We start from the raw sequence: 229279 nt of genomic DNA, 5'->3' as shown, positions 1-229279 counted from the left end.
CACCTCCTGCAGACCGGCTCCGCGCTGTAAGAATCGATTAGCGCGTACCTGCCAGTCATTAAAATCGCCGGCCACCACCAGGGGCGCATCCGGTGGCAGCGACTCAATCAGTTCACACATCATGCGCATCTGCGCCAGACGGTGCTTCTCTTTCAGGCCGAGGTGCACGCATAACGTGTGAATCGGTTCCGGCCGATCCGGCAGGCTAATCTGGCAATGCAACATGCCGCGTTTCTCACTGCCGGCGACAGAAATATCGCGGTTTTGGTATTCGGTGATCGGAAAGCGTGACAGTATCGCGTTGCCATGATGGCCCTCGGGATAGACCGCGTTGCGGCCGTAAGCGAAATCGTGCCACATGGTGTCGGCAAGGTATTCGTAGTGCGAATTTTCCGGCCAGTTTTCAATGTGTGCGGAGTGGATGGCGTGCGTGCCCATCACCTCCTGTAAAAAGACGATATCCGCCGAAGTCGCGCGCACTGCGTCGCGCAGTTCCGGCAGGATAAAGCGACGGTTAAAGCTGGTGAACCCCTTATGGGTATTGATCGTCAGGACTTTAAATGAAGATCCTTGCGTGTTTTGTGGCATACTGCGACGCGCTCCTTTTCATCATCAACAGAACAAAGTGTAGTCTTTGTCACAAATGGGTGGTGCTGGAGACAGAAAATTAGGGTGTTATCCGAAATTTGCTTTACATTGAGGAAATCCGTCTGGCTGCGGTCAGATACACTTGGGCGACCTGTTGGGTCTGCCAGGAGAAGAGAATGAAATGGTCTAATCGTGTTCAGATTGTTACCGGTCAAACCTGCCTGCATATTGCGACCCACCTGCTGGTGATCGCGGCGCTGGTGTGGGGCTGGAAACATAAGGCACTGGTCGAAGTGAGCAGTACCCTGGTGGCAGCTTATGCGCTGGTGTTCATCACCATGCTGGCCCTGCAGCGTAGTGCCCGTTTGCGCCGCTTTGGTGACTCTCTGGAAGAAGTGACGACGACATACTACTTCGGCGCGGCGATGCTGACGCTGTTCCTGATTTCACGCTTCATCCACAACAATCTGCTGATTGGTTGTCTGGGCGTGGTAATGCTGGTGGGCCCGGCGCTGGTGTCGCTGCTGGCCAAAGAGCCACCGCAGCGCGTGCAGAAAAAACGCAGCTAAGCGGACGTGCCAGCAAGAAAAGAGGAGCCCACTGCGGCTCCTTTTTTATGCGCTACCGCGCAGCGGCCCATCACCCTCACGTTTTGCTGGTCGCGGTTCTTACGGAAAGCTGCTACACTGCCGCACTTACGCATGGTAGTTTGTGCCCTTTTCACACGCAGGCCTTGAGGCTGCGTCATATCCCCCCTGAAAACTACATCGCGCAGCGCGATCAGGGCGGTTCGGAGTAATACACCTGCATGTCTTTTGACTCTCTCGGCTTGAATGCCGATATTTTGCGTGCGGTAGCAGAACAGGGCTACCGTGAACCGACGCCAATCCAGCGTCAGGCGATTCCCGTGGTGCTGGCCGGTCGTGACCTGCTGGCGAGCGCCCAGACCGGCACGGGTAAAACCGCCGGTTTCACGCTGCCTCTGCTGCAGCGTCTGTCAGAAAAACCGGCAGCGGCGCGCGGTCGCCGTCCGGTACGTGCGCTGATCCTCACTCCAACCCGTGAACTGGCAGCGCAGGTTGGCGAAAACGTACGTGAATACAGCCAGTACCTCAATATGCGTTCGCTGGTGGTGTTCGGCGGCGTCAGCATTAATCCGCAGATGATGAAACTGCGCGGCGGCGTCGATGTACTGATCGCCACGCCGGGGCGTTTGCTCGATCTGGCGCACCAGAACGCGGTCGATCTGTCCCAGGTGGAAATCCTGGTGCTGGACGAAGCGGATCGTATGCTCGACATGGGCTTCATCCACGACATTCGCCGCGTGCTGGCAAAACTGCCGGCCAAACGGCAGAACCTGCTGTTCTCTGCCACCTTCTCGGACGAGATCAAAGCGCTGGCGGAAAAGCTGCTCACCAACCCGGAACAGGTAGAAGTGGCACGCCGCAACACCGCTTCCGAGCAGGTGTCGCAGCAGGTGCATTTTGTCGATAAGAAGCGCAAACGGGAACTGCTGTCGCTGATGATTGGTCGCGACAACTGGCAGCAGGTGCTGGTATTCACCCGCACCAAGCACGGTGCTAACCACCTCGCTGAGCAGCTCAATAAAGATGGCATCACTGCCGCCGCGATCCACGGCAACAAGAGTCAGGGCGCGCGTACCCGTGCGCTGGCCGACTTCAAAACCGGCGGCATTCGCGTGCTGGTGGCGACGGATATTGCCGCGCGCGGTCTGGATATCGAAGAGCTGCCGCACGTGGTCAATTACGAGCTGCCGAACGTGGCAGAAGATTACGTGCACCGCATTGGCCGTACCGGTCGTGCCGCGGCCACCGGTGCTGCGCTGTCGCTGGTGTGCGTGGACGAGCACAAGCTGCTGCGTGATATCGAGCGCCTGCTGAAGCGGGAAATTCCGCGCATTGCGCTGCCGGGCTTTGAGCCGGATCCGAGCATCAAGGCGGAGCCGATTCAGAATGGCCGTCAGCAGCAGCCACGCGGACGTGGCCAGGGCCGCGCGCCGGGGCAGGGTGCTGACGCACCGCGCAGCCGCAGCGGCGGCAATGGTCAGCGTGCCAGCGCCGGTAACGGCGGCGCGCGTCCACAGGGCGAGGCGCGTGCACCGCGTCGTCCGGGCAACAACGGCCCGGCGGCAGGCAACGCGGGTAAACCGGCGCGCTCACGTCGTCCGGCAGCGAAGAGCAACGGGAACGCGTAACGGTATGCGGGTTTTACTGGCGCCTATGGAAGGCGTACTGGATTCGCTGGTACGTGAACTGCTCTCCGGTGTGAATGACTATGACCTGTGCGTCACTGAGTTTTTACGCGTGGTTGATCAGCTGCTGCCGGTAAAATCCTTCTACCGTTTGTGTCCGGAACTGCACCATCACAGCCGGACGCCCTCCGGCACGCGCGTGCGCATGCAGCTGCTGGGCCAGTATCCTGAGTGGCTGGCAGAAAACGCTGCACGCGCGGTGGAGCTGGGTTCGTGGGGCGTTGACCTCAACTGCGGCTGCCCGTCGAAGCTGGTGAACGGCAGCGGCGGCGGTGCGACGCTGCTGAAAGATCCGGAGCTGATCTATCGCGGTGCCAAAGCGATGCGCGAGGCGGTGCCCGCTCATCTGCCGGTCACGGTGAAAGTGCGGCTCGGCTGGGATTCGGGCGCGCGGCGTTTCGAGATCGCCGATGCGGTGCAGCAGGCCGGTGCCAGCGAGCTGGTGGTGCATGGCCGGACCAAAGAGGACGGCTATCGCGCAGAGAGCATCAACTGGCAGGCGATTGGTGAGATTCGCCAGCGTCTGACAATTCCGGTGATCGCCAACGGCGAAATCTGGAACTGGCAGGATGCGCAGGATTGCCTGCGCATTACCGGCTGCGACGCGGTCATGCTCGGGCGCGGCGCGCTCAATGTGCCTAACCTGGGGCGCGTGGTGAAATACAACGAAGCCCCGATGCCGTGGTCGCAGGTGGTTGAGCTGCTGCTGCGCTACACCCAGCTGGAAAAGCAGGGTGATACCGGCAATTATCACGTGGCGCGCATCAAGCAGTGGCTGGGCTATCTGCGCAAAGCCTACCATGAGGCCGACGGCCTGTTCAGCGAGATCCGCACGCTGCGTGTCTCCGCCGAGATCGCCAGCGCCATCGAACGCCATGCCGCACGCATGGCCCAGGTGTCCTGCATCTGAACCTGAGCGGTGGTACCTGAACCGTCAGGTCCGCCGCTTTAACGGGCAAGCCAGCGATCACCCGGTGAAAGCGTGCGCTGCCGCCATGTTTTATAACAAAAAAAGCCGCGATCCTTAGTCTGCTAACCGGTATAGTGAATCTTCGCTTTCACCACGTTTCTGACGCCATCTTCCATGTCTGACGCCGCTGTAATGAGTAATGCTCAGTTAAATAAACGCATCCTCTCCGTCATCGTTTTCACCTTCTTTTGCTACCTGTCCGTCGGGTTGCCGCTGGCGGTGCTGCCGGGGTTTGTGCATAACCAGCTGGGCTTCAGCTCGTTTATCGCCGGGCTGATCATCAGTCTGCAATATTTCGCCACGCTGCTCAGTCGCCCGCACTCTGGCCGGCTGGCCGATCGCTACGGCCCGAAACGCGTGGTGATGATGGGGCTGGTGTGCTGCGGCATGAGCGGCGTGCTGTCGATCATTGCCGCGCTGTGCAGCGGTGCGCCGCTGCTGAGTCTGACGCTGCTGGCGCTGGGGCGGCTGTTTCTCGGCGTTGGGGAAAGTTTCAGCAGTACCGGCTCGACGCTGTGGGGCATGAACATTGTCGGCCCGCGGCAAACCGCGCGGGTCATTTCGTGGAACGGCGTGGCGACTTATTTTGCCATGGCGATTGGTGCGCCGCTGGGCGTGCTGCTGAATCAGATTTTTGGCATCAGCGGCTTTGCCGGTCTGGTCGCGCTGATGGGGGCGATCGGCTTCTGGATGGCCTCCGGCAAGCCGGCGGTCAGCGTCAGCGCCGGCGTGCGCATTCCGTTTCATCGCGTGGTCAGCCGCGTCTGGCTGTTTGGCCTGGCGCTGGGATTTGGCACCATCGGCTTTGGCGTGATCTCCACCTTCATTACCCTTTATTTCGCCAGTCGCGACTGGAGCGGCGCGGCGTTCGCCCTGACGCTGTTCAGCCTCGGCTTCGTGCTGGTGCGGCTGGCGTGCGGGCGCTATATCACGCGCTTCGGCGGGCTGCAGGTTTCGCTGATCTCCTTCGTGCTGGAGGGTGCCGGTCTGCTGCTGATCTGGCAGGCGGACAGCAGCTGGCTGGTGGATATTGGCGCCTTCCTCACCGGCGGCGGTTTCTCGCTGGTGTTCCCGGCGCTGGGCGTGGAAGCGGTGAAGCGGGTACAGCAGCAGGATCAGGGATCGGCGCTCGGTACCTATTCGGCGTTTCTCGATTTGGGGCTGGGGTTAACCGGACCAGTGGCGGGGCTGTTAATCGGCCACTGGGGCATGCAGTCGGTGTATCTGGCGGCAGCACTGATGGTGCTGGGCGCGTTCCTGATTACGCTGCGCCTGCACCAGCAGTCTTCAGAGCCTATCAGGCCAGATGAATAAACAGCGCATACAGCAGCCCTGACAGCAGCACCGATACCGGCAGCGTCAGCACCCACGCCAGCGCCAGGTTGCGCAGGGTGGCGAGCTGCAGGCCGGATCGGTTGGCCGCCATGGTACCGGCCACGCCGGACGACAGCACATGGGTGGTCGACACCGGCAAACCAAAGGCATCGGCTGCGCCGATAGTAGCCATCGCCACCAGCTCCGCACTGGCACCCTGCGCATAGGTGAGATGGGTTTTGCCGATGCGCTCACCCACCGTAACCACAATCCGGCGCCAGCCGACCATGGTGCCGAGACCCAGCGCAATCGCCACTACCACTTTTACCCACATCGGGATAAAGCGCGTAGCCGCGTCCAGCTCGTGCTTCACCGCCGTCAGGTTACGCGCCGTCTCTTCCGGCAGCGCGACGTTGGCCGATTGCAGATGCTTGATGGTCTCCGAGGCGAGATACATATCGTTGCGCGTGTTGGTGACCGCCTGCGCCGGAATATTTTCTACCGAACCGTACTGGCGAATCTGTTCGCCGATATCGCCGAGCATCATGCCGAGCGCCGGCAGCACCTGCGGCCGGTTCTGGCTGGTGCGTACATATTCCGTCAGCACCTCACGCGCTGCCGGCATTGCGGCGGGCGGCGGCTGCAGCGTTAGCAACTGCTGTTCGGTCACCTGGGTTAACGCCGCCACGCGCGGAATTTGCTCCGGCGGCAGCGAGCGGTTGAGCGCATAGGCGATCGGCATAGTGCCAACCAGGATCAGCATAATCAGCCCCATGCCTTTCTGACCGTCGTTCGAGCCGTGGGCAAACGAAACGCCGGTACAGGTGAGGATCAGCAGGCCACGAATCCACGCTGGCGGCGGCTGATTACCTTCCGGCGCCTGATACAGCTGGCGATTGCGCACCAATGCCTTCATGGCCAGCAGCAGCACGGCGGCGCAGATGAAGCCTATCACCGGCGACAGCAGCAGGGCGTAACCGACTTTAACCGCCTGATCCCAGTCGACGCCGCTGGTGCCGCTGCGGCCGTGCAGCAGCGCATTCGCCACGCCCACGCCAATAATCGAGCCGATCAGCGTGTGCGAAGAGGAAGAGGGCAGGCCGAAATACCAGGTGCCAAGGTTCCAGACAATCGCCGAGCACAGCAGCGCATACACCATGGCGAAACCGTGACCGCTGCCCGCCTGCAGAATCAGCTCCACCGGCAGCAGCGAAATAATGCCAAACGCCACCACGCCGCTGGAGAGCAGTACGCCAAGGAAATTACACAAGCCGGACCACACCACCGCCACGCCCGGCGACAGCGAGTGAGTGTAGATCACCGTGGCGACGGCGTTGGCGGTATCGTGGAAGCCGTTAACAAACTCGAAGCCGAGCGCAATCAGCAGCGCCACGCCGAGCAGCAGGAACGGCGTATAGCTGGTGACGACCGCGCCGGTCTCTTCTACGTCGTTAAACAGGTTGATGCCGGTAAAGAGCAGCCCGGCCACCAGCAGCAGCAGAAAGAGCACGCGCGACGCGCGACCGCTGCGCGGGTGCAGATTGGGCCGTCCGCGGGCGGACGATGATGCAGGGAAACTGTTTTCAGCCATAACACACCCCCCGGGGTGAATTAACGATGCACGAATGGCACCCGTTAACTGCAGTGTGATACGGGTTTTGTATGACAGAATGATGATGCCAGCGCGGGCTGTCATCATGCTGTAACAGACCTGTCGCAGGCTGTGGATCTGACCGCTCTGGGATCTTCACGCCGCTATGCTCCAGCCTGTCCTGCCGCTTGCCTCGCTGCCCGACTTCAATAACGAAGTCGCCGGACTGATTCACGGTTACCTGTTCAACCCGGATGCGCCGCCACAGCGGCTCAACGCCCGCGAGGCCGCGCAGCTGGCGCGGCACACCCTACCCGACGGCTGCTTTCTCTGGCTGCACATTAACCTGAATCATGCCCGCGCCGAGCGCTGGGTTCAGGACCACTTCAGCGTAGATGACGATTTTTTCGATGAGATTCATTCAGCCTCGCCGCGCACCCGGCTGGCACAGCAAAACGATGCGCTGCTGGCGGTGCTGAATGACGTCACCTTCAGTAAAGAGGAGCGCAACACGCAAAATGCGACGCTGTGGATCTGGTGCCGGCCGCAGGTGATGGTCAGCGCGCGCTATCGCCCGGTTGGCATGATTGAACGTATGCATCAGCAGATTGATCGGCTGTGCTTCAGCGCGCCGGATGCGATGCTGCTGTGGCTGCTCGGCGAACAGGAAGCGCAGCTGGAGCAGGTGGTGCGGCGCTCCAGCCAGGCGGTGGATGCGATAGAAGAGCGGCTGCTGAGCGCGGCGATCAAAGCCAACCGCAGCGAGCTGGGCCATCTGCGCCGCATGCTGCTGCGCGTCCAGCGGCTGCTGGCGCCGGAGCCGGCCGCGCTGTTTCGCCTGCTTAACCGGCCGCCAAACTGGCTCAACCGGGAACCGCTCAGTGAGCTGCGGATTTTCACCGAGGAGTTCAGCGCAGCGCTTAACGACCTTGCCAGCCTGATGGAGCGCATTCGCCTGCTGCAGGAGGAGATCGCTGCCCGCCTGATGGAGCAGAGCAACCGAACGCTGTTTTTGCTCACCTCAATCACCGTGCTGGCGCTGCCCATCAATATCGTAGCCGGTTTTTTTGGCATGAACGTGGGCGGCATTCCGCTGGCGAACAATCCGCACGGCTTTCTGCTGCTAGTGCTGGTGGTGCTGGTGTTTACCCTGGTGGCGGGCTGGCTGGCGTTACGCCGACCACACGATTGAGCGCGCAACTGCACCGCGACACAATCGCACAATGATCCCGGCGATCGGGCAATAAAAAAGCCAGCCCTGCGGCTGGCTTGATCATCGACAGCGAACCCTTACAGGCTGTTGCCGTTGCTGGCAGGCTGTGCCGGCGCGGCCTGCTCAACCGGAGCGGCTTCAGCGGGCTGCTGTGCATCGGCCTGCGGCGCGACGGCGGTGGCACCCTGCGGCGTCATAGGCTCTTCTTTCGGCATCGCGTCAGAAGACTCCTGCACCATCACCGGCGCAGGCTGGGCTTCGCCCGGCTGACCGTTGATTTTGGTCGGCATACCGGTACGTGCCTGGATGGCGTTGTTCACGGCATCCTGATTGGTGCTGGCATCGGCCACCACTTTGGTCACGGCGGACGTCAGGCTGATTGGCACCAGTTCACGTGAGTTAAACTGCTCTTCGGTGGTCGACAGCGGGTTGTGAACCTCGATGTAGCGCGAACCGTCTGGCTCAACGGTGGCTTTTACCGGCTGGTCAATGAACTGCACGCGCGTACCCACTGGCACGTTGTCGAACAGCCATTTGATGTCGTCCGCACGCAGACGCACGCAGCCGTGGCTCACGCGCAGGCCGATACCAAAGTTGGCGTTGGTGCCGTGAATCGCATACAGACGGCCAATGTACAGCGCGTACAGGCCCATCGGGTTATCCGGACCTGCCGGGAACACGGCCGGGATGCTCTCGCCGCGCGCCGCGTACTCTGCGTGCATCGCTTTGGTTGGCGTCCAGGTCGGGCCATTCTTCTTGCGCTCAACCGCGGTGGTCCAGTTAACCGGCGTATCTTTACCCAGCTCGCCGATACCGATCGGCAGCACCACGACAGTTTTGGTGCCTTTCGGGTAGTAATAGAGACGCATCTCGGCGCTGTTGATCACGATGCCTTCACGCGGTGCGTCAGGCAGAATCAGCTGCTGCGGGATCACCATTTTAGTGCCTGCTTTCGGCAGGTAAACGTCCACGCCCGGATTAGCTTCCAGCATGTTGCTGAGGCCCATCTGGTACTGCGCCGCAAACGCTTCCAGCGGCAGTTTGCTGTCGTCTGGCACGGTGATTTCAATATTTTCGCCAATCAGGCGGCTATTCGCTGGAGGCAGCGGATAGACGACTGCAAAGGCCGACTGGCTGAACGCCGCCAGTACGAGGGCGAGTGAAGCGAACGCGCGAATGCTTTTTTTCATGTTTTTACAAGTCGTTATGGCCATTTTCATGGCTTGTCAGTGTGTCGAACCCATCAGGGTCAGAATAACCCGCTGCGCATTATATGTGCATAGGCGCAATGATGGGAATCAGGATTTTCGCTGGTTGAAGATACTTTACGCAAAACGCGGCGTTTCACAGACTATTCTCTTTGCCACGCCGCCCAAAATGTGAATTTTCTTACGGTTGCCACAGCGTCACTTCGCCGCTCAGTTTACGGTTGAGGAAAAACGCGGCACTGATCAACGCCAGATGGGTCAGCGCCTGCGGCATGTTGCCCAGCGCGTTGCCGTGCGAGGTAAACTCCTCGGCGTACAATCCCAGCGGATTGGCGTAGCTCAGCAGCTTTTCAAACTCGAAATGTGCCTCATGCACCCGCCCGGCGCGCGCCAGACACTCCACATACCAGAACGAACAGGCGGCAAATGCGCCCTCGCCGCCGGTCAGCGCATCGGCGGGCGTCTCACTGATGTTATAACGCCGCACTAAACCGTCGCTCACCAGATGGGTTTTAATCGCATCCAGCGTGGCGATCCACTCCGGATCGGTCGAGCTGACAAAGCGCACCAGCGGCATCAGCAGCATCGACGCATCCAGGTATTTACCGCCGCGCGTGGCGGTGAAGTGGCCGAGTTCGTCGTTCCAGAAGTTCTGCCAGATGTCGTCGCGGATCTCGCTGCGCACCCGGTCCCAGCGATCGTACGGCATCGGCAGCGAACGCTTCATGCCCAGCCGCAGTGCGCGGTCCAGCGCCACCCAGCACATCAGGCGCGAATGCAGAAAGTGCTCCGGCTCGCCGCGCATCTCCCAGATACCGGCGTCCGGCTGGTTCCAGTTCACGCAGACGTAGTCAATCATGCTGGACACATGGCGCCAGCCGCGCTGCGAGATAGCTTCGCCGTATTTGTTCGCAAGGTAGACCGCATCCATCAGCTCGCCATAAATATCCAGCTGCGTCTGGCGCCAGGCATCATTGCCGATGCGCACCGGGCGCGAGTTGGCGTAACCGGAGAGGTTGAGCAGTTCGGTCTCGTGCAGCTCGGTGCCGCTGTCGAGGCGATACATCACCTGCAAATGCGGCGTATCGTCGTGGCTGTGCTCAACGCAGCGGCCGACCCAATGGGTGAAGTCACGCGCTTCTTCCACATAGCCGAGCCGCATCAGCGCGTACATGCTGAACGAGGCATCGCGGATCCACGAGGCGCGGTAATCCCAGTTACGCTCGCCGCCCAGCTCTTCCGGCAGGCCAAAGGTGGCGGCAGCCGCAATTGAGCCGTGCTGGTGCGAGGTGAGCAGCTTGAGCGCCAGCGCCGAGCGCGTCACCATCTCGCGCCAGCGACCGCGATAAGAGCTGTGGCTGCTCCAGCGCCGCCAGTAATCCACGGTATCGCGAAAGCAGCGCTCGGTCGCGATATGCTGCACCTGCGGATCGTCATCGTTGCCAAACACAAATTCGGCGTGCTCACCGGCCTGCAGGGTAAACTGCGCCACCGCGCTGTCCGGTTCGCGCGTCATCACCACCGTGGCGCTCAGGCGCAGCGACGGCTGGCCTTCGGCGACAAAGGCGATACCGCCTGGTCGCGTCTCCGTGCGCGTTTCGGCACGGGCATAGTCGTGGCGCGGCGCGCAGCGCAGATCAAAGGTGGCGGTGCCGCGGATCATTTTTACCCGCCGCACCAGGCGCGGCACTTTGCTGCGCTCATCGCAGATCGGCATGTAATCAGTGATTTCCGCCACGCCGGCCTCGTCAAGCCAGCGGGTTTGCAGAATGTTGGTATCGGGCAGGTAGAGCTGCTGCTGGCGCGCGTTTTGCCACTGCGGTGCCAGCGAAAACAGGCCGGCTTCGTCGCTGTCGAGCAGGGCGGCAAACACGGAGGGGCTGTCGAGTTCGGGCCAGCAAAGATAATCAATGGTGCCGTCGTTCGCGATCAGGGCACAGGTGCGTAAATCACCGATGACGCCGTGATCGTCAATTCTGCGTTTAATCTTGCTCATCCTGCCTCCTGAACGCTATCCGATTGTTAACTATAGACGAAACGGCAGAATCGGCTGCGACGTGGCACAGAACGATAACTTCTATACTGTGAAGACACCCATCAGGCAGGAGAACGTTATGACACTGGGCAAACAGAAAGTCGCCGTAGTGACCGCTTCAGATTCGGGGATTGGACGCAGCTGCGCCGTGATGCTGGCTGAGGCCGGCTACACCGTCGGCATTACCTGGCGCTCGGATGAAGAGGGCGCGCAGGAGACCGCGCGGCTGGTGGAGAGCAAAGGCCAGCTGGCCCAGGTGCGGCAGCTCGATCTGTCCGATCCGCAGGCTGGCGGGCAGCAGCTGGCGCAGCTGATCAACTCGCTGGGCCGCATCGATGTGCTGGTGAACAATGCCGGCGTGATGACCAAAGCCGATTTTCTCGATGTGACCTTTGAGGACTGGCGCAAAGTCTTTACCGTTGACGTAGACGGCGCCTTTGTCTGCGGACAGATTGCCGCGCGTCATATGGTGGATCAGGGCGACGGCGGGCGCATCATCAACATCACCTCGGTGCATGAGCATACGCCGCTGCCGGACGCCGCCGCCTATACCGCGGCCAAGCATGCGCTTGGCGGGCTGACCAAATCGATGGCGCTGAGCCTGCTGCCGCATCACATTCTGGTGAATGCCGTGGCGCCGGGCGCCATCGCTACGCCGATGAACGACATGAGCAACAGCGAGGCGCACAGCCGGCGCATGCCGGAAATCCCGATTGGCCGCCCTGGCGATACGCGCGAAATCGCCAGTCTGGTGGCGTGGCTGTGCTCGGAATGGGCCACTTACACCACCGGGCAGTCATTCGTGGTCGACGGCGGCTTCATGCTGGCCAACCCGCAGTTCAAGGGTTACCACAGTTAACCGGCGCGGCGGCGGTTCCAGCGGCGAATCACAAAGCGCAGCACGATGCCGAACACAATTGCCGCCGCCAGCCAGATGAAGTGCTTGAGGTGCTGATCAAGCTTGTGCAGCCACGGCGTAATAATTTCACCGGCGAAGTAGCCGAGGGTGACAAAAATCAGCGCCCACAGCGCGGCGCCAATGACGTTAAGCACGAAAAAGCGCAGCGGCTTAAGGCGGCTGGTGCCAATAATAATCGGTCCAATCAGGCGAAAGCCGTACATGAAGCGCACGCCAATCACAAACAGGCTGGGGTGCTTCTGAATCAGCCGGTTAGCTTTTTTAATTGTGTCCTGATGTTTGCGGAAGCGCCGCAGAATGCGCGTGCCATAGCGGCGGCCAAGCCAGAACAGCAGCTGATCGCCAATAATGCCGCCGCCCATCGCCGCCAGCACCACGCCGCTGAAGTGCAGCAGGCCTTCGTGCGCCGCGACGCCGCCCAGCAGGGTAAAGGTTTCCCCTTCGGCAATGCAGCCAATCAGCAGCGCCAGGTAACCGTACTGGGTGATTAATCCATTGATATCGATGTGCAATTTTTCCTCCCTGGGTAAGCGATACAGCTAACAGTCTAGCTGGCTGCGGCTTTTTTTGTGCCGCTGGCCGCAAAAACAGCCGCGCCGATTATACTTGAACTGAAGCTGCCTGCATTGGACAGCCTGATCGCTGGGGCAGCCCGTCGCATCAGAGGAGTGATTGTATGAATCATGTCTGGGGTCTTCTGGCGCATCCCAATCAGGAGATGCGTGATATCAAGCAGGAAAACGAGAGCGTTTCGCACCATTACACCCATCACGTTCTGCTGATGGCGGCGATCCCGGTGATCTGCGCCTTTATTGGCACTACGCAGCTGGGCTGGAATCTGGGCGAAGGGCAGTTCGTGCAACTCAACATGCTGACCGGTATTGGTCTCGGCATTCTGTTTTACCTGATCATCTTAGGCGGTGTGGCGGTGATGGGCCGCGTCATTCACTGGATGGCGCGCGACTATCCGCAGCGTCCCAGCATTCAGCGCTGTACCGTGTTTGCCGGCTATGTGGCAACGCCGCTGTTTATCAGCGGGCTGGTGGCGCTCTATCCGCTGGTGTGGCTGTGCGTGCTGGCCGGGGCGATAGCGCTGATGTACACCGGTTATCTGCTGTACGTCGGCATCCCGGTGTTCCTCAATATTGACCGTGAAGAGAGCCTGCGCTTCTCCGGCTCGACGCTGGCGATTGGCGTGCTGGTGTTCGAGGTGCTGCTGGCGCTGACGGTGATTCTGTGGGGTTACGGGCCACGCTTGTTCTGACCGTGATAAAGGTCAGGTCGTCAGCCATGGCGACCTGACTGATCCCGCTGCGCCTGGCAGCGTTTGTCATGCCCGCCTTTTTTTTAACGCCCGGAAACAATCTCCCTAAGAAATTTCGCAGACGAGCGCGTATGATAGCGCAGCCAGCCCGCGTCGCATCAGGCCTGACGCCGGCGGCCTGTGTTTCGACACAGCGCAAACCTCCTCACCGGATTTTTTTGACACGATGTCTGTAAAAATGCGTATTTCTTTGCTGTCGCTGGCGCTGTTTGTCGCCGCGCCAGCTGCGATGACTCCGGCGCTCGCCGCCGCAGCAAAACTGGCCGATCTGGCGCCGATTGCCCAGCCGCAAATCGCCTCCGGCAGCGCGCTGATTGTCGATCTCGATAATAACAAAGTGCTGTTTTCCAGCCATCCGGATCGGGTGCGGCCTATCGCGTCGATCACCAAAGTGATGACTGCGATGGTGGTGCTGGATGCCCGGCTGCCGATGGACGAAATGCTGTCTGTGGATATCAGCCAGACGCCCGAAATGCGCGGCGTATTCTCGCGCGTGAAGCTCAACAGTGAAATCAGCCGCCGCAACATGCTGCTGCTGGCGCTGATGTCCTCGGAAAACCGCGCGGCGGCCAGCCTGGCGCATCACTATCCCGGCGGTTACGACGCCTTTATCCGCGCTATGAACGCCAAAGCGCGCGCGCTCGGCATGACGCACACCCACTACGTAGAGCCGACCGGTTTGTCGCTGCATAACGTTTCCAGTGCGGAAGATCTGGTGAAGCTGCTCAAGGCCACGCGCCAGTATCCGCTGATTGGTCAGCTGAGCACCACCAAAGAGGAGACGGCGGTGTTTAAACACCCCAGCTACGCGCTGCCGTTCCGCAATACTAACCACCTGGTGTACAAAAATGACTGGCGCATACAACTGACCAAAACCGGTTACACCGACGAGGCCGGTCACTGCCTGATAATGCGTACCATGATTAATAACCGCCCGGTAGCGCTGGTGGTGCTGGATGCGTTTGGCAAATATACCCACTTTGCCGATGCCAACCGCCTGCGCGACTGGCTGGAAACCGGCAAGGCGGCGCCGGTGCCGGCGGCCGCGCTGGCGTACAAAAAGCAGAAAGCGTCGCAGCTTGCCAGCAGTGCGGACGTGGAGTAACGCAACCTGTTACTCAGCGTAGCGGCGCAAGGGAGTGCGCCGTGTGTCGTGGTGGCGCGTGGCTGACGGTCAACGGCGCTTAAATGAACAAAATTTCTTATCGTTAGCACCAATGTTTTACGCCACCATTCCTATAGTTTCCCTGACGGCAAAGTCCTACACTGGCGACCATTCACGGTCAACCTTGCGTTTATAGGCTGTTATTGCGCTGGAATCTCACTCATATGTTCAAGTTTCGTTCTCTGTTTACCCCGTTCCTGCTGCTACTGGTGTTATTCACGCCGGCGCTCAGCTATGCGGATGACAACGCCGCGCCCGCGCAGCAGGAAGAAGACGCGGCACCGAAGATCAATCCGGCGGTAGAACTGCCGAAGATGCAGAAGATCCTCGACAAAATTAAGGGCCAGGTGTCTGGCGATACCAATGAAAACCAGCTCAACCAGCTCAATGAGATGGCGCTGGAGCTGTCAGGTAATGCGGAAACCCTCGGCCAGGCGCTGATTCCGCAGCGTCAGCAGCTGGATGCGCAGCTGGCGGTGCTCGGCCCGGCGCCGAAGGCGGACAGCGGCGTGAAAGAGACGCCGGAAGTGACGCGCAAACGCGCCGCGCTGGAGAATCAGAAGGGCAAACTGGATGATCAGATCAAGCAGGCCGACGGCATCAAAAACGGGGCGCTGGTGCTATCCTCGCAGATCGTCAACCTGCGGCGCGATCAGCTGAAAAGCCAGCTGGCGCTCAACTCCGGCAGTATTTTAGGGCCACGCTTCTGGTCACCGCTGTTCAGCCGTCAGGACCTGGATGGCGAAAAAATTGGCGACTTTATCAGCGAGCTGCAGGATACCGCCGCGCTGTCGTGGGAGCCGGGCTGGCGCGTGGGCACGGTCGGCTGGCTGCTGGCGGCGCTGCTGGTGATGACGCTGGGCCGGCGTTACAGCGAAGAGTTTCTGGCGTGGGTCAGCATTCACAAACTGCCGGAAGGGCGGCTGCGCCGCAGCTTCCTCGCGGCGGCGATTGCGCTGACCACGCTGGCGGCCGTGGTGCTGACCTTTAATTTTCTCTCGCTGGCGTTTGTGCGCCGCGATGAAGTGTCCAGTGACGTGCAGGATTTTATCAGCCGTCTGGTGCAGCTCAGCGTTTACTGCGGACTGATCGCCGGTCTCGGCCGCGCATTTCTGTCAACGCGCCGCCCGAGCTGGCGTCTGCCGAGCATCTCCAGTGAAGTGGCGCTGGCGCTGAAGCCGTTCCCGCCGATTACCGCCGCGCTGGTGTTTATCTTCCAGACCGCCGAGTCGTTTAACTACACGGTCGGCACCAGCCTGAACACCACCATTTTTGCTAACGGCCTGACGGCGCTGCTGATTGGCAGCACCGGGCTGGCGATCAGCATGCGCACCAATCGCGTGCGTCGTCGCATGGCGCAGGCCGGCAATCCGCCGGAAGCGCGTCCCACAGTCGTCGGCCTGGTGCAGCTGGCGCTGACGGTCACCGCCGTGGCGATTCTGGTTTCGCTGATTGTCGGCTACGTCACGCTGGCGCGCTTCCTCAGCTATGAAGTGATCTGGTGCGGCATCCTGTTTGGCTCGTTCTACTTCCTCAGTCATCTGATCAACGACGGTTGTGAAAGCCTGTTCTCCACCAACAACGCGACCGGCAAGCGGTTGCAGACCTCGCTGAATATTGACGAGCGCTACCTGCAGCAGGCCGCAACGCTGCTCAGCGCCGTGGGTAAAACTCTGCTGGTGGCATTTGTTGCGCTGGCGCTGCTCAACGGCACGTTTGCCTCGTCCACGCCGATTGAGCTGATCCAGAAAGTCATTGAGTTCTGGGGTGGCAAAGGGCTGGAGTCGCTCAACATTGTGCCGGCGCACATGGTGAACGCCATTCTGTGTCTGGTGGTGGGTATCTACGTGCTGCGCTCGGTGCGGCGCTGGCTGGACAAAGAGTTCCTGCCGAAGACCACCATGGATATCGGCATGCGCGTGTCGCTGGTGACGCTGTTCAGCAATATCGGCTACGTGCTGGTGATCCTGCTGACGCTGTCGATTATGGGGCTGCAGTGGAACAAGCTGGCATGGATCGTCAGCGCCCTGTCGGTGGGTATCGGTTTCGGCTTACAGGAGATTGTGAAGAACTTTATCTCCGGTCTGATCCTGCTGACCGAGCGTCCGGTGAAGGTCGGCGATCTGGTGAGCATCAGCGGTATCGAAGGGGATATTCGCCGTATTAACGTGCGTGCGACTGAGATTCAGCTGGGCGATAAATCTACGGTGATTGTGCCGAACTCGCAGCTGATTTCGCAGAACGTGCGTAACGCCACCATGGGCAATGCGCAGGGCGTGGTGACGATTCAGCTGACCTTCCCGCTGGATATCGATCCGGTGCAGGTGCGCGAACTGTTGCTGGACGTGTATCGCGAGAACGAGCGTATTCTCGAAACGCCGGAGCCGTCGGTTTCGTTTAAAGATTTGACGCCGGCGGGTATTGTGCTGAGCGTGACCGGCAACGTCGCCAGCCAGCGCCAGATTTCCGGTGCGAAAAGCGATCTGCTGTTCGATATCCTGACGCGCCTGCGCAAAGAGGGCATCGTGCTGTCGACGCCGCAGACCATGATTATCGAACGCCGCGCGCTGCCGGCGACGCAGAATGAAGGTGAAGCGTTGCCATAATGGCATGAGACCGTAGCGGCGCAATTCATTGCGCTAAGGTTTGCCTCTGATGCAGCAAACCCGCGCGATAAATCGCGCCGCTACGGGTCCGGCAGATCTGACTCAGGCTTTCACCGCCCAGCCTTTTTGCTTACTGGTTTTCCCGATGCCCGGGTTAAAGGTATTGGTCGGATCGAGCTGGCGATAAAACGCCTGCAGCTGCGGTTTGGCCGCATACAGATGGCCAACGTTATGCTCTGCCGGATACTCCGCGCCGCGCGCCGCGAGGATCGCCAGCATCTTCTCCTTCAGCGCATGGGCATCTACGCCTTTCTTCACAATGTAATCCTGATGAAACACGTGGCAGAAGAAGTGGCCGTAGTAAAGGCGATGAATCAGATCGTTATCAAACTCCGGCGGCAGGCGCTCAAACCACTCCTGATCGTTGCGGCGCAGCGCAATGTCCAGCGCCAGAATATCCTCCACTTCGTCAGCGTGCACTGCGTGATAACGCACGGCGGCACCGGCTGCGGCAAAACGATGCAGAAAGGCGTGCGCGCCCTCTTTGGCGTCGCAGGCAAAGAACTCACCGCCGCCTTCGCGGAAATACTCCTGCAGATACGCCTGCGCTTCGGCCACGCCGTCGCCGGACATCTTCAGCATCAGGTGGTGCTCGTATTTGTCACGATACTGCTTCAGGCGCTTCGGCAGGTGCGCCGGGAACCAGCGGCTGATGCGTTGCAGCAGGCGATCGGTCAGGTGCGGCTTAACGAAGCTCAGCTTGCTGAGCCAGGCATCAACCCGGCCTTTGAGGGTGAAAAACAGCGGCATCTTGTCGGTGCCGAGTTTATCAATCATCACAAAGGTGTCTTTGCCGTAGACCTCGGCGATGTCGAAAATATCGCGGTGCATGTACTCACCGGCGACCGGTAAATGGGTAAACTCCGCCAGCATGTGGCGACGCAGCTCGCCGAGCGTCGCCGGGTCGTTGGTGCCAATGTAAAACACCTGCTGCTTCGGCTCGGTGGGGAAGGTGTCGAGCCGCACGGCAAACACCGCCAGTTTGCCGGCGCAGCCTGACGCCTCAAACAGGCGCCGCTGGTCGGCGTTGAAACGCGCCGGCGTATCGGCATGAATGTCCCGCACCCGCTCGGCGTATTCGTGGTCGGACGCGTGGCGCGCATCCCAGCGCACATCATCCGGCTGCCAGCGCTCGTCGTCCAGCCGGCCGAGAATCTCTTCCGGCGAATGACCGAGGTCGATGCCCAGATGGTTGACCAGCCGGAGCTTGCCGTCGGCGTCCACCTGCGCAAACAGCGCCATTTCGCTGTAGGCCGGGCCGCGTTTGATCAGCGAGCCGCCGGAGTTATTGCAGATGCCGCCCAGCACCGAGGCGCCGATGCACGAAGAGCCAATCACCGAGTGCGGCTCGCGCCCGAGCGGTTTAAGGGTTTTCTCCAGCTGATACAGCGTGCTGCCGGGGAAGGCGAGAATCTGCCTGCCGCCGTCGATCAGCTGCAGTTTGTCGAGACGCAGGGTACTGATGATCACCACCGGGCGATCGTAATCGTTGCCGTTGGGCGTTGAACCTTCGGTCAGACCGGTATTGGCGGCCTGCATCAGCACGATGGCATCGGCCTGAACCAGCGCCTGCAGCACGCGCCATAGCTCCAGCAGTGAGCCGGGGAAAACCACCGCCAGCGCATCGCCCTCGCCGGAACGGAAACCCTTACGATAGCGCGCGGTTTGCTCCGCGTCGGTCAGCAGCTGTGATGCGCCGACCAGACGGCGCAGCTCGGACAGCAGGGCAGGGTGTGAGGTGTTGTTATTCATTAGCCTTCCTTGTCGTTAACGTGGCGTTTCTACTGTAGCACGCGTCGGCCACGGGGGCGCAGTGTGACAATGGCGGCTACCTGCTATCCTCATCTTGTGGCACACTGCCCCGGTTATTTCGATATTGCGCAGTTACTTAAGAGAACCCGACCTGATGAAATGGATTTACTCTGTTAGCCTCGCTGTTTCCCTTGCCGTGCAACCCGCGTTTGCGGACGATCTGTTCGGCCCCCATCCAATGACGGAACAGGCGCGTGACGCCTTTGTTAATCAGCTGCTGAGCAAAATGACGCTGGATGAAAAGATCGGGCAAATGCGCCTGATCAGCGTCGGTCCGGATACGCCAAAAGAGGCGATTCGCGACATGATTCAGCACGGCCAGGTCGGGGCGATTTTCAATACGGTAACGCGTCCGGATATCCGCGCCATGCAGGATCAGGTCATGCAGCTCAGCCGCCTGAAGGTGCCGCTGTTCTTTGCTTATGACGTGGTGCACGGCCAGCGCACCATTTTCCCGATTCCGCTCGGCCTCGCCGCCAGCTGGGATCTGCAAGCCGTTAGCGAAGTGGGACGCATCTCCGCCTATGAAGCGGCAGACGACGGCCTCAACATGACCTGGGCGCCGATGGTGGATGTGTCGCGCGAACCGCGCTGGGGCCGCGGCTCTGAAGGATTTGGCGAGGATACCTATCTCACCTCGCAGATGGGCAGTGCGATGGTCAAAGCCATGCAGGGCAAGAGCGCCGCCGACCGCTACGCCATCATGACCAGCGTTAAGCACTTTGCAGCTTACGGCGCAGTGGAAGGCGGTCGTGATTACAACACCGTCGATATGAGCCCGCAGCGCCTGTTCCAGGATTATCTGCCGCCGTATAAAGCTTCGCTGGATGCCGGCAGCGGCGGCGTGATGGTGGCGCTCAACTCGCTGAACGGCACGCCGGCCACCGCCGACAGCTGGCTGCTGAAAGATATTCTGCGCCACGACTGGAAATTCAAAGGCATCACCATCAGCGATCACGGTGCCATCAAAGAGTTAATCAAACACGGCGTCGCCAGCGATCCGCAGGATGCCGTGCGCATTGCGCTGAAATCCGGCATCGACATGAGTATGAGCGACGAGTATTACAGCAAATACCTGCCGGGGCTGGTGAAAAGCGGCGCGGTGAGCATGGCGGAAATCGACGATGCGGCCCGTCATGTGCTCAACGTTAAATATGACATGGGCCTGTTCAACGACCCGTACAGCCATCTCGGTCCGAAAGGCAGCGATCCGCAGGACACCAATGCGGAAAGCCGCCTGCACCGGGCGGAAGCGCGCGACGTGGCGCGCCGCAGTATGGTGCTGCTGAAAAACTGGCATGAAACCCTGCCGCTGAAGAAAGAAGCGACCGTGGCGCTGGTGGGACCGCTGGCCGATAGCCAGCGCGATATCATGGGCAGCTGGTCGGCTGCGGGCGTGGCGAAGCAATCTGTCTCGCTGCTGCAGGGCATGCGCAGCGCCATGGCCGGCAAAGGCACCGTGCTGTATGCCAAAGGAGCCAATATTTCCGATAACAAAGGTATCCAGAACTTCCTCAACCTGTATGAGCAGGCGGTCAGCGTCGATGCCCGTTCGCCACAACAATTGATTGACGAAGCGGTCGCACAGGCGAAAAAAGCGGACGTGGTAGTGGCGGCAGTGGGCGAGGCGCAGGGTATGGCGCATGAAGCGTCGAGCCGCAGCGACCTGGTGATCCCGCCGAGCCAGCAGAAGCTGCTGGCGGCCCTGAAAGCCACCGGGAAACCGCTGGTGATTGTGCTGATGAATGGCCGTCCGCTGGCGCTGGTGAATGAGGACCGCATGGCGGATGCGATGCTGGAGACCTGGTTCAGCGGTACCGAGGGCGGTAACGCCATCGCCGATGTGCTGTTCGGTGATTACAACCCATCGGGCAAACTGCCGGTGTCATTCCCGCGCTCGGTCGGTCAGATTCCGATTTATTACAATCATTTGCCAACCGGCCGTCCGTACAATTTCGAGAAGCCGAACAAGTACACCTCGCACTACTACGACGCGGTCAACGGTCCGCTCTATCCGTTTGGTTACGGTTTGAGCTATACCCGGTTCAGCGTGTCGCCGGTGAAGATGTCTGCCCCGACCATGCCGCGTAACGGCACGGTGGAAGCCAGCGTGACGGTGACGAATACCGGCAAACGCGATGGTGCCACGGTGGTGCAGCTGTACCTGAACGATCCGGTCGCCAGTATCAGCCGTCCGGTGCAGGAGCTGCGCGGCTTCCAGCGCATTATGCTGAAGGCCGGCGAGTCGCAGACCGTGCGCTTTAAGATTGATGTCGATGCGCTGAAGTTCTGGAATCAGAAGATGCAGCACGTCGCCGAGCCGGGCAAATTCAACGTGATGATCGGTCTGGATTCAGTCAGAACCCAGGATGCGCAGTTCGATTATTTGTAATTGAGGGTTTGTTATCCTGGTTTCCCTCACCCTAACCCTCTCCCGGCGGGAGAGGGAACCGATCAAACCGACTTTTAGCGGATATTATCCTCTGACCTGCCCGCTTCAGCGGACTGCCCCCTCTCCCGCGCGCGGGAGAGGGCTGGGGTGAGGGAAAAGGTCATTAGCGCAAGAACGAACAAATGAATCTCCGCCACCGCATCGAACAGCAAGTCTTTCGCCTTAACGGCCTGTCGCTCAACGAATTTGACATCTCTCAACCGCCGGGCGATCCCGGCCTGTTCGGTCCAGACCACATCATCTGGCAGGTGCACGGCGACTTTCCCGCGATGCTGTGCGGCGGCATCAGCGCGCTGATGCTACAGATGCTGCATCCGGCGGCGCTGGCGGGCGTGTGGGATCACTCCAGTTTCCGCCAGGACATGCTTGGCCGGCTGCGGCGCACCAGTCAGTTCATCGCCGTCACCACCTTCGGCAACACCGCCGATGCGCATACCCTGATTGAGCGGGTCAAACGCATCCATCTGCGCGTCACCGGCATCGATAACACCGGCAAACCTTATGCCGCCAGCGATCCGCATCTGCTCACCTGGGTGCACGTTGCAGAAACCAGCCGCTTCCTGGCCGCGCATCTGCGCTACAAAAATCCGCAGCTCAGCCTCGCCGATCGCGATCGTTATTACGCCGAAGCGGCGCGGGTGGCGGAAGCGCTTGGTGCGCAGCAGGTGCCGAAAAGCGTAGAGGCGGTTGAGGGCTATTTACAGGCGATGCGGGCAGAGCTGGTTTACGATGCGCGCACTCGCGAAGTGATGCAGCTGCTGCTTAACGCGCCGGCACCCAGCTGGCAGGCGAAACCGGCAATGCGCGTCATGCTGCGGGCTGGCTGTGGTCTGCTGCCCGACTGGGCGCAACAGCTGATGCAACAGCCGATCGGGCCAGTGACGCAATGGCGGATTGATAAGCAGATCGCGTTGATTGCCGCCCTGTTGCGCTGGTCAATCCAGCGTGGCGCCTGGGCGCGTGCCATGCAGCGCATGGGGCGCGATCCGCGTTACAGGTGAAATTCATCCTGCTTGCTGGTGTAGCTACGCGGCGTGCGCGCCTCGCGTTTCAGCAGGAGCTGGCGCTGCTGATAGTGATGCAGCAGCATGCCCAGGCCAACGCCCAGTAGCGCCAGCGGCACCAGCGTGTAGTAGATATCCAGCGGTAGCAGCACCAGCAGCGCGATGGCACCGACGATCAGCGTCAGGGCTGCCATCACCCACGTATAGCGGACAAACAGCCACAGCAGCAGGGCGAGAATCACGATTTCGCGCAGATTGAGATCGAGGGTTTGCAGCACCATGACGACAGCTCCGCAACAGAAGAGTGCGCTGACAATAGCATGCGAAGCGGTAAAAGAATCGCAAAAAAATCTGAAGCTTCGCCGCCGCTGCCCCCGCCATTCTTAAGCCGGGCTGAACGATGGCCTGGCGCACTTTGAGAGTTTTACCCTTGTGTCACATGGCGCGAGTGCCGATCCTGCTCTATTCTCGGGGAAAATGGATCCCTCCAGGCATTGTCGAGGCGTTATGACACACCAACCTCTGATTGCTGAGGTGCCGAATCAGCAACACACTTTAACCGCCATCGTTGAACAGGATGCGCGTACCGCCTATTTTTATATCTGGCCGAACGACCTGTTCCGCAGTCAGTACGCCGTGCGCGGCTGCTGGTTGCGCAATCTGCTGCCGGCACCGGCGCAGGAAGATCGCGAAGCGATGGAGCAGGGTATTGCGCCGCTGCTCAGCGCCAGCTATTGCCGCACGCTGGAAGCGGAGCCGATGCTCGATCCGGCCGGCCTGCAGATTCTGTGGGAGCCCAGCGACGACGGTGCCGCGCTGTGGTATTACGGCCAGCTGCTGGCGGTGATCCCCGGCTGGAGCCTGTATCAGGACAAGCAGGTCAGCTTCTCGGCGGGCTGCATCAAAGAGAACCGTCTCACCGCGCCGCTCGGTTCAGCCTCCACCAACGATTACTACGCGCGCGCCGAACAGCAGCGTCATTTCTGGCGTGACTGGCACGATGGCCAGCAGTGGGATCGCGTGCAGAGCGAGCTGCTGCAGCGTTACCAGGCGCAGTTTGGTGAGTCGGTAAAATATTACGCCATCGATCAGGGCAACTGGCCGCCGATGGCGATTTCGCAGCACTGGCATAACGGCGTGTGGTATTTCTTCACGCTCGGCATGAGTATCCGGCCGATGCCGCAGGTGGATTACCTGTTTGACGAGCTGGCACCGCAGTACCGGCGTGTAGAGCTGGCGATGGCGGTGGATGGCGAAGTGATGACCGAGGCCAACGCGGTACAGATGGCCAGCGCGCTGGCGGAGTTTGCTCATCTGCCGTGGGCGCGGCTGACGTGGATTGGCGAAGGGCACACGCTGGCGTCGGAAGTTGCGCCGGTCGGCTTTGAAAGCTTCCTGCTGGCCAACGGGCTGGCGGGCGAAAGTGCACAGCTGCGGCTGCCGAAGCGCGACGGCGATCGGCCAAATCTGCTGTGGGCGACGCCGATCACCGAAGCCGAGCGGCTGTTTGCCCAGGCGGACGATCGCGGCGGCCAGCAGCTGCTGCAGCGTTTGCTGGCGCAGGGCAGCGATCATGTGTTCCGTCCGCGCCAGGAAGTGGTGGAGTCCGCACCGTAGTGCCTGCCGAAAAGCCCCGACATACCCCTCTGGCAGCGACCAGGCGGGTATTAACCGCATGCTTCCCGTTCCAGCCATGCGACAAAGCGGTTTAGCGACGATGATTTATCCACGTCAGGCGCAATTAACGCCACGTAGCGGCTTCCCTTCGCCTCAACAGCTAACGGGGTGACAAGCCGGTTGCCCTGCAGATCATGTCCCAGCATTTGTATTCCACCGATACCCACACCGACGCCATCAATAATCGCCTGCAGACTAATATAATTGTGTTCGAATCGCTGAAAACGTTCCGGGCGCACCTCCCCGACGCCAGCCTGCTTCATCCACCGTTCCCACTCACCTGACCGCGTACTGGATAACACGACAACGTGGGTCGCCAGGTCTGCAGGGGTGTTCAGCGCTTTTGTGGCTAACAGTTTCGGCGCGGCAATCAGGGTGAGCTTTTCCTCAAATAACGCTTTCTTCTCAAAGTAACGCCATTCAGGTTTGTTCAGCGCATCCCGGCGAATCAATACGTCAAAGCCAGATAGCCCTTTCACCTCCGAACTGTTTGAGGTGGATACCGAGATTTCAATGTCAGGATATTGGCGGTGGAATGCCGGCAGGCGCGGGATCAACCAGTGCATCGCAAAGGTGGTTTGCGCATTGACGCGTATCGTGCGGGTGTTGGGTGTTTTGCCAAAGCGCACCGCAGCATCGCTGATGATGTCAAAAGCGGTGCTGATCTCTGCGGCAAAAGCCCGGGCATGTTCCGCCGCCACGCTGCGCTGTCCCTGACGTTCAAATAACGGTTGTCCCAGCCACGCTTCAAGCAATTTGATCTGGCGGCTAACGGCACCGTGAGTCATCCCTAATTCCTCAGCCGCGTCACTCAGGCTGTTGGCGTGCGCGGCCGTTTCGAACAGCCGCAATGCATTCAACGGTGGCAGGTTACGTTTTTTCATCTGTGACTTTTAGTATCAGGAGTTGGCAATATTTATCGATATTATGATCGAATTGCCCTCATTAAGATGCGTGCTTTGCCGTTGAAAATGAGGAACGTCAGTGGGTGATTATCTCTTTGTGACGCTGATCGCGATCCTCTCCGGGGCGCTGAGTGGCATCATCGGCACCGGTTCTTCGTTACTGCTGCTGCCGCTGATGGTCAGCAATTTCGGCCCCAGAGTGGCGATGCCGGTCATGGCTATCGCCGCAATCCTGGGAAATCTCTCGCGCATCGCGGTCTGGTGGCGTGAAATCGACTGGCGCGCCACTCTGGCCTATAGCCTGCCTGGCGTACCAGCTGCGTCGTTAGGCGCACATGTGCTGCTCTCTTTACCTGCCTGGCTCATTGATGGTGCGCTGGGGCTGTTTTTCTGGGTGATGATTTTGGTCAGACGCAGCCTGAAAAACAGTCACTGGACGCTCTCGATAAAGCAGTTAGGGCTTTGTGGTGGTGTGGTGGGTTTTCTGACAGGACTGGTTCTCACCACCGGACCGGTGAGCGTGCTGATTTTTACCGCCTATGGATTAAGCCGTGGCGCGTTTATTGGCACGGAAGCATCGAGCGCCTTGCTGTTATATTTCAGCAAGGTCAGTACGTTCGCCTTCCAGCAGGCGCTCTCAATGCAGGTTGTGCTCACCGGTGTGTTAGTGGGCAGTGGCATTATGCTGGGCACCCTGAGCACGAAGGTGATAGTCCAGAGACTGTCAGTCACACAATTTGCCGTACTGATAGACGTCATTCTGTTTATTTCCGGCGCAGGATTAATCGTTAATGCCTGGTCAGGAGCACCATAAAATCAATCTTCATCTCCCTTGAAATAATTTAAACGTAGCGGGTCAGCCCCATCGGCATCGCAACGAGAAGTAATAGTTGCAATAGGCAACGGATACTTTTCGCGCGATGCTGTGATGAGTCAGTTATGCAAGGTTCAGGTACGCAGGAAACAGACCTGTCAGATGATGACTACGCCGATTTTTGGGCATTCATCATAATGCGATGCGCCCCGGCACGAGCATAGATACACCGGTTCGTGAAAGCTTTTGGAGTATTGCTTGATCTCTTCCTGTGCACGGTCAACCGTCAATTTATGGAAAGAGTGATAAAAACCCACACACCAAAATGAACGCTGCTTAGTTTCAGTCTCAATGTAGTGTGATTTAACGATCGAATTCACTTTGGATATGTCGTGCAACATTCCTTTGACTAACGTTGTCGCTTTTATTGCCCGCTTAAATTCAAGGTAGATGTACTGATCCTTGGCAGTATTAGGTTTTCTGAAAATCAAATCGACAAATATGTGAAAACGATTGGGTTTGCTTCTCCGATCAGATTTTGCCTTCCACTCCCTTCTGGTATGAAAATACTTTTCATTCAAAAGGAAATATTCAAATTCTATTTGAAACCATTTTTCCCAGTCGTTGTACTCATTGGCCACGACATGAGCAAATCTGGCTTTTACTTCCTTTTTTTTAATAAACTCTAACAGTGATTCCTTTACAAGCTCAAAATCTTTAAATTCACTCATTTCAGATACCATAAATAATCAATGCTGTGTGCCTGCCTGCTGATTAACGTATTACACTTACATTTTCCAGTTTCACCAGGCTTTCCGGCTTATCACCTACCTGCATAGCAACGGTGACGAACACATTGAGATCCTGCAGCCAGGCGAGTCTGACACGGCTACCCGCTTGTCCTGAATCAGTTTGCTGACACTCGACTAAGAGATATTTGCCGCTAAATTCATCTGCAATGCTCTTTGCGTCTCCCATCGAGGTGACCTTGCAGCGTAACCCTGAAGACGTAATTTTCTTGTCGGAGTCAATACTTTCCCATTGCGCCTGATATTGTTGACCCGTTACTAGCGGAAAACGCAGATCCGTCTGCAACTTATTAAGGAGTGATGCGCCTGTGCTGATGGACATGGTGAACTTAAGCTGCAACTGATTAGCCAGCGTCAAACGTTGCACCTTCCAGATACCGTAATCTTCCAGCTTACGTACATAACCATTTGGCTGTGCATCCAGCTGCACTTCAACCTTACCGAGCGTGCTTACTTCGGTATAACGGATTTGTTTGAAGCGTGGCAGCGCCCAGGGGTTAATCAGTGCTTGTGCCTGCCGTTCAATTTCAGCAGAAAGAGAATACTTATCCAGCCACTGCGAATTATTTTTACTCAGGTCTGGCATTAATGGCCCCATCAACGTGAATGCTGGCTTATTCGCAGCGGACACAAAATGTCCTTCAGCGGTAAACTTTTTTCCTGCGGGTAACTGGCAGAGCTGATCGAAGCGTTGTGTCATCTGAGTATCAATTTTGAAGCTACTTTTGCGGCGAACAAGATCAGCAGTGATGAGTGAATCTGTAACGCGCCCCTCGCTGTCGAAATTCATGGCAGCAATTACAGCACCCTGATGGGTCTTACAGTTGTACAGGTAGTGTTCTGTTTTTAATCCCAGCGGCGCATCGTACGGCGGTTCCCAGATGATAGCTGCGTAATCATATCCCAGACGAACCGATAAAATGTCGCCAGTGTGTTGAATGCTATTCACATCGACCAGTTTGGTGGTGCCGATTTCAGACGTGGCTGATAACTTTTCCCACCGAGCCTCTTTTATGGGGAGTTTGCACACCTTGTGGATATCGTCTGCGGTAATTTGCTGATCATCCTGTGCAGGCGCATACCGGAGATAGCTGTTACCGTAATAACGAGCGATGGTAAAGCCCTTATCATTTAACAGATCCTTATACAGGAGCTGTGCTTTGCCCTGTTTGCAATCAATTGACCGCCATTGTTGCGCCGTTTTTCCGTTAGTGAAGTTTAACGACACCATGAAATTTACCCGATCGTGGATGCGGGTAACGGAAAAGGGATTCGTGATGGCACCTGTTAATTCGGGCATATCTGCAGCCTGGACGCAAGAAAACGGCAGGAGAGACAGCAAAGAAAGCGGACGAATTAAAGAGCGTACGAAGTACATATATGGTCCTTCATATATTGATTAAGTAGTTCAGGTATCGGCATCTTGCAGCAAATTTTTAGGCTCTGTGCGTGGGCAGCTTAGAAATGCACTATACGTGGGGCGAGTACGTCCGCTGTTAGCACAACACAAAGGAACCAGCGCTTGCGCCATATTCCCTTTCAGGACGATTCCGGACGGCGACTGAAGGCCGAAAGCCCGGCGTAGCGACTGGCACGGAAGTTAACACCAGAGCGGTCAGACAGGGGGCAGGGTAAGGCCGGTGACAATAAGCGCTCTTATGGTCACGCTATTCAATCAGTTAACCATTTTGTGATCTGGCGCACCTCAAGTTCCTCTGTAACAAGCCGTTAACCTCGATCAGGCAACTCGCCACACCAGGGTAAGGGCACACCGATGTTAAAAACCACACAATCCCGTTTTACCGCGACCTTAGTCGCATTCTTCGTTGTTCTTATGCTGGTCACCGTCCTGGTGATTAACCAGTTCATCGCGCCGCAGCTTAGCCAGAACGAAAGCCGGCTGGTGCGCTATGAGGTGGATGGTCTCGCCGGACGTATCGTCGAGCAGATGAACCGCGTGCAGGCGCAGCAGCGTGCCATTACCGAAGCGGCGGGCGTGATGGACAGCGCCGCCATTGATACGCTGCTGCCGGCGCTGGTTAACCAGTATCAGGACAGCAACGTGTTCGGCGGCGGTATCTGGCCGTTACCCAACCGGCGCGATCCGGCGAAAGAGAAAGACAGCTCGTTCTTTGCGCGTAACGCCAGCAACCAGCTGCAGGTCAATACCTACTGGAACTCCGATGCTGCCGACAAATACTGGGAGCAGCCGTGGTACAAAGATGGCATGGCCGCAGAAAAAGGCCAGTGCGCGTGGGCGAAGGCTTATCAGGATGCTGCCAGCCCGCAGCCGCGCACCAACTGCGCCATGGCGATTTACCGTAACGGCACTGTGTGGGGCGTCTCAACCATTGACGTCACGCTCGGCTTTTTCAACCAGCTGGCGCAGCAAATGGGTGAGGCGATTCATGGCCGCGTACTGATTGTCGAAGCGGACGGCAAAGTGGTCGGTAATGCCGCGTTGCTGGAGGGGACGCCAAAGCTGGAAAATCTGGCTGATACCCAGCTGCCAATGGCGGCGGCGCTGAAAGGGCTGCTGGCACAGGCCGGTTCTCAGCCGTCGCAAACCACCTTCAGCGGGGAAGATGGTGAGCACACGCTGTTCCTGCAGGCCATTCCCGGCAGCCCGTGGTATCTGGCCAGCGACGTGCCGTCAGCGCTGCTGGATGCGCAGACGCACAGCATGCTGACCCGTCTCGGCCTGGTCCAGATCCCGCTGGCGATTCTGCTGCTGCTGGTGCTGCTTGGCTTTGTTCGCGCGATGATGAAACGCCTGAATCTGCTGCATCAAAACATCGAAGCGCTGTCGACCGGTGGCGCGGATCTGACGCAGCGTCTGCCGGCCAGCAATAGCCCGGAATTCAACGCTGTGGCGCAAAGCTTTAACCAGTTCATCGCCCATTTGCAGGGGCTGATGCGCCAGGTGGGCGACAGCGCACTGGCGATTACCGCGGCTTCACGCGAAATTGCCAGCGGCAACGCCGATCTCTCGGCGCGGACGGAATCGCAGGCGAGTTCCATTGTGCAAACCGCCGCGTCGATGGAAGAGCTGACCGGCACGGTGCGTCAGAACGCCGACAACGCCACGCACGCCAACCAGCTGGCAGATGGCGCGTCTCAGGTCGCGGCGCGCGGCAGTGAAGTGGTGCGTCAGGTGGTCAGCACCATGGGCGAAATCCATCACTCCTCGCGTAAGGTGGTGGATATCATCAGCGTGATCGACAGCATCGCTTTCCAGACCAACATTCTGGCGCTCAACGCGGCGGTAGAAGCGGCACGCGCCGGTGAACAAGGCCGCGGGTTTGCCGTGGTGGCTTCGGAGGTACGCAATCTGGCGCAGCGTTCCGCCAACTCCGCGCGCGAAATCAAAAAGCTGATTGAAGAGTCGGTGGCCAATATCGACACCGGCAGCCAGCTGGTGGAGCAGGCCGGACAAACCATGGACGAGCTGATGCAGGGCGTCAGCAGCGTCACAACGCTGATGAGCGAAATCATGTCCGCCAGCCGCGAGCAGAGCATGGGGATCGAACAGGTGAACGTGGCGATTACCCAGCTCGACGGCAGCACCCAGCAGAACGCGGCGCTGGTGGAGCAGGTCTCGGCAGCGGCGCGCGCCATGGAAGAGCAGAGCGTGCAGCTTGAGCAGGTGGTGCACGGCTTCAAACTGTAATTCATCCCGTCAGAGAGCACAGCGGCGCGTTTTTTGCGCCGCTGTCACGCTTTTTCCCGCCTTTTTCTGCTGAATTATCTGCTGGCTGCTAAGCTTACTGCTTATCGCGCCAGCGCACGGAATGTGCGCGATTTTCTCCGCTGCCGCTTCCGCTATTGTGTACAATAGTGGGGATTTTTCCGAAGGAGTTGTCATGCCCGCCATTGAAGTTATCCTCGTTGACCACCTCGATCGTCCCACCGGCAAGATGGAAAAGCTGGAAGTGCATGAGAAAGGATTGCTGCATCGTGCGGTAACGGTTTACGTGTTCAATTCGCGCCATGAACTGTTGCTGCAGCGCCGGGCGCAAAGCAAGTATCACTGCGGCGGTTTGTGGAGCAATACCTGCTGCAGCCATCCCTACCCGCAGGAGCCGACGCGCGATGCGGCTGAGCGCCGCCTGCGTGAAGAGATGGGACTGCATCTGGCGTTAACGCCGGTGTTTGAACTGAGCTATAACCTGCCGCTCAGCAACGGTCTGATCGAACATGAGTACGGTCACGTGTTTTTCGCCATCAGTGACGAAGTGCCGGTGCTCAACCTTGATGAGGCTGACGACTGGTGTTACCGCTCAGTCGAACAGATTCAGCAGGAGATGCGCGACAATCCGGCAAAATTCACGCCGTGGTTCCTGCACACTTTTCCGCGCATCCCCAACACGCTGGGCGATTTCCGCCTCACCGCCTGAGCCAACGCCTCATCGCTGAGGCGTTATCCGCTTACTGAAAATCTTCCGCATCGACATCATAGCCTGACGGTTCCCAGCGAATCGCCAGCAGCGCCAGTAATCCAGCCAGCGGTGCGAGCAGGATCACCCAGAACACGCCGGTGCCGAACGCCGCGACCAGTAGCGGAAACACAAACAGGGATACCGTCGAACTGGCGCGCATCAGCGTCTGGTTAAAGCCGACGCCCACGCCGCGCAGCGAAGCCGGATAGCTCAGCGAGGCAAACGTCATGGTGTGCGAACCCGGACCAAACCCCTGACCGAACAGGAACAGCGCCAGCATGGCAATCGCCAGGGCCGCTTCCTCGCCGCCGGCCGGGCGACCAATCAACGCCAGGCCCAGCAGCGCCGCACACTGGCAGGCGTAACCGGCCACCGACATCTTCCACGCGCCCAGTCGCGGCACCAGCCGTACCGCCAGCAGCCCCCCGACAAAGGCAAACAGCAGGTTAAGCGCCAGCGAGACCAGAATGGTGGTCAGCATCGACTGCGCGAGGAAGCTGGAGATGATCACCGGCAGGCCAAAGGCCACGGCGTTATAGGCGAACGACGAGGCAATCGAGGTTATCGTTGCCAGCAGCGTACGGCGGCGGTAAACGCCCTGCAGCAGCGCGCCGTAGTTGCGCCAGCTGGCTTTACGTACTGGCTGTGCGGCAGTGAGCTCGGCATCCTGCGCGACCTCCGCGTTGATGTTATACGACCGCCGCAGGATTGCCGCTGCACCCTGCAGGTTGCCCTGATTTGCCGCCCAGATCGGTGATTCGCTCATGTAACGGCTGCGGATGGCGATGATCAACAGCGCCGGTACCGCGCCAAAGCCGAGGATCAGCCGCCACAGCCAGTCAGTATGGCTCTCAGGCAGCACCGCATACAGCAGCAGCACCAGCAGATAGGAGATGCTGATCGCCGCGTACCAGGTGGGGCACCACATCGCGACACTGGCGGCCTTATTGCCCTGACCGCGCAGTCGGGAAAACTCCGCCAGAAACGCCATCGCCACCGGCAGATCGATGCCGACGCCGAGCCCCATCACAAAGCGCGCCGCCGCCAGCACGTACTCGTTCGGCGCAAAGGCACAGGCCAGTGCCGCCACCACGAAGAAGAACATATCGGCCATGAAGACCCGATAGCGGCCAATTTTATCGGTGAGATAGCCACCGATCAGCGCGCCAACAATCGCGCCAAAGGTGATAGCCGACGCCACCATGCCGGTGCCGGCGGGCGTCAGATTGAATTCACGCGTGACATCTTTAATACCAAAGGCCAGCGCACCAAGGTCGTAGGCGTCGAGAAAAACCCCGCCCAGCGCAATGGCGATGACGATGCGCGCATTGCTGCGCGAGGCATTACTGTTGTTGACCAGCCGTGTCACGTCGGCCGCGCTGCTAATCCACTGCGTCTCGCCCTGCGGCGTATTCCCTGCCAGCGCCACGTGCGCCGAAGAAGTTAAGTCAGACATGATGTTGTGTGATTTATTGTAAAGAGTGGGGCTATGAGCATAAGCCGCGCCACGGATGTGAAAAATTCTATTTGGTTATAAGTGCAACCAAAGCGTTCTATAAAACCGGCAACGGATAGCAGAAAAAGAACGAATTGCGCCGCTTGACCGCACCCATCCCGTTTCGCCAGGCTACGCTTGATAATCACTGAAAGAAAATAATGCTGAGGAAAGCGCCATGATTAAGCAGGGTTTATTGGGGATGATCGCATTCGCGATGAGTGTCGGGGCCGTGCAGGCAGCGGACCCGGTCAAGGTAGGTTCCAAGATTGATACTGAAGGTTCGCTGCTCGGCAACATCATTCTGCAGGTGCTGAACCAGCATGGGGTAAAAACCGTGAATAAAATCCAGCTCGGTACCACGCAGGTGGTGCGCGGCGCAATCACCGCCGGTGAGCTGGATATCTATCCGGAATATACCGGCAACGGGGCGTTCTTCTTCAATGATGAGAAGGACGCGGCGTGGAAAAACGCGCAGCAGGGCTATGAGAAGGTGAAAAAGCTCGATGCAGAGAAAAATCATCTGGTGTGGCTGACGCCAGCACCGGCCAACAACACCTGGACCATTGCGGTGCGCGGCGATGTCGCGCAGCAGAATAACCTGCAATCCCTCGACGATCTCAGCGCTTACCTGAAAAAAGGCGGCACCTTTAAGCTGGCGGCGTCGGCGGAGTTCATCGAGCGCAGCGATGCGCTGCCAGCGTTTGAGAAAGCCTACAACTTCAAGCTGGGCCAGTCACAGCTGCTGTCGCTGGCTGGCGGGGACACCGCCGTTACCATCAAAGCGGCCGCCCAGCAAACGTCCGGCGTCAATGCGGCGATGGCTTACGGTACCGACGGCCCGGTCGCGGCGCTCGGCCTGCAAACCCTGAGCGACCCGAAGGGCGTACAGCCGATTTACGCGCCCGCGCCGGTGATCCGCGCCAGCGTGCTGCAACAGTACCCGCAGATTGCCGACTGGCTGCAGCCGGTATTCAGCAAGCTGGATGAGAAAACCCTGCAGCAGCTCAACGCGCAAATCGCCGTTGACGGTCAGGACGCCAGCCAGGTGGCGCAGCAGTGGCTGCAGCAGAATAAGTTGCTGTAAGCGGTGCTGTCACGGATAAACCGACCGCGCCAGCAGCCGGTGCTGCTGGTGCTGACGTTGCTGATCACGCTGGCGCTGGGAGCGCTACCGCTGCTGAGCTATGCGGCCAACCGGCTGGTCTCCGGACAGCCGCTGATGCTTTGGCAGGTAACGGCGGGCTGGCTGCTGCTGCTGCCGCTGTTATGGCTATGGCTGGGATTGTGGTGGCCGCCAGGTCGCGGCGCGGCGCTGGCGCAGTTGCTGGGCGCGGAGGTACTGTTCGCCCTGCTGATTGGCATCGGCGGCCACGCCGCCAGTGAGCTGGCTAGCAGCGGCAGCCCGCTGGCGCGCACCGCGCTGGGCAGCGGCTTATGGTGTGCGGCAGGATTAGCGCTGCTGCTGGCGGCCGAAGCGATTCGTCAGCTTAGCCAGCAGACGCCGCTGCGTATTCTGCTTAATCTGCAACTGTGGCTGCCGCCGCTGATACTGCTGCTGAGTGGTCAGCTGGACGCGCTGTCGCTGCTGAAAGAGTACAGCAATCGCACCGCTGTCTTTAACGCCGCTTTCAGCCAGCATCTGCTGCTGCTGGGCGGCACGCTGCTGCCCACCTTACTGATTGGTCTGCCGCTGGGACTCGCCATCGCGCGTCGCACCCGCTGGCAACATGCCGCCTTCAGCGTGCTGAATCTGATCCAGACCGTGCCGTCCGTGGCGCTGTTTGGCCTGCTGATTGCACCGCTGGCCGGGCTGGCGGCGCATTTTCCGCAACTGGCGCGCCTCGGTATCAGCGGGATTGGCGTCGCGCCGGCGCTGATTGCGCTGGTGCTGTATGCACTGCTGCCGCTGGTGCGCAGCGTGGTCGCGGGGCTGCAGCAGGTGCCGCAGGAAGTGCGTGAAACCGCGCGCGGCATGGGCATGAGCGGCTGGCAGCAGTTCTGGCACGCCGAGCTGCCGCTGGCGCTGCCAGTGTGGCTCTCCGGACTGCGCGTGGTGGTGGTGCAAACCGTCGGGCTGGCGGTGGTCGCCGCACTGATTGGGGCCGGCGGCTTCGGCGCCATTGTGTTTCAGGGACTGCTGAGCAGTGCGCTGGATCTGGTGCTGCTGGGCGTGATTCCGGTGGTGGCGCTGGCGGTGATATTCGATGCGCTGCTGCGATTGCTGTCGGCACTGCTGGAGAGAGGACATGATTGAATTTCATCAGGTGAGCAAAGCGTTCGCCGGTAAAGAGGCGATTCGCAACCTGTCGCTGAAGATTGAGAAGGGCAGTTTTACCGTGCTGATTGGCACGTCCGGCTCGGGTAAATCTACCACGCTGAAGATGATTAACCGGCTGGTTGAGCATGACAGCGGCGAAATCCGTTTTGCCGGTGAGCCGATCGAGCAGATGGATGCGCGCGCGCTGCGGCGGCGCATTGGCTATGCCATTCAGTCCATCGGCCTGTTTCCACACTGGAATGTGGCCAAAAATATCGCTACCGTGCCGTCGCTGCTCGGCTGGCCGCGGGAAAAAATTGCCGCACGGGTTGAGGAGCTGCTGGCGCTGCTTAATCTCGACAGTCAGCTGGCGACGCGCTATCCGCACCAGCTCTCCGGCGGCCAGCAGCAGCGTGTTGGCGTGGCGCGCGCGCTGGCGGCCGACCCGGAACTGCTGCTGATGGATGAACCGTTCGGCGCGCTCGATCCGGTCAACCGGCAGGCGCTGCAGCAGGAGATGCTGCGCATTCAGCAGCTGTCGGGGCGCACCGTGGTGCTGGTGACGCACGATATCGACGAAGCGTTAACCCTCGCCGATCAGCTGGTGCTGATGGACGGCGGAGAGATTGTGCAGCAGGGACGGCCGATTGACCTGCTGACGCAGCCTGCCAGTGATTTCGCGCGCCAGTTCTTCGGCCGCAGCGAGCTGGGCGTGCGTCTGCTGGCGCTGGGGCGGGCCGGCAGTGCGGCACGACGCGGTGAGTGGCTGGAGGCGGAACCGATCGCCGCCGGGCTGACGCTGCGCGAGGCGCTGTCGCAGTTTATTGCGCGCCGCACCGACAAATTACCGGTTGTCGATCAGCATCAGCAGCCGCTGGGCGTGCTGCACTTTAGCGATTTGCTGCAACAGCAGGAGGCGGGCTGATGCGAGTGCTGCGCGATCCGCTCTACTGGCTGCTGGGGGTATTTCTGCTGTTGCTGTGGGGGTTACCGCACAGTGCGCCGCTGTTTGCGCACTGGTTTCCGCAGCTGGAGCGTCCGCTGTACCAGCAGGAGAGTTTCTGGCAGCTGGCGCTGGCCCATCTGTTGCTGGTGATCAGCGGCAGCGCGCTGGCGATAGTGGTGGGCGTTGGCTGTGCGGTCTTCGCTACCCGTCACGGCGGCAGGGCGTTCCGCCCGCTGCTGGAGACGCTGGCGGCTGCCGGTCAGACCTTTCCGCCGGTGGCGGTGCTGGCGATTGCCGTGCCGGTCATGGGCTTTGGCGCTGCGCCGGCGGTGATGGCGCTGTTTCTGTATGGGCTGTTGCCGATTCTGCAGGGCACGCTGGCGGGACTGGACAGCGTCCCGGCCAGCAGCCGTGAGATCGCCGTCGGTCTGGGAATGGGACCATGGCGGCGTCTGTGGCAGATAGAGCTGGCGCTGGCGGCACCGGTGATTATGGCAGGCGTGCGCACCTCTGTGATGATCAACATCGGCACCGCGACCATCGCCTCAACCGTCGGAGCGGAGAGTCTGGGTTCGCCGGTGATTATCGGTCTGAGCGGCTTCAATACCGCTTATGTGATTCAGGGCGCGCTGCTGGTGGCGCTGCTGGCGCTGATCTGCGACCGGCTGCTGGAGCGGTTGCAGCACGCACTCAGTGGGTATGCAGAATAAGGCTGTAGCCAACCAGCATCATGCCGCCCATGCCGCCAATCGCCATGATGGCAAACAGGGTGCCAATGAGAATTTTATTCCAGTTCATAGGTAAACCTGAGAAAAGTCATGAAGTGCGGCATGATAACGCGCACATGCGGTAAGGCAAAGGCCGCATGTGCGATTTTTCAGGTGGGTTCGTGGACGTGAATCGAGAAGCCCTGAGCCTGCCAGTGTTCGAACTGCTCCAGCTGGCGGCGCGTCGGCTTTTTACCGGTCCAGATAAACAGATGCTGGCCGGGAAACAGCTCCGGACGCGGCATATCCAGTGGTTCTGCCAGCACATCAATGCGCCAGCCCTGCTGCGCTAAGCGCCAGGCTTCCAGCCAGATGCGGGTGCGATCTTCTACGCCCCAGCCAATCATTAAGGCATCTTTGCCGGCTTTTTTACGCGCGCCTGCCAGACAGAACGCGACATAATCAATCAGCGCGCCGTCCAAGAGACTGCACATGGTGCGGGCGGTATTTTGATCCAGCCCGAGACGCTGGCGTACCGGTACAAAAACGTGGTCAATCAGCGCATCGACCGGGTGTTCACGGCCAATGGTGGCGATTTTGGTGCGCAGTTTGGAGGCGCGTACGTGGCGCAGCACGCTCATCAGCTCTTCCTGCAGCGCCGTCCAGCCGTCATGCACGTTGAAGGTCTCTCCTTCAAGCAGGGCTTTGACTTTGCCAACAGGCACACCGCTCTCTATCCAGCGTTTGATCTCTTCGATCCGCTGAACATCTTCATCATCAAATTGTCGATGACCACCCTCAGTGCGCTGCGGCTTTAACAATCCATAACGACGCTGCCAGGCGCGCAGGGTTACCGGGTTAATTCCACAGCGCTCGGCAACATCACCGATACTGTATAAGGCCATGGCATCCTCTAAAATTCTGACCTGCATAACAACACCTTAACCGCCAGAGTGAGCTTGTACAATGATTATTTTATTGTACAACTTGACCCACTGCACGATTTCGGGCTTTATCTCTTATGTGAGATTTATTTCCCGAAAATGAGAGGTTAAAGATGTCTGCTCTAAATACGGAAGATCGGCTTGCGGCACGTCTGGCGGAATTACGCCTGCAGCGCGGCTGGTCGCTGGATGAACTGGCTCTGGCAACCGGCATTAGCCGGGCATCATTGTCGCGCATTGAGCGCGCCGAGACCAGCCCTACCGCCGCTTTGCTTAATCGCTTGTGCGTGGCCTACGGTTTAACCATGTCGCGACTGCTCAGCGAAGTAGAAGAAGAAGCGGCGCTGCTGCTGAAAGCGGAGCAGCAGCCGGTCTGGCAGGACACGCTCAGCGGCTTCCAGCGACGCAACGTCTCGCCGCCGGCCAGTCAGTTTAAAGCGGAGCTGGTGGAGGGCGTGCTGCGTCCGGGCGCGCGCATTGATTATGATGCGCCACCGGTACAGGGGCTGGAACAGCACATCTGGCTGCAGTCGGGCGAGCTGACCATCACCATGGAGACGCAGAGCTGGACGCTACAGGCCGGCGATTGCCTGCGCTTCCACCTCAGCGGACGTTCCTCTTTTCAGGCGCATGCCGAAGGCGGCGCGCGCTACATTCTGGTGGTGTGCAAACCATGATTGAAATCGACTCTCTCAGCGCTACCCAGGCGCAGCCGCTGCTGGCGTCATTGTGTGAAGTGCTGCACGGCTGCGTGGCAGACGGTGCCAGCGTCGGCTTCATTGACGCGGACGATCGCGCAGTGATGGCGCGTTTCTGGCAGGACAAAATTTACAGCCTGGCGAGCGGCGATAATCAGCTGCTGGTGGCCTGGCAAGCGGGCGAGATAGTGGCCACGGTGATGCTGGGCTTCAGCAGTATGCCCAACGGCCGCCATCGTGCGGAGATCAGCAAGCTGCTGGTGCATCCGCGTGCGCGACGTCAGGGCATTGCGCGCCGTCTGATGTTACGTGCCGAACAGCTGGCGCAGCAGCAGGGGAAAACGCTGCTGGTGCTGGATACGCGCAGCGGCGATGTTGCCAGCGCGCTCTATCTGTCGCTCGGCTGGCAGGTGGCGGGTTCGATTCCGTACTATGCCGAATCCACAGCCGGCGAGCTGGATGCTACCACGGTGATGTATAAGCGGCTGACATAAGCGTTCTGGTTGCTGTTACCGGACGCCGCGTTTCGTTTCCCTTGTCCACATGCTGCCTCTCCCTCTCCCGGTGGGAGAGGGCCGGGGTGAGGGCATCAGCGTACACTTTCCCGTCCGGTACCAGCAGAAACCTGGTCACACGCACCAAATCAGTGCGCCGCCGCCGCATCGCTCAACCCCAGCGCCTGCATAAACAGCCGGATGATCGGATTTATTTTCCGGCCTTTCTTCATCACCAGACAAAATGCGGTTTCGCGCCGCAGCGTGTCATCGCCCAGCTCACACAATTGTCCGCGGGCAATAAACGGAGCGGCATAATGTTCCGGTAAATACCCAATAAAGTGACCGGTTAAAATCAGCATGGCCACCGATTCCACCTGCACCGCCTGCACACCGCTCTCCTGCACCGGAATCAGGCGGCGTTCATCGCGTGGGGTAACATATAAATGATTAATAATTTTCTGCTGACGTAATACATCCACCGAAATATTTTTATCGCAAGATCCGCAATAGAGAGGATGTGACGCAGCGCAATATAATTTTGCGTATTCTTTATAAAGTTCGAAGTAATCAAACTCATTTTTCATTTCATACACGGGCGCAATGCCGCAATGAAAACGCCCTTCGCTTATGCCGCGTTCAATATCATCCAGCTGTGCGGTCTGCAGACGAATCTGCACCTTTGGCGCTTTCTGGTGCAACTGTTGCACCGCACTGGTGACCGGCGAGTGCGGATCGCTAATGGTGTTATCCACCACGCAAATCGCGATGTCGCCCAGCAGCTCGTTGCGACTATTGTGCAGCCGCTCGCGAAACAGGTTGAGCGACACGAACAGCTCCAGCGTGGCCTGATAAACATTGATGCCGTACTGCGTCAGCTCAAAACCTTCACGGCCGCGGCTGCACAGCGTCATGCCCAGCCGAATCTCCAGGTCAGAAACCTGTTTACTGATCGCCGCCAGGCCAATATTTAATTCGTGACTGGCGGCGGTTAATCCGCCGGCTTCCACCACGCATTTAAATACCCGCAGCAATTTTAAGTCGATATTACTCAGCGCCAGAACCGCATTATCGCCGCGATTATTCGCATTGTTTCCAGACTGGGAAACTTTACTTTCCATTTTTGCTATTCAACTCCGGAATAATTGCGGTGAAAGTACAGTGAATCTGAAATACCACCTATTTGCCAGCGTGGCAATAAAATAAGTTTTTATTATCGCTGCCGGCTGAATCCAAACTTTTTCATATTGCTGCGGCTGATTTGTGAGGGAAATAGCATGTCTGAGAATGCCGAACTGTTATGGGGTGCACGTTTTAAAGCGGCTCCGGCAGCCAGTTTAACCGCGCTGTCGCGTAGCCCGGATTATTACTTTGCGCTGGCGCCGTACGACCTCGCCGGTTGCCGCGCCCATGCGCGCGAGCTGGCGCGTGCCGGGCTATTGAGTGCTGACGAGCTGGATACCATGCTGGCGGCGATTGACGCGCTGGACGCCGATTATCGCGCTGGCCAGCTGCAGCCGATTGCCGCCGATGAAGACGTGCATACCTTCATCGAACGCGCGCTGACAGAACGCCTCGGCGCGCTGGGCGGCAAGCTGCGTGCCGGCCGTTCACGCAACGATCAGACCGTCAACGATCTGCGTCTCTACCTGCGGGATAACGGCCGCAAGCTGGTGAGCGCGCTGTTGCAGTTGCAGCAGGCGCTGGTGACGCAGGCCGCGCAACACACCGACAGCGTCGCGCCCGGCTTCACCCATCTGCAGCAGGCGCAGCCGATTGTGTTTGGCCATCAGCTGCTGGCGCATGCCCAATCCTTCGCGCGTGACATCGAGCGTATGCAGGACTGGGATCGCCGCAGCGCGCGCTGTCCGCTGGGCGCGGCGGCGATGGCCGGTTCGGCAATTGCGCGTCAGCCACAGCTGGCCGCAGCCGATCTCGCTTATCTGGCGCCGTGTGAAAACTCGATCGATGCAGTCGCCAGCCGCGACTACGCCGCGGAATTCCTGTTCGTCACCAGCATGATCGGCATCAACCTGTCCCGGCTGTGTGAAGAGGTGTGCCTGTGGGCGTCACGGCAGTTCCGCTGGGTGGAGCTGCACGACAGTTATGCCACCGGCAGCTCGATCATGCCGCAGAAGAAAAATCCGGATATTGCCGAGCTGACGCGCGGCCGCAGCGGCCGGCTGGTCGGTAACCTGATGGCGCTGCTGACCACCATGAAAGCCATGCCGCTCTCTTACAACCGCGATCTCAGCGACGACAAACGTAATGTGATTGATGCGGTCAACACGCTGCTGATGGTGCTGCCTGCCATGGCCGGCATGATGGCGACACTGAAATTCAATACTGAGGTGATGCGCGAGCAGGCGCCGGATGGCTTTACGCTGGCGACCGAAGTGGCCGACTGGCTGGCAATGCGCGGCGTGCCATTCCGCGAGGCGCACGAGATTACCGGCCAGCTGGTGCAGCTGTGTGAACGCGAAAACTGCGGCCTGGCCGATCTCAGCGATGCGCAGCTGCACGGCGTCGATGCACGTCTCACGCCCGAGGTGCGTCAGGCGTTAACCCTGGAAGCGGCGCTGGCAGCCCGCAGCGGCTACGGCGGCACCGCGCCGGCACGGGTGCGCGAGCAGCTGGCCCGTCTGCAAACCCTGATGCAGGACCAGCAGCGCTGGGCCGATGACTACGCCGGACCGCGCGCCTGAGGAGAGCCTATGTCACACACCACACCGGTTGAACCATCGGTCAACAATGGCCGCGTCCAGCCACATTACGATCTCGATCGCTATCAGGTGGTGCCGCGCCGCTATTATGGCCGCATCACCGCATCGGCAGTGATCCTCGTGCTGCTGGCGCTGCTGGTTAACGCCTTTGCGCACGGCAATATTGAGTGGTCGTTCGTCGGCCAGTTCTTCACCGCGCAGGCAATCCTCAACGGCGTGGTTAATACGCTGATTATGTCGGTGCTGGCGATGGCGCTGGGCATCCTGTTTGGCGTCATCGCCGCCATCATGTACATGTCGCCCAATCCGGTGCTGCACTATATCGCGGTGGGCTATGCGTGGATCTTTCGCGGCACGCCGCTGATTCTGCAACTGCTGCTGTGGTTCAACCTGGCGCTGGTGTTTCCCACCATCAGCATTCCTGGTCTGTTCAGCGTGCAAACCGTCACGGTGATGACGCCGTTTCTCGCCGCGCTGCTTGGCCTGAGCATCAATCAGGGCGCGTACACCTCAGAAGTGGTGCGCGCCGGGCTGTTATCGGTAGATACCGGACAGTATGAAGCCGCCAAAGCCATCGGCATGCCGCGTTTGCAGGCGCTGCAGCGCATCATTCTGCCGCAGGCGATGCGGGTGATTCTGCCGCCGGTCGGCAATGAGTTCATCAGCATGATCAAAACCACCAGTCTGGCCAGCATGATTCAGTACTCCGAGCTGCTGTACAACGCGCAAACCATCTACTTCGCCAACGCGCGCGTGATGGAGCTGCTGTTTGTAGCGGGTATCTGGTACCTGATTATCGTGACGCTGCTGTCGTTCGGGCAGAGCCAGCTGGAACGCTACTTCTCACGCGGCCATCGTCGTCGCCAGTAACCGGGAGTGAGAGATGAGAAACATCGTGCGCGCCGTCAAGGTGAACAAATATTTCGATCAGTTCCACGCGCTGAAGGACGTCAGCCTGGAAGTGAACTACGGCGAGGTGATGTGCATTCTCGGCCCGTCGGGTTCCGGTAAGAGCACCTTTCTGCGCTGTATCAACCAGCTGGAGAAAGTGGATCAGGGCGGCATCTGGGTCGACAACGAACTGGCGGGCTATCGCATTGCCGGCAATAAGCTGCATCCGCTGAGTGACAAACAGATTGCGCGCCAGCGGCTGCAGACCGGCATGGTATTTCAGCGCTTCAACCTGTTTCCGCACAAGACCGCGCTGGAGAACATCATCGAGGGGCCGTGTCGCGTGCTGCTGCGCCCGAAACGCGAGGCCAGCGAAGAGGCAATGGCGCTGCTGGATCGCGTCGGACTGGCGCACAAAGCGCACGACTATCCGCAGTCGCTCTCCGGCGGTCAGCAGCAGCGCGTGGCGATTGCCCGCGCGCTGGCGATGAAACCCAAACTGATGCTGTTTGATGAACCGACCTCGGCGCTCGATCCGGAGATGGTCGGTGAAGTGCTGGCGGTGATGCGCCAGCTGGCAAAAGAAGGCACCACCATGCTGGTGGTGACCCACGAAATGGGCTTTGCGCGTGAGGTCGCCAACCAGGTGGTGTTTATGGATGAGGGACGCATTATTGAGCAGGGCGCACCGGAAGAGATTCTGCTGAACCCGCAAAACCCACGGATGAAAAACTTTATCAACGCGATTCTTCTTTAACGTGACCGGGGTGAATAGATGAAAAAATTGTTATTGAGTGCCATCAGTGCCGCGCTGCTGCTGCAATCCTCTGCCTGGGCGGAGATTGCCGTACCGGCCAGTATCAAAGAGAAAGGGCTGACCGTCGCCATCATGCCGAACTACCCGCCGATGGATTTTAAAGATCCGGCCACCAATCAGCTGAGCGGCGTCGATTATGAGCTGGGCCAGGCAATTGGCGAGAAGCTCGGCGTTAAGGTTAACTGGCAGGATATCGCGTTTGAACAGATGGTCAACGCGGTGGTGACCAAACGCGTCGATCTGGTGATGTCCGGCATGACCGACACCAAAGAGCGGCAGAAGGTGGTTAACTTTATCGACTACTTCAAAACCGGTCCGCAATTCTACACCCTGGCGGCGCGCAGCGACATCAACAGCGCCACCGATCTTTGCGGCAAAAAAGTAGGTACCAGCCGCCGCACCACCTTCCCGCAGGAGATTGCTACCTGGTCAAAAGCGCACTGCGAAGCGGCCGGTAAACCCGCGATTATCGTGGTGGGCGCGGAAGGCACCGCCGATGCGCGCACGCAGCTGCGTCAGCGTCGTCTGGATGGCGCGGTACAGGGCAGCGAAACCCTGCCGTACATCATGAACCTGGAAAAAGGCACCTTTAAGCCGCTGGATAAAGCCTTCTCCTTCCAGTACACCGGCATGGCGCTGGGTAAAGATGCCGGTGAGCTGACCACGGCAATTCAGGCAGCCATCAATGCCATGATTGCCGATGGCAGCTACCAGAAAATCCTCAGCAAATGGGGCCTGAGCGACAACGGCATTGCCGAAGCCACGGTGAATCAGGGCTAAGGAGCGGGCGTATGCAACAACCGGGCGCAGTGCGCTGGCCGCAGGGCAAGCGTGGCTGTATGGCGCTGGCGTTTGATCTTGATGGTCCCACTGGCGATGCCATGCTCAATGGCAGCCTGTGGTCAACACCAGAGTATTTCACCTTTGGCGCCTACGGGCCGTTTCGCGCGCTCGGTCGGCTGCTGGATCTGCTGCGCGCCTTCCAACTGCCGGCTACGTTTTTTGTGCCGGCGTGGGTGGTGGAGCAGTGGCCGCGGCAGTGCCAGGCGATTATCGAACAGGGCCACGAAGTGGCCTATCACGGTTATCGCCACGAATCGTTCTGGGCGATTACGCCAGATGAACAGCGCGCCGTGATGGCGCGCTCTGCCGCCATCTTTCAGCAACATCTTGGTATCCGCGCCTGCGGTTTTCGTACTCCTTCCGGCGACTGGCACGCCGAAACGCCGCAGATTCTGCGGGAAGCCGGGGTGATTTACTCCAGCAGCATGCGTGGTGACGATCGGCCGTACAGCATTGCCGTCGCCGGGCATACGCCGCTGGTGGAGATTCCCGGCAAATGGGAGATGGATGATTACGCCTCGCTGGCCTACACGCGCCAGCCGGATTTTCCACAGGGCGGCGACCGCATCGCCAGCTATGCGCACACCGGTGACAACTGGCAGCGCGAATTTGACGGCGCGATGGCCGAAGGACTGTGCCTGACCACGCTGTTCCACCCGAAAATTTCCGGGCAGCCTGGCCGTTTGCTGTTGCTGGAGCAGCTGTTTGCCCACATGACGGCGCGCGACGATGTGTGGTTTGCGCGCTGTGATGCGGTAGCCGCGTGGTATTTGCAGGAGCAGCAACATGACTGAACATTCACGCTGGCCGTCGGGCAAACAATCGGCGGCCATCATTACCATCGACTATCACGATATTCACGGCATCCTGACGCAGGCCCCTGCGGTTGCCGGGCGCGATAAAACCCTGTCGGTGTGGCGCTATGGCACGCTGCGCGGCGTTGATCGCCTGCTGGATCTGCTGGCGGAAAAACAGCTGCTGGCCAGCTGGTGCTTACCGGCCATCGTCGCCGAAGAGCAGCCGCAGGTGCTGCAGCGTATTGTCGCCGCCGGGCATGAGATCGCCTGCAGCGGTGAGCGACACGAAGACTTCTCGGCGCTGACGCTGGCGCAGCAGATTGCCAGCGTAACGTGCGGCTGCGAGCGACTGGCGCAATTGACCGGCCAGCCGATTGCAGGGTTTCGCACGCCGGCTGGCCAGTGGAAACCGGGCCTTGCTGCGGCGCTGGCAACGCATGGCATCCGCTGGTCCTCCAGCTGGCGCGGTGATGATTTACCCTATTTTCACCCCGGCACCCGGCTGGTGGAGCTGCCCATGCACTACACGCTGGAGGATGCGCCCTATTTTGCCTTCAACCTCAGCCCGGCGATTCCGCCCGGACAGTCGCGCATCGCGCCCTATGGCGAAACGCTGGCTAACCTGACGCAGGATTTCCACGGTTTTCACCGTTTCGGCCTGTGCTACCTGTTGCGGCTGCACCCGGAAATTATCGGCACCGCCGGACGCATTGGCCTGCTGCGTCAGCTGCTGGAGACGCTGCAGCAGCATGACGTGTGGATCGCTACTGCCGGCCAGGTGGCCGCGCACTGGCAGACGCAGCCGGATAACGATGCCGATCATCCGGCAGAGGTGTTTGCCCGGGTCAGCGGAGGCGAACATGGACACCACGCTTGATCGGCTGGCGGACTTCATCGCGGCCACCCGCTTTGCCCAGCTGCCGGAAGCGCTGGTAGCGCAGGCGAAGCGCCATCTGCTGGATACGCTCGGCGCGGCGCTGGCGGGCTGTGACAGCCCGATCTGGCGCGAATGCCGGGCGCTGGTGGCCGAAGAGGGCGGCAGCGCCGTGGCGCAGCTGTGGGGCTGTGCGCAGCAAGCTTCCCCGCGCCAGGCGGCGTGGCTCAACGGCGTGGCGGCGCACATGTATGAACTGGACGACACCGGCGGCTGCGATCACTCCGGTGCCGTGGTGTTACCGGCGCTGCTGGCGGCACTGCCGCTGGCGACGCAGCCGGTCGACGGACGGGCATTTCTCACCGCGATGGTCGTCGGTTATGACATCGGCCGCCGCGTGCTGGAAGCCTGCGGGGGTTATGCGGCGCACAACGGTGCGGGCTGGCACTCGACTGCCAGCTGTGGCGTTTTTGGCGCGGCTGCCGCCGTCAGTTGTTTGCTGCGGCTGCCAGCCGCGCAGTGTGCCTCGGCGCTGGGCATCGCTGCCAGCTTTAGTGGTGGCCTGTGGGGCTTTATTCATGATGGCTCACACACCAAAAAGCTGCACGCGGCGCGCGCGGCGGAAGGGGGAGTACAGGCGGCGCTGCTGGCACAGCGCGGCATCAGCGGACCGGCTGCGGTATTTGAGGCACGCTGGGGCGGCTTTCTGCAAACGCTGGCCGGTGAAACGCAACAGCCCGCCGCGCTCACGGCCCAACTGGGCGAGGTGTGGAAACTGGCGCGCTGTTCCATCAAGCCGTACGCCGCCTGTCGCGGTACGCATGCGGCGATCGATGCGCTGGATCAGCTGCTGCGGCAGCATGCGGTGGCGACCGGGGATATTGCGCGCATTGTGGTTGGGCTCAATCCGTTCCTGCTGGAGATGTGCGGCACGCGTGAACTCACCAGCCTCGCCGCCGCGCAAATGAGCCTGCCGTATGCGCTGACGGCGCGTGCGCTGTATGGCTCCGCGGAGCTGGCGAGTTATGACGACAGCCGTCGCCTGAGTGCAGAAGCTGCCGCGCTGATGGCGCGTATTGAGCTGGAGATTGACGACCAGCAGGGGCGCGATGATGAGCCGTGGGTCCGGCTGGAAACGGTGCAGGGCCAGCAGTGGCAGCAGCACGTCGCGGTGCCATCCGGATCGCCGGCGAATCCGCTGAGCGACGCGGCGCTGCACGCCAAATACCGCAGCCTCGCCGCGCGCGTCTTGCCGGCGGCACAGGTGCAGCAGCTGGAAACGCTGTGTCTGACGCTGGATAACGTGGCGGATGTGCGGCAAGTCGCGGTGTTGCTGGCGACCCGGTAAAAGTGGGGCGCCAGCCATGGCGTAATGCCGCTCGGTCAAGCCAGCGCGACCTGATGATGACGGTGCGCATAAATGCGCACCCTACAAAAGCGCGCGCTGGCCCGTAGGGTCGCCGTTTACGGTGACCTGGGGTTTGCCGTTTACGGTGACCTGGGATTTACCACATCCATTGCGACCGCAATCAAACCCGTTCCGCCAGCCCTTCAATCCGCGCCATCGCCGCCCGCAACCGCGCTTCGTTGACCGGTTCGGCCATGTTGGCCATATCCGGCGCGTGGACAGACTCACGTATAATCAACGCCAGCTCGCTCTCCTCCAGCGCGGCAATCTCGGCCAGCGTCAACGGTACGCCGCAGTCGCGCGCCAGGCGCATCTCATCCACCAGCTCTTCGTCGCTGCGATCCTCCAGCGCCAGCAGGCACAAATTGCCGTAACCCACCAGCAGGCCGTGACCAAACTCGCGCGTTTTGTCGCAGAAGGTAAAGCCTTCGTAAATGGCATGCGCAGCGGCGGCGTGGGCGCCATTGCTCATCAGCGAGGTCAGACCGGCCCAGGTAAAAATCGCGTCCAGCACCTGATCGAGCGAGGTGCCGCTCTCACCGCGCAGCACCGCTGCGTAAGCCGCCGGACCGTGCTCCGCGATCACCTCATAGCAGATCTGGCTGTGCGCCAGCGATGACAGCGCATTGCCGGTGCGCGCCGGATGGCGCGTGCTTACCGCCCGGAACTCATACCATTTAGCCAGCGTATCGCCGAGGCCCGCGGCCAGCCAGCGGGCAGGGGCGGCTGCCAGCAGTTCACTGTCGATGATCACCGCCGCCGGCGCCTGCGGCAGCGGGAAAATATCAAAGAAGTTGCCGTTATCGTCGTAGCGAATGGTCAGCGGGGTCACCGCAGCGCAGGTGGCGGCAATTGTCGGGACGGTTATCACCGGCAGCCCGAGCTGCGCGCCCACCGCTTTAACCGTGTCCAGCGCCTTGCCGCCGCCCGCACCGATCAGCACTTCTGCCTGTTGTTCAACCGCTAACGCCGCCAGCCGTTCGATATGGTTAAGCGAGGTTTCGCCACCAAACCACACCGGTGCCAGCAGCGTGACGCCAGCGGCGTCGAGCTGCGTCTTTACCTGCGTCGTCACCGCCTGCATCGCTCGCTGGCCGCCAATCAGCAGTGCGCGCTGGCCCAGCCCGGCGCAGATGGCCCCCAGCTGGTTAATCACACCCGCACCACGCAGCACGCGCGCCGGGAACAGCAAATTTTGTTGCGACATAGCGAAAGCTCTCTTTTTCAGGGAATGGCTGCATCATCGCCAAAGCGGCTTGCAGAAAAAATCCCTGTCAGCCGATAATCACTTCAGCGATTCGTTAACTATTGTCAGCAATCCCTGAAGGAAGTGCGGTGCCAACCTTACCCAATCTGAAACTGCTGCAGGTGTTCGCCAGCGTGGTGGAAAACCAGGGCTATTCGCGTGCGCAGCAGGCGCTGAACATGACCACGCCGGCCATCAGCGCCTACATGAGTGAACTGGAAAGCCAGCTGGGCTTTATTCTGTGCCAGCGCGGGCGCGCGGGCTTTGCGCTGACCAGCAAAGGCGAACAGTTCTACGCCTATACCCGGGAAATGCTGGCGACCCTGAGCGGCTGGCAGTCGCAGGTGGAGACGCTGAAAAGCGCGCAGGGCGGCACATTTGCGCTCGGCGTGGTCGACGCCACCGTCACCGACAGCACGCTGGATCTGCCGGCGGTTATCGCCCGTTTTAACCAGCGCTTTCCGGCGGTGTTTCTCACCCTCAGCGTGTGCGAGCCCAACGAACTGCAGCAGCAGGTGCTGGAAGATCGGCTCGACCTGGCCATCGGGCACTTTCCGCTGCGCGCCAGCAATCTGGTGACGCTGCCGCTGTACGAGGAGCAGCAGTGGCTGTACTGCAGTCCGCAACATGCGCTGGCGCAGGACGATGCGGATGTGCGTCGCGTGCAGCAGACCGGCATGGTAACGCGGCGCTACTGGAACCAGCAGGAGCTGAACAAGCGCGGTTTCCGCCATAGCACCGCCTCGGTGGAGAGCATTGAAGCGCAGCTGACGCTGATTCTCTCCGGGCGCTATATCGGCTTTTTGCCCGAACATTACGCGCGCAGCCGCGAGCAGCAGGGCCAGCTGCTGCGCCTGCTGCCACACCATTTTCACTTTCGTGCGCCGTTTTCGTTCGCCTTCCGGCGCGGCCGCGCGCGCGAGCCGCTGATCCGCGCGATGCGCGAAATTCTGAATCCAGCGCGAAAAACTGAGCGCGAAAGCTGACGCTGTGGCAATACTGTGTAAAAATACAGGCCGGTTTAACCAACAGTATTCACTATGGCCCTGACAGCAGCGATAAAAAGCCAGATTGCGCAATGGTATAAGGCGCTGCAGCAGCAGGTTCCTGACTTTATCCCGCGCGCGCCGCAGCGCCAGATGATCGCCGAAGTGGCGAAGAGTCTGGCTGGTGACGAGGGTCGCCATCTGGCCATTGAGGCGCCCACCGGCGTCGGCAAAACCCTGTCCTACCTGATTCCCGGCATTGCGGTCAGCCGCGCCGAAGAGAAACGTTTAGTCATCAGCACCGCCAACGTGGCGCTGCAGGATCAGATCTTCAGCAAAGATCTGCCGCTATTAAAGAAAATTATACCTGACCTCACCTTCACCGCGGCTTTTGGTCGCGGGCGCTATGTCTGTCCGCGCAACCTGACCGCGCTGGCAGCCACGGACGATCAGCAGGGCGATCTGCTGCTGTATCTCGACGAACAGGCGGTGACCGGTTCGAAAGAGGAGCAGAAATTCTGCGCGCGGCTGGAGAAAGACCTCAGCAGCTATAAGTGGGATGGCCTGCGCGATCACAGCGACGTGGCGATTGACGACAGCCTGTGGCAGCGCCTTTCCACTGATAAAGCGAACTGCCTGGCACACCACTGTCGCTGGTATCGCGAATGCCCGTTCTTTGTGGCGCGACGCGAAATCGAGCAGGCCGATGTGGTGGTGGCGAACCATGCGCTGGTGATGGCGGCAATGGAGAATGAGTCGGTGCTGCCGCCGGCCAAACACCTGATGCTGGTGCTGGATGAAGGGCATCACCTGCCGGAAGTGGCGCGGGATGCGCTGGAGATGAGCGCGGAGATCACGCCGGGCTGGAGCAGCCTGCAGCTCGATCTGTTTGTGCGGCTGGTGGAGACCATCATGGCGCAGTTCCGGCCGAAATCCCCGCCGCCGCTGAGCAATCCCGAGCGTCTGAAAGAACACTGTGATGAGATGCGCGAGCAGCTGCAGACGCTGTGCAACGCGCTCAATCCTCTGCTGCCGCGCGACAATCAGCCTGGCGAGTTTCGCTTTGTGCTCGGTGAGCTGCCGCCAGAACTGCTGACCCTGTGCGCGCGGCTGTTTAAGCTGAGTGATGCGCTGCGTGGCCTGAGCGAAGGGCTGCTCAACGAGCTGGGCGAACAGACCGGCAAGGCCGATATCATGCGGCTGCACAAAGCCATCCTGCAGCTCAATCGCCACTTCGGCTGGTTTGAATCCATCAGCAAACTGTGGCGGCTGGCGGCGATGGAAAAAGCGTCCAACGCGCCGGTGTCGAAATGGGTGACGCGTGAAATTCGTGACGGCCAGGCGCATCTGCTGTTTCACTGCGCCGGGATTCGCGTCAGCGACCAGCTGGAAAAGCTGCTGTGGCGCAAAATCCCGCACGTGGTGGTGACCTCGGCTACGCTGCGTTCGCTAAACAGCTTTAATCGCCTGCAGGAGATGTCCGGCCTGAACCAAAAGGCCGGCGACCGCTTTGTGGCGCTCGATTCGCCGTTTAACCATGTCGACCAGGGTAAGCTGGTGATTCCGCAGATGCGCTATGAGCCGCTGCTGGCCAATGAAGCGGAGCACATTGCTGAGATGGCGCGCTTCTTCCGCCAGCAAATGCAGGCGCAGCAGCACAAAGGCGTGCTGGTGCTTTTTGCCAGCGGGCGCGCGATGCAGCAGTTTGTCAGCCTGGTGCCGGAGCTGCGCCTGACGATGCTGGTGCAGGGCGATCAGCCGCGCTCGCGGCTGGTGGAATTACACCGGCAACGGGTGACGGCCGGACAAAGCAGCATTCTGGTTGGCCTGCAATCTTTTGCCGAAGGGCTCGATTTGAAAGGCGATCTGTTGTCGCAGGTGCACATCCATAAAATTGCTTTTCCGCCGGTGGACAGTCCGGTAATTTTGACCGAAGGGGAGTGGCTGAAGAGCCTCAAACGCTACCCGTTTGAAGTACAAAGTTTACCCAGCGCATCGTTTACGCTGATCCAGCAGGTCGGGCGTCTGATCCGCAGCCATCAGTGTTTTGGTGAAATCGTCATTTACGATCGCCGGCTGCTGAGCAAAACCTACGGCAGCCGCCTGCTGGCCGCGCTGCCGGTGTTTCCGATTGAACAACCGCCGGTGCCGGAAGCGGACAAACCGGCGAAGCGCAGCAAGAAATCCTGAGTATGCGGCAACAGCCGGATGCACGATTGTTGGCCGCCGGGTGACGGCGCGCCCTGGAAGCGGGAAGTATGATGGAACTGAATAAGATCATTAAAGAGATTGGCCGCGGCAAGAATCACGCACGCGATATCGACTTTGACACTGCCGTGGCGCTTTACAGCGCGATGCTGGCGGACGAGGTGCCGGATCTCGAACTGGGTGGCGTGCTGATTGCGCTGCGCATCAAAGGCGAAGGGGAAGCAGAGATGCGCGGCTTCTACCACGCGATGCAGCAGCGCATGATGCGGCTGCAGGCCCCGGCACAGCGTCCGATGCCCATCGTCATCCCCAGCTATAACGGCGCGCGTCGCCAGGGCAACCTGACGCCGCTGCTGGCGCTGCTGCTGGTGAAGCTCGGTTTTCCGGTGTTGCTGCACGGCGTCAGCGACGACCCAACCCGCGTGACCAGCGAAGCGGTGCTGGCGGCGCTGGATATTGCGCCAGTGACCAGCGCGCAACAGGCGCAGGCGAAACTCGACGCTGGCGAGCTGGCGTTCATCACCATCGATGATTTATGTGCGCCAATGGCTAAACAGCTGGCGCTGCGCTGGCGCATGGGCGTGCGTAACAGCGCGCACACGCTGGCCAAGCTGGCGACGCCGTTTGCCGAACGCGCCGCGCTGCGGCTGGCGAGCGTATCGCATCCGGAATATGTGCCGCGCGTGGGTAAATTCTTCCAGTATATCGATGCACCGGCCATTCTGCTGAACGGCACTGAAGGTGAGGTCTATGCCAATCCGCAGCGCTGCCCGGCAATTAATTATATTCGCGGTGCCGGCGCAGAAGCGGAAGTGTGGGTCGAGCGGCAGCCGGAGGTCGCGCTGGCGTTAGCAGAGAGCAAAGGCGCCCAGGATACCGCAGCGTGGATCCGTCAGGTGCTGGCCGGTGAACGCGCGGTGCCGCAGGCGCTGCGCCTGCAGCTGGCGTGCTGTCTGGTGGCGACCGGCGAAGCCGCAACGATGGCCGATGCCGAAATGCGGTTACAGCAGGCGGGGATTTAACCGGGCTGCCCGGCCGGCCATGCACGAGAAACCTGGGCGGTGACGGCGGTCACCGCAGCGGTTGCGCAGGGGGTGCACGCCTGCGCAGCTGAAGGAGCTTGCTGAGCAGCGCCATCAGCGTTTAATCAGTACGCTCTCCACCAGTTGCTGCCAGAACGTAATACCAATCGGCAGCAGCGCATCGTTGAAATCATAGTTGGCATTGTGCAGCGGGGCTGAAGGCGTGGCACCGTCAGCGCCGAGCCAGAAATAGGCGCCGGGACAGGCTTCCAGCATGCAGGCGAAATCTTCAGACGCCATCGACGGGTTAACCTGCCAGTGCACCTGCTGTTCACCCAGCAGCTGGCACGCCACGTCACGCACCTGCTCCGCCGGGGCGACATGGTTGGCGGTAACCGGATAGCCGGGATACCAGTGAATCTCGCCGCTGACGCCAAACGGGCGCGGCAGGGTGGTAACAAAATCTTCAATCAGACCGCGCACGCGATTGCGCACGTCGGTCTGCAGACATCGCACCGTACCGCGCAGCGTGATCTGCTCCGGAATGACGTTAATGGCCTCGCCACCGTGAATCTGGGTGACGCTGACCACCGCCGACGCCAGCGGTGACAGGCGGCGCGACGGGATGGTTTGCAGCGCCAGAATCAGCTCGGCGGCGACCACCATCGGGTCGGCACCGCTTTCCGGCATCGCCGCATGGCAGCTTTTGCCGTGCAGCGTAATCTCAAACGAATCCAGCGATGCCATCATCGCGCCCGGATTTACCGCCAGCGATCCCACCGGCAATCCCGGCCAGTTGTGCATCGCGTACACGGCATCCATCGGGAAGCGCTGAAACAGACCTTCCTCCACCATTTTGCGCGCACCACCAAGATTCTCTTCGGCCGGCTGAAACAGGAAATGTACCGTACCTTTGAAATTGCGCGTGGCGGCCAGCTGACAGGCTGCGGCCAGCAATATCGCGGTGTGGCCATCGTGACCACAGGCGTGCATCACGCCAGGCCGGCTCGATTTCCACTGCGGCTCGCCTTTTTCGGTAATCGGCAGGGCATCCATATCGGCGCGCAGCCCGATGACCGGACCGGGACCGTTTTCCAGCGTGCCGATCACGCCAGTGCCGGCGAGGCCGCGAAACACCTGCAGTCCGGCATCGGTCAGCACCTGGGCAACCAGCTCGCTGGTCTGCTGCTCCTGGTAACCCAGTTCAGGGTGTTGATGTAACTGACGACGCCAGGTGAGGGCGTTTTCCAGCAGAACAGCAGGCAGGCTCATAAGGTAAGGCTCCATCAGCAGCGTCAGCTGCGCAATCTCCGACGCGGGAAGTTAAGTGTCCACTGTAGTGGTAAGCGTGGGGGGCGTCTATCGTGGAAAGGAATAATTTGGCTATAGGCTATAGCGGATTGGCATAAGGGGGTGGGGGCAAGGTCGGCATGAATGCCGACCCTACACAATGCACTCTTTAGGAACAGTGTTAAGGCTTAACAGACCCACATTGCGGCATTGCTCAGCCGGGGTAACCTACCGTAGGGTGCGCATTGATGCGCACCTGGAACTACTTCAGCATCGGCAAATTGAGACCGTGCTGCTCTGCGCAGGTCTGCGCCAGCTCGTAGCCCGCATCGGCATGACGCATCACGCCGGTGGCCGGGTCGTTCCACAGTACGCGACCAAGGCGCGCATCCGCTTCAGCCGTACCGTCACAGACGATCACCACACCAGAGTGCTGCGAGAAGCCCATACCGACGCCGCCGCCGTGGTGCAGGCTCACCCAGGTGGCCCCGCCGGCGGTGTTCAGCAGCGCGTTCAGCAGCGGCCAGTCCGACACCGCATCCGAGCCATCCTTCATCGCCTCGGTTTCACGGTTAGGTGACGCCACCGAGCCGCAGTCGAGGTGGTCACGACCAATCACGATCGGCGCTTTCAGCTCGCCGTTGCGCACCATCTCATTGAATGCCAGCGCGGCTTTATGACGCTCGCCCAGCCCCAGCCAGCAAATACGCGCCGGCAGGCCCTGGAAGGCGATGCGCTCCTGCGCCATATCCAGCCAGCGGTGCAGGTTTTTGTGATCCGGGAACAGCTCTTTCAGTTTGGCGTCGGTTTTATAGATATCTTCCGCATCGCCCGAGAGCGCCACCCAGCGGAACGGGCCTTTGCCTTCGCAGAACAGCGGACGGATATACGCCGGCACAAAGCCCGGGAAATCAAAGGCGTTTTTCACCCCTTCATCCAGCGCTACCTGACGAATATTGTTGCCGTAATCCACGGTCGGCACACCCATGTGGTGGAAGTCGAGCATCGCCTGCACGTGCTGCGCCATGGAAGCGCGTGCCGCTTTCTCTACCGCTTTCGGATTGCTGACGCGCTCGGCTTCCCAGCGTGCCACGTCCCAGCCCACCGGCAGATAGCCGTTGATCGGGTCGTGCGCGGAGGTCTGATCGGTCACGATGTCAGGCTTCATGCCGCCCGCTTTCGCGCGCTGCACCAGTTCCGGGACCAGCTCGGCCGCGTTGCCCAGCAGGCCCACGGAGATCGCCTGGCCGGCTTCGGTGGCGTCTTTGATCAGCGCCAGCGCCTCATCCAGGCTGTAGGCTTTATGGTCGAGGTAGCGGGTGCGCAGACGGAAATCGATGCGCGACTCCTGGCACTCAATCGCCAGCACGCAGGCACCGGCCAGCACGCCCGCCAGCGGCTGCGCGCCGCCCATGCCGCCCAGACCGGCGGTGAGGATCCAGCGGCCGGTCAGGTCACTGTTGTAGTGCTGGCGACCGGCTTCGGCGAAGGTTTCAAAGGTGCCCTGCACGATGCCCTGCGCGCCGATATAGATCCACGAACCGGCGGTCATCTGGCCATACATCATCAGCCCGGCCTTATCGAGTTCGTGGAAGTGATCCCACGTTGCCCAGTGCGGCACCAGGTTGGAGTTGGCCAGCAGTACGCGCGGCGCATCGGCATGGGTGCGGAACACACCGACCGGCTTGCCGGACTGAATCAGCAGCGTCTCTTCCGGCTGCAGCGCACGCAGCGAGCGCAGAATCTGCTCAAAGCACGCCCAGTTGCGCGCGGCTTTGCCGATTCCGCCATACACCACCAGATCCTCCGGGCGTTCGGCCACGTTAGGATCGAGGTTGTTCTGAATCATGCGGTATGCCGCTTCAATCAGCCAGTTGGCGCAGTGCAGTTCATTACCGCGCGGCGCACGGATTTCACGGGCAACAGCCTGAGTCAAAGTTTCGCTCATCATCGGTTCCTTAATTAGCAGTAGAACGCTGGCTTGGCAGCAGCGCAGTAAGGGTTTCAGGCCAGACGTAACTGCTGGCCCACAGGCGCATGGCATCAATGTCCGGCGCCAGTAAACGGTCCTGATCGAGGAAGGCGACCTGCGCACGAATGCGGCTCATCTCCTGTTCGATCGCGGCAGAGCTTTGCAGCGGGCGGTGGAAGTCGATGCCCTGCGCCGCCGCCATCGCTTCAATGCCGACCACGGCAGCAGTGTTGAAGCACATCTCGCCCAGGCGGCGTGCCGCGTAGGTGGCCATCGATACGTGATCTTCCTGATTGGCTGAGGTCGGCAGGCTGTCGACGCTGCCCGGGTGTGCCAGCGATTTGTTCTCCGAGGCCAGCGCGGCAGCGGTAACCTGCGCAATCATGAAGCCCGAGTTCACACCGCCGTCGCGTACCAGGAAGGGCGGCAGGCCGGAGAGGCCGGTGTCGAGCAGCAGCGCCAGTCGGCGTTCGGAGATGGCACCGACTTCGGCAATCGCCAGCGCGATGATGTCGGCGGCAAAGGCCACCGGCTCGGCGTGGAAGTTACCGCCGGAGATCACGTCGCCGCTGTCGCTGAAGACCAGCGGGTTGTCAGAAGCGGCGTTGGCTTCAATCTGCAGCACGCGCGCGGCGTGGCTGAGATTATCGAGACAGGCGCCCATCACCTGCGGCACGCAGCGAATCGAATAGGGATCCTGCACGCGTCCGCAGTTGCTGTGCGAACTGAGAATTTCGCTGCCTTCGAGCAGCGTCGCCACTGCAGCGGCGACGGCAATCTGCCCGCGCTGGCCGCGCGCCTGATGGATGCGCGCATCAAACGGTTTAACCGAGCCTTTAATTGCTTCCAGCGACAGCGCGCCAGCCATCAGCCCGGCGGCAAACAGATTTTCGGCTTCAAACAGACCACGCAGCGCCAGCGCGGTAGAGACCTGGGTGCCGTTGAGCAACGCCAGACCCTCTTTTGGCCCCAGCACAATCGGCTGCAGGCCGACGCGGGCCAGGCCTTCGCTGGCGGGTACCAGCTGGCCGTCAATGCGCGCCTGGCCTTCACCGAGCAGCATCAGGGAGAGGTGCGCCAGCGGCGCCAGATCGCCGGACGCGCCAACCGATCCCTTCGCCGGGATGCACGGCATCACGCCGGCGTTGAACAGCGCCAGCAGCGCGTCAATCAGTTCCATGCGGATGCCCGAGTGGCCGCGTGCCAGGCTGATGATTTTGCTGGCGACCACCAGGCGGGTGACGTTGTCCGGCAGCAGATCGCCGAGGCCGACGCTGTGAGACAGCACCAGGTTACGCTGCAGTTCCGCCAGGCGTTCGGCGGGGATCTGCGTCTGCGCCAGCTTGCCGAAGCCGGTGTTGATGCCGTACACCACTTTGCCCGAGGCGACGATGGCCTCGACGGTTTCACGTGCGCGGTCAATATCCGCCCGCGCTTCCTCTGCCAGCTGCAGCGTCACCTTTTCCTGATAAATACGGCGTAAGGTGGCGAGGTCCACTTCACCGGGAACGAGGCGAATTGCCTGAACCGAACCTGACATAGTCTACTCCTGTCTATACAAGTGATCTGCCACGTTGTGGCGGAGCGCAAGTTGCGATGGCATCCGCCAGGGGCGCTATAAGTGTTGTGAGTGAAGCATAAGTGTCTAATCTTGTCTATACAAGTAGCAAGTGCTGTGCCAGATTGATCGTATTCTGTGAAACGTGCCGCAATGCGGGCGCGGCAACCTCCAGCCTGCTACGCTGCACCAAAAGCGGGCGGCAGCTGCACCACGCGGGCAGGCTTTGCACCATTGGATGTATATACATTTAGGCGGCGAGACAGTAAACTTCACATATCATTTGGAAAAGGAACAGGAAATGGCGGAGCAAACGGCAATCGCACAGCTGGCGGCAGCGATGGGGGATGAACCCGCGCCCATTTACCAGCGCGTTAAGCAGGCAATCGTCAGCCAGATCCGCGAAGGTCACTGGAAAGCCAACCAGCGGGTGCCGTCGGAGAGCGAGCTGGTCAATGAACTGGGCGTCAGCCGCATGACCATCAACCGCGCGCTGCGGGAGCTCACCAGCGAAGGGTTTCTGGTGCGCATGCAGGGCGTCGGGACCTTTGTTGCGGAGATGAAGGGCTACACCGCAATGCTGGAAGTGCATAACATCGCCGATGAAATTGCCCAGCGCGGCCATACGCACAGCTGCAAAATTCTCTCGATAGGTCAGATGAAGGCCGATCCGGAACAGGCGGCGGTGCTGGGACTCTCCACCGGCCAGACGCTGTATCATTCGCTGATCGTGCACTACGAAAATGAGCTGCCGGTGCAGCTGGAAGATCGTCTGGTCAATCCGCTGGTCGCACCTGACTACCTCAGCCAGGATTACCACAGCCTGACGCCGTACACCTATCTGATGCGCGTCGCCCCGCTGACTGCCGGTGAGCATATCGTTGAAGCGGTACTGCCGGATTTGCGCCAGCGTAAGCACCTGGCGCTGGACGAGCACGAGCCGTGCCTGCTTATCCGCCGCCAGACGTGGAGCGACAACAAAATCGTTACCTATGCGCGCCTGCTCTATCCAGGCTCACGCTACAAATTGCTGGGCCGCTTCAGGGGACACGGCTAAGCGCGATAAACAGCAGGCTGGCCTCTGCCGTTTGCGGCACCAGCTGCTGCTGCTCCTGCAGCCACCACATTCCCTGCTGCGCCTGCAGCGTCTCGCCCGCACTGCTGCGCCATGTACCGGCCAGCACATACGCCACGCCATGCAGGCTGCTGACCGCCAGCTGCTCCACGCTTACCGCCGCGCGCCATGCGTCGCGCCGCGTCATGATATTGAAGTCCTGACAGCTGCCGCTGACCTGCGCCTCTATCGCCCATTCGCCGGGAAAGGCCCACGGCTGATGGGGCAGCAACGGCTGTTCGGCCTGTTCACAGCGCAGCAGCACGCTATCGCCGTGCAGTAAAGTGATCACCCGATCGACGCCGGGGAAGGGCGAGAACGGCCCGTCGGCGTCAATAGTGGCAATGCTGGCGCGCCACTGGAACTCTGCTGCGCCCGGCGGATAGCTGATAATTTCGCGCGTCTCCCCGCCGCCGTTGCGCCAGCGGCTGACCGGCAGCTGCGCGTAGTCAAAGCGCGCGTTCATTGCAGCGCCCGCATCGCCCGGGCAAAGCCAGCGGCGGCCGCTTCTTCCGCCGCGTGATGGCCTTGCTGAATCACCGGCTGTCCGGCAACAAACACGTCACGAATCTGCTGGCTGCTGCCGGCAAACAGCCAGCGATTGAGCAGCGCGGCGGAACTGACGCTGGCCAGCAGCGCATCCTCCTCCAGCACCAGCCAGTCGGCGCGTTTGCCCACCGCCAGCTCACCGCTGGCAATGCCACAGGCCTGCGCGCCGCCCTGCGCCGCCTGCTGCCACAGCAGATCGCCGACCGAGGGTTGATCGGTTAGCGTGATGCGGTTGCGGCGACGATCGCGCAGCCGCTGGCCATACTCCAGCCAGCGCAGCTCCTCCAGCGCACTGAGCGAAACGTGGCTGTCAGAGCCAATGCCCCAGCGCCCGCCGCGCCCGATGTACTCTACCGCCGGGAAGATGCCATCGCCGAGATTGGCTTCGGTGGTGGGACACAGCCCGGCAATCGCGCCGCTGTCTGCCATGCGCGCCATCTCCTGCTGATCGAGATGGGTGGCGTGAATCAGGCACCAGCGCGCATCAACGGCAAAGCGGTTATACAGCCACGCCACCGGCCGTTCGCCGCTCCATGCCAGACTGTCATTAACCTCTTTTTCCTGCTCGGCAACGTGAATGTGCACCGGCAGATGCGTAGCGCTGGCGGCCAGCACCTCATGCATCTGGGCTTCGCTTACCGCCCGCAGCGAGTGGAAACACAGGCCGTGGTTGATCAGCGGCTGCTGCGCGCTCCACTGCGCGACACGCTGCTGCTGCTGCAGATAGGCATCGGTGTGCTGAATGAAGCGTCGCTGACCGTCGCTGGCCGGCTGCGCACCGAAGCCGCTGTAGCTGTACAGCACCGGCAGCAGCGTCTGGCCGATACCGGCGGTGTGCGCTGCCTGCATCAGCTGTTGCAGCATCGCATCGTCGGCATACGGCTGGCCGTGCGGATCGTGATGCAGATAGTGAAATTCCGCCACCTGGCTGTAGCCGCCCTTGAGCATATCAATGTAGAGATGGGTGGCGATGGCGCCGACCTGCTCAGGCGACAGGCGTTGCACCATGCGGTACATCAGATCGCGCCACGTCCAGAAGCTGTCCTGCGGATCGCCTGCCACTTCCGCCAGCCCGGCCATGGCGCGCTGGAAGGCATGGGAATGCAGGTTGGCCATCGCCGGAATCACCGGGCCGGCCAGGCGCACGGCGTCACCGGGCGTACTGTCGGCGGTAAGGGCGCGAATAAATCCCTGATCGTCGGTTGCGATCAGCACGTTTTCCTGCCAGCCGTCGGCCAGCCGTGCGCGTGGGGCAAAATAAACTGCCATGGTTGATCCTCAATGGCGGAAAGTTGTATATACATATACATACTTTGAGGCGCAGTGTAAATCGCCAGACAAAAGGGGAGTGGGATGGCAAGTAAACAGATCGACAGCCTGTGGCTGGGGGCCGATGTGGTCACCATGCGTGACGGTCGCTATAACCTGATTGAGGATGGCGCCGTGGCGGTGGATAACGGCGAGCTGGTGTGGGTCGGCCCGCGCAGTGCGTTACCGGACTTTGCCCCGCGCCGGCAGCAGCAGTTTGACGGCGGCATCATTACGCCCGGTCTGGTGGATTGCCACACGCATCTGGTGTTTGGCGGCGATCGCAGCCAGGAGTTCGAACAGCGGCTCAACGGCGTGAGCTACGCGGAGATCGCCGCGCAGGGCGGCGGCATCCTGTCGACGGTGCGCGCCACGCGCGCGGCCAGCCAGCAGCAGCTGGTCGACTCGGCACGCTGGCGGCTCGATCGCCTGCTGGCTGAGGGCGTGACCACGGTGGAGATTAAATCCGGTTACGGGCTGGATGAAGAGAGCGAGCTTACTCTGCTGCGCGCTATCCGCGAGCTGGCGCAGTCGGTGCCTGCCGATGTGCAGGCCACCTGCCTGGCGGCGCACGGCTTCCCGCCAGAGTTCAGGGATAACCCGCAGGGCTGGATTGATATTATCTGCCAGCGCCTGTTGCCGCGGGTGAAAGCGGAAGGGCTGGCGGATGCGGTCGACGCGTTTTGTGAACACCTGGCGCTGTCACCGCAGCAGGTGAGCGCGGTATTTGATGCCGCCAAAGCGCTCGGCCTGCCGGTGAAGCTGCACGCTGAACAGTTGTCGGCACTCGGCGGTGCCGCACTGGCGGCGCGCTATGGTGCGCTCTCTGCCGATCACCTCGAATATGCCACCGAACAGGATGCGCGCGCGATGGCGGAGCATGGCACGGTGGCGGTACTGCTGCCCGGAGCGTTCTATCTGCTGCGCGAGACGCAGCGTCCGCCGGTCGAACTGTTCCGCCAGCACGGCGTGCCGATGGCGCTGGCCAGCGATGCCAATCCGGGCACGTCACCGGCGCTGTCGCTGCGGCTGATGCTGAACATGGGCTGTACGCTGTTTGGCCTGACGCCGGAGGAAGCGCTGGCCGGCGTCACGCTGTGGGGCGCGAAGGCGCTTGGCCTGCAGGCCACGCACGGCTCGCTGGAGCCAGGCAAAGTAGCCAATTTTGTCCACTGGCCGCTGGCTCGCCCGGCTGAGCTGGTTTACTGGCTGGGCGGCGAACTGCCGTGCCAGGTTATCTATCGTGGAGAAGCGCAATGACCCCTTTTCATTTCACCGCCGGTAAGCTGCCGCTGCTGGTCAGTATTCCGCATGCCGGTACCCAACTGACGCCGGAGGTTGACGCCGGGCTGAGCGAGGCCGCGCGCGGCCTGCCGGATACCGACTGGCATATTCCGCTGCTGTACGACTTTGTGCGCGACCTCGGTGCCAGCGTGCTAATCGGTCACTACTCGCGCTTCGTGATCGATCTCAACCGTCCGCCGGACAACCAGCCGCTGTACAGCACGGCGACCACCGGGCTCTATCCGGAGACGCTGTTTGATGGCACGCCGACCTTCAAACCCGGCATGACGCCGGACAGCGCGGCGCGTCAGCGCTATCTGGAGACTATCTGGCAGCCCTATCATCAGCAGATTCAGCAGGAGCTGGCGCGGCTGAAAGCTGAACATGGCTATGCGCTGCTGTTTGATGCGCACTCCATCGCCTCGGTGATTCCGCGCCTGTTCGACGGCCAGCTGCCGGATCTGAACATCGGCACCAACGATGGTACCAGCTGTTCGGCGGCCAGCATCGCGGCGATTGAACAGGTGTGTGCCGCGCAAAGCGACTACAGCTGGGTGGTGAATGGACGCTTCAAAGGCGGCTACATCACGCGCGCTTACGGCCAGCCAGCGCAGGGCGTGCAGGCGGTGCAGCTGGAGCTGGCGCAGCTGAATTACATGGATGAGGCGCCGCCGTTTGCCTGGCAGCAGGATCGCGCCACGCGGTTGCAGCACGTGCTGAAGCCGCTGCTGCAGGCGTTTCTGCAGGCGGGGAAAGCCGTTTAATTGATGCGGGTCGCCATCACGGTGACCCCGTTTCTCATGTGGCGGATGTACAACCGCTGCCTCACTCCCCAATGCTGTGCAACCTCTGCCCTGAAAGTGTGCACGACGCGGTCCGCCTGACGCCGATCCCCTCCGTTTACCGTCTTTGCCGATCTGGCACAGCCCTTGCTAGCTTGTATGTACAAGTAAAGACCGCGCGGCAATGATGACTATTTATTCTGGCTGGCTCACAAAAAGCTTATGCCGACAATGATCTGCCGCAAGCTAACTTGTATATACATGAAATGTCATTTGCGCTGTATCAGCCAACAGAGACAGCCAGATTTGTTAACCACCAGGAGAAGACGTATGACACACCGTGCCCCGTTTCGCCGTTTTTGCCTTACCACGCTGTTTGCCAGCCTGATGCTGGCTGGCGTGGCTGCCGAGGCTAAAGAGTGGAAATCCATCACCATCGCTACTGAAGGCAGCTATGAGCCGTGGAACCTGACGCTGCCGGGCGGCAAGCTGGGCGGCTTCGAACCTGAACTGATGGAAGATCTCTGCAAACGCATGAGCATTCAGTGCAAGCTGGTGGTGCAGAACTGGGACGGAATGATTGCCGGACTGAACGCCGGGAAATATGACGTCATCATGGATGCGATTGTGATTACGCCGGACCGGAAAAAAGTGGTCAACTTCACCACGCCGTACGCGTCAACGCCGGCGACCTTCATCACCAGCAAAGATAATCCGCTGCTGCCGGCCGACAAGAACATCATCAAACTGCACGATGATGAAGCCGCCATTAACGCCGCCATCGCCCCGCTGAAAGCCGCGCTGAAGGGCAAAACCATCGGTATTGCGTCAGGCACCGTGTATACGCCGTTCATCGATAAATACTTCAAAGACGTGGCCGAGGTGCGCGAATACACCGCTTCAGCGGATGCGATTCTCGACCTGCAGGCGGGCCGCATCGATGCGGTGTTTGACGACGAGACCTTTGCGCAGTCAATGCTGGCGCGTAAAGAGAACAGCAACCTGACGTTCAGCGGCCCGCAGCTGGGCGGCCCGATCTGGGGTGAAGGCGAAGCGATGGGCGTGCGCATGGCCGATAACGATCTGAAAGCCAAACTCGACGCTGCCATCCATGCTGCGCTGGCGGACGGCACGGTGAAAAAGCTGAGCGAGAAGTGGTTTAAAACTGACGTAACGCCGTAAGTGAGGTGAAAGATGATGAGCCTGCTGAGTTTTGGTGCTGATGGCTGGGGTCGCCTGATTCTGAGCGCCGCCGGCACCACGCTGCTGCTGTCGCTGGCGGCGCTGATGATTGGCGCGGTGGTCGGTTCCGGTGTGGCGGCGGCGAAACTATCGCCTCAGCGCTGGCTGCGCTGGCTGGGTGAAAGCTACTCCGTGGTGTTTCGCGGCATTCCGGAACTGCTGGTGATCTACCTGTTCTACTTCGGTGGATCAGGGTTGATTACGCTGGTCGGCCAGCTGTTTGGTGCAGACGGTTTTATCGAGGCGCCGCCGTTCCTGATTGGCGCGCTGGCGATCGGGCTCATCTCCGGATCCTATCAGGGTGAAGTGTATCGCGCTGCGCGCCTGGCGCTGGCGAAGGGCGAAGTTGAAGCGGCGGTGGCCATCGGGATGCCGCGCTGGCGCATCGCCCAGCGCATCCTCGTCCCGCAGATTGTGCGTTACGCGCTGCCGGGGATGTCCAACGTCTGGCAGATGAGCCTGAAAGATTCGGCGCTGGTGTCAGTGACCGGTATCGTCGAGCTGATGCGCGCCAGCCAGGTAGCGGCCGGGTCAACGCGCGATTACTTCACCTTTTACTTGATTGGCGGTGGCTGCTATCTGCTGCTGACACTGCTGTCGAACCATGCGTTTCGCCGCGCGGAATCGCGCCTCGGCCGCGCATGGCAAAGTCGCACTGCGGCACAGCACTAAGGAGCAGCAGCATGATCGACTTCGCTTTTCTTGCCGACACTTTTCTTAAGCTGAGCGCGGCGCTGCCGGTGACGCTCGGGCTGTTTATCAGCGCCTTTGTCTGCGGCGGGCTGCTGGCGCTGGGCATTCTGGCGCTGCGCATGAGCCACTGGCGTCTGCTGAGCGGTTTTGCGCGCGGCTATATTCTGGTGTTTCGCGGCTCGCCGCTGCTGATTCAGCTGTTTCTCATCTACTACGGGCTCGGCCAGTTTGGCGTGATTCGCCACAGCTTCGTCTGGCCGTTTCTGCGCGAGCCGTTTATCTGCGCGGTGCTGGCGCTGTCGCTGTGTACCGCCGCTTACACCGCTGAGATCCTGCGCGGTGCGCTGCTGGCGGTGCCGGCAGGTCAGGTCGAAGCCGGGCTGGCCTGCGGCATGTCACGCTGGCTGCTGCTGCGCCGCATCATCGCGCCGATCATGCTGCGCTATGCGCTGCCGGCGTACTCCACCGAGGCGATTCTGCTGGTGAAATCCACCGCGCTCGCCAGCCTGGTCACGGTGTGGGATGTCACCGGCGTGGCGCAGCAGATAATCCAGCGTACCTATCGCACCATGGAGGTGTTTGTCTGCGCTGCGGCGATCTACCTGATTCTCAACTTTATTATCGTCCAGCTGTACGCGCTGTTAGAGCGCCGTCTGACCCCGGTGCACCGCGCTGAAAAAAAGCCGCTGCCCGCCGTTAAACCGCTTGCCGGAGAGTAATATGCATTCCACTTCACCAGTCACCTTGTCCGCCACTGATATCCATAAATCCTTTGGCGCTATGGAGGTGCTCAAAGGCATCTCGCTGCAGGCGCATCAGGGCGATGTTATTTCAATTCTCGGTGCCAGCGGCTCGGGCAAAAGTACCTTGCTGCGCTGCATCAATCTGCTGGAGACGCCGGATGCCGGCGTGGTGAGCGTCGGCGGCGAAACCATTGAAATGAAGCGCCACGCGCGCGGTCATCAGCTGGCGGCGAATCCTAAGCAGATTGAACGCCTGCGCTCGCGGCTGGGCATGGTGTTTCAAAGCTTCAATCTGTGGTCGCACATGACGGTGCTGCAGAACGTGATTGAAGGTCCGCACTATGTGCTGAAGCGCGACAAAAAGAGTTGTATCGCCCAGGCAGAGCAGTTGCTGGATCGCGTCGGGCTGCTTAACCGCAAGGATTTTTATCCGGCGCAGCTCTCCGGCGGCCAGCAGCAGCGTGTGGCAATTGCCCGTGCGCTGGCGATGGATCCGGAAGTGATGCTGTTTGATGAGCCAACCTCGGCGCTCGACCCGGAACTGGTCGGCGAGGTGCTCAAAGTGATGCGCAGCCTGGCGGAAGAGGGGCGCACCATGCTGGTGGTGACGCACGAGATGGGCTTCGCGCGCAACGTCTCTAATCGCGTGGTGTTTATGCATCAGGGCAACATCGATTGCGAGGGCACGCCGGAAGCGATGTTTGGCGCCAGCGGTTCATCGCGCTTTAAGCAGTTTATCTCCAGCCATCAGCGCCATCACGCGGAGCAGCCAGTATGACCGTCGTCTGGGGCGATGCGCCGCTGACCTGGCAGGCGCTGGTACAGGTAGCGCGACATAACGCCGAACTGACGCTGAGCGCCGCCGCCTGGCAGCGCATTGCGCGCGGTCGCGAGATCGTCGAACAGATCGTTGCCAGCGGCCAGATTGCCTATGGCATCAACACCGGGCTGGGGGCGCTGTGTAACATCACGCTGCCGGAAGACCAGCTCAGCCAGCTGTCACGCAATACGTTGCTGAGCCACGCCTGCGGCGTCGGTCCGCTGCTGACGCGCGAGCAGACGCGCGCCATTCTGTGTGCGGCCCTCGCCAACTACAGCCACGGCAAATCCGGCGTTTCGGTGGCGCTGGTGCAGCATCTGCTGGCGCTGCTCAATCAGCAGATCACGCCGCAGGTGCCGTCGCAGGGTTCGGTCGGTTATCTCACCCACATGGCGCATATCGGGCTGGCGCTGATTGGCGTGGGCGACGTTGAGTACCAGCAACAGGTGATGCCGGCGGAGCAGGCGCTGCGGCTGGCCGGTTTACAGCCGTATCGCCCCGGTGCCAAAGAGGGACTGAGCCTGGTCAACGGTACGCCGTGCATGACCGGGCTGAGCTGTCTGGCGCTGGACGATGCGGCGCGGCTGCTGGACTGCGCGGATGTCACCGGCGCGATGAGCTTCGAAGCGCTGCGCGGTCAGCTGGCGGCGTTTGATGCCGAGGTGATTGCGCTGAAAGCCAGCCCCGGCATGCAGCACAGCGGTCAGCGTCTGCGTGCGCTGCTGAGCGACAGCCCGCTGCTGGCGGCGAGCTGCGGCATACGCACCCAGGATGCGCTCAGCCTGCGTTCGATGCCGCAGGTGCACGGTGCCAGCCGCGATCAGTTCGCCCACGTAGCGCGTCAGGTTGAGATCGAGCTGAATGCCTGCACCGATAATCCGCTGGTGCTGGGCACGCCGGATAACTGGCGCGTGGTGTCGCAGGCCAATCCGCACGGTGAATCGGTCGCCATGGCGGCCGATCTGCTGGCAATTGCCATGGCGGAGATCGGCAGTATTGCCGAACGCCGGCTGGACCGGCTGGTCAATCCGCTGGTCAGCGGGCTGCCGCCGTTTCTGGTGGCGCAGCCGGGCGTCAACTCCGGCATGATGATCGCGCAATACGTGGCGGCTTCCCTGTGCGCGGAGAATCGTCAGCTGGCGCAGCCGGCGGTGCTGGACAATTACGTCACCTCGGGACTGCAGGAGGATCACCTCAGCCTCGGTACCGGCGCGGCGCTCAAGCTGATCAGACTGCTGAATAACCTCTGGCAGGTGCTGGCGATTGAGTACCTGCTGGCGGCGCAGGCGCTGGATTTTCACGGTGAGGCGCAGCTGGCCAGCGGCACGGGCCGGGCGCTACGCGCGCTGCGCGCTGAGGTTGCTACCTGGCAGGAGGATCGCTGGCTGGCACCGGAGATAGCCCGGGCGGTGAAGGTATTACAGACGCTGGCCTGCTAGCGGCGCGAGGTGACGCGCCGCCAGTGTCCTGATTTAACCGCGGCGCGCGTCCGGGCGCACCAGATCAAAACGCTGATCTTCGCTGATGGCGTAATAGGCGGAAGGACCGCCGGCGCGCAGAATCGGCTGCGCTTTGGCGGTCTGATAGATGCCGTTCTCCAGCAGCGCTTCATCGATGTGAATCGCCACCGCTTCGCCCAATACCAGCCAGCTCTCCAGCTCGCCTCCCTGTGCATCCTGCAGGCGAATCAGCTGCGTCAGGCGACACTCAAAGTTGACCGGGCTCTCCGCTACCATGCTGACGTTAACGTGGGAAGCGGCCAGCGGCGTCAGGCCGGCGAGGGCAAACTCGTCGTGATCGGGCGGTACTGAGGCGGAACTCTCATTCATGGCTTCTGCCAGCGGACGCGTCGCCAGGTTCCAGACGAACTCGCCGGTTTCACTGATATTCTGCACGCTGTCTTTCCAGCCGCTGCTGGCAAAACCAATGATTGGCGGATGGTAGTTAAAACAGTTAAAGAAACTATAGGGCGCCAGATTGCGCTGGCCGCTGGCGCTTTGCGAGCTGACCCAGCCAATCGGGCGCGGTCCGACGATGGCGTTGAGCGGATCGTGAGGCAGACCGTGTCCACTGCGTGGCTGATAAGTGTAACGTTGACGCATTTGCGCTCCTGATTCGTCCTGGATACTGCGTGTTCCGGCGGCGCTGGCGACTGGACGCAGTATTGCGGATGCAGTTTTAGGGAGAATAGATTTAAATTCGTTGCACTAAATTTTCCTGGCGGATTGTGCGCTGCCGCCATCCAGCGTATCTTACGCGCGCATTAATGTCCGGAGAATCTATGAACAAGCCTGCCGCTACCGCGCTCTTTCATCCGCGTAACCGCCATCAGGGCCGTTATGATTTTGCTGCCCTGACTGCCGCGCATCCGCAGCTGGCGGAAAAAGTGCGCCCCAACGGTTACGGTGAGCTGTCGGTTGATTTCGCCGATCCGCACGCGGTGCTGCTGCTGAACCAGGCGCTGCTGAAACTGTTTTATAACCTGAACTGGCAGCTGCCGGAAGACTATCTGACGCCGCCGGTACCGGGCCGCGCTGACTATATCCATGCGCTGGCGGATCTGCTGGCCAGCGATAACGGTGGCGTGCTGCCGCGCGATCTCGACGTGATGGATATTGGCTGCGGTGCCAACTGCATCTATCCGCTGATCGGTTACGCAGAGTATGGCTGGCGCTTTACCGGCACCGACATCAGCGCGGACGCCGTTAACGCCGCCAGTCAGATTGTGGCCAGCAATCCCGGCCTGCAGCGCGCCATTCGCCTGCGCCGTCAGAAGCAGGAGAGCGCGATTTTTGCTGGCGTGGTGCACAAGAACGAACGCTATCACGCGGTACTGTGTAATCCGCCGTTTCATGCCTCGGCGGCCGATGCGGCGGCCGGCAGCCAGCGTAAAGTGCGCAATCTCGGCCTGAGCAGGCAGGCGCCGCTTAACTTCGGCGGTCAGCATAACGAGCTGTGGTGCGACGGCGGTGAGCGTGCGTTTATCGGCCGGATGATCGATGAAAGCGTCGCGTTAGGCGATCGCATCGTCTGGTTTACCTCGCTGGTGTCGCGCAAAGAGCATCTGCCCGAGCTGCGCGATCGGCTGAAGGCGCACGACGCTTATCAGGTACGCATCGTCGACATGGCGCAGGGCCAGAAGCAGAGCCGCTTTATCGCCTGGACATTTTTACCGCCCGCCACGCGCGCGCAGCGGCTGGCACGCTAAGCGCTGCTCAGGTAAAAAAAAAGCCGCTACGGGGATCCGCAGCGGCTTTGTTGTTTTTACGCCGTATTAAGAGACGTGCTGCAGGAACTCACGCAGACGGTCGCTCGGCGGGTTAGTGATCAGATCGTCCGGATTGCCATCTTCCGCGATGGTGCCTTTGTCGATAAAGATCAGGCGCGACGCTACTTTCTGTGCAAAGCCCACTTCATGGGTCACGATCACCATGGTCATGCCTTCTTCCGCCAGATCCTGCATCACTTTCAGCACTTCGTGACGCAGCTCGGGATCGAGTGCCGAGGTAGGCTCATCGAATAGCATCATCTTCGGCTTCACCGCCAGCGCACGGGCAATCGCCACGCGCTGCTGCTGGCCGCCGGACAGCTCAGAAGGGAAGTGGTGCGCGCGCTCGGCGAGGCCGACCTTGCCCAGCAGCTCACGCGCCAGTTTGTGTGCGGCGTCTTTCTTCGCCCCGCGCACGCGGATCGGACCAAAGGCCACGTTGTCCAGCGCGCTCATCTGCGGGAACAGATGGAACTGCTGGAACACCATACCGGCTTCCTGACGGATCAGGCGTTCATCCACTTTCGGATCGTTAACCTTCATGCCATCGACAATCAGTTCGCCGCTGCTGATCTCTTCCAGCTTGTTGATGCAGCGCAGCAGGGTAGATTTACCGGAGCCAGACGGCCCGATGATCACCACCACTTCACCCTGATTAATTTTCAGGTTGATGTCGTGCAGTACCTGAGTCTGGCCGAAGTTTTTCGAGACGTTTTTAAATTCAATCACAGGATTTTCACCCTTTTCTCAATACGGCGCAGCACAAAGCTCAACACCAGCGTAATAACCAGGTAAATGATGGCAACGGCGCTCCAGATCTCCAGCGCGCGGAAGTTACCGGCGATGATCTCCTGGCCCTGACGGGTCAGTTCCGCCACGCCAATCACGATGAACAGCGAGGTGTCTTTGATGCTGACGATCCACTGGTTACCCAGCGGCGGCAGCATGCGGCGCAGCGCCAGCGGCATGATCACGTAGCGCAGCGTTTCGCGGCGCGACAGGCCAAGCGCCAGGCCGGCTTCACGGAAACCTTTGTTGATCGACAGCACCGCACCGCGGGTAATTTCCGCAATGTAGGCACCGGAGTTGATCATGATGGTCACGACGGCGGCGGTGAACGGGTCGATGCGCAGGTCCGGGAAGGCCATCGGCAGGGCGAAGTAGATGAACATCACCTGCACCACGATCGGCGTGCCGCGAATCAGTTCAATGAACACTAACGCGATGTTGTTGGTGATCCAGCCGCCGTAGGCGCGGGCGAAACCGGCTACGAGGCCGATAACCAGGCCGCCAATCAGGCCGAGGATCGAGATAAGCAGGGTCATTTTGGCGCCTTCGATCAGGATCGGTAAGGCGGGCCAGATGACGCTCCAGTCAAACTCCATGGTGTGACTCCAGAATCTGTTGCAGTGGAAATGTAAAAAGCAGGGAGAACAAAGCTCCCTGCTGATAAAAAGGCGTCAGGCCTGAATTATTTAGGTTCGCTGCCGAACCATTTTTTATAGATAGTGTTGTAGGTACCGTTGTCGTGCAGGGTTTTCAGCGCGCCATTCACTTTCTCACGCAGGTCGTCGCTGCCTTTCGGGAAAGCGATGCCATACTGCTGCGCTTCGATGGAGTCACCGACGGCTTTGAAACGGCCTTTGCCAGCGGTGTGGATGAAGTACAGGATGTTTGGCGTGTCGTGCAGCACGGCGTCAGCACGGTTGGTGCCTAACTCCATGTACGCGTTATCGATGTTCGGGAACTGGCGCAGGTCTTTAGTTTTGATATGCGCTTTGGCGTAATCCACCGAACCGGTGCCGCTTTTCACTGCGACCACTTTACCGTTCAGATCGTCGATGCCTTTGATGTCGTTTTCGTTGTTACGCACCATCACCAGCAGGCCGCTTTTGTAGTAGCCGTCAGAGAATTCGATGGCTTTTTTACGTTCTTCGGTAATGGTGATGCCGGCCAACGCCAGGTCAACGTTTTTGGTTTGCAGCGCCGGAATGATGCCGCTGAAATCCATCGGCTTCAGGGTGTAATCCAGCTTCAGCTGTTTAGCGATAGCGTCCCACAGGTCGATATCGAAGCCGACGTACTTGTCGCCCTGTTTAAATTCAAACGGAACGAAGGCGGTGTCGGTAGCGACTACCAGTTTTTTGTCTGCTGCAGTGGAGGAAAGCGAGAAGGCCAGCGCCAGCGCGGCCACGGAGACTTTAATCAACGACTTCATCATTTTTTTCCTTATTACCCGTCAGGCCTGGTGGCCTGATGTACGGCTCATCATATGAAAAAATTATGCCAACTTTTCTCAAACGCGGAAATCAACAGATTGCCGGGGCAGGCTGACACGATTCTGCACGCCGGGAAAAGTTTGCACCATAATGAATCACCAAAATGGTGCATTGTGCTGTGGTGGTGCAGGCACAGTGTGCATCAGAGTGATAATAAGGGAAAGAAAGGATTAAGGAATTGTTAACGGCGTCAAAAAAGCCGGGCGGGTAGCAGGCATAAAAAAGGCGGGATAACCCGCCTGTTTGAGCATTACTCGATATTTGATTCGATAAACCACAGGAACTTATCAAGGTCGCGCGATGCGGCAGTAAAGATATCAGCCGTATCTTCGTCTTTCACTTCACTGATGGCTTTACGCGTATCGTTAGCCACGACGGCGTAACGATCGGCCAGCGCTTTCAGGTGATCCTGTACGCTGTGAATATTCAGCGGATAGCTTTTCAGCGGTGACTTGTCGTTAACCACCTGCGTGGTGCCCAGCGCAACGCCGCCCAGCTGTACCACACGTTCTGCAATGGTGTCCTGGTGATCGGTAATCGCGGTACGGAAGCCATCCAGCATTTCATGTACGCCAATGAAGTTCGCGCCACGCATGTTCCAGTGCGCCTGCTTGGTGATCAGCGACAGGTCAATAAATTCCACGACCAGACGGTTGAGCACCTCGATGGTAGCTTTCTTCTCGCTATCAGCCACGTCATTGCGGGTATAAATCAGATCGGAAGATTTTGTTTTAACCAGTTTTGCGGTACTCATCATTAATGTCCTCTTATTGATGGTTGTCCTAATCAAGCACGGGAATAAGTATAGCAGCAGTTTTTCGCTCTGCAGGATTGATTAAATCAATGACAGGAATAGCTAAAGCTTAATGTTAAGCCGCGAAAATAGCGGTTTTATTAAAATTGATTGAAATCAGATGGTTATGGTGTGTGTTAATTATTTTTCTATCATGTTGCAAAATAATAACAGCTTACCGTGTGGCTATTTAAGAAATGATAATGAGAATGTGTCTATATACAGCCGGTTAAATAACCGGCTGACCTGTACGGCTTATTGCGGCGTGTTGATATCCACTTCATTTATATGTGCCGCTTTCTGTTTCATGGTGAGCGTCGAGCCGGCAGACGCGGCGATGATCGCCAGCAGCGCCAGCCATTGCTGTAGCGTCAGCAGCTCGCCGAGGAACAGCATGCCGGAGAGCGCCGCCATCGCCGGTTCCAGACTCATCAGCGTACCGAAAATGCGCGCCGGCAGACGCGTCAGCGCCATCATTTCCAGCGAGTACGGAATGGCGCTGGAGAGCAGGGCGATGAGCAACGCCAGCGGCAGAATTTCCCACTGCCAGATACCGGGCGCGGCAAAGGTCAGACCGAGCGGCACAAAAATCACTGAGGCGATCAGCGAGCCCATTGCCACCGTGGCCGGGCCGTGTTCGGCGCCTGCCCGCTGGCCCGCCAGAATATAGACCGCCCAGCAGGCGCCGGCACCCACCGCCAGCAGCGCGCCGGTGGGATCGATATGGCTGAGGCCATGACCAATCGGCAGCAGGAACCACAGGCCGGTGACCGCCAGCAGCACCCAGAGAAAATCCAGCGGACGGCGTGCGCCGGCCAGCGCCAGCGTCAGCGGGCCGAGAAACTCCAGCCCCACCGCCACACCCAGCGGCACGGTGCGGATCGAGAGATAGAACAGGTAATTCATGCAGCCCAGCGCCAGTCCATACATCAGCAGCGGCTTGCGCTGCTTTGCACTGAAGCGCAGGCGCCAGGGTTTGAAAATCGCGCACAGGATGAGCGTGCCCAGTCCCAGACGCAGCGCGGTAATGCCAGGCGCACCGACGGTGGGAAATAGCGATTTCGCCAGCGATGCGCCGCCCTGCAGCGACAGCATGGCGATCAGTAATACGGCAACCGGCAGCACTACCGGCGCCAGTTTGGGGTGGGAAAGAGGTGCAGACATCCTGTGATCAATTCCTGTGATGATGAATAACCAGGCAACGGGCAGCCAGTGTAAAGCAATCGGCGGGAAATAAGGAGGCGGCTGAGGCAATGGTGCAGGGTTTCTGTCACCGCTTTATCATCGGGCGCGACCGCCTCGCATCATCTGGCGTCAGTGATGCCTCATTCACACCGCTTTTCGGGCGAAATTTCCGGCGAATAAAGCGCGACGGCGGAAAAAATGCACCAGCGACTGGCTGAAAAAACACCGTTTTCAGGGCCATTTCCGTAAAGAAATGTCAGGTTAGTTTAGGAATTTACTTAAACCGATAATTTTCTGTGCGCAGGATTATTGCAGAAAGATGATGCTTTTTATAAGAAAAATGAATGACATAGGAAAGTTCATTAACTTTCTGTTACACCAAACAATCTGTTAGACAACAAAATGCGGGCAGAGTTTCTTGCTAAGTTTTGTTATATTTTTAGCGTTGTCAGGAGAGAAGTATATTCACATTTGAGGTGGTTATGAAAAAAATTGCATGTCTTTCAGCACTGGCTTGTGTACTGGCAGTTTCCGCTGGTTCCGCCATGGCACAGAGCACCGTTTCTGCCGGCTACGCGCAGAGCGACTATCAGGGCGTTGCTAACAAAGCTAACGGCTTCAACCTGAAATACCGCTACGAAGACGGTTCTAACCCACTGGGTTGGATCGGTTCTTTCACCTACACCGAAAAAGATCGCACTGAAGATGGCGTGTACAACAAAGGTCAGTACTACGGCATCACCGGTGGTCCGGCTTACCGTCTGAACGACTGGGCGAGCATCTACGGCGTAGTAGGTATCGGCTACGGCAAATACCAGCAGAACCAGACTGCCGGTCAGTCTAAAACCGACAGCAGCGACGTAGGCTTCTCTTACGGCGCAGGTATGCAGTTCAACCCAATCCAGAACGTTGCTCTGGACGTGGGCTACGAGCAGAGCCGCATCCGTAACGTCGACGTGGGCACCTGGATTGCTGGCGTAGGTTACAGCTTCTAAGTTTTTGCTTAGACCAGAGTTGCACAGAAACGGCCCTTTACGGGCCGTTTTTTTATGCCTGCAAACGCTGCCGTGAAGGGCGTTTTTCGCAGGCAAAATAAAACCCGCTGCAGGCAGCGGGTCAGACTGTGAAGCCCTGAGGAAACTCAGCCGCGCCAGATCAGATTCGGGCAGGGCTGCGCGGCGATTTTTTTGCCGGTCAGTTTCTCAAGCAGCATCAGGCGCAGGGCAAAAGGCGAGCGGCTAAACAGACACAACAGCGACTTCAGCTCAAAAGCCGGTTTGCTTTGTACGGTCTGGAAGCATTTGCCGCAGTCAAGGCAGCTTTTCATCGTGCTCATCTTTACCTCCTGGAAAACGGGTAACCCAACAGTAAGCACAGCCCTGCAATAAACAGCAGGAAAAGGAGCAGCAACAGCCAGGGTTCGTTCATCGTTGCCTCCTTTGTAGGCTATTCGCTTACAACATGTACAAAGATAGCACTGGCTATACTCTTTAGCCAACACTATTCAGGAAAAATTTGTGCTTATTTGTGCCTGGTTTACAATGAGCGCAGCCAGCCCGCACCGCAGGTAAAGTGCGGCAGATAATAAAGAGGAAGCTGAATGAGTCGTCGTGCGAAAAGCGCCACCCACATGCCCCAGGGGCCGCTGAAAGATATTGAGGAGCATGTCGAAGGATTTCGCCAGGTACGCGAAGCGCATCGCCGTGAGCTGATTGATGATTACGTTGAGTTAATCTCTGATTTAATTCGTGAATTTGGCGAGGCGCGCCAGGTCGACATGGCGGCACGCCTGGGCGTTTCGCAGCCGACCGTGGCCAAAATGCTGAAGCGTCTCAGTACCACCGGTCTGGTTGAGCAGGTGCCGTATCGCGGCGTGTTCCTCACTCCGGAAGGCGAGAAGCTGGCTGAAGCCAGCCGCGTGCGCCATCATATCGTTGAAACCTTTCTGCTGGCGCTGGGCGTCAGCCCGGAAACCGCCCGCCGGGATTCCGAAGGGCTCGAGCATCACGTCAGTGATGAAACCCTCGCCGTGTTCCAGAAATTTTACGAGAATCGCTAACCTACAAGGCCTTCTGCCATCATGCCCATCGTGCTTCGTTCCTTAATGCGTGACCGCGTTTTGCATTTACTGTTGCTGTTGGGCGTGATTTTGTTGCCGCTGGCGGATTACCGCTGGCCGCAGCTGCCCGCCGCCGTTGACTGGCACACCATCATGACGCTCACCGGTTTGCTGATGCTGACAAAAGGGCTGGAAAACAGCGGCTATTTTGATGTGCTCGGTGCGCGGCTGGCGCAGGGCTTCCAGCACGAACGCACGCTGGCGCTGTTTATGGTGTGTGCGGCGGCGCTGCTCTCGACCTTCCTGACCAATGATGTGGCGCTGTTTATCCTGGTGCCGCTTACGCTGACGCTGCGCAAGTTCTCGCGCCTGCCCATCTCCCGGCTGATCATCTTTGAAGCGCTGGCGGTCAACGCCGGCTCGTTGCTGACGCCGGTCGGCAACCCGCAAAACATCCTGCTGTGGAGCCACGGCACGCTCAGCGTGGCCGGTTTTATCGGTCAGATGGCGCCGCTGGCGGCGATGCTGATGCTGACGCTGGTGGTGCTGACGTGGTTTAGCTTCCCGGCGCGCAGCATTGAGAAGCATGATGCGCCAGGCAATCAGCAGTGGCAGAAACCGCTGTTTATCGTCAGCGTCCTGCTGTATGTGGTGTTTATCGTCGCGCTGGAGCTGAAACTCACCGGCTGGGCGCTGCTGCTGGTGGCGGGCTGTTTTCTGCTGATGGCGCGTCAGGTGCTGGCGACCATCGACTGGAGCCTGCTGCTGGTGTTCGTGGCGATGTTCATTGATGTCTTTTTACTGATGCACCTGCCGATTCTGCAGCCGCATTTTGCCGCCATCGGTCAGCTGGGCGAGGGCGGTATCTATCTGCTGGCGATTGGCCTGTCGCAGGTGATCAGCAACGTGCCGGCCACTATTCTGCTGTTACAAAAAGTCCCGCCTTCCGAAGTGCTGGCCTGGGCGGTGAATATCGGCGGCTTTGGCCTGCTGCCGGGATCGCTGGCCAACCTGATTGCGCTGCGCATGGCACAGGACGCCAAAGTGTGGTGGCGTTTCCATCTGTTTTCCCTGCCGATGCTTGCCTGGTCGATGCTGTGCGGCTGGCTGTTGTTACAGCTGCTGCGCTAACCCTGACCAACCTGTCCGCCTTTGCAAGACGCGCTGATTTATCAGCGCGTTAAGTGATGTGGCAGAAAATGCGTCGGATGTTAGCTTATGTAAAGTTACACTGGCATTTGTCAATTTCCCATCTAAGGTTAAGTTGACCGTTTCGCCCGGGGATCGGGATTACCAGCCAGTGATGACAAATTATGAGTGAAAACCACAATCCGCCATCCGCCGATGAGCAAAAAGACAACAACACGTCAGATTCCAGTCAGGATAACGAGCAATCACCCCGTAAACGCCCCGGCAAAAAGCCGCTGATCATTCTGGCGATTGTGGTGGTGATTATGCTGCTGGTGGGATTCTGGTTCTGGTTTAGCACGCGCAACATTGAAACCACCGACGATGCGTTCACCGAAGGCGATGCCGTGACCATCGCGCCCAAAGCGTCGGGCTACGTGGTGCAGCTGCTGGTAAAAGATAACCAGCGGGTGAAGAAAGGCGATCTGCTGGTGCTGATCGACCCGCGTGATAACGCCGCACAGCGCGATCAGGCCAAAGCACAGCTCGGTCTGGCGCAGGCGCAGCTGCATCAGGCGCAGGCGCAGCTGGCGCTGGCACGGGTGCAATATCCGGCGCAGCGCGATCAGGCGCTGGCCGACCAGGCGCGGGCGCAGGCCAATTTACTCAATGCGCAGGCGGATTACCGTCGTCAGCGCGGTGTTGACCCGCGCGCAACCTCGCAGCGCAACATTGATACCGCCGCTGCGCAGTTACGCTCGGCTGAAGCGCAGCTGCAGAGCGCCAAAGCGCAGGTCGAAGTGGCCTCGCAGGTGCAGTTGCAGATTCGCCAGCAGGAAACCAATGTCGAAGCGCGGCAGCAGCAGGTCGAACAAGCCCGGGCTCAGCTCAACACTGCCGAGCTTAACCTCTCTTACACCGAAGTACGCGCGCCGTATGACGGTTTCGTCACCAAACGCAACGTGCAGCCCGGTACGCTGGTGCAGGCCGGCAGCGCGCTGTTTTCGCTGGTATCGCCGGATATCTGGATCACCGCCAACTTCAAAGAGTCGCAGCTGGCGCGCATGAATCCGGGCGATAAAGTGGAGATTGGCGTTGATGCCTGGCCGGACATGAAGCTGGAAGGGCACGTCGACAGCGTGCAGATGGGCTCCGGCTCGCGCTTCTCTACCTTCCCGGCCGAGAACGCCACCGGTAACTACGTGAAGATTGTGCAACGCGTGCCGGTGAAAATTGTGATTGATAAAGGACTCGACCCGAATCATCCGCTGCCGCTTGGCCTGTCGGTTGAACCGAAGGTGACGGTGGAATGAGTGCGAGCGAAAGCTGGCGTCCGGCCAGCAATCCCTGGCTGGTTGCCATCACGGTAACGCTGGCGGTGTTCATGGAAATTCTGGACACCACCATCGTTAACGTCGCGCTGCCGCACATCGCCGGGTCGCTGTCATCCAGCTACGATGAATCCACCTGGGTACTGACCTCCTATCTGGTTGCCAACGGCATTGTGCTGCCGATCTCGGCCTTTTTCAGCCGCCTGTTTGGGCGCAAGCAGTTCTTCCTGATCTGCATCGTGATGTTTACCATCTGCTCCTTCCTGTGCGGCATTGCCACCGAGCTGTGGCAAATCATTCTTTTCCGCGTATTGCAGGGCTTCTTCGGCGGCGGGCTGCAACCGGTGCAGCAGTCGGTGCTGCTGGATTACTTCAAGCCGGAAGATCGCGGCAAGGCTTTTGGCCTGTCATCGATTGCCATTATTGTTGCGCCAGTAATTGGCCCGACGCTCGGTGGCTGGATCACCGACAACTACAGCTGGCGCTGGGTGTTCTTTATCAATATTCCGGTGGGGATTCTCACGGTGCTGGCGATCTATCAGCTGCTGGAAGATCCGCCGTGGGAGCGCAAGTGGGCGAAGGGCCGGCTGAAAATCGACTATATCGGTATCAGCCTGATTACCCTGGGTCTCGGCTGTTTGCAGGTGTTCCTTGATCGCGGTGAAGATGAAGACTGGTTCGCTTCACACTTCATTCGCCTGTTTGCCATGCTGGCGGCCGTCGGCATCGTCGGTGCGGTTTACTGGCTGCTGTATGCGCGCAAGCCGGTGGTGGATATCACGGTGATGAAGGATCGCAACTTCTGGGTGGCCGGTCTGCTGATGGCGGGCATGGCGATGATTCTTTATGGCAGCTCGGTGGTGTTACCGCAGCTGGCGCAGCAGGATCTCGGTTATACCGCCACCTGGTCCGGGCTGGTGCTGTCGCCCGGCGCGGTCCTGATCGTGCTCACCATCCCGCTGGTGCTGAAGCTGATGCCGATTGTGCAGACGCGCTACATCATCGCCTTTGGCTTTACCTGTCTGGCGCTGGCCTTCTTCTATTCCAGCACCCTGACGCCCAACGTGGATTTCACCACGCTGGTGCTGATGCGCAGCGCGCAGTCGATTGGCCTCGGCTTCCTGTTTGTGCCGCTCACCACCATTGCCTTTATCACCGTGCCGCAGCGCCTGAATGCGGATGCCTCCGCGCTGTTCACCATGTTCCGTAACGTGGCCGGTTCGATCGGCATCTCGCTGGCCACTGCTGGCATCACCGAACGTGAACAGGTGCGATCGGCCCACATGGTGCACAACATGTCGCCGCTCAATGAGCAGTTCAACCTCACGCTGCAGCACTGGGCGCAGGCGATTCGTGACTTTACCAGTGCGGTGGGCGATCCGCTGACGCTGGCCAGCGGTCAGCTCTATCAGGAGATGATTGCCCAGGCGCGTATTCTGGCTTACATCGACGTGTTCATGGGCCTGAGCATTGTCGCCGTGCTATTGATTCCTTTTTGTTGGTTGCTTTCGCCGATCAAGAGCGAAGGCAGTGCAGGAGCGCATTAACATGATCACCTCTTCGCGCGTTACGCCGTCGCTGACGCTGCTGGCGCTGTCCATGCTGCTGGCGGGTTGTGCCGTCGGGCCCGATTATCAGCCGCCGCAGGCGCACACGCCCGGTAGCTACCGTGATTTGCCCTCTCAGGAAGCTTCAAAACCGCTGGCGTCCGCGACCAATCCTTCATGGTGGAAAAGCTTTAACGACCCGCAGCTCGATAGCCTGATTGAGCGCGCCATCGCCGGCAACCTGACGCTGCAACAATCGGTGCTTCGCATCGCCGGTGCGCGCGAACAGCTGGCGCAGGCACGTGGCGGGCTGTTCCCGTCGCTTAACGGCTCGGCCAAAGTGACGCGTCAGCAGCTCGGCCTGAAAGGCATGCTGAAATCCAACGGGGTGTACGATCAGGTGGATGATGACGTGGCGGATCAGCTCAACGGTCTGACCCATTCGGTCACGCTGTATCAGGGCAGCTTTGACGCCAGCTGGGAACTGGATTTATGGGGCAAAGTACGACGCCAGATGGAGATGGCGGACGCGCAGCAGCAGGCGGCGATCGAGCAGCGTAACGATGCGCTGGTGTCGCTGGAAGCCGAGGTCGCGCGCGCGTATCTGCAGCTGCGCGGCGCGCAGGCGGTGCTGGCGACGCTGCAACAGCAGATTAACGTGGCGCAGCAAACCTGGGAGCTGACGCAGAGCCAGCAGCGTAACGGTCTGGCGCCGCTCACCGACGTTGAGAATGCCCGTGCGCAGCTGGCCTCCCTTAACGCGCAGCTGCCGCAGTATCAGGCCCAGGAACGTCAGGCGATGAACGGGCTGGCAGTGCTGCTGGGCAAAACGCCGGGCGCGCTGGATAACGAACTGATGAGCAGCAAAGCGCTGCCGGCGTTGCCGAAGCTGGTGGCGGTGGGCATTCCATCGACGCTGGCGCGTCGTCGTCCGGACATCCGCCAGGCTGAAGCGAATCTGCATGCACAGACCGCCAATATCGGCGTATCGGTCGCGAACCTGTTCCCCAGCCTGTCGCTCACCGGGCAGCTGGGGGTGCGCAACACCGATGCCAGCTACCTTGACGACTGGAGCAGCCACTTCTTCAGCGTCGGCCCGGCGCTGTCGATCCCGATTTTTCAGGGCGGACGTCTGGTTTCCAGTGTGAAACTGGCGCGCGCGCAGCAGGCGAGCGCGGCGCTCGATTATCGCCAGACGGTATTGACGGCGCTGCAGGATGTGGAAAATGCGCTGGTCAGCTACCGCGCCGATCAGCAACAGGTTACCGCGCTGGATGAGACCACTGGCGCACTGCAGCGCGCCTTTGACCTCGCCAGTGACAGTTACAAACAGGGCATCTCCACCTTCCTTGAGGTGCTGGATGCCCAGCGCCAGCTGGCGCAGTCGCAGGCGCAATCCACCCAGGCGCGCATGCAAAGCGCACTGGACCTGGTAGCGCTGTATAAAGCGCTGGGCGGCGGCTGGGAGCCGTATCAGCAGGTGACGCTGCCGGACTATGACGTCTTTGGTCCGGCCACCGCAGTCAATTAATCTGCCATCGCTGACCGCATTCACTGCGTGCGGTCAGCGCCTTCCGTGAAATAAATATTCTCCCTTCTGTTTGTTGTGCAAAATTTGCACTGCATTTTCTGTGTACTGAATCAGGTTGTGTGATCATTATCTCAATTAAAGGCAAAGGTAATGACCCGTGGCGCAAAATTTAAATTTCATATTTATTTATTGTGGTGGGAATAATCTATTTTAAGGCTTCTTATCTCAGGAAAGGAGTTGGTTATGTCCCGCGAAACCTGGATGACGCCCAATCCGGCATCAGGGCCAAACAGCAGCACGCGCACCGAGCCTTTTGTGAAGGTCATTGCGCTGATTGCCACCCTCGGTGGTTTGCTGTTTGGCTACGATACCGGCGTGATCTCTGGCGCACTGTTATTTATGGGCGACGATCTGCATCTCACCCCATTTACCACCGGGCTGGTGACCAGCAGCCTGCTGTTCGGCGCGGCGTTTGGCGCACTGGCTTCCGGTCACTTTGCCGCCGCGGTCGGGCGGAGAAAAATTATTCTGGTACTGGCGATTATTTTTGCACTCGGCGCGCTGGGTACCGCACTGGCACCCGATGTCAGCTGGATGATTTTCTTCCGCCTGGTCCTTGGCGTGGCGGTGGGCGGTGCGTCCGCCACCGTACCGGTGTATATCGCCGAAATGGCACCGGCCAACAAACGGGGTCAGCTGGTGACCATGCAGGAGCTGATGATCGTTTCCGGCCAGATGCTGGCCTATATGTCGAACGCCGGCTTCAACGCAGCCTGGGGGGGCGACACGACCTGGCGCTGGATGCTGGCGGTCGCCACGCTGCCGGCGGTGCTGCTGTGGTTCGGGATGATGTTTATGCCGGACACGCCGCGCTGGTATGCCATGAAAGGCCGTCTCGCTGAGGCGCGCGAGGTGCTGGAACGCACCCGCGCGCGCGAAGACGTTGAGTGGGAGATGATGGAGATCGAAGAGACGCTGTCGGACGAGCAACAGCAGCGTCCGCGTCTGCGGGAACTGCGCCAGCCGTGGCTGATCAAACTGTTCCTGATCGGTATCGGTATTGCCGCCATCCAGCAACTGACCGGCGTGAATACTATCATGTACTACGCGCCGACCATGCTGAAAGCGGTGGGGATGAGCAATGACGCTGCGCTGTTTGCCACCATTGCCAATGGCGCGGTATCGGTATTAATGACCTTTGTGGGGATCTGGCTGCTGGGGCGCATCGGTCGCCGCACCATGACGATGATAGGTCAGTTTGGTTGTACCGCCTGTCTGGTGTTTATTGGCACCGTCAGTTACCTGATGCCGGAAACAGTTAACGGTCAGCCGGATATCTTGCGCAGTTATATGGTGCTGCTGGGTATGCTGATGTTTCTGAGTTTCCAGCAGGGCGCGTTATCGCCGGTCACCTGGCTGCTGCTGTCAGAAATTTTCCCCACACGGTTACGCGGTATTTTTATGGGCGGCGCGGTATTTGCGTTGTGGATCGCCAATTTTCTTATTTCTCTGCTGTTCCCGGTTCTGCTGGCGTCGGTTGGCTTATCCGGCGCGTTCTTTATTTTCGCGCTGATTGGCATAGGCGGCGCGATTTTTGTTATTCGCTGGGTACCGGAAACACGCCATCGTTCGCTGGAGCAGATTGAACATTATTTGCACGACCGGCTGTCTGATGCGCCGGCGCCCCAGCTATTGCGACCGGCAGTGAAGAAAAGCGGATAACCACAGACATACGATTTTTGCATGATGGCCGGTTAACAACCGGCCTTTTTTTATTTATTTAATGGCAAAATGAGATATTGCTCGCATCTGTGACGCCAATGCCATCCGCGTTAAAAAGGATTTTACTTACACTATTAATGTTTTTTTACCTTTATGCTGACTACTGCCTCAGCGCACAATAAGCGCTAAACGCTTGTTTCCTACGCGTGAATAAGCAATGAAATCGATTCCAGTTCCAGCCGGTGGTACTGAACCGCTGATGTTAATTCACCGTTAATTCACGCCGCACATTGGGTTTAAACGCGCCTGCCAGGAATATGCTAATCCATTCGGATTAATCCGGTCTGCAAAATTAATTTATTTTTTTATTTGAATTGGGTAATCTTGCCACTACAGTTTATTTAACCCCCTTAAGCAAGGACATTGTGATGAGTGACGCATTTAAAGTTCTGAACAACATTCGCACATTACGTGCACAGGCTCGTGAACTGCCACTGAGCGATCTGGAAGAAATTCTGGAAAAATTAACCGTCGTGGTGACTGAGCGCCGCGACGAAGTTGAAGCGGAAGAAGCGCAGAATCGCGAAAAAGAAGAGAAGCTGTCTAAATACCGTGAAATGCTGCTGGCAGACGGTATCGACCCGAACGAATTACTGGGTGCACTGGAAACCGGTAAAAAACGCGCCAAGCGTGCGCCGCGTCCGGCGAAATATTCTTACACCGACGAAAACGGTGAAGAGAAATCATGGACCGGTCAGGGCCGTACCCCAGCTGCGATTAAAAAAGCGCTGGATGCAGGTAAAAGCCTCGACAGCTTCCTGATCAAATAATCTGCACAATCCTTGTAAGCGGGAGCCGGAGGCGTCAGCGTCTCCGGCTTTTTTATTGGCCTCGCTCCGGGCACGGGCGGCGGTTCACTTCCCGCGCCGTGGATAACCTGTCCGGCACGGTCGCAATTATTTTACCTCTGGCAACAAGGTGTTCTCCGCCTTGCCTCTGCGTATCCGGGTGCAGAGGTAGCTCATCCAGGCCGCTTCTGGCATAATGCCCGCTGTTTTTTCCTCCACTGCGTAACAAAGGTCAATGCCGTGTTAGTTTCCAGCAATATCACTATGCAGTTCGGCAGTAAGCCACTGTTTGAGAATATCTCCGTTAAATTTGGCGGCGGTAATCGTTACGGTTTAATCGGTGCGAACGGCAGCGGTAAATCGACCTTCATGAAAATACTGGGCGGCGACCTGGTTCCGACTAACGGAAATGTTTCCCTCGACCCTAATGAGCGCATCGGTAAGCTTCGCCAGGATCAGTTTGCTTTCGAGCAATATAGCGTGCTGGATACCGTGATTATGGGGCACCAGGAATTGTGGGCGGTGAAGCAGGAGCGCGATCGCATATATGCATTGCCGGAAATGAGCGAAGAGGAAGGCTATAAAGTCGCCGACCTTGAGGTCGCCTACGGTGAAATGGACGGTTACAGTGCCGAATCACGCGCCGGAGAATTATTACTCGGCGTGGGCATTCCGGTGGAGCAGCATTACGGTCCGATGAGTGAAATTGCCCCAGGCTGGAAATTGCGTGTGCTGCTGGCGCAGGCATTATTTGCTAACCCGGATATTTTGTTACTCGACGAACCGACCAACAACCTGGATATTGACACCATTCGCTGGCTGGAGCAGGTGCTTAACGAACGTGACAGTACCATGATCATCATTTCGCATGACCGTCACTTCCTGAATATGGTGTGTACGCACATGGCGGATCTGGATTACGGTGAGCTGCGCGTTTATCCCGGCAATTATGACGAATATATGACGGCGGCGACCCAGGCGCGCGAGCGTTTATTAGCGGATAACGCCAAGAAGAAAGCACAAATTGCCGATCTGCAATCCTTCGTTAGCCGCTTTAGCGCCAACGCCTCAAAATCGCGTCAGGCCACCTCGCGCGCGAAGCAGATTGATAAAATCAAACTGGATGAGGTAAAAGCCTCCAGCCGTCAGAACCCTTATATTCGTTTCGAGCAGGATAAAAAGCTGTTCCGTAATGCGCTGGAAGTGGAAGCGCTGACCAAAGGATTTGATAACGGCCCGCTGTTTAAAAATCTTAACCTGCTGCTGGAAGTGGGTGAGAAACTGGCCATCCTCGGCGCCAACGGTATTGGTAAATCCACGCTGCTGAAAACACTGGTTGGCGAACTGCAGCCGGATAGCGGCACGGTGAAATGGTCGGAGAATGCGCGCATTGGTTACTACGCGCAGGATCACGCCGAAGATTTTGCTGACGACCTGAGCGTGTTCGACTGGATGAGCCAGTGGAAGCAGGAAGGCGACGACGAGCAGGCGGTGCGCAGTATTCTTGGTCGTCTGCTGTTCAGCCACGACGACATCAAGAAGCCAGCAAAAGTGCTGTCCGGTGGTGAGAAGGGCCGCATGCTGTTTGGCAAGCTGATGATGCAGAAGCCAAACATCCTGGTGATGGACGAACCGACCAACCACCTGGATATGGAGTCGATCGAGTCACTGAACATGGCGCTGGAGATGTACGAAGGCACGCTGATTTTCGTCTCGCACGACCGTGAGTTCGTCAGCTCGCTGGCGACGCGCGTCATCGAGATGAAAGGCGATCGCATCGTTGACTTCACCGGCAACTACGAAGATTACCTGCGCAGCCAGGGCATCGTCTAACGGCGTAGCCGTTTAGCAGCCGCCCTCATCAGCGGCGCAACTTATCGCCTGATAAATTGCGCCGCTCAGCAATACCTGACGCTTATGTCACGCCCTGACGTTATTCCTCACGCTGGCCACACACTTCACACTGCGCATCCTGCGCCACTTTCAGGCTGCGAAACTCGGCGCTCATCGCATCGTACATCAGCAGTCGCGCGCTGGCCGGCTGGCCAAAGGCGCTCAGCACCTTCAGCGTTTCCATCGCCTGCATCGCACCTACCACGCCGACAAGCGGAGCCATTACGCCGGCTTCGACACAGCTCAGCGTCTGCTCGCCGAACAGGCGGCTGATGCAGCGATAGCAGGGCTCGCCGGGCTGCCAGGTAAATACGCTGAGCTGGCCTTCCATACGAATGGCGGCGCCGGAGATCAGCGGCACCCGATGCTGAAAACATCCGCGGTTCACCTGTTCGCGCGTGGTGACATTGTCGCTGCAGTCCAGCACCGCATCGTGACGCGCGATCAGTTCGCCGAGCGCGGCTTCATCCAGCTGCGCATCGATCGGCTCCAGCGTGCAGTGTGGATTGAGCGCCGCCAGCTGTTGACGGGCCGAGGCGACTTTTGCCATGCCGATGCGCTCATCGCTATGCAGAATCTGGCGCTGCAGATTACTCAGGCTGACGCGATCGAAATCCAGCAGCGTCAGATGACCGACGCCGGCGGCGGCAAGATAGGGCGCGGCGGCACAGCCCAGTCCGCCCAGGCCAACGATAAGCACCCGTGAGGCTTTTAGCCGTTCCTGGCCGTCGAAATCGAAGCCGCGCAGCACAATCTGCCGGTTGTAGCGCAGCATCTCTTCATCGCTCAGCTCTGTGTGCATTAGCCCTCCAGCAGGCTGTTGAAGGCCTCGACATCAACCCATTCGCCCGGCTCAACGTCACCGCGATCGCGCTCCAGCACAATAAAGCAGTCGGCCAGCGCAAAGGAACTGAACACATGCGAGCCCTGCGCACCGGTGCTGCGCACTTCCAGTACGCCATCATCGCCGCGACTGAGGATGCCGCGCTGAAAATCGAGCCGGCCCGGCGCTTTCTTCAGACGCTGCGTTGCGCGCGCGCGCTGGCGCAGCGGCATGATGCGCGTGGTCTGGCCGGTCAGCGTGGCCAGCAGCGGCTGCACCAGCTGATAGAAGGTTACGGCCGCCGACACCGGATTGCCCGGCAACCCGCAGAACCAGCTGTTGGCCAGACGGCCAAAGGCAAACGGCTTGCCGGGCTTGATTGCCAGCTTCCAGAAGGTAATCGCGCCCAGCTCTTCGAGCATCGCTTTGGTGAAATCCGCCTCGCCCACTGACACGCCGCCGGTGCTGATCACCACATCGGCCTGGCGATCGGCTTCGCTGAAGGCCTGGCGCAGCTTCGCGGGATCATCAGCGATCACGCCAAGGTCGATCACCTCGCAGCCAAGTTTGCGCAGCATCAGCGCCACGGTGAAGCGGTTGGTGTCATAAATCTGGCCCTCAGCCAGCGGCTGGCCCACCGCCTGCAGTTCGTCACCGGTGGAGAAAATGGCCACGCGCAGCTTACGCAGCACGCTGACCTCCGCAATACCCAGCGACGCCAGCAGCGGCAGCTCTGCCGCACCGAGCCGCACGCCGGCATCCAGTACCTGCTTACCGGCCTGAATATCCTCCCCGATGCGGCGAATATTTTGCCCGGCACGCACTGGCGCGGTGATAACAATGCCGCCGTCACGCGGTTCGGTTTGCTCCTGCATCACCACGGCGTCGCAGCCGGCCGGGACTGGTGCGCCGGTCATGATGCGAATCACGCTGCCGGCTGGCCACTCGCCATTAAACGGGGCGCCGGCAAACGCTTTGCCCGCTACCGGCAGCACGCGGTCAGCGGACAGGTCGCTCAGGCGCAGCGCGTAGCCGTCCATCGCGGAGTTATCGAACGGCGGCACGTCCAGCGGCGAAATCACCGGCTTCGCGGTAATGCGCCCGGCGGCATCGGCCAGCGCGACACTCAGGCAATCGCTAATCGGTTGCAACTGCTGCAGCATTTTCTGCTGCGCGTCTTCAAGGGAAATCAGTCCGGCGGTAAAAGGTTCCATGTCCATCTCTGTCGGGTTAAAGGCGAATGCTGCCTATTATGGTGGCTGTTGTCGGCTGAGTCACATGCGAGATCAAAGGGAATGGAAATTAGTGCGCGGTGACGAATCCGCCGGCGAACATGCTTTGTTCAGACTGAAAGTGAGTATCATGTTAACAACCGTGCTGACGTTATGATGTGAGTGCGGCAGATACTTTCTTATGCACCAGTGACAGAAACGCGCCCGCAGTGGTATCCCAGTTGGCCGGAACAAACTCTCTTTTATAGCGGTCACGGAAATCAGATTCGACATCATCGCACTCTGCCAGAAACAGCTCGATGTCTGCCAGCATGGCGTGCAGGTTTCCTTTATGCGCTTCTCTGATATACGCCTCGATTTTGGGCTCGATCTCATCACCCGGTTCAAACAGGTCATAATCCTGCCCAAACCAGATGCCAATAAAATTATCCAGTTCACTGATACTGATACGGTCCATCATAACTCCGGGAAAGCGGTAATGATAAAGTAAGGTTTGCCGTTGTAGGGCTTAAAATCCAGTATGACGCGAACGGCGTAGCAGGTCTCAACCTCTTCACGCCCTTTACTCACGACTATACAAACCGGATGTGAAAAACGCCGACTCAGGCGCATACGGGCTTGCAAGCCTGGAGGGATATTTTTCACCCACATCTGAATTTGATGCTTATTATCTGCCAGCACCTTACTGATCAGTGCTTCCGCCTCGCTCAGAGACTTAAAGCTACTGGCTTCATCGAGACGAGGCCGGTTACGAAGCCTCTCCCGCAGCTCATCCGGCGTTTTGCCGATATGTCGCTCAATCGTGTGCCCACCGGGTGCTCGCCCTGAGAGCGACTCATGCTCGGCGATTTTGACCCGCCCGGCACGCACCGCGATGACGCGCTCTGCTCCGGCTGCAAAGGCAAATGCCATCGGAATGGCGATATCTACCGTCAGGCCGACATTCATGGCGGTCTGACGGTCAGCGCCGAGCGATTCTGCGAGTGCCACGGCCGAATTAAACGTGTCGGTAGCGACCTGTCTGCCAGTCCATACCTGGCGCAGGCTGGCCTGAAGCGTGTCGAGACTGTGAGTGCCGACAAAGACGCAGCCAGCTTTGGTCAGCATGGTGGGCTCAGGCACGACGCACAGTGCGCCAGCACCAAAAAGCTCAATCACTCCGCCAGCGAGCCCGAGCCCTCCGAAAATGCGGTTGCTGGTCGTTTCACCCTCGCTGACGCTGCGATCTGAAAGGACGGCTGCCAGCTGCACCGGGGAGAGTGCAATCCTTAGCCCTTTTTCATCTTCCACTGAATATTCCTTTTCATGAATGGGCCTTTAACTTACCCGATTTTTAACCGGCACTGAAGCCACACAAAAAGTAAGGGCGAAGAGGTTGTTCACTGCCTTGCCGGTGCCAGACGTAAGCGCGCCAGCCATAATATTAAAGCTGGTGCGTTCTCTCCCTTAATTCACAAAAAAGCATAATCCACATTAAAAGGTTATGACCGCTGATACACTTTCTGCTTTACAAGCAGGGAGGGGCTTTCTATAGTCGAAAATTGCCAAAAAAAGATGAAAACCATTCTAAATCAGTGTTTTTGGCTCTGATTCCTTGACAGGGTAACGGTTATGGCTAAAGCAGTTATCGCAATTCACGGCGGCGCCGGCGCGATTACGCGTGCGGCAATGAGCGCCGAAAAAGAGCAGCACTATCGTCAGCAACTGGCCGCGATTGTCAGCGCCGGCCAGCAGATTCTGGCCAGCGGCGGTAGCGCGCTGGATGCCGTGACCGAAGCGGTGCGGCTGCTGGAAGAGTGCCCGCTGTTCAATGCCGGCAGAGGGGCCGTGTTCACCCATCAGGGCACCCATGAACTGGATGCCAGCCTGATGGATGGCCGTACGCTGGATATCGGCGCCGTCGCTGGCGTCAGCCGTATCCGCAATCCGATTCTTGCCGCGCGTAAAGTGCTGGAAGCCAGTCCGCACGTGCTCTTTATTGGCAGCGGGGCGGAAGCCTTTGCCGCGCAACAGGGGCTGACGCCGGTCGAGCCTGATTTCTTCTCGACGCCAGAACGCTGGGAGCAGCTGCAGCGCGCGCTGGGCAGCGAACAAATGCTGCTGGATCATGATGGCGCGGCGCAGGAGAGCGATCCGCTGGACCCGGATCGCAAATTTGGCACCGTGGGCGCGGTGGCGCTCGATTTGCAGGGTAATCTGGCGGCCGCCACCTCGACCGGCGGCATGACCAACAAGCAGGCGGGCCGCGTCGGCGATTCACCGCTGGCGGGCGCCGGCTGCTATGCCAACAACGCCACCGTGGCAGTCTCCTGTACCGGTACCGGCGAAGTGTTTATTCGTACGCTGGCGGCTTACGATGTCTCAGCGCAGATGGAATATGGCGGTCGTTCGCTGCAACAGGCCACCGCCAGCGTGATTCATGACAAAGTGCAGGAGCTGGAGGGTAGCGGCGGGCTGATAGCCGTTGATGCCCACGGCAACGTGGCGCTGCCGTTTAACAGCGAAGGCATGTACCGCGGATTCGCTTATGTGGGCGGCGAGGTTGAGGTAGCGATTTACCGCGACAGCTAAGGAGCAGGCATGACGGATCTACAGCAGCAGTTTGCGCCGCAGCAGGTGCTGGCGGTACGCGATCTCTGTGTGCGCTTTGAGCATGAAGGGCGCGTGACGGACGCCGTGCGGCAGCTTTCGCTCGATCTGCACCGCGGAGAAACGCTGGCGCTGGTGGGCGAATCGGGCTCGGGCAAATCGGTGACGTCGCTGGCGCTGATGCGTCTGATTGCACAGGCCGGCGGCGCGGTCAGCGGTGAAATCCTGCTGCGACGGCGCAACGGCGAGGTGCTGGATGTGATGCGGGCGTCCGCCAGCCAGATGCGCCGGGTGCGCGGTGCGGACATGGCGATGATCTTTCAGGAGCCGATGACGTCGCTCAACCCGGTATTCACCGTCGGTGAACAGATCGCCGAATCTATTCGTTTGCATCAGGGGAAAAGTAACCAGCAGGCGCAGGCCGAAGCGCGACGCATGCTGGACCTGGTGCGCATTCCGGAAGCGCACAATGTGCTGTCGCGCTATCCGCATCAGCTCTCTGGCGGTATGCGCCAGCGCGTGATGATCGCCATGGCGCTGTCGTGCAAGCCGGCGCTGCTGATTGCCGATGAGCCGACCACCGCGCTGGACGTCACCATCCAGGCGCAGATTCTGCAGCTGATTCGCGTGCTGCAAAAAGAGATGCAGATGGGCGTCATCTTTATCACGCACGATATGGGCGTGGTGGCGGAGATGGCCGATCGCGTGCAGGTGATGTATCGCGGCGATGTGGTTGAGCGCGCGCCGGTGCAGCAGTTGTTCGATGCGCCGCAGCAGCCGTATACCCGCGCGCTGCTGGCGGCCGTGCCAAAGCTCGGGGCGATGAGTGGCCAGCCGCTGCCGGCGAAGTTTCCGCTGCTGCATACCAACGGCCGCGAAGAAGCCAGCACGCCGCAGGATACCGTGCGTCACGATCGTCCGCCGATTTTACAGGTGCGCGATCTGGTTACGCGCTTTGATATTCGCGGCGGGCTGCTCAATCGGGTTAAGCGTCGCGTCCACGCGGTGGAAAAAGTCAGTTTCGATCTTTATGCAGGCGAAACCCTCGCGCTGGTGGGCGAGTCCGGCTGCGGCAAATCCACCACCGGACGCTCGCTGCTGCGGCTGGTCGCCAGCCAGGGCGGCAGCATCACCTTTGACGGCCAGCGCATTGATGCACTGCAGGGCAGGGCGCTGGCCACGCTGCGCCGCGATATTCAGTTTATCTTTCAGGATCCGTATGCGTCGCTCGATCCGCGCCTTACCGTCGGCTTTTCAATTATGGAGCCGCTGCTGGTGCATCGCAGCATGGGGCGCGCGCAGGCAGAGAAACGCGTCGCCTGGCTGCTGGAACGCGTTGGTCTGCTACCCGAACACGCGCAGCGCTACCCGCACGAATTTTCTGGCGGTCAGCGCCAGCGTATCTGCATCGCACGCGCGCTGGCGCTCAATCCTAAAGTGGTGATCGCCGACGAATCCGTCTCCGCGCTGGATGTGTCGATTCAGGCGCAGATCATCAATCTGATGCTGGATTTACAGCGTGAATTTGGCATCGCCTTCCTGTTTATTTCGCACGACATGGCGGTGGTGGAGCGCATCAGCCATCGCGTGGCGGTGATGTATCTCGGACAGATTGTGGAGATGGGACCGCGTCAGGCGGTGTTCGAACAGCCGCGCCATCCTTATACCAGAAAACTGATGGCCGCGGTGCCGGTGGCTGATCCGGCGCATCGGCACCGCGAGCGGGCGCTGATGGTGGATGAGATCCCCAGCCCGATTCGCCCGCTGGGTGATGAGCCGGAAGTGGCACCGTTACTGGAAGTGGCACCGGGCCATTTTGTCGCCCGCCATGCCATTAGCGGCGCCTGAGCAGCAACCAACCGCGCCCTCCGCGCAGGGCGCGCAAGACAGGGACTACAGGAGAACGATAACGATGCACCATATCATGCGAAAAGGGGTTATCACTGCCGGGTTGTTGAGTTCGGCGCTGGCGCTGCCCGCCTGGGCGGCCAAAGATGCGGTGATTGCCGTGGCGTCGACCTTCACCACGCTGGATCCGTACGACGCCAACGACACGCTGTCGCAGGCGGTGGCCAAGTCTTTCTATCAGGGCCTGTTCGGCTTCGATAAAGACATGAAGCTGGTCAACGTGCTGGCGGACAGCTACCAGGCCAGCAGCGATGGTTTGACTTACACCATCAAGCTGCGTCCGGGTGTGAAATTCCAGGATGGCACGGATTTCAATGCCGAAGCGGTGAAGGTCAACCTCGACCGCGCCAGCAATCCGGAAAATCATCTCAAGCGCTATAACCTGTTTAAATATGTCGCCACCACCGAAGTAGTCGATCCGTCCACGGTGAAAATTACCCTGAAGCAGCCGTTCTCAGCGTTTATCAACAATCTGGCACACCCGGCTGCGGTGATGATCTCGCCAACCGCGCTGAAAAAATATGGCAAGGACATCGGTTTCCATCCGGTAGGCACCGGACCTTATACCTTTGACACCTGGAACCAGACCGATTTTGTCAAAGTGAAAAAGTGGTCGGGCTACTGGAAACCGGGCTATCCAAAACTCGACAGCATTACCTGGCGTCCGGTGGTGGATAACAACACCCGCGCGGCGATGCTGCAAACCGGCGAGGCCAGCTTTGCCTTCCCGGTGCCGTTAGAGCAGGCCAAACTGTTGCAGGGCAATAGCAAGCTGGATGTGGTGACCACACCATCGATCATGCAGCGTTACATCAGCCTCAACGTGACGCAAAAGCCGTTCGATAACCCGAAAGTGCGTGAAGCGCTGGAGTACGCCATCAATCGCCAGGCGCTGGCGAAAGTGGCCTTTGCCGGTTACGCCACGCCAGCCACCGGCATCGTGCCGCCGCGCATTGATTTTGCCCAGAGCTATCCGGCCATCAAATACGATCCGGCCAAAGCGCGCGAGTTGCTGAAGGAAGCGGGCTACCCGAATGGTTTTGAAACCACGCTGTGGTCATCGCATAACCACAGCACCGCGCAGAAAGTGCTGCAGTTCACCCAGCAGCAGCTGGCGCAGGTAGGCGTGAAGGTAAAAGTCACGGCGATGGATGCCGGCCAGCGCGCGGCGGAAGTAGAGAGTAAAGGGCAGAAAGAGAGCGGGGTGCGCATGTTCTACACCGGCTGGTCAGCCTCCACCGGCGAAGCCGACTGGGCGCTGACGCCGCTGTTCGCCACCAGCTCGTGGCCACCGGCGATCTTCAACACCGCGTTCTACAGCAACCCGCAGGTGGATAAAGACCTGGCGGATGCGCTGAAGACCACCGATCGCGACCAGAAAGCCAGACTGTATAAAGACGCGCAGGACCGCATCTGGAACGATCACCCGTGGATTCCGCTGGTGGTGGAGCAGCTGCTGTCTGCGAACAATAAAAACCTGACCGGTTTTTACGTCATGCCCGATACCTCATTCAATTTTGATGAGGCGGATCTGAAGTAACAGACGCGGCCAGCCTTACGGGGCTGGCCGATGCTGCGCGGGATTTCGCATGCTCAACTATTTTCTTAAACGCCTGCTCGGGCTGATTCCCACGCTGCTGATTGTCGCAGTGCTGGTGTTCCTGTTCGTGCATCTGCTGCCGGGAGACCCGGCGCGCCTGATTGCCGGACCGGAAGCGGATGCCTCAGTGGTGGCGCTGGTGCGTCAGGAGCTGGGACTCGATCAGCCGCTGATTCAGCAGTTCTGGCACTTTATCCTCAATGCTTTGCAGGGTGATTTTGGTCAGTCGATGGTGTCAAAGCGGCCGGTCTCTGCCGAAATTGCCGCGCGCTTTTTTCCTACTCTGTGGCTGACGCTGAGCAGCATGGTGTGGGCGGTGGTGTTTGGCATGGCGATCGGCATCGTTTCGGCGGTATGGCGCAATCGCTGGCCGGACCGCATCGGCATGACGCTGGCGGTTTCCGGCATCTCCTTTCCGGCGTTTGCGCTGGGTATGCTGCTGATGCAGGTCTTTTCGGTCGAGCTCGGCTGGTTGCCAACGGTGGGCGCCGACAGCTGGCAGCACTACATTCTGCCGTCGATTACGCTCGGTGCCGCCGTGGCCGCGGTGATGGCGCGCTTTACCCGCGCTTCGTTCGTTGAGGTGATGCAGGAAGATTATATGCGCACCGCGCGGGCCAAAGGGGTGCGCGAATCGCTGGTGGTGGTCAAACACGGGCTGCGCAATGCCATGATTCCGGTGGTCACCATGATGGGGCTGCAGTTCGGCTTTCTGCTCGGTGGCTCGATTGTGGTGGAAGTGGTGTTTAACTGGCCCGGACTGGGCCGTCTGCTGGTGGATTCGGTGGAGATGCGCGATTACCCGGTGATTCAGGCCGAGGTGCTGCTGTTCTCGCTGGAGTTCATTCTGATTAACCTGATCGTCGATATGCTTTACGCGGCGATCAACCCGGCTATTCGCTACAGGTAAGGAGTCGCAATTGAAGAACTGGCGACGCGAGGCGGCACTGAAATCCCTGCCGCTGATGACGGAAAACCGGGTTCGCACGCCGTGGCGTGAATTCTGGCGGCGCTTTCGCCGTCAGCATGTGGCGCTGCTGGCGGGCGCATTTGTGCTGCTGCTGATTGTGGTGGCGTTTATCGCCCCGTGGATCGCCCCGTTTGATGCCGAAAACTATTTTGACTACGACCGGCTCAACGAAGGTCCGTCGTGGATGCATCTGTTTGGCGTCGATTCCCTTGGGCGCGATATCTTTAGCCGGGTGCTGGTCGGGACGCGCATTTCGCTGATCGCCGGCTTCTTCTCGGTGGCGATTGGCACGGTGATCGGCACCGTGCTGGGGCTGCTGGCGGGCTATTACGAAGGCTGGTGGGATCGCATCACCATGCGCATCTGCGATGTGTTGTTTGCGTTTCCCGGCATCCTGCTGGCGATCGCGGTGGTGGCGATCATGGGCAGCGGCATGAGCAACGTGATTGTGGCAGTGGCGATTTTCAGTATTCCGGCATTTGCCCGTCTGGTGCGTGGCAATACGCTGGTGCTGAAACATCAGACCTATATCGAGTCGGCGCGCAGTATTGGTGCCTCCGACTGGACTATTATCATGCGTCACATTTTGCCCGGTACGGTGTCGTCGATTGTGGTCTATTTCACCATGCGTATCGGTACTTCGATCATCACCGCCGCCAGCCTGTCCTTTCTCGGCCTGGGCGCACAGCCGCCGACGCCGGAGTGGGGCGCGATGCTCAACGAAGCGCGCGCCGATATGGTGATTGCACCGCACGTGGCGATCTTCCCCAGCCTGGCGATTTTTCTCACCGTGCTGGCGTTCAACCTGCTGGGCGACGGTCTGCGCGACGCGCTGGACCCGAAACTGAAGAGCTGAGGGTGAACACCGCATTGCAGTTGTAGCGGTGCGATTCATCGCGCAATAAATTGCGCCGCTACGATAAGTGCAATGCCTGGCGCATGACCCTTATTCAGGTCATTGATTTTATTAACACTTCAGCGCATCAAAACGTTTCCCAGTTATCGTTACCGTGGCTCACCGCCGCGGGCAGGGCGCGGGTCGGGGCGGGCAGCACCGGTTTCACCACCCGCTCGGTTACCGCAGCGGTCGGGCGTGCGCCAGTGTTGAACCGTGCCACCGCTGATGACAGCCGGCTGGCCTGCTGCTCCAGCGATGCCGAGGCGCTGGCCGATTCCTGCACCAGCGTGGCGTTCTGCTGCGTCACGCGATCCATCTCATTCACCGCCTGGCCAATCTGGTCGATACCGCGGCTCTGCTCATCGGAGGCCGAGGCAATCTCGCCCATGATATCGGTGACGCGCGTCACCGCGCTGACAATCTCCTGCATGGTATCGCCAGCGCTGCTGACCTGCTGCGAACCGAGGTCCACGCGCTGCACGGAGTTTTCAATCAGCAGTTTGATCTCTTTCGCCGCCTGCGCGCTGCGCTGGGCCAGGTTGCGCACTTCGCCCGCTACCACCGCAAAGCCGCGCCCCTGCTCACCGGCACGCGCCGCTTCTACCGCGGCGTTAAGCGCCAGAATGTTGGTCTGGAAAGCGATACCGTCGATGACGCTGGTAATGTCGGCGATTTTCTTCGAGCTGTCCGCAATGTCGCGCATGGTTTTCACCACGCCTTCCACCACGTTACCGCCTTTATCGGCGGTATCCGACGCGGTTTTCGCCAGCTGCGTAGCCTGACGCGCGTTGTCAGCATTCTGCTTCACGGTCGCGGTCAGTTGTTCCATACTGGCGGCGGTCTCTTCCAGTGAGGCAGCCTGCTGTTCGGTCCGCGCCGAGAGATCGTTATTACCGTTGGCGATGGCGCTGGCGCTGCCAAAAATGGCATCCGCGCTGTCGCGCACGTTATTAATGGTACCAAGCAGCGCCTGCTGCATATGATTCAGGCTGGCGGCAATGGCCGCCATTTCACTGCGGCCTGCCACCTGCAGGCTGGCTGACAAATCGCCTTCGGCAAATCGCTCGATCTGCTGCTGCACCTGCTGCATCGGTGCCAGCAGCACGCGGCGTACCAGCGTCCATACCGCCGCCACCATCAGCACCACCACCAGCGCGATGACGGCAATCATGATTAGCACCTGCTTATAGTTGCTGTCATTTTGCAGGCTGCGCTGATTGATCAGCTGCATGTTTTCATCGCGCCACTGCTGATAAGCCTGTTCCAGTTCATCCTGCGCCTGCTGCGCATCGAGATTGCCGTAGGCCGCGTAGTTATTGGCTTTCAGAAACACGGTGGACTGCTGCAGCAGCGCGGCAAACGCTTTGAATTTATTGTCAATCAGATCGGCGGTCGACGCACTCTGGCCGTCGATGCGCGGATAGCTTCTATACTGATTGAAGTGCTGCTGCGCCGCTTCCAGCGAGGCACCGGCTGCCAGCAGCAGCTTGTTGATCGCCGCCAGCGACTGCTCGTCGGTCTGATTTTTCAGAATACGGATCGCCACGCGGTTGATGGTGACGCGGGTTTTCACCAGCGTTTGCCAGCCGTCGCCCAGCTCGCGCTGCTGATGAGACAACTGATTGCTGGCGGTGAAATTATGTTGTCCCGCGCGCAGCGAGGAGAAAAAGAGCGAGCCGGATATGGCCTGCATGGCTGTGAATACCACCAGAATAACCACAATGGCGGTCACAATTTTCATCTTGTTGAACATGTGAGCATCTCTTAGCAAATGAGCCGGTAGTTATGTTATCGGTGGAAAAAAGCATCACTAAAGTGCAGCAGCGAAATAATTCACCGCAGTAATGGTTACGGACAGGAGGCCTGGGGATGAAACCCTTCAATTACCAGCAGGATTTTAAACAGCTCGACTTCCGTCAGCATCCGGAGCTGTATCAGGTCGGGCGCGGCGAGCAGGGGGTGCTGATGGTGGAACCTTATAAAAGCGAAATTCTGCCGCACTGGCGCTTTCGCACCGTCGAGCTGGCGCAGCAGTCATCAGAAAAAATCATGCAGCTGTTCGAGGCGTATCGCGCGCAGGATGATTTTGTCGGTATGGATATGGCGCGCAAATTTATTCAGATGGGCTACACCCGCGCGCGCCGCTACAGCAATCATCAGGGCGGACGGAAATACGATGCCGACGGCAAAGAGCTGCCGCGTACGGTAGAGAAAGAAAAGGCCGCTGCGGCGGCCGTATTCAAAGCATGCTGGGACCGGCTGCGCGCCGATAACGATTATCTGGCGCGCAAAAAAGCGCACCAGCAAAAGTACGGTTAAACGCGCGTGCCCCACAGGTCGTATTCGTCGGCGTGTTCGACTTTGACCCGCACCACCTCGCCGACCTTCACCTGGCGATCGCCATTCAGGTACACCGCACCGTCGATTTCCGGGGCGTCGGCCATGCTGCGGCCGACCGCGCCTTCTTCGTCCACTTCATCGATGATCACCAGAATCTCGCGACCGATTTTCTCCTGCAGACGCTCTGCGGAGATCTGCTGCTGCAGCTGCATGAAGCGATCAAAACGCGCCTGCTTGACGTCGTCCGGTACCTGATCCGGCAGCTGGTTAGCCGTGGCGCCTTCAACCGGGCTGTACTGGAAGCAGCCAACGCGATCGAGGCGCGCTTCACGCAGGAAGTCGAGCAGCATCTGGAAATCTTCTTCGGTTTCGCCCGGGAAACCCACAATGAAGGTGGAACGCAGCGTCAGCTCCGGACAGATTTCACGCCAGCGTTTGATGCGCTCCAGCGTGCGCTCAACCGCGCCCGGACGCTTCATCAGCTTCAGGATGCGCGGACTGGCGTGCTGCAGTGGAATATCGAGGTAAGGCAGGATTTTGCCTTCGGCCATCAGCGGGATCACGTCATCCACGTGCGGATACGGATAAACGTAGTGCAGACGCACCCAGACGCCGAGTTTCGCCAGCTGCTCACACAGGCTGACCATGCTGGTTTTCACCGGCGAACCGTTCCAGAAACCGGTGCGGTGTTTAACATCGACGCCGTACGCGGAGGTGTCCTGCGAGATCACCAGCAGCTCTTTTACGCCGGCTTCCACCAGACGTTTAGCTTCATCAAGTACCGCGCCAATCGGACGGCTGTCCAGATCGCCACGCATTGACGGGATGATGCAGAAAGTGCAGCGATGGTTACAGCCTTCGGAAATTTTCAGGTAAGCGTAGTGGCGCGGCGTCAGTTTCACGCCTTGTTCCGGCACCAGGCTGAGGAACGGGTTGTGCTCGGGTTTTGGCACGTAAGTGTGCACGTGCGACAGCACCTGCTCGTAGCTGTGCGGGCCGGTGATCTCCAGCACTTTCGGATGCACTTCGCGAATCTGATCCACTTTGGCGCCGAGGCAGCCGGTGACGATCACTTTGCCGTTTTCGTTCAGCGCTTCACCAATCGCTTCCAGTGATTCCTGTACGGCACTGTCAATAAATCCACAGGTGTTAACGATGACGATCTCCGCATCATCGTAGCGTGGCACCACGTCGTAGCCTTCTGTCCGCAGCTCCGTCAGGATGCGTTCAGAGTCAACGAGGTTTTTTGGGCAGCCGAGAGAGACGAAGCCTACACGCGGCGGATTTTTGACATGGCTCATAAGGATAAAAATTCATCATAATTAAGGTGGACAGGAGCGCGATTGTACAGAGGTTGACGGGGAAAATGTATAGGTTGCGTGAGAATCTGATTGGCGGCAAAAATTGATGTTAACGCTATGCTTGCTGAGGGTAACCCACGCTCAATAGTCACTGGGTGGCGGACATCCGGGTTGTGCAAGCGGGTCGATTTTGCTTAAATATCGGGTTGGTAATTGTAAGTTATTATCGACATTACAGAATTTTAAAGCGCGCCAGCGGTGAGTTTTTCTCTGCCGGGGCTGAAGTGGATAATGTGAGAGCAGACAAATGCAAGAGATCGTCAAAGGTTTTCTGAATTTTCAACAGAATGTGTTTCCTGAAAGGAAGGATCTTTTCAAGAGTCTGGCGTCCAACCAGAATCCTAAAGCTTTATTCATCTCCTGTTCGGATAGCCGTCTGGTGCCAGAGCTGGTGACACAGTCGGAGCCGGGCCAGCTGTTTGTGATCCGTAACGCCGGTAATATCGTCCCGCCGTTTGGTCCGGAGCCGGGTGGCGTGTCAGCAACCATCGAGTATGCGGTGGTCGCGCTGGGCGTAACCGAAATTATCATTTGTGGTCACTCCAACTGCGGTGCGATGAACGCGATTGCGTCCAACGCCGATCTCGAGAGCATGCCGGCGGTTGACCACTGGCTGCACTACGCCAATGCAGCAAAAGCGGTGGTGGAAGAGCGCAACTACGAATCGGTTGAGAAACGCCTCAACGAAATGGTGAAAGAGAACGTGATTGCCCAGCTCAACAATATCAAAACGCATCCTTCCGTTTCGGTCGCGCTGCGTAAAGGCAAGCTGCGCCTGCACGGCTGGGTTTATGATATTGAAAGCGGCGGCATTATTGCCCTGACCAAAGGCGGTGAATCCTTCATTTCACTGTCAGAAAACCCGGAAACCTGCTTCGAATAATCCTGCCTGCTACAAGCCCGGCCACTGCGCCGGGCTTAATGTTTTGTAAATCCTGCACATCCTTTTTTACTGGCTGACTACCCTTAACGGCAGACTGTGAAAAGGAGAATCCCATGCGTTTATGGCGTGTTGCGCTGCTGGCTGGCGCGCTCAGCGGTTCCTTTACCGCGCTGGCGGCTGATGTCCAGGTGCAGGTGTTACAGGACAAGCTCGATCATCCGTGGTCGGTGGCGTTTCTGCCCGACCAGCAAACCCTGCTGATTACCGAACGTTCCGGACAGCTGCGCAGCTGGCAGCCGGGCCGGGGGCTATCGCAGCCGATTAGCGGCGTACCCAACGTGTGGGCCAGGCGCCAGGGCGGTCTGCTGGATGTGGTGCTGGCGCCGGACTTCGCGCAAAGCCGTCGGGTGTGGCTCAGTTATACCACCGCCGATGACACCGGCCGCGCGGGCGGCGTAGTGGGTTACGGCACGCTCAGCGCAGATCTCCGTCAGCTGCAGGATTTTAAGGTGGTGCTGGAGCAAACGCCGAAACTCTCAGGCGGTGCTAACATCGGCACGCGGCTGGCGTTTGATCGCCAGGGTTATCTGTACATCGCGTTCGGCGATAACTTTGCCAGCCGTAGCGCGCAGCAGCTGGACAAACTGTCGGGCAAGATTGTCCGTCTGACGCAGGACGGCAAGGTGCCGGCGGATAATCCGTTTAACCATCGTCAGGGCGCACGCGCGGAGATCTGGTCTTACGGCGTACGCAACCCGCAGGGGCTGGCGCTTAATCCGTGGACGCAGCAGATGTGGGAGAGTGAACACGGCCCGCGCGGCGGCGATGAGGTGAACCTGGCGGCAAAGGGCAAAAATTATGGCTGGCCGCTGGCGACATACGGCATTGATTACAGCGGGCAGAAAGTGCCGGAAGCGCAGGGCAGCGCCGTTGCCGGCACTGAGCAGCCGCTGTTTTACTGGCAGCAATCGCCGGCGATCAGCGGCATGGCGTTTTACAATAGCGCGCGCTTTCCCCAGTGGAAAAACTCGCTGTTTATCGGTGCGCTGAAAGATAAAAGTCTGATCCGACTGCGGGTTAACGGCGAGAAGGTTGAAGAGGCGCAGCGGCTGCTGGGCGATCGTGGCGATCGTATCCGCGATGTTCGTCAGGGACCGGATGGTTATCTGTATGTGCTGACCGATGAGGCCAATGGCAAGCTGCTGAAAGTCGGGCTGGCGGATGCCGCCAGCGCCGCGCGCGGTTAATCAGCGCACCCAGTTACACACCTGCCAGCCGCGCTGCTGCGCTTCCTGCTGCAGCAGTGCGTCCGGGTTAATCACCCATGCATGATCGGCATGCGACAGCAGCGGCAGATCGTTCATCGAATCGCTGTACGCCCAGGTGCGCTCAAAGCGTCGATCCTGCTGCAGCGCTCGCCAGTCGCTGAGTCGTGAAACTTTGCCTTCACGGTAAGTGGCGGTGCCGTAAATCTCACCGCTGTAGCGTTCATCGACCACTTCCACGCCAATCGCCAGCGCGCCGTGTACGCCCAGCCGTTCCGCAATCGGCACGGCGAGGTGATCGCCGCTGGCGGTAATAATCATTACCGTGTCGCCACGCTGCTGATGCCACTGAATGCGTTCGCGCGCGGCGGGAAAGACGCGCGGCAGGATATCGCGATGAATAAAGCGCCGCACCCAGCCTGCGACGGTGAGGGTCGCCATACCGGTGAGCGGTGAGAGCGTGGTGCGCATGTACTCTTCAATCGACAGGCTGCCGGCGTGGTATTGCGCCATCAGCGCCTGCTCCTGACGAATGATCTCTTCCGGTGCAAACCCCTGCGAAACCAGCCAGCGCAGCCAGAGGCTGGTGCTGTCTTCACAAATCAGGGTTTCATCCAGATCGAAAACGGCTAAGTCCATCATGATTCTCCTCGGGCTGACTGGCATCAGGTTAGCGGAATTTTGTGACTGGCTTAACTGTTCTGCGAAAATTCGGAATTTCTCGCAATTTTTCCTCTGCCCTGACGCCCGCGCACTGGCAGCGCAGCGGCCTTAATGCCAGGGTTACTCTAACAAACTCTAAAAAACTTTACGGTTTGGCGGTTTTTTTCACCGGCGTGAACCGTTAGCGTTTGGTAAGACATGTCTTACCTGCACAAATCCGTGATTTTACAAGGACAATTGGGTCACGCTCATGAGAAAAACTTCCCTGACTTCGGTCTGGCGGCCAGTGGCGGCCACTTCATTATTATTGCTTTTCGTTCCCGTCACCACTCAGGCCGAGCAGGCACCTCCGCCACCGCAGATTGAGGCCAAAGCGTGGATTCTGATGGACTACAGCAGCGGCAAAGTGCTGGCGGAGTCCAATGCCGATCAGCGTCTCGATCCCGCCAGTCTGACTAAAATGATGACCAGCTATGTAGTGGGTCAGGCGCTGAAATCCGGCAAAATTACTAACAACGATATGGTCACTATCGGCCAGGACGCGTGGGCCACCGGCAATCCGAAACTGCGCGGATCGTCGCTGATGTTCCTCAAGCCGGGCGATCGCATCCCGGTCTCGGAACTGAATAAGGGCGTGGTGATTCAGTCAGGGAATGATGCCTGTATCGCGCTGGCGGATTATGTCGCCGGCAGTCAGGATGCCTTCATCGGCCTGATGAACAATTACGTTAAAGCCTTTGGCCTGCAAAACACCCACTTCATGACGGTGCACGGTCTGGACGCCGAAGGCCAGTACAGCACCGCACGCGACATGGCGATCATCGGCCAGCGCCTGATTGGTGATGTGCCGGAAGAGTATGCGCTGAACAGCGAAAAAGAATTTACCTTTAATAATATCAAACAGATGAACCGCAACCGCCTGCTGTGGAGTAGCAACCTTAAGGTTGACGGCATCAAAACCGGGCATACCTCAGGGGCGGGCAACAATCTGGTTGCTTCAGCGGTCGATGGCGATATGCGCCTGATTTCGGTGGTACTGGGCGCGCAGACCGATGCCATTCGCTTTCGCGAGAGTGAAAAGCTGCTGACGTGGGGCTTCCGTTTCTATGAAACCGTTACGCCGATTAAAGCGGATAAACCGTTTGCCCAGCAGCGCGTGTGGTTTGGCGAAAACAGCCAGGTCAACCTCGGCGTGGCGAAGGATGCGGCGATCACTATCCCGAAAGGGCAGATGAAAAATCTCAAGGCCAGCTTTACCCTCAACACACCGCAGCTGGAAGCGCCGCTGAAAAAGAATCAGGTAGTGGGCACTATCGATTTCCAGCTGGATGGCAAAACCATTGAGCAGCGTCCGCTGGTGGCGATGGAGGATGTACCAGAAGCCGGCTTTATTGGCCGCATCTGGGATTTCATTATGATGAAATTCAACGGCTGGTTTGGTAAGTGGTTCAGTTAATCTCAGGACGGCGGGTCAGCCCGTGGCTAACCCGCCTGCCGGCTGAGTTTATCCGCGCACCCAGCCTTTTTTAATCGGCATCGCGAACAGGGCGCGGTAGAGTTGATGCGTCAGCGCCAGCATGCGCTGACCGTACAGCTGCCACGCCAGATGCGAAGCCAGACAGCCAAGCAACCCCACCAGAAAACCGCCCAGCATATCCAGCGGCCAGTGCACGCCGAGATACACGCGTGACCAGGCAATAGCGCTGCCAATCGCCAGCAAAACCACCCCGGACCACAGACGGTGCCAGAAAATAAACGCCAGCGCGAAGGTAAAAATCGTGGTGCCGTGATCGCTGGGATAGGAGTCATCAGCAGCGTGTGACAGGAACTGGTGACCAAAGCCAATGGCGAACGGGCGCGGGTGTGGCAGCAGCTGGCCCACGCACCAGGAGATGCTCAGCGCATAAATCAGCGCCATGCCGGTTTTCAGCACCAGCGCGCGCTGCGACTGCAGCTGATCGCGCGGTCCCCATAGCCACAGGGCGACAATCAGCAACGGTACAATCGCAATCACATCTTTGGCGATAAAGGTCGCCAGGCTGAGCAGCCACGCGGGTGAATCCGGCGTGGCGTTAATCCATAAAAAGAGGGTGTGGTTAAGCGCTTCCATCACGTTTCCTCGTCCTCGTCTTGTTTACCCAAAAAGAAATTGCGGCAAAAATCAGCAGCTGGCTGAGCCACACCCACCAGCCCGCCCACAAATTGTGGGAGAAAAAGTGCGCACCACGCATCACCTGGCCATAGCCCATCAGCAGGCCACAGGCGATTCCCACTGCCAGCGCCAGCAGCGCGCGGCGTGGACGCTCCGGCCACCACAAAAAAAACAGCGCCATCAACGCAAAGCCGCTGGAAGCATGGCCGCCCGGAAAGCACTGGCCGGGGCCACTGTTAGCCGGCACCGCCGCCAGCAGCGGAAAGCTCGCGGCATTGCCGCCGAACAGCGCCAGATCCCACGGACAGGAGTGCGCGCTGTGCGCCTTCAGCATGCCCACCACCAGCGGCCCCATACCAAACAGCAGGACCACCAGCACACGCCGGGCGTCACGCTGTTGCAGGCCGCGCAGTAATAGCAGCACCGCGCCAGCGATAATCACATCCTTCATCAGCCGATGGTTGATCAGATCCAGCCAGCGGTTGTGCTGCCACGGAAAACGCCGGGTGAGCGGATCAAACCAGCGCTGGCTGATGGCGATGTCGAGGCTTTCGTTACGCGACCACCACAGAAACGCCAGCGCCAGAATTGCCAGCAAAATAAGGTTGATAGCGTAGAAGCGCGCGGACAGAGAATAAATAGCCGCGCTCCGAATCTCACTGCGGGTTGTTGGAGTGTTTAACTTTGATGAAAGTTGCATGAATATTTGCAAATAGCGAAACCAGAGTCACAGGGTGGCAAATCACGCTTAGGGAAACCTTAAGGGGGGCGCGTAGCAGGCATAAAAAAACCCGCTAGCAGAAGGCTAACGGGCTCCTCAATTTGGGGATTTCAAAGAAAAGCAGTGGCACTTATTCAGACTGCATCGCGTCCGATTAGTTCTGACGCGTGTAAAAATATTTTTAAACAGGCAAAAGCGGCCAGATGATGACGATCAGCGTCCCCGCCAGCGTCAGCAAGACGTTGGCAATGGCGTAGGTGCCGGCATAGCCGAGCGCCGGAATGCTGCTGCGCGCGGTATCGCTGATAATCTCCATGGCCGGTGCGCAGGTGCGCGCGCCCATGATCGCACCAAACAGCAGCGCGCGGTTCATGCGTAGCACGTAAGCGCCGAACAGATAGCAAATCACCACCGGTAACAGACTCACCAGCAGGCCGCTCAGCAGCATCAGCGCGCCCGCACTGCCGAGACCGTGCTGCAGCCCGCTGCCGGCGCTCAGGCCAACCCCGGCCATAAACACCATCAGGCCAAACTCTTTCACCATGGTCAGTGCGCCCTGCGGGATGTAGCCGAACGTCGGGTGGTTGGCGCGCAGGAAGCCGAGCATGATGCCGGCAAACAGCAGCCCGGCGGCGTTGCCCAGGCCAAAGCTGAAGTTGCTGAACTGGAAGGTAATCATGCCGATCATCAGGCCGATGATAAAGAAGGCGCAGAACGCCAGCAGATCGGTCATCTGGCTGTGAATAGCAATGAAGCCGATGCGATCGGCCAGGCTTTTCACCCGGCGCGCTTCGCCGCTCACCTGCAGCACATCGCCTTTGTTGAGCATGATGCTGTCGTCGATCGGCATCTCAATCTGGCTGCGGATCACCCGGTTCAGGAAGCAGCCGTGATCGGTCAGTTTTAAATGGCTCAGGCGTTTATTCACCGCGTTGTGGTTTTTCACCACGATCTCTTCGGTGACGATGCGCATGTCGAGCAGATCGCGATCGAACACCTCTTTACCATTACGGAAACTGGCGTCGAGACGCGCATGGGCATCCGGATAGCCGACCAGAGAAATTTCGTCGCCGAGCTGCAGCACGGCATCACCGTCCGGGCTGGCGAGAATGCCGTTACGCCGCAGGCGCTCAATGTAGCAGCCGGTCTGACGGTGAATCCCCAGCTCGCGCAGGTTTTTGCCGCCGCTCCACTCAACCAGCTCCGGACCAACGCGATAAGCACGAATTACCGGCAGGAACACTTTACGCTGGCTGTCCGCATCCAGACCGCGCTCGCGCGCGATTTGCTGGGCGCAGGTCGGCAAATCCTGATGCTGCAGGCGCGGCAGGTAGCGTGCGCCGAAAATCAGGCTGACCAGCCCAATCAGATAGGTAAGGGCGTAACCCAGGCTGAGGTTATCCTGCATGCGCCCCAGCAGCTGCGTGTCGCTGATGCTTTGCCGCAGCGTATCGCCTGCGCCCACCAGCACCGGCGTTGAGGTCATCGAGCCGGCCAGCATGCCGGCGGTGAGGCCGATATCCCAGCCAAACAGTTTGCCGAGCGTCAGCGCAATCAGCAGGGCGCTGACCACCATGACGATCGCCAGAAAGAAATAGTTCTTACCGTCGCGGAAAAAGATGGAGAAAAAGTTGGGACCGGCTTCCACCCCGACACAAAAAATAAACAGCATAAAGCCCAGACTTAAGGCGTCAGTATTAATCGCGAAGTGTTGCTGACCCAGAATCAGCGAAACCACCAGCACACCAATAGAATTACCGAGTTGTACGGAGCCAAGGCGTAATTTACCCAGGCACAGGCCGAGGGCTAATACGACAAATAATAACAGAACGTCATTTCCGCTTAACAATTCTGCGACGTTAATGTTCACGGTTTAACTTCTTATTTACCTGTAACGAGTTGATGGGAGGGGATTTTTTCGCTATCTTGTGACGGCTGCGCACGGCCCGGTCACCGAATGTTCTTAATCTGTGACCCACATAAAGCGGCGCCATTCTAATCATAATTAACACCCTCAGCTATCAGCAGTTTTCATTCCTTCTGCCTTCAGCTGTTTCTTTTTATTTCCACGTAAGCGCATCAGGGCAGTTAAAAGTTTCAATATTGTTAACGTCAAAGTTGAGGAGAGGTATGTTGCAGCGCAATAATCGCTGGCCAGCATCGGTTCTGGGCGTGATGCTTTATACGCTGGTGTTTATTTTTGCACATCATTTTTGGTCCGCCGCCGCGACGCAGGCGGTGCGTGGGCAGCCGGAACTGCTGCTGTTTCTGCTGCCGGGCATCGTGATGGCGCTGCTGCAGCCGGACAGTCCGCTGATCGGCACGCTGTGGATCGCGCTGGGCGGGACGCTGCTGGGCATGATGTGGGTGTGGCTGGTGATGCCGATGACGCACAGCCTGCTGCTGGTGACGGCGTGGAGCCTGAGTGCACTATTCTGGGCGGGGTGCGGTGCGCTGCTGGTGCGCCTGTTGCGCATTATGCTGGCGATGCGCACCAGTTGAGTGAAGCGATGACGGGCCCGCAGGCCCGTCAGGTCAGGCTTCGATGCCGAGGTTTTCTTTGGTCCACGCAGCAAATTCGGTGTAACCACCGATGTGCTGGTCGTCGAGGAAGATCTGCGGCACGGTAGAAACCGGTTTGCCGGCACGCGCTTCCAGGTCGGCTTTGGTGATGCCGGTCGCCTGGATATCGACGTACTGATAATTAAAATCGTCGCGCTCGCTGGTTAACTTCGTGGCTAACTCTTTTGCTCGTACGCAGTAAGGGCAGCTGGAACGGCCAAAAATCACTGCAATCATTGCTTCTCTCCTTCCGCTGCTGTTTTGTGACTTGTCTCACATCACAGCGTGAATAATGCGTCACATCATGCCCGCCCATCCTGCTTAAGAAAAGCAGAAATTGCCTGTTACTCTAATGCGCGCTGTCTATACCCGGTCACAATGCCGTACTACAGTATTCGGGTATCACCTGCAGCAGAAACAGATGAACACTGAGGAGCCCTGAACCATGCGTAATCTGGCGACATTGCCCAAACCCGTACTACTGCTGGAAGCGCTGGGCGTGCTGGCAGTGATTGGCGCGCTGCTGCTGGTCAACGACTGGCTGGCGGCACCGGCATTCATGGCGAAAAAACCGCTGGCAACGCTGCTGTTTTTCCTCGGCATTGCGCTGATGTTGCCGGCAGCGTGGCTGATGATGAGGCGCACCGCAAAGGCGATGGCACCGCAGTTGTTCAATCACACCGACAAAAAGAAGTAACCGGAGAGGATTATGACGCCGACTATTGATTTGCTTTGCAGCCACCGTTCCATTCGCGCCTTTACTGAGCAGGGGATTGATGACGCCCAGCGCAGCGCGATTATCGCTGCGGCGCAGGCGGCCTCGACCTCCAGTTTTTTACAGTGTTCCTCCATTGTCCGTATCACCGACCGCGCCCTGCGCGAGCAGCTGGTGCAGCTCACCGGCGGCCAGCCATGGGTCAGCGCCGCAGCGGAGTTTTGGGTGTTCTGCGCCGACTTCAACCGCCACCAGCAAATCTGCCCTGAGGCTCAGCTGGGCCGAGCCGAACAGCTGCTGCTGGGTTGTGTCGATACCGCGCTGATGGCGCAGAACGCCATGGTCGCTGCGGAATCGCTCGGTTTAGGCGGCGTGTTTATTGGCGGCATTCGCAACAGCATCGCGCAGGTGACGGAGCTGCTGGGGCTGCCGAAGTTTGTGCTGCCGCTGTTTGGCTTCTGCATCGGCCATCCCGACGCGTCACCGGACGTCAAGCCGCGCATGCCGCAGGCGATGCTGGTGCATGAAAACCGCTACCAGCCGCTGGATAAAGCGGTGCTGGCGCAATATGACCAGCAAATCACCGCTTACTATCAGCAGCGCGACAGCAATCAGCGCTCGGAAACCTGGAGCGAACTGATTCAGCGTTTGATCATTAAAGAAACGCGACCGTTTATGCTGGACTACCTGCATCAGCAGGGCTGGGCAACGCGCTAAGTACAGGGACCGCTGCAATGAAGATGGCCATTCTCACCCGTGACGGCGCGCTCTACTCCTGTAAACGCCTGCGTGAAGCCGCGGAAGCGCGTGGCCATCAGGTGCAGATGATCGATCCGCTCTCCTGCTACATGAACATCAACTCCGACTCGCCGGCGGTGCACTATCGCGGTGAGGCGCTCGGCCATTTCGACGCGGTGATCCCGCGCATCGGCACCGCCACCACCTTTTACGGTACGGCGGTGCTGCGTCAGTTCGAGATGCTCGGCAGCTATCCGCTCAACGAGTCAGTGGCCATTACCCGCGCACGCGACAAGCTGCGCTCGCTGCAGCTGCTGGCGCGCGAGGGCATCGACATGCCGGTTACCGGCTTTGCCTCGTCGCCGGATGATACACAGGATGTGATCGCCATGGTCGGCGGCGCGCCGCTGGTGGTGAAACTGGTGGAGGGGACGCAGGGGATCGGCGTGGTGCTGGCGGAAACCCGCCAGGCGGCAGAGAGCGTGATCGATGCGTTTCGCGGTCTCAATGCGCATATTCTGGTGCAGGAATTTATCAAAGAGGCGCGCGGGCGCGACATCCGCTGCCTGGTGATTGGTGACGAAGTGGTGGCGGCGATTGAGCGGGAAGCGAAAGAGGGCGATTTCCGCTCTAATCTGCACCGTGGCGGCAGCGCCCGCGCCGTCACCATTACCGATCAGGAGCGCGAGATCGCGGTCAAAGCGGCCACGACGCTGGGATTAGCCGTGGCGGGCGTGGATATTCTGCGCGCCAACCGGGGTCCGCTGGTGATGGAGGTCAATGCTTCTCCGGGGCTGGAGGGCATCGAAGGCAGCACCGGTTTAGACATTGCCGCCATGATGATCTGCTGGATTGAGCAGCACGCCTGTCCCGGTTATCGTCCGAAAACCGGGGGCTGAACCGCGCTTTTGCGCGGTTTTCGTGGCATCTGCGACTGTTTTTCCGTAAGCTAAGGCGCTTATTTATTCACCCCACAGGATACAACGATGGATTCACTGGTCGTTCCTGACATCGACATGCTGCGTCGCTGGCTGGATCAACAAAATATCACCTGGTTCGAATGCGACGCCTGCCAGGCTTTGCATCTGCCGCATATGCAGAATTTTGACGGGGTGTTTGACGCGAAAATCGACCTGGTGGATAACGTTATCCTCTTCTCGGCGCTGGCAGAAGTAAAGCCCACCGCGCTGATCCCGCTGGTTGGTGAACTGTCGCAAATCAATGCCAGTTCGCTGACGGTGAAAGCCTTTATCGATATACAGGATGACAACCTGCCGAAGCTGATCGTCTGCCAGTCAATCAGCGTAAGCGCCGGCATCACCTTTGGTCAGTTCACCCACTTCATGAAGCAGAGCGAAGAGGGGATTTCGATGGTGATCATGGAAGCGTTCGCCAATCATCTGCTGATGATGGGCGAAGACGAGGAGCGTCCGCCGAGCGTCAGCAGCCACAGCATGCTGCACTGATTTTTCCCCTCCTGCTAACTGCCGCTTTTTGCGGCAGTTTTCATTTCAGGCCCACCACTTTTTATTCTGCATTTTGCCCTTTATTGCCAGATATTAGTCGTGCTTTATGCCGCTAGTGCCAGAGTGCATAGCAGAAACATGCATAACTTATCGCAAAAAGGCGTTTTTTAAGCTGGGATCTGGCACGCAGGAATCAGGGGGGCTATTCTTGCGGGGCTGTCTGATACGTGCAACTACGGCGCAGCTATAGGTTTTTGCTATTAAACTCCCGCTGAATATTGATTCATTGTGTGGCTGTAATTTAACAGACAACGCAACGACCGGATCGCGTGTATGCAGCGTTGTGATGACCCGCTCAGGAGGAAGAAAAACATGATCAACCAGTCAAAAAAATGGTTGCCAGGTGTGGTTGCAGGTGTGCTGATGGCTGCGGCCGTGGGCGCTCAGGCAGAGGATAAAACGCTGCACGTTTATAACTGGTCCGATTATATTTCGGCCGACACCGTGCCCAATTTTGAAAAGCAGACCGGCATCAAAGTGGTCTACGACGTGTTTGACTCCAACGAAGTGCTGGAAGGCAAACTGATGGCTGGCAGCACCGGCTATGACGTGGTGGTACCGTCGTCGAGCTTCCTCGCACGTCAGCTGCAGTCTGGTGTGTTCCAGGAGCTGGATAAGAGCAAGCTGCCTAACTATAAAAATCTCGATCCCGATCTGATGGCGAAAGTGGCCCAGCACGATCCGGGTAACAAATACGCCATTCCTTACCTGTGGGGCACCACCGGTATTGGCTATAACATCGATAAAGTCAAAGCGGCACTGGGCGCCGATGCGCCGGTGAACAGCTGGGATCTGGTGCTGAAGCCGGAAAACCTGGAAAAACTGAAGAGCTGCGGCGTTTCGTTCCTCGATGCGCCAGAAGAGATTTTTGCCACCGTGCTGAACTACCTCGGCAAAGATCCGAACAGCTCTGACGCGAAAGATTACACCGGCGCGGCGACCGATCTGCTGCTGAAGCTGCGGCCGAATATCCGCTACTTCCACTCTTCGCAGTACATCAATGACCTCGCCAACGGCAACATCTGCGTCGCCATCGGCTGGTCTGGCGATATTCTGCAGGCGAAAGATCGCGCGGTGAAAGCCAACAACGGTGTCCATCTCGGTTACAGCGTACCGAAAGAGGGCGCGCTGGCATTCTTCGACATGATGGCCATTCCAAAAGACGCGAAAAATCTGGATGCGGCTTATCAGTGGCTGAACTACATCATGGATCCGAAAGTGATTGCCGACGTCTCCAACAAGATGAACTACGCCAACGGCAACAAAGCGTCGCTGCCGCTGATCAATGCGGATGTGCGCAACAATCCGGGTATCTTCCCGACGCCGGAAGCAATGGCCAAACTGTTTGTGCTCAAGGTCCAGGATCCGAAACTGGATCGTGCGCGTACCCGTGCATGGACTAAAGTAAAAAGTGGTAAGTAATTCGTTCTGAACGGATTCCCTTATCGGTAAACGACAACAGAGGCGCGGTGCTGGCCTCTGTTGTGTCATTTAGCGGCTGGCTGTGCCGCGCTATCCCGCTTAGCGCCGGAGACATGTGAGTGAACGACGCGATTCCCCGCCCCCAAAATAAAACGGCTAAGGCGTTAACGCCGCTGCTGGAAATCCGCAACCTGACGAAATCGTTTGACGGCCAGCACGCCGTGGATGATGTCAGCCTGACCATTTACAAAGGCGAAATTTTCGCACTGCTGGGCGCTTCCGGCTGTGGCAAGTCCACGCTGCTGCGGATGCTGGCCGGCTTTGAAATTCCCAGCAGCGGCCAGATTGTGCTGGACGGTCAGGATCTGTCCCACGTGCCGCCGTATCAGCGGCCCATCAACATGATGTTCCAGTCGTACGCGCTGTTTCCGCACATGACGGTGGAACAGAACATCGCTTTTGGCCTGAAGCAGGACAAACTGCCGAAAGGCGAAATCAGCAGCCGCGTGGCAGAAATGCTGGCGCTGGTGCATATGGAAGAGTACGCCAAACGTAAGCCGCACCAGCTTTCTGGCGGCCAGCGTCAGCGCGTGGCGCTGGCGCGGAGCCTGGCGAAACGTCCCAAGCTGCTGCTGCTCGACGAACCGATGGGCGCGCTGGATAAAAAACTGCGTGACCGCATGCAGCACGAAGTGGTGGATATTCTGGAGCGCGTAGGCGCTACCTGCGTGATGGTGACCCACGATCAGGAAGAAGCCATGACCATGGCGGGCCGCATCGCCATCATGAACCGCGGTAAATTTGTGCAGATCGGCGAGCCGGAAGAGATTTACGAGCATCCGACCAGCCGCTACAGCGCCGAGTTTATCGGCTCGGTGAATGTGTTTGATGGCCTGTTGCGCGAACGCCGCGAAGACGGCGTGGTGATCGACAGCCCGGGGCTGATGCATCCCCTCAAGGTGCAGACCGATGTGTCGATTGTGGACAACGTGCCGGTGCACGTGGCGCTGCGGCCGGAAAAAGTCATGCTGTGCGACGAGGTGCCGGCCGACGGCTGCAACTTTGCCGTCGGCGAAGTGGTGCACATCGCCTATCTCGGCGATCTGTCGATTTACCACGTACGGCTGCGCAGCGGCCAGATGATCAGCGCCCAGCTGCAGAATGCGCATCGCTACCGGAAAGGCGCGCCCACCTGGGGCGATGAAGTGCGCCTGTGCTGGGATGCCGACAGCTGTGTGGTCCTGACGGTTTAAGGAGGCGCTATGAGCCAGATTTCTCAACGCAGCGAGCCGGAGGTAGCGGGCACACCGCTGCAGCGCTGGGGCACGCGCATGAAAATGCAGCACGGTCGCAAGCTGGTGATCGCGCTGCCTTATCTGTGGCTAATCCTGCTGTTTATGCTGCCGTTCCTCATCGTGCTGAAGATCAGTTTCGCCGATATTGCGCGCGCCATTCCGCCGTACACCGATTTGGTGACCTGGGCGGACGACCAGCTCAACCTGGTGCTCAATCTGGGCAACTACCTGACGCTGACCGACGATCCGCTGTACGCCGAAGCTTATCTCACCTCGCTGAAGGTGGCGGCGATCTCAACGGTGATCTGTCTGCTGATCGGTTATCCGCTGGCGTGGGCGGTGGCGCACAGCAAGCCCTCCATGCGCACCATCCTGCTGCTGCTGGTGATCCTGCCGTCGTGGACCTCGTTCCTGGTGCGCGTCTATGCGTGGATGGGACTGCTGAACAACAACGGGATCCTCAACCGCTTCCTGATGTGGCTTGGCGTGATCGATCATCCGCTGATCATCCTGTACACCAACACGGCGGTGTATATCGGTATCGTTTACTGTTACCTGCCGTTTATGGTGCTGCCGATCTACACCGCGCTGACGCGCATTGATTATTCGCTGGTGGAAGCGTCGCTCGACCTCGGTGCGCGCCCGCTGAAAACCTTCTTCAGCGTCATCGTGCCGCTGACCAAAGGCGGCATTATTGCTGGCTCAATGCTGGTATTTATCCCGGCGGTGGGCGAGTACGTGATCCCGGAACTGCTCGGCGGACCGGATAGCATCATGATTGGGCGCATTTTGTGGCAGGAGTTCTTCAACAACCGCGACTGGCCGGTGGCCTCGGCGCTGGCGGTGATCATCCTGCTGATCCTGATTCTGCCTATCGTCTGGTTCCACAAACATCAAAACCGTGAAATGGGGGAGAAGGGATGAATCAGCTACCGGTAATCCGCTCTCCGTGGCGCACCGCGATTCTGGCGCTGTGCTTCCTGTTCCTGTACGCGCCAATGCTGCTGCTGGTGGTTTACTCCTTCAACAGCTCGCAGCTGGTGACGGTATGGGAGAGCTTCTCGTTTCACTGGTATCGCGTGCTGTTCCAGGATGATGCGATGCTGGATGCGGTTGGCCTGAGCCTGACCATCGCGGCGCTGTCGGCCACCATGGCAGTGGTGCTCGGCACCATGGCGGCGGTGATTATCGTGCGCTTCGGGCGTTTTCGCGGCCACAGCGGCTTTGCTTTCATGCTCACCGCGCCGCTGGTGATGCCCGACGTGATCACCGGTCTGTCACTGCTGCTGCTGTTCGTGGCGATGGGCAACGCCTTTGGCTGGCCGGGCGATCGCGGCATGCTGACCATCTGGCTGGCGCACGTCACGTTCTGTACCGCCTACGTGGCGGTGGTGATCAACTCGCGGCTGCGCGAGCTGGATCGCTCAATTGAAGAAGCGGCGATGGACCTCGGCGCCACGCCGCTGAAGGTGTTCTTCGTGATTACCGTGCCGATGATTGCCCCGGCAATCATTACCGGCTGGCTGCTGGCGTTTACTCTGTCGCTGGACGACCTGGTGATCGCCAGCTTCGTCACCGGGCCGGGCGCTACCACGCTGCCGATGGCGATCTTTGCCACGGTGCGGCGCGGCGTCAATCCGGAGATCAACGCGCTGGCCTCGCTGATTCTGTTTGTGGTCGGGCTGGTCGGCTTTATCGCCTGGCGCTTTATGGCGCACGAAGAAAAACAGCGATTGCGCGATATTCAGAAAGCAAAACGTGGCTGAGTGACGCAACATTTGCCAATATAAGCAAGGCTGACTCTGTCAGCCTTTTCTTATGGAGCGCGCGCAATGTCGGAAACGTTGAAAAACCTGGTGTTAACCTCCACGCCCGTGCCGGTGACCATTGCCGGCAGCGCCATTATCGCCACGCGCTGTATCAGCGTGCTGATGCTGGCCAATGAGCTGGGCTATGACGAAATCGCCAATTTCGTGCACCGTAGCGCGCAGGCGTGGGACTCCACGCTGATTTTTATCGCCAGCCAGCTGATTTTCCTGTTTGAACTGCGCTGTGCCTTTACTCTGATGCGCGGCAGTAATGCCGGGCGCTGGGGCTACGTGGCCACACAGATCGTGGTGCTGCTGTACATGCTGATGGCGTCGGTGGGCTGGATCTATCCGGAGATTTTCAGCATTCCCGGCGAGAATAACGCGCAGATTATCCACCACACGCTGCTGCAGAAACTGCCGGATGTGCTGGTGCTGCTGCTGCTGTTTGTGCCGGCCAGCAGTCGCGCATTTTTCCGCAGCCGGTGATACAATCGGCCCCCGTTTTTGCTCCCGATTCTCAATACAGGCCTTTCCATGCATTGCGCGCTTTATCAGGCCGGTCGCTGTCGCTCATGTCAGTGGCTGGAAAAACCCTATCCGCAACAGCTCAGCGACAAGCAGACGCAGCTGACGCAGCTGCTGGACGGCATGCCGGTCGCCGACTGGCGGCCGCCGGTCACCTCGGCGCAGCAGGGGTTTCGCAATAAAGCCAAGATGGTGGTGAGCGGCAGCGTGGAAAAACCGCTGTTCGGCATGGTGGCGCGAGACGGCGAGCCGGTGGATCTCTGCGCCTGTCCGCTCTATCCCGCCAGCTTCGCGGCGGTATTCGACGTGCTGAAACCCTTTATCGCCCGTGCCGGTCTGACGCCGTACAACGTGGCGCGCAAACGCGGCGAGCTGAAGTTTTTGCTGCTGACGGAGAGTACTCAGGGCGGCATGATGCTGCGTTTTGTCCTGCGCTCGCACAGCAAACTGGCGCAGCTGCGCGTCGCGCTGCCGTGGCTGCAACAGCAGCTGCCGCAGCTGCAGGTGATCTCCGCCAATATTCAGCCGGTGCACATGGCGATACTGGAGGGCGAGGAGGAGATGGCGCTGACGCCTGAGCAGGCGCTGCCGGAACGCTTTAACGACGTGCCGCTGTATATCCGTCCGCAAAGTTTCTTCCAGACTAACCCGCAGGTGGCGGCTGCGCTATACGCAACGGCACGCGACTGGGTGGCGGAGCTGCCGGTGCACAGCATGTGGGATCTGTTCTGTGGCGTTGGCGGCTTTGGCCTGCACTGCGCCACGCCGCAGATGCAGTTGACCGGCATTGAAATCAGTGCGGAAGCCATCGCCTGCGCGCAGCAGTCGGCGCAGCAGTTGGGGTTAGAGCAGGTGAGTTTTGCCGCGCTGGATTCCACGCAGTTTGCCACCGGGCATACGAGCGTGCCGCAGCTGGTGCTGGTCAATCCGCCACGTCGCGGTATTGGTGCAGAACTGTGCGCCTGGCTGAGCCGCATGGCGCCGGACTACATCCTGTATTCCAGCTGCAATCCCGCCAGCATGGCGCAGGACATTGCCCGCCTGGCCAACTATGACATCAGCCGCGTGCAGCTGTTCGATATGTTCCCGCACACCGCACATTTCGAGGTGCTGACGTTACTGCGTCGTAAGGGTGGAATCGCGTAGCGCCCGGCTGCGCTGAGGACGTGCAGAACCTGGCAGGCCCGGCGCCACGCAACTCCATAATGCTTATTCCGGGAACCACTTCTGATTGATCTGCTGCCAGCGACCATTGGCTTTCAGCGCCGCCAGCGCGCTATTCAGCTGTTGCAGCAGCGCGCTGTTGCCCTTGCGCACCGCAATGCCGAGCCCGGTGCCGAAGTAGTCGCTGTCGGTAATGTGCTCGCCGACCGTGCTCAAATCCGCATTGGCCTTCAGCCACTGATTGACGACTGCGCTGTCACCGAACACGCCGTTGAGCCGGCCATTTTTCAGGTCGAGGATCGCGTTCTGGTAGCTGTCGTAGGCCACCGCAATCACTTCCGGATGCTTTTCCAGCAGGTATTTCTGATGGGTAGTGCCGTTTTCCACGCCGATGCGTTTGCCTTTCAGCTGGCTAAAGTCGCTATATTCACCTTTATGGGCGATGACAATCGCCGAATTGGCGTAGTAGGGCTGGGTAAAATCGACCTGCTTACTGCGCTCGGCGGTGATATCCATGCCGGAAATGACCGCGTCATAGCGACGGAATTTCAGCGAAGGAATCAGGCTATCAAAGGCATTGTTGGTGAAAGTGCACTCGGCCTGCATCTGCTGACACAGCGCTTTAGCGAGGTCGATATCAAAACCGACAATCTGGTTATTCTGATCGAGTGATTCGAACGGGGGATAGGTGGCTGAGGCAGCAAAGCGAATTTTCTCTGCCGCATAAGCATTCATTGCCAGCGTTGCCATCACTGCCGCAACAATCCATTTTTTCATCATAAGGCTCCTGTAAACCATGCCAGAGGCGAAACGATTTACACGATGCCAGTTAATGCATTTGTATGCAATAAATATGATTAAAAATTTATTTCGCTGCAATCAAATATAGCGAGAAAGGGCGCGGCGCTTTCCTTCGCACCGCGTCAGACGATCAGTTGCGGCGCTCAAACGCCAGCGCGCGCTTCTCGACCAGGCGCATCAGCAGCGTCAGCAGGCCATTAACCACCAGATAAATCAGACCGGCGGCAGCATATACGGTGACGTCATAGGTGCGGCCATACAGCAGCTGGCCGTGGCCCATCACTTCCATCAGCGTAATAGTATAGGCCAGCGAAGTACTCTTGAACACCAGCACCACTTCGTTGGAGTAAGAGGAGAGGGCGCGCTTAAACGCGTACGGCAGCAGAATACGCAGCGTATCGCGGCGGCGCATGCCCAGCGCGGCACAGGACTGCCACTGCCCGGATGGTATGGCGCGCACCGCGCCGTAGAACAGCTGTGTGGTGTAGGCTGCGCTATTAAGCGACAGCGCCAGCATGGCACACAGCAACGGCTGCGACAGTAAATGCCAGAGCCACGGCACGTTCTGAATGCTGGGGAACTGGCCGGGACCGTAATAGATCAGGAAAATCTGCACCAGCAGCGGCGTGCCGGTAAACAGGGTGATATAGCCTTTGACCAGCCAGTTGAGCAGCGGCAGCTTCAGCGCCAGCACAATGGTGCACAGCAGCGCCAGCAGCAGAGCGGCGACCAGCGAGGCGGCCGTCAGCGTCAGGCTGGTATGCAGGCCTTTCAGTAGCTCAGGTAAATACGCCAGCATGCGTCAGGCCCCCCGCTCGAAGCGCGTGGTACGTGATTCAATACGGCGCAGCACCGCCTGACTGAATAGCGTAATCACTAAATAGATTGCGGCAGCCACCAGATACCAGGTAAACGGCTCCTGGGTGCGCGTCGCAATACTTTTGGTCTGCAGCATGAGATCGTTGACGCTAATCAGCGACACCAGCGCCGTATCCTTGAGCAGCACCAGCCACTGATTGCCGAGTCCGGGCAGCGCATGGCGCCACATCTGCGGCATAATCAGGCGGAAGAAAATCGCTGACTTTTTCATGCCCAGCGCCTGGCCTGATTCCCACTGGCCGGACGGCACCGCTTTCAGCGCACCGCGCAGCGTTTGAGAGGCGTAAGCCGAATAGAGCATCGCCAGCGCAATCACGCCGCACAGGAACGGGCTGACATCAAAGTTCTCAATCTGCATCTGCACCGGCAAGGTGAACAGGCCCAGATTGAGCTGGAAGCCGTCCGACAGCGTCAGCAGCAGCTGCGAGGCACCGAAATAGATAAACAGCACCACCAGAATTTCCGGCAGGCCGCGAATCAGCGTCACCAGCCCGGTACCGATCCACGCCAGCGGTTTCCAGCGCAGCGATTCCCAGCCAGCAAAAATCATCGCCAGCGCGAGGCCGGCGATCAGGGCACAAACGGCAAGGCCGACGGTCATGCCGGCGGCGCTTGCGAGTGGAATCATTTCATTCATCAGAAATTACTGCTGAAACCATTTGTTGTAGATGGTTTTGTAGGTGCCGTCGGCTTTGATCTTATCCAGCGCGCCGTTGAACTTCTGCTGCAGTTCGCTGTTGCCCTGACGCACGGCGATGCCGAGACCGGTGCCGAAGTAGGCTTTGTCGGTCACTTTCTCACCCAGCGCGGCGAGGTTGGCGTTCTGCTTCAGCCACTCGTTAACCACGGCGGTATCCCCGAACACCGCATCAATACGGCCATTCTTCAGGTCGAGCACCGCATTCTGGTAGCTGTCGTAAGGCACGATGGTGATGTCGCTGTGCTTGTCAGAGAGATATTTCTGGTGCGTGGTGCCGTTCTGCACGCCCACACGCTTGCCTTTCAGCGCCGCAACGTCCGCCAGCTTGCCTTTCTGCGCGATGAAGGTCGCAGAGTTGTCGTAGTAAGGTTTGGTGAACAGCACCTGCTTTTCACGCTCTGGCGTGATATCCATGCCGGCCATCACCGCGTCAAAACGGCGGAATTTCAGGCTGGGGATCAGGCTGTCGAAGGCCTGGTTGGTAAAGGTGCAGGTCGCATCGATCTCTTTGCACAGCGCATTGGCCAGATCGACGTCAAAGCCCTGGATTTTGTTGTCGGAGTCGACAAATTCAAACGGCGGATAAGACGCCTCGGTCGCGAAACGCAGGGTCTGCGCGGCAGAAGCGCTCAGGCTCAGGCTGGCAAGCAGTGCAGCAAGTACAACTTTTTTCATTAGAAGCATCCTGACTTAGTGCGAAAGATAATGAGCAAACGCGTCGGTTTGCGGCTGTGTAAAGTGGCTGGCATCGCCCTGTTCAATGATGCGACCGTTCTCCATGTACACCACCTGGCTGGCGGTTTTGCGCGCCACCTCGACTTCGTGGGTGACAATCACCTGCGTGATCTGCGTCTGCGCCAGCTCACGAATGATGCTGACGATCTGCGCCGTGATCTCCGGGTCGAGCGCCGCGGTCGGTTCATCAAACAGCAACACCTGCGGCTCCATCATCAGCGCGCGCGCAATTGCCACGCGCTGCTGCTGGCCACCGGAAAGGTGCAGGGGAAAACGATCGGCGTACGGCGTCAGGCGCAGGCGTTCCAGCAGTTTATCGGCGCGCGCGCGTGCCGCATCTTTGCTGAGCCCGAGCACACGACAGGGTGCTTCAATCAGGTTCTGCATCACGCTGAGGTGCGGCCACAGGTTGTACTGCTGGAACACCATGCCGACATTCTGGCGCAGTTCGCGAATCGCGTTGTCGGACGGCGTCTGGCTGAAATCGAAGTGGTTGCCGGCAATCTGCAGGCTACCGGAACGCGGCAGCTCCAGCAGGTTGAGCACGCGCAGGAGTGAACTTTTACCCGCGCCACTCGGGCCGAGCAACACCAGCGTTTCGCCCTGCGGGCAGGCCAGGTTGATATCGAACAGCGCCTGATGGGCACCGTAAAAACAGTTGATGGCGTTTAGTTGAATACTCATGCGCAAAAAATGAATAGCAATTAGTGTCGCAAATCTTAACGTCACCAGAATAGTTATGCAATTGAGGTGGGTTAAAATTTATTAAAGAGCAATTAAACAGCAAAAGCGTAGCACAAAATCGGGCAGGGCAGCGGGGAAAGGGGCTGACGGGTAAGCGTCGGCTGTTGCACGGAAGCTTAGCGGCGCCGCAATGGTGCGGCGCGCTAATGGTTGCGGCTGAGTGCGGAAAAAATGCGCGACTATTTTTTCTCTTCCAGCAGCTGGCTGAGCGAGCCGCCACCGGCGTGTGGCCAGTCGCCGACGTAGCGCACATCATCCACCACCCAGCAGGTACCTTCGTGGATCATCAGCACTTCATCGCGCCAGCTTTTATCGCCGCGGCTCAGCGTCACACGCAGCGGGATGTTACGCGCGTCGCGGTTAGGAATGCTGGAGGCGCTGGCCACGTCAGCGGCGGTGGGTCCCTGTGCCAGGCTGGAGAACAGATCGCCCTGGCGCCACGCTGCCGGTGGGTTGCTCTGGCTGCTGGCATGCAGCAGTTTCTGATACAGGTTGTCGCTCAGGTACGGGCGATATTTTGCCAGCGTGGTGCTGTCCGGCAATCCCTGGGTTGGCTGGCTGACACGTAAATCGTAGAACTGCTGCGCCACGCTGTCCGGACCGCCGTCAACGCAGGGGGCGGTACGCGGCCCGTTGTCCTTGATCACCGGCTCAACGGTGGTACAGGCACTCAGCAGCAATGCAGCGGGAACAAGCAGCGCAAAGGCTTTGTTTCTCATCTCGATTTCCTTATTGTTCACTGGCAAAGCGCCATTTTTAGCATAGAGTATAGCCGTGCTTTTACGCCGTACGAGCTATCGCCTCATGAATCACCACAGGAGAGAACGATGAAATTTTCGACTACGCCAACCCTGGAAGGGCAGAGCATCACTGAATATTGCGGCGTTGTGACCGGCGAAGCGATTCTCGGTGCCAACATTTTCCGCGACTTCTTTGCCGGCATCCGCGATATCGTCGGCGGCCGCTCCGGTGCTTATGAGAAAGAGCTGCGCAAAGCGCGGCAGATCGCCTTCGAAGAGCTGGAAGAACAGGCGAAAGCCATGGGCGCCAATGCAGTGGTTGGCATTGATATTGACTACGAAACCGTGGGCAAAGACAGCAGCATGCTGATGGTGAGCGTTACCGGTACTGCGGTGATCGTGCGCTAATGCGCGCGGTGTTACTGCTGGCGATGGCGCTGCTGCTCAGCGCCTGCCAGTCGACGCTGGAAGCGCGCAACGGCTATTGGGTCGATAGCGCGCACCCGGCGCAGGGGGCCAGACCGCGCATCAAAGTGGTGGTAATCCACTACACGGCGGAGGACTTTCCCTCGTCGCTGGCAACCCTGACGGACCGCAACGTCAGCGCGCACTATCTGATTCCGCAGCAGCCGCCGCAGAAAAACGGCGCCGGGGTGATCTGGCAGCTGGTGCCTGAAAACCAGCTGGCGTGGCATGCCGGACCGAGCTTCTGGCGCGGCGCAACGCGCATTAATGACACCTCAATTGGCATCGAAATCGTCAATGCCGGCTATCGCCGCACGCTGACCGGCCGGCAGTGGCAGCCGTTCACCGCCGCGCAAATCACGGCCCTGACCGCGCTGGTGCGCGATATCAGCCAGCGTTACGGCATCAGTCCGGAAAATATTGTCGGGCACAGTGATATCGCGCCGCAGCGCAAGCAGGATCCCGGTCCGCTGTTTCCGTGGCAACAGCTGGCCCGGCAGGGGCTGGGAGCGTGGCCGGATGCCGCCACGGTGCAGCGCTATCTGGCTAACCAGCCGCCGGATGCCCCGGTCGAGGCTGCAACGCTACTGGCTGCGCTGCAGCGCTATGGTTATGACGTTGCCGCTGCGCAAACGCCGCAGATGCAGCGCAAACTGATTGCGGCGTTTCAGATGCATTTCCGCCCGCGTGATTACCGTGGCGAAGCCGATGCCGAGACGCTGGCCATCGCCCGTGCGCTGCTGGCGAAATACGGCGCGGCACCGTAGCCGCGCGTAGCGGCGTTACGGCTGCAGAAAGGCCTGCCAGCGTGCCACCAGCTGCTGTAATTGCTGGCGGCTGACATCCAGATGGGTGACGATGCGGGTCTGCGGACCTACGCTGAGCAGCACGTCGCCCGCCTGCATCCAGCGCTGTAGCGGTGAGACCTGCTCCGCCGGCACTTTCACGAACAGCATGTTAGTGTGCTGGCTCACCACCTCGACACCAAGAGCGCTGAGCTGCGCGCCGAGCCACGCGGCGTTGTCATGATCCTCCTGCAGACGCGCCACGTTGTGCTGCAGCGCGTAAAGACCGGCAGCCGCCAGAATGCCGGCCTGGCGCATGCCGCCGCCGGTCATTTTGCGCCAGCGCCGCGCCTGCTCGATATAAGCTTCATCACCACACAGCAGGGAGCCGACCGGCGTACCCAGTCCTTTCGACAGGCAGATGGTCAGGCTATCGCAGTAGCGGGCGATATCGATCAGCTGCACACCCTGCGCCACCACGGCATTAAAGATGCGCGCGCCGTCAATGTGCAGCGCCAGCTGGCGCTCGCGGGTAAATTGCCACGCCTGTTCAAGGTAGCTCAGCGGCAGCACTTTGCCGTGATGGGTATTTTCCAGGCTTAGCAGGCGGGTGCGGGCAAAATGCATGTCGTCCGGCTTGATGGCGGCCGCCACGTCGTGCAGCGGCAGCGTGCCGTCGGCAGCCGCGAGGATCGGCTGCGGCTGGATACTGCCGAGCACCGCGGCACCGCCAGCCTCATATTTGTAGTTGTGCGCCTGCTGGCCGACGATGTACTCATCGCCGCGCTGGCAGTGGCACAGCAGCGCCACCAGGTTGGCCTGGGTGCCGGTAGGGAAGAACAGCGCAGCCGCTTTACCGCTCAGGCGCGCCGCTTCAGCCTCCAGCGCATTGACGGTGGGATCATCGCGATAGACATCATCGCCGGTTTCGGCCGCCATCATCGCATCCAGCATCGCGGCACTCGGGCGGGTCACGGTATCACTGCGTAAATCGATCACGTTGTTCTCCTGACATAAAAAAGCGGGCTAAACGCCCGCATGATGATTAATCCGGCAAGTCTCTTCGTTTTACCGCAGCCAGTTAGTTTTCGCCAGCTCGACGATTTCATCACCGCGGCCATTCAGGATCGCGCGCAGCATATACAGGCTGAAACCTTTAGCCTGCTCGGCTTTGATTTGCGGTGGCATCGACAGTTCTTCCTTGGCGGTGATCACGTCCACCAGCACCGGACCGTCATGGGCGAACGCCTGTTGCAGCGCGCCATCCAGCTCCGAGGCTTTTTCCACGCGGATCCCTTTGATGCCGCAGGCGGTGGCGATGGCGGCGAAGTCCGGGTTCTCCAGATCGGTGCCATCGGTGAGATAGCCGCCGGCTTTCATCTCCATCGCCACAAAGCCCAGCACGCTGTTATTAAAGATCACCAGCTTCACCGGCAGCTTAAGCTGCGCCAGCGAGATGAAATCGCCCATCAGCATGCTGAAGCCGCCATCGCCGCACAGCGCAACCACCTGACGCTGTTTATCGATGGCCTGTGCGCCCAGCGCCTGCGGCATGGCGTTGGCCATCGAACCATGGTTAAACGAGCCGAGCAGACGGCGCTTGCCGTTCATTTTCAGATAGCGCGCCGCCCACACCGTTGGCGTGCCGACATCACAGGTAAAGATGGCGTCATCAGCCGCGTAGTGGCTGATCTGCTGGGCCAGATACTGCGGGTGAATCGCCTGCTTATCGTTGGCGGTCGCCAGATCGTCCAGCCCTTTGCGCGCATCCGCGTAGTGCTCCAGTGCGCGATCGAGGTGATGACGGTCGCTGTGACTGGTGAGCTGCGGCAGCAGCGCCTGCAGTGTGGCTTTGATGTCGCCCACCAGCGCCATGTCAACGTGACTGTGCGCGCCGAGGCTGGCCGGATTGATATCAATCTGAATAATGCGCGCGTCCGCCGGGTAGAACGGGCGATAAGGGAACTGGGTGCCGAGCAGCACCAGCGTGTCGGCGTTCATCATGGCGTGATAGCCGGATGAGAAGCCGATCAGCCCGGTCATGCCGACGTCGTACGGGTTGTCGTACTCGAGGTGCTCTTTGCCGCGCATGGCGTGCACCACCGGTGCTTTCAGCGTTTCGGCCAGCTTTACCACTTCCGCATGGGCACCGGCGCAGCCGCTGCCGCACATCAGGGTGATATTTTTCGCTTCATTGAGCGTTTCTGCGAGGCGCGTCAGTTCACTGACCGACGGCACCACCTGCGGCAGCTGCGGCGGATACCATTCGCTGCGCGCGTTCTCCGGCGCCGCCTGCAGCGCCACGTCACCCGGCAGCACAATCACCGACACACCGCGATTGAGGATGGCTTTACGCATCGCAATGCCGAGCACCTGCGGCAGCTGTTCCGGATTGGAGACCAGCTCGCAGTAATGGCTGCACTCGCGGAATAACTCCTGCGGATGGGTTTCCTGAAAATAGCCGCTGCCGATTTCGCTGGAAGGAATGTGTGCGGCAATTGCCAGCACCGGAACATGGTTGCGATGGCAGTCAAACAGGCCGTTGATCAGATGCAGGTTGCCAGGGCCGCAGGAGCCGGCGCACACCGCCAGCTCACCGCTGATTTGTGCTTCCGCCCCGGCGGCAAAAGCGGCCACTTCTTCATGGCGCGTTGGCATCCATTCAATGGTGCCCATGCGGTTGAGGCTGTCGTTCAGCCCGTTGAGGGAGTCACCGGTTACGCCCCAAATGCGTTTTACGCCGGCGCTCTCCAGCGTTTTGGCCAGCAGGGCCGCCACAGTTTGCTTCATCGTTCGCTCCTTTCTGGTGTTGGCCATCCAGTCGGATGGCAAAAAACGTGTCAGAGAGAAAGCGTAGACGAAGCCGCAGCGCAGCGGGCGTGAAAAAATGCGCTGCGCGTCAGGCGGAAAACAGGGCGATGAGGATCGGTGCCAGCAGGTTCATGATAAAACCGTGCACGATGGCCGCAGGCACAATCTCCATTCCGCCGGCACGCTGCAGAATCGGCAGGGTGAAATCCATCGACGTGGCACCGCTCAGCCCGAGTGCCATACTGCGGTAGCGGTTGACCAGCACCGGAATTAGCAGCACCGCAGCCAGCTCGCGCAGCAGATCGTTAAAGAAGGCGGCGCTGCCGATCACCGGGCCGTACGCTTCGGTCATCAGAATGCCGGACAGCGAATACCAGCCGAAGCCGCTGGCCAGCGCCAGTCCGGTTGACAGCGAAACGCCGAGCAGCCACGCCGCCAGCACGCCGCCGCCCAGCGAGCCGCACAGGGACACCAGCGCTACCGTCATGCCGCGCCGGTTCAGGGTGATCTGGCGCAGCGTCATGCCGCTGCCGCGCAGCTGCACGCCAACCAGGAACAGCAGCACCACCAGCGCAATTTCGCTCAGGGTGGAGGCATGGCGCAGCGGCGCCCATTGGGTTAATCCCAGCAGGAAACCGGCCAGCACCGCCACACACAGCTTGAGTGACTCCAGCACCATGTGCCAGCGCGACGGCAGATTCTGCTGGCGATGCTGCTGACGCCACGGCCAGCGGCGATCCAGCAGCCACAGCGCCAGCAGCGAGCAGCTCAGAATGGCGCCCGCGGCAATCAGCGCGGTTTTAAACACGATCAGCAAGTTGGTGCCGAGATTGTCGAGAAAGGCGAGGCTGGTACCCATAAAAAACAGAATGGCGTAAATCAGCAAACTCAGCAGGCGGTTAACGCGCTGCAACAGCGCAGGCTGATGCCACGGCAGCAAATAGCCCACCATCAGCGGCACCAGAATGATAAGCAGTCCGGTATACATGGAAAATGACGTCCTTTTTTGCGAGACGCCACGCTAATGGAAAACGCCTGAAGTGTAAACCTTTTCTCCCGCTGCCGACTTGACCAACGCAGCGCGGCGGACCATGCTCTGGCAAAGCACGGAGGGACTGCGCGATGATTCTGGAACATATCGATATACACGGCTTTCGCGGCATTAACCGGTTATCGCTGCCGCTGACCGACACCAACCTGTTGATTGGGGAAAACGCGTGGGGTAAATCCAGTTTGCTGGATGCGCTAACGCTGCTGCTGGCATCGGCCGCTGAGCCCTATATGTTCACCGAACAGGACTTCCATTTTCCGCCCGGTGAGGTGGAAGCCCGGCGGCATAAGTTGCAGCTGGTGTTTCGCTTTCGCGCGCAGGGCGATGAGCATGAAGCGCTGTTTGCGCCGTTCTGGCAGCAGGATGACGCGGGGCGCTACCTGCGCTTCAGTACGCTGGCGACGCGCCAGGGTAGCGAAGTCAAAACCCGCTGGCGCTTTATTGATGCGCGTGGCGAGGTGCTGCCGCTGGCGGGCACCGACGCCGCGCTGGCGCAGTTGCGAGCGTACTATCCGGTGCTGCGCCTGCGTGATGCGCGCTTTGGCCGGCGATCGCGCCATAACGACAACGACACCCAGCGGCGCGCTGATACGCTGAGCGCGCTGGCGCAGGAGATGCATAGCCTGACGCGCGATCTGGTGGCGCGGCCACAAACCCTGAGCGACGAGCTGTTGCGCCAGGGATTGCATACCATGCAGCAGCTGATGGCGCACTATTTTCTGGTCCAGCAACCGGACACGGGCGCCGCGCGGGTTGCGCCGGAGCTGCGTGACGGCAGTCAGGGCTGGCGTTCGCTCGATCAGCTCAATCAGCTGATCGCCGGTACCGAATCGCGCAGTCGCCAGGTGATTCTGCTGCGCATGTTCTCGCTCCTGCTGCAGGCGCACGGCAGCGATGCGCTGCCCGCGGGCGCGCGCCCCTTGCTGCTGGTGGAGGATCCGGAAACGCGGCTGCATCCCATCATGCTGTCGGTGGCGTGGAATCTGCTGGCGCTGATGCCGCTGCAAAAAATCGCCACCACTAACTCCGGTGAGCTGCTGTCACAGGTGGCGCTGGAGCAAATCTGCCGACTGGTGCGCGAGCCCGATCACGTGGCGGCGTGGCGTATCGGGCCGGAAGGATTAAGTGCCGAAGAGGCGCGCCGTATCGGCTTTCACATCCGCGTTAACCGGCCGTCGGCGCTGTTTGCCCGCTGCTGGTTGCTGGTTGAGGGTGAAACCGAGGTGTGGATCATCAATGAGCTGGCGCGGCAGCGCGGCTACCATTTTGCCGCGGAAGGCGTGAAAGTAATTGAGTTTGCGCAGTCCGGGCTTAAGCCGCTGCTAAAATATGCGCGCCGCATGGGCATTGCCTGGCACGTGCTGACTGACGGCGACGAGGCCGGGAAAAAATATGCCGCCACTGCGCGCAGCCAGCTACAGCCGCATGAGCAGGAGAGCGACCATCTCACGCAGTTCCCGGCGCCCGACATCGAACACTTCCTTTATAAGCAGGGCTTTAGTGATGTCTATCATCAGATGGCGCACCTGCCGTTAAACGTGCCAATGAACGCACGGCGTATTATTACCAAAGCCATTCATCACAGCTCGAAGCCGGAACTGGCGATTGCGGTGGCGATGGCAGCGGCCGAACGCGGGCCGCAGGCGATTCCGCCGTTGCTCGATCAGCTGTTTGGCCGCGTGATGTGGCTGGCGCGCGGTCGGGCAGAGTAAAGCTGACGCGGGACGCCAAATAAAAATGCCAGCGTCTGCGGCTGGCATTTTTTTTCGGGAGTGGTCAGAATGAGAGCAGACGCGCGCCCGTCAGGAGAGTGACGATGCTTCACAGGGCACAATCAGACTGGCATGGTTGCCTTTCGGCCCTTCATGCACATCGAACTGAACGTGCTGGCCCGCTTTCAGCGTTCTGTATCCCTCCATCTGAATCGTGGAGTAGTGTGCGAAGATATCGTCGCCGCCGCCAATCGGACAGATAAAGCCGAAGCCTTTGGCGTTGTTGAACCATTTAACAGTACCCGTCTCCATGCTTTTACTTCCCTCGCAAGACATTTTGATAAGTAGGTGAGGTCATTGAAGCTGTGAGTCGAGTTTGTTTAAAACTCAATCAGCTTGTGTAAGTAGAATGTAGAGAAACGGACCTTATCGTCAAGCAAACGGCCCTGGCGCACGGGGAGAAATTCATCAAAATTTGAGGCAGTTAACGCTATTGCAAATTTTGTGATACAGGTCGCGCATGCGCTTTCAGGACCGATTTTTGCCACAGGAAAAGCGGCTTGACAGGCGTGTTAAACTTGAGGTGAGAGCACAGAAATGTGCGCTACCGTAACGCAGAATTTCAACGGAACATTATGGCAAACACAAACGACTGGCTTAACTTTGAACATCTGGCCGAAGACAAAGTACGCGAAGGGTTAAAGCCGCCTTCAATGTATAAAGTCATTCTGAATAATGACGATTATACACCTATGGAATTTGTTATTGACGTTCTGCAAAAGTTCTTTTCTTATGATGTTGAACGTGCAACGCAACTGATGCTGAAAGTTCACTACCATGGAAAGGCAATCTGTGGTGTATTCACTGCAGAAGTGGCGGAGACCAAAGTCGCCCAGGTGAACAATTACGCGCGGGAAAATCAACATCCGTTGCTGTGTACGCTGGAAAAAGCCTGAAGCTGTCTCCATATAGGATTCGGTCCGTCAGAGCGATAATTGGGGGAGGTGCCAAATGCTCAATCAAGAACTGGAACTCAGTTTAAACATGGCTTTCGCCAGAGCGCGCGAGCACCGTCACGAGTTTATGACCGTCGAACATCTGTTGCTGGCGCTGCTCAGCAACCCGTCGGCCAGAGAGGCACTGGAAGCCTGTACGGTGGATATTGCGGCTCTGCGTCAGGAACTCGAAGCCTTCATCGAACAAACCACGCCGGTGCTGCCTGCCAGCGAAGAGGAGCGCGACACTCAGCCGACGCTCAGCTTCCAGCGTGTGCTGCAGCGTGCGGTCTTCCATGTCCAGTCATCAGGTCGCAGTGAAGTTTCCGGTGCGAACGTGCTGGTCGCCATTTTCAGCGAGCAGGAGTCGCAAGCGGCTTACCTGCTGCGCAAACACGAAGTGAGCCGCCTTGATGTGGTGAACTTCATCTCCCATGGTACGCGTAAAGACGAACCGGGCCAGCCGCAGAACAGCGCGGAAAATCCGGTTAACGAAGAGCAAGCAGGCGGGGAGGAACGTATGGAAAACTTCACCACCAATCTTAATCAGCTTGCTCGCGTCGGCGGAATTGACCCGCTGATCGGCCGCGATAAAGAGCTGGAACGGGCCATTCAGGTGCTGTGCCGTCGTCGCAAGAATAACCCGCTGCTGGTGGGCGAATCGGGCGTCGGTAAAACCGCGATTGCGGAAGGGCTCGCCTGGCGCATTGTGCAGGGCGACGTGCCGGAAGTGATGAAAGAGTGCACCATCTACTCGCTGGATATCGGTTCGCTGCTGGCCGGTACCAAATACCGCGGTGATTTTGAAAAACGTTTTAAAGCGCTGCTGAAACAACTGGAACAGGATAACAACAGCATTCTGTTCATCGACGAGATCCACACCATTATCGGTGCCGGTGCGGCATCGGGCGGCCAGGTGGATGCGGCGAACCTGATCAAGCCGCTGCTTTCCAGCGGTAAAATCCGCGTGATGGGTTCCACGACCTATCAGGAGTTCAGCAATATCTTTGAGAAGGATCGTGCGCTGGCGCGCCGTTTCCAGAAAATTGATATCACTGAGCCATCGGTTGAAGAGACGGTACAAATTCTTAACGGGCTGAAGCCGAAGTACGAAGCGCATCACGATGTGCGCTACACCGCCAAAGCGGTACGTGCGGCGGTTGAGCTGGCGGTGAAATACATCAATGACCGTCATCTGCCGGACAAGGCGATTGACGTGATCGATGAAGCTGGCGCGCGTGCGCGTCTGGTGCCGGTCAGCAAGCGCAAGAAAACCGTCAACGTGTCGGACATCGAATCCGTGGTGGCGCGCATCGCGCGTATTCCGGAGCAGAGCGTTTCGGCCACCGATCGCGATACGCTGAAAAATCTCGGCGACCGTCTGAAAATGCTGGTGTTTGGTCAGGACGACGCGATTGAAGCGCTGACTGAAGCCATCAAGATGAGCCGCGCGGGTCTGGGGCAGGAGCGTAAGCCAGTCGGGTCGTTCCTGTTTGCGGGTCCGACCGGGGTCGGTAAAACCGAGGTCACCGTGCAGCTGGCGAAGGCGCTGGGCATTGAACTGCTGCGCTTTGATATGTCCGAGTATATGGAGCGTCACACCGTCAGTCGTTTGATTGGTGCGCCTCCGGGCTACGTCGGCTTTGATCAGGGCGGTCTGCTGACCGATGCGGTGATCAAGCATCCGCACGCGGTGGTGCTGCTGGATGAGATCGAGAAAGCCCATCCGGATGTCTTCAACCTGCTGCTGCAGGTGATGGACAACGGGATGCTGACCGATAACAACGGCCGCAAAGCGGACTTCCGCAACGTGGTGCTGGTGATGACTACCAACGCCGGGGTGCGCGAGACCGAGCGTAAATCTATCGGCCTGATTCAGCAGGACAACAGCACCGACGCGATGGAAGAGATCAAAAAGATCTTTACGCCGGAGTTCCGTAACCGTCTCGACAACATTATCTGGTTCCGTCACCTCGATACTCAGGTGATCCATCAGGTGGTGGATAAATTTATTGTTGAGCTGCAGGCACAGCTGGATGCGAAAGGTGTGTCGCTGGAAGTCAGCGATGATGCGCGCGACTGGCTGGCCGAAAAAGGTTACGACAAAGCGATGGGCGCGCGTCCGATGGCGCGTACCGTGCAGGAAAACCTGAAGAAACCGCTGGCTAACGAGCTGCTGTTTGGCTCGCTGGTAGATGGCGGATCGGTGTCGGTTGGACTGGATAAAGAGAAAAACCAGCTCACCTACCACTTCATGAGTGCGGAAAAACGCAAAACCGAGGGCACCGTGCATTAAGCCGGTGCGCAGATAAGAAAAAGGCCGGATTAAAATCCGGCCTTTTTTTTCGCGCTTAGTTTACATCAGCAAACGCGAGGCGAGTGCAACAACTTAGCGACTACGGAAGACAATGCGGCCTTTGCTCAGGTCGTACGGGGTCAACTCGACAGTCACTTTGTCGCCCGTCAGGATGCGGATGTAGTTTTTACGCATTTTACCGGAGATATGAGCGGTAACCACGTGCCCGTTTTCAAGCTCTACGCGGAACATGGTGTTAGGTAACGTATCCAGTACGGTACCTTGCATTTCAATATTGTCTTCTTTGGCCATCGAATCCTCTGGGTGAACTACCAAACTGTTGAACCGGCAAGATAATGCCGAATTCCATGATTTATGTAAAGAAACGTTGGTTGTTTTTGCCAACGCTTCGCCGTGCGTCGCGCCGCTGCGCGTGCATTACGGATAAATTCGGGTGTTTTTGACGTCTGCGGGGGATTAGCGGGCTAAGAATCTGCAGCAATCGGCATCGGGTGCGCAACTGAAACAGCTTCGGGAACAGGGTGAGATTCCCAGCCTGGCAATTCCGGCTCGCCACAGCGAAGCGCGGACGACATACCAAACTTGCTTATTGTATCACTTTTGTCGGGAATTGTGTGCAAAACATCTGCGGGGTCGGTCAAAAAAGGGTTTGTGTTTGCCAGCAGCCGGTCTGCACCGGTTGCCACGCCAGCGTTTGCACGTATTGCAGATAGTCGACACGCGGAATTTCAACTGCGCCCAGCGAGGCGGTATGCGGATTCAGCACCTGACAATCGATCAGCCGTCCCTGATGCGCAATAAAGTGCTGTGAGAAAACCCACAGCGCGGTTTTAGAGGCATTTTCCGCCCGGCTAAACATCGACTCGCCGCAAAAAATCTGTCCGAGCGCCAGGCCATACATGCCGCCAACCAGGCGTTGATCCTGCCAGACCTCAATTGAGTGCGCATGACCCAGCTCATACAGGCGAAGCCAGGCGCGTTTCACTTCAAAGGTGATCCAGGTGCCTTCCTGACGCCCGCTGGCGCAACCTTCCACCACCTGAGCAAAGGCGTGATTCATGGTGACGCGATAGGGCGAACGGCGATGGAAGCGCGCCATGCTGCGGCTGAGATGAAACGACTCCGGCAGCAGGACCGCGCGTGGATCTGGCGACCACCATAAAATTGGATCGCCGGGCGAAAACCACGGAAAAATACCGCGCTGATAGGCATTCATCAGGCGGGCAGGGGAGAGATCGCCGCCCATGGCCAGCAGGCCGTTTGGTTCACGCAGCGCCATCTCCGGCGGCGGGAAATTGAGCGAATCCCGGGAAAGTTGTACCAGTCTCATGGCGTCGGTCACCCTCAGGCTAAACGCATAGACTATAGCGCAAAGCGCTGCTGGAAACGCCAGTAGCGTCCAGCTTTTGAGATTAATTCGTCATGGCTGCCGGATTCGATAATCTGCCCACCGTCAAGCACACAGATGCGATCCATTTTTTCCAGTCCGCTCAGGCGATGCGTCACCATGATCAGCGTTTTTCCCTGGCTAACCTGCTGTAGCAACGTGAGAATCTGCTGCTCGGTCGCGGCATCCAGACCTTCGGTCGGCTCATCCAGCAGCCACAGGTCGCCATCGTGCAGCAGCGCACGGGCAATCGCCAGCCGGCGCAGTTCACCGCCGGACAGCGGTCGGCCGCCTTCTCCCATCCACGCATTCAGCCCTTCACTTTGCTGCGCCAGATGCGCCAGCCCAACCCGCTGCAATACGTCAATCAGCTGTGCATCGCTGGCCTGTGGTGCTGCCAGTAGCAGATTAGCGCGCAGCGTCTGGCTGAAAAGATGGACGCGCTGCGTGACAACGCTGATGCGCTGACGCAGGCTGGCTTCGTCCCACGCCGTCAGATCAATCCCGTTCAGGCGAATCGTGCCGCGCTGCGCTTCCCAGCCGCGCGTGATCAGCGCCAGCAGGCTGGATTTCCCGCAGCCGGTCGGGCCCAGCAGCGCCAGATGTTCACCGGCTGCTAACGTCAGGGAGAAATTGTGCAGCACCGCTTCTGGCCGCTGCGGATAGCTGAAATCGATCTGTTCCAGCGTCAGGCTGAGGCCGCGCTGCGTCGCAACCGGTTGTGTCGGGAAGTGAATGGCTGGCGGTTGATCGATGATCTCCTGCACGCGCTGCGCCGCGTGCGTCACCTGCGCCAGTGGCAGAAATGCGCCGGCCACCGGTGCCAGCGCTTCAAACGCGGCCAGCGCGCAAAACACAAACAGGGCAATCAGTGCACCCGGTGTGCTATTGGTGCCGACGCCGCTGGCGGCCAGCCACAGCAGCAGCGTAACGGTACTGCCGGCGATCAACGTAAGCAGGCTCTGCGCCACCGCCTGCAGCCGGTGTTGCTGCTGCTGCGCCTGTTGCCACGCACGTTCTTCCTGATCCAGCCGCTGTCGCCACAGCGCCGCCGCGCCGTAAATCTGCAGCTCGGCCAGTCCGCTGAGCCAGTGCGTCAGTTGCAGGCGCCAGCGAGCCTGGTAACGGGCAATCTGCGCGCCGGTGCGCGCGCCGAGTCGCCAGAAAAGCGGCGGCATCAGCAGCAGCGTCAGCAACATGATCGCCCCAAGCAGCAGCGCCAGTCGCATATCGAGTAGCGCCAGGCCACAGGTCACCACCACAATCACCACCGCCGCACCCAGCAGTGGAGAAATAACGCGTAAATAGAGATGGTCGAGGGTATCAACATCGCTGACAAATCGGTTCAGCAGTTCGCCGTGACGAAAGCGCGCCAGCTGCGCCGGTGCCAGCGCCATCAGCCGGCTGAAGGTAAAGACGCGCAGATGCTGCAGCACGCGGAAAGTGGCGTCGTGGCTCACCAGCCGTTCAAAATAGCGCGCGGCGGTGCGGGTGATTGCCGCGCCACGCACACCAGCTGCGGGCAGCATGTAATTGAAGCTGTACAAGCCGGCGACGCCAGCCAGCGAAGAGGCAGCAAGAAACCAGCCGGACAGCGTCAGCAAGCCGATGCTGGCGAGCAGCGTGACAATCGCCAGCACCACGCCAAGACCTAAACGCCACGGATGGCGGCGATACAGGCGCAGGAAAGGCAGTAACGTGCGCATCAGGCAATCTCCTTCTGACGATGCTGCGCCAGCTCGCGCAGCGGGCCGGCTTCAGCGATCAGCTGTTGCCAGTGGCCCTGCTGCACCAGTTGTCCGGCCTGCATCACCCACACCTCATCCCATTGGTCGAGGGCGTGCAGCTGATGGGTAATCATTAACGTAGTTTGCTGCTGTGCGGCCTGCTGTAGCGCGCCCATCACGTGCTGCTCACTCTGGCTGTCGAGCCCGGATCCCGGTTCGTCCAGCAGCAGCAGGCGGGCCGGTTTCAGCAGCGCCCGCGCAACGGCGATGCGCTGTGCCTGCCCAACGGACAGGCCGATGCCGCCATCGCCAACTGGCGTATCCAGCCCCTGCGGCAGACGCGACAAAAATTCGCTGACGCCAGCGCGCTGCAGCACGGCGGTCAGCGTGGCCTCGTCCACCGGCGTGTCAGTGAGCTGGAGATTGTCACGCAGCGTCGCCGCCGGCAGCTGCGGATTTTGTCCTACCCAGGCCAGCTGCTGCTGCCAGCTGCTGCGGCTGATGTCGCGCAGTTCCTGGCCGTTAATGCACAGTGAACCCTGGTAGGGCAGAAAACCGAGCAGGACATTCATCAGCGCACTTTTTCCGGCGCCGCTTTGCCCGACCAGCGCCACGCGCTGACCGGGAGTAAGGCTGAAATTCAGCGGCTGTGACAGCGCCTCGCCGGTGGCGGTCATGATCACCAGATCCTGCGCCCGTAGGGAGAGTGGCGCGTCAGCATCCAACGTTTGCGTGGCCGCCTGCGGCGCGCGCTGGGGCGTTTCGCGCAGGAAGGTATCCAGCGCGTCTGCGCCGCCCACCGCCTGCGCTTTGGCATGGTAAAAGGTGCCAAGATCGCGCAGCGGCTGGAAAAATTCGGGGGCAAGAATCAGCGCGAGGAAACCGGCAAACAGCGTCACGCCGGTGCCGTAGTGGCCAAAATTGAGTTCACCCAGGTACGAGAAGCCGAAATAGACCGCGACCACGGCAATCGCCAGCGAGGCGAAAAACTCCAGCACCGCAGAGGAGAGAAAGGCGAGGCGCAGCACTTCCATGGTGCGCTGACGAAAATCCTGCGTAGTGGCGGCAATCGCCTGCTGCTCAGCGTCCGCGCGGTGAAACAGGCGCAGCGTTTCGCGTCCGCGCAGACGGTCATAGAAATCGCCGCTCAGACGCGCCAGCGCAAGAAAATTACGCCGGTTGGCATCGGCCGCACCCATGCCGACCAGCGCCATAAACAGCGGAATCAGCGGCGCGGTCGCCAGCAGAATCAGTCCGGCGGCCCAGTTAATCGGGAAAATGGCGATCAGGATGGCGAAGGGCACAAACACCGCCAGCGACATCTGCGGCAGATAGCGCGCGTAATACTCCTGCATCTCTTCGATCTGTTCCAGCAGCAGCGTCGCCCAGCTCCCGGCCGGTTTGCCCTGAATCCAGGCCGGACCGAGCGTATTCAGCCGGTCCAGCACCTGTTGCCGCAGTGCACGGCGAATCGCCACGCCGGCCCTGAAGCCGGCCATCTCACGACAATAGTGCAGCGCGGCGCGCAGTGCGAAGCACAGCAGTAGTAACAGGAAATCACTCACCAGTTCAGCGCGGGGTTGCTGTTCCACCAGCAGTTTTTGCAGCAGGGAGGCCAGTAGCCAGGCCTGGGCGATGAGAATTAACGCCGCAGCAAAACCTGCCAGCGAAGCCAGTCGCAGGCTGCGTGCGCCATGATGACGTTGCTGGCGTAACCAGCGCAGCAGTTCGTGTTGCCGTGATTTGTTCATGCGAAGCCGTTTGATCACCGTGACGAGAGGCAAAATCCGACGCTAAATGCCGGACAGACGGGTGGCAGAACTGTAGCACGCAGGCGATAAAAAAGGCGACCAAAAGTGGCCGCCTCAGTGCAATTATGATCAGATAATTAACAACTTACTTATCGTTTTTAACCAGACCATCCAGATAACGTTCCGCATCCAGCGCGGCCATACAGCCGGTACCGGCAGAGGTAATGGCCTGACGATAGATGTGGTCCATTACGTCACCGGCAGCGAACACGCCCGGCACGCTGGTTTGCGTGGCGTTGCCCTGCAGGCCGGACTGCACTTTGATATAGCCGTTTTCCAGATCCAGCTGGCCATCGAAAATCGCCGTGTTTGGACTATGACCGATGGCGACAAACAGGCCCGCCACTTCCAGCGAGAGCGGGGCTTCACCTTTGGTTGACGAGAGTTTCAACCCGGTGACGCCCATCTGATCGCCTACCACCTCGTCCAGCGCGCGGTCAGTGTGCAGCACGATGTTGCCGTTACGCACTTTCTCCATCAGGCGGTCAATCAGGATTTTCTCAGCGCGGAAGCTGTCACGACGGTGAATCAGGTGCACTTCAGAAGCGATGTTCGCCAGATAGAGCGCCTCTTCAACGGCCGTGTTACCGCCGCCAATAACCGCGACTTTTTGGTTGCGATAGAAGAAACCATCACAGGTGGCGCAGGCCGATACCCCTTTGCCTTTGAATGCCTCTTCTGACGGCAGGCCAAGGTAGCGCGCTGAGGCACCGGTCGCGATGATCAGCGCATCCGCCGTGTATTCGCCGCTGTCGCCGGTCAGGCGGAACGGACGGTTCTGCAAATCAACCGTGTGAATATGGTCAAAGATGATTTCGGTGTTGAACTTCTCAGCATGCTCCTGCATGCGTTCCATCAGCGCAGGGCCGGTCAGATCGTGCGGGTCGCCCGGCCAGTTTTCGACTTCAGTCGTGGTGGTGAGCTGGCCGCCTTTTTCCAGTCCGGTAATCAATACCGGGTTCAGGTTAGCGCGGGCGGCATAAACCGCTGCGGTGTAACCGGCAGGGCCGGAGCCCAGAATGAGCAGCTTACTGTGTTTGGCCGTACTCATGCGTTCCTCAGTGTGTGTCTGACAACATAGTTTTCGATTGTAGGGAAATTACTGTCGCAAAAAAAGGTTTCAGCAATTTTGTTAACAATCACTGCAAGCGGCGTAGACGATGAATGGCAATTCTGCACGCGCGCTGCGCCAAAAGGGGGCATTGCTCGGCAATTTGTGGTGCAGCTGTATAAAAATTCTCATTTAAAAACAGCAACCCAGTACGCTGTCTGGCATCTTGTACTGAATTTGGATGTTTTACTTTGACAATCGCCTGCGCTTTTGCGAAAACATTGTCAGAAGCAGAGAAAATTTAGCGGTTCGAAACAGAATTTCAGCTCTGTTTTGCGCAATTTCGCCAAATAAACTCAGCCTGACATTGGTAATGACGCATGATGTGGACAGACAGCATGCGTCATACGGATGGTCGCGTTACTGCACAGGCTTAAAGACTTCACTTCAGTAAGGCCCTGAACATTGAACGTTTTCAGGGTTTGGCAGGTAAAGGGAAGGAATTAAGAGAGACAATAATAATGGTAGACAACAAGAAACGCCCCGGAAAAGATCTGGATCGGATCGACAGAAATATTCTGAATGAACTGCAGAAAGACGGTCGTATTTCCAACGTTGAGCTTTCAAAACGTGTCGGCCTCTCGCCAACACCTTGTCTTGAACGCGTACGTCGCCTGGAACGTCAGGGTTTTATTCTGGGCTACACCGCGCAGCTGAACCCGCACTATCTCGATGCTTCACTGCTGGTATTCGTTGAGATTACTCTGAATCGCGGCGCGCCGGATGTGTTTGAACAATTTAACGCCGCTGTACAAAAACTTGAGGAAACTCAAGAATGTCACCTCGTTTCCGGTGACTTTGACTACCTGTTGAAAACCCGCGTGCCGGATATGTCCGCCTACCGTAAACTGCTGGGTGAGACCTTGCTGCGCCTGCCGGGCGTCAACGACACCCGTACCTACGTGGTGATGGAAGAGGTCAAACAGAGCAATCGTCTGGTGATTAAGACCCGGTAACGCAGGGCAGGTGCAAAGCTTGCAGGATTTCGGTACACTCCTGTGAATTCATACAGGACCAGCGTCAGGCAAGCCTGGCGCTGTTGCCTTCTTAATTTACAGGCACCTGGAGAGTTCTCTTGAGCCAGGAATATACAGAAGATAAAGACGTTTCATTACAACCACTGAGCAGCGGACGTCGGCTGCTGGAAGCGTTGCTCATCCTGGTGGCCTTGTTTGCCATCTATCTGATGGTGTCGCTGGTTAGCTTTAATCCCTCCGATCCCAGCTGGTCACAAACCGCCTGGCACGAGCCGATCCACAATCTGGGCGGCAGCGTGGGCGCATGGCTGGCCGATACCCTGCTGTTTATTTTTGGTGTGATGGCCTACGCCATTCCGCCAGTGATTATTGGTCTGTGCTGGATCACCTTCCGTCAGCGCGATCGCCAGGATTACATCGACTATTTTGCGGTGGGCCTGCGGCTGATTGGCGTGCTGGCGCTGGTGGTGACCACCTGCGGACTGGCTGCGCTGAACGTGGACGATATCTGGTATTTTGCCTCCGGCGGCGTAATTGGCAGCCTGGTGAGCAATGCGATGGCGCCCTGGTTCAGCGGTGCCGGTGGCACGCTGACGCTGCTGTGCGTCTGGGCGGCGGGTATCACGCTTTATACCGGCTGGTCCTGGCTGGCGATTGCCGAGAAGATCGGCAGCGTGGTGATGGGCGTGCTGACCTTTGCCAGCAACCGCTCGCGCCATGATGAACCCTGGCAGGAAGAAGACGACTACGACGAGGCGCACCCCGACGAAGCGGTTCCGCCACTGCGCACTGCGCCGGCTCAGGACGACGAAGATGACGTACTGCTGGCTAAGCCCCGACAGGTAGCGGAACCTGTGGCTGAAGTCGCCAGCGACGATCCTCTGCTGGCGAAAGCCAGTGCGGCTACCGCGGCTGCGCTGGCCGCCACCAGTGACGCCGCACGTCAGGCGCCGGCCGTCGCTGCGCCTGAGCCATCCGCACCGGCGGTAAACGTAGCTCCACAACCTGCGCCGTCACAGCTGACTGCGGCTGCTCCGGCATCGGTATCCGTTGCCAGTGCGCCTGCGGCGCAAGCTATTCCGCCAGCAGAGCCCACGCCAGCAGAGCCCACGCCAGCGGCTCCCCCGTTATATCGCTTCGAAGTACCTGCGTCACCGGCCGCCGACGCCTTTTCGCTCGCTGAAGAAGATGATGGCCCGCGCATGGGTAACTGGCAGAGTGCCGATCAGGCCGCCACACCGCTGAATACGGCAGCCGCTGCCGCACTCGGTTCAGCGACGGCCGCCGCTGCTGCCCGCTCTGCGGCTTACACGCCAGCCTTTAATGTGGTGCCGGAGCGCGATTACAACCCGCAGGTGAAACAGGGTATTGGCCCGGAACTGCCGCGTCCTAACAAAGTTAAGCTGCCAACCCGGCGTGAGCTGGCCTCATACGGTATCAAACTGCCATCGCAACGCATGGCAGAAGAGAAGGCACGTGAAGAGGCCGACCAGCAGCAGCCGGAAATCAGCGCCAGCTGGCAAGTGCCACAGCCGCACGATGATGATAACGCTGCGCTGCAGGAAGCCCAGCTGCGCGAAGCGTTCCATTCGCAGCAGCAGCAGCGGTACGGTGACAGCTGGCAGCAGCAGCCGGCAGAGGAAGAAGATGAAGAGGCGCTGCAGCAGGCCCAGCTGGCGCAGCAGTTTGCTCAGCAGCAGCAACAGCGTTACAGCCAGCCTGAGCAGGAGAGCGCGCCAGTATTTAATCTGGATACCTCAGCAGCGTTTGATTTCTCTCCGATGAAAGATCTGGTTGATGACACGCCGAGCGAGCCGCTGTTTACTATTGCCGCCACGCCAGAGCCGGACGCTCCGGCCCAGTGGCAGCAGCCAGCGGCACCTGAGCCGGCGGTACCCGCATCGCTGAGTGAGGAAACCAGCCCGTGGTCAACGCCAGACGACGAGGTTTACGCCGCGCCGGCTGAAACGCCGAAGCCTGTCGCCCCTGCGCAGGACAGCCTGTTCCACCCCTTCCTAGTGCGTCACGAACAGCCGCTGGAGAAACCTTCCACGCCGCTGCCGACGCTGGATCTGCTGACGTCGCCGCCGGCGGAAGAGGAGCCGGTGGATATGTTCGCACTGGAACAGACCGCGCGTCTGGTTGAAGCGCGTCTGGCGGATTACCGCGTGAAAGCCGAAGTGGTGGGCATCTCTCCGGGGCCGGTAATCACCCGCTTTGAGCTGGAGCTGGCGCCGGGCGTCAAGGCCGCACGTATTTCTAATCTGTCGCGCGACCTGGCACGTTCGCTCTCTGCCGTTGCGGTGCGTGTGGTTGAGGTGATTCCGGGCAAGCCTTATGTCGGCCTCGAACTCCCCAATAAACATCGTCAGACCGTCTATCTGCGTGAGGTGCTGGACTGCGATAAGTTCCGCGACAACCCTTCGCCGCTGTCGGTGGTGCTGGGTAAAGATATCTCTGGTCAGCCCGTGGTGGCCGATCTGGCGAAGATGCCGCACCTGCTGGTGGCCGGTACCACCGGTTCCGGTAAGTCGGTTGGCGTCAACACCATGATCATCAGCATGCTGTATAAAGCCACGCCGGAAGAAGTGCGCTTTATCATGATCGACCCGAAAATGCTCGAGCTGTCAGTGTATGAGGGCATTCCCCATCTGCTGACGGAAGTGGTCACCGACATGAAAGACGCGGCCAACGCGCTGCGCTGGAGTGTGGTCGAGATGGAGCGCCGCTATAAGCTGATGTCTGCGCTGGGCGTGCGTAATCTGGCCGGCTATAACGAGAAGATCGAGCAGGCGGCCGCAATGGGCCGGCCAATTCCGGATCCGTTCTGGAAACCGGGCGACAGCATGGACACCACGCCGCCGGTGCTGGAAAAACTGCCGTACATTGTGGTGTTGGTTGATGAGTTCGCTGACCTGATGATGGCGGTGGGCAAGAAGGTTGAAGAGCTGATCGCGCGCCTGGCACAGAAAGCCCGTGCCGCAGGTATTCACCTGGTGCTGGCTACCCAGCGTCCGTCGGTGGATGTGATTACTGGCCTGATTAAGGCCAACATTCCGACGCGCATCGCCTTTACTGTGTCCAGTAAAATTGACTCGCGTACCATTCTCGATCAGGGCGGTGCGGAATCCCTGCTGGGTATGGGTGACATGCTCTATATGCCACCTAACTCCTCCATGCCGGTACGTGTTCACGGTGCCTTTGTGCGTGACCAGGAAGTGCATGCGGTCGTGCAGGACTGGAAAGCGCGTGGGCGACCGCAGTACATCGACAGCATTACCGCCGGTGAAGAGAGTGAAAGCGGTGGTGGCGGACTGGACGGCGATGAAGAACTGGATCCGCTGTTTGACCAGGCGGTGGCGTTCGTGGTGGAGAAACGCCGCGCGTCGATCTCCGGCGTGCAGCGCCAGTTCCGTATCGGCTACAACCGCGCGGCGCGGATTATCGAACAGATGGAGGCGCAGGGCATTGTCTCGGAGCCGGGCCACAACGGTAACCGTGAAGTGCTGTCACCGCCACCTCACGAAATGTAAGACTTTTCTCCGCAGTGTTATGCCGGGCCAGTGTAAACTGGCCCGTTGTTTATCTGTGGTCCGATCCCCATATCATTGGGAGCTTTCGGCTTTTTCTCCTGTCGAACTGACGGAGCGGCGACTACGGTTAATGCAGTAAGTGTCAGGAAACCATGAATAAGGAATCGTATCAGATGAAATTTCGCGTTATTGCCTGTGGCCTGCTGGCCGGTTTTGTTGCTTCTTCTGCCCTGGCGGATGCTTCCAGCGATCTGCAGCAGCGCCTTAATAAAGTGAACAGCTTCCATGCCAGCTTCAGTCAGAAGGTGACTGACGGTAGCGGCGCAAATGTGCAGGACGGCGAAGGCGAACTGTGGGTAAAACGTCCGAGCCTGTTTAACTGGCACATGACTGCACCGGACGAAAGCGTGATTATCTCCGACGGTAAAAATCTGTGGTTCTATAATCCTTTTGTGGAACAGGCGAGCGTTAGCCTGCTGCAGAATGCCACCAGCAACACGCCGTTTATGCTGATTGCGCGTAACCAGCCCTCTGACTGGCAGCAGTACAACATTAAGCAGCAGGGGGATAATTTTGAGCTGACGCCTAAAAGCAGCGATGGCAACCTGAAACAGTTCACCATCAATGTCACTTCCGCAGGCACCATCAATCAGTTCAGCGCGATCGAGCAGGATGGACAGCGCAGCAGCTATCAGCTGAAGAGCCAGAAAAACGGCGCTATCAGCCCGGATAAATTCACCTTTACGCCGCCAAAAGGGGTAACGGTGGACGATCAACGTCAGTGAGGTGAGGGTGAGTAACCTGTCGCTGGATTTTGCACCGTCAAATGAGTTCAGACCGCTGGCTGCGCGTATGCGGCCAGCGACGCTGCAGCAATATATTGGTCAGCAGCATCTGCTCGCGGCCGGTAAGCCGTTGCCGCGCGCTATTGAAGCGGGTCAGCTGCACTCCATGATCTTATGGGGACCGCCGGGTACCGGTAAAACCACGCTGGCGGAGATCATCGCGCATTACGGCAAAGCCGATGTCGAACGCATTTCAGCGGTGACTTCCGGCGTTAAAGAGATCCGCGAGGCCATTGAGCGCGCGCGGCAGAATCGCCAGGTGGGGCGTCGCACTATTCTGTTTGTTGATGAGGTGCATCGCTTCAATAAGAGCCAGCAGGATGCGTTTTTGCCACACATTGAAGACGGCACCATCACCTTCATTGGCGCAACCACGGAAAATCCCTCCTTTGAACTGAACTCGGCACTGCTGTCGCGCGCGCGCGTTTATCTGCTTAAATCGCTGACCAGCGCGGATATCGAACAGGTGCTGGAACAGGCGATGCAGGATAAAACACGCGGTTACGGCGACAGCGATATTCTGTTACCGGACAATACCCGGCGCATGATCGCTGAACTGGTCAACGGTGATGCACGACGCGCGCTGAATACGCTGGAAACGATGGCCGATATGGCTGAGCTCAATGCGCAGGGACAGCGGGAGCTAACGCCTCAGCTGCTGAATGAAGTGTCGGGTGAACGCGCGGCGCGTTTCGATAACAAAGGCGACCGCTTTTACGATCTCATCTCGGCACTGCACAAATCGGTTCGCGGTTCAGCCCCGGATGCGGCGCTTTACTGGTACGCGCGCATCATCACTGCCGGTGGCGATCCGCTGTACGTGGCGCGGCGGCTGCTGGCGATTGCTTCGGAAGATGTCGGTAATGCCGATCCGCGCGCCATGCAGGTAGCCATTGCCGCGTGGGATTGTTTTACCCGCGTCGGGCCTGCGGAAGGGGAACGTGCAATTGCCCAGGCAATTGTTTATCTGGCCTGCGCGCCAAAAAGCAATGCTGTTTATACCGCCTTCAAAGCGGCGATGCGTGATGCACGTGAGTTCCCGGATTACGATGTGCCGGAACATCTGCGCAATGCACCGACGAAGCTGATGAAAGAAATGGGCCTCGGCAAAGAGTACCGTTACGCGCATGACGAACCCAATGCCTATGCGGCCGGCGAGGTGTTTTTCCCGCCGGAAATGGCGCAGACCCGCTACTATCAACCCACCAATCGTGGCCTTGAAAGCAAGATCGGTGAAAAACTCGCCTGGCTTGCTGAACAGGATCAAAATAGCCCGATAAAACGCTACCGCTGATAAACGCGTTACGGTAAGGTGAGCAAGGATTTCAATGCATTCCGGTGGAATGCATCCCTCCATTCGTTCAATCAACCTTTTATTACACAGGATAAGCATGCTCGATCCCAATCTGCTGCGTAATGAGCCAGACGCAGTCGCAGAAAAACTGGCACGCCGGGGATTTAAACTGGATGTGGATACGCTGCGCTCCCTCGAAGAGCGTCGTAAGGTGTTGCAGGTAGAAACTGAAAACCTGCAGGCTGAGCGTAACTCCCGCTCCAAATCCATCGGTCAGGCCAAAGCACGTGGGGAAGATATCGAGCCACTGCGTCAGGAAGTGAACGCGCTGGGCGAACGCCTGGATGCGGCGAAAGCAGAGCTGGATACCCTGCAGAACGAAATTCGTGACTTTGCGCTTGCGCTGCCGAACCTGCCGGCCGACGAAGTGCCGCTGGGTAAAGATGACAGCGAAAATCAGGAAGTGAGCCGCTGGGGCCAGCCGCGCCAGTTCGATTTCCCGGTGAAAGACCATGTAGAGCTGGGTGAAGCGGTCAAAGGGCTGGATTTCGCCTCGGCGGTGAAACTGACCGGTTCGCGCTTTATCGTGATGCAGGGCCAGATTGCTCGTCTGCATCGCGCGCTGAGCCAGTTCATGATCGATCTGCACAGCCAGCAGCACGGTTATCTGGAAACTTACGTGCCATATCTGGTGAACCACGAGACGCTGTACGGTACCGGTCAGTTACCAAAATTTGGTGAGGATCTGTTCCATACCAAACCGCTGGGCGAAGAAGCAGGCAGCAGCAACTATGCGCTGATCCCGACCGCCGAAGTGCCGCTGACTAACCTGGTGCGCGATGAGATCGTTGAAGAGGAATCTCTGCCGATCAAACTCACTGCCCACACGCCTTGCTTCCGTTCCGAAGCCGGTTCTTACGGACGCGATACGCGCGGTTTGATCCGTATGCACCAGTTCGACAAAGTGGAGATGGTGCAGATCGTCGCACCGGAAACCTCCATGGACGCGCTGGAAGAGCTGGTCGGCCATGCGGAGAAAGTGCTGCAGCTGCTGAACCTGCCGTACCGTAAAGTGCTGCTGTGCACCGGCGACATGGGCTTCGGCTCAGCCAAAACCTATGACCTGGAAGTCTGGCTGCCGGCGCAGGACACCTACCGTGAAATCTCCTCCTGCTCGAATATGTGGGATTTCCAGGCGCGCCGCATGCAGGCTCGCTGCCGCAGCAAAACGGACAAAAAACCGCGTCTGGTGCACACGCTGAATGGTTCAGGCCTGGCGGTGGGGCGTACGCTGGTGGCCGTGCTGGAAAACTATCAGCAGGCGGATGGTCGTATTACAGTGCCGGACGTGCTGCGCCCGTATATGGGCGGGCTGGAATATATCGGCTAACAGGCATTCATGCACAAACCCGGCTCAGGCCGGGTTTTTTATTTCTTAAGCGCGTCAGCCATTATTTTTTAACCGGAATTAATCAGAAATAAACGTTATCGTCATCGTTGCGAGTCAAACCATCAAAAATGTATAAATTCATGTAGATAGATTCAGATATAAGACCTTTTTCAAGCCCTGTAACCCGCTGAAGATAAAAATAATAAATTGTTCAGCAGCAAAATGTGCGGCGCTGTTTTTTTGCACATTGACTTTGCCATCACCAATGGCAAACTGCGCGCAAATCTGTTCATTTCTTTTGGTTTTATTCCCTATGTCAACCTGGTCGCGCCCCGTCCTGCTGCTGCTTTGCGGCTTAATGCTGATGACGGTGTCTATTGCTGTGCTTAATACGCTGGTGCCGCTGTGGCTCACTCACGATCAACTGCCGACCTGGCAGGTGGGCATGGCGAGCTCTGCTTATTACACCGGTAACTTACTGGGCACCTTGCTGGCGGGCTGGTTGATTAATCGCTATGGCCTTAACCGCTGCTTTTACCTTGCCAGCGTACTGTTTGCGCTGGCAACCATGGGCATGGTGCTGCTGGACGGCTTTTACAGCTGGACGCTGCTGCGCTTCACCGCGGGCGTAGGCTGTGCACTGATTTGGGTGGTGGTTGAGAGTGCACTATTGTGCAGTGGTACCGTACGCAATCGCGGTCAGCTGCTGGCCGCTTACATGATCATCTACTATCTTGGCACCGTTGCCGGTCAGCTGCTGGTGAGCCGTGTCTCGACAGAACTGCTGCACGTCATTCCCTGGGTGAGCGCGCTGATCGTCTGTGCCGTGCTGCCCGTGGTGTTTGTGCAGGTCAACGCCGGTGCGGCTACTGAAGAAGCCTCAACCGGGCGTATCTGGAGCATGCTGCGCCGCCGCAGTTCGCGTTTGGGTATCAACGGCTGCATTATCTCCGGTATCGTGCTCGGTTCGCTCTACGGCCTGATGCCGCTTTATCTTTCGCATCAGGGTATGAGCGATGCCACCGTGGGTTACTGGATGGCGCTGCTGGTCAGTGCCGGGATTGTCGGTCAGTGGCCGGTAGGTCGTCTTGCCGACCGCTTTGGTCGCCTGATGGTGCTGCGCGTGCAGGTGTTCGTGGTGATTCTGGGTGCGATTGCTATGCTGAGCGGAACGGCAATGGCACCGGCACTGTTTGTGCTGGGGCTGGCTGGCTTTACGCTTTATCCGGTGGCCATGTCCTGGGCGTGTGAAACGGTGGCGCATCATGAACTGGTGGCGATGAATCAGGCGCTGCTGTTCAGTTATACCGTTGGCAGTCTGGTCGGGCCGGGGATGACCGCGATGCTGATGCAGAACTATTCCGATCGCCTGCTGTTTGTGATGATTGCGGTGGTGGCGCTGGTCTATCTGGTGATGCTGCTGCGTAAAGCCGATCAGCATGCAACACCGGTGGCGCACGCCTGATGGCAGTGATTAAACGGGACATTCGCAACCTGTCGCAAATGTCCCGGCGGTAACGCTCTGTTTCTTGACGGTAAAGCTTCAGCTGCAGGCCAACCGTCTTAATACATGACGTTATGGCCGTAGCCGGCAAGAATATTTTTCACCCGCTCCATGGTCTCTTTCGTTGGCGGCTTCACGCCTTCCAGCTTGTACTCTTCACCCATCGCAATCCATTTATGCTTGCCGAGTTCGTGATAAGGCAGCAGCTCAATCTTCTCAATGTTACTCATGTCTTTAGTAAATTCACCGAGGCGATGCACCGAATCGTCATCGTCCGAATAACCCGGCACTACAACATAGCGAATCCAGGTCCTTTTACCGCGCTTTTGCAGATAGCGGGCGAAATCCAGCGTGCGGTGGTTTGACACGCCGACCAGAATTTCATGGATATCATCATTGATTTGCTTGAGGTCGAGCATCACCAGATCGGTCGCATCAAGCAGTTCATCGATCACCGGATCGTAACGACGCACAAAGCCGTTGGTGTCGAGGCAGGTATGGATGCCCTCGGCCTGGCAGGCGCGAAACCAGTCGCGCACAAATTCAGCCTGCAGAATGGCTTCACCGCCGGATGCCGTCACGCCGCCACCAGACGCATTCATAAAGTGGCGATACGACAGCACATCCCTCATCAGCTCATCGACGGTGATCTCCTTACCGCCGTGAGTGTCCCAGGTATCGCGGTTGTGGCAGTACAGGCAGCGCATCAGGCAGCCCTGGAAGAAGGTGATAAAACGGATGCCGGGACCGTCAACGGTGCCGCAGGATTCAAACGAGTGGATACGACCGATGGTTGACATTGCGATGTATTCTCCGGTTCAGCCTGGCGTGCAGGCGGCACAATCTGTGTTGTGCTCTGGGGATGTAAGTCGGTTTTGCCAGACTGCCTGCAAAAGCAGACTGGCAAAACAGGCTTGTGGAGAAAAGGCTCCCGCAGGAGCCTTTCGATTAAAGTGAGGAGGATTACAGCGACTGAGTAAAGGTACGGGTAATCACATCCTGCTGCTGCTCTTTCGTCAGCGAGTTGAAACGTACGGCATAACCGGAAACGCGGATGGTCAGCTGTGGATATTTCTCAGGGTGCTCCATGGCATCCAGCAGCATTTCACGGTTCATGACGTTAACGTTCAGGTGCTGGCCGCCCTCGATACTGGCTTCGTGATGGAAGTAACCATCCATCAGGCCAGCAAGGTTGGTTTTACGCACGTTATCATCTTTGCCCAGCGCATTCGGTACGATAGAGAAGGTATAAGAGATACCGTCTTTGGCGTAGGCAAATGGCAGTTTGGCCACGGAAGTCAGTGAAGCGACAGCACCTTTCTGGTCACGGCCATGCATTGGGTTGGCACCTGGTCCAAATGGCGCACCGGAGCGGCGACCATCCGGGGTGTTACCGGTTTTCTTACCGTATACCACGTTGGAGGTGATGGTCAGTACCGACTGCGTTGGCACCGCATTACGGTAGGTCTGCAGTTTCTGAATTTTCTTCATGAAACGTTCAACCAGGTCACAGGCCAGATCATCCACGCGCGGGTCGTTGTTACCGAACTGCGGATATTCACCTTCAATCTCGAAGTCCACTGCCAGACCATCGGCGTCACGTACGGGTTTCACTTTGGCATATTTAATCGCTGAAAGTGAGTCCGCGGCGACAGACAGGCCTGCGATACCACACGCCATGGTACGGTAAACGTCACGGTCGTGCAGTGCCATCAGCGCGGCTTCATAACTGTACTTATCATGCATGTAGTGGATGATGTTGAGTGACGTGACGTACTGTTTTGCCAGCCAGTCCATGAAGTGGTCCAGACGCGCCATCACGGTGTCATAATCCAGCACATCATCAGTGATTGGCGCTTCTTTCGGGCCGACCTGCATTTTCAGCTTCTCGTCCACACCGCCGTTGATTGCGTACAGCAGTGTTTTAGCCAGGTTGGCACGTGCGCCGAAGAACTGCATTTGTTTACCGACAATCATCGGGCTCACGCAGCAGGCGATGGCGTAGTCATCATTGTCAAAGTCCGGACGCATCAGGTCATCGTTCTCATACTGCAGCGATGAGGTGTCGATGGAGACTTTTGCCGCATACTTTTTGAAGTTAACCGGCAGTTTCTCAGACCACAGGATGGTCATGTTTGGTTCCGGTGATGGACCCATGGTGTACAGCGTGTTCAGGAAGCGGAAGGTGCTTTTCGTCACCAGCGTACGACCGTCAACGCCCATACCAGCCAGTGATTCAGTGGCCCAGATTGGGTCGCCAGAGAACAGTTCATCGTATTCCGGCGTACGCAGGAAGCGCACCATACGCAGTTTCATCACCAGATGGTCAATCAGTTCCTGCGCCTGCTCTTCGCTCAGTTTACCGGCTTTGATATCGCGCTCGATGTAAACGTCAAGGAAGGTGGACACGCGACCAAACGACATCGCGGCACCGTTTTGTGATTTCACTGCTGCGAGGTAACCGAAGTAGGTCCACTGTACTGCTTCCTGCGCGGTGGTGGCTGGCAGGGAGATATCAAGGCCATATTTGGCGGCCATCTCTTTGATCTGGCCCAGTGCGCGGTGCTGTTCAGAAATCTCTTCACGCAGGCGAATGGTGGCTTCGAGATCAACGCCATTTTCCATGTCACTCTGCAGTGAGTTGAACTGAGCCACTTTGTCTTTCATCAGGAAGTCGATGCCGTACAGCGCGACGCGACGGTAGTCACCGATAATACGACCGCGGCCATACGCATCTGGCAGACCGGTCAGCACGCCGGATTTACGGCAGCGCAGGATATCCGGGGTGTAAACGTCAAACACGCCCTGGTTGTGGGTTTTGCGGTAATCGGTGAAAACTTTCTTAAGCGCCGGGTCCAGCTCGCGGCCGTAAACTTTACAGGAGCCTTCCACCATTTTGATGCCGCCAAACGGGATAATGGCGCGTTTCAGCGGGGCTTCAGTCTGCAGACCAACGATGGTTTCCAGCGATTTGTTAATATAGCCCGCATCGTGTGAGGTGATGGTAGACGCTAAATCAGTGTCGAAATCAACCGGTGCATGGGTACGGTTTTCAATTTTGATGCCTTCCAGCACGCTGTCCCACAGTTTGGTGGTGGCTGGCGTCGCGCCGGCGAGGAATGCTTCGTCACCTTCATACGGCGTGTAGTTTTTTTGGATGAAGTCACGGACGTTGACGCTGTTCTGCCATTCACCGGCGCTAAATCCTTCCCAGGCTGACGCCATTTTTTCATTCAGTTCGGACATGATATACCTGCCTTATTTAGGGAGACTGTGACGTATGGCGCGCTGCTCAGCACGCCCGTACTTAATGACTCAGTGCGCGGACTCACCGTCGCGCAGATAGATAACCCAATAGGTCAACCCAACTAACAGACCGCCGCCAATGATGTTGCCGATGGTCACGGGAATCAGGTTATTAACAATAAAATCGCCAATGCCCAGTGCAGGAAATTGCGCCGCGCTGGCACCGGTCATCTGCCAGAATTCCGGGCTGGCAAAATCGCGAATCATGATGGCCATCGGGATCAGGAACATATTGGCGATGCTGTGCTCAAAGCCGCTGGCTACAAACATCGCAACCGGTAAAATCATCGCTACCATTTTGTCGAGCAGGCTACGGCCGGAGTAGCTCATCCACACCGCCAGACACACCATCAGGTTAGCCAGTGTACCGAGGCTTACCGCTTCGATAAACGTATGATGCATTTTGTGGTCGGCGGTCTGTAAGACATTCAATCCCCAGGCACCATTTGCGACCATATGCTCACCGGCCAGCCAAATCAGCGCCACAAAAAACAGCGCGCCGCACAGGTTGCCAACGTAGACATTGAGCCAGTGACGACCCAGTTGCAGCCAGGTAATGCGTCCGCTGGCTTTAGCCACCACAATCAGCACCGTTGAAGTAAACAAATCAGCGCCGCAGACGACAACCAGCATTAAACCCAGTGAAAAGCAGATGCCACCGATCAATTTGGCCATGCCATACGGCATAGTGCCGCTGCCGGTGGTGGCGGTGATATAAAACACAAAGGCAATGGAAATAAAGACGCCAGCAGTGATAGCCAGAAAGAAGGTGGTTAAGGGATGTTTAGTCGCTTTATAGACACCGGCATCTTCTGCGACTTTTGCCATCGCCGCCGGTAATAATGAATTAAAAGGGTTGTCAGCTTTCACACTAACGCTCTCCAGAAATTGTCTGTAAAGATACTAACAAAGGAGTATAGGTCAGGAGTTGATGTGGATCATATTTGCCGAAACGGCAGGGTTAAGCAAAGCCGTAAAATGGCCAAAAATTCAAGTAAGCTATTGAAATTTATTAAATAAATAATTTTTAATTTATGCAAAATAAGTTGAAGATGCGGCTGGCTTCAGCATTATTTTGTTAAATGCTGTTTATCAATGATAGTGAATTGTTATTTATTATTTTCTGCGCCCGATGAATTTTCAGCGGCATTAAAAAAGGGCACTGGATACTGCCAGTGCCCGTTAATTTTCAGGCTAATTGGTCACAGACAAAATGAGCCGATTTATTTCGCAGACCAGTAACGACGTTTTGCCGCCTGTAATTTTTCATACGCGGCCAGCAGTGCCTGATGCGCCGGGAACGCGTGCAGATCGCGGTCAACCACCTGCAGACCGTAGAACGGTGCCTCACCGCTGATGGCAGCCGAAGCGGCGTCGACGGCGGCTTCGCCATACATGCGCACAAACGCGCGATGATACTGCAGCGGATCGCGATCTTCTTCCATCGCCAGCAGCAGCAGAGTCTGCAGGCAGCGATAGTAGTTGGCACGCTCAGGGCTGAAGATCGACTGGTTGAATTCCATGGTCCATTCCGTCCAGATCAGCGCCTGATCCAGATCGCCACCGGCCAGCGCCAGCATCGCTTTCAGCTCGCCAATACGCAGCGTGAACCAGCCGTTGTCTTTGCCGGTCGCCAGCCCCAGCAGTTCACGCACGCGGGTGAAGTCATCATGACCTTCTTCATCCAGCTGTTCGATCAGAGCCAGATACTCCTCGGGTTGCCACTGGGTTGCTGGCAGGGATAACAGCGTTTCACGCAGTGATGCACCCATGTTGTTATTCGCCAGCAGCAGGTCTTCGGCAGGGTAAATATCAGACATGCCCGGTACGATAATGCGGCAGGCGTAAACGCCCAGATGTTCGTAGTCGGCGATATACACTTCTTTATCTTCCGCACGGAAGATCGCCATCAGCGTATCGAACTCTTCATGGGTGGTGCCGGCAAAGCTCCAGTCGACAAAGGGATAGTCGGCATCGTCTTTGAACATATCCCAGGAGATCAGACCGCTGGAATCAATGAAGTGGGTTTCAAGGTTAGCGTGTTCAGCCACTTCTTCATCATCGAAGGTGGGCGGGGTAAACACGTCGAGATCTTTCAGGCCGCGGCCCTGCAGCAGTTCGGTGACGGTACGTTCCAGCGCGACACCAAAGTCCGGATGGGCGCCAAAAGAGGCAAAGCAGGTGCCGTTAGCCGGGTTGAACAGCACCACACAGATCACCGGATAGTTGCCGCCCAGCGAAGCGTCGTAGGAGAAAATCGGGAAACCTTCCGCTTCAAGACGATTGATAGCCTCCACCACGCCAGGATAGCGCTGCATCACCGCTTCAGGAATTTCCGGCAGGCTGATGGATTCCGCGATAATGCGGTTTTTAATATGGCGCTCAAACACTTCGGATAAGCCCTGTACGCGCGCTTCATTGGCGGTGTTGCCAGCGGACATGCCGTTAGACACATACAGGTTGCCGATAATGTTCATCGGAATGTAAACAGTTTGCTGATCGGACTGGCGGGTAAATGGCAGGCCGCAAATACCGCGATCGGCATTACCAGACTGCAGATCCACCAGATCGGATGCGCTCAGGCTCTGTTCCGGATCGTAAAACTTACGCAGGCGTGCATCCAGAATGCCTTCCGGCAGGCTGTCATCGTCGCTCAGCGGGAACCATTTCTCGTTCGGGTAGTGCACGAAGTCGCCGTTAGCGATGGTTTCGCCCAGCCAGAAATCGGCAAAGAAGTAGTTGGTTGAGAGGCGCTCAAAATATTCGCCCAGCGCTGAGGCCAGCGCCGCTTTTTTACTGGCGCCTTTACCGTTAGTAAAACAGAGCGGGCAGTCGCGGTCGCGAATGTGCACAGACCAGACGTGCGGCACCGGGTTTAGCCAGGAAGCTTCTTCAATGTTGAAACCCAGATCCTGCAGTTTCTGCTGGAAGCGTGCGATGGAGTCTTCCAGTGCGGCGTCTTTACCTGGAATAAACGTTTGCGTCATGGTGGCGCTCTCTCAAGTCGATGGTTGGGCGTAAAGCGCGCAATAATACGGGTTTTGCGCCTGCTTCGCTATTGCTCCGCCAAATTTCTCAACGCATTGTTACGGCTTTTTCGCGCTCTGGCAGCTGTCTGATTTTACTTCACCGCACTGCCTCACAAAATTCCGTGGCTTATTACATTTGTGACATAAGCTGCGGTGGAGCGGGTTCTGGAAATGTGATCGCTGCCGGATAAATGATTGCAGCCATCCGGAGGCAATGATAAAACCGATGGGGTATTCATAACCGTTCGATATGACAATGGTGAGGGGAAATGGCGCAGGTTTATAATTTTAGCTCCGGACCGGCAATGCTGCCGGTGGAAGTGCTTCGTCGTGCAGAACAAGAACTGACAAACTGGCATGGCTTAGGCACCTCGGTGATGGAAATCAGTCACCGCAGCAAAGAGTTTATTGAAGTCGCGGAAGCGGCGGAGCAGGATTTTCGCGATCTGCTGAAAATCCCGGCCAACTACAAAGTATTATTCTGCCATGGCGGCGCGCGTGCGCAGTTCGCGGCAATCCCGGGCAATCTGCTGGGCGATGCCAGCCGCGCGGATTACATCGATGGCGGCTACTGGGCGCACAGCGCTATTAAAGAAGCAGAAAAATTCTGCTCGCCGAACGCCATTGACATCAAAACCACCCGTGAGGGTAAACGCGCACTGTTACCGATGCGTGAATGGCAGCTCAGCGATGATGCTGCTTATGTGCATTTCTGCCCGAATGAAACCATCGACGGTATTGCCATCGATGAAGAGCCAGACTTCGGCGATAAAGTGGTGGTGGCCGATCTCTCTTCGACCATCCTGTCCCGTCCGCTCGACATCAGCCGCTACGGCGTGATTTATGCCGGCGCGCAGAAAAACATCGGTCCCGCTGGCCTGACGCTGGTGGTGGTGCGTGATGACCTGCTGGGCAAAGCGCAGCGCTGGGTGCCCTCCATTCTCGACTACAAAGTGCTGGCCGAAAACGATTCGATGTTTAACACGCCGCCGACGTTTGCCTGGTACCTCTCCGGCCTGGTGTTCAAATGGCTGAAAGAGAAGGGCGGTGTAGCGGAGATGGACAAGGTTAATCAGGCGAAAGCCGATCTGCTGTACGGCGTGATTGATAGCAGCAGCTTCTACCGTAACGACGTCGCCAGTGAAAACCGTTCCCGGATGAACGTGCCTTTCCAGCTGGCCGATGCTGCGCTGGATAAGGTGTTTCTTGAGGAATCACTGAAGGCGGGCCTGCATGCGCTGAAGGGGCACCGTGTGGTTGGCGGTATGCGTGCCTCGATCTACAATGCGATGCCGCTGGAAGGCGTTAAAGCGCTGACCGAATTTATGGTCGACTTCGAACGTCGTCACGGTTAATTATCTACTTTAGTGCCAGCCTGCCCGGCTGGCATCAGACCCTGTCACTGGACAGGGTCTCGTATTTCTGGAGATTTGGTTTCACATGCAGGACTCCCTGACTTTACAGCCGATTGCCCGCGTTGACGGCACGGTAAACTTACCGGGCTCAAAAAGCGTATCAAACCGCGCCCTGTTACTGGCCGCGCTGGCGAACGGCACCACGCGCCTGACCAACCTGCTCGACAGCGATGATGTTAAACACATGCTTAATGCGCTGCAGGCGCTGGGCGTCAGCTATACCCTGTCAGCCGATCGCACCGTGTGTGAAGTGGTCGGCAATGGTGGACCGCTGCGTGCCGAACAGCCGCTGGAATTGTTCCTGGGCAATGCCGGAACCGCGATGCGTCCGCTGGCGGCCGCACTGTGCCTCGGCGAGCAGTCGGTGGTGCTGACCGGCGAACCGCGCATGAAAGAGCGTCCGATCGGCCATCTGGTCGATGCGTTACGGCAGGGCGGCGCGCGCGTTGATTACCTCGAACAAACCGACTATCCGCCGCTGCGTCTGAACGGCGGATTTACCGGCGGCGAAGTCAGTGTCGATGGCAGCGTTTCCAGCCAGTTCCTGACGGCGCTGCTGATGACCGCGCCGCTGGCACAGAACGACACCACGATCACCATCAAAGGCGAGCTGGTTTCCAAACCCTACATTGATATCACTCTGCACCTGATGCGTTGCTTTGGCGTGGACGTTGAGAATCAGCACTATCATCGCTTTGTGGTGAAAGGTCAGCAGCAGTATCAGTCGCCGGGTGATTATCTGGTGGAAGGCGATGCGTCGTCAGCGTCCTATTTCCTTGCCGCTGCGGCAATCAGAGGCGGCACGGTGCGCGTTACCGGGATTGGCCGCAACAGTGTGCAGGGCGACATCCGTTTTGCCGATGTGCTGGAGAAGATGGGAGCGGTGATTGAGTGGGGCGACGATTATATTGCCTGCACGCGCGGTGCGCTGAACGCTATTGATATGGACATGAACCATATTCCGGATGCGGCAATGACAATCGCTACCACCGCGCTGTTTGCCGAAGGCACCACGCTGATGCGCAACATCTATAACTGGCGCGTAAAGGAGACCGATCGCCTGGCGGCCATGGCGACCGAGTTGCGTAAAGTCGGGGCGGAAGTGGAAGAGGGGCACGATTTTATTCGGGTCACACCGCCTGCGCAGCTACAGCACGCCGATATCGGCACGTACAACGATCATCGTATGGCGATGTGTTTCTCGCTGGTTGCGCTGTCTGACACGCCGGTAACCATTCTCGATCCCGGCTGCACGGCAAAAACCTTCCCGGATTACTTCCAGCAGCTGGCAAAAATCAGCCACACATCCTAATCCACCCGCCCGGCACCGCTGTGCCGGGCTTCTGAACCCTCTGCTGGCCTCACTGGCGGGAAATTGTTCTGAAACTGTCGAAATTTCTGGCGCTGTCTACGCTAAAGGGTAACCAAGCGGACGCGGGCAGCGTATAATGCCGCGCAATCCAGACAGCCAAGAAGGCTGATCATCAGCACGCAGCAACAGGAGAGAACAATGACGGCAATCGCCCCGGTAATTACCATTGATGGCCCAAGCGGCGCGGGTAAAGGGACTTTATGTAAAGCGATGGCGGAGTCGTTGCAGTGGCACCTGCTGGATTCAGGGGCTATTTATCGCGTACTGGCTCTGGCCGCGCTGCATCATCAGGTGGATATCGAGTCGGAAGAAGCGCTGGTGCCCATGGCGGCGCACCTTGACGTGCGTTTTCTGTCGGTAGACGGTGAAATGCAGGTAGTGCTGGAAGGTGAGGATGTCACCGGCGAAATCCGCACCCAGGAAGTGAGCAACACGGCGTCGCGCGTGGCGGCATTTCCACGCGTGCGTGAAGCCTTGCTGCGCCGACAGCGTGCTTTCCGCGAGGAGCCGGGTTTAATCGCCGATGGACGTGATATGGGCACCGTGGTTTTCCCGGACGCGCCCGTTAAAATTTTCCTCGATGCCAGCTCCGAAGAGCGTGCGCATCGCCGTATGCTACAGTTGCAGGAAAAGGGCTTTAGTGTTAACTTTGATCGCCTTTTATCCGAGATAAAGGAACGCGACGACCGCGATCGTAACCGCGCCATCGCGCCTTTAGTGCCAGCCGCTGATGCTCTGGTGCTGGATTCAACCAGCATGACCATTGAGCAAGTGATTGAAAAGGCACTAGATTATGCCCGCCAGAAGCTGGGCATTTAATCTTTTCGGCGACCGAATTGTAGTAACCCTGTGCCAGGGAAGCGTGCAGGGCATGTGAAACAACCCCATCCGACAATGACGTCAGGTGGACGTTAAATTGAAGAATCCTAAGATTATCAATATGACTGAATCTTTTGCTCAACTCTTTGAAGAGTCCCTGAAAGAAATCGAAACCCGTCCGGGTTCCATCGTTCGTGGCGTCGTTGTTGCTATCGACAAAGACGTCGTGCTGGTTGATGCGGGTCTGAAATCTGAATCTGCTATCCCTGCAGAACAGTTCAAGAACGCAGCCGGCGAACTGGAAATCCAGGTGGGCGACGAAGTTGACGTTGCTCTGGATGCAGTAGAAGACGGCTTCGGTGAAACCCTGCTGTCCCGTGAGAAAGCTAAACGTCACGAAGCTTGGATCACGCTGGAAAAAGCTTACGAAGACGCTGAAACTGTTACCGGTGTTATCAACGGCAAAGTTAAAGGTGGCTTCACAGTTGAGCTGAACGGTATTCGTGCGTTCCTGCCAGGTTCACTGGTTGACGTTCGTCCGGTCCGCGACACCCTGCACCTGGAAGGCAAAGAGCTTGAATTCAAAGTAATCAAGCTTGATCAGAAGCGTAACAACGTCGTGGTTTCTCGCCGCGCGGTTATCGAATCTGAAAACAGCGCTGAGCGCGATCAGCTGCTGGAAAACCTGCAGGAAGGCATGGAAGTCAAAGGTATCGTTAAGAACCTCACTGACTACGGCGCATTCGTTGACCTGGGTGGCGTTGACGGCCTGCTGCACATCACCGATATGGCGTGGAAGCGCGTTAAGCATCCAAGCGAAATCGTCAACGTGGGCGACGAAATCACTGTTAAAGTGCTGAAGTTCGACCGCGAGCGTACTCGTGTATCTCTGGGCCTGAAACAGCTGGGCGAAGATCCATGGGTCGCTATCGCTAAGCGTTATCCGGAAGGTACCAAACTGACCGGTCGCGTGACCAACCTGACTGACTACGGCTGCTTCGTTGAAATCGAAGAAGGCGTTGAAGGCCTGGTACACGTGTCTGAAATGGACTGGACCAACAAAAACATCCACCCATCTAAAGTTGTCAACGTAGGTGATGTGGTTGAAGTTATGGTTCTGGACATCGACGAAGAGCGTCGTCGTATCTCCCTGGGTCTGAAGCAGTGCAAATCTAACCCATGGCAGCAGTTCGCAGAGACCCACAACAAAGGCGATCGCGTTGAAGGTAAAATCAAGTCAATCACTGACTTCGGTATCTTCATCGGCCTGGACGGTGGCATCGACGGTCTGGTTCACCTGTCTGACATCTCCTGGAACGCGACTGGCGAAGAAGCCGTTCGTGAGTACAAGAAAGGCGACGAAATCGCTGCCGTTGTACTGCAGGTTGACGCAGAGCGTGAGCGTATTTCTCTGGGCGTGAAGCAGCTGGCTGAAGATCCATTCAACAACTACATCACCCTGAACAAGAAAGGCGCAATCGTGACGGGTAAAGTCACTGCAGTTGACGCTAAAGGTGCTACAGTAGAATTAGCTGACGGCGTAGAAGGTTACCTGCGCGCTTCTGAAGCTTCTCTGGACCGCATCGAAGACGCCACTCAGGTTCTGAGCGTAGGCGACGACGTTGAAGCGAAATTCACCGGCGTTGACCGTAAGAACCGCGTTGTGAGCCTGTCTGTTCGTGCTAAAGACCAGGCTGACGAGAAAGAAGCTATCAACACTGTTAACACCAAACAGGAAGATGGCAACTTCTCTAACGCAATGGCTGAAGCGTTCAAAGCGGCTAAAGGCGAGTAATCGACCCGAAGCACCGGACGATGAAAATCGTCCGGTTTCGGTAAAAGCTGTCATACCTTTCCAAACAGGGATTAACCGGAGGTTACATGACCAAGTCAGAACTGATTGAAAGACTTGCTGGCCAGCATACTCATATCCCGGCGAAAGTCGTTGAGGATGCGGTCAAAGAGATGCTCGAGCACATGGCCACTACGCTGGCCCAGGGCGAGCGCATTGAAATCCGGGGATTCGGCAGCTTTTCTTTGCACTACCGCGCACCGCGCACTGGTCGTAACCCGAAAACGGGTGACAAAGTGGAACTGGAAGGTAAATACGTTCCCCACTTCAAGCCAGGCAAAGAATTGCGTGACCGTGCAAATATCTACGGCTAAGCCGTTACCGAACGATAAAAACGACACCTGCAGGTGTCGTTTTTTTTTGCCTCGCATTCAGGTTTGCGATCCTGCTTCCATGTTGCTGTTCATTTCCTGCAACCACCATAAACTGCGCGTAATCCCTCTCTGAAATCGACATTTAGCCGCATGCTTTTGCCTCTGCCAGCGCGCACAATGCGCGGCAATGACAGAAGAGGGCGTGCGCGTGACAATAACAGTGGTAGCCAGAATGATGCTCCTCGCGGCGCTGCCGCTGGGTATGCTGCCGCACATCCCTGCTTACAGCACCATTGTGCTGCTGTTAATAAGCGCATTGTTGCTGGCGTGTACATCAGTAATGCTTTTGCGCTACGCCGGACTGGGCTTGCTGCTGTTGAGCTGGGCACTGATCGAGGCGCGTCAGACGGTCGATAACCTTGAGCAACTGACCGTGGCACCGGTGGCGGCCACGCTTCAGATAACTGCAGTGAATCCCGCGAAGAACCAGCTCACGGCGCAGGTAATCCGGGCAGGTGACCGCTACGTCTTTCCACCGTTGTTTGTCACGCTGCGTAATGTCAGCGATGAGGTCGCCTGGTGTGCCGGACAGCGCTGGCAGATGCAGCTGCGGCTACGTGCGGTGCACGCCCGGCTCAACGAGGGCGAATTTGATCTGCAGCGTTTTGCCATTGCTAACCACAGCGCGCTGCAGGGGCGTATTGTCAGCCAGCAGGCTGAGTCTCTGCGCTGCAGCTGGCGGACGCGTTTTATCGATCATCATCTGGCGCGTTTCACCGGGTTAACGCAGCCCGCGATAGTACAGGCACTGGCCTTTGGCGTGCGTGATGCGATGACCCCGGCCCAGCGAGCCTTGCTGCGCGAAACCGGTACCGCGCACCTGATGGCCATCTCCGGCATGCATATCGCGCTGGCGGCCAGCGTAGGCTGGCTACTGGCGCGCGTCATCCAGTTAGTGTTACCTGCCAGGCAAATCGGCTATCTGATGCCGCTGCTGATCAGCGGGTTAACAGCGGCAGCTTATTGCTGGATCTCCGGCAGTCATCCGCCGGCACAGCGCGCGATGCTGGCGTTAACGCTGTGGCTGGCGACGCGTATAGCTGGCTGGCAGCTGAGCAACTGGCAGGTGTGGACGCTCTGCGTAGGGAGTTTGTTATGGCTTGATCCGCTGACGGTGCTGTCAGAGAGCTTCTGGCTGTCGGCGCTGGCCGTGGCGATGCTGATACTGTGGTTTCAGTGGTTTCCTCTGCCGCCACGTTTCCGCCAGCCGCGTCGCTGGCTCATGCTGCGACTGCTGCACCTGCAATTGGGCATGATGATTCTGATGGCGCCGCTGCAGATCTTTCTGTTCCACGGGCTCAGCCTGAGCGCGCTAGTGGCCAACCTGCTGGCGGTGCCGGTGGTGTCGCTGATTACCGTGCCGCTGATTCTGCTGGCGATGCTGTTGCCGCTACCTGCAATCGCCGTTCCGCTATGGCAACTGGCCGATCTGTCGGTCAGCCTGGTGATGCAGGGGCTGGCGTGGCTGCCCGCCGGCTGGTGGCGCTGGAGCGATACGCTGCCGGCGGTGCTGCTGCTCTGGGCCGGGCTGGCGCTGTGGCGCAGCGGCTTGCTCGCGAAGGCGCTGATGCCCTGCTGCGCGCTGTTGCTCTCGCTGTGGTTCTGGCGCAGCAATGCCCAGCAGGACGACTGGCAGATTGACATGATCGATGTCGGACATGGTCTGGCGGTGGCGATCAGCCAGGGAAATAAGGTGATGCTGTATGACAGTGGACCCGGCTGGGCAGAGGACAATGCGGGCGGGCGGGTTTTGTTACCCTGGCTGCACTACACCGGGCGCCAACTGCGAGGAGTGATCCTGAGCCACAAGCATCTCGATCACCGTGGTGGATTAGCCGCGCTGCAACAGGCGCAGCCTGGTCTGCGGGTACGCAGCGCGCTCGGCGAGCCCGGGCATCTGCCGTGCTATCGCGGCCAGCAGTGGCAGTGGGGGCGTTTGCACTTTCACGCGCTATGGCCGCCGCGCGCGCAGACCGCCGGGCAAAATAACGACTCCTGCGTAGTGCGCGTGGATGATGGTCAGTTTAGCCTGTTACTGACCGGGGACATTGAGCTGGAGGCGGAGCGCAAGCTGGTCGCCCTGGAAAAGGGCGGCTTACAATCTACGGTTATCCAGGTGCCCCATCATGGCAGCCGGAGCTCCTCCGGCCCTTTACTGTTACGGAGTGTTGCCGGGCAGGCGGCGCTGGCTTCGCTGGCGCGCTATAACGCCTGGCGTATGCCCGCCATCGCCGTGGTCCAGCGTTACCGCGAGCAGGGCTATCGCTGGTATGACACTGCGCAATCAGGCCAGATTCACATCGCGATACGGCAGGGTCGCTGGCAGATTAAGGGGTTAAGAGAGCAAATAATCCCCCGCTGGTATCATCAGTGGTTTGGCGTCAAACGCGATTCCAGGTAGAATGAGCGGCTATTTCAAACAGCGTGAATAAATAATGCATCAAGACAAAGACCTCTCAACGTGGCAGACATTTCGCCGACTCTGGCCGATGATTGCACCGCACAAGGCTGGCCTGATTGTGTCCGCCGTGGCGCTGATACTCAATGCGGCAGGCGACACCCTAATGCTCTCCCTGTTGAAACCTTTACTGGATGATGGTTTCGGCAAAGCCGACAAATCCGTTCTGCTGTGGATGCCGCTGGCCGTCATCGGCCTGATGCTGATCCGCGGCGTAACCAGTTATATCTCCAGTTACTGCATCTCCTGGGTCTCCGGCAATGTGGTGATGAACATGCGCCGTCGCCTGTTCGGCCACATGATGGGCATGCCGGTTGCGTTCTTCGATCAGCAGTCTACCGGTACGCTGCTGTCGCGGATTACCTACGATTCTGAACAGGTGGCCTCTTCCTCCTCCAGCGCGCTGGTGACGGTGGTACGCGAAGGCGCATCGATCATTGGCCTGTTCATCATGATGTTTTACTACAGCTGGCAGCTGTCACTGATTCTGATCCTGCTGGCGCCGCTGGTCTCTTTTGCCATCCGCACCGTATCCAAGCGTTTCCGCAGCATCAGTAAAAATATGCAGAACACCATGGGGCAGGTGACAACCAGTGCTGAGCAGATGCTGAAAGGGCATAAAGAAGTGCTGATTTTTGGCGGACAGGAAGTGGAAGCTGAGCGTTTCTCGCAGGTGAGCAACAAAATGCGCCAGCAGGGCATGAAACTGGTTTCGGCCTCTTCGATTTCCGATCCGGTGATCCAGCTGATCGCGTCGCTGGCGCTGGCTTTTGTGCTGTATGCCGCCAGCTTCCCGAGCGTGATGGATACCCTGACTGCCGGTACTATTACCGTGGTGTTCTCGTCGATGATCGCCCTGATGCGTCCGCTAAAATCGCTGACCAACGTCAACGCCCAGTTCCAGCGCGGCATGGCGGCCTGTCAGACGCTGTTCACCATTCTGGATAGCGAGCAGGAGATCGACAACGGCAAGCGCGAAATCACGCGTGCGAAAGGGGACGTTGAATTCCGCAACGTGACCTTTACCTATCCGGGCCGCGACATTCCGGCGCTGCGTGATATTAATCTCACGCTGCCTGCGGGTAAAACCGTGGCGCTGGTGGGCCGCTCCGGCTCGGGTAAATCCACCATGGCCAGCCTGCTGACGCGTTTTTACGATATCAACGAGGGCGAGATTCTGCTGGATGGCCACGACCTGCGGGAATACACCCTGCGCTCGCTGCGTAATCAGGTGGCGCTGGTCTCGCAGAATGTCCATCTGTTCAACGACACCATCGCCAATAACATCGCTTATGCGCGCAACGGTGAATACACCCGCGAGCAAATCGAGCAGGCGGCGACCATGGCGCACGCCATGGACTTCATCAACAAGATGGATAACGGTCTCGATACGGTCATTGGTGAAAACGGCGTGCTGCTGTCTGGCGGCCAGCGTCAGCGTATCGCCATTGCCCGTGCGTTGCTGCGTGACTGCCCGATTTTGATTCTCGACGAAGCCACTTCGGCGCTGGATACCGAATCCGAGCGCGCCATCCAGTCGGCGCTGGACGAGCTGCAGAAGAACCGCACGTCGCTGGTGATTGCGCACCGTCTCTCCACCATTGAAAAGGCCGACGAAATCGTGGTGGTCGAGGATGGGCGAATCGTGGAACGCGGTACTCATGAGGTGCTGCTGGCGCAGAAAGGCGCTTACGCGCAGCTGCACAAACTGCAGTTCGGTCAATGATTGAACGTATCTGGAGCGGACGCTCGCCGCTGTGGCTGCTGTTGTGGCCGCTGAGTCTGCTGTATGGCGCTATCACCTGGCTGATTCGCCTGAGCTATCAGCGCGGCTGGCGTACCCGCTGGCGCGCGCCCTGTCCGGTCATTGTCGTTGGCAACCTGACCGCGGGCGGCAACGGTAAAACACCGCTGGTGATTTGGCTGGTGCAGGCGCTGCAACAGCAGGGGCTGCGTCCGGGTGTGGTGTCGCGCGGTTACGGCGGTAAAGCGGAACACTATCCGCTGCTGGTCAATCAGGATAGCGCGACGGAACAGGCTGGTGATGAACCGGTGCTGATCGCCCAGCGCACCCAGGTGCCGGTCGCAGTGGCACCGCAGCGCCGGCTGGCAATCGAGGCCCTGCTGGCGGCGCATCCGCTGGATGTGATTGTGACGGATGATGGCCTGCAGCACTACGCGCTAGAGCGCGATCGCGAAATCGTGGTGGTGGATGGCGTGCGCCGCTTTGGTAACGGCTGGTGGTTACCGGCCGGACCGATGCGTGAACGCGCATCGCGGCTGGAGCAGGTTGATGCCGTGGTGGTCAACGGGGGCAGCGCACAGGCTGGCGAGATCGCCATGACGCTGCAGCCGGGTCTGGCGGTCAATCTGCTGACCGGCGAACAGGCTGCGCTGACGCAGCTGCCGCCAATTGTCGCGATGGCCGGCATCGGTCATCCGCCGCGTTTCTTCACTACGCTGCAGCAGCAGGGCGTGCAGCCGGTGGCAGAGATTGCCTTTGCCGATCACCACGCTTATAGCGAAGAAGAGTTATGCAGCCTGACTCAGGATGCACAGTGCCTGCTGATGACGGAAAAAGATGCGGTCAAATGCCGCCATTTCGCCCGCGCTAACTGGTGGTATCTGCCGGTGGATGCGCATCTGGCGGGCGCGCCGCTGGCCGCATTGCTGGCCGATCTGACTCAACTCTGTACGGCTGCGCGCGACGCCCGGTCGCGCTAACCATCCCAAGGGACGACGTAATGACCAGCACGCATTCCCTCTCTCTGCAAACCGCCCGCAACCTGCACCTCTTTGCCCAGGGCCTGCTACGCCCGCCGCGCCGTCAGGCGCGTTTTGCCGATATTCACGCCTGTGTGCGGCAGATGTCGCTGCTGCAAATTGATACCATTAATGTGGTCGCGCGCAGTCCGTATCTGGTGCTGTTCAGCCGCCTGGGCGCTTTTCCTGCTGAGTGGCTGGAGCAAACGCTGGCGGCGGGCGCACTGTTTGAATACTGGGCGCATGAAGCCTGTTTTATCCCTTTTGAAGATTATCCGCTGCTGCGTCACCGCATGCTGGCACCGCAGCGCCTGGGCTGGAAATACAATCAGCAATGGGTGGATCAGCATCAGCAGGAGATCGCCGATCTGCTGCAACATATCGCCGCCACCGGTCCGGTTCGCGCCGCTGATTTTGCCAGCGACAGGCACACCAAACCCGGCTGGTGGGCGTGGAAGCCGCACAAGCGACATCTGGAGAACCTGTTTAGCGCCGGTGAGCTGATGGTTGTCGGGCGCCGTAACTTCCAGCGCGTCTACGATCTGCGTAGCCGGGTGATGCCACACTGGCGCGACGAGCAGCATGCGCTGAGCGAGAACGAGGCGGTGATGCAGATGCTGGATCACAGTGCGCGCAGCCTCGGCATTTTCCGCGCCAGCTGGCTGGCCGATTACTACCGGCTGAAACGCGCGCCCATCGCACTCTGGCTGGCGCAGGCCGCTGAGCAGGGAGTGATTCAGCGCGTTGAGGTTGAGCAACTGGGCGAGATGTGGCTGCACCATACGCTGCTGCCGCAGCTGGCACAGCCGCAGGCCGCCACGCACAGCGCGCTGCTGTCACCGTTTGATCCGGTGGTATGGGATCGCCGCCGCGCGCTTGAGTTGTTTAATTTTGACTATCGCATCGAGTGCTATACGCCGGAGCACAAACGTAAATACGGCTATTTTGTCCTGCCGCTGCTGCACCGCGGCGTACTGAAAGGGCGCGTCGATGCCAAAATGGATCGTCAGGCGCAGCGCCTGATTTTGCGGGCCTTCTGGCTGGAACCCGGCGTGCGCGTGAGCCAGCAGTTTCTCGCTGATGTGCATAAAGCCATTAACCGCTTCGCCACCTGGCAGGGTGCCCGCGAAGTGGTGCTGGAAAACGCGCCTGATGCGCTGCGGGCCGCCTGGTCCACGCACTGGCACGTCAGCATATAAGCCGATGGCGGCGCGCCGTCCCTGATTGCGCTATGGTATGCTAATCCTCTGACGTATCGGTCCTGAAAGGAGAAAAGTATGGATCACCGTTTACTTGAGATTGTGGCCTGTCCGGTCTGCAACGGAAAACTGTATTACAACAAAGAGCAGCAGGAGTTGATCTGCAAACCCGACGGCCTGGCGTTCCCGGTGCGTGACGGTATTCCGGTATTGCTGGAAGTGGAAGCGCGCACCCTGTCCGTTGAAGAGATTCATCCATGAGTTTCGTGGCGATTATTCCGGCACGCTACGCCTCCACGCGCCTGCCGGGCAAACCGCTGCTGGATATTCACGGTAAACCGATGGTGGTGCACGTGATGGAACGTGCACGCGAGTCCGGCGCCGAGCGGGTGATTGTGGCCACCGATCATCCTGACGTGGCGGCGGCGGTGACCGCTGCCGGTGGGGAAGTCTGCATGACGCGTGCCGACCATCAATCTGGTACCGAGCGCCTGGCCGAGGTGATTGAAAAGTATCAGTTTGCTGACGATACCATCATCGTGAACGTGCAGGGCGACGAGCCGATGATTCCGGCGGAGATAGTGCGTCAGGTCGCGGACAATCTGGCCCAGGCGGATGCTGGCATGGCCACGCTGGCGGTACCGATTCACGAGGCAGAAGAGGCGTTCAATCCCAACGCGGTAAAAGTGGTCACCGATGCCAGCGGCTATGCGCTCTATTTTTCACGTGCGACCATTCCGTGGGATCGCGAACGTTACGCGCAGTCGCGTGAGCAGATTGGCGACACGCTGTTGCGCCACATCGGTATTTATGCCTATCGCGCCGGTTTCATCCGTCGCTATGTGGCATGGCAACCCTGTGCGCTGGAGCAGATCGAGTTGCTGGAGCAGCTGCGCGTGCTGTGGTACGGCGAAAAGATCCACGTGGCGGTAGCGGCTACCGTGCCGAGCGTCGGTGTGGATACGCCGGACGATCTGCTGCGCGTGCGTGAAGCGATGCAGGCATAATCGTCAGCGGCCAGCGACCCGGCTGGCCGCAAAGTTTGATCTGGCGCTAAGTTTCGCGCCGTCATGACCTCCAGGATGGTGCAATGAGTTAACTCCGGAGGACTCTTCCATGGAACAACTCCGTGCAGAACTGGCGCTGGTGCTGGGCGAAGGCGTTAGCCGGCTGGAAACCATCAGCGAACAGGCACAATCGCGTCTTTACGCCCTCTATGATGACCACGGCAAGCCGATGCCGCTGGTGGCCAAATATTTTCGTCATCAGGGACGCGCCGCGCTCGAAGCGAAAAAACTCACCATGCTGGCGCATGAAGGGCTGATTACGCTGCCCACGGTATACGGCCTGGTTTTGAGTCAGCAACCGCCGGCGCATGAAATGCTGCTGCTGGCGCGCTTAAATGGCGTATCGGCCGAAGCGCCGGCGCGCACGGCAGCGCGCTGGGAGCAGCTGTGTGAACAGATTGTCGAAGGGCTGCTGGCGTGGCACCGCATTGACAGCCATGGCCTGGTCGGCAGCGTTGACAGCGTGCAGGAAAATCGCTGGCCGGCATGGTATCGCCAGCGGGTGGAAGTGCTGTGGTCCACGCTGGGCTATCTGTCGCCCCCCGGATTTACCCACGCCGATCGTCAGATTCTGTTCCGCAGCCGCGAACAGCTGGCGCAGCTGTTTGCTGGCTTTGACGACCCGTGCGTGCTAATGCACGGCAATCTGCGTCTCGCCAGTATGCTGAAAGACCCGCACAGCGATCAGCTGGTGGCGATGACCCAGCCGGGCACCATTTTGTGGGCCCCGCGTGAGTATGAGCTGATGCGCCTGGCGGAAAACGGTGCTGAAGCATCGCTGCTGCAGCACTATTTACAGCGTGCGCCGGTGGATGAAGGTTTCGTCTGGCGCCGCTGGCTCTACCAGCTGTGGGATTGCGTTGACACGCTGGTCAGCAGCGGCCAGTTTGACCGGCCGCGCTTTGACCATGCCCGCGCGCAGCTACTCCCCTGGCTCGGCTGAAGGTTCGCCACTGCCGCGCAGCCGCTGCCAGATCAGCCCCAGCGTTTCGTACACCGCGCGCTGGCTATGGCTGAGCCACAGCGGCGAGGGCAGCGTGCGATCCCAGACGCTGATTGGTGAGGTGATCGCCAGCTGGTTAGCCGGTGCCGGTAGCGGATTCAGGCCGGCGCTCTGGAAAAAGTGCATGGCGCGTGGCAGATGGTTGGCAGACGTCACCAGCAGAAACGGATGCTGCCCGATGGTCTGCTTCACCGCCAGCGCTTCTTCGCCGGTGTCATGCGGCTGATCCAGCACGATGATGGCATCGTCGGGCACGCCAAGGCTGCGCGCCACGTCGGCGGCAACGCTGGCGTTACTGCGCGGATTGTAGCCCGCAGCGGCACCGGTGAAGATCATTTTGGCCTGAGGATAGCGTCGCCACTGGCGAACGCCTTCGGTCACGCGCGGCAGGCTGTTGTTCAGCAGGTTGGAGCTCGGTGCCCACTGCCGGTTATAGGTGTAACCCCCGCCCAGCACCACGATATAGTCCACCGGCTCGCTGCCATTCCACGTGGCATACTGATTTTCCAGCGGGGCCAGCAGCCGGTCGGCCACCGGTTGCAGACTCAGCAGTAACAGCATCAGCCAGCTCAATGAGATAAGGATTTTGCCGCTTTTTTGCCAGCGGCTGAACCAGAGCAGTAAAAGTCCTGCCGCCATAAGCGTTAACAGCAATGGCAAAGGCAGTAGCATCGCGCCAATCCATTTTTTTAAGGCAAAAAACATCGAAAACGTCTCCTTTTGTCCGAAAAAACAGCAGCCAGACAGTTACTGCGGCATGAAAGGTTCATTCTTGTCGAGCCTGTGACAAAATAGCACAAGTTGAATGCAGCAAAGCGGAGCCATCACCATGCAGGATCGTAACTTTGACGATCTGGCGGATAAATTCTCGCAAAATATTTATGGCACCCGTAAAGGCCAGGTGCGTCAGGCGATCATCTGGGATGAGCTGAACGCCATTCTGCCGACGCTGCCCGCCGGCCCGCTGACGGTGCTGGATGCCGGTGGTGGCATCGGTCAGATCTCCAGCGGCCTCGCCGCGCAGGGGCACCAGGTATTGCTGTGCGACCTGTCGGGCGAGATGCTTAAGCTGGCCGCCGCCCATGCGCACAGCGCAGGTGTGAGCCACAACATGCAATTCAAACAAATTAGCGCGCAGCAGGTTGGCGAACATTTGGATAAGCCGGTGGATCTGGTATTGTTTCACGCTGTGCTTGAGTGGGTGGCGGATCCGCTGGCGGTGCTGCAGGCGCTGTGGCATACGCTGAAACCCGGTGGTGTGCTGTCGCTGATGTTTTATAACGCGCACGGCCTGACGTTCCGCACCCTGACGCTCGGCAATTTCGGCTATCTGCGCGCCAACATGAACAAGCGCAAAAAACGTACGCTGTCACCGGATTTCCCCCGCGATCCTGACGATGTACAGCGCTGGCTGACGCAGTGCGGATTTATCACCGAGCAGCGTGCCGGTATCCGCGTGTTCAGTGACTACATGAAGCCACAGCCCGGCGCCGGGAAGAGCGTTGAGGAAATTATTGAGATGGAACGGCGCTACTGTCGTCAGGAGCCCTTTTTGAGCTTAGGGCGCTATATCCACGTGACTGCGCGCAAACCCAGGTAGAAGGATCAACTATGAGCGAATTTTCCCAGACGGTCCCCGAACTGGTGGCATGGGCGCGCAAGAATGACTTTTCCCTTGCGCTGCCGGTAGAACGTCTGGCGTTTTTGCTGGCCATCGCCACCCTCAACGGGGAGCGCATGGACGGCGAGATGAGTGAAGGTGAGCTGATTGACGCCTTTCGTCACGTCAGCAAAGCGTTTGAACAAACCCACGAAACCGTTCAGGTCCGTGCCAACAACGCCATCAACGACATGGTGCGTCAGCGCCTGCTTAACCGCTTTACCAGCGAGCTGACCGAAGGTCACGCCATCTATCGTCTGACGCCACTGGCGATCGGCATCACCGACTATTACATCCGCCAGCGCGAATTTTCCACGCTGCGCCTGTCGATGCAGCTGTCGATTGTTGCGCAGGAGCTGAAGCGCGCCGCCGACGCCGCCGAGGAAGATGGCGACGAATTTCACTGGCATCGCAACGTCTTTGCGCCGCTGAAATATTCGGTCGCGGAAATATTTGACAGCATCGACATGACGCAGCGCCTGATGGACGAACAGCAGCAGGCGGTAAAAAGCGATATCGCCGATCTGCTGAATAAAGACTGGCGCGCGGCCATCTCCAGCTGCGAGCTGCTGCTGTCGGAGACCTCCGGCACGCTGCGTGAACTGCAGGATACGCTGGAAGCTGCAGGCGACAAGCTGCAGGCTAATCTGCTGCGGATTCAGGACGCCACGCTGAGCAGCCCGGATCTGGGCTTTGTCGACAAGCTGGTGTTTGACCTGCAAAACAAGCTTGATCGCATTATCAGCTGGGGCCAGCAGGCTATCGATCTGTGGATCGGTTACGACCGCCACGTGCACAAATTTATTCGTACTGCCATCGACATGGATAAAAACCGCGTGTTCGCGCAGCGTTTACGCCAGTCGGTGCAGAACTATTTCGATCAGCCGTGGGCGCTGACCTACGCCAATGCCGACCGTCTGTATGACATGCGCGATGAAGAGATGACGCTGCGTAACGACGAGGTGATGGGCGAGCTGCCGCCGGAGATGGAGTACGAAGAGTTTAACGAAATCCGCGAGCAGCTGGCGGCGATGATTGAAGAAGCGCTGCAGGTTTACAAGCAGCAGCAGAAGCCGCTGCATCTCGCCACGGTGATGCGTGATTATCTGGCGCAATATCCCCGCGCGCGCCACTTCGACCTCGCACGTATCGTCATCGATCAGGCGGTGCGACTCGGCGTGGCCGAAGCCGATTTAGCCGGTCTGCCTGCGGAATGGCAGACTATCAATGATTACGGAGCCAAGGTGCAGGCACATGTCATCGACAAATATTGAACAAGTGATGCCGGTCAAACTGGCGCTGGCACTGGCAAACCCGATTTTTCCCGCGCTCGATAGCCAGTTACGCGCCGGCCGCCACATTGGTATTGAAGAGCTGGATAATCACGCTTTTCTGATGGATTACCAGCCGTTCTTAGAAGAGTTTTATGCGCGCTACAACGTTGAGCTGATCCGCGCACCGGAAGGTTTTTTCTATCTGCGTCCGCGCTCAACCACGCTGATCCCGCGCTCGGTGCTGTCCGAGCTCGACATGATGGTAGGTAAAATTCTCTGTTATCTCTACCTCAGCCCGGAGCGGCTGGCCAACGAGGGCATTTTCACCCAGCAGGAGCTGTACGACGAGCTACTGTCGCTGGCGGATGAAAGCAGGTTGCTGAAGCTGGTTAACCAGCGCTCCACCGGATCGGACCTGGATCGCGCCAAACTGCAGGAGAAGATGCGTGCGTCGCTCAGTCGTCTGCGCCGTCTCGGCATGGTGTGGTTTATGGGCAACGACAGCAGCAAGTTCCGCATCATGGAGTCCGTTTTCCGCTTTGGTGCGGATGTGCGCAGCGGTGACGACGCACGTGAAGCGCAGCTGCGCCTGATTCGTGACGGTGAAGCGATGACGCTGGAGAACGCACCGGTCGCCAGTGAGAGCGACGAGGCAGAAAATGACAGCGAACACGACGCGAGCGAGCGCGCGGAGGATGAACAGGCATGATTGAACGCGGTAAATTTCGATCGCTCACGCTGATCAACTGGAACGGTTTCTTTGCCCGCACCTTTGATCTGGATGAGCTGGTCACCACGCTGTCCGGCGGTAACGGTGCCGGTAAATCGACCACCATGGCGGCGTTTGTTACGGCACTGATTCCGGACTTAACCCTGCTGCATTTCCGTAACACCACTGAAGCCGGTGCCACGTCCGGCTCGCGCGACAAAGGCCTGCACGGCAAACTGCGCGCTGGCGTCTGCTATGCGGTGCTGGATGTGGTCAACTCGCGCCATCAGCGCGTGGTGGCTGGCGTGCGCCTGCAGCAGGTGGCCGGACGCGATAAGAAAGTCGACATCAAGCCGTTCAGTATTCACGGCCTGCCGACCGATACGCTGCCAACCGATATGTTGACCGAAATTCTCGGCAGCCGTCAGGCGCGCGTGCTGCCGCTGGCGGAGGTGAAGGAGCGGGTCGAAGCGCAGGAGGGCGTGCAGTTCCGCCAGTTCAGCTCGGTCACGGACTACCACGCCATGATGTTTGAGCTCGGCGTGGTACCGCGTCGCCTGCGCACCGCCGGCGATCGCAGCAAATTCTACCGTCTGATCGAAGCTTCGCTGTATGGCGGTATCTCCAGCGCCATTACCCGCTCGCTGCGCGATTACCTGCTGCCGGAAAACGGCGGCGTGCGTAAAGCGTTCCAGGATATGGAAGCGGCGCTGCGCGAAAACCGCATGACGCTGGAAGCGATTCGCGTCACGCAGTCGGACCGCGATCTGTTTAAGCATCTGATCTCTGAAGCCACCAGCTACGTTTCTGCCGACTACATGCGCCACGCCAACGAGCGTCGCATCCATCTCGACGGTGCGCTGCAGCTGCGTAACGAGCTGTTCACCAGCCGCCATCAGCTGGCATCGGAACAGTATCGTCACATCGAAATGGCGCGCGAACTTTCTGAGCACAACGGCGCAGAGAGCGATCTGGAAACCGATTATCAGGCGGCGAGCGATCACCTTAATCTGGTCCAGACGGCGATGCGTCAGCAGGAGAAGATCGCGCGTTACGACGCCGATCTGGAAGAGCTGACTTATCGCCTCGAAGAGCAGAATGAAGTGGTGGCCGAAGCGCGTGAGGTGCAGGAAGAGAACGAAGCGCGCGCTGAAGCGGCGGAAATTGAAGTCGACGAGCTGAAAAGCCAGCTGGCCGATTTTCAGCAGGCGCTTGATGTGCAGCAAACCCGCGCCATTCAGTATCAGCAGGCGCTGCAGGCGCTGGAAAAAGCGCGGGCGCAGTGCCAGCTGCCGGACCTCACCATCGACAACGCCGCAGAGTGGCAGGAAACCTTCCAGGCGCGCGAAGAAGAGGCCACCGAACGGCTGCTGCGCCTGGAGCAGAAGCTGAGCGTGGCGGAAGCGGCGCACAGCCAGTTTGAACAGGCGCTGGCGCTGGTCACCAGTATTGCTGGCGAGGTAAGCCGGCAGGATGCGTGGCAGGTCGGGCGCGAATTGCTGCGCGATGCCGCTAATCAGCGCCATCATGCCGAACAGCTCTCTTCGCTGCGTCTGCGTCTCAACGAACTGGAAACCCGCCTGCGCGAGCAGCATGACGCCGAACGTCTGCTGGCCGACTTCTGTAAACGTCAGGGGCAGCAGTATGACGCTGACGCGCTGGAAGGCCTGCAGCGTGAACTGGAAGCGCAGATAGAGCAGCTGAACGAAAGCGTGGCCGACGCCGGTGAACGCCGCATGCTGATGCGCCAGGAGCTGGAGCAGCTGCGCGAGCGCATCACTACGCTGACCGCGCGGGCACCGCACTGGCTGGCGGCGCAGGAGATTCTCACCCAGCTGAGCGAGCAGACCGGCCAGACGCTGAGCAGCAGCCAGCAGATCACCGAATATATGCAGCAGCTGCTGGAGCGCGAGCGTGAAACCACCGTTGAGCGTGATGAAGTGGCGGCGCGCAAGCGTGAAGTTGAGCAGCAGATTGCGCGACTCAGCCAGCCGGGCGGCGCGGAAGATGCGCGCCTGACCCAGCTGGCGGAGCGGTTTGGCGGCGTGCTGCTGTCAGAAATTTACGATGACGTGACGCTGGATGATGCGCCGTACTTCTCCGCGCTGTATGGCCCATCGCGTCACGCCATTGTGGTACCGGACCTGTCGCTGGTGCGCGAGATGCTCGACGGCCTGGAAGAGTGTCCGGAAGATCTCTATCTGATCGAAGGCGATCCACAGTCGTTTGATGACAGCGTCTTTAGCGTCGACGAGCTGGAAAATGCGGTCGTTGTCAAAGTGGCGGAGCGCCAGTGGCGTTATTCGCGCTTCCCGAAAGTGCCGCTGTTTGGTCGCGCGGCGCGGGAAAATCAGCTGGAGCTGTTGAACAATGAGCGCGACCAGCTGGCCGAACGTTTTGCCACGCTGTCATTTGACGTGCAGAAAACCCAGCGTCTGCATCAGTCGTTTAGCCGCTTTATCGGCAGCCACCTGGCCGTGGCCTTCGACGAAGATCCGGAAGCGCAGATGCGTCAGCTCAACAGCCGTCGGGGCGAGCTGGAGCGCGCGCTGGCGCAGCACGAGAATGACAACCAGCAGCAGCGTGCCCAGTTCGAGCAGGCAAAAGAGGGCGTGGCGCAGCTCAACCGCCTGCTGCCGCGCGTTAACCTGTTGCTTGACGACTCGCTGGCCGACCGCTGCGAAGAGATTCGTGAGCGGGTGGAAGAAGCCCAGGAAGCCGCGCGCTTCCTGCATCAGCACGGCGCGAAACTCAGCAAGCTGGAGCCGCTGGTGGCGGTGCTGCAGAGCGATCCGCAGCAGCACGAACAGCTGACGCGTGATTATCAGCAGGCGCAGCAGCAGCAGCGCGAAGCGCGTCAGCAGGCATTTGCCCTGACCGAAGTGGTGCAGCGCCGCGCGCACTTCAGCTATGAAGATTCGGCTGGCATGCTGACCGGTAACAGCGATCTCAACGAAAAACTGCGCCAGCGTCTGGAGCAGGCGGAAGGCGAACGCAGCCGCGCGCGCGAACGCCTGCGCGAGCATCAGGCGCAGCTGACGCAGTATTCCCAGGTGCTGGCATCGCTGAAGAGTTCGTACGACGCCAAGCGCGACATGCTGAAAGAGTTGCAGCAGGAGATGCAGGATATTGGCGTGCACGCCGATGCCAGCGCCGAGGAGCGCGCGCGCAGCCGGCGTGACGAACTCTACACGGCGCTCAGCCACAACCGTGCGCGTCGCAATCAGCTGGAGAAACAGCTCACCTTCTGCGAAGCCGAGATGGATAGCCTGCAGAAGAAACTGCGCAAGCTGGAGCGCGATTATCACCTGATGCGTGAGCAGGTTGTCAGCGCCAAAGCGGGCTGGTGCACCGTGCTGCGCCTGGTGAAAGAGAACGGCGTCGAGCGCCGTCTGCATCGCCGCGAACTGGCTTACCTGAGCGGCGACGAGCTGCGCTCAATGTCGGATAAGGCGCTCGGTGCGCTGCGCCTGGCGGTCGCGGATAATGAACACCTGCGCGATGTGCTGCGCATGTCGGAAGATCCAAAACGGCCGGAGCGCAAGATTCAGTTCTTTATCGCCGTCTATCAGCATCTGCGTGAACGTATCCGTCAGGACATTATTCGTACCGACGATCCGGTTGAAGCCATCGAGCAGATGGAGATTGAGCTGAACCGCCTGACCGAAGAGCTGACGGCGCGTGAGCAGACGCTGGCGATCAGCTCGCGCAGTGCGGCCAATATCATCCGCAAAACCATTCAGCGCGAGCAGAACCGCATCCGTCAGCTGAACCAGGGCTTGCAGGCGGTGAGCTTTGGCCAGGTGCGCAGCGTGCGGCTGAACGTCAACGTACGCGAAACGCACGCCATGCTGCTGGATACGCTGTCGGAAGAGCATGAACAGCATCAGGATCTGTTTACCAGCAATCGCCTCACGTTCTCGGAAGCGCTGGCGAAGCTGTATCAGCGTCTCAATCCGCAGATTGATATGGGCCAGCGCACGGCGCAGACCATCGGTGAAGAGCTGCTCGACTACCGCAACTACCTTGAGATGGAAGTGGAAGTGAACCGCGGCTCAGACGGCTGGCTGCGCGCCGAAAGCGGGGCGCTGTCGACCGGTGAAGCGATCGGTACCGGTATGTCGATTCTGGTGATGGTGGTGCAGAGCTGGGAAGAGGAGTCACGGCGTCTGCGCGGTAAAGATATTTCACCGTGCCGCCTGCTGTTCCTCGATGAAGCCGCGCGTCTTGATGCGCGCTCCATCGCCACGCTGTTCGAACTGTGCGAGCGTCTGGAAATGCAGCTGGTGATCGCCGCGCCGGAGAATATCAGTCCGGAAAAAGGCACCACTTATAAGCTGGTACGTAAAGTCTTTAACAATACGGAGCATGTGCACGTGGTCGGACTGCGCGGTTTCTCCGCCGATCCGACGCCGGTGAAACAGGAAAATCCCGGTGCAGGCGTGGCCACTGAAAATAGCTAGCAGCAAATCTGGTTAAAAATTCAGGCTGCGGTTAATCTGTAAACGGCATCGGCCCTGCGAGGCGGATGCCGTTTTTTATTTTATACTCAACCATAAGAGTACAGGCGGTACACGGCGTTTTCAGGATGCTGTGTCTTTGGTAAGAAGGGGGCAGGGATGTTGCTGAACAAGAAGAGCAGAGTTAATCGTGCTGCAATAGCACTCAGTTTGTCACTGATGGCGGCACCGCTGGCTATCAGCCAGGCGGCAGACGTCGGCGCGCTGCCGCACAGCACGCTATCAGTGGCTGCCAGCCAGCAGCAAATTCAGCAGGCATTTAGCCCCAGCGAACGACCCTTTTATCTGCCCGGCCTCGCCGGCATCTATGCGGCACGCAACATGGCGCCGCTGTGGCAGGATCGCGACGCCGTGCAGGCTTTCCAGCAGCAGCTGGCAGAAGTGGCGCTCTCCGGCGTACAGCCGCAGTTTACCCGCTGGGTAGAGTTGCTCACTAATCCGGATATCAAAGGCTTCGCGCGGGACGTGGTGCTGAGCGACGCCATGCTTGGCTATCTGCAGTTTGTCGCTAACGTACCGACCCAGGGCGAAACCTGGCTGTACAGCAATGTGCCGTACAAGCTGACCATGCCGTCACTTTCCGCCATCAATCAGTGGCAGAATGCGGTGAACGGCGGCGGCAGTCGCGCCTTTGTGGTGTCGCTGCAACCGCAGCATCCGCAGTACGCACCGATGCACAGCGCGTTAAAAGCGTTGCTGACCGATAACCGGCCGTGGCCGCAGCTGCGCGATAAGGGCACGCTGCGCCCGGGTCAGATCAGCGATGATGTGCCGGCGCTGCGTGAGATTCTGCAGCGCACCGGGATGCTGACCGGCACGCACAGCGCGACGCCCACGCCAGCCGACGATGCCGTCCCTACGGCGCCGCAGCCGGTGAGCCAGAGCGATCAGCCCGTGGCCGTCAGCCCGTCGGCCACCAGCGTCAGCGATCTGCCGGCGCAGGTACCGCAGGCCAGCGGCAACATCAGCACGGTCACCCCGGCTGCCAGCAATAATGTCTACGACAACACGCTGGTGGAGGGGGTAAAACGCTTCCAGCACTGGCAGGGACTGGCAGACGATGGTGCCATCGGCCCACGTACCCGCGAGTGGCTGAATGTTTCGCCGCAGATGCGTGCAGCGCTGTTGGCGCTGAATATCCAGCGTCTGCGTCTGCTGCCGGATGACATGCACAACGGCATCATGGTGAATATTCCCAACTATTCCCTGACCTACTACAACAACGGCAATACCATTCTGTCCTCGCGGGTGATTGTCGGTCGTCCGGACCGCAAAACGCCGCTGATGCGCAGCGCGCTCAATAATGTGGTACTCAATCCACCGTGGAACGTGCCCACTACGCTGGTGCGCCAGGATATCGTGCCGAAGGTGAAGCAGGATCCGGGCTATCTGTATAAGCACGGCTACACGCTGCTGTCGGGCTGGAGCGCCGATGCGGAAGTGATTGATCCGTCGATGATTGACTGGCACATGGTCTCCGCCGCCAGTTTCCCGTATCGCATTCGTCAGGCGCCAGGTGCCAGCAACTCGCTGGGCCGCTATAAATTCAACATGCCGAGTTCAGACGCAATTTATCTGCACGACACGCCGAACCATGGCCTGTTCCAGCGTGATATCCGCGCGCTCAGCTCCGGCTGCGTGCGCGTTAACAAAGCTTCTGAACTGGCCGATCTGCTGTTGCAGGGCGCGGGCTGGAACGACAGCCGTATCTCTGACACGCTGAAGCAGGGCGATACGCGCTACGTGCCGATTCGCCATCGCATTCCGGTCAATCTCTACTACCTTACGGCCTGGGTGGCGGACGATGGCCAGCCGCAGTATCGTACAGATATTTACAATTATGATAACCCGGCGCGCTCCGGCAGCCAGGTGCTGACCAAAGCGGGGCAGCTGCTGCTCTAAGCGTTGATTTCCCTGTTATCCTTCCCTTAAAGAAAATGGCAAGACCGGTCTGGAAAATTGATTTCAGACCGGTTTTGCGCATTCTGTGACAGATTGCGGGTTGACTGCTCTCCAGGCTGCGGTTACTGTTCGGCCTTGTGTACTTTTTGCACATATTTTTATCGTTTTAGATTAGGTAACCCCGCTTCATGGCTAATTTTGATTCTCAACGTCGTCGTTTATTGCTGCTGGGTGGCGCAGCGGCTGGATTGTCACTGCTGCCGGGTGCAGCGCTGGCGTCAGTTTCCACCTCCCGCCCCCGGGTATTAACGCTCAGTAACATGCATACCGGTGAAACCCTCAAAACTGAGTTTTTTAACGGTAAGAGTTATGACAAGGGTGAGTTAGCTCGCTTAAACCACTTCTTCCGTGATTACCGCGCCAATCAGGTTAAACACATCGATCCGCATCTGTTTGACCAGCTCTATCGTTTGCAGACGCTGCTAAATACGCGCAAACCGGTGCAGCTGATCTCCGGCTACCGTACGCTGGCGACCAATAATATGCTGCGTGAATCGGGCCCTGGCGTGGCCAAACACAGCTATCACACCAAAGGGCAGGCGATGGATTTCCACATTGAGGGCATTTCTCTGAGCAATGTTCGCAAAGCGGCGTTATCTATGCGCGCCGGTGGTGTAGGATATTACCCGCGCAGCAACTTCGTACACATTGATACCGGGCCTGCAAGGCACTGGTCCTGATACCGGCAGCGCTGCGTGTGTCGGTCATGGAGCGCTATGAATTACCTGATTATTCCGGTCACCGCCTTTTCACAGAACTGTTCCGTTATCTGGGATGACGAGACGCAACAGGCTGCGCTGGTTGATCCCGGCGGCGATGCCGAAACCATTATTGCCGTGCTGGCGGAGCGAGGCTTAACGCCGTCGCAAATCCTGCTGACCCACGGCCATCTCGATCACGTCGGTGCTGCTGCCGAACTGGCGCAGCACTATCAGGTGCCGATCGTCGGGCCGCAGCCAGCCGATGCCTTCTGGCTGGATAACCTGCCCACTCAAAGCCGGATGTTTGGTTTGCCGGAGTGTGCGCCGCTGACGCCAGATCGCTGGCTGGAAGAGGGCGAGACGGTACAGCTGGGCAACGTGACGCTGGAAGTGCTGCACTGTCCAGGGCATACGCCTGGTCATATCGTGTTCTTTGATCGTGCTGGCCGTCTGTTGCTCTCAGGTGATGTGATTTTTAACGGTGGCGTCGGACGCACCGATTTCCCGCAGGGCAGCCACAGCGATCTAATCGCGGCAATCCGGGATAAACTTCTGCCGCTGGGTGACGATGTGACGTTTGTTCCCGGCCATGGCCCGATTTCCACCCTCGGCCACGAGCGCGTCAGTAATCCTTTCCTGCAATAAAAAAATGGGCCATCAGGCCCATTTTTCGTTGGTTACAGCACCGCGACGATGGCTTCGCACAGCGCCGACATATTATCCGGCGTCATACCTGCCACGTTAACGCGACCGGAATTCACCGCATACACGCCAAACTCTTCACGCAGACGCACCACCTGATCTTTGGTCAGACCGCTGAACGAGAACATGCCGTTCTGTTTGATGATGAAGCTGAAATCGCGCTGTGCGCCTTTCTCCGCCAGGGTATTCACAAACAGCTGACGCATACGCTGAATGCGCTGGCGCATGTCGGTCAGTTCCTGCACCCAGATGGTACGCAGCGCGTCGTTACCGAGAATGGTGGCGACCACGGCAGCACCGTGCGACGGCGGGTTAGAGTAGTTGGCGCGGATGCTATATTTCACCTGGCTGAATGCTGTCTTCGCCACGTCGGCCGTTGCCGCTACCAGCGTCAGCGCACCGACACGCTCGTTGTACAGACCAAAGTTTTTCGAGTAGGAGCTGGCAACGATCAGTTCCTGATGGGATGCAGCGAAAATGCGCAGGCCTTCAGCATCTTCATCCAGACCGCGTGCGAAGCCCTGGTAGGCGAAGTCGAACAGCGGCAGCCAGCCTTTCTCCAGCGACAGCTGCGCCAGCTGTTGCCACTGGTCAGCGGTAGGATCGATACCGGTCGGGTTATGGCAGCAGCCGTGGAACAGCACCACGTCGCCCGCCTGCGCTTCCTGCAGCGAGGCCAGCATGCCGTCGAAGTCGAGGCTGTGGGTCGCCGCATCGTAATACTGGTAATCACACACTTCCAGACCAGCGGCGTTGAACACGTTTTTGTGGTTCGGCCAGCTGGGATTGCTCACCCAGACGCGTTTGACGTTGGTTTGCGTAGCGAGGAAATCCGCGGCGACGCGCAGCGCACCGGTGCCGCCCGGCGTCTGCGCGGTGCAGGCGCGGCCAGCGCTAATCAGCGCGTTCTCTTTGCCAAACAGCAGTTCCTGCGTGCAGCGCGCGAAATCAGCCAGACCATCAATGCTGAGGTAGTTTTTGGTGGTCTCGTTCTCCAGCAGATACTGCTCAGCTTTTTTCACACTGGTCAGCACCGGCGTTTTGCCGGTTTCATCTTTATAAACACCAATGCCAAGATTGATTTTATTCGGGCGGTCGTCGGCGCGAAACAGGTCAGCCAGTCCCAGAATAGGATCGGCTGGTGCGGCAGAGATTGATTCAAACATGAGTCAGTTCCGTTAGGGTGAACTTTAGCAAAATGAGCTATCAGGTTAACGTCAGACGCAACGCTTGCCAACCGCTGACATAAAAAAGAAATAACTGTGGCGTATAAAGTAATGGCGCTAATCGGGAGCCCGATCACTGAAATGCAAAACGGAGCCCGAAGGCTCCGTTTCTGAGGTGTTACGCAGTTCGAATCGGCAGATTAGAACTGGTAAACCAGGCCAACGCCAACCACGTCGTCGGTGCTGATGCCCTTCGCACGGGTAAAGTCGTTGTCGTCCAGCAGGTTGATTTTGTAGTCAACATAGGTGGACATGTTTTTGTTGAAGTAGTAATAGGTACCCACTTCGATGTATTTAACCAGGTCAGCATCGCCGCCAGCGAAGGTTGAACCGTTGCCAGTCGCGCCGCTCAGGTCCTTACCTTTAGACTGCAGGTAAGCGATGGATGGACGCAGACCGAAGTCGAACTGGTACTGTGCAACCACTTCGAAAGCCTGAACTTTATTAGCAGTCTGGGTGTTGGTGCCACCGTAAGGCGTGGTGTTACGTGATTCACCGTAGAATGCAGCCAGGTATACGTTGTTCGCGTCATATTTCAGACCGAAACCGTAAGCGTCAGCTTTATCGCCGTTGCCATCAAGAACCTGTGCATCGGTACGGTCAGAAGAGAAGTATGCACCTACAGCGCTGATGCCCATACCGGTGTCATACGCTACAGAAGAACCCCAGCCGTCGCCATTCTGGTTCAGGACGTCACGGCCTTCGTTTTTGCCCTGATACTGCACGGCAAAGCTCAGACCATCAACCAGACCGAAGAAGTTGCTGTTACGGTAGGTAGCCAGACCGTTTGAACGACCAACCATGAAGTTGTCGTTGTCCTGATACAGGGTATCATCACCGAATACTGGCAGCTGGTCAGTGTAAGACATTGCGTCGTACAGAACACCGTAGTTACGGCCGTAGTCGAAGGAGCCTGCATCACCAAATTTCAGACCGGCAAAGCCCAGACGAGTTTTAGAGCCTTCGGTGCCCTGGTTCTCAGTCACGTTAGCCTGAATGTTGTATTCCCACTGGCCGTAACCGGTCAGCTGGTCGGTAATCTGAGTTTCACCCTTGAAGCCAAAACGAACGTAAGATTTGTCGCCGTCATCACCAGCGTTGTCAGAGAACTGATGACGCGCATCAACTTTACCGTAGAGGTCCAGTTTGTTGCCGTCTTTATTATAAATTTCTGCTGCGTTTGCTGCGCCGGCAGCTAACAGAGCAGGGATAACCACTGCAAGAATGTTGCGCTTCATCATTATTTATTACCCTCATTGGAGTTATTTGGACATCTGCCACTGCCGTCAAGAAACCTTTACGGGAACCTTGAAAGAAGTTTGATGTCTCCTGTGTCTGCACGCATCTTTCCATCACGGGGTTGCTAATTCTAGCCCGAAAATGATTCAATTCTCGTAATTACGTATCAAAAAGCAAAATTGTATTACAATTTGTAAAATATCGGGAACTTTGTGAGAGAACTCAAAATTTACAAAAATAAAAAAAGGCCGGCAGGGCCGACCTCAATATATATATGAATTTCTTATATTTAATCTTAAATCCTAGAAATTCGCGTTACGTGGCGTGCGTGGGAACGGGATAACGTCTCTTACATTTTGTACGCCGGTGACATAGGCGATCAAACGTTCGAAACCTAAACCGAAGCCGGCATGCGGTACGGTGCCATAGCGACGCAGGTCACGATACCACCAGTAATCTTCTTTATTCAGGCCCATTTCAGCGAGGCGCGCATCCAGCACATCAAGACGCTCTTCACGCTGGGAACCGCCGATGATTTCACCGATGCCCGGCGCCAGCACGTCCATCGCCGCCACGGTTTTGCCGTCGTCGTTCATACGCATGTAGAACGCTTTGATATCTTTCGGGTAGTTCTTCACCACCACCGGCGCTTTAAAGTGTTTCTCTGCCAGATAACGCTCGTGTTCGGAAGAGAGATCGACGCCCCATGACACCGGGTTCTCGAAGCTCTGGCCGCTTTTCAGCAGAATGTCGACGGCGTCGGTATAGTCTACCTGGGCGAAATCCGTGGTGATGAAGCGCTCCAGACGGGCGATGGCCTCTTTATCCACGCGCTCGGCGAAGAACGCCATATCATCAGCGCGCTCTTCCAGCACCGCTTTAAACACATACTTCAGCATCGCTTCCGCCAGGGCAGCCGCATCGTCCAGCGTGGCGAACGCCACTTCCGGCTCCAGCATCCAGAATTCCGCTAAGTGACGGCTGGTATTCGAGTTTTCGGCACGGAACGTCGGGCCAAAGGTATACACTTTGGACAGCGCACAGGCATAGGTCTCGGCGTTCAGCTGGCCGGAAACGGTCAGGAAAGCCTCTTTACCAAAGAAGTCTTTATCGAAATCAACTTTGCCCTGCGGGTCGCGCGGCAGGTTTTCCAGATCCAGCGTTGAGACGCGGAACATCTCGCCAGCACCTTCGGTGTCAGAGGCGGTGATCAGTGGCGTGGAGACCCAGAAATAGCCGTTTTCATGGAAGAAGCGATGCAGCGCCTGCGCCAGCGTATGACGTACGCGCGCTACGGCACCAACAATGTTGGTGCGCGGACGCAGGTGCGCCACTTCACGCAGGTATTCGATGCTGTGACGTTTAGCCGCCATCGGATAGGTATCCGGATCGTCCACCCAGCCGGTGACTTCAACCTGGGTCGCCTGCAGTTCGAATGCCTGGCCTTCACCCGGCGACTCCACCACTTTACCGGTGACGATCACCGAACAGCCGGTGGTCAGACGCAGCACTTCATCCTGATAATTATTCAGAGAATTATTGACGACGGCCTGAACGGGATTAAAGCAGGAACCGTCATAAACGGCGATGAAGGAAAGACCGGCTTTGGAATCTCTTCGGGTACGTACCCAACCACGTACGGTGACTTCACTGTCAACCGCGACACGGCCGTGCAGTACATCCGCTACAGGCACTACGCTCATAAAAATCTCTCTATATAAATGAAGATGGAGTGAAATAAGCCCCATTCCGGGGTTTAGCTATGTTACTTGCGAGCCACCAGGAAACAAGCAAAATTGCCGGGGAATAAAGAGATTTTCTGGCGCAGAGCAGGGCGCAGGCACCCTGCTCAGGCCAATTAGCTGGCGCGTTTGACCAGCGGCAGGTCGAAGGCTTTGCGCAGGGCGCGCACGAAGGCTTTATCCTGGCAGATGGTTTTACCGGGACTGTCGGAGAGTTTGGCCACCGGTTTACCGTTGCAGCTCACCAGTTTGATCACGATATTCAAAGGCGTGACGCCGGGAATATCGCAGGTGAGGCGGGTGCCGATGCCAAATACCACGTTCGCGCGCTGACCGAAATGCCGATACAGCGCCAGTGCTTTGTCGAGGTTGAGATTGTCGGAGAACACCAGCGTTTTGCTGAGCGGATCGATATTCAGCCGCTGATAATGCGCAATGGCTTTTTCTCCCCACTCCACCGGATCGCCCGAATCATGGCGCAGGCCCTGATAGCGATGGGCAAAACCGGGGCCGAAATCACGCAGGAAGGCGTCCATCGTGATGCAGTCGGTCAGGGCAATGCCGAGCTGGTTATCGTACTCATCCAGCCACGATTGCAGCGCCGCGCGCTGGCTGTTGGCCAGTACCGGGCTGATCTGCTGATGCGCCTGGAACCATTCGTGTGCCTGGGTTCCGACCGGGTTAAGCTGCAACCGGCGCGCCAGATCGTAGTTACTGGTGCCCAGCAGCCACGGGAATTCGTTTTTCAGCGTGCTGACAATCGCTTCCTGCACCGCGCGCGAATAACGACGCCGCGTGCCAAAGTCCATCAGCTGGAAGCGCGACATATCGAGATCGCCTACCTGCTCACGGAAGTGCACCAGCTTCTGCTGCAGATGCGCCACCGACTGTTCCGCGCCGCTTTCCGGCGTCCGGTGACGGTGTACCACTTCGCTGATCAGCGCCAGCAGCGGCACTTCCCACAGAATCACTTCACGCCACGGGCCGCGAATCTGAATGCGCAGATGCCCGTGATCGTCGCGCACCTCAACCTGCGAGGCATCGAAGCGGAACTGGCGCAGCCAGTCGAGATAATCCTGCTGGAAAAACGGTAAGCTGCTGAGGTAACGATATTCGTCATCGCTCAGCGCCAGAGATTGCATGGCAGTAATGTGCGTGCGGATGGCGTCGGCATACTGGCCGAGCTGCTCATCGCTGCGGCAGCGAAATTCTGCCGTTACCGGGACATCGTAGTAACGATGATAAACGGCCTGCTGCATGTGAAGCTTATAGGCATCGGTATCAAGCAGCGTGGTCAAAATCGGGGAAGCGTGTCCAGTCATGGTGCGTTTCAGCATCCTCTTCCGCGGAGCAGAGCCCGGTATTCAACAAAGTCATAAAGACGCAGGAGTATAAAACAGTAATCACCGCGATCACACCATAATTGCAGGTGACAGGTCGAGGGTCATTTGTGCCATTGTTAATGAATTGTAGACTTTTGGCGCAACGCACGCATTGTGCGTGGCAACCCGGGCGCAACCCGCTTAGACTCTGAGGGTTGACTATATTAACGATGCGAGAAGGATTTATGACGCAACAGCCGCAAATTAAATATCGCCACGACTACCGGGCGCCGGACTACACCATCACCGATATCGACCTGACGTTTGATCTTGATGCGGCGACCACGCGCGTCACCGCCGTCAGTCAGGTAAAACGCCTTGGCGCACAGCAGGCTGAATTGCGTCTGGACGGTGAGGCGCTGACGCTGCTGTCGCTGGCGGTGGATGGCAATCCGTGGCCGCACTACCGCGAAGAGCAGGGCGCACTGATCATCAGCCAGCTGCCGGACAACTTTACCCTGACCATCATTAATGAAATCCATCCGGATAAAAACACCGCGCTGGAAGGGCTGTATAAATCCGGCGAGGCGCTCTGCACCCAGTGTGAAGCCGAAGGCTTCCGGCATATCACCTGGTATCTCGATCGCCCGGACGTGCTGGCGCGCTTCACCACTACCCTGATCGCCGACGCGGCTAGCTATCCGTACCTGCTGTCCAACGGTAACAAGCTGGCGAGCGGTCAGCACGAGGATGGGCGTCACTGGGTGAAATGGCAGGATCCGTTCCCGAAACCCTGCTACCTGTTTGCGCTGGTCGCCGGTGATTTCGATGTGCTGCGCGACAGCTTTACCACCCGTTCCGGCCGTAACGTGGCGCTGGAAATTTTTGTCGATCGCGGCAACCTGGACCGTGCGGACTGGGCGATGACCTCGCTCAAAGCCAGCATGAAGTGGGACGAAGAGCGTTTCGGCCTCGAATATGACCTCGATATCTTTATGATCGTCGCGGTGGATTTCTTCAACATGGGCGCGATGGAGAATAAAGGCCTCAACGTCTTCAACTCCAAATACGTGCTGGCCAAAGCGGAAACCGCCACCGATAAAGACTATCTCGGCATTGAAGCCGTGATTGGTCACGAATATTTCCACAACTGGACCGGCAACCGCGTGACCTGCCGCGACTGGTTCCAGCTCAGCCTGAAAGAAGGTCTGACGGTCTTCCGCGATCAGGAGTTCAGTTCCGATCTCGGCTCGCGCGCGGTCAACCGTATTGATAATGTGCGCGTGATGCGCGGCGCGCAGTTTGCCGAGGATGCCAGCCCGATGGCCCATCCGATCCGCCCGGATCAGGTGATCGAAATGAACAACTTCTACACCCTGACGGTGTATGAGAAGGGTTCTGAAGTGATTCGCATGCTGCACACGCTGCTGGGTGAAGAGCAGTTCCAGCAGGGGATGCAGCTCTATTTCGAGCGTCACGATGGCAGCGCCGCCACCTGTGATTATTTCGTGCAGGCGATGGAAGATGCCTCCAACGTCGATTTGTCACAGTTCCGCCGCTGGTACAGTCAGTCGGGCACGCCGGTGCTGACGGTGCGTGATGACTACAACCCGGAACTGGAGCAGTACACGCTGCACGTCACGCAGCACACGCCACCGACCGCCGATCAAAAAGAGAAGCTGCCGCTGCACATTCCGCTGGATATCGAACTGTATGACGGCGAAGGCAAGGTCATTCCGTTGCAGCACAACGGTCATCCGGTTCATCACGTGCTGAACGTCACCGACGAGTTCCAGACCTTCATTTTCGACAAGGTCTATTTCCAGCCGGTGCCGTCGCTGCTGCGGGAATTCTCCGCACCGGTGAAGCTCGACTATAAATGGAGCGATGCGCAGCTGACTTTCCTGATGCGCCACGCGCGCAACGACTTCTCGCGCTGGGATGCGGCGCAAAGTCTGCTGGCGACGTATATCCGCCTCAACGTGGCGCGCCATCAGCAGGGCCAGCCGCTGTCGCTACCGCTGCACGTCGCCGATGCTTTCCGCGCGGTGCTGCTGGATGAGCAGGGCGATCCAGCGCTGATGGCGCTGATCCTGTCGCTGCCGTCAGAGAATGAGATCGCCGAGCTGTTCGAGGTGATCGACCCGCTGGCGATTGCTGCAGTCCGCGCGGCGCTGGTGCGCACGCTGGCGAAGGAGCTGAGCGATGAATTCTATGCGGTGTATCTCGCCAACCAGAGCAGCGACTACAAAGTCGAGCATGCCGAGATCGGCAAGCGCGCGCTGAAGAATGTCTGCCTGAGCTATCTGGCGTTTGCGGACGCGGAGCAGGCCAGCAAACTGGTGCAGGCGCAGTACGACAAAGCCAGCAACATGACCGACGCGCTGGCCGCGCTGTCTGCGGCGGTGGCGGCGCAGTTGCCGTGCCGTGATGCGCTGCTGGCGGCGTACGACGAGCGCTGGCATCAGGATGGTCTGGTGATGGATAAGTGGTTTATGTTGCAGGTCACCAGCCCGGCGGCTGACGTGCTGAGCAAGGTTCGTAGCTTGCTGACGCATCGCTCGTTCACCATGGGTAACCCGAACCGCATCCGTTCACTGATTGGCGCGTTTGCCTCGGCCAACCCGGCAGCTTTCCACGCCAAAGATGGCAGCGGCTACAAGTTCCTGGTGGAGATGCTGACCGATCTCAACCGCCGCAACCCGCAGGTGGCAGCGCGCATGATTGAGCCGCTGATTCGTCTGAAGCGTTATGATGCCGAACGTCAGGCGCTGATGCGTCAGGCGCTGGAGACGCTGAAAGGGCTGGAGAATCTGTCCGGCGATCTGTACGAGAAGATCACCAAAGCGCTGAACGCGTAAGAAAACAATGCGCAATAAATTGCGCCGCTACAAAGTGTTGCAATCCTCTGTAGCGGCGCGATTTATCGCGCGTCCTGAATTAACGCTGCTGCGCGAACTGCAGGGGCTGCTCTGAGGTTCCCCGCTTCATCACCCGATCCAGCACCTCGGCCTCCAGCTCGGCAAGGCGCGCCGATCCTTTGCGGCGCGGACGCGGTAAATCCACCGCCAAATCCAGCCCGATCTGACCCTCTTCAATCAGCAATACGCGATCGGCCATCGCCACCGCTTCGCTGACATCGTGCGTCACCAGCAACACGGTAAAATTATGCTGCTGCCACAGCGACTCAATCAGGCCCTGCATTTCAATGCGCGTCAGCGCATCAAGTGCGCCGAGCGGTTCATCGAGCAGCAGCAGGCCGGGACGATGAATCAGCGCCCGCGCCAGGGCCACCCGCTGTTTCTGTCCGCCGGAGAGCGCTGCCGGCCACTCATGTGCGCGATCGGCCAGACCGACCGCCGCCAGCGCTTCCAGCGCGGCGCTGCGCCACTCGCGGCCTTTCAGACCGAGGCCAACGTTATCGATCACTTTCTTCCACGGCAGCAGACGCGCATCCTGAAACATCAGGCGGGTATCTTCGCGCGCCTCGGCCAGCGGCGCGTTGCCCGCCAGCAGTTCACCGTGCGTGGTGGATTCCAGCCCGGCCAGCAGGCGCAGCAGGGTACTTTTACCGCAGCCGCTGCGGCCGACCACCGCGACAAACTGGCCGGCCGGAATATGTAAATCGATATGATTCAGGATGGTGCGATTGCCATACTGCTTGGTGACGCCATTGACGCCTACCGGGGTACCGCGGTTCAGACGCGCCGGGCTTAGCGTTGCGTTGCTCATGCGTTCTCCTCCTTCAATTGGTAAGCCGGATGCCAGCGCAGCCAGACACGCTCCAGCAGCTGTGCCGTCACGTCGGCCAGTTTGCCCAGCAGGGCATAGAGAATGATGGCGACCACCACCACATCGGTTTGCAGAAACTCACGGGCGTTCATTGCCAGATAGCCAATACCGGAGTTGGCCGAGATGGTTTCGGCCACGATCAGCGTCAGCCACATCAGACCGAGGGCAAAGCGCACGCCAACCATGATTGACGGCAGCGCGCCCGGCAAAATCACCTGAATAAACAGGCTCCAGCCGGAGAGACCATAGCTGCGCGCCATCTCCACCAGGCCGCGGTCAATATTCCGTATGCCGTGATAGGTATTAAGGTAGATAGGGAACAGCGTGCCGAGCGCCACAAGAAAAATTTTGGCTGACTCGTCGATGCCAAACCACAGAATCACCAGCGGGATTAGCGCCAGGTGCGGCACGTTACGCAGCATCTGCACCGAGGTATCCAGCAACCGTTCCCCGGTGCGCGACGTGCCGGTAATCAGCCCGAGAATCAGACCAATCGAACCACCAATGGCAAAGCCGATTGCCGCTCGCCAGCCGCTGATGGCGAGGTGTTGCCACAACTCACCGCTGGCCGCGAGATGCCAGAAGGTGATGACAATATTCTCCGGCGAGGGCAGGATGCGCGTCGACAGCCAGCCAGCCTGTGAGGCAATCTGCCACACCACCACCAGCAGCACCGGCAGCGCCCACGGCAGCAGGGCATTGCTCAGCTGTTTATTGACCTTTGCCATATGCGACTCCTTAACTCTGCGCGACTTTTTGCGGGGTGAAATCATTGGCGACCGCTTCACCGTGCGCCTGCACCACGCGGGGTTGCGGGATTTCCGGCACGGCCAGGTCGAGATGCGGGAACAGCAGCTCGCCCACGCGATAGGCCTCTTCCAGATGCGGATAGCCAGACAGAATGAAAGTTTCGATGCCGAGATCCTGATACTCCTGCATACGCGCCGCGACCGTCGGACCGTCGCCCACCAGTGCAGTCCCGGCACCGCCGCGTACCAGACCGACGCCGGCCCACAGGTTCGGGCTGATCTCCAGCCGATCGCGCCGTCCGCCGTGCAGCGCGGCCATGCGCTGCTGACCGACTGAATCGGTGCGGGCAAAAGCCGCCTGCGCTTTAGCAATGGTGGCATCGTCAAGATGGGCGATGAGCCGGTCTGCCGCCTGCCATGCTTCTTCATTGGTTTCACGCACAATCACGTGCAGACGGATGCCGAAGCGCACCGTGCGCCCCTGCGCCGCCGCTTTGGCGCGCACCTGTTCAATCTTCTCTTTGACCAGCGCGGGCGGTTCGCCCCAGGTCAGATAGACATCCACCTGCTCCGCGGCCAAATCCTGCGCGGCATCCGATGAGCCACCAAACCACAGCGGTGGACGTGGCTGCTGCACCGCTTTAAACATCAATCGTGCACCGCGCACTTTGACGTACTTGCCTTCGTAATCGACCGTTTCGCCTTCACTCACCCGGCGCCAGACGCGGGTGAACTCCGCGGATTCGGCATAACGCTCGCGGTGATCGAGGAAAACGCCGTCGCCTGCCAGCTCTTCCGGATCGCCGCCGGTAACGAGGTTAAACAGCGCGCGCCCGTTGGAGAGACGATCGAGCGTGGCGGCCTGCCGTGCAGCCTGCGTCGGGGAAATCACCCCCGGGCGCAGCGCCACCAGAAAACGCAGGCGCTGCGTCACCGGAATCAGGGATGCGGCCACCAGCCACGCATCTTCACACGACCGGCCGGTGGGGATCAGCACGCCACCAAAACCGAGGCGATCGGCGGCCTGCGCCACCTGTTGCAGATAACCGTGGTCCACCGGGCGCGCGCCTTCGGCGGTACCGAGATAGTGGCCGTCGCCGTGGGTGGGAAGAAACCAGAATACGGATACGCTCATGATAAATTTCCTTATGGCCGGGCCGGCTGTGGCTGCCAGATGCGATCGGCAATGGTGACTTTGACCGGCATTAAATGGTTGGCATAAAACAGATCGGCAGTTTGCTGTTGGGCCTGCGCCGTGTGGGCGCTGACCGGCGTAATGGTGGTCGGAGGACGATGGTCAAGGTAGCTGGCGATAACTGACTTCGGCAGGCCCATCGCCTGTGCCAGCAGATCGATACTTTGCTGGCGCTGGCTACGCGTCAGCGCGTCGGCTTCGCTAAAGGTGTGCAGCACCTGCTGCACGAAGTCACCGTGATCGGTAGCAAAGCTGCGCGTGGCGAGATAGAACGAACCGGTCTGATTCAGCTTGCTACCGTCCACCAGCACACGGACGTTGCCCTGCAGCAGCGCAGCGGAATAGTAGGGGTCCCAGATCGCCCAGGCGTCAACATCGCCCTGCTGAAACGCGGCGCGCGCATCGGCTGGCGTCAGATAAGTCGGCTGAATATCGTTAAAGCTCAGCCCGGCCTGTTCCAGCGCGCGCAGCAGCAGATTGTGCGAACTGGAGCCTTTCTGGAACGCCACTTTATGACCTTTCAGTTGCGCCACGCTGTGGATGGGACTGTCCTTCGGCACCAGAATCACTTCAGCCTGCGGCTTCGGTGGCTCCGAGCCGACATACAGCAAATCCGCCCCGGCGGCCTGAGCAAACAGCGGCGGGATGTCGCCGGTGCTGCCCAGGTCAATGCTGCCCACGTTCAGCGCCTCAAGCATTTGCGGACCGGCCGGAAACTCGATCCACTGAATGTTGGTGGCCGGGAAGCGCTGCTCCAGCAGCCGATGCGATTTGGCCAGCACCATGCTGACCGATCCTTTCTGATAGCCGATACGGAATTGTGCTGGCGCTTCGGCAGCCTGAGCCGCGAGGGTCAGGGCAAACAGCGCGGTAACGGTCGGCAGCAGCCAGCGGGTTAACATCCTTTTCATCGCGGTTCCTTTATACAGCCTGAGCATAGGGTTGATGACGACGGTGCAGCGCCTGCCAGAAGATTTCCAGCGCCTCATCAATGCGCTCGCTCAGCAGCGCATCCAGCTCAGGCTGGCGGTCGTAGTGGGTGATTTGCGTATCACTGGCGAACACGCCGTGCAGAACTTCCTGCGCTTTCAGCGCGTTCAGCACCGGTTTCAGCGCGTAGTCAACGGCCAGCATGTGCGCCACGCTGCCGCCGCTGGCCAGCGGCAACACCACTTTATGTTCCAGCGCCCGCTCTGGCAGCAGGTCGAGCAGGGTTTTCAGCGCGCCAGAGAAAGAGGCTTTATAAATCGGTGTGGCGACGATCAGCCCCTCCGCGAGCGCTAAATCCGCTTTAAGCGCGGTCAGTGCCGGTGAGTCAAAGCGCGCATACAGCAAATCTTCCGGCTGAAAGTTGTGAATGTTCCACGGAATCACCTCAACGCCACGCGCTTCCAGCGCCCGCTGGCACACACTCAGCAGCGCCGTAGAACGTGAAGGAAAACGCGGACTCCCCGCCAGCGTAATAACCCGCATGGTCACTCCTTATAACTGAAAGTTATTGATTAGCAATTATTGAGAACTGATGCATTCAATCCTGACAGAGCAGGCGGCGAGGCGTAAATGATTTATCCGGCAATGGATAGCCGTCAGGCGGGAATAGCGCCCTCTTATAAAGGAAGGGAAAAGCGCCTCTAAGGTTAATCTGAATTGCACCCGCAGATTGCCGGGTTTTCATTAGCGGCTTCCGTCACGGGCAAGGTGAGAATGATTAAAAGCGCTGTTGCCTGGTTAAATCAGAGGTGTAACCGTCGACACATATCGCCGGGCGCGCCATTGTCGTCAGGCTTAAGAAGAAATAGATGAGGTAATTTAAGGAGTAGCAAACAAACGCTGACGTAAGTTTAAAGCGGGCACCAGGATTTTTCGTAGTGGCTGTTTAGAATGTTCCATTTTAAGCTGGTCTCAAATTAGCGAGTAAGTGTGTCAAAGCGTGGCGTTTTATTAAAATCGCACCGTTTAACGCGTTTCCTGTTACCGATATTACGTATTACTTCAGCACTCTGGTCGGGATTGCTTCAGTTGCGCTTAACAATAAACGGTAAATTTTCAGCCAGTCTGGCAAGGGCCAATAGTCATGCCGTCGGCGGGCTGTTTATAATTGATTGAGTTTTCTTACGCTAAAAAAAAGTCACTGCCTTATTTGCGCCTTAATTGGGCGGATTTTTGTCTGGCCATTATTCAGTATTATTTTTAGGGAGAAGAATATGGGAAGGTCTGCTCTGTTAGTGCACCCGGCTGAGCCGGTTGCCGCTCAGCCCGCGCGCGTCGCGGCTGATAACGTTAATCCGCTGTTGTGTTATCTGCTGCAGCCGGATGCCGCGCACAGCCAGTTTACCGCTGTGCCACAGCCAGCGGCGGAGAGCGTCAGCGACGACGCGTTCTTACTGTTTGCCGCCGACGGCTTTGCGCCCCCTGCTGCACTGTTGCAGGAAGTGGCAACGCTCAGCCATCAGCGCCCGGAGCTCAACTGCATGCTGGTTTCACTGGCACCACGCGCACTGAGCAGCGGCCTGCAGTCGTCGCTGCAGCTGTTCCAGCAGCTGCAGGCGCAGCGCCTGTGGCAGCAGAATAACTATGCGGTCATCCTGCGCGCCGCGCTGGTGAAAAATGCCGCTCCGCTGGTACGCATTCAGGATGTGATGCTGGCCGGCCTGTTAAATACGCAAACGGTATGGCTGCTGGATGCTCGCGCTGAGCATGAGGTCACCACGGTTAATCCGCCACCCAGCTATCAGCAATTTATGACGGAGTATGAAAAGGTCACCCGTTTGTCACACTTTATTCCGGAGCGAAACCGTTATCGCCAGAGTTATTTACGCAGCGGGTTATTACAGCTGGTACAGCAGGAATTAAACGTTGAAACGCAGTTCTCTAATAATGTGCGGCACGCGGTGCGCTACTTTGCCGATCAGTTTTCACCGCAGAGCACAATGGAAAAACTGTTACTGAAACAGCCCGACCTCTATTTCTCACTGATGAAAATGAGAAAAAGCCGCTGAGATAGCGCCAGCGTTAATTTTAAGAATTACTCCCGTGGGCGCTGAGGTATTTTTGTGTCACGCTGTTAACACTGAGAAAAATACCCAGACGCCAGAGTTTTTATGTCTATCAAACGTAACGCGATTGCCAACTATGTTGGCCAGATCTATCTGACGCTGTCAGGTATTTTAGTAGTTCCCCTGTATATTCAGCATTTAGGTATGGAAGCTTACGGTCTTGTGGGCTTCTTTTCTATATTGCTGACCTGGCTGCAGCTGCTCGACGCGGGCGTTTCAACCACGCTGATGCGCGAGGCGGCACGCTACCGGGCGAATCAGGCAGAATTTGTCTGGTTTCCGGCGCTGTTTGCCACGCTGACCCGCTTCTTTCTGTTCTCCACCCTGGTGCTGGTGGTGCTCGGCTGGCTGGCGACGCCATGGATCGCCACGCACTGGCTGGATGCGCAGCACTTGCCCGCCAGCGATGTGGTAGTTGCCGTGGCGATCATGGTGATCACCGCCGCGATTCGCTGGCGTACCAGCCCGTATCGCAGCGTGATTGTCGGTTTTGAGCATCAGGTCTGGCTCAACGGCGTGAACCTGATCATTACCACGCTGCGTACTTTTGGCGCGGTACTGGTGATCCAGCTGTTCCCGAATCCGCTGCTGACCTTCTTTATCTGGCAATTGCTGGTCTCGATTGCCGAAGCCGCCTGCTGTATCTGGAAATCCTGTCAGCTGGTGCCCCGCGCAGCGCGCAAAGAGAAGCGCGACGATCTGAAAGGCGTGCTCAAACCCTTTATCCGCTTTGCGCTGAGCGCCGCCTTCTCCAGCGCCGTGTGGACCTTTATTTCGCAGATTGACCGGCTGGTGCTGTCAAAAACCCTGCCGCTGAGTGAATACGGCTCGTTCACCGTGGTCGCCACGGCCGCGACCGGGATCCTGCTGCTGAGCAGTCCGATTATGCAGGCGATTGTGCCGCGCATGACCGGCATGAAAACCCGTCAGCAGGGCGATGCCGAATCGCTGAAGCTCTATCGCTATACCACCCAGGCGGTAGCAATTTTTATGGCCCCGCTCAGCATCACCATTGCCTGCTATGCCGGACCGCTACTGTGGGCGTGGACGCAGAAACCGCAAATTGTCGAAGAGATGGCGTTCGTGCTTAGCCTGTATGCGCTCGGCAGCGGTATCCAGGCGATCTGCGGCCTGCTGTATCACCTGCAATACGTTAACGGCAATCTGAAACTGCACATGCAGGGATTCACCTGTTTTGCCGTCGTGCTGGTGCCGCTCAACATCTGGTGTGCCGTCCATTACGGGGCGCTGGGCACCGGCTGGCTGTGGCTGGGGCAGAATATCTTCTATTTAGTTGGCTGGGCGTGGCTGGTGCATCGCCGCTTTGCGCCGGGCATCCATTTCAGCTGGCTGACGCGCGACGTAGCGCTGATTTGGGCGGTGTCGGCGCTGATTGCCTGGCTCAGCACGCTGCTGCCCATCGAGTGGAACCAGAATCGCTGGATCAACCTGCTGTGGCTGGGGCTGATCGGGGCCTTTAACCTTGGCGTGTGCTGTCTGTTACATAGCCTGGTGCTAAAACGCCTGCGCGCGCCGCTTGTTAACGCAGAGGAAAGAGGATGAGCATGACATCACGCCGCACGCCGACGGTTTCGGTAATTATCCCTAACTGGAACTGCGCGCCCTGGCTGCCGGAAACCCTGGGGTCGCTGCTTCGCCAGTCATCGCCGCCGGAAGAGATCATCATTATTGATGATGGCTCGAGCGATGACAGCGTTGCCTGGCTGACGGCGTTTGCTGCGCAGCATCCGCAGGTGACGCTGCTGAGTGGCGGACGCGGCGGGGTCAGTGCCGCGCGCATGAAGGGGCTGGCCGCAGCCAGCGGCGATTTCGTCTATTTTATGGATGCCGACGACTTCGTCTCGACTGAACTGTTCGCCGATTTCCGCCGCGTGCAGGCCCGTCACCCGGAGATTGATCTGTTCTGCTTTGGCGCGAAAATGTTTTTCGACCTGCCAGCGCCGCAGCGCCATTATCAGACCATTCATCAGCGCCACGTCAGCGGCCTGCTGCCGGGCGGCAGCGCCACGCTGCGCACGCTGATTCAGCATCAGTCGGCGCATCGGGTGATCTGGAGCAGCATCATCTCGCGTCGCCTGATTGACCAGCTCGATCTGCAGTTTCTGCCGATCCAGAACCATGAAGACGCGCCCTTTATGTTTGCCCTTTATCTGCAGGCGCGCGCGCTGTACTGCACCAGCCAGAGCTACTACTACAAACGGTTTATGCTGAGTTCACTGTCGCAGAGCACACGTGACTTCTCATGGGTGAAAAATTACTTTATCGCCCGCGCCGGCAGTGAGCAGTTCCTGCAGCAGCAGCAACTGCCGTACGATGAGGCGCTGCTGGATGACTATTACCAGACGGTGATGCACGGCTGCCTGACGCAAATCCGCAAAAATCACATGACGGTGCCCGCCGAGTGGCAGCCGCAGGTGAATCAGCTGGTGCGTAAAGTGTTACAGCACAACGCGCGACTGAAACTGCTGTGGTATTGCCCGGCGATTTACAGCGGCTTACAGGCCTGCCGCGATCGTCTGGGACGCTATTCCGCCCGACGCTGATACCGATCAAATTGTTGCATCCCAGAGTAATTTACTTTTGCGCCAGAGCACCTTACCATTCTGGCGCACAAATTCCCGTGCACCCGACTTTCACGAAGCTTCCGCCATTCAGGAGAGTGCATGCTATATCCTATCGTCCGGCCGGCGCTGTTTAAGCTCGATCCAGAGCGCGCGCACGAACTCACCTTTCAACAGTTACGCTTCATCAGCGGCACGCCGCTGGAAGGGCTGATTCGTCAGTCGCTGCCGTCACGCCCGGTGACCTGTATGGGGCTGACCTTTCCGAACGCGCTGGGTCTGGCTGCGGGTCTGGATAAGAACGCGGAGTGCATTGATGCCTTTGGCGCCATGGGCTTTGGCTTTGTCGAGGTGGGCACGGTGACGCCACGCGCACAGCCGGGCAATGACAAACCCCGTATGTTCCGGCTGGTGGCGGCGGAAGGTATCATCAACCGCATGGGGTTTAATAATCTCGGCGTCGATCACCTGGTTGAGAATGTGAAAAAGGCGCGCTTTAAAGGCGTGCTCGGCATCAATATTGGTAAAAATAAAGACACGCCGGTGGAGCAGGGCAAAGACGATTATCTCACCTGCATGGAAAAGGTGTATGCGCACGCCGGTTATATTGCCATCAATATTTCCTCACCGAATACCCCCGGATTACGTTCGCTGCAATATGGCGAAGCGCTGGACGATCTGCTGTCGGCGATTAAATTAAAACAGCGGGCGCTGCAGGAAAGCCATCTGAAATATGTGCCGGTGGCGGTGAAGATCGCGCCGGATCTTTCTGAAGAAGAATTGATCCAGGTTGCCGACAGTTTAGTGCGCCACGAAATAGACGGCGTGATCGCCACCAATACCACGCTCGATCGTTCGCTGGTGAGCGGGCTGAAATATGCCGACGAAGCGGGGGGATTAAGTGGCCGTCCGGTTCAGTCGCGCAGCACCGAGGTGATTCGCCGTCTGGCGCAGGAGCTGCAGGGACGTCTGCCTATTATTGGCGTCGGTGGCATTGATTCGCTGGTCGCGGCACGGGAAAAAATGGCGGCTGGCGCAACGCTGGTACAGATATACTCTGGCTTTATTTATAAAGGTCCGGGTTTAATTAAAGATATCGTGACCCATCTCTAAGACATTTCTCACTTTCCCTGGCCGGGGGGTTTATTTCTCCCTCCGGCTCGTTTATATTTTGTCCTGTTCGTACAATTTTCAGCTTTTTCCTCAAAGCAATATTTTAAATTTCAGCGCCGTTTAGCGCAGCGTAAATCCACAGGGCACCCCATGAAAATCAAACCCGATGACAACTGGCGTTGGTATTTTGACGCAGAGCATGACCGGATGATGCTGGATCTGGCCGATGGAATGTTATTTCGCTCGCGCTTCTCGCGCAAAATGCTGACGCCCGATGCCTTTAATGACAGCGGTTTTTGCGTTGATGACGCTGCGCTTTATTTTACTTTTGAAGAGCGCTGTCGCCAGAGCGGATTAAAAAGCGATCAGCGCGCCGAGCTGGTGCTGAACGCGCTGGTGGCCAGCCGTTTCCTCAAGCCGCTAATGCCGAAAAGCTGGCACTTCATCAGCCATGCGCACAGCTGGCAGCCCGTCGCGGGCGATATGGTGGCGGTAACGCTGGCCGACAGCGGCGAACAGGCACAGCTGCTGGTGGTCGAGAGCGGCGAGAATGCCGCGCTCTGTCTGCTGGCGCAGAGTGCGCTGACGGTGGCGGGCAAAGGGATGCAGCTCGGCGATGCCATCAAGATCATGAACGATCGCCTGCAGCCGCAGTGGCAGGAGAGCAGCGCGCCCTTCGCCCGCGCGGTGTAGCGCTTACGCCAGTTCGATATCTCCGTTCGGAATACAGCTGCAGCTGAGAATGGTGCCATCGCCGCGCACCGCGCTCTGCTTCAGCGCCTTCACGTCACCCGACACCAGCGTCATTTTGCAGCTGCCGCAGATTCCGGCACGACACGAATAGGGAATGCGAAAGCCCTGCATCTCCAGCTGTTCCAGTAATACCTGCTGATTATCGCCGGCAAACTGCTGACCCTGATAGCCAATGGTCACGGCGGCCGGCGCGCTGCTGGCGGCCTGCAGCGTTTCCACCACCTCACCGGCACCGTAAGCGCGCGGCGTTTGCCGTTCCAGCACTTCAACCGTATCGCCGACGCGCACTATACCGCTGTTAAGCGCAATCAAATTCAGGCCGAAATCGATATCTCCGCTGCCGTCCTGCGCGCTACGAAAGCGCTGCAGCGTGGCGAGCGGTTCGCCCTGCGGGTGCTTGCGACCGCTTTCGGTGCCGATGGTGGTAAACACGCAGCGGCTGCACGGCTTCGGCATCTCGAAGGTGATCTCGCCGATCTTAATACGTTTCCAGCTGTCCTCGTCCCAAGCGCTGGCGCCGCTGACGATCAGATTGGGGCGGAACTGCTCCAGCCGCACGCTGGCCGGACAGCGCTGCTGCAGATCCTGCAGCGACGCCATGTTGACCAGCAGGTAAGGGAAGCCGTCAGCGAACCCCAGCGGGACCTGGTCGAAGCGTTTTACCCGGCGTGACGGCTCAGTGCCAACCCAGCGCAGCTGCACCGGGCGCGGGAAAAAGCCGCTCAGCCACTGGTTAATGGTGTCAGGCGCAATGCGGGCAGTGAACTGGTTGCCCCACACTTCGGTCGGTGCCGGCTGGGCGCTGAAATCGCTGAAGCGGATCAGCGCCTGGCTGCCGTCCGGCGCGGTGATGAATAGCCCGTCGGGCAGCAGGGCGGGCGTGAAACGCACCATCTCCGGAAACTGGCGGGCGGTAATAAAGGTCCCGTCCGCTTCGGTCACCATAAAGATGCGATCGAAGGCCAGACCGCTTTCCAGCACCTGCGCGTGTGACAGCTGCAAACCACGCATCGATTTAACCGGGTGAATATACAGGCGAGACAGGGTAATCATCACAACTCCGTACAGACAAAAAGAAGCTAACTTTATGACATAGGACGCTGATTCGCTATAATGCGCAACAATTTTAGCAAGAGTAAAAGTGACGATATGAATTCTCTGTTTGCCAGTACGGCGCGTGGGCTCGAAGAGCTGTTGAAAACTGAGCTGGACGCGCTGGGTGCGCAGGATTTGCAGGTGGTGCAGGGCGGCGTCCACTTCCGAGCCGACGACCGCGTAATGTACCAAAGCCTGCTGTGGAGCCGTCTGGCTTCACGTATTTTGCTGCCGCTGGGAGAATTCGGCGTCTGGAGCGATCTCGATCTCTACGTCGGCGCGCAAAGCATCCCGTGGAGCGAGCTGTTTGACAGCAACACCACGTTCGCCATCCACTTCAGCGGCACCAATGAGGTGATCCGCAACAGCCAGTTTGGTGCGCTGCGCATCAAAGATGCGATTGTCGATAGCTTTACCCGGCAGAATCTGGAGCGTCCGAGTGTCGATCGCGAGCAGCCGGGCATCCGCATTAACGCGTGGCTGAACAAAGATCGCGTTAGCATCGCGCTGGATCTGAGCGGCACTGCACTGCACCAGCGCGGCTATCGTCAGCAAACCGGCCAGGCACCGCTGAAAGAGAACCTGGCGGCGGCGATTGTGATGCGCTCCGGCTGGCAGAACGGCACGCCGCTGGTCGATCCGATGTGCGGCTCCGGCACGCTGCTGATTGAAGCGGCGCTGATCGCCTGCGATCGCGCGCCAGGCCTGCTGCGTTCGCACTGGGGCTTCAGCCGCTGGAAACGCCATAACAGCGCGCTGTGGCAGGAGGTGCGCAGCGACGCGCTGCAGCGTGCGCGCGCCGGCACAGCCGCCACCACGTCACGCTTCTTTGGCTATGATAATGATGGTCGCGTGCTGGAGTGGGCACGTGCCAACGCGCGCCGCGCCGGCGTGTTCGATCTGTTCACCTTTGCGCAGCAGGATGTGCTGCAGCTGAAAAATCCGCTGGCGGGCGAAGCGATGCGCGGTACGGTGCTGAGTAACCCGCCGTACGGTGAGCGTCTGGAGAGCGAGCCGGCGCTCATTGCGCTGCACAGCCAGCTGGGCCGCATCATGAAACAGCAGTTTGGCGGCTGGAATTTGTCGCTGTTCAGCGCCTCACCCGAGCTGCTCAGCTGCCTGCAGCTGCGCGCCGATCGCCAGTTTAAAGCGAAAAACGGTCCGCTGGAGTGCGTACAGAAGAACTACCAGCTGGCGGAGAACAGCGCCGAAGGCGGCGCACAGATTGCCGAAGACTTTGCTAACCGCCTGCGTAAGAACAGCAAAAAACTGGACAAGTGGGCGCGCCAGTCGAATATTGACTGCTACCGCCTGTATGACGCCGATCTGCCGGAGTATAACGTGGCAGTCGATCGCTACGCCGACTGGGTGGTGATTCAGGAGTACGCGCCGCCGAAAACCGTGGACGCGACCAAAGCGCGTCAGCGCCTGTTTGATGTGATCGGTGCCACGCTGAGCGTACTGGAGATACCGGCCAATCGCCTGGTGCTGAAAACCCGCGAACGGCAGAAGGGCAAAAACCAGTACCAGAAGCTGAGCGAGAAGGGCGAATTCTTTGAAGTGCAGGAGTTTAACGCGCGGCTGCTGGTGAACCTGACGGATTATCTCGATACCGGCCTGTTCCTCGACCACCGTATCGCGCGCCAGATGCTGGGCCAGATGAGCCAGGGGAAAGATTTCCTTAACCTGTTCTCCTATACCGGTAGCGCCAGCGTGCACGCCGGGCTGGGCGGCGCCAAATCCACCACCACGGTCGATATGTCGCGCACCTATCTGGAGTGGGCCGAACGTAACCTGCGCCTGAACGGATTAACCGGGCGCCAGCATCGCCTGATGCAGGCGGACTGCCTGAGCTGGCTGCGCGAAAGCGATGAGCAGTTCGATCTGATCTTTATCGATCCGCCGACCTTCTCCAACTCCAAACGCATGGAAGATGACTTCGATGTGCAGCGCGACCACCTGATGCTGCTGCAGAACCTGAAGCGCATGCTGCGTCGCGGCGGCACCATTATGTTCTCCAATAACAAGCGCGGCTTCAAAATGGATCTGGACGGCTTGCAGCGTCTGGGTCTGCAGGCACAGGAAATTACGCAAAAAACGCTGTCGCAGGACTTTGCGCGCAACCGTCAAATTCACAACTGCTGGCTGGTAAGCCACGCCGGTAAGGAATAAGTTTTATGTCACTGATCAGTATCCATGGCGCTTACCTGTCGTTCAGCGATGCGCCGCTGTTGGATAACACCGAACTGCATATCGAAGAGGGCGAGCGCGTCTGTCTGGTTGGGCGCAACGGCGCCGGTAAATCGACGCTGATGAAAATCATCAACGGCGAACAGCCGCTGGATGACGGCCGCATTATTTATGAGCAGGATTTGGTGGTTGCGCGGCTGCAACAGGATCCGCCACGCAATATCACCGGTTCGGTGTACGACTTCGTCGCCGAAGGCGTGGCCGAACAGGCTGAGCACCTCAAGGCGTACCACGCCATATCGCATTTAGTGATGGAAGATCCGAGCGAGAAAAACCTCAACGAAATGGGGCGACTGCAGACGATTCTCGACCATCACAACCTGTGGCAGCTCGACAGCCGCATCAACGATGTGCTGCAGCAAATCGGGCTGCAGCCGGACACCGAACTGTCGTCACTCTCCGGTGGCTGGCTGCGTAAAGCCGCGCTGGGCCGTGCTCTGGTCAGCAACCCGCGCGTGCTGATGCTCGACGAACCGACTAACCACCTCGATATCGAAACCATCGACTGGCTGGAAAACTTCCTGAAAACCTTCAACGGCAGCATCGTGTTTATTTCGCACGACCGCTCGTTTATCCGCAATATGGCGACGCGCATCGTCGACCTCGATCGCGGCAAGCTGGTGTCATGGCCGGGCGATTACGATCAGTTCCTGCTCGGCAAAGAGGAAGCGCTGCGCGTTGAAGAGATGCAAAACGCCGAATTCGACCGCAAGCTGGCGCAGGAAGAAGTGTGGATTCGCCAGGGCATCAAAGCGCGTCGCACCCGTAACGAAGGCCGCGTGCGCGCGCTGAAAGCGCTGCGTCGTGAACGCTCCGAACGGCGTGACGTGATGGGCAAAGCCAATATGCAGGTCGGTGAAGCGGCGCGTTCCGGCAAAATCGTCTTTGAGCTGGAAAACGTGGATTACGGCGTTGACGGCAAAACGCTGGTGAAGGATTTCTCCACCCAGGTGCAGCGCGGCGACAAAATCGCCCTGATTGGCCCGAACGGCTGCGGTAAAACCACGCTGCTGCGCCTGATGCTCGGCCAGCTGAAGGCGGATGCAGGTCGCGTGCACTGCGGCACCAAACTGGAAATCGCCTACTTCGATCAGCACCGCGCGGAGCTCGATCCGGATAAAACCGTGATGGATAACCTGGCGGAAGGCAAACAGGAAGTGATGGTCAACGGCAAGCCGCGTCACGTGCTCGGCTATCTGCAGGACTTCCTGTTCCACCCGAAACGCGCCATGACGCCGGTGCGTGCGCTTTCCGGCGGCGAGCGTAACCGCCTGCTGCTGGCGCGTCTGTTCCTCAAGCCCAGTAACCTGTTGATTCTTGACGAACCGACCAACGACCTTGACGTCGAAACGCTTGAGCTGCTGGAAGAGCTGGTGGATGGCTATCAGGGCACCGTGCTGCTGGTGAGCCACGATCGTCAGTTTGTGGATAACACCGTGACCGAATGCTGGATCTTTGAAGGCAACGGCGAGATCGGTACCTTCGTCGGTGGCTACCATGATGCGCAGCAGCAGCGCGCCGCTTACAAACAGGCCAAAGCCGCACCGGTCAAAAGCGCAGCGGCTAAACCGGCAGAAAAAGCCGACGCCCCCAAACGCAGCGCAGGCAAGCTAAGCTATAACCTGACGCGTGAACTGGAACAGCTGCCGCAAAAGCTGGAGCAGCTGGAGACGCGTATCGGTGAGCTGCAGGCGCAGATGAGTCATCCGGACTTCTTCAGCCAGCCGCACGACAAAACGCAGCCGGTGCTGGATGCGCTGGCGCAGGCGGAGCAGGAGCTGGAAACCACCTTTGAACGGTGGGAAGAGCTGGAAGCGCTGAAAAACGGCGCATAACGCAGAGGGAGTCAGCATGTGTGCCACGCATCAGACGCAGCACTGGATGCTCTGTCCGCAGTGTGATTTAACCGTAAAACTGCCCGCCGTACCGGTGGGCAGCCGTGCGAGCTGTCCGCGCTGTCACACCACGCTGGTGGCTAACTGGCACGAACCGCGTAAACGTCCCACCGGCTATGCGCTGGCGGCGCTGTTTATGCTGTTGCTGGCCAATCTGTTTCCGTTTATCAGCATGCATGTGGCCGGTCTCAGCAGCCAGATCTCGCTGATGGCTATCCCGCAGGTGATGGATCGCGAGGATTATCGCAGCCTCGCCACGCTGTTCCTGCTGTTTGTGCAGGGCATTCCGGCTTTCTGCATGATCGCCATTCTGCTGCTGGTGAATCCGGTGCGCCTGCCGCACAGCCTGCGACTCGGGCTGGCACGTATTCTGTTTCAATTGCGCAGCTGGGGTATGGCCGAAATTTTCATGGCCGGCGTGCTGGTCAGCTTCGTCAAACTGATGGCCTACGGTGAAATTGGCCTTGGCAGCAGCTTCTGGCCGTGGTGCCTGTTTTGTCTGCTGCAGCTGCGCGCGTTTCAGTGCGTCGATCGCCGCTGGGTCTGGCAGCGGATCGATCCGCTGCCGCCGCTGGCTCAAACGCCGCAGGCGGGCATCAGCGGACTGAAGCAGGGGTTGCGCAGCTGTCCGTGCTGTACCGCGATTCTCCCGGCTGCTGAGAAAACCTGTCCGCGCTGCGGCGTGAGCGCTGCCCCACGCAGGCAGCACAGCCTGCAGTGGACGCTGGCGCTGCTGATCACCTCGGTGATGCTGTATATCCCGTCGAATATTATGCCGATCATGGTGACCGAAACGCTCGGCTCGCAGTATCCGTCCAACATTATGGCCGGCGTCATTTTGCTGTGGAGCGATGGCTCCTGGCCGGTCGCGCTGGTGATTTTTATCGCCAGTATTATGGTGCCTTCGCTGAAGATGGTGGCGATTGGCTGGCTGTGCTGGCACGCCAGCGGTCGCGGCCGGCGCGACAGCGAGAAGATGCACCTGATTTATGAGGTGGTGGAGTTTGTTGGCCGCTGGTCAATGATTGATGTGTTTGTGATCGCTGTGCTGTCTGCGCTGGTGCGCATGGGCCAGCTGATGAGTGTTTACCCTGCGCCAGGCGCGCTATTGTTTGCGCTGGTGGTGATCCTGACTATGTTCGCCGCCATGACGTTTGATCCGCGCCTGATTTGGGATCGCCTACAGGAAACTGAACGTAAGGAGCCGCGTCTTGACGGACAACCAACACGGCATTGCTAACGTCGACCAGATTAAACGCTGGTCGCCGGTGTGGATCGTACCTATCGTCACGCTGTTAATCGGCGGATGGATTCTGTTTTATCACTTCAGCCATCAGGGGCCGCAGGTCACGCTGATCACCGAAAACGCCGAAGGCATTGTTGCCGGTAAAACCACCATTAAAAGCCGCAGCGTCGACGTGGGCACCGTCGAAAGCGCGGTGCTGACGGACGATCTGCACCATGTGGAGATCACCGCGCGCCTGAATGCCGGCATGGAAAAACTGCTGCATAAAGACAGCGTGTTTTGGGTGGTGAAGCCGCAGATTGGCCGGGAAGGGGTGACGGGCCTCGGTACGCTGCTCTCCGGCGCCTACATTGAACTGCAGCCCGGCGCCAAAGGGGATAAGCCAGAGCACTATCAGCTGCTCGATGCGCCGCCGCTGGCACCGCCGGATGCCAAAGGTATTCGCGTCATCCTTGACAGCAAAAAAGCCGGCCAGCTTAATCCGGGCGATCCGGTGCTGTTCCGCGGCTATCGCGTCGGCACGGTGGAAACCAGCACCTTTGATACCGACAAGCGCATGATGACCTATCAGCTGTTCATCGCCGCGCCTTACGATCGGCTAATTACCACCAATGTGCGCTTCTGGAAAGACAGCGGCATTGCGGTGGATATGTCCGCTTCCGGCATGCGCGTCGAAATGGGCTCGCTGACGACCCTGTTTAGCGGTGGTGTGAGCTTTGACGTGCCGGACGGCTGGGAACTCGGCGAGCTGGCCAAAAACCAGGACGACTACCATCTGTATGATGACCAGCGCAGCATTCAGGATTCGCTGTACACCAAACATACTGATTTCCTGATGTTCTTCAGCGACTCGATTCGTGGTCTGCAGGTCGGCGCTCCGGTAGAGTTCCGCGGCATTCGTCTTGGTACCGTGGCTCAGGTGCCTTACATGATCCCGGGCGTGAATCAGGCGCTGAACACCGATTACCGCGTGCCGGTGCTGATCCGCATCGAGCCGGACCGCTTTATTAGCCGTCTGGGTGGCGACTTCAATCTTGAACAGCATCTGCAGGATGGTAAGAAACGCGGCCTGCGCGCCACGCTGAAAACCGGCAACCTGCTGTCCGGTGCGCTGTTTGTCGATCTCGACTTCTATGACAATGCACCGGCTTACAAAGGACCGAACGAAGTGGCGGGGCTGGAAGTGATTCCGACCGTAAGCGGCGGTCTGAGCCAGATTCAGCAGAAACTGATGGCGGCGCTGGATAAGATCAACGCGCTGCCGCTCAACCCGATGATCAACCAGGCCACCGGCACGCTGAAAGAGAGCCAGCGCACCCTGCAGCAGCTGCAGAAAACGCTGGATAACCTCAATCAGATCACCGCCAACCCGGCGATGAAAACGCTGCCGGCCGATATGCAGCAAACCCTGCGCGAGCTTAATCGCAGCATGAAGGGGCTACAGCCGGGATCGCCAGCGTATAACAAACTGGTGGGCGATATGCAGCGCCTTGACCAGGTGCTGCGCGAATTGCAGCCGGTGCTGAAAACGCTCAACAGCAAGAGCAACGCGCTGGTATTTGAAGCCAAACCGGGTCAGGATCCGCAGCCAAAGAGGGCGAAACAGTGAAAAAAGGGCTGATTATCGGTGCTGTGCTGCTGCTGGCGGGCTGTAGCAGCACCATCGACACCACTTATTACCAGCTGCCTGCGGGCAGCAATATGGCGCGCGTCAGCAGTGACGCCTCCGCCAGCCAGCCGATGATTTGGGTTGAACAGGTGAGCGTGCCGGATTATCTCGCCGGCAACGGGTTGGTTTATCAAACCAGCGACGTGAAGTACGTGATTGCCGCCAATAATCTGTGGGCCAGTCCGCTCGACCAGCAGCTGCAGCAGACACTGGTGAGTAACCTCGGCCAGGCGTTGCCCGGCCGGCTGGTGGCCAGTCAGCCGCTGGGTGACACGCACGATACGCTCAGCGTGCACGTCACCGGCTTCCATGGCCGCTATGACGGCAAGGTTGTCGTAAGCGGTGAATGGCTGTTACAACATCAAGGCCGGCTTATCAAACATGGCTTTAATCTGACGCTGCCGCAGACCGAAGATGGCTACGATGCGCTGGTGCGCACGCTGGCGCTCGGCTGGCAGCAAACGGCACAGCAAATCGCTAACAGCGTGGTGACGCTAAATTAGGATTTGTTCGATGCTTATGCTAAGTCCCTGATTTGCCGTTATGTGACGGCGCGCAAATCAGGGACTTTTTTATTGCGGAATCAGCCAGATATGGCGGTAGCATTGAGGGATTTGTGTCGATTTCACGGCAAATTGATGACATTGGCGTGAATTTTGCGCATTGACCTTTCACCCACCACAGGTTAGAACATTACTGTGGTTGAACATTAATTCACCACTCTTTCTTTCCACCAGATTCCACCAGACCTGAAATGAGGGAAACGAGGTATGAAGAGACAGAAGAGAGACCGCCTGGAACGAGCACATTCACGAGGCTATCAGGCAGGCATTACCGGCCGCTCAAAAGAGATATGCCCTTATCAAATGATCGATGCCCGGTCTCACTGGTTGGGAGGTTGGCGACAAGCCATGGAGGACAGGTCGGCGGTGGCTTAGGCACCGTCGGATGTCTGTAAACAGGAAAAAAACCTCCGCTGCGTGCGGAGGTTTTTGTAGGCGGGTCAGAACGCTGAAGTGTCTTTAAACAGGCCCACTTTCAGGTCAGTCGCGGTGTAAATCAGGTTACCGTCGACGAACACTTCGCCATCGGCCACGCCCATCACCAGCTTGCGGTTAATGACGCGTTTGAAGTGAATTTTGTAAGTAACCAGCTTCGCCGTCGGCAGAACCTGGCCGGTGAATTTCACTTCACCCACACCCAGCGCACGGCCTTTACCTTCCGCACCCAGCCAGCCGAGATAGAAGCCAACCAGCTGCCACATAGCATCCAGACCCAGACAGCCTGGCATCACCGGATCGCCTTTAAAGTGGCAATCAAAGAACCACAGGTCAGGGCGGATATCCAGTTCGGCTTCCACATAACCTTTATCGAATTTGCCGCCGTCTTCGGTCATTTTGACCACGCGGTCCATCATCAACATGTTGTCAGACGGAAGCGGTGGGCCATTCTCGCCAAACAGTTCGCCGCGACCAGAGGCAATCAGGTCTTCTTTGCTATAGGATTCGCGTTTATCTACCATGTTCTCAATATGCCTTCTTTTAGTGAAGCCCGAATATTAGCGAACAGTTGTACGCTGGGCAATGTAATCAGCTGTGGTTGAACCAGTTGAGCCAGCGTAATGGCCAGGGCCGCGGTCGGTTTTCCTGCTGATTGAGCTGAGTAATGCGCTCCTGAATGGTGCTCAGCAGCGAGTCGCCGCTTTCGCTCTGCCAGGCAATACCGGTTAATAGCGGCAGCGCTTCGTCAACGCGCTCAATCGCCCAGATATGGAACTGGCCCTGCTGTACCGCTTCTACCACGTCGTCGCTGAGGCTGAGATGGCGCACGTTGCTGGCAGGCAGAATCACGCCCTGTTTGCCGGTCAGCTCACGCGACTGGCAGATATGGAAGAAGCCTTCGATTTTCTCATTCAGACCACCCACCGGCTGCACGTTACCAAACTGGTCCACCGAACCGGTAACGGCAATCTGCTGGTTCAGCGGCTGGTTTGCCAGCGCGCTGATCAGCACACACAGCTCGGCCAGCGAGGCGCTGTCACCGTCGACTTCGGAGTAAGACTGCTCAAACACCAGCGATGCCGAGAAGGGCAGCTGCTGTTCCAGCTCCAGCTCGGAAATCAGATACGCCTGCATGATCATCATACCTTTGGCGTGGATGTTGCCGCCAAGCTCCGCTTTGCGCTCCACGTCGGTAAACTCGCCATCGCCCGGATGCACAACACAGGTGATGCGTGACGGCTCGCCCCACGGACGTGGATGGCCAGGGAATTCAATCACCGACAGGCCGTTGATCTGCCCGACCACTTCGCCTTCCGTTTCGATCATGATCTGATTTAACAGGATCTCATCGCGCATCCGGTCGGCAAGGAAACTCTCGCGCCACTGGCGTGCTTCCAGCGCCTCTTTCAGCGCCTCACCATTCAGCGTGTCACCGTGCAGCGCGGCTTCCTGCAGCTGACGGCGCAGCCAGCGCGGGCACAGCGGCAGCGTGTCCTGATCGCCGGTCAGACGCACCGCTTCCTGGATCAGCAGCGGCCAGAAATCAGCTTCGGGTGGCGTAAGACCGGCCTGTTCCGCCTGGCATAACGTCCAGCGGCACCAGTTGGCCATGTCATCCTCATCGACCAGCTGCAGATTCTCTTCGAACTCGCTGTAGAGCGCCATTTCGTGCACTTCAACGTCCAGCTCCTGGAAGCTGGCCAGCGCCTCGCGATCGCCACATAAAATCAGACGCAGCTGCAGCGGCAGTGGGGGAATGGTCACCGGCAGGGGACGGCGCTCGTCCGGTGAGTACCAGTCGAAGCGACCCAGCTCGATCACTTTGCGCAGGCGTAGCCACAGCAGCGGCTGCGCCAGCAGGGTATTGAGCGACAGTATCAACGTGCCACCGTTAGCCTGATGCAGCAGACCGGGCTCCAGCTGTACGCGATCTTTATACTGACGCACGCAGCCAAACAGCTGCTCGGACTCAATCCAGTCGGCGTAATGCACGCCGCCCGAGCTGGTGAAGGGACGGCTGGCATCGACAGGCGGTTGCAGGCTGACGTTGTCGCCCATCACATGGTAATCACCGCCGTACAGCGCGTCCTCGTCAGGCTGAAAGCGCTGCGCTGCTTCGGCAATCCACGCCAGATAATCACTGTTTTCCTGGCTGCGTAACAGCAGCAGCGGAAAGCCCAGCGTTTGATGATGTAAATGCGCCAGCGCATTCAGCAGACGCGGCTGAACCGCGGCAAGCGTATCGCTATCTTCCAGAGAGACGGTTGAGAAAAGTGATTGGTAGCGTGAGCTATCCGGCTGCAGGGCTTGCCACGTAAGTTGAGTGCTGGTCAAAATATTCGCATTAGTCTGGTTCAGGAAAAGCGCGATTATACAGGATTCAACCCGGTTAAGCACGGCGCACTTCCGGCCTGAACTGTGATGGCCGCAACATGTTTTTCCTTGCTGCATCCGGGAAAAAAGCTGTTATTCTTAGTTTGTTACGTGATCACGATGAGATTCCGATGAAATACCAGCAACTCGAAAATCTTGAAAGTGGATGGAAGTGGAAATACCTGGTGAAAAAGCATCGGGAAGGTGAGCTGATCACCCGGCATATTGAGCTGAGCGCTGCGCAGGCGGCGGTAGAGACGTTGCTGGCGATGGAGAATAACCCGGTTGAGGTCGGTGACTGGATCGCAAAGCATATCCATCCGGAGCTGGAAAACCGTCTGAAGCAGACCATACGCGCGCGGCGGAAACGCCATTTCAACGCAGAGCATCAGCACACGCGGAAAAAATCGATCGATCTGGAGTATCTGGTGTGGCAGCGTCTGGCCGGTCTGGCGCAGCGTCGTAACAGCACCCTGTCAGAGACCATTGTTCAGCTGATCGAAGATGCAGAACGCAAAGAGAAGTATGCCAGTCAGATGTCGACGCTGAAGCAGGATCTGCAGGCGATTCTGGGTAAAGGCGGCGCGGATAACGAATAGCAAAAAATGCGTGTGATAAAAAGCCAAAAAAAACCCCGCCGAAGCGGGGTTTTTTATTGCGCGATAACTTAAGCCTGTGGCTGAGTTACAACGTCTTTGATACCTTTCACGTCGATTTCTACGCGACGGTCTGGCGCCAGGCAGTCGATCAGGGCATTGCGGCCTTTCACGCTGTCACAGGTGTTGCCAGTAACTGGGTTAGATTCACCCATGCCACGTGCAGAGATCTTGTTAGCCGGGATACCTTTAGATACCAGGTAGTCGACAACAGACTGAGCACGTTTCTCAGACAGTTTCTGGTTGTACTGGTCTGAACCGATGCGGTCGGTGAAGCCCAGAACCACAACAGAACCGTCTTTCGGATCCATTGAGCTCAGCTGGCTGTACAGCTGATCCAGAGCCTGCTGGCCTTCTGGCTTCAGGGTAGATTTGTTGAAGGTGAACAGCACGTCAGACTTCAGAGTGAAACGCTTGGTTTCAACAACCGGAGCCGGAGCTGGCGCTGGAGCAACAACTGGTGCAGCAGCTTCATCCTGACCGAAACGGTAAGAAACGCCGACGCTCAGCATGCTGTTGTCTGGACGCGCACCAACGGTACCTGCGTCACCGATGTTGTTAACCCACTGGTAGTCCAGGCGAGTCGCCCAGTTTTTGGTCAGTGCGTATTCAACACCAACAGCAGCCAGCGGAGAAACGCCGGTGTCGTGGTTGCTGATACGAGTGCCGTCGTTCAAGTTAGCCTGAGTTGAGTCTGCACGCCAAACCATGCCACCCAGACGGGTGTACACGTCCAGATCGTCAGCAATTGGGTAGCTCAGTTTAGCTGCCAGCTGTACGCCCTGTGCTTTGAATGCGCCGTTAACTTGGTTGCCTTTGTTCGGCATACGGCCCAGCCAGTCGTAGCCCAGCTCGAAGCCCAGGTATGGGTTAGCCTGGTAGCCCAGGAAAGCACCTGCGCCCAGCTGAGATTCGTGAGTTGGACCGTCGTTGTTTTCGTAACCGTTACCGTAGTAACCAGTATCGTGATACTGAGACCAGCCCAGTTTAGCACCGGTATACCAGGTGTCATCTTTAGGAGCGGCCTGCGCTACGGTAGCGAAGCCAGCCAGTGCCACTGCAATTGCGATAGCTGTCTTTTTCATTTTGCGCCTCGTTATCATCCAAATAGGCAATGAGCAAAAAGGTTGCTCTTGGTTGTAATCCTTCGCCGGGTCTAAACGCTCGCTTATGACTCTACCGAAAAAACGGAGGTTATTGAGCACCCTGGCGAGGTAAAGTCTACAACGAGATTGGAAACTTACAAGTATGATGTGACGTCAGCGGATAAAAAAACAGGGATTTATACACACATTTTAACAAATGACATGGCAAAATTTTCGCTACCAGAAAAGAAAAATGCGGCTAAGCCATTGTCATAGCTGGCGGGAAAAGAATCAGTGGCTTAGCCGTAACTTTGTGAAAAAATAGCGTGAGAAAAATCTTAGTTTTACTTAATGAAACAAATCAGAGGGAATTTTTGCGCTGTTTGGCTGTCTGGACAGAGCAAGATCCCGCCCCTGAGGACGCATAATCAATCCCAGCGCTTCGCCTTCGGCGGCTGCCTGCTCAAGTTCCAGGCGCTCTTCATTGCTCAATTCATAAGGAATCCAGGCGAGCACCACGCTGTAGTTGCCGGTGCGCAAGGCTTTCACCATGCTCTCAACCGTGCTTAAACGCTCGGATTCCGTAATATGCATACTCTTTTCCAGCGGTAATCCTGACTGCTGCATCCAGTTGCGGTTCAGTTTGTGCGCTGGCGTCAGCCACAGCTGCCAGCGTGACTGAGTGCTCAGTTGCTTGAGGACCGGCAGTAACAGCAGCGGCATGATGCCGGGCTGCTCGCTATAACGCAGTTCAGTAATACCACCCAGAGAAGGTTGCGTTAAGCCAGTCGCAGCGAAACGGTGAGCACGATCAGCAGGGCCAGAGTATTGAGTACGCATATTTTAATCACTCAGTAATGAACTGTATGAATATACAGTAATGAGTTCCTGGATAAAGATCAACCTCAATTTCTGAAAATGCCTCGCAAATTCCGCACAAGATCCGCGCGTTGCCGCTTTTATTCATTGAACAGCTAAATCGTTTTTTCTATCTTCTAACCAGATGAATCTCTGAGCTTTTTATAGGAAATTTCCCGCGCAAGGAATGAGAAAAAGGGGACGTTATGAAGAAAAATAATCCGGTGGTTGAGCAGTCCAAAGCCCAGTTAGCGGCATTGGGAAAAATTGAATCGCGCACCCAGTTTGGTGGTTACGCGCTGGCGGTCGAAAAGGTGGTGTTTGCTTACATCAATGAGGATGCGCTCTATCTGCGCGCCAGCGAGGCGCTTCAGCACTATGCCGCACAGCGCCCGCTGGAACCGTTGATATACCGCAAGCGCGGCATGCCGGTGACGCTCAGCTACTACAAAGTGGATAAACAGCTCTGGCAGGACGCCGATCAGCTGCTGCGCTTATCGGCCAGTTCGCTGTCTGCGGCGCGCGCCGAGGCGGCGAACAGACTTGTCTTGCTCAGGCTGAAAGATCTGCCCAATCTCAGCCTGCGCATGGAGCTGATGCTGCACAAAGTCGGGATCAATTCTGTTCGCTTGCTGTATGAAATGGGCTCGCGTCAGAGCTGGCTGAAGTTGCGGGCGGTGAATAAAGATATCGGCCTGAAAACGCTGCTGGCGCTGGAAGGCGCCATTTCCGGCCATCACCAGGCCGCTTTGCCGGCGGCGGTACGTGAAGAGTTGAGCGCCTGGTATCAGGAAACGCTCCGCCAGCACGCCGCGGCGGAGCGCCTGTTGCCTTAAGCGGCAGCGAGGGTGCGGCGCAGACGAGCAATTTCCGGCAGCAGCGCAACCAGCAGCCCCAGCTGCTGCAACACCAGCGGTGCCTGCGCCTCCTCACTGGTTTTCAGCGCGCTCAGGCGCTGCATCAGTGCCTGCTGCATCGTTTCCGCCTGCGCTTCGCTGACGCGATCGATCTGCAGCACATCCTCGACGAAGCATACCGCGTCATCTAAAAGCGTCAGCAGTTCGCCCTGCGTCAGCCGCTCCCGGTGCGCGCCCAGCGCCGAGATGTAGCTGAGGAACGAGTGGTTGAGGCACATCAGACGGAACGCATTCTCGCGCAGCGGCGGCTGTTGCTTCAGTTCACCGCTGATATTGGACACCACGGACGCCAGTTCTGCATCGGCGTTGTGCGCGTCACGGCGCGCCACACGGTAGGCGAGACGGTTATCTTTACCCTGATGATACTGTTCCAGGATGGCATCAAGATAACGACAGTTGGCATTCAGCGTGCGATCGGCAACCGTCGTCAGCTGACGGAAACGCCAGTCAGGCCAGACAAACGCCACCGCCAGCCAGGCCAGACCACAGCCGAGCAAGGTATCCACCACGCGCGGCAGGGCGACATCAAAGCCTTCACCCAGCAGATTGAAGCACAGCAACACCAGCAGGGTGATGAACAGCGTCGCCTGCGCGTACTGAATCTGGCGGAAGGCAAAAAACAGCACGCCGGTCAGCACAATCAAAACCAACTGGCCCTCGATAGAGGGCACCAGCCACAGTACCGGCAGGCCAATCGCAATACCGGCCAGGGTTCCACCAATGCGCAGCGCCAGCCGCCGCCGTGTGGCGTTATAGTTGGGCTGGCAAACAAACAGGCTGGTCAGCAGGATCCAGTAGCCGCGATGCAGGCCGGTAAGCTGAATGAAGGCGTACCCCACGCACAGCACCAGCGACATGCGCACCGCGTGCCGGAATAACGCCGAGGTCGGACTCAGATGGCGACTGAGGCGCAGACGGATATCAGCCCAGCCACTCAAGCCTTCGCGCGACAGATGGTGATCGCTCTGCGTCAGCGGTTCTGCCAGCCGCTGCTCTGATTCGATCGACGCCAGCTGCGCATCAATGGCGCGTAAGTTGCGCAGCAACCAGAACAGCGGACGAATGTGCGTCGCCTGCGGATCGTTATGTTGCAGGCGCTGTAGGGCGGTCTCCAGCCGTTCAAAGCTGCGCGCAAAGTGGCTATCGTGGTGCCACGGCTGGCGCAGCACGATATTCTCTGCCAGCTGGCGACAGGCCTGCGCCTGCATGTTCAGCAGTCGCTGAAAGCGAAACAGCACCTCGTTGTAGCGCCAGTCATCGCGCAGCAGGTGATATTGCAGATGCGACGAGCTGGCGCGCTCGTGAATATCCTGCGCCACAAAATAGTAATGCAGGCTGCGCCGCGTGCTGCGCGAGCCGCGGTCGCCGCGTAAACGGCTCTGAATGGTGGTTTTCGTCAGATTGAGCTGCGCCACCAACTGGCTATTGACCATCGCGGTGGCGATCAGCGCCGCGTCATCCTGCTCACCGCCGTCGGGATCAAACAGATTCGCCTTGGCTTCCAGATAGCGCGCCAGCTGGGAAAAGCTGGCGGCCAGCTGCTCCTGCACCGGACGCACCGGAAACATCAGGTGGCCGATAAAGGTCAGCAGGTTGTACCACAGCGCGCCAATCAGCAGCAGCGCCGGCTGCATCCACCACTGCGGAAACAGGCCAATGCCCAACATGGTGTACACCGCGATCAGCAGGGCACCAAACGCAATGGTGGCGTAGCGCTGCCCCAGCGCGCCCAGCAGAATAAATCCCCAGCTGGAGAGCGCCAGACCGATAGCAAACAGCCACGGATGCGGAAACAGCAGCTCAACTGAAACCGAGGCAATGCAGAAGCACACCAGCGTGATGAGCAGGTTGCGCACGCGGCCGGTCCAGCGATCGTCAAGATCGGCCAGCGCCGCCGCCACGACGCCGAGCGTTAGCGGAATGGTCCACTCAATCTGCTGCAGCCACCAGGGAACGGCGGCACAGCCAGCCAGCGCGAAGAAGATGCGCAGCAGGTAGCGCAGGCTGCTGTTGAACAGATAACGGCGCCAGCCGGGCAAAGCGTCAGGCATCATCTTCAGCCTCAGTAGCGGCGCCGCGCGTTGGCTTCACGTGCCGCCTGCGCTTCTTCCACTGACACCACGCGACGACCTACCGGCCACAGCGCGATAGCGGCGATTTTAAAGTGGGCAATGCCGGTCGGAATACCGATGATGCTCAGACACTGCAGGATGCCGGTCGAGATGTGCATCAGGCACAGCCACCAGCCAAAGAAAATCAGCCAGAACAGGTTGAGGAAGGTGCCGCCGGCGTTCAGCACGTGGCTTTTGCTCTCCGGGCGCAGCACGTCTACGTGAACCGCTTCATTGCCAAACGGCAGCAGGGACAGTTTGGTGATCTCCCAGCAGGAGCGGGTCAGCGGCAGGGTAAAGATCAGCACGATGCTGATCAGCGTGGCCAGCAGCCAGCCGAGAGTGGTGATAAAGCCGCCAAGAACAAAATTCAGAATATTAAGCACGGTGCGCATAACGCGATTTTCCTTTTGCAATCCGCAATATGTGTCGCCCAGTTTAGCGTGTTTTAAGGCTGGAGCGCTAAGGGTCTGACAGGTAAACTGCGCGATAATTGAATTCCACATGACGGTGCGGAGATGGAACTAAAAGCAACATCCATGGGCAAACGGCTGGCACAGCATCCCTATAACCGGGTGCGACTGCTGGCTGCCGGTGTGGAAGTCAGCGGCGATCGCCATGAGTACCTGATCCCGTTTAATCAGATGATCGGTATTACCTGCAAACGCGGCCTGGTGTGGGGCGAGCTGGAGTTTTTGTTACCGGAAGAGAAAGTGGTGCGGTTGCACGGCACCGAGTGGCAGGAAACCCAGCGTTTTTATCATTACCTGCAGCAGGCGTGGCAGCAGTGGAGCCTCGAGATGAGCGAAATCAGCGCGCAGGTGCTGAGCGCGCTGCAGCAGGAGATCGTCGCGTTTACCGGCCAGGATCGCTGGCTGAAGCGCAGCGAGCTGGCTGCAGTAAAAGAGACCATCACGCGCCAGTTTTCCGCCTTACCGCTGCCGCTGGCACGGCTGGAGGAGTTTGATAACTGCCGCACGCTGTGGCGCTTTTGCCAGCAGTGGCTCGAGCAGGGCGAGAGCGCGATTCGGCAGCGCAACCGTGAATGGAGCGCGCGGGTGATCAGCGATAATCACGCCTTCTTCTCCACCGTTGAAACCACGCCGCTCAATCCATCGCAGTGTGAGGCGGTGGTCAACGGTGAAGACGCGCTGCTGGTGCTGGCCGGCGCGGGCAGCGGTAAAACCTCGGTGCTGGTGGCGCGCGCCGGCTGGCTGTTACAGCGCAAACTGGCGCAGCCGGAGCAAATCCTGCTGCTGGCTTTTGGTCGCCAGGCGGCGGAAGAGATGAACGATCGGATCCAGACGCGGCTGGGTGAGAGCGCGATTCAGGCGCGTACGTTCCACGCGCTGGCGCTGCACATCATTCGTGAAGGCAGCAATAAGCAGCCGGTCATCAGCCGGCTGGAAAGTGACAGCAGCGCGCGACGTCAGTTGCTGATCGAAAACTGGCGCGAGCAGTGTAACAGCAAAAAGGCGCAGGCCAGCGGCTGGCGACAGTGGTTGCAGGAAGAGCTGGCGTGGGACGTGCCGGAAGGTCCGTTCTGGCAGGATGACAAACTGGCGCAGCGTCTTGCCGTGCGGCTGGAGCGCTGGCTCGGCCTGATGCGCATGCACGGCGGCGCGCAGGCGGCGATGATTGCCGATGTGCCGGAACCGCTGCGCGACAATTTCACGAAGCGCGTCAGGCTGATGGCACCGCTGCTGAAAGCATGGAAAAGCGCACTGAAAGCCGAGGGCGCGGTGGATTTCTCCGGGCTGATCCACCAGGCAATCGCTGTGCTGGAGAAGGGCCGCTTTATCAGCCCGTGGAAGCACATTCTGGTGGATGAATTCCAGGATATTTCCCCGCAGCGGGCGGCGCTGCTCAGCGCGCTGCGTCAGCAAAATAAGCGCACCAGTTTATTTGCGGTCGGCGATGACTGGCAGGCGATCTATCGCTTTAGCGGCGCGGAGATGAGCCTGACCACCGCGTTTCATCACTATTTTGGCGAAGGCGACCGCTGCGTGCTGGATACCACCTACCGCTTCAACGATCGCATCGGTGACATTGCCAACCGCTTTGTGCAGCAGAATCCGCATCAGCTGCGCAAGCCGCTCAACAGCCTGAGCAAAGGGAACAAGAAATCCATTACGCTGCTGCCGCAGGAGCAACTGGAAGCGCTGCTCGACAAGCTGAGCGGTTACGCGAAGCCGGACGAGCGCGTGCTGCTGCTGGCGCGTTACCATCATCTGCGTCCGGCCATGCTGGATAAAGCCAAAACCCGCTGGCCGAAACTGCGTATTGATTTCATGACCATCCACGCCAGTAAAGGCCAGCAGGCGGATTTTGTCATCGTGCTGGGGCTGCACGAAGGGCGTGACGGTTTTCCGGCGCAGGCGCGCGAGTCGATCATGGAAGAGGGACTGCTACCACAGCCGGAGGATTTTCCGCATGCCGAAGAGCGGCGCCTGGCCTACGTGGCCATCACGCGCGCGCGTCAGCAGGTGTGGCTGATGTTTGATAAAGAGCGGCCTTCCGTGTTTGTTGAACACCTGCGCGAACTGGGCGTTGCGCAGAGCCGGAAGGCCTGAGCCATCAGGCTTTCAGGCGTTCCGTCAGGTAGCGCTGATAATCGGGGATCTGGATGGTCACTTCGCTGGCAAACATCGGCGAATGGACAATGAAATCAGCGGTGGCGCGGTTCGTCGCCACCGGGATATTCCATACGGTGGCGAGGCGCAGCAGCGCTTTGACGTCCGGATCGTGCGGTACTGCATTGAGCGGATCCCAGAAGAAGAACAGCACATCAATTTTACCTTCAGCAATCAGCGCGCCGACCTGCTGATCGCCGCCCATCGGCCCGCTGAGCATGGCATTCACATCCAGTCCGGTGTGACGATTGATCAGGTTGCCGGTGGTGCCGGTGGCATACAGCACGTGAGGTTGCAGCGCATTTTGATTGATTTTTACCCAGTCCAGCAGCGAGGCTTTGCAGTGGTCGTGGGCAACGAGGGCGATGTGTTTCTGAACTTTCAGGGTACGAACGGTCTGCTCCATGGGGCTTCCTGTTTCGGCGCGTGCAAACGTAGTGAAGGCACGAGTTTACCCCTGGCGTTCAGCTGCTATCAACTTGCGCGTAGGGTTTTCACCCAACTGATAAAACGCTGTCGCGTGGCGGCATCAACACGCTGCAGCCAGCGTTGCAGCGCGGGCAAATTACTGGCGTCCTGCCACACCATATCCAGACTGAGACTGGCGTCTGGTACGCTGGCCGCCTGCAGCGCAAAACGCGGCACGCTGGCCGCCTGCGCCGTACGATTGTAGTTGATCATCGCCTGTTCAACATTGCCGCTGCTCTCACCCGGCAACCGATCGCGAATGCTGGCTATTTCATTACCACGCTCATCAATCAGCTGAAAATTTAACGATTTATCAAACAGGCTGCGTTCGCGGCGGTTATTCAGCGCCGGCAGGCGAATCGCTACGGAATGGCCGTCGGCGGTGAAGGTGACGATCATTAGTTCTGAGCGGAAGTGGGTGGCATCGGCGCAGGGTTTATCCACGCGAAACAAAAACTGATGCTGACCGCGCTCCAGCTCAAGGCTGTCCGCGCCTTTCAACAGCGAACCTGAGATTTTGCGCCCATCCAGCACCAGCAGGTCGATCTGCGGATCGAGCTTCAGGGTGATGGCATGGCAGGTTGCCGATACGAGCAGCAACAGCAAACCCGTAACAGCCAGAGACAGCTTCATTTCAACTCCCGGAACAGGGGAAAAAGGGCGATGTGTAGCAAATTATTACATTATGGCAGTTAATTTACATTTTAACATATTTATTCGTGTCGCCGCGCAAACTTTTCGTGCGCTGCGCTTGCACTTTAGCGCGCAATGGCATCTACACTCAGGCGAGTGAACAAGGAGAAAAACATGAACGATCAAACGATTCGCGATGTCCTGACGCAAACCCAACGCATCGCGCTGGTCGGTGCCAGCGATCGCACTGAGCGTGCCAGCTATGGCGTAATGAAATACCTGCTCGATCAGGGTTATGACGTAGTGCCGGTGAGCCCGAAGCTGGCGGGACAGCAGCTGCTGGGCCAGACCGTATATGGCACGCTGGCGGAGATTCCGGGCAAGATCGACATGGTGGATGTGTTCCGCAATTCCGAAGCGGCATGGGGCGTGGCGCAGGAAGCGATTGCTATCGGCGCCAAAACCCTGTGGCTGCAGCTGGGCGTGATCAATGAGCAGGCGGCGGTGCTGGCGCGTGATGCCGGGCTGACGGTGATTATGGATCGCTGCCCGAAGATAGAAATTCCGCGGTTGGGCGTGACGCGTTAAAGACAAACGGCGACGCGCAGTCGCCGTACCCTTAATGCCGCAGGCTGGGCGCCTGCAGCTGCTGGCGGATCGAGGCGGCCAGCTCATCCATGGAGGGCTGTTCCGGATGTTCGAACGAGGTTTCGCCGGCCAGCTGAATCTCAGCGATATAGGTATGCACCTGTTCGCCTTCCTCATCTTCCATCACCACGTGATACCAGGGAGCGGCACGCAGCGATTCCGTCGCGCCAACCTCATCCAGCTGCGGATCGTCCAGCGAATACTCCGGGTCGACATCCACAATCACGCCGAGCACCCCGGAGAGACGGTGCCGGACCTGCTGTCCAATTCCAAATTTACTGGCAATCATTGTGACCTCCCAAAACTTTGCCCTGCCACCGATATGGGGGCAGGGACAGCGTTTTCAAGTCACAGCACGCGACAGGCAAAGCCTTTCAGATAAAGCCCTTCAGGATAGCTGGCTATCACCGGATGGTCGGCTGCCTGACGGAACTGCTCTATAAATTGTACATCACGACCGGCATCAACAGCGGCATCGGCGATAATTTTCTGGAACAGCTCGGTGGCCATCAGCCCGGAACAGGAGAAAGTCAGCAGAATGCCGCCCGGATTCAGCAGCTGCATCGCCAGCATATTGATGTCTTTATAGCCGCGGCAGGCACCCATCAGCTGGTTTTTATTCTCAACGAATTTCGGCGGATCCATGACGATCATGTCGAACTTCTCGCCGCTGTCGCGGTAGCGACGCAGCAGTTTGAACACATCGTCACGCAGGAACTGCGCGCGTGAGACATCCAGCCCGTTAAGCGCCACGTTCTGTTTTGCTACGTCAAGGGCGTCCTGCGAGGTATCCACGCTGATCACTTCCCCGCAGCCGCCAAGCAGGGCAGAGACCGCAAAGCCGCCGGTGTAGGAGAAGCAGTTAAGCACGCGGGCATTTTCTGCATAACGTCGGGTGGCAAAACGGCTGTCGCGCTGATCGAGGTAATAACCGGTCTTGTGACCGCCCTGAATATCCACCAGCAGCTGCATGCCGTGCTCGGTTATCGGCAGCAGCGCAGGCGGCAGCTCACCGCTTACCGGACCCTGCGCCAGCTCCAGTCCCTCTTTCTTGCGCACTGCCACGTCCGAGCGGTCGTAGATGGCGCAGTTGGGATAGCACTGCTGCAGCGCCGAGACGAGAGCCGGACGCTGATACTCCGCCCCGGCCGACAGCAGTTGCAGCACGAGGAAGTTACCGAAGCGATCAATCGTGACGCCCGGCAGTCCATCGGACTCGCCGGCAATCAAACGATAGCTGTCCAGCCCGTCGCGCTGTGCCAGCCAGTCGCGCCACTGCTGGGCTTTTTGCAGCGTGCGCACAAAGAAGGCGATGTCGATTGACTCATCCTGCTGCCAGCTCCAGACGCGCGCGCGAATTTGTGACTGAGGAGAGTAGGCGGCGCGGGCCAGCCATTTGCCGTTGCTGTCACAGATATCAATGGTTTCACCCGACTGGGCTTTACCTTCCATACGGGCAACGGCCCCGGAGAACACCCACGGATGGCGGCGGAGCAGGGATTTTTCACGTCCCTTAGCGAGAATCAATCGAACGGTCATGTTTGCTATGCTTACCTGAAAAAATGAGGCGCCATTTTCCGGTGGATGGCGGCAAAATGCAACGCACAAAGGGGAGATCGCCATGGCGACGACAGGTTACAAAATCTGGGTTCACGGCAGGGTGCAGGGCGTGGGCTTCCGTTATTACACCCAGGCGCAGGCGAACGCACTGGGCGTCACCGGCTATGCGCATAATCTGGCGGATGGCAGCGTGGAGGTCCTGGCGGCGGGAGAAGCGCAGCAGGTGGAGTCACTGATTACGTGGCTGAAGGCGGGCGGACCGCCCAGTGCCCGGGTCGATAAGGTGCTGGTGGAGCCGCATCAGCTGGCGGAGCGGCCGACGCGGTTTACTACCGGATGATCACAGACACTTCGCCGGTTTTGGCAGGCCGGCGATTTTAGTGGCCTGTTTGGCCGGACCTTCCGGGAACAGGCGAAACAGATAGCGGCTGTTGCCTTTCTCTTCGCCATATTTTTGCGCCATGGCTTTGACCAGCATGCGCACCGCCGGCGAGGTATTAAACTGCTGATAAAAATCACGCACAAAGTGCACCACTTCCCAGTGCGCTTCACTCATCTCAATCGCTTCCTGCTGGGCGATGGCCTGCGCCAGCGCTTCACTCCAGTCGGCGCTATTTTTCAGATAGCCTTCCGCGTCAGTGGCAATCTCTTTACCGGCAAAAATCACGTTGTTTCCTCATATCGTCAGCGCGCCCATTGTAAAGGCGGCGGCGGATAAAAAGCAAAAACCCCGCCGGAGCGGGGTTTAACGGTGCGTGCTTTACGTCTTAGTCACGGTTGGCGAAGCCCAGCAGGCTCAGCAGGCTGACAAAGATGTTGTACAGCGAGACATACAGGCTGACGGTGGCGCGAATGTAGTTGGTTTCACCGCCCTGAATGATGTTGCTGGTTTCCCACAAAATGGCACCGGCAGAGAACAGAATAAACAGGGCGCTGATCGCCAGGTGCAGCGCAGGCAGCTGCAGGAAGATATTGGCAACCACAGCCACCAGCAGCACCACAAAGCCGGCCATCATCATGCCGCCAAGGAAAGACATGTCGCGACGCGTGGTCAGGACATAGGCGGAACAGCAGAAGAACACCAGCGCGGTGCCGCCCAGCGCCATGGCGATAACATCACCCATACCGGCGGTGAGGAACGAGCTGAGAATCGGACCGAGGCAGTAACCGAGGAAGCCGGTGAAGGCAAACGCGGCCAGAATACCCGCCGGGCTGTTCGCCAGGCGATAGGTCAGGAACATCAGCCCGTAAAAGCCCACCAGCATCAGAATCAGTCCCGGCGAGGGCAGGGCGTAAACGGTGCTGAGTGTGGCGGTGACGGCGGAAAACGCCAGCGTCAGGCCAAGTAAGAAATAAGTATTGCGCAGCACTTTATGGGTGCTGAGTAGCGACTGCTGCTGTGACGAGCTAATTATTCTGTCCATCATGCGCTCCTGTTAGAGAGAGAACACCAAATATGGCCTGAGAATACGCAACGGTCAGAGGACAGAAAAGGCGTTTTACCCATCTTTACGCGATAAATTGCTGTTTCACTGAGCAGAATGACGATTAAGACGGCAAAAAAATCATTTTTGACTGTTTTTCAGGCGAACGAATCATCGGATGCTTTACATCGTTCGGGGGGATGTTTATAGTGCGCCTCATTGCGGAGGGGTGGCCGAGCGGCTTAAGGCAGCGGTCTTGAAAACCGCCGATGGGAAACCATCCGAGAGTTCGAATCTCTCCTCCTCCGCCACTTCACACTCTCGCAGTGTGAGGTGACAAAAAGATTTCAGGAGGGATGGCCGAGTGGCTTAAGGCAGCGGTCTTGAAAACCGCCGATGGGAAACCATCCCAGAGTTCGAATCTCTGTTCCTCCGCCATATAAGAGAAGCCCGCAGCGATGCGGGCTTTTCGCTTTTCTGCTTTCCATCCTTCTGAAAAACATCCTGAAGCTTTTCAATCTGCTGCCGTAACCCGACGGCCAGCGCGTTTACTGCTATAGTCGATGCACGGTTTTTGCAAACATCTGGCGATTTTCTCAGGCAAGCTGGGTTACACTGTGCGGTAATTCGCTCTTTGGCGAGCTAATCGCTTGAATGCCAGAGTGTTTCCCTGATGAATTATGGAATAGGCACAATGATCAAGAAACTGAGTCTTTGCGCGCTGTCAGTGATCGCGGCGCTGCCGATGGGTATGAGCGCTTACGCCGCAGATGGCGACATGCAACTGCAGCAGGTCCTGATGCTGAGTCGTCACAACCTGCGTGCTCCGCTGGCCAACAACGGCAGCGTGCTGGAGCAGGCGACGAAAAAAAGCTGGCCGCAGTGGGATGTGCCCGGCGGTGAGCTGACCACCAAAGGCGGCGTGCTGGAAGTCTACATGGGTAACTACACCCGTCAGTGGCTGGCCCAGCAGGGGCTGGTACAGAACGGCACCTGTCCGGACAGCAGCAACATCTTTGTCTATGCCAACAGCCTGCAGCGCACCGTTGCGACGGCGCAGTATTTCGTCACCGGTGCTTTCCCGGGCTGCGATATCGCTGTCACCCATCAGGATGCGATGGGCACTATGGACCCGATCTTCAATCCGGTAATCACCGATGGCAGCGAAGCGTTTAACAAGAAAGCGCTGGCGGCGATGACCGCAGCCAATGAGAAGCTGGCGCTGAAGCCGGCCTTCCAGCGGCTGGAAAAAATCGTGGATTACAAATCAGCTCCGGCCTGTAACGGCAAGAAACAGTGCGACCTGAGCAGCGGCGACAACACCTTCAGCGCGGAAAACGGCAAAGAGCCCGGCGTCAATGGCCCGCTGAAAGTGGGTAACTCGCTGGTCGACGCCTTCACGCTGCAATATTACGAAGGTTTCCCGGCGGATCAGGTTGCCTGGGGACAAATCAAAACGCCTGAACAGTGGAAAGAGCTGGCGGCGATCAAGAATGGCTATCAGGATGCGCTGTTTACCGCGCCGGAAGTGGCGCGTGACGTTGCCGCACCGCTGGTGGATTACATCCGCAGCCAGCTGGTCGATCAGGATAAAGCCACCGCGCCAAAAGTCACGCTGATGGTCGGACACGATTCGAATATCGCGTCATTGCTGAGCGCGCTGCAGGTTAAGCCATACGAGCTGCCGGGTAACGACGAGAAAACCCCGATTGGCGGCCAGGTAGTGTTTGAACGCTGGCACGATGCGAAGAACAATAAAGATCTGCTGAAAGTGGAGTATGTCTATCAGACGGCGGATCAGCTGCGTAATGCCGATGTGCTGAGCCTGAAGAACCCACCGAAGCGCGTTACACTGCAGCTGGCGGGGTGTGACACTGACGCCAACGGCTACTGCAGCTGGGATCAGTTCATCAGCGCGCTGAACAACGCGCTGCAGGGTACACCGCTGCAGCCAGCCGCACCGGCACCGGTCGCACAGCCTGCTGCCGCGCCGGCAGCCAGCGATGACGCACAGGCCAAAGCGGATCAGGCCAGCGCAGATAAAGCGGCGGCTGATAAAGCTGCAGCACAGAAAGCCGCTGACGCCAAAGCCGCCGAGGAAAAAGTGAAGGCGGACAAGGCCGCGGCGCAAAAAGCGGCGGACGACAAAGCCAGAGCTGAGAAGGCCAGCGCTCAGAAGGCCGCAGAGGAGAAGGCGAAAGCCGATGCCGCAGCGGCGCAGAAAGCCCAGGCTGAGGCAGCGCCGGCGAAGCCGGAGGCGGACGCGAAACCTGCGCAACAGCCGGCAGCGGCCAGCAACTAAAACGCCAGCAGGGTCGCCATGCGTGGCGACCCTGCTGTGTTGTTACTGGCTGCGCATTGACGCGCACCGCAGTCAATCGAATAAAACCACCGTTCAGTTCAACGGTGGTTTTATGCCGTTTAACCGGCTACTACGACCAGTTTCTGGTTAGCAAACTCCTTCAGCCCGAGATCGGACAGTTCACGGCCATAGCCGGAACGCTTCACGCCGCCGAACGGCAGCTCAGCCGCGGTATCGCTCTGCGAATTGATAAATACCATGCCGGTCTCAATCTGCGAAGCCATGTTGCGCCCGCGCGCAATGTCCCGCGTCCACACGGAACCGCCCAAACCGTAGTGCGAATCGTTAGCCAGCGCTACGGCAGCACGGTCGTCCGCCACCACATACACCTGCGCCACCGGGCCGAAAAACTCCTGATAATAAGCCGGGTTATCCGGCGTCAGGCCGGTCAGGATGGTTGGCTGGTAGTAGCAACCGACGCCGTCGATTACGCGTCCGCCGCACTCCACGCGTGCGCCATGCGCCACCGCCTCGTCCACCTGTTTCACCAGCCGGTCACGTGCATCCTGTGACGACAGCGGCCCCAGCGTGGTTTTTTCATCTAACGGATCGCCGGGCGTCGCGGATTGCAGCGCCGCGCTAAACTTAGCCATAAAGTGATCGGCAATCTTTTCATGCAGAATAAAGCGCTTGGCCGCAGTACATACCTGACCGCAGTTGCTGAGCCGCGCCTGCGCCCCCTGGCGCACCGCTTCATCAATATCGGCATCGTCCAGCACCACAAACACATCGTTACCACCTAGTTCTAGCGTGGATTTTTTCAGGTGCTTACCGGCCTGCTCAGCCACCGCGCTGCCGGCGCGCTCTGAACCGGTGAGCGCCACACCCTGCACGCGCGGATCGGCAATCAGATCGGCCACCTGCTGGTTAGAGATAAACAGATTGGTCCACGCGCCCTGCGGCGCGCCGGCTTCCAGCACCAGCTTTTCAAACACGTCGGCACAGTGCGGCACAATGTTGGCATGTTTCGCCAGCACCGGGTTGCCCAGTGCCAGGTTCGGTGCCAGCACGCGCATCAGCTGATAATACGGGAAATTCCACGGCTCGACGGCCACTACCACGCCAATCGGATGGTACTCGAGCCAGGCATCACCGACATCGCTGGGATAGGGCTGTGCCTGCAACAGCCTTGCCGCGTGTTCGGCATAATAGCGCGCGATGCTGGCGCAGATTTTCACTTCGCCGCGGCTCTGGCCAATCAGCTTACCCATCTCTTTGCTGGCAATGGTGGCCAGCTCTTCGCTGCGCTGGTCGATCAACTCTGCCAGACGCTGCAGCACCTGCAGACGCGGCTGAATATCGCCTTTGCTCCATGGCGAATGGTAGAGTGCATCGGCGGTGTGCAGCGCCTGCTGCGCGTAGCTGTCATCGTGTGATGGCCAGGTTTTCAGCAGCTGATTGTTGGCCGGATTAATGCTTTGATAGGCTGACATAAAGGCTCCCTGACGGCTAAAAATGAGAAGGCGGGACATGCCCGCCTGTGCTTCAGATGTTTTTACGTTCGACCGGCTTATCGTCCCACGTCAGGACGTCCTGGTCGGTTTTCTCAAACGCGCGGAATAACACCTCATCGCTGCCTTGCTGGCGCCAGATCTCTTCGGCAAGCCGTTCGTCATAATTCGCCACTTCGAAAATTGCTTCAGCTATTTCCGGTGAAGTGTGACGTAAGGTCGCCCATTCGCCCACGTGGTGAGCTTTAAACTGTTCTGTTGCCATAACTCTCTCCTGTTGGGAATTTATCCTTTCAGTTTTACCGCCAGACCGGCGACGTATTGGCCCTGATAACGGGCAATTTCCAGTTCTTCCGCCGAGGGCTGGCGCGATCCGTCACCGCCCGCCAGCGTGGTTGCGCCATACGGCGTACCGCCACGCACCTGCGAAATATCAAACAACTCTTTGGTGCCGTAGCCGATGGGCACAATCACCATGCCGTGATGTGCCAGGGTGGTCCACACCGAGGTGATAGTCTGCTCCTGACCGCCGCCGGTGCCGGTAGACGCAAACACGCTGGCAATCTTGCCGTACAGCGCGCCAGAGGCCCACAGGCCGCCGGTGCGGTCCCAGAAATTACGCATCTGACCGGACATATTGCCGAAGCGCGTCGGGGTGCCGACGATGATGGCATCGTACTGCGGCAGGTCGTCCGGTTTGGCTTCCGCCGCCGGCTGATTAACCTTCCCGCCGACCTGAGCAAACCGTTCGGCATCCATACTTTCCGGCACGCGCAGAATGGTGACTTCGGCACCGCTCACGCTCTTCGCACCGTCCGCCACTGCGTTAGCCATGGTTTCTATATGTCCATACATGGAGTAATAAAGCACCAGAATTTTTGCTTTAACACGATCTTGATGTTGCATATTCCTATCTCTCCAATGATGGTACCTTCATGAAGCGTAGCACATAAAATTAATGGTCTCTTACATGCATTGAATCATCCGGACTAACGTCTTAGCTAACGTTTTGCAAACGCAAAAAAATATGGATTTTAATATTAGCGCGACGCTATGAAGTTAAAGGCAGTAACTAAGCACTGTTAGGGTGAAGATAATCCATTTTTTCCAGAAGTATAAAATCATCAGCAGTAACCGAGACCATCTCGCTGGAAGTTGAATTATTTTTATTCGTTATGAATGTTATTGTATACAAATATTAACAATACTTGCTTTATTATCGCCTGCTAATTGTTGTCAGTATTAATAATTCCGGAGTTAAATAATAGGAGTGCTTCGATAGATAATTCTTTCCCTGCCTTGCTTTTTATAACTCCTGATCCACCTGCTAAGGGTTTTATTGGGTTTTATTGAGGTGGGGTACAAGATGATTTTTTCTTGGAAAGGATGTTGCGGCAAGGTTGATTTATTTTATTTGAAAATTTAGTGGATCAAAATCGCGTGATTGCGCAGGCAATAGTTGTGGCTATTGGTTATGGTTTCTGTTAATTATTTAAAACTGCGCGGCTAAGATGCCGCGCTAATTTAAAAGGCGTTTTTTGATTTAATCTATAACGTCATTAATCATTCGAATTGAGTGCTTGCCTCTTGCTGAGTAATTGGATCAATATATTTATCAAGTGGCTTCATAATATCAAAACACTCCTGGCCAGAAGTATAGTATTCATGGCTATCCCAGCTATCAATATTGCTGTTTTCATCTAATAGATTGCTCAACTTTATTTCACCTTCATTACAATCCTCATTTGTTAGTTGCTCCAAGTTTTCATTGGTGAAGATGTTCTCATTATTGTCTACGATAATGTCATTTGCATTAAGAGTTAAGTTTTTCAATTTTAATCCAAGATCGTCACTTTCAATTTTTAGAGCCGCTTCAGTAGTGTTGATTTCGGGAGATATTTGTGTAGTTTCATTTAAAGCAATGTCAATGTTATTTAACCCAGTGTAAGATAAAGTTTCATCCACTGAGCTATGATACGAGGTTTTCCCTATTTCAATATTATCTATCCAGACGCCCGACACATTTAACTCAAGGCTGACCTTTGAGAAAGTCATGCCGTAAGGAACGGTTGCTGTTATTTTTTGGGTGATCCCCCCGCTAGGAGTTAATATTTGTCTGTCAACTTCGATCCCGTTTTTATCGTAAAAAATAACCGTAAATTGTTCTATGTTGTTGAAATCGCCTGCATCAAATGATATGTAATCGCTATTCCCGTCTGGCAACTCGATTTCAATTTTAGTACCAGCGGAGAGAGTCAGTGCCATTGTCGGTGAAGGTAAATCCCAGCCTGCTCTTCCTTTAAAAAAACCACCTCCATTACCTGGGTTGATGACTTTTAGATCAAATCCAGAGAAATTGAACACCTGATTGGCGGTGAAAGCTCCGGCTGGTTGTTTTTCAAAGTTTTCAGTATGTGAAATTCCAAAGTCTTTATTCAGTTTCAACCCATTAGAGGTATTTCCAACGCTATCAATAATTTTGACATCCAGGACGTCAAAATTACCGTGCTCCGATGAGGGCCAGTCAAGGACGACTTCATTAGCATCCAGGTCGCTTTGTTTGAGAATGTAGTTATGGTCCTGACCATCTATATTCATTACGATGCGATCGCCCACTTGATAGCTGCTACCATCAAATTCAACTCTCAGGTTTTGTCCATCCCACTCAATATTGGATGCGGCGTCAGGTACAACCGTATCAACGTTGACGCTGATTGGCGCAGTTCTGGCCGTATTACCGGCATTATCCTGATAAGTGACCTGGAAATCGTAACTCCCGTCTGAAAGATCCTTCTCGGGTTGCCATGTCCAGTTACCGGATTGAGAAACTTTAAGCGAGCCGACGACAATCCCATTCTGATAAATATGCATTAGCGTTCCAGCTTCGCCTGTTCCACTTATCTGTGGTCGCTTATCGTTAGTGGTACTGCCGGACCAGATCTTTGTAACGTCAACGCTACTAGCAACAATAGGTGATGCTGAAGGTAATATAGTATCAACTGTTAATACAAAGGTATTAGAAACTCCAGATTGATTGC

202 protein-coding genes and 2 tRNA genes (2 of these 204 cut by a window edge) are annotated in these 229279 nt (G+C 58.4%); 119 read left to right on the top strand and 85 right to left on the bottom strand.

Features of this window, described 5'->3' with window-relative positions:
- On the bottom strand, window positions 1-588 hold the 5' portion of the coding sequence (locus tag AC6I7J_RS13425) for an endonuclease/exonuclease/phosphatase family protein (RefSeq protein WP_021508486.1). It extends 174 nt beyond the left edge of the window; 588 of the gene's 762 nt are visible here — the first part of the coding sequence; its start codon is at window positions 586-588; its stop codon lies off the left edge, out of view.
- Between the two features lie 176 nt (window positions 589-764).
- Between AC6I7J_RS13425 and AC6I7J_RS13420 the strand changes: the two genes are divergently transcribed.
- From AC6I7J_RS13420 to AC6I7J_RS13405, 4 genes are all read left to right on the top strand, one after another.
- Complete coding sequence (locus AC6I7J_RS13420) at window positions 765-1157, top strand: YbhQ family protein (protein ID WP_021508485.1); 393 nt, start codon at window positions 765-767, stop codon at window positions 1155-1157.
- A gap of 239 nt (window positions 1158-1396) precedes the next feature.
- Window positions 1397-2803 carry an ATP-dependent RNA helicase RhlE gene (gene rhlE, locus AC6I7J_RS13415; RefSeq protein WP_021508484.1) on the top strand — a complete coding sequence of 469 codons (1407 nt, stop codon included), beginning with the start codon at window positions 1397-1399 and terminating at the stop codon, window positions 2801-2803.
- A gap of 4 nt (window positions 2804-2807) precedes the next feature.
- Entirely contained in the window at window positions 2808-3770 is a 963-nt protein-coding gene (gene dusC, locus AC6I7J_RS13410; RefSeq protein WP_264239504.1) for a tRNA dihydrouridine(16) synthase DusC, read from the top strand.
- A gap of 174 nt (window positions 3771-3944) precedes the next feature.
- Window positions 3945-5144, top strand: a complete 1200-nt coding sequence (locus AC6I7J_RS13405) for an MFS transporter (protein ID WP_498005927.1) — start codon at window positions 3945-3947, stop codon at window positions 5142-5144.
- Here the strand turns inward: AC6I7J_RS13405 and AC6I7J_RS13400 are convergent.
- Window positions 5128-6735: an inorganic phosphate transporter gene (locus AC6I7J_RS13400; RefSeq protein WP_260641227.1), complete on the bottom strand. Its 1608-nt coding sequence runs from the start codon at window positions 6733-6735 to the stop codon at window positions 5128-5130. The two genes, AC6I7J_RS13405 and AC6I7J_RS13400, sit on opposite strands and share 17 nt — an antisense overlap.
- 166 nt (window positions 6736-6901) lie before the next feature.
- Here AC6I7J_RS13400 and AC6I7J_RS13395 point away from each other — a divergent pair, with 166 nt between their 5' ends.
- Window positions 6902-7927, top strand: coding sequence for a transporter (locus tag AC6I7J_RS13395; protein ID WP_498005925.1), 1026 nt, complete (start codon window positions 6902-6904; stop codon window positions 7925-7927).
- A gap of 98 nt (window positions 7928-8025) precedes the next feature.
- Here the strand turns inward: AC6I7J_RS13395 and AC6I7J_RS13390 are convergent, their stop codons facing one another.
- Window positions 8026-9138: a L,D-transpeptidase family protein gene (locus tag AC6I7J_RS13390; protein WP_058775308.1), complete on the bottom strand. Its 1113-nt coding sequence runs from the start codon at window positions 9136-9138 to the stop codon at window positions 8026-8028.
- A 199-nt stretch (window positions 9139-9337) separates the two neighbouring features.
- Window positions 9338-11152, bottom strand: a complete 1815-nt coding sequence (locus tag AC6I7J_RS13385; protein ID WP_021508478.1) for a glycoside hydrolase family 15 protein — start codon at window positions 11150-11152, stop codon at window positions 9338-9340.
- Window positions 11153-11270: 118 nt separating this feature from the next.
- Here AC6I7J_RS13385 and AC6I7J_RS13380 point away from each other — a divergent pair, with 118 nt between their 5' ends.
- The gene (locus tag AC6I7J_RS13380; RefSeq protein ID WP_058757839.1) at window positions 11271-12050 is read left to right on the top strand and encodes an SDR family oxidoreductase; all 780 of its coding nucleotides are present in this window, start codon (window positions 11271-11273) and stop codon (window positions 12048-12050) included.
- On the opposite strand, the gene AC6I7J_RS13375 is transcribed toward AC6I7J_RS13380, so the two are convergent.
- Window positions 12047-12622, bottom strand: coding sequence for a DedA family protein (locus AC6I7J_RS13375; RefSeq protein WP_021508476.1), 576 nt, complete (start codon window positions 12620-12622; stop codon window positions 12047-12049). The two genes, AC6I7J_RS13380 and AC6I7J_RS13375, sit on opposite strands and share 4 nt — an antisense overlap.
- A gap of 164 nt (window positions 12623-12786) precedes the next feature.
- Here AC6I7J_RS13375 and AC6I7J_RS13370 point away from each other — a divergent pair, with 164 nt between their 5' ends.
- From AC6I7J_RS13370 to AC6I7J_RS13360, 3 genes are all read left to right on the top strand, one after another.
- The gene (locus AC6I7J_RS13370) at window positions 12787-13374 is read left to right on the top strand and encodes a Yip1 family protein (protein ID WP_059011173.1); all 588 of its coding nucleotides are present in this window, start codon (window positions 12787-12789) and stop codon (window positions 13372-13374) included.
- Window positions 13375-13600: 226 nt separating this feature from the next.
- Entirely contained in the window at window positions 13601-14539 is a 939-nt protein-coding gene (gene pbpG, locus AC6I7J_RS13365) for a D-alanyl-D-alanine endopeptidase (RefSeq protein ID WP_058769479.1), read from the top strand.
- Window positions 14540-14763: 224 nt separating this feature from the next.
- Complete coding sequence (locus AC6I7J_RS13360) at window positions 14764-17205, top strand: DUF3772 domain-containing protein (RefSeq protein ID WP_498005922.1); 2442 nt, start codon at window positions 14764-14766, stop codon at window positions 17203-17205.
- A gap of 102 nt (window positions 17206-17307) precedes the next feature.
- Here the strand turns inward: AC6I7J_RS13360 and dld are convergent, their stop codons facing one another.
- Window positions 17308-19017, bottom strand: a complete 1710-nt coding sequence (gene dld, locus AC6I7J_RS13355) for a D-lactate dehydrogenase (RefSeq protein ID WP_058781288.1) — start codon at window positions 19015-19017, stop codon at window positions 17308-17310.
- Window positions 19018-19171: 154 nt separating this feature from the next.
- On the opposite strand from dld, the gene bglX reads away from it, so the two are divergent.
- Together bglX and AC6I7J_RS13345 are read left to right on the top strand one after the other, a co-directional pair.
- The gene (bglX, locus tag AC6I7J_RS13350; protein ID WP_498005920.1) at window positions 19172-21469 is read left to right on the top strand and encodes a beta-glucosidase BglX; all 2298 of its coding nucleotides are present in this window, start codon (window positions 19172-19174) and stop codon (window positions 21467-21469) included.
- A gap of 182 nt (window positions 21470-21651) precedes the next feature.
- Window positions 21652-22530 (top strand): oxygenase MpaB family protein, encoded by an 879-nt coding sequence (locus AC6I7J_RS13345; RefSeq protein WP_498005918.1) that lies wholly within the window; start codon window positions 21652-21654, stop codon window positions 22528-22530.
- Here the strand turns inward: AC6I7J_RS13345 and AC6I7J_RS13340 are convergent.
- On the bottom strand, window positions 22521-22814 hold the full coding sequence (locus tag AC6I7J_RS13340) for a hypothetical protein (protein WP_058757834.1): 294 nt from the start codon (window positions 22812-22814) through the stop codon (window positions 22521-22523). The two genes, AC6I7J_RS13345 and AC6I7J_RS13340, sit on opposite strands and share 10 nt — an antisense overlap.
- A gap of 226 nt (window positions 22815-23040) precedes the next feature.
- On the opposite strand from AC6I7J_RS13340, the gene AC6I7J_RS13335 reads away from it, so the two are divergent.
- Window positions 23041-24150 carry a suppressor of fused domain protein gene (locus AC6I7J_RS13335; RefSeq protein ID WP_058769485.1) on the top strand — a complete coding sequence of 370 codons (1110 nt, stop codon included), beginning with the start codon at window positions 23041-23043 and terminating at the stop codon, window positions 24148-24150.
- A gap of 50 nt (window positions 24151-24200) precedes the next feature.
- On the opposite strand, the gene AC6I7J_RS13330 is transcribed toward AC6I7J_RS13335, so the two are convergent.
- Entirely contained in the window at window positions 24201-25094 is an 894-nt protein-coding gene (locus tag AC6I7J_RS13330; protein WP_498005916.1) for a LysR substrate-binding domain-containing protein, read from the bottom strand.
- Window positions 25095-25194: 100 nt separating this feature from the next.
- On the opposite strand from AC6I7J_RS13330, the gene AC6I7J_RS13325 reads away from it, so the two are divergent.
- Window positions 25195-25929 carry a sulfite exporter TauE/SafE family protein gene (locus tag AC6I7J_RS13325; RefSeq protein ID WP_215800263.1) on the top strand — a complete coding sequence of 245 codons (735 nt, stop codon included), beginning with the start codon at window positions 25195-25197 and terminating at the stop codon, window positions 25927-25929.
- Between the two features lie 158 nt (window positions 25930-26087).
- Here AC6I7J_RS13325 and AC6I7J_RS13320 read toward each other — a convergent pair whose 3' ends face one another.
- Window positions 26088-26660 carry a hypothetical protein gene (locus AC6I7J_RS13320; protein ID WP_058787681.1) on the bottom strand — a complete coding sequence of 191 codons (573 nt, stop codon included), beginning with the start codon at window positions 26658-26660 and terminating at the stop codon, window positions 26088-26090.
- Between the two features lie 43 nt (window positions 26661-26703).
- Window positions 26704-28116 (bottom strand): hypothetical protein, encoded by a 1413-nt coding sequence (locus AC6I7J_RS13315; protein WP_498005914.1) that lies wholly within the window; start codon window positions 28114-28116, stop codon window positions 26704-26706.
- 396 nt (window positions 28117-28512) lie between these two features.
- On the opposite strand from AC6I7J_RS13315, the gene AC6I7J_RS13310 reads away from it, so the two are divergent.
- A complete protein-coding gene (locus tag AC6I7J_RS13310) occupies window positions 28513-30408 on the top strand; it encodes a methyl-accepting chemotaxis protein (RefSeq protein WP_058769488.1) in 1896 nt (631 codons plus the stop codon).
- Between the two features lie 193 nt (window positions 30409-30601).
- Complete coding sequence (gene idi, locus AC6I7J_RS13305; RefSeq protein ID WP_058769490.1) at window positions 30602-31135, top strand: isopentenyl-diphosphate Delta-isomerase; 534 nt, start codon at window positions 30602-30604, stop codon at window positions 31133-31135.
- A 31-nt stretch (window positions 31136-31166) separates the two neighbouring features.
- On the opposite strand, the gene AC6I7J_RS13300 is transcribed toward idi, so the two are convergent.
- Window positions 31167-32633 (bottom strand): MFS transporter, encoded by a 1467-nt coding sequence (locus AC6I7J_RS13300; protein ID WP_348878677.1) that lies wholly within the window; start codon window positions 32631-32633, stop codon window positions 31167-31169.
- 217 nt (window positions 32634-32850) lie between these two features.
- Here AC6I7J_RS13300 and osmF point away from each other — a divergent pair, with 217 nt between their 5' ends.
- From osmF to AC6I7J_RS13280, 4 genes are read left to right on the top strand one after another with little or no spacing between them, the layout of a single operon-like run.
- The gene (gene osmF / locus AC6I7J_RS13295; protein WP_058780854.1) at window positions 32851-33759 is read left to right on the top strand and encodes a glycine betaine ABC transporter substrate-binding protein OsmF; all 909 of its coding nucleotides are present in this window, start codon (window positions 32851-32853) and stop codon (window positions 33757-33759) included.
- Window positions 33760-33762: 3 nt separating this feature from the next.
- On the top strand, window positions 33763-34929 hold the full coding sequence (locus AC6I7J_RS13290) for an ABC transporter permease (protein ID WP_481657743.1): 1167 nt from the start codon (window positions 33763-33765) through the stop codon (window positions 34927-34929).
- Window positions 34922-35857 carry an ABC transporter ATP-binding protein gene (locus AC6I7J_RS13285; RefSeq protein ID WP_498005911.1) on the top strand — a complete coding sequence of 312 codons (936 nt, stop codon included), beginning with the start codon at window positions 34922-34924 and terminating at the stop codon, window positions 35855-35857. Before AC6I7J_RS13290 ends, AC6I7J_RS13285 begins: the two co-directional genes overlap by 8 nt.
- Window positions 35857-36588 carry an ABC transporter permease gene (locus AC6I7J_RS13280; protein WP_058757824.1) on the top strand — a complete coding sequence of 244 codons (732 nt, stop codon included), beginning with the start codon at window positions 35857-35859 and terminating at the stop codon, window positions 36586-36588. The genes AC6I7J_RS13285 and AC6I7J_RS13280 overlap by 1 nt, the downstream gene beginning before the upstream one ends.
- Here AC6I7J_RS13280 and AC6I7J_RS13275 read toward each other — a convergent pair.
- Complete coding sequence (locus AC6I7J_RS13275) at window positions 36569-36676, bottom strand: YohO family small membrane protein (RefSeq protein WP_021508455.1); 108 nt, start codon at window positions 36674-36676, stop codon at window positions 36569-36571. The two genes, AC6I7J_RS13280 and AC6I7J_RS13275, sit on opposite strands and share 20 nt — an antisense overlap.
- 79 nt (window positions 36677-36755) lie before the next feature.
- A complete protein-coding gene (locus tag AC6I7J_RS13270) occupies window positions 36756-37490 on the bottom strand; it encodes a MerR family transcriptional regulator (protein ID WP_031279872.1) in 735 nt (244 codons plus the stop codon).
- 152 nt (window positions 37491-37642) lie between these two features.
- Between AC6I7J_RS13270 and AC6I7J_RS13265 the strand changes: the two genes are divergently transcribed.
- Together AC6I7J_RS13265 and AC6I7J_RS13260 are read left to right on the top strand one after the other, a co-directional pair.
- On the top strand, window positions 37643-38206 hold the full coding sequence (locus AC6I7J_RS13265) for a helix-turn-helix domain-containing protein (protein WP_058775322.1): 564 nt from the start codon (window positions 37643-37645) through the stop codon (window positions 38204-38206).
- Window positions 38203-38721, top strand: a complete 519-nt coding sequence (locus AC6I7J_RS13260; RefSeq protein WP_021508452.1) for a GNAT family N-acetyltransferase — start codon at window positions 38203-38205, stop codon at window positions 38719-38721. The genes AC6I7J_RS13265 and AC6I7J_RS13260 overlap by 4 nt, the downstream gene beginning before the upstream one ends.
- A 149-nt stretch (window positions 38722-38870) precedes the next feature.
- Here AC6I7J_RS13260 and AC6I7J_RS13255 read toward each other — a convergent pair whose 3' ends face one another.
- Window positions 38871-39842, bottom strand: a complete 972-nt coding sequence (locus tag AC6I7J_RS13255) for a LysR family transcriptional regulator (RefSeq protein WP_021508451.1) — start codon at window positions 39840-39842, stop codon at window positions 38871-38873.
- A gap of 156 nt (window positions 39843-39998) precedes the next feature.
- Here AC6I7J_RS13255 and argH point away from each other — a divergent pair, with 156 nt between their 5' ends.
- The 7 genes from argH to AC6I7J_RS13220 are packed head-to-tail and all read left to right on the top strand — an operon-like array spanning window position 39999 to window position 47014.
- A complete protein-coding gene (argH, locus tag AC6I7J_RS13250) occupies window positions 39999-41426 on the top strand; it encodes an argininosuccinate lyase (RefSeq protein WP_058757821.1) in 1428 nt (475 codons plus the stop codon).
- A 9-nt stretch (window positions 41427-41435) separates the two neighbouring features.
- Window positions 41436-42314 carry an amino acid ABC transporter permease gene (locus tag AC6I7J_RS13245; protein WP_498005908.1) on the top strand — a complete coding sequence of 293 codons (879 nt, stop codon included), beginning with the start codon at window positions 41436-41438 and terminating at the stop codon, window positions 42312-42314.
- A gap of 13 nt (window positions 42315-42327) precedes the next feature.
- Entirely contained in the window at window positions 42328-43092 is a 765-nt protein-coding gene (locus AC6I7J_RS13240; protein ID WP_021508448.1) for an amino acid ABC transporter ATP-binding protein, read from the top strand.
- A gap of 18 nt (window positions 43093-43110) precedes the next feature.
- Window positions 43111-43932, top strand: a complete 822-nt coding sequence (locus AC6I7J_RS13235) for an ABC transporter substrate-binding protein (RefSeq protein ID WP_498005906.1) — start codon at window positions 43111-43113, stop codon at window positions 43930-43932.
- Between the two features lie 11 nt (window positions 43933-43943).
- The gene (locus AC6I7J_RS13230) at window positions 43944-44789 is read left to right on the top strand and encodes a polysaccharide deacetylase family protein (protein ID WP_021508446.1); all 846 of its coding nucleotides are present in this window, start codon (window positions 43944-43946) and stop codon (window positions 44787-44789) included.
- A complete protein-coding gene (locus AC6I7J_RS13225) occupies window positions 44782-45669 on the top strand; it encodes a polysaccharide deacetylase family protein (protein ID WP_498005904.1) in 888 nt (295 codons plus the stop codon). The genes AC6I7J_RS13230 and AC6I7J_RS13225 overlap by 8 nt, the downstream gene beginning before the upstream one ends.
- Window positions 45653-47014, top strand: a complete 1362-nt coding sequence (locus tag AC6I7J_RS13220) for an MmgE/PrpD family protein (RefSeq protein WP_132465436.1) — start codon at window positions 45653-45655, stop codon at window positions 47012-47014. Before AC6I7J_RS13225 ends, AC6I7J_RS13220 begins: the two co-directional genes overlap by 17 nt.
- Window positions 47015-47195: 181 nt before the next feature.
- Here the strand turns inward: AC6I7J_RS13220 and AC6I7J_RS13215 are convergent, their stop codons facing one another.
- Window positions 47196-48281, bottom strand: coding sequence for an iron-containing alcohol dehydrogenase family protein (locus tag AC6I7J_RS13215; protein WP_132465433.1), 1086 nt, complete (start codon window positions 48279-48281; stop codon window positions 47196-47198).
- 128 nt (window positions 48282-48409) lie between these two features.
- Between AC6I7J_RS13215 and AC6I7J_RS13210 the strand changes: the two genes are divergently transcribed.
- The 3 genes from AC6I7J_RS13210 to ybiB all read left to right on the top strand — a co-directional run bounded on the left by AC6I7J_RS13210 (window position 48410) and on the right by ybiB (window position 52536).
- Window positions 48410-49306, top strand: coding sequence for a LysR family transcriptional regulator (locus AC6I7J_RS13210; protein WP_498005901.1), 897 nt, complete (start codon window positions 48410-48412; stop codon window positions 49304-49306).
- A 54-nt stretch (window positions 49307-49360) separates the two neighbouring features.
- Window positions 49361-51496, top strand: coding sequence for an ATP-dependent DNA helicase DinG (dinG, locus tag AC6I7J_RS13205; protein WP_498005899.1), 2136 nt, complete (start codon window positions 49361-49363; stop codon window positions 51494-51496).
- A gap of 71 nt (window positions 51497-51567) precedes the next feature.
- Complete coding sequence (gene ybiB / locus AC6I7J_RS13200; RefSeq protein WP_498007232.1) at window positions 51568-52536, top strand: DNA-binding protein YbiB; 969 nt, start codon at window positions 51568-51570, stop codon at window positions 52534-52536.
- A 114-nt stretch (window positions 52537-52650) separates the two neighbouring features.
- Here the strand turns inward: ybiB and AC6I7J_RS13195 are convergent, their stop codons facing one another.
- From AC6I7J_RS13195 to hutH, 3 genes are all read right to left on the bottom strand, one after another.
- Window positions 52651-53808: a M20 aminoacylase family protein gene (locus AC6I7J_RS13195; RefSeq protein WP_021508439.1), complete on the bottom strand. Its 1158-nt coding sequence runs from the start codon at window positions 53806-53808 to the stop codon at window positions 52651-52653.
- A 280-nt stretch (window positions 53809-54088) separates the two neighbouring features.
- Window positions 54089-55774 carry a urocanate hydratase gene (gene hutU / locus AC6I7J_RS13190; protein WP_498007231.1) on the bottom strand — a complete coding sequence of 562 codons (1686 nt, stop codon included), beginning with the start codon at window positions 55772-55774 and terminating at the stop codon, window positions 54089-54091.
- 10 nt (window positions 55775-55784) lie between these two features.
- The gene (gene hutH, locus AC6I7J_RS13185; RefSeq protein WP_498005897.1) at window positions 55785-57338 is read right to left on the bottom strand and encodes a histidine ammonia-lyase; all 1554 of its coding nucleotides are present in this window, start codon (window positions 57336-57338) and stop codon (window positions 55785-55787) included.
- Window positions 57339-57657: 319 nt separating this feature from the next.
- Here hutH and hutC point away from each other — a divergent pair, with 319 nt between their 5' ends.
- A complete protein-coding gene (gene hutC, locus AC6I7J_RS13180; RefSeq protein WP_021508436.1) occupies window positions 57658-58413 on the top strand; it encodes a histidine utilization transcriptional repressor HutC in 756 nt (251 codons plus the stop codon).
- On the opposite strand, the gene AC6I7J_RS13175 is transcribed toward hutC, so the two are convergent.
- The gene (locus AC6I7J_RS13175) at window positions 58397-58936 is read right to left on the bottom strand and encodes a HutD/Ves family protein (RefSeq protein WP_394516272.1); all 540 of its coding nucleotides are present in this window, start codon (window positions 58934-58936) and stop codon (window positions 58397-58399) included. The genes hutC and AC6I7J_RS13175 overlap by 17 nt on opposite strands.
- Window positions 58933-60288 (bottom strand): formimidoylglutamate deiminase, encoded by a 1356-nt coding sequence (locus AC6I7J_RS13170; protein ID WP_498005895.1) that lies wholly within the window; start codon window positions 60286-60288, stop codon window positions 58933-58935. Before AC6I7J_RS13170 ends, AC6I7J_RS13175 begins: the two co-directional genes overlap by 4 nt.
- Before the next feature lie 84 nt (window positions 60289-60372).
- On the opposite strand from AC6I7J_RS13170, the gene hutI reads away from it, so the two are divergent.
- The 7 genes from hutI (at window position 60373) to AC6I7J_RS13135 (ending at window position 67330) form a co-directional block, all read left to right on the top strand.
- Complete coding sequence (hutI, locus tag AC6I7J_RS13165) at window positions 60373-61587, top strand: imidazolonepropionase (RefSeq protein ID WP_132465414.1); 1215 nt, start codon at window positions 60373-60375, stop codon at window positions 61585-61587.
- Window positions 61584-62375: an N-formylglutamate deformylase gene (gene hutG / locus AC6I7J_RS13160; RefSeq protein WP_275025607.1), complete on the top strand. Its 792-nt coding sequence runs from the start codon at window positions 61584-61586 to the stop codon at window positions 62373-62375. Before hutI ends, hutG begins: the two co-directional genes overlap by 4 nt.
- A gap of 348 nt (window positions 62376-62723) precedes the next feature.
- A complete protein-coding gene (locus AC6I7J_RS13155; protein ID WP_058775333.1) occupies window positions 62724-63575 on the top strand; it encodes a transporter substrate-binding domain-containing protein in 852 nt (283 codons plus the stop codon).
- A gap of 12 nt (window positions 63576-63587) precedes the next feature.
- Complete coding sequence (locus tag AC6I7J_RS13150) at window positions 63588-64307, top strand: ABC transporter permease (protein ID WP_455932520.1); 720 nt, start codon at window positions 63588-63590, stop codon at window positions 64305-64307.
- Window positions 64308-64318: 11 nt separating this feature from the next.
- The gene (locus AC6I7J_RS13145) at window positions 64319-65047 is read left to right on the top strand and encodes an ABC transporter permease (RefSeq protein WP_104187034.1); all 729 of its coding nucleotides are present in this window, start codon (window positions 64319-64321) and stop codon (window positions 65045-65047) included.
- A 1-nt stretch (window position 65048) separates the two neighbouring features.
- Entirely contained in the window at window positions 65049-65849 is an 801-nt protein-coding gene (locus AC6I7J_RS13140; RefSeq protein ID WP_498005891.1) for an ABC transporter ATP-binding protein, read from the top strand.
- Window positions 65846-67330 carry an HAL/PAL/TAL family ammonia-lyase gene (locus AC6I7J_RS13135; protein WP_498005889.1) on the top strand — a complete coding sequence of 495 codons (1485 nt, stop codon included), beginning with the start codon at window positions 65846-65848 and terminating at the stop codon, window positions 67328-67330. Before AC6I7J_RS13140 ends, AC6I7J_RS13135 begins: the two co-directional genes overlap by 4 nt.
- Before the next feature lie 33 nt (window positions 67331-67363).
- On the opposite strand, the gene AC6I7J_RS13130 is transcribed toward AC6I7J_RS13135, so the two are convergent.
- Complete coding sequence (locus AC6I7J_RS13130) at window positions 67364-67993, bottom strand: flavin reductase family protein (RefSeq protein ID WP_021508426.1); 630 nt, start codon at window positions 67991-67993, stop codon at window positions 67364-67366.
- 179 nt (window positions 67994-68172) lie between these two features.
- Here AC6I7J_RS13130 and rlmF point away from each other — a divergent pair, with 179 nt between their 5' ends.
- Window positions 68173-69099, top strand: a complete 927-nt coding sequence (gene rlmF, locus AC6I7J_RS13125; protein WP_498005887.1) for a 23S rRNA (adenine(1618)-N(6))-methyltransferase RlmF — start codon at window positions 68173-68175, stop codon at window positions 69097-69099.
- 66 nt (window positions 69100-69165) lie between these two features.
- On the opposite strand, the gene glnQ is transcribed toward rlmF, so the two are convergent.
- The 5 genes from glnQ to rhtA all read right to left on the bottom strand — a co-directional run bounded on the left by glnQ (window position 69166) and on the right by rhtA (window position 73395).
- Entirely contained in the window at window positions 69166-69888 is a 723-nt protein-coding gene (gene glnQ, locus AC6I7J_RS13120; protein WP_021508424.1) for a glutamine ABC transporter ATP-binding protein GlnQ, read from the bottom strand.
- Window positions 69885-70544, bottom strand: coding sequence for a glutamine ABC transporter permease GlnP (gene glnP / locus AC6I7J_RS13115; RefSeq protein WP_021508423.1), 660 nt, complete (start codon window positions 70542-70544; stop codon window positions 69885-69887). Before glnP ends, glnQ begins: the two co-directional genes overlap by 4 nt.
- Before the next feature lie 86 nt (window positions 70545-70630).
- Window positions 70631-71377 carry a glutamine ABC transporter substrate-binding protein GlnH gene (glnH, locus tag AC6I7J_RS13110; protein ID WP_021508422.1) on the bottom strand — a complete coding sequence of 249 codons (747 nt, stop codon included), beginning with the start codon at window positions 71375-71377 and terminating at the stop codon, window positions 70631-70633.
- Window positions 71378-71688: 311 nt separating this feature from the next.
- Window positions 71689-72192, bottom strand: a complete 504-nt coding sequence (dps, locus tag AC6I7J_RS13105; protein WP_021508421.1) for a DNA starvation/stationary phase protection protein Dps — start codon at window positions 72190-72192, stop codon at window positions 71689-71691.
- A gap of 294 nt (window positions 72193-72486) precedes the next feature.
- The gene (gene rhtA / locus AC6I7J_RS13100) at window positions 72487-73395 is read right to left on the bottom strand and encodes a threonine/homoserine exporter RhtA (RefSeq protein WP_031279870.1); all 909 of its coding nucleotides are present in this window, start codon (window positions 73393-73395) and stop codon (window positions 72487-72489) included.
- A 503-nt stretch (window positions 73396-73898) separates the two neighbouring features.
- Here rhtA and ompX point away from each other — a divergent pair.
- The gene (gene ompX / locus AC6I7J_RS13095; RefSeq protein ID WP_031279869.1) at window positions 73899-74411 is read left to right on the top strand and encodes an outer membrane protein OmpX; all 513 of its coding nucleotides are present in this window, start codon (window positions 73899-73901) and stop codon (window positions 74409-74411) included.
- Between the two features lie 146 nt (window positions 74412-74557).
- Here the strand turns inward: ompX and AC6I7J_RS13090 are convergent, their stop codons facing one another.
- Window positions 74558-74752 (bottom strand): hypothetical protein, encoded by a 195-nt coding sequence (locus tag AC6I7J_RS13090; protein WP_021508417.1) that lies wholly within the window; start codon window positions 74750-74752, stop codon window positions 74558-74560.
- A 264-nt stretch (window positions 74753-75016) separates the two neighbouring features.
- Between AC6I7J_RS13090 and mntR the strand changes: the two genes are divergently transcribed.
- From mntR to AC6I7J_RS13050, 8 genes are all read left to right on the top strand, one after another.
- Complete coding sequence (gene mntR / locus AC6I7J_RS13085; protein ID WP_021508415.1) at window positions 75017-75475, top strand: manganese-binding transcriptional regulator MntR; 459 nt, start codon at window positions 75017-75019, stop codon at window positions 75473-75475.
- Window positions 75476-75496: 21 nt separating this feature from the next.
- Window positions 75497-76606 carry an SLC13 family permease gene (locus AC6I7J_RS13080; protein ID WP_058769512.1) on the top strand — a complete coding sequence of 370 codons (1110 nt, stop codon included), beginning with the start codon at window positions 75497-75499 and terminating at the stop codon, window positions 76604-76606.
- 182 nt (window positions 76607-76788) lie between these two features.
- The gene (locus AC6I7J_RS13075) at window positions 76789-77916 is read left to right on the top strand and encodes an HlyD family secretion protein (RefSeq protein ID WP_021508413.1); all 1128 of its coding nucleotides are present in this window, start codon (window positions 76789-76791) and stop codon (window positions 77914-77916) included.
- Window positions 77913-79481 carry a DHA2 family efflux MFS transporter permease subunit gene (locus tag AC6I7J_RS13070; RefSeq protein WP_058757803.1) on the top strand — a complete coding sequence of 523 codons (1569 nt, stop codon included), beginning with the start codon at window positions 77913-77915 and terminating at the stop codon, window positions 79479-79481. The genes AC6I7J_RS13075 and AC6I7J_RS13070 overlap by 4 nt, the downstream gene beginning before the upstream one ends.
- 1 nt (window position 79482) lies before the next feature.
- Entirely contained in the window at window positions 79483-81012 is a 1530-nt protein-coding gene (locus tag AC6I7J_RS13065) for an efflux transporter outer membrane subunit (protein ID WP_021508411.1), read from the top strand.
- 243 nt (window positions 81013-81255) lie between these two features.
- Window positions 81256-82734, top strand: coding sequence for a sugar porter family MFS transporter (locus tag AC6I7J_RS13060; protein WP_481657734.1), 1479 nt, complete (start codon window positions 81256-81258; stop codon window positions 82732-82734).
- Window positions 82735-83162: 428 nt separating this feature from the next.
- Window positions 83163-83564 (top strand): H-NS family histone-like protein, encoded by a 402-nt coding sequence (locus AC6I7J_RS13055; protein ID WP_021508409.1) that lies wholly within the window; start codon window positions 83163-83165, stop codon window positions 83562-83564.
- A 258-nt stretch (window positions 83565-83822) separates the two neighbouring features.
- Window positions 83823-85415 (top strand): ABC-F family ATPase, encoded by a 1593-nt coding sequence (locus AC6I7J_RS13050; protein ID WP_031279866.1) that lies wholly within the window; start codon window positions 83823-83825, stop codon window positions 85413-85415.
- 100 nt (window positions 85416-85515) lie between these two features.
- Here the strand turns inward: AC6I7J_RS13050 and moeB are convergent, their stop codons facing one another.
- From moeB to AC6I7J_RS13030, 4 genes are all read right to left on the bottom strand, one after another.
- Entirely contained in the window at window positions 85516-86277 is a 762-nt protein-coding gene (moeB, locus tag AC6I7J_RS13045) for a molybdopterin-synthase adenylyltransferase MoeB (RefSeq protein ID WP_159378328.1), read from the bottom strand.
- Window positions 86277-87512 carry a molybdopterin molybdotransferase MoeA gene (gene moeA, locus AC6I7J_RS13040; RefSeq protein WP_275044606.1) on the bottom strand — a complete coding sequence of 412 codons (1236 nt, stop codon included), beginning with the start codon at window positions 87510-87512 and terminating at the stop codon, window positions 86277-86279. Before moeA ends, moeB begins: the two co-directional genes overlap by 1 nt.
- Before the next feature lie 169 nt (window positions 87513-87681).
- The gene (locus AC6I7J_RS13035; protein WP_021508405.1) at window positions 87682-87987 is read right to left on the bottom strand and encodes a contact-dependent growth inhibition system immunity protein; all 306 of its coding nucleotides are present in this window, start codon (window positions 87985-87987) and stop codon (window positions 87682-87684) included.
- Entirely contained in the window at window positions 87987-88820 is an 834-nt protein-coding gene (locus tag AC6I7J_RS13030) for an RNase A-like domain-containing protein (RefSeq protein WP_498005883.1), read from the bottom strand. The genes AC6I7J_RS13035 and AC6I7J_RS13030 overlap by 1 nt, the downstream gene beginning before the upstream one ends.
- A 321-nt stretch (window positions 88821-89141) precedes the next feature.
- Between AC6I7J_RS13030 and AC6I7J_RS13025 the strand changes: the two genes are divergently transcribed.
- From AC6I7J_RS13025 to gsiD, 5 genes are all read left to right on the top strand, one after another.
- Window positions 89142-90101: an isoaspartyl peptidase/L-asparaginase family protein gene (locus AC6I7J_RS13025; RefSeq protein WP_021508403.1), complete on the top strand. Its 960-nt coding sequence runs from the start codon at window positions 89142-89144 to the stop codon at window positions 90099-90101.
- A 9-nt stretch (window positions 90102-90110) separates the two neighbouring features.
- The gene (gene gsiA / locus AC6I7J_RS13020; protein ID WP_215480153.1) at window positions 90111-91967 is read left to right on the top strand and encodes a glutathione ABC transporter ATP-binding protein GsiA; all 1857 of its coding nucleotides are present in this window, start codon (window positions 90111-90113) and stop codon (window positions 91965-91967) included.
- A gap of 64 nt (window positions 91968-92031) precedes the next feature.
- Window positions 92032-93567: a glutathione ABC transporter substrate-binding protein GsiB gene (gene gsiB, locus AC6I7J_RS13015; RefSeq protein ID WP_021508401.1), complete on the top strand. Its 1536-nt coding sequence runs from the start codon at window positions 92032-92034 to the stop codon at window positions 93565-93567.
- Between the two features lie 49 nt (window positions 93568-93616).
- Window positions 93617-94537, top strand: coding sequence for a glutathione ABC transporter permease GsiC (gene gsiC / locus AC6I7J_RS13010; RefSeq protein WP_021508400.1), 921 nt, complete (start codon window positions 93617-93619; stop codon window positions 94535-94537).
- A 10-nt stretch (window positions 94538-94547) separates the two neighbouring features.
- Window positions 94548-95453 carry a glutathione ABC transporter permease GsiD gene (gsiD, locus tag AC6I7J_RS13005; RefSeq protein WP_058757796.1) on the top strand — a complete coding sequence of 302 codons (906 nt, stop codon included), beginning with the start codon at window positions 94548-94550 and terminating at the stop codon, window positions 95451-95453.
- Between the two features lie 127 nt (window positions 95454-95580).
- On the opposite strand, the gene AC6I7J_RS13000 is transcribed toward gsiD, so the two are convergent.
- Window positions 95581-97248: a methyl-accepting chemotaxis protein gene (locus AC6I7J_RS13000; RefSeq protein ID WP_498005880.1), complete on the bottom strand. Its 1668-nt coding sequence runs from the start codon at window positions 97246-97248 to the stop codon at window positions 95581-95583.
- A gap of 116 nt (window positions 97249-97364) precedes the next feature.
- Between AC6I7J_RS13000 and AC6I7J_RS12995 the strand changes: the two genes are divergently transcribed.
- Complete coding sequence (locus tag AC6I7J_RS12995; protein ID WP_058775349.1) at window positions 97365-97814, top strand: DUF4385 domain-containing protein; 450 nt, start codon at window positions 97365-97367, stop codon at window positions 97812-97814.
- Here the strand turns inward: AC6I7J_RS12995 and rimO are convergent.
- On the bottom strand, window positions 97811-99136 hold the full coding sequence (gene rimO, locus AC6I7J_RS12990) for a 30S ribosomal protein S12 methylthiotransferase RimO (RefSeq protein ID WP_021508396.1): 1326 nt from the start codon (window positions 99134-99136) through the stop codon (window positions 97811-97813). The two genes, AC6I7J_RS12995 and rimO, sit on opposite strands and share 4 nt — an antisense overlap.
- Before the next feature lie 307 nt (window positions 99137-99443).
- Between rimO and AC6I7J_RS12985 the strand changes: the two genes are divergently transcribed.
- Both AC6I7J_RS12985 and AC6I7J_RS12980 read left to right on the top strand, forming a co-directional pair.
- The gene (locus AC6I7J_RS12985; RefSeq protein ID WP_021508393.1) at window positions 99444-100079 is read left to right on the top strand and encodes a carbonic anhydrase; all 636 of its coding nucleotides are present in this window, start codon (window positions 99444-99446) and stop codon (window positions 100077-100079) included.
- Between the two features lie 113 nt (window positions 100080-100192).
- Entirely contained in the window at window positions 100193-101326 is a 1134-nt protein-coding gene (locus AC6I7J_RS12980) for a PQQ-dependent sugar dehydrogenase (protein WP_498005878.1), read from the top strand.
- Here the strand turns inward: AC6I7J_RS12980 and AC6I7J_RS12975 are convergent, their stop codons facing one another.
- Complete coding sequence (locus AC6I7J_RS12975; RefSeq protein ID WP_021508391.1) at window positions 101327-101983, bottom strand: HAD family hydrolase; 657 nt, start codon at window positions 101981-101983, stop codon at window positions 101327-101329.
- A gap of 274 nt (window positions 101984-102257) precedes the next feature.
- On the opposite strand from AC6I7J_RS12975, the gene AC6I7J_RS12970 reads away from it, so the two are divergent.
- Window positions 102258-103463, top strand: coding sequence for a serine hydrolase (locus AC6I7J_RS12970; protein ID WP_058780826.1), 1206 nt, complete (start codon window positions 102258-102260; stop codon window positions 103461-103463).
- A gap of 48 nt (window positions 103464-103511) precedes the next feature.
- On the opposite strand, the gene ybjG is transcribed toward AC6I7J_RS12970, so the two are convergent.
- The 3 genes from ybjG to AC6I7J_RS12955 all read right to left on the bottom strand — a co-directional run bounded on the left by ybjG (window position 103512) and on the right by AC6I7J_RS12955 (window position 106750).
- Window positions 103512-104117, bottom strand: coding sequence for an undecaprenyl-diphosphate phosphatase (gene ybjG / locus AC6I7J_RS12965; RefSeq protein WP_021508389.1), 606 nt, complete (start codon window positions 104115-104117; stop codon window positions 103512-103514).
- A complete protein-coding gene (locus AC6I7J_RS12960) occupies window positions 104104-104859 on the bottom strand; it encodes a phosphatase PAP2 family protein (protein ID WP_498005875.1) in 756 nt (251 codons plus the stop codon). Before AC6I7J_RS12960 ends, ybjG begins: the two co-directional genes overlap by 14 nt.
- A 202-nt stretch (window positions 104860-105061) precedes the next feature.
- The gene (locus tag AC6I7J_RS12955; protein ID WP_021508387.1) at window positions 105062-106750 is read right to left on the bottom strand and encodes an aspartate:alanine antiporter; all 1689 of its coding nucleotides are present in this window, start codon (window positions 106748-106750) and stop codon (window positions 105062-105064) included.
- 260 nt (window positions 106751-107010) lie between these two features.
- Between AC6I7J_RS12955 and ybjM the strand changes: the two genes are divergently transcribed.
- Window positions 107011-107382: an inner membrane protein YbjM gene (gene ybjM, locus AC6I7J_RS12950; protein WP_021508386.1), complete on the top strand. Its 372-nt coding sequence runs from the start codon at window positions 107011-107013 to the stop codon at window positions 107380-107382.
- Between the two features lie 33 nt (window positions 107383-107415).
- On the opposite strand, the gene AC6I7J_RS12945 is transcribed toward ybjM, so the two are convergent.
- A complete protein-coding gene (locus AC6I7J_RS12945) occupies window positions 107416-107679 on the bottom strand; it encodes a GrxA family glutaredoxin (protein ID WP_010618314.1) in 264 nt (87 codons plus the stop codon).
- Between the two features lie 208 nt (window positions 107680-107887).
- On the opposite strand from AC6I7J_RS12945, the gene AC6I7J_RS12940 reads away from it, so the two are divergent.
- The 10 genes from AC6I7J_RS12940 (at window position 107888) to rlmC (ending at window position 116620) form a co-directional block, all read left to right on the top strand.
- Window positions 107888-108139 carry a DUF1418 family protein gene (locus tag AC6I7J_RS12940; RefSeq protein WP_498005873.1) on the top strand — a complete coding sequence of 84 codons (252 nt, stop codon included), beginning with the start codon at window positions 107888-107890 and terminating at the stop codon, window positions 108137-108139.
- 12 nt (window positions 108140-108151) lie between these two features.
- A complete protein-coding gene (gene nfsA / locus AC6I7J_RS12935; RefSeq protein ID WP_058757789.1) occupies window positions 108152-108874 on the top strand; it encodes an oxygen-insensitive NADPH nitroreductase in 723 nt (240 codons plus the stop codon).
- 17 nt (window positions 108875-108891) lie between these two features.
- On the top strand, window positions 108892-109794 hold the full coding sequence (rimK, locus tag AC6I7J_RS12930) for a 30S ribosomal protein S6--L-glutamate ligase (protein WP_166718620.1): 903 nt from the start codon (window positions 108892-108894) through the stop codon (window positions 109792-109794).
- An 87-nt stretch (window positions 109795-109881) separates the two neighbouring features.
- A complete protein-coding gene (locus AC6I7J_RS12925; protein WP_021508382.1) occupies window positions 109882-110361 on the top strand; it encodes a type III secretion system chaperone family protein in 480 nt (159 codons plus the stop codon).
- 372 nt (window positions 110362-110733) lie between these two features.
- Complete coding sequence (gene potF / locus AC6I7J_RS12920) at window positions 110734-111843, top strand: spermidine/putrescine ABC transporter substrate-binding protein PotF (RefSeq protein ID WP_021508381.1); 1110 nt, start codon at window positions 110734-110736, stop codon at window positions 111841-111843.
- 119 nt (window positions 111844-111962) lie between these two features.
- Window positions 111963-113096, top strand: coding sequence for a putrescine ABC transporter ATP-binding subunit PotG (gene potG / locus AC6I7J_RS12915; RefSeq protein ID WP_498005871.1), 1134 nt, complete (start codon window positions 111963-111965; stop codon window positions 113094-113096).
- A gap of 9 nt (window positions 113097-113105) precedes the next feature.
- Complete coding sequence (potH, locus tag AC6I7J_RS12910; protein ID WP_021508379.1) at window positions 113106-114062, top strand: putrescine ABC transporter permease PotH; 957 nt, start codon at window positions 113106-113108, stop codon at window positions 114060-114062.
- Complete coding sequence (potI, locus tag AC6I7J_RS12905) at window positions 114059-114904, top strand: putrescine ABC transporter permease PotI (RefSeq protein WP_152391183.1); 846 nt, start codon at window positions 114059-114061, stop codon at window positions 114902-114904. The genes potH and potI overlap by 4 nt, the downstream gene beginning before the upstream one ends.
- A gap of 66 nt (window positions 114905-114970) precedes the next feature.
- Window positions 114971-115435 (top strand): YbjO family protein, encoded by a 465-nt coding sequence (locus tag AC6I7J_RS12900; protein ID WP_021508377.1) that lies wholly within the window; start codon window positions 114971-114973, stop codon window positions 115433-115435.
- 48 nt (window positions 115436-115483) lie between these two features.
- Entirely contained in the window at window positions 115484-116620 is a 1137-nt protein-coding gene (gene rlmC, locus AC6I7J_RS12895) for a 23S rRNA (uracil(747)-C(5))-methyltransferase RlmC (RefSeq protein ID WP_498005868.1), read from the top strand.
- A 63-nt stretch (window positions 116621-116683) separates the two neighbouring features.
- Here the strand turns inward: rlmC and AC6I7J_RS12890 are convergent, their stop codons facing one another.
- The 6 genes from AC6I7J_RS12890 to AC6I7J_RS12865 form a co-directional block, all read right to left on the bottom strand.
- The gene (locus tag AC6I7J_RS12890) at window positions 116684-117415 is read right to left on the bottom strand and encodes an arginine ABC transporter substrate-binding protein (RefSeq protein WP_021508375.1); all 732 of its coding nucleotides are present in this window, start codon (window positions 117413-117415) and stop codon (window positions 116684-116686) included.
- A 154-nt stretch (window positions 117416-117569) separates the two neighbouring features.
- Window positions 117570-118238, bottom strand: a complete 669-nt coding sequence (artM, locus tag AC6I7J_RS12885) for an arginine ABC transporter permease ArtM (protein ID WP_498005866.1) — start codon at window positions 118236-118238, stop codon at window positions 117570-117572.
- A gap of 3 nt (window positions 118239-118241) precedes the next feature.
- Entirely contained in the window at window positions 118242-118955 is a 714-nt protein-coding gene (gene artQ / locus AC6I7J_RS12880; RefSeq protein WP_021508373.1) for an arginine ABC transporter permease ArtQ, read from the bottom strand.
- Window positions 118956-118961: 6 nt separating this feature from the next.
- Window positions 118962-119693, bottom strand: coding sequence for an arginine ABC transporter substrate-binding protein (artJ, locus tag AC6I7J_RS12875; RefSeq protein ID WP_021508372.1), 732 nt, complete (start codon window positions 119691-119693; stop codon window positions 118962-118964).
- A gap of 15 nt (window positions 119694-119708) precedes the next feature.
- Window positions 119709-120437 (bottom strand): arginine ABC transporter ATP-binding protein ArtP, encoded by a 729-nt coding sequence (artP, locus tag AC6I7J_RS12870; protein WP_058769534.1) that lies wholly within the window; start codon window positions 120435-120437, stop codon window positions 119709-119711.
- Between the two features lie 239 nt (window positions 120438-120676).
- The gene (locus AC6I7J_RS12865) at window positions 120677-121216 is read right to left on the bottom strand and encodes a lipoprotein (protein ID WP_021508370.1); all 540 of its coding nucleotides are present in this window, start codon (window positions 121214-121216) and stop codon (window positions 120677-120679) included.
- Window positions 121217-121324: 108 nt separating this feature from the next.
- Between AC6I7J_RS12865 and AC6I7J_RS12860 the strand changes: the two genes are divergently transcribed.
- Window positions 121325-121645: a heavy metal-binding domain-containing protein gene (locus AC6I7J_RS12860; RefSeq protein ID WP_132465365.1), complete on the top strand. Its 321-nt coding sequence runs from the start codon at window positions 121325-121327 to the stop codon at window positions 121643-121645.
- Window positions 121645-122469, top strand: coding sequence for an N-acetylmuramoyl-L-alanine amidase (locus AC6I7J_RS12855; RefSeq protein WP_222985487.1), 825 nt, complete (start codon window positions 121645-121647; stop codon window positions 122467-122469). Before AC6I7J_RS12860 ends, AC6I7J_RS12855 begins: the two co-directional genes overlap by 1 nt.
- A 15-nt stretch (window positions 122470-122484) precedes the next feature.
- On the opposite strand, the gene ltaE is transcribed toward AC6I7J_RS12855, so the two are convergent.
- The 3 genes from ltaE to AC6I7J_RS12840 form a co-directional block, all read right to left on the bottom strand.
- Window positions 122485-123486, bottom strand: coding sequence for a low-specificity L-threonine aldolase (ltaE, locus tag AC6I7J_RS12850; protein ID WP_058769536.1), 1002 nt, complete (start codon window positions 123484-123486; stop codon window positions 122485-122487).
- Between the two features lie 69 nt (window positions 123487-123555).
- Window positions 123556-125277, bottom strand: coding sequence for a ubiquinone-dependent pyruvate dehydrogenase (poxB, locus tag AC6I7J_RS12845; protein ID WP_152391177.1), 1722 nt, complete (start codon window positions 125275-125277; stop codon window positions 123556-123558).
- Window positions 125278-125386: 109 nt separating this feature from the next.
- A complete protein-coding gene (locus AC6I7J_RS12840; protein ID WP_021508365.1) occupies window positions 125387-126286 on the bottom strand; it encodes a LysO family transporter in 900 nt (299 codons plus the stop codon).
- A gap of 134 nt (window positions 126287-126420) precedes the next feature.
- On the opposite strand from AC6I7J_RS12840, the gene AC6I7J_RS12835 reads away from it, so the two are divergent.
- Entirely contained in the window at window positions 126421-128061 is a 1641-nt protein-coding gene (locus AC6I7J_RS12835) for a DUF2813 domain-containing protein (RefSeq protein WP_498005863.1), read from the top strand.
- A gap of 90 nt (window positions 128062-128151) precedes the next feature.
- On the opposite strand, the gene cspD is transcribed toward AC6I7J_RS12835, so the two are convergent.
- Window positions 128152-128373 (bottom strand): cold shock-like protein CspD, encoded by a 222-nt coding sequence (gene cspD / locus AC6I7J_RS12830; RefSeq protein ID WP_058757774.1) that lies wholly within the window; start codon window positions 128371-128373, stop codon window positions 128152-128154.
- Window positions 128374-128696: 323 nt separating this feature from the next.
- Between cspD and clpS the strand changes: the two genes are divergently transcribed.
- Window positions 128697-129017 (top strand): ATP-dependent Clp protease adapter ClpS, encoded by a 321-nt coding sequence (clpS, locus tag AC6I7J_RS12825; protein ID WP_021508363.1) that lies wholly within the window; start codon window positions 128697-128699, stop codon window positions 129015-129017.
- Between the two features lie 55 nt (window positions 129018-129072).
- Entirely contained in the window at window positions 129073-131352 is a 2280-nt protein-coding gene (gene clpA / locus AC6I7J_RS12820) for an ATP-dependent Clp protease ATP-binding subunit ClpA (RefSeq protein ID WP_498005861.1), read from the top strand.
- Window positions 131353-131445: 93 nt separating this feature from the next.
- On the opposite strand, the gene infA is transcribed toward clpA, so the two are convergent.
- The 5 genes from infA to trxB all read right to left on the bottom strand — a co-directional run bounded on the left by infA (window position 131446) and on the right by trxB (window position 137349).
- A complete protein-coding gene (infA, locus tag AC6I7J_RS12815) occupies window positions 131446-131664 on the bottom strand; it encodes a translation initiation factor IF-1 (RefSeq protein WP_002211347.1) in 219 nt (72 codons plus the stop codon).
- A 346-nt stretch (window positions 131665-132010) separates the two neighbouring features.
- Window positions 132011-132703 carry a leucyl/phenylalanyl-tRNA--protein transferase gene (gene aat, locus AC6I7J_RS12810; RefSeq protein WP_058769537.1) on the bottom strand — a complete coding sequence of 231 codons (693 nt, stop codon included), beginning with the start codon at window positions 132701-132703 and terminating at the stop codon, window positions 132011-132013.
- Between the two features lie 32 nt (window positions 132704-132735).
- Window positions 132736-134466, bottom strand: coding sequence for a heme ABC transporter ATP-binding protein/permease CydC (gene cydC, locus AC6I7J_RS12805; RefSeq protein ID WP_058780816.1), 1731 nt, complete (start codon window positions 134464-134466; stop codon window positions 132736-132738).
- Window positions 134466-136238: a heme ABC transporter permease/ATP-binding protein CydD gene (gene cydD / locus AC6I7J_RS12800; RefSeq protein WP_498005858.1), complete on the bottom strand. Its 1773-nt coding sequence runs from the start codon at window positions 136236-136238 to the stop codon at window positions 134466-134468. Before cydD ends, cydC begins: the two co-directional genes overlap by 1 nt.
- A 145-nt stretch (window positions 136239-136383) precedes the next feature.
- Window positions 136384-137349 (bottom strand): thioredoxin-disulfide reductase, encoded by a 966-nt coding sequence (trxB, locus tag AC6I7J_RS12795; protein ID WP_058775366.1) that lies wholly within the window; start codon window positions 137347-137349, stop codon window positions 136384-136386.
- Window positions 137350-137870: 521 nt separating this feature from the next.
- On the opposite strand from trxB, the gene lrp reads away from it, so the two are divergent.
- The 5 genes from lrp to serS all read left to right on the top strand — a co-directional run bounded on the left by lrp (window position 137871) and on the right by serS (window position 145448).
- On the top strand, window positions 137871-138365 hold the full coding sequence (gene lrp / locus AC6I7J_RS12790) for a leucine-responsive transcriptional regulator Lrp (RefSeq protein ID WP_006118610.1): 495 nt from the start codon (window positions 137871-137873) through the stop codon (window positions 138363-138365).
- Window positions 138366-138484: 119 nt separating this feature from the next.
- The gene (locus AC6I7J_RS12785; RefSeq protein ID WP_498005856.1) at window positions 138485-141919 is read left to right on the top strand and encodes a DNA translocase FtsK 4TM domain-containing protein; all 3435 of its coding nucleotides are present in this window, start codon (window positions 138485-138487) and stop codon (window positions 141917-141919) included.
- 173 nt (window positions 141920-142092) lie between these two features.
- Window positions 142093-142704 (top strand): outer membrane lipoprotein periplasmic chaperone LolA, encoded by a 612-nt coding sequence (lolA, locus tag AC6I7J_RS12780; RefSeq protein ID WP_010618286.1) that lies wholly within the window; start codon window positions 142093-142095, stop codon window positions 142702-142704.
- Between the two features lie 7 nt (window positions 142705-142711).
- On the top strand, window positions 142712-144058 hold the full coding sequence (locus AC6I7J_RS12775) for a replication-associated recombination protein A (protein ID WP_498005855.1): 1347 nt from the start codon (window positions 142712-142714) through the stop codon (window positions 144056-144058).
- A gap of 97 nt (window positions 144059-144155) precedes the next feature.
- Window positions 144156-145448: a serine--tRNA ligase gene (gene serS / locus AC6I7J_RS12770; RefSeq protein WP_058757768.1), complete on the top strand. Its 1293-nt coding sequence runs from the start codon at window positions 144156-144158 to the stop codon at window positions 145446-145448.
- 138 nt (window positions 145449-145586) lie between these two features.
- Here the strand turns inward: serS and AC6I7J_RS12765 are convergent, their stop codons facing one another.
- On the bottom strand, window positions 145587-145862 hold the full coding sequence (locus AC6I7J_RS12765; RefSeq protein WP_498007246.1) for a hypothetical protein: 276 nt from the start codon (window positions 145860-145862) through the stop codon (window positions 145587-145589).
- On the opposite strand from AC6I7J_RS12765, the gene AC6I7J_RS12760 reads away from it, so the two are divergent.
- Entirely contained in the window at window positions 145762-146913 is a 1152-nt protein-coding gene (locus AC6I7J_RS12760) for an MFS transporter (protein WP_498005853.1), read from the top strand. The genes AC6I7J_RS12765 and AC6I7J_RS12760 overlap by 101 nt on opposite strands.
- 98 nt (window positions 146914-147011) lie before the next feature.
- On the opposite strand, the gene pflA is transcribed toward AC6I7J_RS12760, so the two are convergent.
- From pflA to ycaO, 4 genes are all read right to left on the bottom strand, one after another.
- Complete coding sequence (pflA, locus tag AC6I7J_RS12755; protein ID WP_058757766.1) at window positions 147012-147752, bottom strand: pyruvate formate lyase 1-activating protein; 741 nt, start codon at window positions 147750-147752, stop codon at window positions 147012-147014.
- Window positions 147753-147915: 163 nt separating this feature from the next.
- A complete protein-coding gene (gene pflB, locus AC6I7J_RS12750) occupies window positions 147916-150198 on the bottom strand; it encodes a formate C-acetyltransferase (RefSeq protein ID WP_498005850.1) in 2283 nt (760 codons plus the stop codon).
- A gap of 69 nt (window positions 150199-150267) precedes the next feature.
- On the bottom strand, window positions 150268-151128 hold the full coding sequence (gene focA / locus AC6I7J_RS12745; RefSeq protein ID WP_021508350.1) for a formate transporter FocA: 861 nt from the start codon (window positions 151126-151128) through the stop codon (window positions 150268-150270).
- 353 nt (window positions 151129-151481) lie between these two features.
- Window positions 151482-153245, bottom strand: a complete 1764-nt coding sequence (gene ycaO, locus AC6I7J_RS12740) for a 30S ribosomal protein S12 methylthiotransferase accessory factor YcaO (RefSeq protein WP_127833869.1) — start codon at window positions 153243-153245, stop codon at window positions 151482-151484.
- 311 nt (window positions 153246-153556) lie between these two features.
- Between ycaO and serC the strand changes: the two genes are divergently transcribed.
- The 12 genes from serC (at window position 153557) to AC6I7J_RS12680 (ending at window position 167549) form a co-directional block, all read left to right on the top strand.
- On the top strand, window positions 153557-154642 hold the full coding sequence (gene serC, locus AC6I7J_RS12735) for a 3-phosphoserine/phosphohydroxythreonine transaminase (protein WP_021508348.1): 1086 nt from the start codon (window positions 153557-153559) through the stop codon (window positions 154640-154642).
- Between the two features lie 85 nt (window positions 154643-154727).
- A complete protein-coding gene (aroA, locus tag AC6I7J_RS12730) occupies window positions 154728-156014 on the top strand; it encodes a 3-phosphoshikimate 1-carboxyvinyltransferase (RefSeq protein ID WP_498005848.1) in 1287 nt (428 codons plus the stop codon).
- 198 nt (window positions 156015-156212) lie between these two features.
- Entirely contained in the window at window positions 156213-156893 is a 681-nt protein-coding gene (gene cmk / locus AC6I7J_RS12725; RefSeq protein ID WP_021508346.1) for a (d)CMP kinase, read from the top strand.
- A 121-nt stretch (window positions 156894-157014) separates the two neighbouring features.
- The gene (gene rpsA, locus AC6I7J_RS12720) at window positions 157015-158688 is read left to right on the top strand and encodes a 30S ribosomal protein S1 (protein WP_021508345.1); all 1674 of its coding nucleotides are present in this window, start codon (window positions 157015-157017) and stop codon (window positions 158686-158688) included.
- An 86-nt stretch (window positions 158689-158774) separates the two neighbouring features.
- A complete protein-coding gene (gene ihfB / locus AC6I7J_RS12715) occupies window positions 158775-159059 on the top strand; it encodes an integration host factor subunit beta (RefSeq protein WP_010618275.1) in 285 nt (94 codons plus the stop codon).
- Window positions 159060-159291: 232 nt separating this feature from the next.
- The gene (locus tag AC6I7J_RS12710) at window positions 159292-161520 is read left to right on the top strand and encodes a DNA internalization-related competence protein ComEC/Rec2 (protein ID WP_498005846.1); all 2229 of its coding nucleotides are present in this window, start codon (window positions 159292-159294) and stop codon (window positions 161518-161520) included.
- A 34-nt stretch (window positions 161521-161554) separates the two neighbouring features.
- Window positions 161555-163303: a lipid A ABC transporter ATP-binding protein/permease MsbA gene (msbA, locus tag AC6I7J_RS12705; RefSeq protein WP_021508343.1), complete on the top strand. Its 1749-nt coding sequence runs from the start codon at window positions 161555-161557 to the stop codon at window positions 163301-163303.
- Window positions 163300-164301 (top strand): tetraacyldisaccharide 4'-kinase, encoded by a 1002-nt coding sequence (gene lpxK / locus AC6I7J_RS12700; RefSeq protein ID WP_498005844.1) that lies wholly within the window; start codon window positions 163300-163302, stop codon window positions 164299-164301. The genes msbA and lpxK overlap by 4 nt, the downstream gene beginning before the upstream one ends.
- 20 nt (window positions 164302-164321) lie before the next feature.
- A complete protein-coding gene (locus tag AC6I7J_RS12695; protein WP_498005842.1) occupies window positions 164322-165539 on the top strand; it encodes a winged helix-turn-helix domain-containing protein in 1218 nt (405 codons plus the stop codon).
- Between the two features lie 78 nt (window positions 165540-165617).
- Complete coding sequence (locus AC6I7J_RS12690; protein ID WP_010618270.1) at window positions 165618-165800, top strand: Trm112 family protein; 183 nt, start codon at window positions 165618-165620, stop codon at window positions 165798-165800.
- Window positions 165797-166546 carry a 3-deoxy-manno-octulosonate cytidylyltransferase gene (gene kdsB / locus AC6I7J_RS12685; RefSeq protein ID WP_058757760.1) on the top strand — a complete coding sequence of 250 codons (750 nt, stop codon included), beginning with the start codon at window positions 165797-165799 and terminating at the stop codon, window positions 166544-166546. Before AC6I7J_RS12690 ends, kdsB begins: the two co-directional genes overlap by 4 nt.
- A gap of 109 nt (window positions 166547-166655) precedes the next feature.
- Window positions 166656-167549 (top strand): YcbJ family phosphotransferase, encoded by an 894-nt coding sequence (locus AC6I7J_RS12680; RefSeq protein WP_104092771.1) that lies wholly within the window; start codon window positions 166656-166658, stop codon window positions 167547-167549.
- Here AC6I7J_RS12680 and elyC read toward each other — a convergent pair.
- Window positions 167529-168314, bottom strand: a complete 786-nt coding sequence (elyC, locus tag AC6I7J_RS12675) for an envelope biogenesis factor ElyC (RefSeq protein ID WP_021508338.1) — start codon at window positions 168312-168314, stop codon at window positions 167529-167531. The two genes, AC6I7J_RS12680 and elyC, sit on opposite strands and share 21 nt — an antisense overlap.
- Before the next feature lie 124 nt (window positions 168315-168438).
- On the opposite strand from elyC, the gene cmoM reads away from it, so the two are divergent.
- The 7 genes from cmoM to AC6I7J_RS12640 all read left to right on the top strand — a co-directional run bounded on the left by cmoM (window position 168439) and on the right by AC6I7J_RS12640 (window position 179080).
- Window positions 168439-169209, top strand: a complete 771-nt coding sequence (gene cmoM, locus AC6I7J_RS12670; RefSeq protein WP_498005839.1) for a tRNA uridine 5-oxyacetic acid(34) methyltransferase CmoM — start codon at window positions 168439-168441, stop codon at window positions 169207-169209.
- A gap of 11 nt (window positions 169210-169220) precedes the next feature.
- Entirely contained in the window at window positions 169221-170543 is a 1323-nt protein-coding gene (gene mukF / locus AC6I7J_RS12665; protein WP_498005837.1) for a chromosome partition protein MukF, read from the top strand.
- Window positions 170524-171252: a chromosome partition protein MukE gene (mukE, locus tag AC6I7J_RS12660; RefSeq protein WP_031279857.1), complete on the top strand. Its 729-nt coding sequence runs from the start codon at window positions 170524-170526 to the stop codon at window positions 171250-171252. The genes mukF and mukE overlap by 20 nt, the downstream gene beginning before the upstream one ends.
- Window positions 171249-175715, top strand: coding sequence for a chromosome partition protein MukB (mukB, locus tag AC6I7J_RS12655; protein ID WP_498005835.1), 4467 nt, complete (start codon window positions 171249-171251; stop codon window positions 175713-175715). The genes mukE and mukB overlap by 4 nt, the downstream gene beginning before the upstream one ends.
- A 156-nt stretch (window positions 175716-175871) precedes the next feature.
- Window positions 175872-177674, top strand: a complete 1803-nt coding sequence (ldtD, locus tag AC6I7J_RS12650; protein WP_498005833.1) for a L,D-transpeptidase — start codon at window positions 175872-175874, stop codon at window positions 177672-177674.
- 188 nt (window positions 177675-177862) lie between these two features.
- On the top strand, window positions 177863-178414 hold the full coding sequence (gene mepK, locus AC6I7J_RS12645) for a peptidoglycan L,D-endopeptidase MepK (RefSeq protein WP_498005831.1): 552 nt from the start codon (window positions 177863-177865) through the stop codon (window positions 178412-178414).
- Window positions 178415-178450: 36 nt separating this feature from the next.
- Window positions 178451-179080: an MBL fold metallo-hydrolase gene (locus AC6I7J_RS12640; protein ID WP_058775376.1), complete on the top strand. Its 630-nt coding sequence runs from the start codon at window positions 178451-178453 to the stop codon at window positions 179078-179080.
- A 32-nt stretch (window positions 179081-179112) separates the two neighbouring features.
- Here AC6I7J_RS12640 and AC6I7J_RS12635 read toward each other — a convergent pair whose 3' ends face one another.
- The 4 genes from AC6I7J_RS12635 to pncB form a co-directional block, all read right to left on the bottom strand.
- On the bottom strand, window positions 179113-180303 hold the full coding sequence (locus AC6I7J_RS12635) for an amino acid aminotransferase (protein WP_021508330.1): 1191 nt from the start codon (window positions 180301-180303) through the stop codon (window positions 179113-179115).
- A gap of 200 nt (window positions 180304-180503) precedes the next feature.
- Complete coding sequence (gene ompC, locus AC6I7J_RS12630) at window positions 180504-181604, bottom strand: porin OmpC (protein WP_274526761.1); 1101 nt, start codon at window positions 181602-181604, stop codon at window positions 180504-180506.
- Between the two features lie 300 nt (window positions 181605-181904).
- Entirely contained in the window at window positions 181905-183305 is a 1401-nt protein-coding gene (gene asnS, locus AC6I7J_RS12625) for an asparagine--tRNA ligase (protein ID WP_031279853.1), read from the bottom strand.
- A gap of 155 nt (window positions 183306-183460) precedes the next feature.
- Entirely contained in the window at window positions 183461-184666 is a 1206-nt protein-coding gene (pncB, locus tag AC6I7J_RS12620; RefSeq protein ID WP_264441451.1) for a nicotinate phosphoribosyltransferase, read from the bottom strand.
- A gap of 245 nt (window positions 184667-184911) precedes the next feature.
- Between pncB and pepN the strand changes: the two genes are divergently transcribed.
- Window positions 184912-187527: an aminopeptidase N gene (pepN, locus tag AC6I7J_RS12615; protein WP_498005828.1), complete on the top strand. Its 2616-nt coding sequence runs from the start codon at window positions 184912-184914 to the stop codon at window positions 187525-187527.
- Between the two features lie 79 nt (window positions 187528-187606).
- Here pepN and ssuB read toward each other — a convergent pair whose 3' ends face one another.
- The 5 genes from ssuB to ssuE are packed head-to-tail and all read right to left on the bottom strand — an operon-like array spanning window position 187607 to window position 191875.
- Entirely contained in the window at window positions 187607-188398 is a 792-nt protein-coding gene (ssuB, locus tag AC6I7J_RS12610) for an aliphatic sulfonates ABC transporter ATP-binding protein (RefSeq protein WP_021508325.1), read from the bottom strand.
- Window positions 188395-189186 (bottom strand): aliphatic sulfonate ABC transporter permease SsuC, encoded by a 792-nt coding sequence (gene ssuC / locus AC6I7J_RS12605; RefSeq protein ID WP_125308465.1) that lies wholly within the window; start codon window positions 189184-189186, stop codon window positions 188395-188397. Before ssuC ends, ssuB begins: the two co-directional genes overlap by 4 nt.
- A 10-nt stretch (window positions 189187-189196) precedes the next feature.
- Entirely contained in the window at window positions 189197-190342 is a 1146-nt protein-coding gene (gene ssuD, locus AC6I7J_RS12600) for an FMNH2-dependent alkanesulfonate monooxygenase (RefSeq protein WP_058775379.1), read from the bottom strand.
- Window positions 190343-190353: 11 nt separating this feature from the next.
- Window positions 190354-191313 (bottom strand): sulfonate ABC transporter substrate-binding protein, encoded by a 960-nt coding sequence (locus AC6I7J_RS12595; protein WP_498005826.1) that lies wholly within the window; start codon window positions 191311-191313, stop codon window positions 190354-190356.
- Window positions 191314-191323: 10 nt separating this feature from the next.
- A complete protein-coding gene (ssuE, locus tag AC6I7J_RS12590) occupies window positions 191324-191875 on the bottom strand; it encodes an NADPH-dependent FMN reductase (protein WP_262256064.1) in 552 nt (183 codons plus the stop codon).
- Window positions 191876-192606: 731 nt separating this feature from the next.
- Here ssuE and AC6I7J_RS12585 point away from each other — a divergent pair.
- From AC6I7J_RS12585 to AC6I7J_RS12565, 5 genes are all read left to right on the top strand, one after another.
- The gene (locus AC6I7J_RS12585; protein WP_498005824.1) at window positions 192607-193401 is read left to right on the top strand and encodes a hypothetical protein; all 795 of its coding nucleotides are present in this window, start codon (window positions 192607-192609) and stop codon (window positions 193399-193401) included.
- A gap of 102 nt (window positions 193402-193503) precedes the next feature.
- A complete protein-coding gene (locus tag AC6I7J_RS12580) occupies window positions 193504-195021 on the top strand; it encodes a lipopolysaccharide biosynthesis protein (RefSeq protein ID WP_021508319.1) in 1518 nt (505 codons plus the stop codon).
- Window positions 195018-196022: a glycosyltransferase family 2 protein gene (locus AC6I7J_RS12575; protein ID WP_058769566.1), complete on the top strand. Its 1005-nt coding sequence runs from the start codon at window positions 195018-195020 to the stop codon at window positions 196020-196022. The genes AC6I7J_RS12580 and AC6I7J_RS12575 overlap by 4 nt, the downstream gene beginning before the upstream one ends.
- A 120-nt stretch (window positions 196023-196142) precedes the next feature.
- Window positions 196143-197153, top strand: coding sequence for a quinone-dependent dihydroorotate dehydrogenase (gene pyrD / locus AC6I7J_RS12570; RefSeq protein WP_021508317.1), 1011 nt, complete (start codon window positions 196143-196145; stop codon window positions 197151-197153).
- 150 nt (window positions 197154-197303) lie between these two features.
- Complete coding sequence (locus AC6I7J_RS12565; protein ID WP_498005822.1) at window positions 197304-197846, top strand: cell division protein ZapC; 543 nt, start codon at window positions 197304-197306, stop codon at window positions 197844-197846.
- Window positions 197847-197849: 3 nt separating this feature from the next.
- Here the strand turns inward: AC6I7J_RS12565 and AC6I7J_RS12560 are convergent, their stop codons facing one another.
- Window positions 197850-198959, bottom strand: coding sequence for a YcbX family protein (locus AC6I7J_RS12560; RefSeq protein WP_021508315.1), 1110 nt, complete (start codon window positions 198957-198959; stop codon window positions 197850-197852).
- A 96-nt stretch (window positions 198960-199055) separates the two neighbouring features.
- On the opposite strand from AC6I7J_RS12560, the gene rlmKL reads away from it, so the two are divergent.
- The 6 genes from rlmKL (at window position 199056) to rmf (ending at window position 206999) form a co-directional block, all read left to right on the top strand.
- Window positions 199056-201173: a bifunctional 23S rRNA (guanine(2069)-N(7))-methyltransferase RlmK/23S rRNA (guanine(2445)-N(2))-methyltransferase RlmL gene (rlmKL, locus tag AC6I7J_RS12555; RefSeq protein ID WP_222985456.1), complete on the top strand. Its 2118-nt coding sequence runs from the start codon at window positions 199056-199058 to the stop codon at window positions 201171-201173.
- Window positions 201174-201178: 5 nt separating this feature from the next.
- Entirely contained in the window at window positions 201179-203086 is a 1908-nt protein-coding gene (locus tag AC6I7J_RS12550; protein WP_498005819.1) for an ABC transporter ATP-binding protein, read from the top strand.
- 16 nt (window positions 203087-203102) lie between these two features.
- Complete coding sequence (gene pqiA / locus AC6I7J_RS12545) at window positions 203103-204386, top strand: membrane integrity-associated transporter subunit PqiA (protein ID WP_132465295.1); 1284 nt, start codon at window positions 203103-203105, stop codon at window positions 204384-204386.
- On the top strand, window positions 204358-206001 hold the full coding sequence (gene pqiB, locus AC6I7J_RS12540) for an intermembrane transport protein PqiB (protein WP_021508311.1): 1644 nt from the start codon (window positions 204358-204360) through the stop codon (window positions 205999-206001). Before pqiA ends, pqiB begins: the two co-directional genes overlap by 29 nt.
- Window positions 205998-206564 (top strand): membrane integrity-associated transporter subunit PqiC, encoded by a 567-nt coding sequence (gene pqiC, locus AC6I7J_RS12535; RefSeq protein ID WP_021508310.1) that lies wholly within the window; start codon window positions 205998-206000, stop codon window positions 206562-206564. The genes pqiB and pqiC overlap by 4 nt, the downstream gene beginning before the upstream one ends.
- 267 nt (window positions 206565-206831) lie before the next feature.
- Complete coding sequence (gene rmf, locus AC6I7J_RS12530; protein ID WP_013508548.1) at window positions 206832-206999, top strand: ribosome modulation factor; 168 nt, start codon at window positions 206832-206834, stop codon at window positions 206997-206999.
- Between the two features lie 65 nt (window positions 207000-207064).
- On the opposite strand, the gene fabA is transcribed toward rmf, so the two are convergent.
- Both fabA and AC6I7J_RS12520 read right to left on the bottom strand, forming a co-directional pair.
- Window positions 207065-207583 carry a bifunctional 3-hydroxydecanoyl-ACP dehydratase/trans-2-decenoyl-ACP isomerase gene (fabA, locus tag AC6I7J_RS12525; RefSeq protein ID WP_010616565.1) on the bottom strand — a complete coding sequence of 173 codons (519 nt, stop codon included), beginning with the start codon at window positions 207581-207583 and terminating at the stop codon, window positions 207065-207067.
- 67 nt (window positions 207584-207650) lie between these two features.
- The gene (locus AC6I7J_RS12520; protein ID WP_498005816.1) at window positions 207651-209513 is read right to left on the bottom strand and encodes an AAA family ATPase; all 1863 of its coding nucleotides are present in this window, start codon (window positions 209511-209513) and stop codon (window positions 207651-207653) included.
- A 53-nt stretch (window positions 209514-209566) separates the two neighbouring features.
- Here AC6I7J_RS12520 and matP point away from each other — a divergent pair, with 53 nt between their 5' ends.
- A complete protein-coding gene (gene matP / locus AC6I7J_RS12515) occupies window positions 209567-210034 on the top strand; it encodes a macrodomain Ter protein MatP (protein ID WP_021508308.1) in 468 nt (155 codons plus the stop codon).
- Between the two features lie 68 nt (window positions 210035-210102).
- On the opposite strand, the gene ompA is transcribed toward matP, so the two are convergent.
- Both ompA and sulA read right to left on the bottom strand, forming a co-directional pair.
- Entirely contained in the window at window positions 210103-211176 is a 1074-nt protein-coding gene (gene ompA, locus AC6I7J_RS12510) for a porin OmpA (protein WP_021508307.1), read from the bottom strand.
- A 348-nt stretch (window positions 211177-211524) separates the two neighbouring features.
- Window positions 211525-212016 (bottom strand): SOS-induced cell division inhibitor SulA, encoded by a 492-nt coding sequence (gene sulA / locus AC6I7J_RS12505; protein ID WP_338670353.1) that lies wholly within the window; start codon window positions 212014-212016, stop codon window positions 211525-211527.
- Window positions 212017-212240: 224 nt separating this feature from the next.
- Between sulA and AC6I7J_RS12500 the strand changes: the two genes are divergently transcribed.
- Window positions 212241-212870: a TfoX/Sxy family DNA transformation protein gene (locus AC6I7J_RS12500; protein ID WP_058759726.1), complete on the top strand. Its 630-nt coding sequence runs from the start codon at window positions 212241-212243 to the stop codon at window positions 212868-212870.
- On the opposite strand, the gene yccS is transcribed toward AC6I7J_RS12500, so the two are convergent.
- Window positions 212867-215005, bottom strand: coding sequence for a YccS family putative transporter (yccS, locus tag AC6I7J_RS12495; protein WP_338670352.1), 2139 nt, complete (start codon window positions 215003-215005; stop codon window positions 212867-212869). The genes AC6I7J_RS12500 and yccS overlap by 4 nt on opposite strands.
- An 8-nt stretch (window positions 215006-215013) precedes the next feature.
- The gene (locus AC6I7J_RS12490) at window positions 215014-215457 is read right to left on the bottom strand and encodes a YccF domain-containing protein (RefSeq protein WP_021508303.1); all 444 of its coding nucleotides are present in this window, start codon (window positions 215455-215457) and stop codon (window positions 215014-215016) included.
- 123 nt (window positions 215458-215580) lie between these two features.
- Between AC6I7J_RS12490 and helD the strand changes: the two genes are divergently transcribed.
- The gene (gene helD, locus AC6I7J_RS12485; RefSeq protein WP_498005813.1) at window positions 215581-217635 is read left to right on the top strand and encodes a DNA helicase IV; all 2055 of its coding nucleotides are present in this window, start codon (window positions 215581-215583) and stop codon (window positions 217633-217635) included.
- Between the two features lie 4 nt (window positions 217636-217639).
- Here helD and AC6I7J_RS12480 read toward each other — a convergent pair whose 3' ends face one another.
- Both AC6I7J_RS12480 and AC6I7J_RS12475 read right to left on the bottom strand, forming a co-directional pair.
- Window positions 217640-218101: a methylglyoxal synthase gene (locus AC6I7J_RS12480; protein ID WP_264239582.1), complete on the bottom strand. Its 462-nt coding sequence runs from the start codon at window positions 218099-218101 to the stop codon at window positions 217640-217642.
- A 68-nt stretch (window positions 218102-218169) separates the two neighbouring features.
- Entirely contained in the window at window positions 218170-218796 is a 627-nt protein-coding gene (locus tag AC6I7J_RS12475; protein ID WP_278707042.1) for a YccT family protein, read from the bottom strand.
- Between the two features lie 174 nt (window positions 218797-218970).
- Here AC6I7J_RS12475 and AC6I7J_RS12470 point away from each other — a divergent pair, with 174 nt between their 5' ends.
- Complete coding sequence (locus AC6I7J_RS12470) at window positions 218971-219384, top strand: CoA-binding protein (RefSeq protein ID WP_021508299.1); 414 nt, start codon at window positions 218971-218973, stop codon at window positions 219382-219384.
- A gap of 31 nt (window positions 219385-219415) precedes the next feature.
- Here the strand turns inward: AC6I7J_RS12470 and hspQ are convergent, their stop codons facing one another.
- Window positions 219416-219733: a heat shock protein HspQ gene (hspQ, locus tag AC6I7J_RS12465; protein ID WP_021508298.1), complete on the bottom strand. Its 318-nt coding sequence runs from the start codon at window positions 219731-219733 to the stop codon at window positions 219416-219418.
- A gap of 59 nt (window positions 219734-219792) precedes the next feature.
- Window positions 219793-220983 (bottom strand): 23S rRNA (cytosine(1962)-C(5))-methyltransferase RlmI, encoded by a 1191-nt coding sequence (rlmI, locus tag AC6I7J_RS12460; RefSeq protein ID WP_132465277.1) that lies wholly within the window; start codon window positions 220981-220983, stop codon window positions 219793-219795.
- An 82-nt stretch (window positions 220984-221065) separates the two neighbouring features.
- Between rlmI and yccX the strand changes: the two genes are divergently transcribed.
- Window positions 221066-221344 carry an acylphosphatase gene (gene yccX, locus AC6I7J_RS12455; RefSeq protein ID WP_058780790.1) on the top strand — a complete coding sequence of 93 codons (279 nt, stop codon included), beginning with the start codon at window positions 221066-221068 and terminating at the stop codon, window positions 221342-221344.
- On the opposite strand, the gene tusE is transcribed toward yccX, so the two are convergent.
- Window positions 221345-221671 (bottom strand): sulfurtransferase TusE, encoded by a 327-nt coding sequence (gene tusE / locus AC6I7J_RS12450; protein WP_010616552.1) that lies wholly within the window; start codon window positions 221669-221671, stop codon window positions 221345-221347.
- 100 nt (window positions 221672-221771) lie between these two features.
- Window positions 221772-222428 carry an FtsH protease modulator YccA gene (gene yccA / locus AC6I7J_RS12445; RefSeq protein WP_021508295.1) on the bottom strand — a complete coding sequence of 219 codons (657 nt, stop codon included), beginning with the start codon at window positions 222426-222428 and terminating at the stop codon, window positions 221772-221774.
- Between the two features lie 223 nt (window positions 222429-222651).
- On the opposite strand from yccA, the gene AC6I7J_RS12440 reads away from it, so the two are divergent.
- From AC6I7J_RS12440 to agp, 3 genes are all read left to right on the top strand, one after another.
- Window positions 222652-222739, top strand: a tRNA-Ser gene (locus AC6I7J_RS12440).
- A 39-nt stretch (window positions 222740-222778) separates the two neighbouring features.
- A tRNA-Ser gene (locus AC6I7J_RS12435) sits at window positions 222779-222866 on the top strand.
- A 256-nt stretch (window positions 222867-223122) separates the two neighbouring features.
- Complete coding sequence (gene agp / locus AC6I7J_RS12430; protein ID WP_498005809.1) at window positions 223123-224730, top strand: bifunctional glucose-1-phosphatase/inositol phosphatase; 1608 nt, start codon at window positions 223123-223125, stop codon at window positions 224728-224730.
- A gap of 119 nt (window positions 224731-224849) precedes the next feature.
- Here the strand turns inward: agp and AC6I7J_RS12425 are convergent, their stop codons facing one another.
- From AC6I7J_RS12425 to AC6I7J_RS12410, 4 genes are all read right to left on the bottom strand, one after another.
- The gene (locus tag AC6I7J_RS12425) at window positions 224850-226223 is read right to left on the bottom strand and encodes an NAD-dependent succinate-semialdehyde dehydrogenase (protein ID WP_260641284.1); all 1374 of its coding nucleotides are present in this window, start codon (window positions 226221-226223) and stop codon (window positions 224850-224852) included.
- Between the two features lie 52 nt (window positions 226224-226275).
- The gene (locus tag AC6I7J_RS12420; protein ID WP_021508292.1) at window positions 226276-226506 is read right to left on the bottom strand and encodes a YccJ family protein; all 231 of its coding nucleotides are present in this window, start codon (window positions 226504-226506) and stop codon (window positions 226276-226278) included.
- Between the two features lie 20 nt (window positions 226507-226526).
- Window positions 226527-227147, bottom strand: coding sequence for an NAD(P)H:quinone oxidoreductase (wrbA, locus tag AC6I7J_RS12415; protein WP_498005807.1), 621 nt, complete (start codon window positions 227145-227147; stop codon window positions 226527-226529).
- A gap of 657 nt (window positions 227148-227804) precedes the next feature.
- Window positions 227805-229279: the end of an Ig-like domain-containing protein gene (locus AC6I7J_RS12410; protein ID WP_498005805.1), read on the bottom strand. 2056 nt of this gene lie beyond the right edge of the window; only the last 1475 of its 3531 coding nucleotides appear in the window; the start codon falls outside the window, past its right edge; its stop codon occupies window positions 227805-227807.

The sequence above is a fragment of the Type-C symbiont of Plautia stali genome (assembly GCF_059730935.1).
The sequence above is the reverse complement of the archived record's forward strand: the minus strand, read 5'-3'. Positions and strand labels throughout refer to the sequence as shown.

What these genes read in the sequence shown, in the direction of transcription:
- AC6I7J_RS12585 (WP_498005824.1), top strand. Translation starts at nt 192,607, where the DNA reads ATGGGAAGGTCTGCTCTGTTAGTGCACCCGGCTGAGCCGGTTGCCGCT.
- AC6I7J_RS12695 (WP_498005842.1), top strand. Translation starts at nt 164,322, where the DNA reads ATGACCAGCACGCATTCCCTCTCTCTGCAAACCGCCCGCAACCTGCAC.
- AC6I7J_RS13310 (WP_058769488.1), top strand. Translation starts at nt 28,513, where the DNA reads ATGTTAAAAACCACACAATCCCGTTTTACCGCGACCTTAGTCGCATTC.
- AC6I7J_RS13420 (WP_021508485.1), top strand. Translation starts at nt 765, where the DNA reads ATGAAATGGTCTAATCGTGTTCAGATTGTTACCGGTCAAACCTGCCTG.
- rpsA (WP_021508345.1), top strand. Translation starts at nt 157,015, where the DNA reads ATGACTGAATCTTTTGCTCAACTCTTTGAAGAGTCCCTGAAAGAAATC.
- ihfB (WP_010618275.1), top strand. Translation starts at nt 158,775, where the DNA reads ATGACCAAGTCAGAACTGATTGAAAGACTTGCTGGCCAGCATACTCAT.
- aroA (WP_498005848.1), top strand. Translation starts at nt 154,728, where the DNA reads ATGCAGGACTCCCTGACTTTACAGCCGATTGCCCGCGTTGACGGCACG.
- ompA (WP_021508307.1), bottom strand. Translation starts at nt 211,176, where the DNA reads ATGAAAAAGACAGCTATCGCAATTGCAGTGGCACTGGCTGGCTTCGCT.
- rlmC (WP_498005868.1), top strand. Translation starts at nt 115,484, where the DNA reads ATGCATTGCGCGCTTTATCAGGCCGGTCGCTGTCGCTCATGTCAGTGG.
- AC6I7J_RS12900 (WP_021508377.1), top strand. Translation starts at nt 114,971, where the DNA reads ATGTCGGAAACGTTGAAAAACCTGGTGTTAACCTCCACGCCCGTGCCG.
- AC6I7J_RS13060 (WP_481657734.1), top strand. Translation starts at nt 81,256, where the DNA reads ATGTCCCGCGAAACCTGGATGACGCCCAATCCGGCATCAGGGCCAAAC.
- potF (WP_021508381.1), top strand. Translation starts at nt 110,734, where the DNA reads ATGATCAACCAGTCAAAAAAATGGTTGCCAGGTGTGGTTGCAGGTGTG.
- clpA (WP_498005861.1), top strand. Translation starts at nt 129,073, where the DNA reads ATGCTCAATCAAGAACTGGAACTCAGTTTAAACATGGCTTTCGCCAGA.
- AC6I7J_RS13215 (WP_132465433.1), bottom strand. Translation starts at nt 48,281, where the DNA reads ATGTCGCAACAAAATTTGCTGTTCCCGGCGCGCGTGCTGCGTGGTGCG.
- AC6I7J_RS12975 (WP_021508391.1), bottom strand. Translation starts at nt 101,983, where the DNA reads ATGGACTTAGCCGTTTTCGATCTGGATGAAACCCTGATTTGTGAAGAC.
- AC6I7J_RS12520 (WP_498005816.1), bottom strand. Translation starts at nt 209,513, where the DNA reads ATGCAGCAAGGAAAAACATGTTGCGGCCATCACAGTTCAGGCCGGAAG.
- nfsA (WP_058757789.1), top strand. Translation starts at nt 108,152, where the DNA reads ATGACGCCGACTATTGATTTGCTTTGCAGCCACCGTTCCATTCGCGCC.
- ssuD (WP_058775379.1), bottom strand. Translation starts at nt 190,342, where the DNA reads ATGAGCGTATCCGTATTCTGGTTTCTTCCCACCCACGGCGACGGCCAC.
- AC6I7J_RS13280 (WP_058757824.1), top strand. Translation starts at nt 35,857, where the DNA reads ATGCGAGTGCTGCGCGATCCGCTCTACTGGCTGCTGGGGGTATTTCTG.
- sulA (WP_338670353.1), bottom strand. Translation starts at nt 212,016, where the DNA reads ATGCGTACTCAATACTCTGGCCCTGCTGATCGTGCTCACCGTTTCGCT.
- AC6I7J_RS12550 (WP_498005819.1), top strand. Translation starts at nt 201,179, where the DNA reads ATGTCACTGATCAGTATCCATGGCGCTTACCTGTCGTTCAGCGATGCG.
- cydD (WP_498005858.1), bottom strand. Translation starts at nt 136,238, where the DNA reads ATGAACAAATCACGGCAACACGAACTGCTGCGCTGGTTACGCCAGCAA.
- artJ (WP_021508372.1), bottom strand. Translation starts at nt 119,693, where the DNA reads ATGAAAAAAGTTGTACTTGCTGCACTGCTTGCCAGCCTGAGCCTGAGC.
- rimK (WP_166718620.1), top strand. Translation starts at nt 108,892, where the DNA reads ATGAAGATGGCCATTCTCACCCGTGACGGCGCGCTCTACTCCTGTAAA.
- mukB (WP_498005835.1), top strand. Translation starts at nt 171,249, where the DNA reads ATGATTGAACGCGGTAAATTTCGATCGCTCACGCTGATCAACTGGAAC.
- AC6I7J_RS12710 (WP_498005846.1), top strand. Translation starts at nt 159,292, where the DNA reads ATGATGCTCCTCGCGGCGCTGCCGCTGGGTATGCTGCCGCACATCCCT.
- AC6I7J_RS12970 (WP_058780826.1), top strand. Translation starts at nt 102,258, where the DNA reads ATGAGAAAAACTTCCCTGACTTCGGTCTGGCGGCCAGTGGCGGCCACT.
- moeA (WP_275044606.1), bottom strand. Translation starts at nt 87,512, where the DNA reads ATGGAACCTTTTACCGCCGGACTGATTTCCCTTGAAGACGCGCAGCAG.
- lrp (WP_006118610.1), top strand. Translation starts at nt 137,871, where the DNA reads ATGGTAGACAACAAGAAACGCCCCGGAAAAGATCTGGATCGGATCGAC.
- AC6I7J_RS13070 (WP_058757803.1), top strand. Translation starts at nt 77,913, where the DNA reads ATGAGTGCGAGCGAAAGCTGGCGTCCGGCCAGCAATCCCTGGCTGGTT.
- rhtA (WP_031279870.1), bottom strand. Translation starts at nt 73,395, where the DNA reads ATGTCTGCACCTCTTTCCCACCCCAAACTGGCGCCGGTAGTGCTGCCG.
- rimO (WP_021508396.1), bottom strand. Translation starts at nt 99,136, where the DNA reads ATGAGCCATGTCAAAAATCCGCCGCGTGTAGGCTTCGTCTCTCTCGGC.
- glnP (WP_021508423.1), bottom strand. Translation starts at nt 70,544, where the DNA reads ATGGAGTTTGACTGGAGCGTCATCTGGCCCGCCTTACCGATCCTGATC.
- matP (WP_021508308.1), top strand. Translation starts at nt 209,567, where the DNA reads ATGAAATACCAGCAACTCGAAAATCTTGAAAGTGGATGGAAGTGGAAA.
- AC6I7J_RS13260 (WP_021508452.1), top strand. Translation starts at nt 38,203, where the DNA reads ATGATTGAAATCGACTCTCTCAGCGCTACCCAGGCGCAGCCGCTGCTG.
- hutI (WP_132465414.1), top strand. Translation starts at nt 60,373, where the DNA reads ATGGCAAGTAAACAGATCGACAGCCTGTGGCTGGGGGCCGATGTGGTC.
- gsiB (WP_021508401.1), top strand. Translation starts at nt 92,032, where the DNA reads ATGCACCATATCATGCGAAAAGGGGTTATCACTGCCGGGTTGTTGAGT.
- AC6I7J_RS13230 (WP_021508446.1), top strand. Translation starts at nt 43,944, where the DNA reads ATGCAACAACCGGGCGCAGTGCGCTGGCCGCAGGGCAAGCGTGGCTGT.
- pflA (WP_058757766.1), bottom strand. Translation starts at nt 147,752, where the DNA reads ATGTCAACCATCGGTCGTATCCACTCGTTTGAATCCTGCGGCACCGTT.
- cmoM (WP_498005839.1), top strand. Translation starts at nt 168,439, where the DNA reads ATGCAGGATCGTAACTTTGACGATCTGGCGGATAAATTCTCGCAAAAT.
- AC6I7J_RS13285 (WP_498005911.1), top strand. Translation starts at nt 34,922, where the DNA reads ATGATTGAATTTCATCAGGTGAGCAAAGCGTTCGCCGGTAAAGAGGCG.
- AC6I7J_RS12490 (WP_021508303.1), bottom strand. Translation starts at nt 215,457, where the DNA reads ATGCGCACCGTGCTTAATATTCTGAATTTTGTTCTTGGCGGCTTTATC.
- AC6I7J_RS12425 (WP_260641284.1), bottom strand. Translation starts at nt 226,223, where the DNA reads ATGTCAGCCTATCAAAGCATTAATCCGGCCAACAATCAGCTGCTGAAA.
- potI (WP_152391183.1), top strand. Translation starts at nt 114,059, where the DNA reads ATGAATCAGCTACCGGTAATCCGCTCTCCGTGGCGCACCGCGATTCTG.
- pqiA (WP_132465295.1), top strand. Translation starts at nt 203,103, where the DNA reads ATGTGTGCCACGCATCAGACGCAGCACTGGATGCTCTGTCCGCAGTGT.
- AC6I7J_RS12945 (WP_010618314.1), bottom strand. Translation starts at nt 107,679, where the DNA reads ATGATTGCAGTGATTTTTGGCCGTTCCAGCTGCCCTTACTGCGTACGA.
- mukF (WP_498005837.1), top strand. Translation starts at nt 169,221, where the DNA reads ATGAGCGAATTTTCCCAGACGGTCCCCGAACTGGTGGCATGGGCGCGC.
- AC6I7J_RS13315 (WP_498005914.1), bottom strand. Translation starts at nt 28,116, where the DNA reads ATGTACTTCGTACGCTCTTTAATTCGTCCGCTTTCTTTGCTGTCTCTC.
- AC6I7J_RS13035 (WP_021508405.1), bottom strand. Translation starts at nt 87,987, where the DNA reads ATGGACCGTATCAGTATCAGTGAACTGGATAATTTTATTGGCATCTGG.
- ldtD (WP_498005833.1), top strand. Translation starts at nt 175,872, where the DNA reads ATGTTGCTGAACAAGAAGAGCAGAGTTAATCGTGCTGCAATAGCACTC.
- AC6I7J_RS13245 (WP_498005908.1), top strand. Translation starts at nt 41,436, where the DNA reads ATGTCACACACCACACCGGTTGAACCATCGGTCAACAATGGCCGCGTC.
- clpS (WP_021508363.1), top strand. Translation starts at nt 128,697, where the DNA reads ATGGCAAACACAAACGACTGGCTTAACTTTGAACATCTGGCCGAAGAC.
- yccX (WP_058780790.1), top strand. Translation starts at nt 221,066, where the DNA reads ATGGCGACGACAGGTTACAAAATCTGGGTTCACGGCAGGGTGCAGGGC.
- AC6I7J_RS12985 (WP_021508393.1), top strand. Translation starts at nt 99,444, where the DNA reads ATGCAAGAGATCGTCAAAGGTTTTCTGAATTTTCAACAGAATGTGTTT.
- poxB (WP_152391177.1), bottom strand. Translation starts at nt 125,277, where the DNA reads ATGAAGCAAACTGTGGCGGCCCTGCTGGCCAAAACGCTGGAGAGCGCC.
- AC6I7J_RS13080 (WP_058769512.1), top strand. Translation starts at nt 75,497, where the DNA reads ATGCCCATCGTGCTTCGTTCCTTAATGCGTGACCGCGTTTTGCATTTA.
- ybjG (WP_021508389.1), bottom strand. Translation starts at nt 104,117, where the DNA reads ATGGAAGCGCTTAACCACACCCTCTTTTTATGGATTAACGCCACGCCG.
- ssuB (WP_021508325.1), bottom strand. Translation starts at nt 188,398, where the DNA reads ATGAGCAACGCAACGCTAAGCCCGGCGCGTCTGAACCGCGGTACCCCG.
- mukE (WP_031279857.1), top strand. Translation starts at nt 170,524, where the DNA reads ATGTCATCGACAAATATTGAACAAGTGATGCCGGTCAAACTGGCGCTG.
- AC6I7J_RS12420 (WP_021508292.1), bottom strand. Translation starts at nt 226,506, where the DNA reads ATGGCAACAGAACAGTTTAAAGCTCACCACGTGGGCGAATGGGCGACC.
- AC6I7J_RS12865 (WP_021508370.1), bottom strand. Translation starts at nt 121,216, where the DNA reads ATGAGAAACAAAGCCTTTGCGCTGCTTGTTCCCGCTGCATTGCTGCTG.
- AC6I7J_RS13130 (WP_021508426.1), bottom strand. Translation starts at nt 67,993, where the DNA reads ATGCGTCAACGTTACACTTATCAGCCACGCAGTGGACACGGTCTGCCT.
- lpxK (WP_498005844.1), top strand. Translation starts at nt 163,300, where the DNA reads ATGATTGAACGTATCTGGAGCGGACGCTCGCCGCTGTGGCTGCTGTTG.
- AC6I7J_RS12480 (WP_264239582.1), bottom strand. Translation starts at nt 218,101, where the DNA reads ATGGAGCAGACCGTTCGTACCCTGAAAGTTCAGAAACACATCGCCCTC.
- AC6I7J_RS12840 (WP_021508365.1), bottom strand. Translation starts at nt 126,286, where the DNA reads ATGTATACCGGACTGCTTATCATTCTGGTGCCGCTGATGGTGGGCTAT.
- agp (WP_498005809.1), top strand. Translation starts at nt 223,123, where the DNA reads ATGATCAAGAAACTGAGTCTTTGCGCGCTGTCAGTGATCGCGGCGCTG.
- AC6I7J_RS12860 (WP_132465365.1), top strand. Translation starts at nt 121,325, where the DNA reads ATGAAATTTTCGACTACGCCAACCCTGGAAGGGCAGAGCATCACTGAA.
- argH (WP_058757821.1), top strand. Translation starts at nt 39,999, where the DNA reads ATGTCTGAGAATGCCGAACTGTTATGGGGTGCACGTTTTAAAGCGGCT.
- AC6I7J_RS13370 (WP_059011173.1), top strand. Translation starts at nt 12,787, where the DNA reads ATGAATCATGTCTGGGGTCTTCTGGCGCATCCCAATCAGGAGATGCGT.
- helD (WP_498005813.1), top strand. Translation starts at nt 215,581, where the DNA reads ATGGAACTAAAAGCAACATCCATGGGCAAACGGCTGGCACAGCATCCC.
- AC6I7J_RS12500 (WP_058759726.1), top strand. Translation starts at nt 212,241, where the DNA reads ATGAAGAAAAATAATCCGGTGGTTGAGCAGTCCAAAGCCCAGTTAGCG.
- glnH (WP_021508422.1), bottom strand. Translation starts at nt 71,377, where the DNA reads ATGAAGTCGTTGATTAAAGTCTCCGTGGCCGCGCTGGCGCTGGCCTTC.
- AC6I7J_RS13090 (WP_021508417.1), bottom strand. Translation starts at nt 74,752, where the DNA reads ATGAGCACGATGAAAAGCTGCCTTGACTGCGGCAAATGCTTCCAGACC.
- AC6I7J_RS13225 (WP_498005904.1), top strand. Translation starts at nt 44,782, where the DNA reads ATGACTGAACATTCACGCTGGCCGTCGGGCAAACAATCGGCGGCCATC.
- ssuC (WP_125308465.1), bottom strand. Translation starts at nt 189,186, where the DNA reads ATGGCAAAGGTCAATAAACAGCTGAGCAATGCCCTGCTGCCGTGGGCG.
- fabA (WP_010616565.1), bottom strand. Translation starts at nt 207,583, where the DNA reads ATGGTAGATAAACGCGAATCCTATAGCAAAGAAGACCTGATTGCCTCT.
- AC6I7J_RS12855 (WP_222985487.1), top strand. Translation starts at nt 121,645, where the DNA reads ATGCGCGCGGTGTTACTGCTGGCGATGGCGCTGCTGCTCAGCGCCTGC.
- moeB (WP_159378328.1), bottom strand. Translation starts at nt 86,277, where the DNA reads ATGCACACAGAGCTGAGCGATGAAGAGATGCTGCGCTACAACCGGCAG.
- osmF (WP_058780854.1), top strand. Translation starts at nt 32,851, where the DNA reads ATGATTAAGCAGGGTTTATTGGGGATGATCGCATTCGCGATGAGTGTC.
- pncB (WP_264441451.1), bottom strand. Translation starts at nt 184,666, where the DNA reads ATGACTGGACACGCTTCCCCGATTTTGACCACGCTGCTTGATACCGAT.
- dld (WP_058781288.1), bottom strand. Translation starts at nt 19,017, where the DNA reads ATGAATAACAACACCTCACACCCTGCCCTGCTGTCCGAGCTGCGCCGT.
- hspQ (WP_021508298.1), bottom strand. Translation starts at nt 219,733, where the DNA reads ATGATTGCCAGTAAATTTGGAATTGGACAGCAGGTCCGGCACCGTCTC.
- AC6I7J_RS12470 (WP_021508299.1), top strand. Translation starts at nt 218,971, where the DNA reads ATGAACGATCAAACGATTCGCGATGTCCTGACGCAAACCCAACGCATC.
- rlmF (WP_498005887.1), top strand. Translation starts at nt 68,173, where the DNA reads ATGAACAAGCCTGCCGCTACCGCGCTCTTTCATCCGCGTAACCGCCAT.
- rlmKL (WP_222985456.1), top strand. Translation starts at nt 199,056, where the DNA reads ATGAATTCTCTGTTTGCCAGTACGGCGCGTGGGCTCGAAGAGCTGTTG.
- AC6I7J_RS12640 (WP_058775376.1), top strand. Translation starts at nt 178,451, where the DNA reads ATGAATTACCTGATTATTCCGGTCACCGCCTTTTCACAGAACTGTTCC.
- AC6I7J_RS13065 (WP_021508411.1), top strand. Translation starts at nt 79,483, where the DNA reads ATGATCACCTCTTCGCGCGTTACGCCGTCGCTGACGCTGCTGGCGCTG.
- yccS (WP_338670352.1), bottom strand. Translation starts at nt 215,005, where the DNA reads ATGATGCCTGACGCTTTGCCCGGCTGGCGCCGTTATCTGTTCAACAGC.
- AC6I7J_RS13360 (WP_498005922.1), top strand. Translation starts at nt 14,764, where the DNA reads ATGTTCAAGTTTCGTTCTCTGTTTACCCCGTTCCTGCTGCTACTGGTG.
- AC6I7J_RS12925 (WP_021508382.1), top strand. Translation starts at nt 109,882, where the DNA reads ATGGATTCACTGGTCGTTCCTGACATCGACATGCTGCGTCGCTGGCTG.
- cspD (WP_058757774.1), bottom strand. Translation starts at nt 128,373, where the DNA reads ATGGAGACGGGTACTGTTAAATGGTTCAACAACGCCAAAGGCTTCGGC.
- AC6I7J_RS13400 (WP_260641227.1), bottom strand. Translation starts at nt 6,735, where the DNA reads ATGGCTGAAAACAGTTTCCCTGCATCATCGTCCGCCCGCGGACGGCCC.
- pyrD (WP_021508317.1), top strand. Translation starts at nt 196,143, where the DNA reads ATGCTATATCCTATCGTCCGGCCGGCGCTGTTTAAGCTCGATCCAGAG.
- AC6I7J_RS13175 (WP_394516272.1), bottom strand. Translation starts at nt 58,936, where the DNA reads ATGAACGCGCGCTTTGACTACGCGCAGCTGCCGGTCAGCCGCTGGCGC.
- mepK (WP_498005831.1), top strand. Translation starts at nt 177,863, where the DNA reads ATGGCTAATTTTGATTCTCAACGTCGTCGTTTATTGCTGCTGGGTGGC.
- AC6I7J_RS12690 (WP_010618270.1), top strand. Translation starts at nt 165,618, where the DNA reads ATGGATCACCGTTTACTTGAGATTGTGGCCTGTCCGGTCTGCAACGGA.
- AC6I7J_RS12890 (WP_021508375.1), bottom strand. Translation starts at nt 117,415, where the DNA reads ATGAAAAAATGGATTGTTGCGGCAGTGATGGCAACGCTGGCAATGAAT.
- AC6I7J_RS13255 (WP_021508451.1), bottom strand. Translation starts at nt 39,842, where the DNA reads ATGGAAAGTAAAGTTTCCCAGTCTGGAAACAATGCGAATAATCGCGGC.
- AC6I7J_RS12940 (WP_498005873.1), top strand. Translation starts at nt 107,888, where the DNA reads ATGCGTAATCTGGCGACATTGCCCAAACCCGTACTACTGCTGGAAGCG.
- AC6I7J_RS12835 (WP_498005863.1), top strand. Translation starts at nt 126,421, where the DNA reads ATGATTCTGGAACATATCGATATACACGGCTTTCGCGGCATTAACCGG.
- AC6I7J_RS12980 (WP_498005878.1), top strand. Translation starts at nt 100,193, where the DNA reads ATGCGTTTATGGCGTGTTGCGCTGCTGGCTGGCGCGCTCAGCGGTTCC.
- AC6I7J_RS12475 (WP_278707042.1), bottom strand. Translation starts at nt 218,796, where the DNA reads ATGAAGCTGTCTCTGGCTGTTACGGGTTTGCTGTTGCTGCTCGTATCG.
- potH (WP_021508379.1), top strand. Translation starts at nt 113,106, where the DNA reads ATGAGCCAGATTTCTCAACGCAGCGAGCCGGAGGTAGCGGGCACACCG.
- serC (WP_021508348.1), top strand. Translation starts at nt 153,557, where the DNA reads ATGGCGCAGGTTTATAATTTTAGCTCCGGACCGGCAATGCTGCCGGTG.
- AC6I7J_RS13025 (WP_021508403.1), top strand. Translation starts at nt 89,142, where the DNA reads ATGGCTAAAGCAGTTATCGCAATTCACGGCGGCGCCGGCGCGATTACG.
- hutU (WP_498007231.1), bottom strand. Translation starts at nt 55,774, where the DNA reads ATGAGCGAAACTTTGACTCAGGCTGTTGCCCGTGAAATCCGTGCGCCG.
- AC6I7J_RS13390 (WP_058775308.1), bottom strand. Translation starts at nt 9,138, where the DNA reads ATGAAAAAAAGCATTCGCGCGTTCGCTTCACTCGCCCTCGTACTGGCG.
- AC6I7J_RS13380 (WP_058757839.1), top strand. Translation starts at nt 11,271, where the DNA reads ATGACACTGGGCAAACAGAAAGTCGCCGTAGTGACCGCTTCAGATTCG.
- artP (WP_058769534.1), bottom strand. Translation starts at nt 120,437, where the DNA reads ATGAGTATTCAACTAAACGCCATCAACTGTTTTTACGGTGCCCATCAG.
- AC6I7J_RS13320 (WP_058787681.1), bottom strand. Translation starts at nt 26,660, where the DNA reads ATGAGTGAATTTAAAGATTTTGAGCTTGTAAAGGAATCACTGTTAGAG.
- AC6I7J_RS12995 (WP_058775349.1), top strand. Translation starts at nt 97,365, where the DNA reads ATGAAACCCTTCAATTACCAGCAGGATTTTAAACAGCTCGACTTCCGT.
- asnS (WP_031279853.1), bottom strand. Translation starts at nt 183,305, where the DNA reads ATGAGCGTAGTGCCTGTAGCGGATGTACTGCACGGCCGTGTCGCGGTT.
- AC6I7J_RS13235 (WP_498005906.1), top strand. Translation starts at nt 43,111, where the DNA reads ATGAAAAAATTGTTATTGAGTGCCATCAGTGCCGCGCTGCTGCTGCAA.
- pepN (WP_498005828.1), top strand. Translation starts at nt 184,912, where the DNA reads ATGACGCAACAGCCGCAAATTAAATATCGCCACGACTACCGGGCGCCG.
- artQ (WP_021508373.1), bottom strand. Translation starts at nt 118,955, where the DNA reads ATGAATGAAATGATTCCACTCGCAAGCGCCGCCGGCATGACCGTCGGC.
- kdsB (WP_058757760.1), top strand. Translation starts at nt 165,797, where the DNA reads ATGAGTTTCGTGGCGATTATTCCGGCACGCTACGCCTCCACGCGCCTG.
- AC6I7J_RS12575 (WP_058769566.1), top strand. Translation starts at nt 195,018, where the DNA reads ATGAGCATGACATCACGCCGCACGCCGACGGTTTCGGTAATTATCCCT.
- AC6I7J_RS13170 (WP_498005895.1), bottom strand. Translation starts at nt 60,288, where the DNA reads ATGGCAGTTTATTTTGCCCCACGCGCACGGCTGGCCGACGGCTGGCAG.
- ompC (WP_274526761.1), bottom strand. Translation starts at nt 181,604, where the DNA reads ATGATGAAGCGCAACATTCTTGCAGTGGTTATCCCTGCTCTGTTAGCT.
- rmf (WP_013508548.1), top strand. Translation starts at nt 206,832, where the DNA reads ATGAAGAGACAGAAGAGAGACCGCCTGGAACGAGCACATTCACGAGGC.
- ybjM (WP_021508386.1), top strand. Translation starts at nt 107,011, where the DNA reads ATGTTGCAGCGCAATAATCGCTGGCCAGCATCGGTTCTGGGCGTGATG.
- AC6I7J_RS13150 (WP_455932520.1), top strand. Translation starts at nt 63,588, where the DNA reads ATGATGAGCCTGCTGAGTTTTGGTGCTGATGGCTGGGGTCGCCTGATT.
- AC6I7J_RS13220 (WP_132465436.1), top strand. Translation starts at nt 45,653, where the DNA reads ATGGACACCACGCTTGATCGGCTGGCGGACTTCATCGCGGCCACCCGC.
- AC6I7J_RS12760 (WP_498005853.1), top strand. Translation starts at nt 145,762, where the DNA reads ATGTCAACCTGGTCGCGCCCCGTCCTGCTGCTGCTTTGCGGCTTAATG.
- yccA (WP_021508295.1), bottom strand. Translation starts at nt 222,428, where the DNA reads ATGGACAGAATAATTAGCTCGTCACAGCAGCAGTCGCTACTCAGCACC.
- dusC (WP_264239504.1), top strand. Translation starts at nt 2,808, where the DNA reads ATGCGGGTTTTACTGGCGCCTATGGAAGGCGTACTGGATTCGCTGGTA.
- rhlE (WP_021508484.1), top strand. Translation starts at nt 1,397, where the DNA reads ATGTCTTTTGACTCTCTCGGCTTGAATGCCGATATTTTGCGTGCGGTA.
- rlmI (WP_132465277.1), bottom strand. Translation starts at nt 220,983, where the DNA reads ATGACCGTTCGATTGATTCTCGCTAAGGGACGTGAAAAATCCCTGCTC.
- dinG (WP_498005899.1), top strand. Translation starts at nt 49,361, where the DNA reads ATGGCCCTGACAGCAGCGATAAAAAGCCAGATTGCGCAATGGTATAAG.
- AC6I7J_RS13270 (WP_031279872.1), bottom strand. Translation starts at nt 37,490, where the DNA reads ATGGCCTTATACAGTATCGGTGATGTTGCCGAGCGCTGTGGAATTAAC.
- cmk (WP_021508346.1), top strand. Translation starts at nt 156,213, where the DNA reads ATGACGGCAATCGCCCCGGTAATTACCATTGATGGCCCAAGCGGCGCG.
- AC6I7J_RS13405 (WP_498005927.1), top strand. Translation starts at nt 3,945, where the DNA reads ATGTCTGACGCCGCTGTAATGAGTAATGCTCAGTTAAATAAACGCATC.
- AC6I7J_RS12595 (WP_498005826.1), bottom strand. Translation starts at nt 191,313, where the DNA reads ATGAAAAGGATGTTAACCCGCTGGCTGCTGCCGACCGTTACCGCGCTG.
- hutC (WP_021508436.1), top strand. Translation starts at nt 57,658, where the DNA reads ATGGCGGAGCAAACGGCAATCGCACAGCTGGCGGCAGCGATGGGGGAT.
- AC6I7J_RS13135 (WP_498005889.1), top strand. Translation starts at nt 65,846, where the DNA reads ATGACCGTCGTCTGGGGCGATGCGCCGCTGACCTGGCAGGCGCTGGTA.
- wrbA (WP_498005807.1), bottom strand. Translation starts at nt 227,147, where the DNA reads ATGCAACATCAAGATCGTGTTAAAGCAAAAATTCTGGTGCTTTATTAC.
- ybiB (WP_498007232.1), top strand. Translation starts at nt 51,568, where the DNA reads ATGGAACTGAATAAGATCATTAAAGAGATTGGCCGCGGCAAGAATCAC.
- AC6I7J_RS13155 (WP_058775333.1), top strand. Translation starts at nt 62,724, where the DNA reads ATGACACACCGTGCCCCGTTTCGCCGTTTTTGCCTTACCACGCTGTTT.
- AC6I7J_RS13330 (WP_498005916.1), bottom strand. Translation starts at nt 25,094, where the DNA reads ATGAAAAAACGTAACCTGCCACCGTTGAATGCATTGCGGCTGTTCGAA.
- AC6I7J_RS13395 (WP_498005925.1), top strand. Translation starts at nt 6,902, where the DNA reads ATGCTCCAGCCTGTCCTGCCGCTTGCCTCGCTGCCCGACTTCAATAAC.
- gsiA (WP_215480153.1), top strand. Translation starts at nt 90,111, where the DNA reads ATGACGGATCTACAGCAGCAGTTTGCGCCGCAGCAGGTGCTGGCGGTA.
- msbA (WP_021508343.1), top strand. Translation starts at nt 161,555, where the DNA reads ATGCATCAAGACAAAGACCTCTCAACGTGGCAGACATTTCGCCGACTC.
- AC6I7J_RS12560 (WP_021508315.1), bottom strand. Translation starts at nt 198,959, where the DNA reads ATGATTACCCTGTCTCGCCTGTATATTCACCCGGTTAAATCGATGCGT.
- AC6I7J_RS13000 (WP_498005880.1), bottom strand. Translation starts at nt 97,248, where the DNA reads ATGTTCAACAAGATGAAAATTGTGACCGCCATTGTGGTTATTCTGGTG.
- gsiC (WP_021508400.1), top strand. Translation starts at nt 93,617, where the DNA reads ATGCTCAACTATTTTCTTAAACGCCTGCTCGGGCTGATTCCCACGCTG.
- AC6I7J_RS13055 (WP_021508409.1), top strand. Translation starts at nt 83,163, where the DNA reads ATGAGTGACGCATTTAAAGTTCTGAACAACATTCGCACATTACGTGCA.
- AC6I7J_RS13385 (WP_021508478.1), bottom strand. Translation starts at nt 11,152, where the DNA reads ATGAGCAAGATTAAACGCAGAATTGACGATCACGGCGTCATCGGTGAT.
- AC6I7J_RS13300 (WP_348878677.1), bottom strand. Translation starts at nt 32,633, where the DNA reads ATGTCTGACTTAACTTCTTCGGCGCACGTGGCGCTGGCAGGGAATACG.
- dps (WP_021508421.1), bottom strand. Translation starts at nt 72,192, where the DNA reads ATGAGTACCGCAAAACTGGTTAAAACAAAATCTTCCGATCTGATTTAT.
- AC6I7J_RS13145 (WP_104187034.1), top strand. Translation starts at nt 64,319, where the DNA reads ATGATCGACTTCGCTTTTCTTGCCGACACTTTTCTTAAGCTGAGCGCG.
- AC6I7J_RS12960 (WP_498005875.1), bottom strand. Translation starts at nt 104,859, where the DNA reads ATGCAACTTTCATCAAAGTTAAACACTCCAACAACCCGCAGTGAGATT.
- ycaO (WP_127833869.1), bottom strand. Translation starts at nt 153,245, where the DNA reads ATGACGCAAACGTTTATTCCAGGTAAAGACGCCGCACTGGAAGACTCC.
- AC6I7J_RS13275 (WP_021508455.1), bottom strand. Translation starts at nt 36,676, where the DNA reads ATGAACTGGAATAAAATTCTCATTGGCACCCTGTTTGCCATCATGGCG.
- mntR (WP_021508415.1), top strand. Translation starts at nt 75,017, where the DNA reads ATGAGTCGTCGTGCGAAAAGCGCCACCCACATGCCCCAGGGGCCGCTG.
- pflB (WP_498005850.1), bottom strand. Translation starts at nt 150,198, where the DNA reads ATGTCCGAACTGAATGAAAAAATGGCGTCAGCCTGGGAAGGATTTAGC.
- AC6I7J_RS12680 (WP_104092771.1), top strand. Translation starts at nt 166,656, where the DNA reads ATGGAACAACTCCGTGCAGAACTGGCGCTGGTGCTGGGCGAAGGCGTT.
- bglX (WP_498005920.1), top strand. Translation starts at nt 19,172, where the DNA reads ATGAAATGGATTTACTCTGTTAGCCTCGCTGTTTCCCTTGCCGTGCAA.
- idi (WP_058769490.1), top strand. Translation starts at nt 30,602, where the DNA reads ATGCCCGCCATTGAAGTTATCCTCGTTGACCACCTCGATCGTCCCACC.
- AC6I7J_RS13240 (WP_021508448.1), top strand. Translation starts at nt 42,328, where the DNA reads ATGAGAAACATCGTGCGCGCCGTCAAGGTGAACAAATATTTCGATCAG.
- serS (WP_058757768.1), top strand. Translation starts at nt 144,156, where the DNA reads ATGCTCGATCCCAATCTGCTGCGTAATGAGCCAGACGCAGTCGCAGAA.
- AC6I7J_RS13140 (WP_498005891.1), top strand. Translation starts at nt 65,049, where the DNA reads ATGCATTCCACTTCACCAGTCACCTTGTCCGCCACTGATATCCATAAA.
- AC6I7J_RS12565 (WP_498005822.1), top strand. Translation starts at nt 197,304, where the DNA reads ATGAAAATCAAACCCGATGACAACTGGCGTTGGTATTTTGACGCAGAG.
- ompX (WP_031279869.1), top strand. Translation starts at nt 73,899, where the DNA reads ATGAAAAAAATTGCATGTCTTTCAGCACTGGCTTGTGTACTGGCAGTT.
- AC6I7J_RS12635 (WP_021508330.1), bottom strand. Translation starts at nt 180,303, where the DNA reads ATGTTTGAATCAATCTCTGCCGCACCAGCCGATCCTATTCTGGGACTG.
- AC6I7J_RS13195 (WP_021508439.1), bottom strand. Translation starts at nt 53,808, where the DNA reads ATGAGCCTGCCTGCTGTTCTGCTGGAAAACGCCCTCACCTGGCGTCGT.
- hutH (WP_498005897.1), bottom strand. Translation starts at nt 57,338, where the DNA reads ATGTCAGGTTCGGTTCAGGCAATTCGCCTCGTTCCCGGTGAAGTGGAC.
- AC6I7J_RS13345 (WP_498005918.1), top strand. Translation starts at nt 21,652, where the DNA reads ATGAATCTCCGCCACCGCATCGAACAGCAAGTCTTTCGCCTTAACGGC.
- hutG (WP_275025607.1), top strand. Translation starts at nt 61,584, where the DNA reads ATGACCCCTTTTCATTTCACCGCCGGTAAGCTGCCGCTGCTGGTCAGT.
- aat (WP_058769537.1), bottom strand. Translation starts at nt 132,703, where the DNA reads ATGAGACTGGTACAACTTTCCCGGGATTCGCTCAATTTCCCGCCGCCG.
- trxB (WP_058775366.1), bottom strand. Translation starts at nt 137,349, where the DNA reads ATGAGTACGGCCAAACACAGTAAGCTGCTCATTCTGGGCTCCGGCCCT.
- AC6I7J_RS12580 (WP_021508319.1), top strand. Translation starts at nt 193,504, where the DNA reads ATGTCTATCAAACGTAACGCGATTGCCAACTATGTTGGCCAGATCTAT.
- AC6I7J_RS13335 (WP_058769485.1), top strand. Translation starts at nt 23,041, where the DNA reads ATGACACACCAACCTCTGATTGCTGAGGTGCCGAATCAGCAACACACT.
- cydC (WP_058780816.1), bottom strand. Translation starts at nt 134,466, where the DNA reads ATGCGCACGTTACTGCCTTTCCTGCGCCTGTATCGCCGCCATCCGTGG.
- AC6I7J_RS13340 (WP_058757834.1), bottom strand. Translation starts at nt 22,814, where the DNA reads ATGGTGCTGCAAACCCTCGATCTCAATCTGCGCGAAATCGTGATTCTC.
- artM (WP_498005866.1), bottom strand. Translation starts at nt 118,238, where the DNA reads ATGCTGGCGTATTTACCTGAGCTACTGAAAGGCCTGCATACCAGCCTG.
- lolA (WP_010618286.1), top strand. Translation starts at nt 142,093, where the DNA reads ATGAAATTTCGCGTTATTGCCTGTGGCCTGCTGGCCGGTTTTGTTGCT.
- elyC (WP_021508338.1), bottom strand. Translation starts at nt 168,314, where the DNA reads ATGTTTTTTGCCTTAAAAAAATGGATTGGCGCGATGCTACTGCCTTTG.
- pbpG (WP_058769479.1), top strand. Translation starts at nt 13,601, where the DNA reads ATGTCTGTAAAAATGCGTATTTCTTTGCTGTCGCTGGCGCTGTTTGTC.
- ssuE (WP_262256064.1), bottom strand. Translation starts at nt 191,875, where the DNA reads ATGCGGGTTATTACGCTGGCGGGGAGTCCGCGTTTTCCTTCACGTTCT.
- AC6I7J_RS13075 (WP_021508413.1), top strand. Translation starts at nt 76,789, where the DNA reads ATGAGTGAAAACCACAATCCGCCATCCGCCGATGAGCAAAAAGACAAC.
- infA (WP_002211347.1), bottom strand. Translation starts at nt 131,664, where the DNA reads ATGGCCAAAGAAGACAATATTGAAATGCAAGGTACCGTACTGGATACG.
- AC6I7J_RS13265 (WP_058775322.1), top strand. Translation starts at nt 37,643, where the DNA reads ATGTCTGCTCTAAATACGGAAGATCGGCTTGCGGCACGTCTGGCGGAA.